209 protein-coding genes and 7 tRNA genes (2 of these 216 only partly in view) are annotated in these 230686 nt (G+C 34.3%); 83 read left to right on the plus strand and 133 right to left on the minus strand.

The genetic code is table 11. The features are described from left to right. From ACXX80_RS01565 to ACXX80_RS01590, 6 genes are all read left to right on the plus strand, one after another. Positions 1 to 747, plus strand: partial view of a TrmH family RNA methyltransferase gene (locus ACXX80_RS01565; RefSeq protein WP_458551723.1) — the 3' portion only. The gene continues 39 nt to the left of window position 1, outside the view; the window shows 747 of its 786 coding nt (coding positions 40–786); its start codon lies beyond the left edge, outside the window; it ends in the stop codon at positions 745 to 747. Positions 748 to 860: 113 nt separating this feature from the next. Then, positions 861 to 3083 (plus strand): RelA/SpoT family protein, encoded by a 2223-nt coding sequence (locus ACXX80_RS01570; protein ID WP_458551724.1) that lies wholly within the window; start codon positions 861 to 863, stop codon positions 3081 to 3083. A gap of 118 nt (positions 3084 to 3201) precedes the next feature. Continuing rightward, positions 3202 to 3684: a Fur family transcriptional regulator gene (locus ACXX80_RS01575; protein ID WP_458551725.1), complete on the plus strand. Its 483-nt coding sequence runs from the start codon at positions 3202 to 3204 to the stop codon at positions 3682 to 3684. A gap of 31 nt (positions 3685 to 3715) precedes the next feature. Beyond that, the gene (locus tag ACXX80_RS01580) at positions 3716 to 4987 is read left to right on the plus strand and encodes an adenylosuccinate synthase (RefSeq protein WP_417963129.1); all 1272 of its coding nucleotides are present in this window, start codon (positions 3716 to 3718) and stop codon (positions 4985 to 4987) included. Between the two features lie 139 nt (positions 4988 to 5126). Next, complete coding sequence (gene nudK, locus ACXX80_RS01585) at positions 5127 to 5708, plus strand: GDP-mannose pyrophosphatase NudK (RefSeq protein WP_315207175.1); 582 nt, start codon at positions 5127 to 5129, stop codon at positions 5706 to 5708. After that, the gene (locus ACXX80_RS01590; RefSeq protein WP_458551726.1) at positions 5708 to 6589 is read left to right on the plus strand and encodes a DMT family transporter; all 882 of its coding nucleotides are present in this window, start codon (positions 5708 to 5710) and stop codon (positions 6587 to 6589) included. The genes nudK and ACXX80_RS01590 overlap by 1 nt, the downstream gene beginning before the upstream one ends. Positions 6590 to 6671: 82 nt before the next feature. On the opposite strand, the gene ACXX80_RS01595 is transcribed toward ACXX80_RS01590, so the two are convergent. From ACXX80_RS01595 to ACXX80_RS01605, 3 genes are all read right to left on the minus strand, one after another. Then, the gene (locus ACXX80_RS01595; protein ID WP_458551727.1) at positions 6672 to 7310 is read right to left on the minus strand and encodes a peroxiredoxin; all 639 of its coding nucleotides are present in this window, start codon (positions 7308 to 7310) and stop codon (positions 6672 to 6674) included. Positions 7311 to 7548: 238 nt separating this feature from the next. Next, on the minus strand, positions 7549 to 8760 hold the full coding sequence (locus tag ACXX80_RS01600) for an MFS transporter (protein ID WP_458551728.1): 1212 nt from the start codon (positions 8758 to 8760) through the stop codon (positions 7549 to 7551). Between the two features lie 49 nt (positions 8761 to 8809). Further along, positions 8810 to 9721 (minus strand): AEC family transporter, encoded by a 912-nt coding sequence (locus tag ACXX80_RS01605; protein WP_417950351.1) that lies wholly within the window; start codon positions 9719 to 9721, stop codon positions 8810 to 8812. A 145-nt stretch (positions 9722 to 9866) separates the two neighbouring features. Between ACXX80_RS01605 and ACXX80_RS01610 the strand changes: the two genes are divergently transcribed. The 3 genes from ACXX80_RS01610 (at position 9867) to meaB (ending at position 12169) form a co-directional block, all read left to right on the plus strand. Further along, positions 9867 to 10274: an Rrf2 family transcriptional regulator gene (locus ACXX80_RS01610; protein ID WP_458551729.1), complete on the plus strand. Its 408-nt coding sequence runs from the start codon at positions 9867 to 9869 to the stop codon at positions 10272 to 10274. Between the two features lie 57 nt (positions 10275 to 10331). Beyond that, the gene (locus ACXX80_RS01615; protein ID WP_417979607.1) at positions 10332 to 10979 is read left to right on the plus strand and encodes an NAD(P)-dependent oxidoreductase; all 648 of its coding nucleotides are present in this window, start codon (positions 10332 to 10334) and stop codon (positions 10977 to 10979) included. Between the two features lie 98 nt (positions 10980 to 11077). Next, positions 11078 to 12169, plus strand: a complete 1092-nt coding sequence (meaB, locus tag ACXX80_RS01620; protein WP_458551730.1) for a methylmalonyl Co-A mutase-associated GTPase MeaB — start codon at positions 11078 to 11080, stop codon at positions 12167 to 12169. A 1-nt stretch (position 12170) separates the two neighbouring features. Here the strand turns inward: meaB and ACXX80_RS01625 are convergent, their stop codons facing one another. The 3 genes from ACXX80_RS01625 to ACXX80_RS01635 are packed head-to-tail and all read right to left on the minus strand — an operon-like array spanning position 12171 to position 14075. Then, a complete protein-coding gene (locus tag ACXX80_RS01625) occupies positions 12171 to 12404 on the minus strand; it encodes a hypothetical protein (protein WP_458551731.1) in 234 nt (77 codons plus the stop codon). Positions 12405 to 12436: 32 nt separating this feature from the next. Further along, positions 12437 to 12664 carry a DUF8828 family protein gene (locus tag ACXX80_RS01630; protein ID WP_091204000.1) on the minus strand — a complete coding sequence of 76 codons (228 nt, stop codon included), beginning with the start codon at positions 12662 to 12664 and terminating at the stop codon, positions 12437 to 12439. A gap of 28 nt (positions 12665 to 12692) precedes the next feature. Next, positions 12693 to 14075 (minus strand): MATE family efflux transporter, encoded by a 1383-nt coding sequence (locus tag ACXX80_RS01635; RefSeq protein ID WP_458551732.1) that lies wholly within the window; start codon positions 14073 to 14075, stop codon positions 12693 to 12695. A 234-nt stretch (positions 14076 to 14309) separates the two neighbouring features. Between ACXX80_RS01635 and ACXX80_RS01640 the strand changes: the two genes are divergently transcribed. Continuing rightward, positions 14310 to 14894: a hypothetical protein gene (locus tag ACXX80_RS01640; RefSeq protein WP_417950354.1), complete on the plus strand. Its 585-nt coding sequence runs from the start codon at positions 14310 to 14312 to the stop codon at positions 14892 to 14894. A 56-nt stretch (positions 14895 to 14950) separates the two neighbouring features. Here ACXX80_RS01640 and ACXX80_RS01645 read toward each other — a convergent pair whose 3' ends face one another. From ACXX80_RS01645 to ACXX80_RS01655, 3 genes are all read right to left on the minus strand, one after another. Continuing rightward, a complete protein-coding gene (locus ACXX80_RS01645) occupies positions 14951 to 16726 on the minus strand; it encodes a cytochrome c peroxidase (protein WP_458551733.1) in 1776 nt (591 codons plus the stop codon). Between the two features lie 94 nt (positions 16727 to 16820). Next, complete coding sequence (locus ACXX80_RS01650) at positions 16821 to 18269, minus strand: PhoX family protein (protein WP_458551734.1); 1449 nt, start codon at positions 18267 to 18269, stop codon at positions 16821 to 16823. A 195-nt stretch (positions 18270 to 18464) separates the two neighbouring features. After that, entirely contained in the window at positions 18465 to 19337 is an 873-nt protein-coding gene (locus ACXX80_RS01655) for a PPK2 family polyphosphate kinase (RefSeq protein ID WP_458551735.1), read from the minus strand. A 197-nt stretch (positions 19338 to 19534) separates the two neighbouring features. On the opposite strand from ACXX80_RS01655, the gene ACXX80_RS01660 reads away from it, so the two are divergent. Together ACXX80_RS01660 and ACXX80_RS01665 are read left to right on the plus strand one after the other, a co-directional pair. Continuing rightward, positions 19535 to 20371 carry a DUF6929 family protein gene (locus ACXX80_RS01660; protein WP_458551736.1) on the plus strand — a complete coding sequence of 279 codons (837 nt, stop codon included), beginning with the start codon at positions 19535 to 19537 and terminating at the stop codon, positions 20369 to 20371. A gap of 128 nt (positions 20372 to 20499) precedes the next feature. Continuing rightward, positions 20500 to 21216 carry a 3-ketoacyl-ACP reductase gene (locus tag ACXX80_RS01665; RefSeq protein ID WP_458551737.1) on the plus strand — a complete coding sequence of 239 codons (717 nt, stop codon included), beginning with the start codon at positions 20500 to 20502 and terminating at the stop codon, positions 21214 to 21216. Positions 21217 to 21362: 146 nt separating this feature from the next. Here ACXX80_RS01665 and mtaB read toward each other — a convergent pair whose 3' ends face one another. After that, positions 21363 to 22691 (minus strand): tRNA (N(6)-L-threonylcarbamoyladenosine(37)-C(2))-methylthiotransferase MtaB, encoded by a 1329-nt coding sequence (mtaB, locus tag ACXX80_RS01670; RefSeq protein ID WP_315207222.1) that lies wholly within the window; start codon positions 22689 to 22691, stop codon positions 21363 to 21365. 175 nt (positions 22692 to 22866) lie between these two features. Between mtaB and ACXX80_RS01675 the strand changes: the two genes are divergently transcribed. The 4 genes from ACXX80_RS01675 (at position 22867) to ACXX80_RS01690 (ending at position 26661) form a co-directional block, all read left to right on the plus strand. Then, entirely contained in the window at positions 22867 to 23766 is a 900-nt protein-coding gene (locus tag ACXX80_RS01675) for a helix-turn-helix transcriptional regulator (RefSeq protein ID WP_458551738.1), read from the plus strand. Continuing rightward, positions 23766 to 23954: a 3'-5' exonuclease family protein gene (locus ACXX80_RS01680; protein ID WP_458551739.1), complete on the plus strand. Its 189-nt coding sequence runs from the start codon at positions 23766 to 23768 to the stop codon at positions 23952 to 23954. Before ACXX80_RS01675 ends, ACXX80_RS01680 begins: the two co-directional genes overlap by 1 nt. Before the next feature lie 297 nt (positions 23955 to 24251). Then, positions 24252 to 25529 (plus strand): PDDEXK-like family protein, encoded by a 1278-nt coding sequence (locus ACXX80_RS01685; protein WP_458551740.1) that lies wholly within the window; start codon positions 24252 to 24254, stop codon positions 25527 to 25529. 160 nt (positions 25530 to 25689) lie between these two features. Beyond that, positions 25690 to 26661 carry a hypothetical protein gene (locus tag ACXX80_RS01690; RefSeq protein WP_458551741.1) on the plus strand — a complete coding sequence of 324 codons (972 nt, stop codon included), beginning with the start codon at positions 25690 to 25692 and terminating at the stop codon, positions 26659 to 26661. Between the two features lie 80 nt (positions 26662 to 26741). Here the strand turns inward: ACXX80_RS01690 and ACXX80_RS01695 are convergent, their stop codons facing one another. The 11 genes from ACXX80_RS01695 to hisS all read right to left on the minus strand — a co-directional run bounded on the left by ACXX80_RS01695 (position 26742) and on the right by hisS (position 36370). Beyond that, complete coding sequence (locus ACXX80_RS01695) at positions 26742 to 27539, minus strand: Cof-type HAD-IIB family hydrolase (protein WP_458551742.1); 798 nt, start codon at positions 27537 to 27539, stop codon at positions 26742 to 26744. Between the two features lie 46 nt (positions 27540 to 27585). After that, entirely contained in the window at positions 27586 to 27885 is a 300-nt protein-coding gene (locus tag ACXX80_RS01700; RefSeq protein ID WP_458551743.1) for a type II toxin-antitoxin system RelE/ParE family toxin, read from the minus strand. Position 27886: 1 nt separating this feature from the next. Beyond that, on the minus strand, positions 27887 to 28132 hold the full coding sequence (locus ACXX80_RS01705; protein WP_165151777.1) for a hypothetical protein: 246 nt from the start codon (positions 28130 to 28132) through the stop codon (positions 27887 to 27889). A 34-nt stretch (positions 28133 to 28166) separates the two neighbouring features. Continuing rightward, positions 28167 to 28385 (minus strand): DUF2007 domain-containing protein, encoded by a 219-nt coding sequence (locus tag ACXX80_RS01710; protein WP_113633582.1) that lies wholly within the window; start codon positions 28383 to 28385, stop codon positions 28167 to 28169. 16 nt (positions 28386 to 28401) lie between these two features. Beyond that, on the minus strand, positions 28402 to 29124 hold the full coding sequence (locus tag ACXX80_RS01715) for a DEAD/DEAH box helicase (RefSeq protein WP_458551744.1): 723 nt from the start codon (positions 29122 to 29124) through the stop codon (positions 28402 to 28404). Positions 29125 to 29212: 88 nt separating this feature from the next. Then, positions 29213 to 30376 (minus strand): sigma-54-dependent transcriptional regulator, encoded by a 1164-nt coding sequence (locus ACXX80_RS01720; RefSeq protein WP_458551745.1) that lies wholly within the window; start codon positions 30374 to 30376, stop codon positions 29213 to 29215. Between the two features lie 74 nt (positions 30377 to 30450). Next, on the minus strand, positions 30451 to 31767 hold the full coding sequence (locus tag ACXX80_RS01725; protein WP_458551746.1) for an ABC transporter permease: 1317 nt from the start codon (positions 31765 to 31767) through the stop codon (positions 30451 to 30453). A 93-nt stretch (positions 31768 to 31860) separates the two neighbouring features. Beyond that, positions 31861 to 32781 (minus strand): ABC transporter ATP-binding protein, encoded by a 921-nt coding sequence (locus ACXX80_RS01730; RefSeq protein WP_458551747.1) that lies wholly within the window; start codon positions 32779 to 32781, stop codon positions 31861 to 31863. Between the two features lie 143 nt (positions 32782 to 32924). Continuing rightward, positions 32925 to 34040: a molecular chaperone DnaJ gene (dnaJ, locus tag ACXX80_RS01735; RefSeq protein WP_091164593.1), complete on the minus strand. Its 1116-nt coding sequence runs from the start codon at positions 34038 to 34040 to the stop codon at positions 32925 to 32927. A gap of 77 nt (positions 34041 to 34117) precedes the next feature. Further along, positions 34118 to 34690 (minus strand): nucleotide exchange factor GrpE, encoded by a 573-nt coding sequence (locus ACXX80_RS01740; protein WP_458551748.1) that lies wholly within the window; start codon positions 34688 to 34690, stop codon positions 34118 to 34120. Positions 34691 to 34999: 309 nt separating this feature from the next. After that, entirely contained in the window at positions 35000 to 36370 is a 1371-nt protein-coding gene (hisS, locus tag ACXX80_RS01745; RefSeq protein ID WP_458554067.1) for a histidine--tRNA ligase, read from the minus strand. 415 nt (positions 36371 to 36785) lie between these two features. Here hisS and ACXX80_RS01750 point away from each other — a divergent pair, with 415 nt between their 5' ends. Further along, a complete protein-coding gene (locus tag ACXX80_RS01750) occupies positions 36786 to 38030 on the plus strand; it encodes an ABC transporter permease (RefSeq protein ID WP_458551749.1) in 1245 nt (414 codons plus the stop codon). 221 nt (positions 38031 to 38251) lie between these two features. On the opposite strand, the gene prmC is transcribed toward ACXX80_RS01750, so the two are convergent. Both prmC and ACXX80_RS01760 read right to left on the minus strand, forming a co-directional pair. Then, positions 38252 to 39157 carry a peptide chain release factor N(5)-glutamine methyltransferase gene (gene prmC / locus ACXX80_RS01755; RefSeq protein ID WP_458551750.1) on the minus strand — a complete coding sequence of 302 codons (906 nt, stop codon included), beginning with the start codon at positions 39155 to 39157 and terminating at the stop codon, positions 38252 to 38254. Between the two features lie 7 nt (positions 39158 to 39164). Next, the gene (locus tag ACXX80_RS01760; RefSeq protein ID WP_315207257.1) at positions 39165 to 39650 is read right to left on the minus strand and encodes a GNAT family N-acetyltransferase; all 486 of its coding nucleotides are present in this window, start codon (positions 39648 to 39650) and stop codon (positions 39165 to 39167) included. A gap of 139 nt (positions 39651 to 39789) precedes the next feature. Between ACXX80_RS01760 and ribD the strand changes: the two genes are divergently transcribed. Genes ribD through ACXX80_RS01775 form a run of 3 tightly spaced genes read left to right on the plus strand, consistent with a single transcriptional unit; the run spans position 39790 to position 42069 of the window. Continuing rightward, positions 39790 to 40833, plus strand: a complete 1044-nt coding sequence (gene ribD / locus ACXX80_RS01765) for a bifunctional diaminohydroxyphosphoribosylaminopyrimidine deaminase/5-amino-6-(5-phosphoribosylamino)uracil reductase RibD (protein ID WP_458551751.1) — start codon at positions 39790 to 39792, stop codon at positions 40831 to 40833. Continuing rightward, the gene (locus tag ACXX80_RS01770) at positions 40826 to 41428 is read left to right on the plus strand and encodes an HAD family hydrolase (RefSeq protein WP_458551752.1); all 603 of its coding nucleotides are present in this window, start codon (positions 40826 to 40828) and stop codon (positions 41426 to 41428) included. The genes ribD and ACXX80_RS01770 overlap by 8 nt, the downstream gene beginning before the upstream one ends. 11 nt (positions 41429 to 41439) lie before the next feature. Next, complete coding sequence (locus tag ACXX80_RS01775; protein ID WP_458551753.1) at positions 41440 to 42069, plus strand: IMPACT family protein; 630 nt, start codon at positions 41440 to 41442, stop codon at positions 42067 to 42069. Positions 42070 to 42098: 29 nt separating this feature from the next. On the opposite strand, the gene ACXX80_RS01780 is transcribed toward ACXX80_RS01775, so the two are convergent. Beyond that, positions 42099 to 42503 (minus strand): acyl-CoA thioesterase, encoded by a 405-nt coding sequence (locus tag ACXX80_RS01780; protein ID WP_282714892.1) that lies wholly within the window; start codon positions 42501 to 42503, stop codon positions 42099 to 42101. A gap of 182 nt (positions 42504 to 42685) precedes the next feature. On the opposite strand from ACXX80_RS01780, the gene dnaA reads away from it, so the two are divergent. The 6 genes from dnaA (at position 42686) to ACXX80_RS01810 (ending at position 48678) form a co-directional block, all read left to right on the plus strand. Then, positions 42686 to 44113, plus strand: a complete 1428-nt coding sequence (gene dnaA / locus ACXX80_RS01785) for a chromosomal replication initiator protein DnaA (RefSeq protein WP_035674283.1) — start codon at positions 42686 to 42688, stop codon at positions 44111 to 44113. A 7-nt stretch (positions 44114 to 44120) separates the two neighbouring features. Then, positions 44121 to 44588, plus strand: coding sequence for a low molecular weight protein-tyrosine-phosphatase (locus tag ACXX80_RS01790; protein WP_458551754.1), 468 nt, complete (start codon positions 44121 to 44123; stop codon positions 44586 to 44588). A gap of 67 nt (positions 44589 to 44655) precedes the next feature. Further along, positions 44656 to 45378 (plus strand): SAM-dependent methyltransferase, encoded by a 723-nt coding sequence (locus ACXX80_RS01795; protein ID WP_315207277.1) that lies wholly within the window; start codon positions 44656 to 44658, stop codon positions 45376 to 45378. A 504-nt stretch (positions 45379 to 45882) separates the two neighbouring features. Further along, complete coding sequence (locus tag ACXX80_RS01800; protein ID WP_458551755.1) at positions 45883 to 46416, plus strand: hypothetical protein; 534 nt, start codon at positions 45883 to 45885, stop codon at positions 46414 to 46416. Between the two features lie 172 nt (positions 46417 to 46588). Beyond that, entirely contained in the window at positions 46589 to 47716 is a 1128-nt protein-coding gene (locus tag ACXX80_RS01805) for a methionine aminotransferase (RefSeq protein WP_458551756.1), read from the plus strand. 80 nt (positions 47717 to 47796) lie between these two features. Next, entirely contained in the window at positions 47797 to 48678 is an 882-nt protein-coding gene (locus tag ACXX80_RS01810; protein WP_165151789.1) for an SDR family oxidoreductase, read from the plus strand. A gap of 54 nt (positions 48679 to 48732) precedes the next feature. Here the strand turns inward: ACXX80_RS01810 and ACXX80_RS01815 are convergent, their stop codons facing one another. The 4 genes from ACXX80_RS01815 to ACXX80_RS01830 all read right to left on the minus strand — a co-directional run bounded on the left by ACXX80_RS01815 (position 48733) and on the right by ACXX80_RS01830 (position 51119). Continuing rightward, the gene (locus tag ACXX80_RS01815; protein ID WP_458551757.1) at positions 48733 to 49047 is read right to left on the minus strand and encodes a hypothetical protein; all 315 of its coding nucleotides are present in this window, start codon (positions 49045 to 49047) and stop codon (positions 48733 to 48735) included. A 70-nt stretch (positions 49048 to 49117) separates the two neighbouring features. Next, the gene (locus ACXX80_RS01820; protein WP_458551758.1) at positions 49118 to 49648 is read right to left on the minus strand and encodes a YceI family protein; all 531 of its coding nucleotides are present in this window, start codon (positions 49646 to 49648) and stop codon (positions 49118 to 49120) included. A gap of 46 nt (positions 49649 to 49694) precedes the next feature. Next, positions 49695 to 50447, minus strand: coding sequence for a pirin family protein (locus ACXX80_RS01825; RefSeq protein WP_458551759.1), 753 nt, complete (start codon positions 50445 to 50447; stop codon positions 49695 to 49697). A 90-nt stretch (positions 50448 to 50537) separates the two neighbouring features. Next, complete coding sequence (locus ACXX80_RS01830; protein WP_417979652.1) at positions 50538 to 51119, minus strand: Crp/Fnr family transcriptional regulator; 582 nt, start codon at positions 51117 to 51119, stop codon at positions 50538 to 50540. Between the two features lie 151 nt (positions 51120 to 51270). Here ACXX80_RS01830 and udk point away from each other — a divergent pair, with 151 nt between their 5' ends. The 5 genes from udk to ACXX80_RS01855 all read left to right on the plus strand — a co-directional run bounded on the left by udk (position 51271) and on the right by ACXX80_RS01855 (position 56912). After that, entirely contained in the window at positions 51271 to 51879 is a 609-nt protein-coding gene (udk, locus tag ACXX80_RS01835; RefSeq protein ID WP_315207301.1) for a uridine kinase, read from the plus strand. Between the two features lie 152 nt (positions 51880 to 52031). After that, positions 52032 to 52355: an FtsB family cell division protein gene (locus tag ACXX80_RS01840; RefSeq protein ID WP_417979654.1), complete on the plus strand. Its 324-nt coding sequence runs from the start codon at positions 52032 to 52034 to the stop codon at positions 52353 to 52355. Between the two features lie 126 nt (positions 52356 to 52481). Next, entirely contained in the window at positions 52482 to 53846 is a 1365-nt protein-coding gene (locus ACXX80_RS01845; protein WP_458551760.1) for a methylmalonyl-CoA mutase subunit beta, read from the plus strand. A 67-nt stretch (positions 53847 to 53913) separates the two neighbouring features. Continuing rightward, complete coding sequence (gene scpA / locus ACXX80_RS01850) at positions 53914 to 56052, plus strand: methylmalonyl-CoA mutase (RefSeq protein ID WP_417992438.1); 2139 nt, start codon at positions 53914 to 53916, stop codon at positions 56050 to 56052. Positions 56053 to 56393: 341 nt separating this feature from the next. Then, the gene (locus tag ACXX80_RS01855) at positions 56394 to 56912 is read left to right on the plus strand and encodes a hypothetical protein (RefSeq protein ID WP_417950382.1); all 519 of its coding nucleotides are present in this window, start codon (positions 56394 to 56396) and stop codon (positions 56910 to 56912) included. A 71-nt stretch (positions 56913 to 56983) separates the two neighbouring features. On the opposite strand, the gene ACXX80_RS01860 is transcribed toward ACXX80_RS01855, so the two are convergent. The 5 genes from ACXX80_RS01860 to dapF all read right to left on the minus strand — a co-directional run bounded on the left by ACXX80_RS01860 (position 56984) and on the right by dapF (position 61138). Beyond that, positions 56984 to 57595 carry a peptidoglycan-binding protein LysM gene (locus ACXX80_RS01860; RefSeq protein ID WP_458551761.1) on the minus strand — a complete coding sequence of 204 codons (612 nt, stop codon included), beginning with the start codon at positions 57593 to 57595 and terminating at the stop codon, positions 56984 to 56986. A 133-nt stretch (positions 57596 to 57728) separates the two neighbouring features. Continuing rightward, positions 57729 to 58607 (minus strand): DUF2279 domain-containing protein, encoded by an 879-nt coding sequence (locus ACXX80_RS01865; RefSeq protein WP_458554068.1) that lies wholly within the window; start codon positions 58605 to 58607, stop codon positions 57729 to 57731. A 44-nt stretch (positions 58608 to 58651) separates the two neighbouring features. Beyond that, complete coding sequence (gene mltG, locus ACXX80_RS01870; protein WP_417953457.1) at positions 58652 to 59692, minus strand: endolytic transglycosylase MltG; 1041 nt, start codon at positions 59690 to 59692, stop codon at positions 58652 to 58654. Positions 59693 to 59782: 90 nt separating this feature from the next. Continuing rightward, on the minus strand, positions 59783 to 60316 hold the full coding sequence (locus tag ACXX80_RS01875; protein WP_458551762.1) for a GNAT family N-acetyltransferase: 534 nt from the start codon (positions 60314 to 60316) through the stop codon (positions 59783 to 59785). A gap of 18 nt (positions 60317 to 60334) precedes the next feature. After that, positions 60335 to 61138: a diaminopimelate epimerase gene (gene dapF, locus ACXX80_RS01880; RefSeq protein ID WP_458551763.1), complete on the minus strand. Its 804-nt coding sequence runs from the start codon at positions 61136 to 61138 to the stop codon at positions 60335 to 60337. Between the two features lie 138 nt (positions 61139 to 61276). Between dapF and ACXX80_RS01885 the strand changes: the two genes are divergently transcribed. Together ACXX80_RS01885 and ACXX80_RS01890 are read left to right on the plus strand one after the other, a co-directional pair. After that, positions 61277 to 62677: a S1C family serine protease gene (locus ACXX80_RS01885; protein WP_458551764.1), complete on the plus strand. Its 1401-nt coding sequence runs from the start codon at positions 61277 to 61279 to the stop codon at positions 62675 to 62677. 158 nt (positions 62678 to 62835) lie between these two features. Then, complete coding sequence (locus ACXX80_RS01890) at positions 62836 to 64284, plus strand: glyceraldehyde-3-phosphate dehydrogenase (protein ID WP_458551765.1); 1449 nt, start codon at positions 62836 to 62838, stop codon at positions 64282 to 64284. A 301-nt stretch (positions 64285 to 64585) separates the two neighbouring features. On the opposite strand, the gene ACXX80_RS01895 is transcribed toward ACXX80_RS01890, so the two are convergent. Next, positions 64586 to 65992: an APC family permease gene (locus ACXX80_RS01895; protein ID WP_417950389.1), complete on the minus strand. Its 1407-nt coding sequence runs from the start codon at positions 65990 to 65992 to the stop codon at positions 64586 to 64588. Between the two features lie 1012 nt (positions 65993 to 67004). On the opposite strand from ACXX80_RS01895, the gene ACXX80_RS01900 reads away from it, so the two are divergent. Further along, entirely contained in the window at positions 67005 to 67181 is a 177-nt protein-coding gene (locus tag ACXX80_RS01900; protein ID WP_315207341.1) for a hypothetical protein, read from the plus strand. Between the two features lie 120 nt (positions 67182 to 67301). Beyond that, the gene (locus ACXX80_RS01905) at positions 67302 to 68162 is read left to right on the plus strand and encodes an NAD(P)-dependent oxidoreductase (RefSeq protein WP_458551766.1); all 861 of its coding nucleotides are present in this window, start codon (positions 67302 to 67304) and stop codon (positions 68160 to 68162) included. A 120-nt stretch (positions 68163 to 68282) separates the two neighbouring features. On the opposite strand, the gene ACXX80_RS01910 is transcribed toward ACXX80_RS01905, so the two are convergent. Continuing rightward, on the minus strand, positions 68283 to 68510 hold the full coding sequence (locus ACXX80_RS01910; RefSeq protein ID WP_113665273.1) for a CDGSH iron-sulfur domain-containing protein: 228 nt from the start codon (positions 68508 to 68510) through the stop codon (positions 68283 to 68285). A 492-nt stretch (positions 68511 to 69002) separates the two neighbouring features. Here ACXX80_RS01910 and ACXX80_RS01915 point away from each other — a divergent pair, with 492 nt between their 5' ends. The 3 genes from ACXX80_RS01915 (at position 69003) to ACXX80_RS01925 (ending at position 71266) form a co-directional block, all read left to right on the plus strand. Next, on the plus strand, positions 69003 to 70055 hold the full coding sequence (locus ACXX80_RS01915) for a glycosyltransferase family 9 protein (RefSeq protein WP_458551767.1): 1053 nt from the start codon (positions 69003 to 69005) through the stop codon (positions 70053 to 70055). Positions 70056 to 70109: 54 nt separating this feature from the next. Beyond that, entirely contained in the window at positions 70110 to 70565 is a 456-nt protein-coding gene (locus tag ACXX80_RS01920) for a VOC family protein (RefSeq protein WP_458551768.1), read from the plus strand. A 191-nt stretch (positions 70566 to 70756) separates the two neighbouring features. Next, complete coding sequence (locus tag ACXX80_RS01925; protein WP_417979688.1) at positions 70757 to 71266, plus strand: pyridoxamine 5'-phosphate oxidase family protein; 510 nt, start codon at positions 70757 to 70759, stop codon at positions 71264 to 71266. A 67-nt stretch (positions 71267 to 71333) separates the two neighbouring features. On the opposite strand, the gene ACXX80_RS01930 is transcribed toward ACXX80_RS01925, so the two are convergent. Then, entirely contained in the window at positions 71334 to 72833 is a 1500-nt protein-coding gene (locus tag ACXX80_RS01930; RefSeq protein ID WP_458551769.1) for a LysM peptidoglycan-binding domain-containing protein, read from the minus strand. Between the two features lie 481 nt (positions 72834 to 73314). Between ACXX80_RS01930 and ACXX80_RS01935 the strand changes: the two genes are divergently transcribed. Beyond that, on the plus strand, positions 73315 to 73497 hold the full coding sequence (locus tag ACXX80_RS01935; RefSeq protein WP_417992454.1) for a hypothetical protein: 183 nt from the start codon (positions 73315 to 73317) through the stop codon (positions 73495 to 73497). Positions 73498 to 73556: 59 nt separating this feature from the next. Here the strand turns inward: ACXX80_RS01935 and ACXX80_RS01940 are convergent, their stop codons facing one another. The 4 genes from ACXX80_RS01940 to ACXX80_RS01955 all read right to left on the minus strand — a co-directional run bounded on the left by ACXX80_RS01940 (position 73557) and on the right by ACXX80_RS01955 (position 81595). After that, positions 73557 to 75824 carry an aconitate hydratase gene (locus ACXX80_RS01940; protein ID WP_458551770.1) on the minus strand — a complete coding sequence of 756 codons (2268 nt, stop codon included), beginning with the start codon at positions 75822 to 75824 and terminating at the stop codon, positions 73557 to 73559. Positions 75825 to 75947: 123 nt separating this feature from the next. After that, the gene (locus ACXX80_RS01945) at positions 75948 to 78719 is read right to left on the minus strand and encodes a bifunctional aconitate hydratase 2/2-methylisocitrate dehydratase (protein WP_458551771.1); all 2772 of its coding nucleotides are present in this window, start codon (positions 78717 to 78719) and stop codon (positions 75948 to 75950) included. Between the two features lie 397 nt (positions 78720 to 79116). Continuing rightward, a complete protein-coding gene (locus ACXX80_RS01950) occupies positions 79117 to 80070 on the minus strand; it encodes an AAA family ATPase (protein WP_315207361.1) in 954 nt (317 codons plus the stop codon). A gap of 115 nt (positions 80071 to 80185) precedes the next feature. Then, positions 80186 to 81595, minus strand: a complete 1410-nt coding sequence (locus ACXX80_RS01955) for a peptidylprolyl isomerase (protein ID WP_458551772.1) — start codon at positions 81593 to 81595, stop codon at positions 80186 to 80188. A gap of 418 nt (positions 81596 to 82013) precedes the next feature. On the opposite strand from ACXX80_RS01955, the gene ACXX80_RS01960 reads away from it, so the two are divergent. Further along, the gene (locus ACXX80_RS01960) at positions 82014 to 83603 is read left to right on the plus strand and encodes a peptide chain release factor 3 (RefSeq protein ID WP_417953468.1); all 1590 of its coding nucleotides are present in this window, start codon (positions 82014 to 82016) and stop codon (positions 83601 to 83603) included. Between the two features lie 86 nt (positions 83604 to 83689). Here ACXX80_RS01960 and ACXX80_RS01965 read toward each other — a convergent pair whose 3' ends face one another. From ACXX80_RS01965 to ACXX80_RS02060, 20 genes are all read right to left on the minus strand, one after another. Next, entirely contained in the window at positions 83690 to 84049 is a 360-nt protein-coding gene (locus ACXX80_RS01965; RefSeq protein ID WP_458551773.1) for a hypothetical protein, read from the minus strand. 356 nt (positions 84050 to 84405) lie between these two features. Beyond that, a complete protein-coding gene (locus tag ACXX80_RS01970) occupies positions 84406 to 84717 on the minus strand; it encodes a DUF3467 domain-containing protein (protein ID WP_458551774.1) in 312 nt (103 codons plus the stop codon). Positions 84718 to 84720: 3 nt separating this feature from the next. Then, complete coding sequence (rpoC, locus tag ACXX80_RS01975; RefSeq protein ID WP_417946876.1) at positions 84721 to 89034, minus strand: DNA-directed RNA polymerase subunit beta'; 4314 nt, start codon at positions 89032 to 89034, stop codon at positions 84721 to 84723. Positions 89035 to 89273: 239 nt separating this feature from the next. Continuing rightward, positions 89274 to 93086, minus strand: coding sequence for a DNA-directed RNA polymerase subunit beta (gene rpoB, locus ACXX80_RS01980; protein WP_458551775.1), 3813 nt, complete (start codon positions 93084 to 93086; stop codon positions 89274 to 89276). 274 nt (positions 93087 to 93360) lie between these two features. Continuing rightward, a complete protein-coding gene (gene rplL, locus ACXX80_RS01985; RefSeq protein WP_114754963.1) occupies positions 93361 to 93729 on the minus strand; it encodes a 50S ribosomal protein L7/L12 in 369 nt (122 codons plus the stop codon). 90 nt (positions 93730 to 93819) lie between these two features. Further along, on the minus strand, positions 93820 to 94332 hold the full coding sequence (gene rplJ / locus ACXX80_RS01990) for a 50S ribosomal protein L10 (protein ID WP_099714545.1): 513 nt from the start codon (positions 94330 to 94332) through the stop codon (positions 93820 to 93822). 22 nt (positions 94333 to 94354) lie between these two features. Continuing rightward, positions 94355 to 95044: a 50S ribosomal protein L1 gene (gene rplA, locus ACXX80_RS01995; protein ID WP_039111376.1), complete on the minus strand. Its 690-nt coding sequence runs from the start codon at positions 95042 to 95044 to the stop codon at positions 94355 to 94357. Between the two features lie 13 nt (positions 95045 to 95057). Then, the gene (gene rplK / locus ACXX80_RS02000) at positions 95058 to 95495 is read right to left on the minus strand and encodes a 50S ribosomal protein L11 (protein WP_035639405.1); all 438 of its coding nucleotides are present in this window, start codon (positions 95493 to 95495) and stop codon (positions 95058 to 95060) included. A gap of 68 nt (positions 95496 to 95563) precedes the next feature. Next, entirely contained in the window at positions 95564 to 96115 is a 552-nt protein-coding gene (gene nusG / locus ACXX80_RS02005; RefSeq protein ID WP_126455879.1) for a transcription termination/antitermination protein NusG, read from the minus strand. Between the two features lie 11 nt (positions 96116 to 96126). Next, positions 96127 to 96324, minus strand: coding sequence for a preprotein translocase subunit SecE (gene secE, locus ACXX80_RS02010; RefSeq protein WP_039109059.1), 198 nt, complete (start codon positions 96322 to 96324; stop codon positions 96127 to 96129). A 17-nt stretch (positions 96325 to 96341) separates the two neighbouring features. Next, a tRNA-Trp gene (locus tag ACXX80_RS02015) sits at positions 96342 to 96412 on the minus strand. A 58-nt stretch (positions 96413 to 96470) separates the two neighbouring features. Further along, entirely contained in the window at positions 96471 to 97658 is a 1188-nt protein-coding gene (tuf, locus tag ACXX80_RS02020) for an elongation factor Tu (RefSeq protein WP_458551776.1), read from the minus strand. A gap of 54 nt (positions 97659 to 97712) precedes the next feature. Continuing rightward, positions 97713 to 97784, minus strand: a tRNA-Thr gene (locus tag ACXX80_RS02025). 80 nt (positions 97785 to 97864) lie between these two features. Further along, positions 97865 to 97945: transfer RNA gene (locus ACXX80_RS02030), tRNA-Tyr, on the minus strand. A gap of 33 nt (positions 97946 to 97978) precedes the next feature. After that, positions 97979 to 98052: transfer RNA gene (locus tag ACXX80_RS02035), tRNA-Thr, on the minus strand. Positions 98053 to 98143: 91 nt separating this feature from the next. Then, positions 98144 to 98446, minus strand: a complete 303-nt coding sequence (hpf, locus tag ACXX80_RS02040) for a ribosome hibernation-promoting factor, HPF/YfiA family (RefSeq protein ID WP_099716279.1) — start codon at positions 98444 to 98446, stop codon at positions 98144 to 98146. A gap of 35 nt (positions 98447 to 98481) precedes the next feature. After that, positions 98482 to 99378, minus strand: coding sequence for a tyrosine-type recombinase/integrase (locus ACXX80_RS02045; RefSeq protein WP_458551777.1), 897 nt, complete (start codon positions 99376 to 99378; stop codon positions 98482 to 98484). A 70-nt stretch (positions 99379 to 99448) separates the two neighbouring features. Beyond that, entirely contained in the window at positions 99449 to 99643 is a 195-nt protein-coding gene (rpsU, locus tag ACXX80_RS02050) for a 30S ribosomal protein S21 (protein ID WP_035670421.1), read from the minus strand. A 273-nt stretch (positions 99644 to 99916) separates the two neighbouring features. Next, positions 99917 to 101086 (minus strand): acyl-CoA dehydrogenase family protein, encoded by a 1170-nt coding sequence (locus ACXX80_RS02055; RefSeq protein ID WP_458551778.1) that lies wholly within the window; start codon positions 101084 to 101086, stop codon positions 99917 to 99919. A gap of 164 nt (positions 101087 to 101250) precedes the next feature. Then, complete coding sequence (locus ACXX80_RS02060) at positions 101251 to 102138, minus strand: ComEA family DNA-binding protein (protein WP_458551779.1); 888 nt, start codon at positions 102136 to 102138, stop codon at positions 101251 to 101253. A 279-nt stretch (positions 102139 to 102417) separates the two neighbouring features. Here ACXX80_RS02060 and ACXX80_RS02065 point away from each other — a divergent pair, with 279 nt between their 5' ends. Beyond that, a complete protein-coding gene (locus ACXX80_RS02065) occupies positions 102418 to 103881 on the plus strand; it encodes an APC family permease (protein WP_458551780.1) in 1464 nt (487 codons plus the stop codon). A gap of 74 nt (positions 103882 to 103955) precedes the next feature. Here the strand turns inward: ACXX80_RS02065 and ACXX80_RS02070 are convergent, their stop codons facing one another. The 8 genes from ACXX80_RS02070 to ACXX80_RS02105 form a co-directional block, all read right to left on the minus strand. Beyond that, positions 103956 to 104183, minus strand: a complete 228-nt coding sequence (locus ACXX80_RS02070; protein ID WP_099714538.1) for a PspC family transcriptional regulator — start codon at positions 104181 to 104183, stop codon at positions 103956 to 103958. A 67-nt stretch (positions 104184 to 104250) separates the two neighbouring features. Then, on the minus strand, positions 104251 to 105522 hold the full coding sequence (locus tag ACXX80_RS02075; protein ID WP_458551781.1) for a DUF2851 family protein: 1272 nt from the start codon (positions 105520 to 105522) through the stop codon (positions 104251 to 104253). A 79-nt stretch (positions 105523 to 105601) separates the two neighbouring features. Continuing rightward, on the minus strand, positions 105602 to 106084 hold the full coding sequence (locus ACXX80_RS02080) for a 3'-5' exonuclease (RefSeq protein WP_458551782.1): 483 nt from the start codon (positions 106082 to 106084) through the stop codon (positions 105602 to 105604). Between the two features lie 100 nt (positions 106085 to 106184). Beyond that, on the minus strand, positions 106185 to 107546 hold the full coding sequence (locus ACXX80_RS02085; protein WP_458551783.1) for a pyridoxal-phosphate dependent enzyme: 1362 nt from the start codon (positions 107544 to 107546) through the stop codon (positions 106185 to 106187). 208 nt (positions 107547 to 107754) lie between these two features. Continuing rightward, positions 107755 to 109713: a putative porin gene (locus ACXX80_RS02090; protein WP_458551784.1), complete on the minus strand. Its 1959-nt coding sequence runs from the start codon at positions 109711 to 109713 to the stop codon at positions 107755 to 107757. Between the two features lie 127 nt (positions 109714 to 109840). Then, entirely contained in the window at positions 109841 to 111706 is a 1866-nt protein-coding gene (locus ACXX80_RS02095) for a S8 family serine peptidase (RefSeq protein WP_458551785.1), read from the minus strand. Between the two features lie 112 nt (positions 111707 to 111818). Further along, on the minus strand, positions 111819 to 113252 hold the full coding sequence (locus ACXX80_RS02100; protein ID WP_458551786.1) for a RagB/SusD family nutrient uptake outer membrane protein: 1434 nt from the start codon (positions 113250 to 113252) through the stop codon (positions 111819 to 111821). 10 nt (positions 113253 to 113262) lie between these two features. Continuing rightward, positions 113263 to 116310, minus strand: coding sequence for a SusC/RagA family TonB-linked outer membrane protein (locus tag ACXX80_RS02105; protein ID WP_458551787.1), 3048 nt, complete (start codon positions 116308 to 116310; stop codon positions 113263 to 113265). A gap of 195 nt (positions 116311 to 116505) precedes the next feature. Between ACXX80_RS02105 and rnhB the strand changes: the two genes are divergently transcribed. Then, positions 116506 to 117165, plus strand: a complete 660-nt coding sequence (gene rnhB, locus ACXX80_RS02110) for a ribonuclease HII (protein ID WP_458551788.1) — start codon at positions 116506 to 116508, stop codon at positions 117163 to 117165. A 59-nt stretch (positions 117166 to 117224) separates the two neighbouring features. On the opposite strand, the gene lipB is transcribed toward rnhB, so the two are convergent. From lipB to ACXX80_RS02125, 3 genes are all read right to left on the minus strand, one after another. After that, positions 117225 to 117929, minus strand: a complete 705-nt coding sequence (gene lipB, locus ACXX80_RS02115) for a lipoyl(octanoyl) transferase LipB (RefSeq protein ID WP_458551789.1) — start codon at positions 117927 to 117929, stop codon at positions 117225 to 117227. A 273-nt stretch (positions 117930 to 118202) separates the two neighbouring features. Further along, positions 118203 to 119303, minus strand: coding sequence for a glutathione-independent formaldehyde dehydrogenase (locus ACXX80_RS02120; RefSeq protein ID WP_458551790.1), 1101 nt, complete (start codon positions 119301 to 119303; stop codon positions 118203 to 118205). 251 nt (positions 119304 to 119554) lie between these two features. Continuing rightward, positions 119555 to 120295, minus strand: coding sequence for a hypothetical protein (locus tag ACXX80_RS02125; RefSeq protein ID WP_458551791.1), 741 nt, complete (start codon positions 120293 to 120295; stop codon positions 119555 to 119557). A gap of 290 nt (positions 120296 to 120585) precedes the next feature. Between ACXX80_RS02125 and lysS the strand changes: the two genes are divergently transcribed. Next, a complete protein-coding gene (gene lysS / locus ACXX80_RS02130; protein ID WP_458551792.1) occupies positions 120586 to 122295 on the plus strand; it encodes a lysine--tRNA ligase in 1710 nt (569 codons plus the stop codon). 146 nt (positions 122296 to 122441) lie between these two features. Here lysS and ACXX80_RS02135 read toward each other — a convergent pair whose 3' ends face one another. From ACXX80_RS02135 to ACXX80_RS02160, 6 genes are all read right to left on the minus strand, one after another. Then, positions 122442 to 123965: a DUF4394 domain-containing protein gene (locus ACXX80_RS02135; RefSeq protein WP_458551793.1), complete on the minus strand. Its 1524-nt coding sequence runs from the start codon at positions 123963 to 123965 to the stop codon at positions 122442 to 122444. A gap of 195 nt (positions 123966 to 124160) precedes the next feature. Then, positions 124161 to 125120, minus strand: coding sequence for a transporter family protein (locus ACXX80_RS02140; protein WP_458551794.1), 960 nt, complete (start codon positions 125118 to 125120; stop codon positions 124161 to 124163). A gap of 160 nt (positions 125121 to 125280) precedes the next feature. Then, positions 125281 to 126321, minus strand: coding sequence for a cytochrome-c peroxidase (locus ACXX80_RS02145; protein ID WP_458551795.1), 1041 nt, complete (start codon positions 126319 to 126321; stop codon positions 125281 to 125283). 62 nt (positions 126322 to 126383) lie between these two features. Continuing rightward, entirely contained in the window at positions 126384 to 127166 is a 783-nt protein-coding gene (locus tag ACXX80_RS02150; RefSeq protein WP_458551796.1) for an MbnP family protein, read from the minus strand. 135 nt (positions 127167 to 127301) lie between these two features. Further along, entirely contained in the window at positions 127302 to 127643 is a 342-nt protein-coding gene (locus tag ACXX80_RS02155; RefSeq protein WP_458551797.1) for a hypothetical protein, read from the minus strand. A gap of 129 nt (positions 127644 to 127772) precedes the next feature. Next, a complete protein-coding gene (locus ACXX80_RS02160; RefSeq protein ID WP_458551798.1) occupies positions 127773 to 129587 on the minus strand; it encodes a hypothetical protein in 1815 nt (604 codons plus the stop codon). A gap of 479 nt (positions 129588 to 130066) precedes the next feature. Between ACXX80_RS02160 and ACXX80_RS02165 the strand changes: the two genes are divergently transcribed. After that, a complete protein-coding gene (locus ACXX80_RS02165; RefSeq protein ID WP_458551799.1) occupies positions 130067 to 130531 on the plus strand; it encodes a DUF4890 domain-containing protein in 465 nt (154 codons plus the stop codon). 66 nt (positions 130532 to 130597) lie between these two features. Here the strand turns inward: ACXX80_RS02165 and hemL are convergent, their stop codons facing one another. The 8 genes from hemL to ACXX80_RS02205 all read right to left on the minus strand — a co-directional run bounded on the left by hemL (position 130598) and on the right by ACXX80_RS02205 (position 142376). Then, complete coding sequence (gene hemL / locus ACXX80_RS02170; RefSeq protein WP_458551800.1) at positions 130598 to 131884, minus strand: glutamate-1-semialdehyde 2,1-aminomutase; 1287 nt, start codon at positions 131882 to 131884, stop codon at positions 130598 to 130600. A gap of 32 nt (positions 131885 to 131916) precedes the next feature. Next, the gene (locus ACXX80_RS02175; protein ID WP_458551801.1) at positions 131917 to 132825 is read right to left on the minus strand and encodes a glucosaminidase domain-containing protein; all 909 of its coding nucleotides are present in this window, start codon (positions 132823 to 132825) and stop codon (positions 131917 to 131919) included. Next, a complete protein-coding gene (locus tag ACXX80_RS02180) occupies positions 132818 to 133714 on the minus strand; it encodes a 1-aminocyclopropane-1-carboxylate deaminase/D-cysteine desulfhydrase (RefSeq protein WP_458551802.1) in 897 nt (298 codons plus the stop codon). Before ACXX80_RS02180 ends, ACXX80_RS02175 begins: the two co-directional genes overlap by 8 nt. An 87-nt stretch (positions 133715 to 133801) precedes the next feature. Then, complete coding sequence (locus ACXX80_RS02185; RefSeq protein WP_458551803.1) at positions 133802 to 135637, minus strand: T9SS type A sorting domain-containing protein; 1836 nt, start codon at positions 135635 to 135637, stop codon at positions 133802 to 133804. Between the two features lie 146 nt (positions 135638 to 135783). Next, on the minus strand, positions 135784 to 137379 hold the full coding sequence (locus ACXX80_RS02190; protein WP_458551804.1) for an ice-binding family protein: 1596 nt from the start codon (positions 137377 to 137379) through the stop codon (positions 135784 to 135786). Between the two features lie 183 nt (positions 137380 to 137562). Next, the gene (locus ACXX80_RS02195) at positions 137563 to 139122 is read right to left on the minus strand and encodes an ice-binding family protein (protein ID WP_458551805.1); all 1560 of its coding nucleotides are present in this window, start codon (positions 139120 to 139122) and stop codon (positions 137563 to 137565) included. Positions 139123 to 139745: 623 nt separating this feature from the next. Continuing rightward, on the minus strand, positions 139746 to 141596 hold the full coding sequence (locus ACXX80_RS02200; protein WP_458551806.1) for a T9SS type A sorting domain-containing protein: 1851 nt from the start codon (positions 141594 to 141596) through the stop codon (positions 139746 to 139748). 441 nt (positions 141597 to 142037) lie between these two features. Continuing rightward, on the minus strand, positions 142038 to 142376 hold the full coding sequence (locus tag ACXX80_RS02205) for a hypothetical protein (RefSeq protein ID WP_458551807.1): 339 nt from the start codon (positions 142374 to 142376) through the stop codon (positions 142038 to 142040). A gap of 124 nt (positions 142377 to 142500) precedes the next feature. Here ACXX80_RS02205 and ACXX80_RS02210 point away from each other — a divergent pair, with 124 nt between their 5' ends. The 7 genes from ACXX80_RS02210 to ACXX80_RS02240 all read left to right on the plus strand — a co-directional run bounded on the left by ACXX80_RS02210 (position 142501) and on the right by ACXX80_RS02240 (position 149867). Next, positions 142501 to 142677, plus strand: coding sequence for a C1orf53 family protein (locus tag ACXX80_RS02210; RefSeq protein WP_158634650.1), 177 nt, complete (start codon positions 142501 to 142503; stop codon positions 142675 to 142677). A gap of 282 nt (positions 142678 to 142959) precedes the next feature. Then, positions 142960 to 144942 carry a urocanate hydratase gene (gene hutU, locus ACXX80_RS02215; RefSeq protein WP_458551808.1) on the plus strand — a complete coding sequence of 661 codons (1983 nt, stop codon included), beginning with the start codon at positions 142960 to 142962 and terminating at the stop codon, positions 144940 to 144942. A 49-nt stretch (positions 144943 to 144991) separates the two neighbouring features. Continuing rightward, positions 144992 to 145528 (plus strand): DUF4136 domain-containing protein, encoded by a 537-nt coding sequence (locus ACXX80_RS02220; RefSeq protein ID WP_458551809.1) that lies wholly within the window; start codon positions 144992 to 144994, stop codon positions 145526 to 145528. A gap of 60 nt (positions 145529 to 145588) precedes the next feature. Then, positions 145589 to 145990, plus strand: coding sequence for a group III truncated hemoglobin (locus ACXX80_RS02225; RefSeq protein ID WP_458551810.1), 402 nt, complete (start codon positions 145589 to 145591; stop codon positions 145988 to 145990). A 62-nt stretch (positions 145991 to 146052) separates the two neighbouring features. Then, positions 146053 to 147186 (plus strand): esterase-like activity of phytase family protein, encoded by a 1134-nt coding sequence (locus ACXX80_RS02230; protein ID WP_458551811.1) that lies wholly within the window; start codon positions 146053 to 146055, stop codon positions 147184 to 147186. A 102-nt stretch (positions 147187 to 147288) separates the two neighbouring features. Further along, on the plus strand, positions 147289 to 147786 hold the full coding sequence (locus tag ACXX80_RS02235; RefSeq protein ID WP_458551812.1) for a hypothetical protein: 498 nt from the start codon (positions 147289 to 147291) through the stop codon (positions 147784 to 147786). A 323-nt stretch (positions 147787 to 148109) separates the two neighbouring features. Next, positions 148110 to 149867: an aromatic amino acid hydroxylase gene (locus tag ACXX80_RS02240; RefSeq protein ID WP_458551813.1), complete on the plus strand. Its 1758-nt coding sequence runs from the start codon at positions 148110 to 148112 to the stop codon at positions 149865 to 149867. Positions 149868 to 149937: 70 nt separating this feature from the next. On the opposite strand, the gene ACXX80_RS02245 is transcribed toward ACXX80_RS02240, so the two are convergent. The 4 genes from ACXX80_RS02245 to alaS form a co-directional block, all read right to left on the minus strand. Further along, positions 149938 to 150558, minus strand: a complete 621-nt coding sequence (locus tag ACXX80_RS02245; RefSeq protein ID WP_458551814.1) for a DUF4230 domain-containing protein — start codon at positions 150556 to 150558, stop codon at positions 149938 to 149940. Positions 150559 to 150560: 2 nt separating this feature from the next. Next, the gene (locus ACXX80_RS02250) at positions 150561 to 151511 is read right to left on the minus strand and encodes a GSCFA domain-containing protein (protein ID WP_458551815.1); all 951 of its coding nucleotides are present in this window, start codon (positions 151509 to 151511) and stop codon (positions 150561 to 150563) included. A gap of 132 nt (positions 151512 to 151643) precedes the next feature. Further along, positions 151644 to 152423: a hypothetical protein gene (locus tag ACXX80_RS02255; protein ID WP_458551816.1), complete on the minus strand. Its 780-nt coding sequence runs from the start codon at positions 152421 to 152423 to the stop codon at positions 151644 to 151646. 243 nt (positions 152424 to 152666) lie between these two features. Then, positions 152667 to 155303: an alanine--tRNA ligase gene (gene alaS, locus ACXX80_RS02260; RefSeq protein ID WP_458551817.1), complete on the minus strand. Its 2637-nt coding sequence runs from the start codon at positions 155301 to 155303 to the stop codon at positions 152667 to 152669. A 352-nt stretch (positions 155304 to 155655) separates the two neighbouring features. Here alaS and ACXX80_RS02265 point away from each other — a divergent pair, with 352 nt between their 5' ends. From ACXX80_RS02265 to ACXX80_RS02310, 10 genes are all read left to right on the plus strand, one after another. Next, positions 155656 to 156633: a M23 family metallopeptidase gene (locus tag ACXX80_RS02265; protein WP_458551818.1), complete on the plus strand. Its 978-nt coding sequence runs from the start codon at positions 155656 to 155658 to the stop codon at positions 156631 to 156633. 100 nt (positions 156634 to 156733) lie between these two features. Further along, on the plus strand, positions 156734 to 157066 hold the full coding sequence (locus ACXX80_RS02270; protein ID WP_417950445.1) for a MerR family transcriptional regulator: 333 nt from the start codon (positions 156734 to 156736) through the stop codon (positions 157064 to 157066). A 64-nt stretch (positions 157067 to 157130) separates the two neighbouring features. Further along, positions 157131 to 157718 (plus strand): LemA family protein, encoded by a 588-nt coding sequence (locus tag ACXX80_RS02275; protein WP_395379537.1) that lies wholly within the window; start codon positions 157131 to 157133, stop codon positions 157716 to 157718. Positions 157719 to 157866: 148 nt separating this feature from the next. Continuing rightward, positions 157867 to 158304 carry a TPM domain-containing protein gene (locus ACXX80_RS02280; protein ID WP_417950446.1) on the plus strand — a complete coding sequence of 146 codons (438 nt, stop codon included), beginning with the start codon at positions 157867 to 157869 and terminating at the stop codon, positions 158302 to 158304. Next, entirely contained in the window at positions 158304 to 159116 is an 813-nt protein-coding gene (locus ACXX80_RS02285; RefSeq protein WP_458551819.1) for a TPM domain-containing protein, read from the plus strand. Before ACXX80_RS02280 ends, ACXX80_RS02285 begins: the two co-directional genes overlap by 1 nt. Positions 159117 to 159291: 175 nt before the next feature. Continuing rightward, positions 159292 to 160293 carry a hypothetical protein gene (locus ACXX80_RS02290; protein ID WP_458551820.1) on the plus strand — a complete coding sequence of 334 codons (1002 nt, stop codon included), beginning with the start codon at positions 159292 to 159294 and terminating at the stop codon, positions 160291 to 160293. 206 nt (positions 160294 to 160499) lie between these two features. Then, entirely contained in the window at positions 160500 to 160913 is a 414-nt protein-coding gene (locus ACXX80_RS02295) for an RrF2 family transcriptional regulator (protein ID WP_458551821.1), read from the plus strand. Between the two features lie 243 nt (positions 160914 to 161156). Further along, a complete protein-coding gene (locus ACXX80_RS02300; protein WP_458551822.1) occupies positions 161157 to 163751 on the plus strand; it encodes a TonB-dependent receptor in 2595 nt (864 codons plus the stop codon). Between the two features lie 181 nt (positions 163752 to 163932). Continuing rightward, on the plus strand, positions 163933 to 164676 hold the full coding sequence (locus ACXX80_RS02305; RefSeq protein ID WP_458551823.1) for a DUF2490 domain-containing protein: 744 nt from the start codon (positions 163933 to 163935) through the stop codon (positions 164674 to 164676). 114 nt (positions 164677 to 164790) lie between these two features. After that, positions 164791 to 165030 (plus strand): hypothetical protein, encoded by a 240-nt coding sequence (locus tag ACXX80_RS02310; protein ID WP_458551824.1) that lies wholly within the window; start codon positions 164791 to 164793, stop codon positions 165028 to 165030. Between the two features lie 98 nt (positions 165031 to 165128). Here ACXX80_RS02310 and ACXX80_RS02315 read toward each other — a convergent pair whose 3' ends face one another. The 5 genes from ACXX80_RS02315 to era all read right to left on the minus strand — a co-directional run bounded on the left by ACXX80_RS02315 (position 165129) and on the right by era (position 169466). Further along, on the minus strand, positions 165129 to 165920 hold the full coding sequence (locus tag ACXX80_RS02315) for an SDR family oxidoreductase (protein ID WP_458551825.1): 792 nt from the start codon (positions 165918 to 165920) through the stop codon (positions 165129 to 165131). A gap of 81 nt (positions 165921 to 166001) precedes the next feature. Beyond that, a complete protein-coding gene (gene der / locus ACXX80_RS02320; protein ID WP_417979760.1) occupies positions 166002 to 167312 on the minus strand; it encodes a ribosome biogenesis GTPase Der in 1311 nt (436 codons plus the stop codon). Between the two features lie 172 nt (positions 167313 to 167484). Next, a complete protein-coding gene (locus ACXX80_RS02325) occupies positions 167485 to 167694 on the minus strand; it encodes a helix-turn-helix domain-containing protein (protein WP_458551826.1) in 210 nt (69 codons plus the stop codon). Between the two features lie 3 nt (positions 167695 to 167697). After that, a complete protein-coding gene (locus ACXX80_RS02330; RefSeq protein ID WP_458551827.1) occupies positions 167698 to 168246 on the minus strand; it encodes a hypothetical protein in 549 nt (182 codons plus the stop codon). Between the two features lie 338 nt (positions 168247 to 168584). After that, the gene (era, locus tag ACXX80_RS02335; RefSeq protein WP_458551828.1) at positions 168585 to 169466 is read right to left on the minus strand and encodes a GTPase Era; all 882 of its coding nucleotides are present in this window, start codon (positions 169464 to 169466) and stop codon (positions 168585 to 168587) included. Between the two features lie 117 nt (positions 169467 to 169583). Here era and ACXX80_RS02340 point away from each other — a divergent pair. After that, a tRNA-Met gene (locus ACXX80_RS02340) sits at positions 169584 to 169656 on the plus strand. Positions 169657 to 169690: 34 nt separating this feature from the next. Beyond that, positions 169691 to 169763: transfer RNA gene (locus tag ACXX80_RS02345), tRNA-Met, on the plus strand. A gap of 305 nt (positions 169764 to 170068) precedes the next feature. Here ACXX80_RS02345 and ACXX80_RS02350 read toward each other — a convergent pair. Next, positions 170069 to 170923, minus strand: a complete 855-nt coding sequence (locus tag ACXX80_RS02350; protein WP_458551829.1) for a leucine-rich repeat domain-containing protein — start codon at positions 170921 to 170923, stop codon at positions 170069 to 170071. A 182-nt stretch (positions 170924 to 171105) separates the two neighbouring features. Between ACXX80_RS02350 and ACXX80_RS02355 the strand changes: the two genes are divergently transcribed. Next, entirely contained in the window at positions 171106 to 171588 is a 483-nt protein-coding gene (locus ACXX80_RS02355; protein ID WP_458551830.1) for a DUF1761 domain-containing protein, read from the plus strand. A gap of 59 nt (positions 171589 to 171647) precedes the next feature. Here ACXX80_RS02355 and ACXX80_RS02360 read toward each other — a convergent pair whose 3' ends face one another. Further along, positions 171648 to 171926: a 4a-hydroxytetrahydrobiopterin dehydratase gene (locus ACXX80_RS02360; protein WP_458551831.1), complete on the minus strand. Its 279-nt coding sequence runs from the start codon at positions 171924 to 171926 to the stop codon at positions 171648 to 171650. 98 nt (positions 171927 to 172024) lie between these two features. Between ACXX80_RS02360 and ACXX80_RS02365 the strand changes: the two genes are divergently transcribed. After that, the gene (locus tag ACXX80_RS02365) at positions 172025 to 173173 is read left to right on the plus strand and encodes a GNAT family protein (protein ID WP_458551832.1); all 1149 of its coding nucleotides are present in this window, start codon (positions 172025 to 172027) and stop codon (positions 173171 to 173173) included. On the opposite strand, the gene ACXX80_RS02370 is transcribed toward ACXX80_RS02365, so the two are convergent. Further along, positions 173166 to 174056 carry a diacylglycerol/lipid kinase family protein gene (locus tag ACXX80_RS02370; protein ID WP_458551833.1) on the minus strand — a complete coding sequence of 297 codons (891 nt, stop codon included), beginning with the start codon at positions 174054 to 174056 and terminating at the stop codon, positions 173166 to 173168. The genes ACXX80_RS02365 and ACXX80_RS02370 overlap by 8 nt on opposite strands. A gap of 64 nt (positions 174057 to 174120) precedes the next feature. Here ACXX80_RS02370 and ACXX80_RS02375 point away from each other — a divergent pair, with 64 nt between their 5' ends. Further along, positions 174121 to 175089, plus strand: a complete 969-nt coding sequence (locus tag ACXX80_RS02375) for an App1 family protein phosphatidate phosphatase (RefSeq protein WP_417991410.1) — start codon at positions 174121 to 174123, stop codon at positions 175087 to 175089. Between the two features lie 31 nt (positions 175090 to 175120). On the opposite strand, the gene ACXX80_RS02380 is transcribed toward ACXX80_RS02375, so the two are convergent. After that, positions 175121 to 177028: an ABC transporter ATP-binding protein gene (locus ACXX80_RS02380; protein WP_417950466.1), complete on the minus strand. Its 1908-nt coding sequence runs from the start codon at positions 177026 to 177028 to the stop codon at positions 175121 to 175123. Between the two features lie 73 nt (positions 177029 to 177101). Here ACXX80_RS02380 and ACXX80_RS02385 point away from each other — a divergent pair, with 73 nt between their 5' ends. Then, entirely contained in the window at positions 177102 to 177485 is a 384-nt protein-coding gene (locus ACXX80_RS02385; protein WP_458551834.1) for a DUF983 domain-containing protein, read from the plus strand. Positions 177486 to 177490: 5 nt separating this feature from the next. Here ACXX80_RS02385 and ACXX80_RS02390 read toward each other — a convergent pair whose 3' ends face one another. From ACXX80_RS02390 to topA, 7 genes are all read right to left on the minus strand, one after another. Further along, positions 177491 to 178540 (minus strand): NAD(P)/FAD-dependent oxidoreductase, encoded by a 1050-nt coding sequence (locus ACXX80_RS02390; RefSeq protein WP_458551835.1) that lies wholly within the window; start codon positions 178538 to 178540, stop codon positions 177491 to 177493. Positions 178541 to 178640: 100 nt separating this feature from the next. After that, positions 178641 to 179531, minus strand: coding sequence for a type IX secretion system ring subunit PorN/GldN (porN, locus tag ACXX80_RS02395; protein WP_417951281.1), 891 nt, complete (start codon positions 179529 to 179531; stop codon positions 178641 to 178643). Between the two features lie 52 nt (positions 179532 to 179583). Next, the gene (gene porM, locus ACXX80_RS02400; protein ID WP_458551836.1) at positions 179584 to 181125 is read right to left on the minus strand and encodes a type IX secretion system motor protein PorM/GldM; all 1542 of its coding nucleotides are present in this window, start codon (positions 181123 to 181125) and stop codon (positions 179584 to 179586) included. A gap of 45 nt (positions 181126 to 181170) precedes the next feature. Further along, positions 181171 to 181818: a type IX secretion system motor protein PorL/GldL gene (porL, locus tag ACXX80_RS02405; RefSeq protein WP_458551837.1), complete on the minus strand. Its 648-nt coding sequence runs from the start codon at positions 181816 to 181818 to the stop codon at positions 181171 to 181173. A gap of 51 nt (positions 181819 to 181869) precedes the next feature. After that, positions 181870 to 183279 carry a T9SS ring complex lipoprotein PorK/GldK gene (gene porK, locus ACXX80_RS02410; protein ID WP_458551838.1) on the minus strand — a complete coding sequence of 470 codons (1410 nt, stop codon included), beginning with the start codon at positions 183277 to 183279 and terminating at the stop codon, positions 181870 to 181872. A 269-nt stretch (positions 183280 to 183548) separates the two neighbouring features. Continuing rightward, positions 183549 to 184700, minus strand: coding sequence for a formimidoylglutamase (locus ACXX80_RS02415; protein WP_458551839.1), 1152 nt, complete (start codon positions 184698 to 184700; stop codon positions 183549 to 183551). A gap of 3 nt (positions 184701 to 184703) precedes the next feature. After that, complete coding sequence (topA, locus tag ACXX80_RS02420; protein ID WP_458551840.1) at positions 184704 to 187232, minus strand: type I DNA topoisomerase; 2529 nt, start codon at positions 187230 to 187232, stop codon at positions 184704 to 184706. A gap of 440 nt (positions 187233 to 187672) precedes the next feature. On the opposite strand from topA, the gene miaB reads away from it, so the two are divergent. The 7 genes from miaB (at position 187673) to groL (ending at position 194429) form a co-directional block, all read left to right on the plus strand. After that, entirely contained in the window at positions 187673 to 189118 is a 1446-nt protein-coding gene (gene miaB / locus ACXX80_RS02425; RefSeq protein WP_458551841.1) for a tRNA (N6-isopentenyl adenosine(37)-C2)-methylthiotransferase MiaB, read from the plus strand. Positions 189119 to 189200: 82 nt separating this feature from the next. Further along, a complete protein-coding gene (locus ACXX80_RS02430) occupies positions 189201 to 190457 on the plus strand; it encodes a sigma-54 interaction domain-containing protein (RefSeq protein WP_458551842.1) in 1257 nt (418 codons plus the stop codon). Between the two features lie 101 nt (positions 190458 to 190558). Further along, positions 190559 to 191062, plus strand: coding sequence for an LptE family protein (locus ACXX80_RS02435; protein WP_458551843.1), 504 nt, complete (start codon positions 190559 to 190561; stop codon positions 191060 to 191062). Positions 191063 to 191143: 81 nt separating this feature from the next. Beyond that, positions 191144 to 191998 carry a tetratricopeptide repeat protein gene (locus tag ACXX80_RS02440; RefSeq protein ID WP_458551844.1) on the plus strand — a complete coding sequence of 285 codons (855 nt, stop codon included), beginning with the start codon at positions 191144 to 191146 and terminating at the stop codon, positions 191996 to 191998. A gap of 3 nt (positions 191999 to 192001) precedes the next feature. After that, on the plus strand, positions 192002 to 192346 hold the full coding sequence (gene secG / locus ACXX80_RS02445) for a preprotein translocase subunit SecG (protein ID WP_282727367.1): 345 nt from the start codon (positions 192002 to 192004) through the stop codon (positions 192344 to 192346). Between the two features lie 139 nt (positions 192347 to 192485). Further along, positions 192486 to 192761 carry a co-chaperone GroES gene (locus tag ACXX80_RS02450; RefSeq protein ID WP_007137725.1) on the plus strand — a complete coding sequence of 92 codons (276 nt, stop codon included), beginning with the start codon at positions 192486 to 192488 and terminating at the stop codon, positions 192759 to 192761. 39 nt (positions 192762 to 192800) lie between these two features. Continuing rightward, positions 192801 to 194429, plus strand: a complete 1629-nt coding sequence (groL, locus tag ACXX80_RS02455) for a chaperonin GroEL (protein WP_039108955.1) — start codon at positions 192801 to 192803, stop codon at positions 194427 to 194429. A 72-nt stretch (positions 194430 to 194501) separates the two neighbouring features. On the opposite strand, the gene ACXX80_RS02460 is transcribed toward groL, so the two are convergent. The 8 genes from ACXX80_RS02460 to xrtF form a co-directional block, all read right to left on the minus strand. Then, positions 194502 to 195182 (minus strand): DedA family protein, encoded by a 681-nt coding sequence (locus ACXX80_RS02460; protein WP_458551845.1) that lies wholly within the window; start codon positions 195180 to 195182, stop codon positions 194502 to 194504. A 264-nt stretch (positions 195183 to 195446) separates the two neighbouring features. Continuing rightward, positions 195447 to 195788: a heavy-metal-associated domain-containing protein gene (locus tag ACXX80_RS02465; RefSeq protein WP_458551846.1), complete on the minus strand. Its 342-nt coding sequence runs from the start codon at positions 195786 to 195788 to the stop codon at positions 195447 to 195449. An 18-nt stretch (positions 195789 to 195806) separates the two neighbouring features. Further along, positions 195807 to 197819: a TonB-dependent receptor plug domain-containing protein gene (locus ACXX80_RS02470; RefSeq protein ID WP_458551847.1), complete on the minus strand. Its 2013-nt coding sequence runs from the start codon at positions 197817 to 197819 to the stop codon at positions 195807 to 195809. Between the two features lie 73 nt (positions 197820 to 197892). Continuing rightward, positions 197893 to 198294 (minus strand): HYC_CC_PP family protein, encoded by a 402-nt coding sequence (locus tag ACXX80_RS02475; protein WP_458551848.1) that lies wholly within the window; start codon positions 198292 to 198294, stop codon positions 197893 to 197895. Between the two features lie 51 nt (positions 198295 to 198345). Further along, a complete protein-coding gene (locus ACXX80_RS02480; protein WP_458551849.1) occupies positions 198346 to 199701 on the minus strand; it encodes an MBL fold metallo-hydrolase in 1356 nt (451 codons plus the stop codon). 37 nt (positions 199702 to 199738) lie between these two features. Continuing rightward, entirely contained in the window at positions 199739 to 200569 is an 831-nt protein-coding gene (locus tag ACXX80_RS02485) for an ATP cone domain-containing protein (protein WP_458551850.1), read from the minus strand. Between the two features lie 57 nt (positions 200570 to 200626). Then, positions 200627 to 201070: an exosortase F system-associated membrane protein gene (locus ACXX80_RS02490; protein WP_458551851.1), complete on the minus strand. Its 444-nt coding sequence runs from the start codon at positions 201068 to 201070 to the stop codon at positions 200627 to 200629. Beyond that, the gene (xrtF, locus tag ACXX80_RS02495; RefSeq protein ID WP_458551852.1) at positions 201048 to 201596 is read right to left on the minus strand and encodes an exosortase family protein XrtF; all 549 of its coding nucleotides are present in this window, start codon (positions 201594 to 201596) and stop codon (positions 201048 to 201050) included. Before xrtF ends, ACXX80_RS02490 begins: the two co-directional genes overlap by 23 nt. 75 nt (positions 201597 to 201671) lie before the next feature. Here xrtF and ACXX80_RS02500 point away from each other — a divergent pair, with 75 nt between their 5' ends. The 5 genes from ACXX80_RS02500 (at position 201672) to rpe (ending at position 206969) form a co-directional block, all read left to right on the plus strand. Then, entirely contained in the window at positions 201672 to 202139 is a 468-nt protein-coding gene (locus ACXX80_RS02500; protein WP_417950487.1) for an XrtF-associated fRMsr-like GAF protein, read from the plus strand. A gap of 100 nt (positions 202140 to 202239) precedes the next feature. Beyond that, a complete protein-coding gene (gene rpsO / locus ACXX80_RS02505; protein WP_113634840.1) occupies positions 202240 to 202506 on the plus strand; it encodes a 30S ribosomal protein S15 in 267 nt (88 codons plus the stop codon). A 150-nt stretch (positions 202507 to 202656) separates the two neighbouring features. Then, positions 202657 to 204792, plus strand: coding sequence for a polyribonucleotide nucleotidyltransferase (locus tag ACXX80_RS02510; RefSeq protein WP_417950488.1), 2136 nt, complete (start codon positions 202657 to 202659; stop codon positions 204790 to 204792). Positions 204793 to 204957: 165 nt separating this feature from the next. Beyond that, positions 204958 to 205821, plus strand: a complete 864-nt coding sequence (locus ACXX80_RS02515; protein WP_007137700.1) for a sigma-70 family RNA polymerase sigma factor — start codon at positions 204958 to 204960, stop codon at positions 205819 to 205821. 485 nt (positions 205822 to 206306) lie between these two features. After that, on the plus strand, positions 206307 to 206969 hold the full coding sequence (rpe, locus tag ACXX80_RS02520; RefSeq protein ID WP_458551853.1) for a ribulose-phosphate 3-epimerase: 663 nt from the start codon (positions 206307 to 206309) through the stop codon (positions 206967 to 206969). A gap of 25 nt (positions 206970 to 206994) precedes the next feature. Here rpe and ACXX80_RS02525 read toward each other — a convergent pair whose 3' ends face one another. From ACXX80_RS02525 to mraZ, 17 genes are all read right to left on the minus strand, one after another. After that, positions 206995 to 207258: a zinc-dependent peptidase gene (locus tag ACXX80_RS02525; protein ID WP_458551854.1), complete on the minus strand. Its 264-nt coding sequence runs from the start codon at positions 207256 to 207258 to the stop codon at positions 206995 to 206997. Then, positions 207198 to 207797: a zinc-dependent peptidase gene (locus ACXX80_RS02530; protein ID WP_458551855.1), complete on the minus strand. Its 600-nt coding sequence runs from the start codon at positions 207795 to 207797 to the stop codon at positions 207198 to 207200. The genes ACXX80_RS02525 and ACXX80_RS02530 overlap by 61 nt, the downstream gene beginning before the upstream one ends. 83 nt (positions 207798 to 207880) lie before the next feature. Further along, positions 207881 to 207954 (minus strand) — tRNA-Arg (locus ACXX80_RS02535). Positions 207955 to 208025: 71 nt separating this feature from the next. Beyond that, the gene (locus tag ACXX80_RS02540) at positions 208026 to 208475 is read right to left on the minus strand and encodes a GatB/YqeY domain-containing protein (protein WP_458551856.1); all 450 of its coding nucleotides are present in this window, start codon (positions 208473 to 208475) and stop codon (positions 208026 to 208028) included. A gap of 273 nt (positions 208476 to 208748) precedes the next feature. Continuing rightward, the gene (ftsZ, locus tag ACXX80_RS02545) at positions 208749 to 210683 is read right to left on the minus strand and encodes a cell division protein FtsZ (RefSeq protein WP_458551857.1); all 1935 of its coding nucleotides are present in this window, start codon (positions 210681 to 210683) and stop codon (positions 208749 to 208751) included. Between the two features lie 54 nt (positions 210684 to 210737). After that, positions 210738 to 212123 carry a cell division protein FtsA gene (gene ftsA, locus ACXX80_RS02550; RefSeq protein ID WP_458551858.1) on the minus strand — a complete coding sequence of 462 codons (1386 nt, stop codon included), beginning with the start codon at positions 212121 to 212123 and terminating at the stop codon, positions 210738 to 210740. Between the two features lie 6 nt (positions 212124 to 212129). Continuing rightward, positions 212130 to 212852, minus strand: a complete 723-nt coding sequence (locus ACXX80_RS02555) for a cell division protein FtsQ/DivIB (RefSeq protein WP_458551859.1) — start codon at positions 212850 to 212852, stop codon at positions 212130 to 212132. Further along, positions 212839 to 214188 carry a UDP-N-acetylmuramate--L-alanine ligase gene (gene murC / locus ACXX80_RS02560; RefSeq protein ID WP_458551860.1) on the minus strand — a complete coding sequence of 450 codons (1350 nt, stop codon included), beginning with the start codon at positions 214186 to 214188 and terminating at the stop codon, positions 212839 to 212841. The genes ACXX80_RS02555 and murC overlap by 14 nt, the downstream gene beginning before the upstream one ends. A 37-nt stretch (positions 214189 to 214225) precedes the next feature. Next, complete coding sequence (gene murG / locus ACXX80_RS02565) at positions 214226 to 215314, minus strand: undecaprenyldiphospho-muramoylpentapeptide beta-N-acetylglucosaminyltransferase (protein ID WP_458551861.1); 1089 nt, start codon at positions 215312 to 215314, stop codon at positions 214226 to 214228. A 30-nt stretch (positions 215315 to 215344) separates the two neighbouring features. Continuing rightward, positions 215345 to 216631: an FtsW/RodA/SpoVE family cell cycle protein gene (locus tag ACXX80_RS02570; protein WP_458551862.1), complete on the minus strand. Its 1287-nt coding sequence runs from the start codon at positions 216629 to 216631 to the stop codon at positions 215345 to 215347. 75 nt (positions 216632 to 216706) lie between these two features. Further along, complete coding sequence (gene murD / locus ACXX80_RS02575) at positions 216707 to 218038, minus strand: UDP-N-acetylmuramoyl-L-alanine--D-glutamate ligase (RefSeq protein WP_417950504.1); 1332 nt, start codon at positions 218036 to 218038, stop codon at positions 216707 to 216709. Between the two features lies 1 nt (position 218039). Continuing rightward, complete coding sequence (mraY, locus tag ACXX80_RS02580; protein WP_417950505.1) at positions 218040 to 219269, minus strand: phospho-N-acetylmuramoyl-pentapeptide-transferase; 1230 nt, start codon at positions 219267 to 219269, stop codon at positions 218040 to 218042. Between the two features lie 6 nt (positions 219270 to 219275). Beyond that, positions 219276 to 220739 (minus strand): UDP-N-acetylmuramoyl-L-alanyl-D-glutamate--2,6-diaminopimelate ligase, encoded by a 1464-nt coding sequence (locus tag ACXX80_RS02585; RefSeq protein WP_458551863.1) that lies wholly within the window; start codon positions 220737 to 220739, stop codon positions 219276 to 219278. Continuing rightward, entirely contained in the window at positions 220736 to 222742 is a 2007-nt protein-coding gene (locus tag ACXX80_RS02590; protein ID WP_458551864.1) for a PASTA domain-containing penicillin-binding protein, read from the minus strand. The genes ACXX80_RS02585 and ACXX80_RS02590 overlap by 4 nt, the downstream gene beginning before the upstream one ends. Then, positions 222733 to 223080, minus strand: a complete 348-nt coding sequence (locus tag ACXX80_RS02595; RefSeq protein WP_315206747.1) for an FtsL-like putative cell division protein — start codon at positions 223078 to 223080, stop codon at positions 222733 to 222735. The genes ACXX80_RS02590 and ACXX80_RS02595 overlap by 10 nt, the downstream gene beginning before the upstream one ends. Positions 223081 to 223092: 12 nt before the next feature. Continuing rightward, positions 223093 to 224001, minus strand: a complete 909-nt coding sequence (gene rsmH, locus ACXX80_RS02600) for a 16S rRNA (cytosine(1402)-N(4))-methyltransferase RsmH (protein WP_458551865.1) — start codon at positions 223999 to 224001, stop codon at positions 223093 to 223095. Further along, on the minus strand, positions 223976 to 224449 hold the full coding sequence (gene mraZ / locus ACXX80_RS02605; RefSeq protein ID WP_417950509.1) for a division/cell wall cluster transcriptional repressor MraZ: 474 nt from the start codon (positions 224447 to 224449) through the stop codon (positions 223976 to 223978). Before mraZ ends, rsmH begins: the two co-directional genes overlap by 26 nt. Before the next feature lie 381 nt (positions 224450 to 224830). Between mraZ and ACXX80_RS02610 the strand changes: the two genes are divergently transcribed. Both ACXX80_RS02610 and yihA read left to right on the plus strand, forming a co-directional pair. Beyond that, the gene (locus tag ACXX80_RS02610; protein ID WP_315206740.1) at positions 224831 to 225604 is read left to right on the plus strand and encodes an alpha/beta fold hydrolase; all 774 of its coding nucleotides are present in this window, start codon (positions 224831 to 224833) and stop codon (positions 225602 to 225604) included. A 31-nt stretch (positions 225605 to 225635) separates the two neighbouring features. Beyond that, a complete protein-coding gene (gene yihA, locus ACXX80_RS02615; RefSeq protein ID WP_315206738.1) occupies positions 225636 to 226256 on the plus strand; it encodes a ribosome biogenesis GTP-binding protein YihA/YsxC in 621 nt (206 codons plus the stop codon). Between the two features lie 78 nt (positions 226257 to 226334). Here the strand turns inward: yihA and gldC are convergent, their stop codons facing one another. Further along, the gene (gene gldC / locus ACXX80_RS02620; RefSeq protein ID WP_091165314.1) at positions 226335 to 226670 is read right to left on the minus strand and encodes a gliding motility protein GldC; all 336 of its coding nucleotides are present in this window, start codon (positions 226668 to 226670) and stop codon (positions 226335 to 226337) included. Then, complete coding sequence (gldB, locus tag ACXX80_RS02625) at positions 226670 to 227626, minus strand: gliding motility lipoprotein GldB (protein WP_458551866.1); 957 nt, start codon at positions 227624 to 227626, stop codon at positions 226670 to 226672. Before gldB ends, gldC begins: the two co-directional genes overlap by 1 nt. A 100-nt stretch (positions 227627 to 227726) precedes the next feature. Here gldB and nadE point away from each other — a divergent pair, with 100 nt between their 5' ends. Further along, positions 227727 to 228527: an NAD(+) synthase gene (nadE, locus tag ACXX80_RS02630; RefSeq protein ID WP_458551867.1), complete on the plus strand. Its 801-nt coding sequence runs from the start codon at positions 227727 to 227729 to the stop codon at positions 228525 to 228527. Between the two features lie 94 nt (positions 228528 to 228621). Further along, entirely contained in the window at positions 228622 to 229251 is a 630-nt protein-coding gene (locus ACXX80_RS02635) for a LuxR C-terminal-related transcriptional regulator (RefSeq protein WP_458551868.1), read from the plus strand. Here ACXX80_RS02635 and dnaG read toward each other — a convergent pair. Beyond that, positions 229248 to 230686 carry the 3' portion of a DNA primase gene (gene dnaG, locus ACXX80_RS02640; RefSeq protein ID WP_458551869.1) on the minus strand. 535 nt of this gene lie beyond the right edge of the window, so 1439 of the gene's 1974 nt are visible here — the last part of the coding sequence; the start codon falls outside the window, past its right edge; it ends in the stop codon at positions 229248 to 229250. The two genes, ACXX80_RS02635 and dnaG, sit on opposite strands and share 4 nt — an antisense overlap.

Consider the following 230686-nt stretch of genomic DNA (forward strand, 5'->3'; position numbering starts at 1 on the left):
TCTTTAGTGCAATTGCAGGAAAAAGCAAAAGCACGTAAACAATCCGGAACCTTTTTAATTGAGGGAAAACGTGAAATTTCTATAGCCATCAAAGGCGGTTACCAAATAGAAACGCTCTTGTTTTTACCTGAAATTTGTTCGGAAAACGAAGCGCGTCAATTATATAAAAATGCCGAGCTGATAGAAATCAATAAAGAAGTCTATCAAAAACTGGCCTATCGGGATACCACTGAAGGCATTTTGGCTGTAGCCAAAACCAAATCAATGAAATTATCTGATTTGAAATTATCTGAAAACCCATTGATTCTTATTGCCGAAGCACCAGAAAAACCCGGAAATATAGGAGCTTTACTTCGTACTGCCGATGCTGCTAATCTTGATGCGGTAATTATTGCCAATCCAAAAAGCGATTTATACAATCCAAATATTGTGCGTTCCAGCGTGGGCTGTTTATTCACCAACCAAATTGCAACCGGAACCACATCAGAGATTATTGCGTTTTTGAAAGAAAGAAAAATCAATTTTTATTGTGCGACTTTACAAAACTCCACTTCCTATCACACGCAGGATTACACGACGCCAACCGCTTTAGTTGTAGGAACGGAAGCCACTGGATTAACAGAAGAATGGCGAAAAGAAGCAACCCAAAATATTATTATTCCAATGCAGGGCGAGATCGATTCAATGAATGTTTCGGTTGCAGCCGCCATCTTGATTTTTGAAGCCAAAAGACAGAGAGGATTTTAGATTTTTGATTAACAATTTTAAAAACAAACTCTAGTTTCTTTAGTTTAAAATTCAAATATACATTTGCATATCTCCTAACTAATTTCTATTTTTAGGAATTGAACCATGCCGTTATGACAGAAATTGATATAGAAAAAGAGAATAAAGCAATTGCTCAAGAATACAAAGAATTACTTCGTATTAGCTACCAAACGTTAAGTGAAGAAGATAAAAAACTCATCCGAAAAGCATTTGACGTTTCCGTAGAAGCACATAAAGAACAACGACGAAAATCGGGCGAAGCCTATATTTTTCATCCTATTGCTGTGGCAAAAATTGTTGCTTCCGAAATAGGTTTGGGAGCTACATCCATCGCTGCTGCATTATTGCATGATGTTGTAGAAGACACGCCAACTACCATACAAGATATAGAACGTTTGTTTAATCCTAAAGTGGCTCAAATCGTTGAGGGATTAACAAAAATATCATTGGTACAAAAAGATCTTAATGTTTCCATGCAAGCAGAGAATTTCCGTAAAATGATATTGACGTTGAACGATGATGTACGCGTAATTCTGATTAAACTAGCCGATCGTTTGCATAATATGCAGACTATGGAATCGATGCAGGAGGACAAACAAACCAAAATTGCATCAGAAACCCTTTATATTTATGCACCTTTGGCACATAGACTCGGCTTGTACAACATAAAGACCAAACTGGAAGACTTAGGACTAAAATACACGGAACCTGCTATTTATAAAGAAATTGTAAGTAAAATAAAAGAAACCAAAGAAGAGCAAGATGCTTATATTGAAGATATTTCTAATGTCCTGAAAGCCTCTTTAGATACCGAAGGAGTTGAATACATTATAAAAGGACGTCCAAAATCTATCTATTCTATTCGCAGAAAAATGCAGGCGCAAAACGTGAGTTTTGATGAAGTGTATGATAAGTTTGCGTTGCGTATTGTATACAAAGCGACTCCACATGAAGAAAAATTCGTTGCTTGGAAAATATATTCTATTGTTACGGATCATTACAGACCTAGTCCAAGCCGTTTACGCGATTGGATTTCATCACCAAAATCTACCGGTTACGAAGCCTTGCACATTACAGTAATGGGACCAAAAGGGCGATGGGTTGAAGTACAAGTTCGAAGCGAACGTATGGATGAAATTGCCGAAAAAGGATATGCCGCACATTATAAATATAAGAACGGTGCTACTGAAGAAAGTGGTTTGGATGTATGGTTAAATTTACTAAAAGAAGCCTTAGAAAATTCCGAAACAAATGCAGTAGATTTTGTGGAAGATTTCAAAATGAATTTATATTCCAAAGAAATCTTTGTTTTTACTCCAAAAGGAGAAATAAAATCATTGCCTAAAGGAGCCACTTCACTGGATTTTGCGTTCAGTATTCACTCAGAAATAGGAATTCGAACCAGAGGAACGCGTGTTAATGGAAAATTAGTCCCTTTGAATTTCGAATTGAAAAGTGGGGATCAAATAGAAGTTATTACTTCACAACATCAAAAACCAACCATTAACTGGCTGGATTATGTGACTACTTCGAGAGCGAAAACAAAAATTAAAAACGTTTTAAACGAGAATACCAAGAAAATTGGCGAAGAAGGAAAAGAACTGTTGACCCGAAAATTAAAGCATTTAAAAATCACGTTAAGCGAGCAAGTGATTAATGAATTAGTCAACTTTTTCAAACTAAAAACAAGCCTGGACTTATTCTACAGAGTTGGAATTGGCGCTATTGAAAACCAACAGCTCAAGGATTACGCTGCGCAAAAGAGCAATACTTTCATTAATTTTTTCAAAAATAAAATGAAACGTTCTCCTAGCACTACTTCAGATGAGGATATTCATAAACCAATAATAAGCAGTAACTATGACATGCTCGTTTTTGGGAAAGAACACGACAAGCTGGATTACAAATTATCGCCTTGTTGTAATCCAATTCCTGGCGATGACGTTTTTGGATTTGTAACAATCAATGAAGGTATAAAAGTGCATAAAAAAGATTGTCCAAACGCCATTGGCATGCAATCAAACTATGCATACAGAATCATGTCAGCCAAATGGATTGACTCTTCACAAGAAGAATTCAAAGCCATTATTAACGTTACAGGAATGGATGTTTTAGGACTTACAAATCAATTAACAAAGGTGATTTCAAACAATATGCATGTTAATATACAGAGTATTTCTTTGAGTACTGATGCAGGAATTTTTCATGGTCAAGTTGCAGTAATTGTTCAAAACAATACCATTTTGAAAAAAATGATCAACAACATCAAAAAAATTGACGGAATCGATAAAGTAACAAGGGTTTATAAAACATAGAATAAAATCCAGTTTTTAGTTTCAAATCTCAATTTGCTCCACTTGAAATTAAAAAACTTGAAACTAAACAAACCTTAAACTTTATACTTTAAACTAAAAAAATTATCTTTGCCCGCATATGACACTCATTTCCACAGATAACACCAAAAACCAAGAAATTGTAAAAAATGTTTTTACAATGTATCTTGAAAAAAAAGGACATCGCAAGACTCCTGAACGTTATGCTATCCTTCAGGAAATTTACGATAGCGAAGAACATTTTGATGTAGAGAACCTTTATATCAAAATGAAAAACAAAAACTATCGTGTGAGTAGAGCAACTCTTTACAATACGATCGAATTGCTATTAGATTGTGCTTTAGTGCGTAAACACCAATTTGGACAAAATCAGGCACATTATGAAAAATCATATTTTGACAAACAGCACGATCATATCATAATGACTGATACTGGCGAAGTAATTGAGTTTTGTGACCCAAGAATTCAAAGTATCAAAAAAACAATCGAAGAAATATTCGACATAGAGATCACCAACCACTCGTTGTATCTCTATGGAACTAAAAGGCAAAAGAACAACTTGGACGAAAAAAATCGTTCATAAACATAAAAACTAACTACAAATAACAGATAGAATGACCGTAGATTTATTACTAGGATTACAATGGGGAGATGAAGGAAAAGGAAAAATTGTTGATGTTCTAACTTCAAATTACGATATTATCGCTCGTTTTCAAGGAGGTCCAAATGCAGGACATACTTTGGAATTTGACGGAATAAAACATGTTCTTAGAACTATCCCTTCTGGTATTTTTCATAAAACTGCTGTAAACATCATTGGAAATGGAGTAGTAATTGATCCTGTTGTTTTTCAAAAAGAAATTGAAGGTCTTGAAAAATTTAATTTAGATATCAAAAGCAAATTAATCATTTCAAGAAAAGCTCATTTAATTTTGCCTACTCACCGTTTATTAGATGCAGCTTCTGAAGCTTCTAAAGGTAAAGCAAAAATTGGTTCTACATTAAAAGGAATTGGTCCAACATATATGGACAAAACCGGTAGAAACGGAATTCGTGTAGGTGATATTGAACTTGAAGATTTTGCAGATCGTTACAGAGCTTTGGCTGATAAGCATGAAGAAATGATCAAATTTTACGATGTATCAATTCAATACAATTTAGCTGAAATGGAAACTGAATTCTTTGAAGCAATCGAAGAATTAAAAAAATTAGATTTCATAGATAGCGAAGAATATTTACACCAAGCCCAAAAAGCAGGTAAATCAATATTATGTGAAGGTGCTCAAGGTTCATTATTAGATGTTGATTTTGGAACATATCCATTTGTAACTTCATCTAACACTACTGCTGCTGGTGCTTGTACCGGTTTAGGGATTGCTCCAAATAAAATCAAGGAAGTATACGGAATTTTCAAAGCTTACGTAACACGCGTAGGAAGTGGTCCGTTCCCTACTGAACTTTTTGACGAAGATGGTGCAACTATGGCACGTGTAGGAAATGAATTTGGATCTGTAACCGGAAGACAAAGACGTTGTGGATGGTTAGACTTAGTAGCGCTTAAATATGCTGTTCAGGTTAATGGTGTAACACAATTGATGATGATGAAAGGTGATGTACTTTCAGGTTTTGAAACCTTAAAAGTATGTACGGAATACAATTATAAAGGAGAGAAAATTTCTCATTTCCCTTATAACATCGAACCAGAAAATGTAACTCCAGTATATCAGGATTTCAAAGGATGGAAACAAGATTTGACTGGTATGACAACTTATGATGAATTACCTACAGAGTTGAAAGAATACATTGCATTCATTGAAAAAGAAGTGGAAGTTCCTATCAAAATAGTTTCTGTAGGTCCAGACAGAAAGCAAACTATTCTAAAATAAGATCACCAAACGTCCCGATAAATCGGGACGTTTTTTTTTCCTCTCCCCAACCCTCTCCAAAGGAAAGGGAGTCGAGACTGGATTATTTTTTACTAATAATTTTCTACTTAAACAGAAAAAAAATACTTTCAATACATCCATGAAAAATCCAACTATCAAAATACAAAAAACCGAATTATTATCTGACAATTGGTACATCTTAAACAAAGTAACTTTTGATTATCAAAAAAAAGACGACTCTTGGATTACACAAAAAAGAGAAGTCTACGATAGAGGAAACGGCGCCGCTATTTTACTTTATAACAAACAACAAAAAACAGTTATTCTAACACGTCAGTTTCGTTTGCCAACGTATCTTAATGGAAATGAAACCGGAATGATGATAGAGGTTTGTGCAGGACTTTTGGACGCTGACAATCCGGAGCAATGTATCATTCGAGAAACTGAAGAAGAAACAGGATATCGTATTTCTAAAGTCAAAAAGGTAATGGAAACGTATATGTCGCCAGGTGCTGTAACTGAAATTTTATATTTATTTGTTGGTGAATACGATGAATCTATGAAAGTAAGCGATGGTGGCGGAGTAGCACACGAAGAAGAAAATATAGATGTAATGGAAATGCCTTTCGACGAAGCGTATGCTATGATCGAAAGCGGTCAAATGCAAGACGCTAAGACGATTATGTTGTTACAATATGCAAAAATTCATAATTTGATTTAATGAGCAATACGACTAAAGGAGTTTTATTTGCTTTATTTGCTACCTTGCTATGGTCTGTAAATATGGTAATTGCAAGTGGGATCAAAGGTCACATTCCTCCTGTTGGATTGGCTTTTTGGCGCTGGACAGTTGCGTGTATTGTTTTGGCTCCATTTGCAATAAAAAGTACGATTAAAAGTTTCAAAATCGTAAAGAAACACATTCGGTATCTTACGCTTACGGCTGTCTTAGGCATCACTATTTTTAATACGCTGATTTACTTTGCAGGAAAAACAACGAGTGCAGTCAACTTATCGTTAATCGCCATTTCAATTCCGTTGTTTATTGTTGTACTCTCCAGAATTATTTTTAAAGAGAAAGTGTCTAATATAAAAATAGTGGGAATTGTAACCATAATCACAGGAGTTTTAGTGCTTATTTCCAAAGGTTCCATACAAGCATTATTGCATATCAACTTTACCATTGGGGATTTATTAATGCTTGTAGCTTGCTTCTTTTTTGCTTATTACACGATATTAGTTCGACAAAAACCAGATGAATTAACTCCAAAAGTATTTTTGTTCAGTGTTTTTGTAATTGGTACTATTTTACTGTTCCCTTTTTATATGTTTGAACATGTCTATTACAAAAAAGTAATTTTTGACACTAAAACAGTTCTAGTTACCACATATGTTGGCGTTTGCGCTTCCTTAATTTCATTTTATTTATGGAACGAAGCCATTCGACTAATTGGAACATCAAAAACTGCGTTAATTTATTATTTGATTCCTGTATTCAGTGGGATTTTGGCATATTTTTTTCTTAACCAAGCCATTCTACTAACCCAAATCATAAGTATGGGAATCATTATTACGGGGTTATTGATTACCAATAAGAAGTAAAAAATTAAACTTTTGACAAAACAAAAAAGCAGAATGAAACAAATTCATTCTGCTTTTTGTTTAAAAGATATACTGAAAATTACTATTTATTAGGCTGTGGAGTCATTCTTAAATACGGCTTTACTCTTTCATAGCCTTTTGGAAATTTAGCAGCAATATCTTCGTCCTTAACAGCTGGCGAAATTACTACTCTATCGCCATCTTTCCAGTTTGCCGGTGTTGCTACGCTATATTTTGCTGTCAATTGCAAACTATCAATTACACGCAATAATTCATCAAAATTTCTACCGGTTGACGCAGGATAGGTTAACGTTAATTTTATTTTCTTGTCTGGTCCGATTATAAAAACCGAACGAACCGTGAAGCTCTCACTTGCATTGGGATGAATCATATCATACAATTCAGCGATATGCTTGTCTTCATCGGCAATTATGGGAAAGTTTACAGTTGTATTTTGAGTTTCATTGATGTCTTTGATCCATTTCATGTGCGAATCTACTCCATCAACACTCAATGCGATTACTTTTACATTTCGTTTTTCAAATTCAGGATAATAATTCGCAACTGTTCCTAACTCAGTGGTGCAAACAGGTGTAAAATCAGCTGGATGGGAGAATAGAATTCCCCAAGAATCTCCTAACCATTCATGAAATTTTATTTTTCCTTGTGACGTTTCTGCTTCAAAATCAGGAGCAATATCGCCTAATCGTACTGTTGCCATAGTAATTTAATTTATTGATTAGTAACACTGTAAGGTATTGAAATAAAAGCAATAAAGGCGAAAACTAATCTTAAAGTTGTACTAATTTTCATGAAAAAAAGAAAGCAATCAGGAAACGAAATGCCCTAGCCCTGATCGAAACGGCATCTCCCGATTTAGAAAAACAAGGCTTTTTCAGCCCTAGTTTTCTAAATCAGGAATACAGAGCAGAGCAGGAAAAAGCTCCTGTAGAGAAGTGTTATTTTTTCTTTAAATTGGGTAAAAAGAGCGCTATAATCCCTATCAAAGGTAAATAAGCGCAAAGATAATACACGTACGTTATGCTGGTGTGATCTGCAAGATTTCCCAATAAAGCGGAACCTAAACCACCCATTCCAAAGGCAAAACCATAGAAAAGACCTGAAACCATCCCGAGTTTTTTAGGCAATAATTCTTGCGCATAAACCAAGATAGCCGGAAATGCAGAGGAGATTATGATTCCAATTACGACCGACAAAACGCCTGTCCAAAATAAATCAACATACGGCAACAATAAAGTAAAAGGTGCTGCTCCCAAAACCGAAAACCAAATCACGTATTTCCTTCCGAATTTATCACCTAACGGTCCGCCAATTAAAGTTCCTATGGCGCAAGAGGCCAAAAATAAAACCAAATGAAATTGTGCTTCCTGAACCGATAATCCAAATTTTTCGATTAAATAAAACGTAAAATAACTGGACATACTGGCCATGTAAAAGAATTTTGAAAATATCAAAACCAACAAAATCCCTACTGAGATGACAATCTTTCTTTGGGACAAATTAGGCAAATCGATTACCGCTTTCTTTGCACTTCTTAAACTTAAATGGTTTTGATACCACAGGGCAATTCTACTCAAAACAATTAATCCGATGATGGCAACTACCACAAACCAAATGATGTAATATTGTGAATTAGGAACCACAATTAAGGCGACCAACAAAGGCCCGATGGCAGTTCCGGCATTCCCTCCCAACTGAAAAATGGATTGTGCCAAACCACGCTTTCCACCAGATGCTAAAAAGGAGATTCGGGAAGCTTCAGGATGAAAAATAGAAGAACCAATTCCGACCAAAACAACTGAAATTATAATCATTTCAAAACTGGAAGCATACGATAAACATACAATTCCGGATAAAGTAAACAGCATTCCGAAAATTTGAGAAAAAGGTTTTGGTCTTTTATCGGTATACAAACCAACCAAGGGCTGTAATATAGAGGCCGCCAGTTGATACGCCAAAGTGATTAATCCGATTTGCGTGAAGGTTAAATTGAAATTTTCTTTTAAAATAGGATACGTTGCAGGAATTACGGCTTGTAATAAATCATTCAATAAATGGGCGAATGCGATAGAAAATAATATAGAATAAACGGTTTGCTGCGCAATGGGAGTTGTATCTATTTTTGATGTAGTATCAAGAGATGAATTCATATTTTTTAAACTAAATTACTAATTATTGGTTCTGATGAGTTTCAGAAAATTAAACATACTGAACCACAAAATACCAAAATAACAAGGTGATAAACGATAATGGAATTCCGAAACCTATCATCATGCTGCTTAAACGGGGTTTTAAACCGTGGGTAGAGGCTAAAATACAAGCCGTTATCATAGGCGCCATAGCTGACTCCATTATAGCAACTTGAATAATTTTAGAATGCTGTTGCAAAATTACGACATACAATACGTAAATGAGAGCAGGAGTCAATATTAATTTATACAAAAGTCCCAGTCCTAAAAACCTCCAATGCTGGCTTTTTCGGTCAAAGCGCAGTTGTAAACCAACAGAAAGCAAAGCCAAAGGTGTTACTCCACTTCCCAATTTTTGAAATACAAGCTGTACATATTCATGGAAATCGACATTAAAAACATTCATCAAACAGGCAATCAAAAAAGTTATAAATGGCGGAAAAAGAAGAATTTTTTTAGCGATTTGAAAACCATTCGGGTTACCACTGGAATATAAAGTTGCCACTAAGATTCCTAAGGTAGAAAGCACCACAAAAGAACCAGGTTGATCGACTAAAATAGCCGTTTTCAAACCTTCTTCCCCATATAATGCTTCAATTATTGGAAAACCTAAAAAGGAAGTATTCCCCAAACCGGCCGTTAAAATTAAACAACCAATAAGTTTTTTAGACCAACCGAATTTGGCACCTAAAAAACTAAAAAGCAAATAGGACACAACAAAACCAATCCAAGCAACTCCAATTGGGAACAGTAATTCATTGCTCCATTTTATTTTTGGGATATAATATAATGCTAAAGCTGGAAGACAGATGTAAATAACAATCTTGTTTAAGAGCTTATAAATAGTTACAGGAAACCCTTTTATATTTTGGAATACAATCCCAAGGAATAGGAAAACAAAGATTAGGATGAAATTAGTCATAGTTTAATTTGATTACAAAAATACCACTTAAATTTATTTTGAGAAGTAAAAAAATCTTGCTTTAAATACTACACTATGTTAAAAAAGAAACAATAATTGGAAATTACAATTTTAGACGTATATTTGTAATATATTTTATTACAGTATGATTTCAGGTAAATTTGCAATAACACTACATATCCTAACCTTACTCACTAAATTCCCAGACGAATATTTATCCTCTGAATTTATTGCGGGTAGCGTGAACTTACATCCCGTTTTGGTACGGAAAGAAATTGCAAACCTGAAAAAAAATAATATTGTAGAAAGTAAAGAAGGCAAAAACGGAGGGACAAAATTATTAAAATCGGCATCAGATATTTCATTAGATACCATATTCAAAATGACTTTTGATTCTGTTAGCTTAGGTTTTTCAAAGAATGAGCCTAATCCAAAATGCCCTGTCGGAAAAAAAATCAATGAAAATTTAGAAGATTTATATGAAAACATCAATGAAAAAATCAGCTTACAATTAAGCGGCATTACATTGGAAAATTTTTCTAATCAATTTTAAAACTATTTTTTTATACTAAACTGTAACATTTTTTATTACTTTTAAATACATATAATTATGAAAATCGCAATTATCGGAGCCACAGGATTTGTAGGTTCAGCAATTTTAAATGAATTGGCAAGTCGCAATCATGAAATAACGGCTATAGCCAGAAATACTAAAAATGATGGAAACACAGCTATAAAATGGGAAAAAGCAGACATCAACAACGTTGAAGAACTGTCTAAAATTATTGCTGGAAATGATGTGATTGTAAACGCTTTCAGCGCAGGTTGGACCAATCCAAATTTATATACCGATTTTCTTGAAGGATCAAAAGCGATTCAAGAAGCCGTTAAAAAATCTGGTGTAAAACGTTTTATAACCATTGGCGGTGGCGGAAGTTTGTTTGTTGCTCCTAATTTACAAGCAGTAGACACACCGGATTTTCCAAAAGAATATTATACAGGAGCTACTGCCGCAAGAGATTATTTGAATATTATTAAAGATGAAAAAGAGTTGGATTGGGCATTTTTCAGTCCGGCTTTTGAAATGCACCAAGGCATAACTACAGGAAGAACGGGTAAATACCGTCTGGGATTAGAAAATCCTGTTTTTGATGAAAATCAGAGAAGTATTTTATCCGTTGAAGATTTAGCAGTAGTTATCGCAGATGAAGTTGAAACCCCAAAACACCATCAGGTTCGTTTTACAGCAGCGTATTAATTCTATATGTTTTTTTCTAAAATAAAACAGTTTCATAAGGCAGTTGCTTTTTGAAACTGTTTTTGTTTTCACTACTTTTACTATTCTAAAAAATAGTTTTGCCAAATAAAAAACACCATCCAAGCGCCTTAAACGAAAAACCCGGAATTTCTGCTCCTGAAATTATCAGCGCTGTTGCTGTCGAGCATATTCAGCAATTTAGAAAAATACAACCTTCTGCAAAAGAACTCGTTAAAGGAATTTTAGACGAAAATATTACTGCGCTAAGTCGTGCCATTACTTTAGTCGAAAGCACGAACGTAAATCATTTGGCTAAAGCCAACGAAGTGATAAATGCCAGCTTACCTTATGCCAATAAATCCGTCAGAATAGGAATTACAGGCGTTCCAGGAGTTGGGAAAAGCACCTTTATTGAAGCTTTTGGGAAATACTTGACTGGTTTAGGAAAAAAAGTAGCAGTGCTTGCAGTTGATCCGAGCAGCACGATTTCGCATGGAAGTATTTTGGGTGACAAAACCCGAATGGAAGAATTGGTGAAAGATAAAAATGCTTTTATACGACCTTCAGCTTCCGGGGAAACACTAGGCGGTGTAGCTCGTAAAACCCGAGAAACCATAACGCTTTGTGAGGCTGCCGGCTTTGATACCATCATCATAGAAACCGTTGGAGTTGGTCAAAGTGAAACTGCCGTTCACAGCATGGTTGATTTTTTTCTTTTATTGAAAATTTCTGGTGCGGGCGATGAATTACAAGGTATCAAACGCGGAATCATGGAAATGGCGGATGCTATTGTCATTAACAAAGCCGATGGCGATAATGTAAAAAGAGCGCATCTTGCTAAACTGGAATTTAATAGGGCGTTGCATCTTTTCCCTGCTAAAAAATCAGGTTGGACTCCTACAACTGCTGCCTGTAGCGCCATAACCCATGAAGGAATATCCAATGTTTGGGAAACCATTCAGAAATTTCTGGAACTTACAAAAGGCAATAATTACTTCTTTGAAAAACGGAAAGAACAAAACCAATATTGGATGTTAGAAACGATCAACGAGCAGTTGAAAACGAATTTTTACAACAATCCAGAAATTCAAAAATCACTGGAATCAACTAAAAAAGCGGTGCAAAATGATGAAATTTCACCCTTTGCAGCCGCTCAAAAATTATTGGAAAAATATTTTAAAAAAGACTAATCTATTCTGTTCTTCTTTTTCCTTGTAAATAAGATTGGTATCCATACTTTAACATTAAAACACCAAGAGCAATCTTACCAAATTTACCAATAATATATCCTACAATATGTCCAGAATTATAGGCTTCACTAGCGTTTACATTTGATTTAATTTCAAACGGAAAAAAGTTAAAAACCCCTTTAATTATAAGTATTGTGCCAAAAATAAACATAGAATACATAAATACATTTTTCATTTGAATATAAATTTGGTAAGACAAAAATTTAACTACTCCTCGTAAAGTTTTATTTCTCGATCATAAAACTCATTGGCAAGAACGATTAATCCTTCCATTTCAGCATTTAATTCTGCCTCGTCAAGGTCTTCAGCTTCTTCCATAAACTCTACTTCATCATCTTTAAGATTGATGATAAATCTTGGGTAATCAAGGTGTATGATGAAAATATCTTCGGGAAAATCAGTATTGTCTCCTAGTAAAAATTTTGGTAATTCCATGAATTTAATATTTAAGTAATTTATTATTTTATTTATTCTCGTTTTGCATCACCAACTTTCTTGTCAATCTCGCAAAGCGAATATACAAAAATAAAGCGGCAGCAGTTAATCCCGCTAAAAGTCCGATCCAGATTCCAACAGCTTTCAGTTCCGTGTATTTTCCTAAATAATAGGAAATAGGAAAACCAATAACCCAATAGGCCACAAAGGTAATGTACATAGGTATTTTTACATCTTGCAAACCACGTAACGCTCCTAAAACAACCACTTGAATACCATCTGAGATTTGGAAAATAGCAGCAATCAATAATAATTTTGAAGTGATTAGAATGATTTCTTCATTATCAAGCATTTGAGCTGAATCTGTCATATTCAAGAATAGATGTGGTAAAAAATTATGAAACACGACAAAGATAATTGCGAAGAAAGTTTCTAGAATAATCGCCAAAAGAAAAATTGATCTTGCCACAACAATCAAGTTTTTATAATCGTTCATTCCTTTGGTATGGCTCACTCGGATCATTGCTGTAACACTTAATCCCATAGCAACCATAAAAGTGGAGGATGCCAGAATAAGTGCAATCTGATTGGCAGCCTGACTATTTTTTCCCAAAGAACCGGAAAGCCAAATCGCCGCGGTAAACAAAGTTACTTCAAATAACATTTGCATTGCTGAAGGTAAACCAAGGTTGATGATTTTTTTCAGAATTGATTTTCGAATTTCTTTGAAACTGAAATTCTTAAAATATTTTTTCAAAGCCGAGTTTCTTTTCATCAGATAATGCATAAAAACTACCATCATTATTCTGGACAATACCGTTCCCAATGCAGCACCCAGAATTCCTAATTTTGGAAAAATCCAAATTCCGTAAATTAGCACATAATTAAAAAAGACGTGCACTACGTTAGCCATAAATATAGCGTACATAGAATATTTTGTTTTAGACAATCCATCGGCAAATTGTTTGTAGCCCTGATACATAATCACCGGAATTAAAGAAAACGCAACCCAATCAATATAAGGAGCAGCCATTTCAGCCACTTCCTTGGGTTGGTGCATAAAATACATAATTTGTTTAGATAGCACCGTCAGAATAAATAATACAACTCCTAAAATCGTACATAAAAGCAATCCATGATGAAAAGTAGTGCGGATTTTTTGATCATTTTTTTCGGCATCAGCCTCAGCCACTAATGGGGTAATTGCAGTAGAAAAACCTATTCCTAAGGACAAAGCAATAAATATAAAACTATTACCCAGCGAAACCGCTGCTAACTCAGTAGAACCTAACTTGCCTACCATGAAATTATCAACTATACCTATTAATGTATGTCCTAGCATTCCCAGAACTACTGGATAAGCTAATTTAATATTATAAGAAAACTCTTTGAAGTATTGAGATAAATTCACTTTTGCTTTTTTTTGATGGCAAAGATAATTAGAAGCTTTCAATTGCATCAATACTATTACATATATAACACTTCTTTTTTAGTACATAATTTCACCCAACAAGGAATTCTATAACAAAACCAAGTAATTCTATAACAAAACAGGCTTATGAGGGCTATACATTTGTAACGTTGTTTTGAATTAAATAAAATCAAGATAACACCAAAAAAATTATTAATAAAAAATATTACAATTATGAAAACGACAGGAAAAATCAAAATGTTATTTGTATTCGCAATAGCAATGATGTTTGCTAACAATGTACAAGCACAAGAAACAACAACTACAGCTACAAATTACGATCAAGGATTCCGTTTAGGATTTGGTGCAAATGCAGGATATTCAACTAACGACCCTTACAAATTATCACTTGGTGCGGATGTAAGAGGACAATATGATTTATCAAAAAGATATTCTTTGACGTTGACTACAGGTTACACTAATTTATTTGTAAGCAAAGCTGATGGGTTTGCTGGTCAAACAGAAGGAAAAGATTTAGGTATTATCCCAGCTAAAGCAGGTTTTAAAGCTTTCGTATGGAATGACCAATTTTACCTAATGGGAGAAGCTGGTGCAGCATTTGCAACAAGTAACGTAGAAAACACAAGAGATAAAACTTCTTTATTGTTATCTCCAAGTATAGGTTATGCTACTAAGTACATAGATATTTCTTTGAACTATACACACTACAATCATTTTGATCGTTTAAACAGTAATGGTTCTCTTGGTAGAGGAGTAGGACAAGTTGGTGTACGTTTAGCTTATGGTTTCAAACTATAAAAAAATATTGAGTTAGTTATAAAAAATGCGCTAAATTTCAGCGCATTTTTTGTTTACTATCGGGAGTACTTTTTATCTGTCAAAGTTTTCATAAAGGCTATAAGCTGTTTTTTTTCTAAGTCAGTAAGATTCAGTTTATCTTCTGGTAACGTTTGGTTTTGCAAATTAAATCCCAATCCGTTTCCACCGCCTTCATTGTAAAAATCAATTACTTCTTCCAGTGTTTTAAAAACGCCATTGTGCATGTATGGAGCTGTCAATTCAACATTTCTTATAGTAGGTGTTTTGAAAGAATTACGATGAATTTCAGCTTTCGTTAATTCAAATTTACCCAAATCAGCATCTAATTTTTTATGTTTATTAGGAACGCCCAGCACTTCACTTTCTGATTTCATAAAACTTGGTGGTACCGTTCCGTTTGTTAATGGAATAAAATGACAAGTAGCACATTTTGCCTTTCCAGTGAATAAATTAAAACCTGCAATTTCATCCAAATCAAATTTTTCCTCTCCTCTCATAAACCCATCAAACTTTGAATCATAATTACTCAATGATCTTATATAGGATGCCAATGCGTTCTTTATCCCAAATTCATCTATTGCTGCTTTAGGAAATGCTTTTTGGAACTTGGCAACATAACTCGCTTCTTTTTTTAAAGCCTCCACTGATTTTGCTAAAGAACCATGCATTTCATTTTCATTTATAATTACCGCGACAGCCTGATCTTCTAAATAATTGACTCTGGAATCTGAGAAAAAAGCACGCTGAAATGCAATGTTAGTAAGTGTAGGCGTATTTCTTTTTACCAACGATTTACCGTCTAATGAAACTGATTTCTCCAAACCATCCGTAAATGCTTTATCAGAATGATGACAGGAAGCACAAGAACGAGAATTATCTCCTGATAAAACAGGATCATTAAACAATAACTTTCCTAATTCTATTTTTTCAGGTGTAGTTTCATAATCTGGAAATGCGGAGAAAGCTTCGGCATCAAAAGCGTTTTCATCAAATAGCGTCTGTGCCGTTGTTTTCAGTCCTCTTGTTTCTTTTATAAAAGGAATTTTTAAGCTGACTTGCGTTTTATACAAACCGACACTTAACGGATTAGCGATTTCTCGAATAAAAAAAGCGCGGTCGAAGGCATTAAAGTTGGTATTCTTTTTTAAATATTCCTTGCCTTTTTTAATCGTTTTTAAAACCTTCTGAAATGATTCATCGGGTGAATTATCAGCATAGATTTTATAATATTTCTCGATACTTTCTAATGCTGATACTGCTTCTGGAATAGATTTTTGAGCAATCGGGGAATCAAATCCGGTTATTCCCAGGGTTATGATTCTAAAAACTTCCAAACGCATCGCATCAAAAACGTGGGAATCTGTGAATTCATTTGTCTGTGATACTTTGTCCAAACGCTTTAAATTAGCCGATAGAATTCCCATTTCTTTCAGCAACTCCGCTTTTGATTTTGGATTATATGCCGGAAAAATAAATTCTTCAATCACTTGAAATCCTTCGGGAGGCAAAGTCTTTCCATCATTTTCTTCAAATTCAGCCAAAGCTGGACCATTTATAGCTTTAGAGACAGCAGGAAAATAATACTCACTTATCGTTTCCACTTGCTTGTAACTGCTGTGCGCATTTAGAAATTGTTTCTGAAGCTGAACTGTTGAGGAATTTAACTTTATTAAATGTTCCAATTTAGAAACCTCATCTATGACTTTTAGAATATCTGATTTGAATACATTATTTACCGTTTCATGCTTAGGAATAGCATTTTGGCAAGAAACTAATACAATTAAAACCAATAAAACGAAACTATTTTTCATGATAAATGCGAGTAACTTTAAAAAATTGTAAAAAACAAAAACCACGGTTCCTACTCAGAAACCGTGGAGATTTGTAACTATGTGATAGGGTTTATTATCGTGCTAATCCTTTGATTAAAACAATTTGGCTTGCCTGATCTTCATTTGGACGATTCGTTCCTCCATCAACACCTTTATATTTTGTCCCTCTCCAAGTATGAGGCTGAACACTCAATAAGAAAGTATCATCAATCCCTAATTGTTCAGAAACATCAATCATGGCTCCGTATTCCCAATCCCCAAATTTACTTGTTCCTCCTACATTATATTTAGTAGCATCTGAAGCCGTACGACGGTGGTCTAACTCAACAACCACTTTCAATTGTTTTGTCGCCATGTTGTATTGATAGATGTAAGCGTCATGTGTTTCATCACCATATCCATTGGCATCTTCCTGAACATAAACGTAGTTTTTTGTCACACAGATATTATCTGGATTTTGGAATTTCCCTGCAATTCCGGTACGGTCATCTCCATCAAGAATTACTTCAAGAGTACCAGCCAAAGGATTGCTTGCATCCAAGTTCAATTTGTAAACTCTACCATATTTTGTTCTTGAAGCATCTGCATTGGTTCCGGTTGTATTTTGTCCTGTAACATTAAAATAGATTTCTCTTGCTCCAGCATCTGAACCTTTTTTATAATCCAAATCCTCTACTCTTCCAAATTTGATTCCTTTCAATGTATTTACAGAAGCATTTATAGCCGCTCCTGTCATTGTAGTATGGTTCTCAATTTTCACAAAAGAAACACCGTACGATTGATTGACAACCATATCTTTCTCTCTCTGATTGTTATCCGTTCTTTTCATCATGTATAAAGAACCATTCGTTAAATCACCAACAGTGTTTGAAACATACATAAATACTTGACCGCCATACGTTCCTGAATCATCATCTCCAATTACAACTACCGTTTTTCCTGCAAATGCAGACGCTTTTAATGGCAAAGCATTTTCAGCACTTATTCTTCCTAAAGCAGGTAATTCTTTAGAAACCGAAGCAGAAGCAACATCTCCAAAAGGATTTATGGCATGAGTGCGCGATTCTTCACCAGATTCTCCACAAGTTAAATACAATGGACCAAAACCATTTTCAGCAACTGTTGCCATTGTAGCACCACATAACCTCCAAGTTCCACCATTAGAGTTCAATAAATATTCTCCTTTTGTAGGTTTGAATGTTTTGTCAAAAGTTACTCTTGATACCGCAAAATTGTCTTCGTGATTCACCAAAAAAGTAAAAGTACCATCAGCATTTTTCAATAATCCTGATCCATCTGCAGAACCTCCAAAAACAAAATTTGGGCTTCCTGCCAAAACATCGTCAGAACCAATCAATGAAAAAAGCTCTAAGCTTTCAAAACCAGCTTGCTTTTTCAATAAGACAGGAGTCGCTGATTGATTCGCTAAAACAACACTCGTTGGTTCATTAGAAGATTTAGCATCATTCTCACATGAGATTAAGGATACTAAAAATAACATTGGTAAAATAATTCTTTTCATCTTGGTTGATTGTTTAAATTTCAAGCAAAGTAATGCCGTCAATTTAAACTCTGAATGAATTGAATATTAACAAAAAGCCAAGAGTTGACTTTTTGTTAAACACGAGAAAAACAATAATTTTACATACTAACAATACCGTAATGCAATAATAAACTTCAAGTAACTTTAGTAAGAAAATCTATTAAATTAATTCTCTTACTTCAGCATTTCTTTATACATTTCAAAATTAGCTTTCACTTTTTCGTCTAACTGTGGTTCCTTAATGTCAGTATATTTTTGCATTTCTTCCCAAATAATTTTGGCAACAACATAACGTGCCATTTCCTTATCATCAGCCGGAATAATATACCACGGCGCATTTTCAGTAGCCGTTTTATTAATTGCCTCTTCATAATACTGCATGTATTCATCCCAATGCTCGCGCTCTTTCAAATCTCCAGGCGAAAATTTCCAATGGTGCTCTACTTCTTCTAATCTTCGCAGCAAGCGCTTGCGTTGCTCTTCCTTACTCATATGAAAGTAAAACTTCAAAACAATAGTTCCGTTTTGTGTAATGTGCTTTTCAAAATTATTAATTTGCTCCAATCGATCTTCCCAAAACTGTGGCGTCACATCTTCTACTTTTTCAATTCCAGGCAAATTTTCATTCAAAATATATTCTGGGTGAACGCGTGTCACCAAAACATTCTCATAATGTGTTCTGTTAAAAACAGCGAATTTCCCTTTTTCTGGCAAAGCCAAATAATGTCGCCACAGGTAATCGTGTTCCAGCTCCGTTGAATTGGGTGTTTTAAAACTATGCACCTCAACACCACGCGGATTAAATTCCTTGAAAACTTCCCGAATCAGACTATCCTTCCCAGAAGTATCCATGCCTTGCAAGCAAATCAAAACGCCATATCGATTGTGCGCGTACATCACATCCTGCAACTCGCTCAATTTCTCCTGAACTTTGTCCAGTTTTTCCTCTTTATCATCCTCACTGGCTCCATTAAACAAGTTTGTAGGGATTTTAGACAAATCAATTTTGCCAATCACTTTAAAATCATCGGGGTTTATAGACTTCATAAGAAATATTTTATCTTTGTAAACTCAAATATAACAAATTATAAGGAGCATTTTCCAGCTATTCGTTGCAATCTTTTATTATTTTAAAGAAAAATAATAAAAGGATTTCCTCTTCAAACAAAGTTCACTGAACTCCTATGAAGATAGAAATTAGGTGAAGTAATCTGGGCTAGGCACTCCTATTCAAATCAAATACAATGGAAAAATTCACACTCGAATTATTATTTCAAATCATAGGTATTGGTTCCGCATCAGGACTTATTTACAAAGACAATTCCCTACTGATTATTGGTGACAACAGTGGTTTTCTTTATGAATACCACATGGATTCCCATGATTTAAAACGCCATCCGTTACTGGAAAACCCAACAGAGAACACGCTAAAAAAAGATAAAGCAGATTTCGAAGCCATAACCCATTTTGGTGATAGTTTGTATGTTTTTGGCTCCGGTTCCACCGAAAAAAGAAACAAAATGATACAAGTCAATGCTACTGATAAAAAGATAATCGCCACAAATGACCTCACCGATTTGTATGCCGTAATGCAAAATTTTGGAGAAATAAAACCCGAAGATTTCAACCTCGAAGGCGCCATCTATAATGGCGAAAGTTGGTTTTTATTAAATCGTGGGAACGGAAGCTCCAATAAAAATGTCCTTTTCACCATCGAAGGAAAAAATCTGACTAACGATTTTGCTATTCTTTCAAACGACTACAAACTCCCAAAAATAAAAGGAGTGCGCAGTAGTTTTACCGATGCTATTTTAGTTGACAATAGCATTTATTTTTTGGCCACAGCCGAAGATACCGAATCTACATATGATGATGGCGAAGTTTTAGGAAGCCTTATTGGGAGTATCAACCTGAAAACCATGAAAATCGATTTTACACAAAAAATTAGTAGCACCCATAAATTCGAAGGATTGACTTTGTACGCAAATTCAAAAGAAAAAATAGAATTCCTGCTTTGTGAAGATAAAGACACCGAAGTTTTAGAAACAGATATTTATAAATTAACTTTAGACAAAAAATAATATTCATTTCAGTCAAAATCACAGAACGTTAAATTTAGATTAAATAGAAAATCAAAATAGATTTCAACTATAAAACCTACTACTTTTACAGTAAACTAAGACTTTTTTGGCCTAAAATAATATACAAAATGACAGACTTAAAAAATAAAAATGCCCTAATCACCGGCGCAGGAAAAGGAATTGGTAAAGCAATCGCTTTGGCCTTAGCCAAAGAAGGCGTAAATATAATTTTAGTAGCACGTACGCAAGAAGAGATAGACAGTGTAGCTGCAAAAGTGCGTTCTTTACGAGTAAAAGCAGTGGCAATAACTGCTGATGTTGCTGATATCAATTCGGTAAATAGTGCAGTAGAAAAAGCATTAGCCGAATTTGGAACCATTGATATTTTAATCAATAATGCCGGAATAGCCGCTTTTGGAAAATTCCTGGAATTAGAACCAACTGATTGGGAACGCATTATTCAGGTAAACTTAATGGGAACATACTACGTAACTCGTGCCGTTTTGCCAAATATGATTGAAAGACAAACGGGCGATATCATCAATATTTCTTCAACAGCAGGATTAAGCGGAAATGCATTAACGAGCGCTTATAGTGCTTCTAAATTTGCTGTTTTAGGATTAACAGAATCGCTGATGCAGGAAGTTCGCAAGCATAATATTCGTGTAACCGCATTAACGCCAAGTACCGTTGCCACAGATATGGCCAAAGAATTAAACCTGACCGATGGAAATCCTGATAAAGTAATGCAAGCTGAAGATATGGCTGAATTAATCATCGCGCAACTGAAACTAAACCGACGCGTTTTCATCAAAAACAGCAGTATTTGGTCTACGAATCCTTAAAATTAGTCGAAAGTCAAAAGTCTTAAAGTCGAATGACCAATATTTAATAAAAAAACCATTAAGAGATTAAGAAAATTAAGCGGAAGACTTAATGAAACTTAATCTCTTAATGGTTTAAAAACTTAAATGACTTACATGTTTAATAATTAAACCAAAGCCGAAACAAAATCCATTCGTACACTTCCATCTTCATCAATTTTCGTCAAATTAATATCGTGTAAGGTATTGACTAATTCAGGATTCCAAGGCGTTTTTACTTTTACGTAATTTTCAGTAAAACCGTGAATGTATCCTTCTTTATTTTCACTTTCGAACAAAACAGTTCTATTACTTCCCAATTGACTTTCGTAAAAAGCACGGCGTTTTTTTACGGACAAACCGCGCAACATTTTGCTGCGTTTAGCACGAACATTAGCAGGAACAACTCCTTCCATTGCAGCAGCTTCAGTATTATCTCGTTCCGAATACGTGAATACGTGTAAATACGAAATATTCATTTCATTCAAGAAATGGTAGGTCTCTAGGAAATGCTCGTCTGTTTCACCCGGAAAACCTACAATTACATCTACGCCAATACAAGCATGCGGCATCACTTCGCGAATTTTATTTACGCGTTCCGTATATACTTCGCGTTGGTAACGACGTTTCATCAATTTCAAAATGTCATTGCTTCCAGATTGCAACGGAATATGAAAATGCGGAACAAAAGTTCTACTTTTCGATACAAATTCAATGGTTTCATTTTTCAATAAATTGGGTTCAATAGATGAAATTCGCAATCTTTCGATTCCTTCTACTTTGTCTAATTCCTGAACTAATTCTAAGAAGGTATGTTCGTGTTTTTTATTTCCAAATTCACCTTTTCCGTAATCCCCAATATTTACTCCGGTAAGAACAATTTCTTTTATGTTTTGCTTCGAAATTTCTGAAGCATTTTTCAATACATTTTCCAGTTCATCACTTCTAGAAATTCCTCTTGCTAACGGAATCGTGCAATACGTACATTTGTAATCACAACCATCCTGAACTTTTAAGAAAGCACGGGTTCTGTCTCCTATCGAATAACTCCCAACATAAAAATCAGCTTCGGCAATTTCACAGGAATGCACTTCGCCAAAATCATTTTTCGACAAATCATTGATATAATCTGCCAATTTAAATTTTTCAGTTGCACCAAGAACTAAATCCACTCCATCTACGCTTGCTAATTCTTCCGGCTTCAATTGCGCATAACAACCCACAGCCGCAACAAATGCTTTATCATTCAATTTCATTGCTTTTCGCACGACTTGTTTGAATTGTTTATCAGCATTTTCAGTAACTGAACAGGTATTAATCACGTACATATCAGCCACTTCTTCAAAATCAACACGGTCAAATCCTTCGTCTTGTAAGTTACGGGCAATTGTAGAAGTCTCTGAGAAGTTTAGTTTACAGCCTAAGGTATAAAAGGCTACTTTTTTTCTGTTTTCCATAAGATAACTCAATTAATGAAATCGTTGTCAAAAAATTGAGTGCGCAAATTTACAAACAAATCCATTAAAACATTAGATTATCTCCATTTTTAAGAAACACTTTAATTAAGATTTATTCACTCCGTCACATAACGGCAGACAAACTACTTATCTTTGAAAAACAAATCAAATCATTATGTCAAAATTAATCTATTTTAAAAGGTATTTGTACGTTATCGACCGCTTGAGAAGCAGACCTTGTAGTTTTAGTGAACTGCAAGATCATGTGATACATAAACTACAACAAGACGATATTGATATGACTTTTGAGTATGCCATACGAACTTTTGAACGCGATAAAAAAGATATTACAACTCTTTTTGGAATCGTTATTCAATACAACCGAAAAGACAAAAGCTATACTATTGATGAAGAAGAAATAGAAGACCAATCCGTGACACGAATGATCGATGCCTTTTCGATACATCATGCACTTCAAGAAGGAGATAAACTCTCGCCTAGTGTGTTTCTTGAAAAACGAAAATCATTGGGAACCCGAAACATCTACGGGATTATTCATGCGATACAAAACCGCGCTATTTTAAAATTTACTCATCAAAAACATTGGGAAGATTTTAGTACGCTACGGGAAGTAAAACCAATTGCCATAAAAGAATCGCAACAAAGATGGTATTTGGTTGCTTTGGATAAAAAAGATGAAACTGTAAAAACCTTTGGACTAGACCGAATCTCAAGTCTAAAAATCACAGATACCAAGTTCAAACCTTTTCCTTATCATGTAGAAAAAGAATTTCAACACGCCTTTGGAGTCGAGACTTATGCTCGTGCCGAAAAAGTAGTTTTGGAATTTTCCAAGCAACAAGGCAACTACATCAAAACATTTCCGTTGCACGAATCCCAAAGCATTGTGGAAGAAACCGAGGATACAGTCCTGCTAGAAATATGCATTCATACGACCAATGATATTATAATGGAACTCTTGAAATACGGTAGTAACGTAAAGGTTATATCTCCTATTTCGCTTCAAAATGAAATCAAAAATAGCATTTCGAAAATGTCAAATTTGTATCAATAATGAAAAATTTTACAGCCATAGATTTTGAAACGACACAAGGCTACCGTTGGAGTATTTGCCAAGTTGGATTGGTTAGAGTTGAAAACGGAATCATTACCAAAGAAATTAATCTATTAGTACAACCTCCCAATAATTGTTACTGGAGTCGCTTTACGGACATACACGGAATTACCGCAAAGACACTGTGAATGCAACCACTTTCGACCAAGTTTGCATCAAATTATTCCCTTTATAGAAGGCCATAATGTAATTGCTCATAATGGTTTTGGCTTTGACTTTCCAGTTTTGAACAAAACACTCAACTACTATAATTTACCAATTCCTGACTATAATAAATTCTGTACTTATAAGATTTATAGGTCAAATTTAGCTAACTTGTGCCAAGAACACAATATTCCACTTAATCATTACAATGCGCTGAGCGATGCTAGAGCTTGTGCGGAGTTGTATTTGAAAAGTTTGAATGAAAATAGAAAATAAAATTTATGGATAAAATAAAAACCCTTTTACAACAAGTTTCAAGTATTCGAAGAGAATATGAAAAAGCAAAAATTACTGAAGAGAATTTTAATGTTTTTTCTGTTATGAATATGGAGCATAGTGAAGTTAATACTCATTCCTCAATTATAGGTGAACTATTGAATCCTAACGGTTCTCATGGGCAAGGAGATGTTTTTTTAAAATTTTTTATTAGTGAAGTGCAAAATTCCTTTGGGTCAGATATTGAATTAAATAATTTTGACACTTTGATTAATGATAAAATTTGTGAAAAGACTGTTAGTTTAGATATAGATTGGGAGAATATTACTGGAGGCAGAATTGATTTAATTCTAGAAGATAAAAATCAAATTCTAATTATTGAAAATAAATTATATGCTATTGATCAACCTCTTCAGTTAATTCGATATGACAATTATGCCAAAACAAAGAAAAAAGAGTACAAGATTCTCTATTTAACATTGTTCGGAAAAAAAATAGAAAAAGAAGAAAAGTTAAATGGAATAATAAGAGGCTATAATTTTATACATACAGAAATAAGTGAATACAAACTTTTCTCTGAAAACAATAAAAACAATAATTGCTTGTATTATCCAATTTCATTTGAATTTCACATAAGAAATTGGATAAAAAAGTGCCTTGAAAATCGAGAATTAAAACCCTTATTAAAATCAACTTTACAACAATATTTAGCATTAATTGAAAAAATAACATTCCAAACAATGAGCGAAAAAATGAAAAAGAAAATTGTATCAACAATACTAGAAAATCCTGAAGAGAATATTAAAAGTGCTTTTGAAATACATACAACTATATATAATTTAAAACGGGAATTATACAATACATTTATTGATAATTTAAAAAACAAGATAGGATTCAAAGAAATTGAAGGAGCTAATAATATAGATATTGTTGATATAAATAATGATGCAGAATATTGCGGTGTATATTTGAATTTTACAGTTATAAAAAAGAATACAATTGGAGTGTTTTTTGGAAGGAAAAATGATAATTCACCATTTTCAGAAAATGTTTTTTTTGGCTTTAGAAAGAAAGAAGGTCTAGAAGATTTAATTGAAAAAATCGAAAATAAATATAATTTCCTTTCTACTCCCTTTTGGATTTATAAAAATTCGGAATTTAATAATTGGGGGGATTCTCCTGAAATTTGGGAAGATGTAGCAAAAGGCAAAGAAGGAAAAGTTTACCAAGAAATAATATCAGTAATAAAGGAAATCATTGAAATTGAAAAAATCTCTAATTAAATATTAAAAACTATCCTCAAAAAACGACACACCCACCCGAGTGTCGTTTTTTTATGCAATAAATTTCACTCTGCCGTCTTTTGTCCTACTTGCCTCCTAATTTCGTCTTCTGGGAAAGCCGAAAACCAACTAGAGTAGGCAAAATTTAAAATTAACTAAAATGAAATTTGCATACGATAGATTAGAACATTGTATTTTACTTGACAATTTAAAAAATGAAGTAATAAGTAAAACATTAGCCTATATGGTTGATTTTAAGGAACACGAAAATCTTGTTGTAATCCAAAAAACGCATTCAATTGAAATCTCTAATGCTGACATTTGTATTGCTGTTATCGTTTTTTCTGGTTTTGAAAAGGAATACGAAATTTTAAAAACCAAAAAAAATCACCACGTGATTTCTTTTGACACGACACTGCAATTATTTTTTGAATTTGATTATATGCCCATAAAATACCTCGATTATATGGCTTTGTTTTTCATGTCTTTGGCAAGAACAGAAGATGCAAACATAAAAGAATTTTTACACCTTAGAAATCCAAGCGCAAATGAAACAATATGTCGTTTAAAAAAAGAATATTTTCTCAAAGGTGTAGTATGGAATTATGACTTATTTTCCTTACTATATAAAAAAAACACGGTGAATTCAAGTTGTCAAAAAACAAAAAATCAGTTTACAACTTCAATGATTCTTGATAGTTATCCAGCAGCTTTTTATGAGTATAATCTAAAAAATATTAATTCTTCTTTTGTAAAAGAATTTGTTAAAAACCGAAACCTTTTAGCCATGAAAGAAATACAATCGGAATTAGGTAATAGCGAACAATTACTCGTTGGTTTTGCAGTTGTTTCTGGTAGAAACAGAGCTAAAAAAGCAATTAGGTTGGCACTTTCAACTCCTTTATTAAATAATACAATAATTGAGAAAACTAAAACTATTTTACTTCATATCTCATCAGATGTCATCGAAATGAATTTAGATGAGACCGGTGTAATCAACGATATTATTCAAGAAAGAGTGGGAAATAAAGCTGACATTATTATGACAGTCAGCGAAGATAAAAACCTAGGAAAATCTTTATCTATTACAATCATAATGTCTGAATTTGATTCTTCGGAAAATAAATCTTAAAAATAATTTTCTACACCGATACTCAGCTCTTTTAAGAGACTAAGTATCGGATGATAAATTATTATTTTTTGATTAAAAATTTATTTCAAGATAAATCGTCTCACCACTTCAGCCACACCATGATTATTATTTGACGCCACGATAACATCTCCTTTATCTCTCAATTCAGGATCTACATTATCGACCCAAACGCCCAATCCAGCATATTCAATCATGGTTAAATCATTTCCTGCGTTTCCAACAGCAATAATTTCACTTTGAAGTATACCCAGTTTTTTGGCTAAAAATTTAATACTGGCTCCTTTATCAATTCCGTTTTGAGCTACTTCAAGAAAGAAAGGTTTTGACATGCTGACACTAAGATGTGGCATCGCGGCTTTCAAATCTTTCTCTACTTCTTTTAAGTAACCAGGCTCTTCTAACAAAATACATTTTACAGCTGAAGATTGAACTTCCTCTTTAAAACTTACCACTTTGTTGTGGGCTAAACCAGTAATGTTTTTTTCGATTTCAATATATTCAGAATCCGTTTCACTCACAATTTTCCCATCAACATAAGTAATAATGTGTGTCTTACTTTTCAAACTGTAATCATACAATTCATGGATTTGTTCTTGGGTTAACGTTTGCTCAAAAATTATTTTATCTTCTTTTAAATCTGTAATGACAGCGCCATTATACGATATCATGTAGGAATTATCTAATTGTAATTCTTTAGCGTAAGCAATCATCGCTGGGGTTGGTCTTCCGGATGCCAAAACAATATGCACCCCCAATTCTCTTGCCTTAGCCAACATTACTTTATTCTCGTTTGAAATGGTATGATCGTCGTTCAACAAAGTATCATCCATGTCCAAAACCAACATTTTATATTTCATTTTTATTTTTTAAACGTAGTAATCTCAATTACTGCTGATTCATGAATTACTTTTTCAATTTGATTGAATTCTGACGAGTGTCAAAAATTTGAAGAATACGAATTTCAGTTTCAGAATGAATTTTATAAATAATTTTATAATCTCGAACAATCATTCTTCTGTATGGTTCCCCTAAGAATTCATCTACTTGATATTGTTCTACAAAATGAATGTTTTTACTTTGAAGGACAATATCTCTGATAACGTTCCTCGCTCCTTGGGGTGATTTTAACTTGATAAATTCAAATATTAATTTCAAATCTGCTTTCGCTTCATTATCCCAAAGTATGGTAATTAGCTTTTGCATATTACCATTTCTCGATTTCCTTCTCTAGATCTTCAATAGTTGTGTATTTTCCCGATGAAATTCGTTCATCAGCCTCTTTTACCATAGTAATGTACTCTTCCTTATCAACTGGATAACCACTTATGGTATGCGCAACAACTTCCTGGTCTAAAACAGATTTAAGCGCTATTATTTTTTTCAGTTTACTTTCATCATCAATATGAAGTAACCAATCCATCAATTCTATCTTTTTTGCAGCTATATCCATCTTATAGAGGTATTTGAATAGCAAATATACTAATTTAAATACTCATTCTGAATTCTTCAATAACAGGGTTTACTTTTGCAAATTCCGTTTCTTGAACGAACAATTCAACCGCTAAATCTGAATTTCCAAATCCTCCCAATCGAGCCGATTGTATATTATTTTTCACTACTACATTTACACCAATCGCTTCAATTTTTTCTTGTAACGCCATTGCTAAAATTTCACTTCCCGAAAACACTTTCATTAATCCCATTTCACTCTTTATTTAATTATTTTGTAACGTTTTCTTCATCTCCTTCTAATTCCTCAAAATCCTCTTCTGCATCTGAATCCAAGTTTTCTTCATCTTCTTCATCCTCATCTTCTTCATCCTCATCTTCTCCATCAAAATCGAATTCATAAGGTTCCTCTAACATTTTTTCAGCAAGAACTTCTATTCGTTCCGTAAATTGTTCCGAGAAAATAATACGTTGGGTTCTAACAATGCTATTCGAAATACGCATGATTTTTGTCTCATGACGTAATTTCAAGATTGGATCAGCATCATCAAGGATAAACATTTTCAATCGGTTTACGTTAAATCCAGCCGTAGTAAACATTTCACTTAACTTATTTGGAGTCCCAATCAACACGTCAATTCCGCTGGAGATATAATTTTTATCGTATTCCATATCACCTTTGTCATGGACACCATAAACTTCTAAATTAGAATTCTTTCCGTATTTTTCGAAAAGCGATTCCATTTCCAATACTTTCGCTTTGTCTTCGACAATAACCAAAGCCCTTGGCGATTCTTCGGTTGCACCTGCCAATCTCTGAATTACATTTAGCACAATTGTTGTTGATTTCCCGCTTCCTTTTGGTGCAATAATAATACAATCCGAACCACTTTTTAGTGTCGAAAATGTTTCTTTTTGCATCGCATTGGCTTCAGTCAAACCGTTTTCAATTAAAGCTTGTTGTAACTCTTCGTTTATTTTTTTTAGTTTCATTTATTTTATATTGAAAGATTAAAAATTAAAAGATTAAAACTATTATCAAATCTTTAAATCATTGAATTTTTAAATCATTAAATTAATTTTATTTCGACGCAAATAACTTCACATCATTCTCAGAAATATCGCTTCCGCCAAGGATGATCAGGCGTTCTACTACATTTCGCAATTCACGTATATTTCCTGTCCAATCGTATTCTTTTAACAAATTAATCGCTGCTGAAGAGAATTTTTTGACTGCATTCCCTTGCTCCGAAGCAATCTTATCCGCAAAATGCGAAATCAACATCGGGATATCATCTCGTCTTTCATTCAAAGCCGGAACTTTTATCAAAATCACGGCTAAACGATGGTATAAATCTTCACGGAAACGCCCTTCGGCAATTTCGACTTTCAAATCTTTATTAGTTGCCGCTACGACACGAACATCCACTTTGATATCTTTGTCCGCTCCTACTCTGGTAATCATACTTTCCTGTAAAGCACGTAATACTTTGGCTTGTGCCGAAAGACTCATATCACCAATTTCATCTAAGAAAATAGTCCCTTTATCCGCCGCTTCAAATTTTCCTGCGCGATCTTTGACAGCCGAAGTAAACGCTCCTTTTACGTGACCGAATAATTCACTTTCAATCAACTCAGATGGAATCGCAGCACAGTTTACTTCAATTAAAGGGAAATTAGCGCGCTCGCTTTTTTCGTGTAATTGATGGGCAACCAATTCTTTTCCGGTTCCGTTGGGTCCCGTGATTAAAACTCTGGCTTCGGTTTGAGCAACCTTCTCAATCATCACTTTGATGTGATTGATAGCTTCACTTTCGCCAATCATTTCGTAGTTTTTACTGACTTTTTTCTTTAGGATTTTATTCTCAACTACGAGCTGTTTTTTGTCTAAAGCATTGCGAACCGTATTCAATAATCGGTTTAAATCGGGTGGTTTTGAAATGTAATCAAACGCTCCCAAACGCATTGTATTAATTGCCGTTTCCATATCGCCATGACCGGAAATCATCACCATAGGAATTTCGGGTTTGATTTTTTTGACTGCTTCTAATACCTCAACACCATCCATTTTCGGCATTTTGATGTCGCACAAAACCAAATCGTAATCGTTGTTCTTTATTTTTTCGAGACCTGCAACACCATCTTCAGCTTCTTCAACCTGATAAGTATCATTTTCTTCAGAGAGTATTTTTGTGAGTACTCTTCGAATTGCGGCTTCGTCTTCTATGATTAGTATTTTACTCATTTTTGATAATTTGTTTAATCGTTAATTCGGCTATTTGTTTAATCGATTAACCGAATAACCGAATTAATCTAAATTTAATATTTCAACCAGCGGTACATTTCACTCCACGTTGGTTTTTTGCCATACATAAGTATTCCTATTCGGTATATTTTTGCGGCAAACCAAACGACACAAAAGAAACTTCCGAACAACAATGTTACAGATATGGCGATTTGCCACAAAGGTACGCCAAACGGAATTCGCATCAACATTACTATTGGTGAGGTAAGCGGAATCATTGAAAAAACAACTGCAACTGTGCCATGTGGATCATTGATAACTGTAAAAAAACCAACGTAAACGCTCAACATTAACGGCATAATGATTGGCAACAAAAATTGCTGTGAATCCGTTTGATTATCTACTGCGGCACCAATTGCCGCGTAAAAGGAACTGTACAGAAAATAACCGCCAATGAAGTAAATCACAAATCCAATCAAAATACTTGCAATGGGTAAATTCCATAATTCCTTAATATACATTTGGGCAGTTCCGGTCATTTCTTGCTGTGCAGTTTGCATCATTTCTGGTGAAACTCTGGCTGTAGGACCCACATTTACTCCAAAAAATACAGAGGCTGCAAACATTAATGACATTCCGATTATTGCCCAAATAAGGAATTGCAACAATCCTGCTAATGAAGTTCCTATGATTTTTCCCATCATCAATTGAAATGGTTTGACTGAGGAAATTATAATTTCTACTATTCGGCTGGTTTTTTCTTCGATGACACTTCGCATCACCATGTTTCCATATATGATTATGAACATCATAATAAGATATCCAAATGCGCCACCAATCCCGATTTTGATTTCGTTAAGTCCTTTGACACTTTCTTCACCGGATGCTTTTGTCAGGCTAATATTCACTTTTGACTGGGCATTTTTAATTGCCAGCGTATCTAAATGTGCTTTTTCTAAATTATTTTTAGTTAATTTATTTGCAATTACATCCTGAACATTTTCAATGAATGAAATACTGGGACTACTGTTTGAAATAAACTGGATTTTACTTTCGAAATCCTTAGTATTACTCGCCTTTGGGATATACAATAATCCTTCATAGCTTTCATTTGTGATACTGTCTTTCAGGAATTTTAAATCTATCAAAGATAAATCAAGGTATTTGTACGCTTTGTTTTTATTGTTCTGGGATGTAAATTCCTTTACAAACATACCTGATTCGTCATGAATAGCGATTCGTTTGGTATCTGCTTTCATGGAACTTAAATACGCCACAAAAACGGCAATTCCCACAAATAGTAACGGACTTAAAAAAGTCATAACAATAAAGGATTTATTCCGCACCTTGGCAATAAACTCTCTTTTTATAATTAATGATACTATAGACATTTTAGATTGTTAGATTGTTAGATTGTTAGACATTTTGCACTCTTAGAATTATAAACCTTTAGATTTTCTAAAAATCTAAGAAGTCTGAAAAGTCTATTGTGTTACTGTTTGAATAAAAATATCATTTACACTTGGAATTTTTTCTACAAAATGAGTTACTTGTCCGCGTTGTGTGAGGATATTCAATAACTCATTTGGCGTGGCATTCCCTAGTTGAATTTCCAGTTTTAATTCGTTGTTCAATGATTTAAAATTAGCCGGACCAACAGTGAATTTCTGTGTAATAGCATACATCAATCCTTCTACATTCTCCGACAAAATGCCCACTTCAAAACTATTGGTTTTAAATTGTCTTTTTACATCATCTAGTTTTCCTTCAATGAGTTTATTGGATTTATGAATCAGCGCAATATGGTCACATAATTCTTCAACGCTTTCCATACGGTGAGTCGAGAAAATTATGGTAGCTCCTTGATCTCGCAAAGCCAGAATTTCATCTTTGATAATATTAGCATTTACAGGATCAAAACCAGAAAAAGGTTCATCAAAAATCAACAGTTTAGGCTTGTGCAAAACGCAAACCACAAACTGAATTTTCTGCGCCATTCCTTTAGAAAGTTCTTGGATTTTCTTATTCCACCAACCTTGAATTTCTAATCTTTCGAACCAATACTCCAATTGTTTTTTGGCTTCAGCCTTAGAAAGTCCTTTCATTTGGGCCAAATACAAGCATTGTTCTCCCACTTTCATCGTGTTGTACAATCCTCTTTCTTCGGGTAAATAGCCTATATATTGAACATGTTTGGGTTGCAGTTTTTCACCATCCAAAATAATTTCACCGCTATCAGGCAATGTAATTTGGTTTATAATTCGGATCAGTGATGTTTTTCCGGCTCCATTTGGACCTAAAAGTCCGTAGATACTTCCTTTTGGGACAGTTAATGAAACCTCGTTAAGCGCCACATAATCACCGTATTGCTTGACAACTTTATTCACTTCAAGAATGTTATTCATGCTTATTTTTTAGTTGGTGTAAAAGTAAATAATTAGTACCAAAATACTTAGAATAGTTACATAAAAAACCCATCCTTATTTTAACAAGGATGGGGAAATGTATTTTTAAAATTAGACGTGTTAAACCAAGTCTGATTTTTTTATTATGAAAACATGTCTTTCACTTTCTCAAAAAATGACTTGTCTGATTTCTCCGGATTTGGAATAAAATTCTCATCCGTAAGATTTTTTTCAAAAAACTGTTTTTGTTCTTTGTTCAATGTTTTTGGAGTCCAAACATTTACATGAACCAATAAATCTCCGTTTCCGTAGCCATTGATACTTGGAATTCCTTTTCCTTTTAATCTTAGAATTTTACCGGATTGAATTCCTTCTTCCAGTTTTATTCTTACTTTTCCGTTTATAGCTTCAATATCTTTAGAAATCCCAAGAACCGCTTCAGCAAAACTGATGTATAAATCGTAATGTAAATTCTCTCCTTCACGTTTCAAGAACTCATGCTCCAATTCTTCAATTGCAACAATCAAATCTCCTGGAATACTGTTTCCCGGAGCATCGTTTCCTTTATTAGAAACTTTCAATTGCATTCCGTCTACAACACCCGCAGGTATTTTTATTGAAACCGTTTCATCCTCAAGAATCATTCCTTGTGAATCTGCTTCTGATGGTTTTTTGTCTAAAATTTGACCAGAACCACTACAGGTTGGACACGTAGAAGCTGATTGCATTCTGCCCAAAATGGTATTCGTAACGCGCATCACTTGCCCTTGACCATTACAGGTAGAACATGTTTTGTAGGTTACTCCAGGTGCTTGAACTTTACGTTTTACTTTTACTTTTTTCTCAACGCCATTGGCAATTTCTTCCAATGTCAATTTTACTTTGATACGAAGGTTGCTTCCTTTAGCACGACGAACGCCTCCGCCTCCACCTCCTCCGAAACCACCAAAACCGCCTCCGAAAATATCCCCAAACTGACTGAATATGTCATCCATATTCATTCCGCCATGACCTCCTCCGCCAAAACCGCCAGAACCATCAAAAGCTTGATGCCCATATTGATCGTATTTGGCTTTTTTCTGAGGATCACTTAATACTTCGTAAGCTTCAGCAGCTAATTTAAACTTATCTTCTGCCGATTTGTCTCCAGGATTTTTGTCAGGATGGTACTGTAAAGCGTTTTTTCGGTATGCTTTTTTAATTTCAGCAGCATCAGCATTTTTTGAAATGCCTAATATTTCGTAAAAATCTTTTTTCATTTTTATTTTTATTTTGTTGAGTCGCACTGTAGCGCGCCTCTATGCGTGATGTAAAGACCTAATAAACTGAGTCTCTACTACTGCCCTATTACAACTTTTGGAAAACGAATGATCTTGTCTCCTAATTTGTATCCTTTTTCAAGAACATCAACAATTTTTCCCTTCATCTTTGGCGCTGGAATCTGAGTAATTGCTTCAGCAAAATCAGCATCAAAAGCGTCTCCAGCCTTAACCTCAACTTGCTCTAATCCTTTAGAAACTAAAGTGCTTTTTAGTTTTTCATGAATAAGCTCCACACCTTTTGTTAACAATTCGTCTTCCGATTTGTTTATTTCAACCAAAGCTCTGTCAAAATCATCTAATACAGGAAGCATTGCAAGCAAAACTTCTTGATTAGCCGTTTTAAACAACTCTATACGCTCTTTAGTAGTTCTACGTTTGTAATTTTCAAATTCTGCAAATAATCGTAAATACTTGTCTTTCTCTTTGGCTAAGTCTTGAGTCAATTGCTCTTCCAGACTTAATTCCTCAATAATGATTTGCTCTCCATTTGCATTATTTTCTAATGTCACATCATCTATTTCTTGATCAATTTCTGTATTTTCAGTAGTCATATTACTTGTATTTTTAAAAATATTCTTAAACTTCATTTTTATTCTTTTCTTTGGATTGCAAAAGTACTGCCAATTCTTTTAAAATGTCAAATTGTCATCTTTTTGTCGAATTTATAATTCTTTTTAAATTTTATACTAATCAAAACAATTTTACACACTCAAAATTTTAATATAATTTTAAGACTATCTCGATATAGTTTATATAAATTTGTTTCAATTATTTACAGTTATTTTTCTGTAAATGAAAAACTAAAGAATCCCTACAAATTATTAATTCACCATTATTTTATATTAAAAAAAGCTTCGTATAGTAGACGAAGCTTTTTTTATGCTTTTAAAATAAAACTACAATAATGCGTTTTTCAAACCTTCAAAATCCACTGAAGTCTGCTCTCCACTCACTAAATTTTTAAGAGAAAAAGAATTGGCAGCCATTTCTTGTTCTCCTGCGATTACTGCAAAAGGAATCCCTCTTTTATCTGCATGCTGAAACTGCTTTGCTAGTTTCGCATTATCCGGATACAATTCTACCTTTATGCCTGAATTCCTTAATTCTTTTATCGCTTTCATTGCATAAAAAGCTTCTGTATCGCCATAATTAATAAACAACGCTTTAGAAGTTGCCGTTACGGTTTCAGGAAATAAATTCAATTCTTCGACAACCAAATAGATTCGATCCAATCCAAAAGAAATTCCCACGCCACTCATATTTTTCAATCCAAAAATTCCAGTCAAATCATCGTACCTTCCACCGCCGCCAATGGATCCCATTGCTACGGATTTTGGCGGAGCCACTTCAAAAATAGCACCTGTGTAATAATTCAATCCTCGGGCCAAGGTTACATCCAAGTCTAAAATTGCTGTTGACAATCCAAGTTTCGAAACGTTTTCACAAATAAAACGCAGCTCTTCAACTCCTTTCATTCCTTCATTGGACTCCGCAAGCAAAACAGAAAGTTGGTTTATTTTCTCTGAAATAGTTCCAGTAAAATTAAATAACGGCTGTACTTTCAGAATCGCTTCTTCTGAAATCCCTTTCTCCATCATTTCTTTTTTCACGCCGTCCTCGCCTATTTTATCGAGTTTGTCTAACGCAACCGTAAAATCAATCAATTTGTCCGAAGCACCGATTACTTCCGCAATCCCGGATAATATTTTTCTGTTGTTGATTTTGATAGTTACACCTTCTAAACCTAAAGCAGAAAAAACAGTATCATACAATTGAACCAGTTCTACTTCTTGCCACAACGATTTAGAACCTACCACATCCGCATCACATTGAAAAAATTCTCTGAAACGGCCTTTTTGTGGGCGATCTGCTCTCCAAACAGGTTGGATCTGGTATCTTTTAAATGGAAATTCTATATCGTTTTGATGTTGTACAACGTAACGCGCAAACGGAACGGTTAAGTCATAACGCAAGGCTTTCTCAGAAATACTTGACGTTAATTTAGTACTGTCTTTATTTTCTAAATGTGTCGCATTGGCTTTGGCCAAATAGTCTCCTGAATTCAATATTTTAAAAATCAATCGATCCCCTTCTTCTCCGTATTTACCCATTAAGGTTTCGGAATTTTCGAACGAAGGAGTTTCTATCGGTTGAAAACCAAATTTCTCGAAATTACTTTTTATAATCTGAATGATATAGTTTCGTTTTGCCACCTCTGTTGGTGAAAAATCTCTGGTTCCTTTTGGAATGCTCGGTTTTGATGCCATTTTTTGATTATTGGATTTTAGATTTTCAGATTTGGGAATTCTTGAAAAACTCCAAATTCTAATTCTTTGCAAATATCTTATTTTTAAAATAAATCTGTTTACAAATTTCATCATTTTATTGTCAGATGCCTAGCCCAGATTACTTCACTTAATTTCTAGTTTTCACAGTAGTTCAGTGAACTTCGTTTGCAGCGAAAATAAGGAAGTGAAAAATAATATTGTTTTCTTGCCTGAAAGAGCGACCAAAGGAAGCTCCTTTTAGGCAATTAAAAACAAATTATTTTCACTGACAGGTTGTAGCGAAAAGCTAGACACGAGCGAAGCGAACTGACGAAGTAAATAGCTCCTAAAAAATAAATTAGGGTTTTTGAAAAGGAAATTTGTAACAAAAATTGTATTTTCGTGTCAAACTGCTATGATGTTAAAATTATTCAAAGAAAATATTCGAATTGCATTCGGTTCCATCAGAACACAATTGTTGAGAACCGTTCTAACTGTGTTGATTATCGCTATTGGAATCACAGCTTTAGTTAGTATCCTTACTGTTGTTTCTGCTTTAGAAAATACTATTTCCTCTGATTTTGCATCAATGGGAGCCAATACCTTCAACCTAAAACAGTATGAAAACACTGTGAGAAGACAGGGAAGAGACGAACGTGAAATAATTAATCCTATTATTTCGTATCCTGAAGCGGTGGCTTTTAAAAATAAATACAACTATCCTTTTACTGAAACTTCGCTTTCGTTTACAGCTACTTCTGGCGCTGAAGTAAAATTTGAATCTTCAAAAACGGATCCTGAAAATTCAATTGTAGGAGTCGATGAATTTTTCATGAGTAATTCCGGACTGGAAACCAGTGCTGGACGAAATTTTACAGGATTTGATATTGACAACAATGCGTATGTGTGTGTAGTAGGTTCTGATTTTGAAAAAGGATTACTAAAAGACGTGAATCCCATTGATAAAATAATTTCAATCAGAGGCGCTAAGTTTAGGGTTATTGGAGTATTAAAAGAGAAAGGATCAACTTTTGGTAACAGTCAGGATTTGAGAGTTTTAATCCCAATACAATTAGCGCGTTCCTTATTTACGGCGCCTAACATCAATTATACGGTAAGTGTTATGGTTAGTAAAAAAGAATTACTAGACCAAGCAATTGACAATGCTAACAGCATCATGCGCAGGGTTCGTAAATTAAGTCCCGTTGAAGATAATAATTTTGGACTCGTTCGCAGTGATGACTTAATCAACAGAATCCTTGGAATCACACAATATCTTGGGCTTGCTTCTTGGCTTATTGGTATTATTACCGTTCTTGGATCTTCGATTGCTTTGATGAATATTATGATTGTTTCAGTAACCGAACGCACGCGGGAAATAGGCGTTCGAAAAGCCTTAGGAGCCAAAAAAACAACAATTGCCTTTCAGTTTTTTATAGAAACTTTACTTATAGGTCAATTAGGCGGATTGGTAGGGATAATTTTCGGAATCTTAATTGGTTTTATTATTGCAACTGCTATGAGTTTTGCGTTTGTAATTCCGTGGAGCGCAATCATGGCGGCATTTATAACCAGTTTTATGGTTGCAATCGCTTCTGGTTTATATCCTGCAATAAAAGCGGCTATGTTAGACCCAATTGAAGCATTGCGATACGAATAATTTGCAGTAATAAACTTCATTGCGAGGAACAAAGCAATCACATTTAATATTTTTCAAAACAATTTGGGCGTGACCACATTAAAAAAAGGGGCTAACTAATCATACGTGCTAGTTGCCCCTTTTTTTAATGCCGTCGGGTCATCCGCGTTACAAGGTAACTAGCTCCTACCCCTCACGCAAACCCCGTAAAACGAGAACTTTTGCATAAACAACAACCAAAGTTAGATGCGATTGCTTCGTTCCTCGCAATGACAACTAAGCATCCTGTCATTGCCGTAAATATCTTTTCGTAATTCGATGTTTTTGAAATTCATTTTTTCGAGTAAATCAACCATTTCTTTGCCTAGATATTGATTGATTTCAAAATACAATTGCCCATTTTCAGAGAGGTTTTTCTGAGCCAATTCGGCTATTTTTTTATAAAAAATCAACGCATCATCATCTTCTACAAAAAGTGCCAAATGCGGTTCATTGTCCAATACATTTTTCTTAATTTCTTCCTTTTCTAAATTTCGAACATAAGGCGGATTAGAAACAATAATATCAAATTGTTGCTCTAAATCTTGCGTTTCAAGAATATTTTGATTGATAAAAGTAACGTTGACGGAATTATTTTCTGCATTTGTTTTGGCTGTAGCCAAAGCCTTTTCAGAAACATCTATTGCAAAAACTGTGGCATTTGGAAGATTTTTTGCCAATGAAACGGCGATACAACCACTTCCAGTTCCAATATCTAAAATTTTCAAATCTTTTAAGCTTTCTCCTGAAGTTTCGGGATTCGACTTTTGACTTTCTAAAATCCATTCAACTAATTCTTCGGTTTCTGGTCTTGGAATTAAAACGTTCTCATTGACTTCAAAATCCAATCCATAAAAACTCGTTTTTCCTAAAAGATATTGTACTGGAATTTCCAGTTTCAATTGTTCTAAAATCGAGTTCCAAACTACGATTTCTTCCTCCGAAAAAACTAAATCAGGATGCAACGCCAAGTCTATTCTTTTCAATTGATTTTTTTCTTCTAATATTAAATAGAAAAAACTCTCTGCTTCTCCAGCATCATAAATTGGAGTCAGTTCTTGAATAAATTGGGTTCTGTATTCTTTAATTTTAAAAGAGCTCTTTTTCATTTAAAATTTATAATGTTTTAAGCATCCAAATAGGACAACTGGTATGACCTGTACTTCCCATAGGAGAACAAATGTATTCAAAACCTACTTTCTTATAGAGTTTTTGAGCATCAAGCATAAAAGGCATCGTTTCCAAATAGCATTTTTCAAAACCAAAATCTTTGGCACTTTGTAAACATTGAGCCATCATTTGGCTTCCAATTCCAAGTCCTCGGGTTTCTGGGAGAAAATACATTTTTTGAAGTTCACAGATAGTTTCCGCTTCATTTTCAAGTGGTGCAACACCGGCAGAACCTATGATTTTTCCATCCTTTTCTACAACATAATAAACCGATTTTGGCTTATTATATTCCTCAAACATTAAATCCAAATACGGATCTTCATAAGCCGTTCCTACTTTTGGAATGTTTAATTCGTCAAAAACTGCTCTTATCAACGCTGCAACTGCTTGATTGTCCTCTTTTTTTATTTTTCTAATGCTGTAATTTTCCATTTTCTTCAAAAACTAATTTTACCTGCAAAAATAGAAATTGTTTAGTGTTATTTTAGAAAGTTTCAAAACTAATTGTGTCCCGATCCCGAAGTTTCGGGACGGGATTGGGACTAAACTCAAAAACAACTACTTTTGTGTTGTGAAAATACATGAAAAATACATCCGACGTTGCATTGAATTAGCCAAAAATGGCTTGGGAACAACCTACCCAAATCCTTTGGTAGGCAGTGTTATTGTTTATGACAACAAAATCATTGGCGAAGGCTGGCATAAAAAAGCTGGAGAACCGCATGCTGAAGTAAACGCTGTGAATTCTGTAAAAGACAAATCGTTGTTGAAAAAAGCGACTATTTATGTGAGTTTAGAGCCGTGTAGTCATTTTGGCAAAACGCCACCTTGTTGTGATTTGATTATCAAAAATAAAATTCCAAATGTAGTTATTGGAACTGTTGACCCCAATGTAAAAGTGGCAGGAAACGGAATCAAAAAACTAATGGAAGCCGGAATACATGTTACTGTTGGAATTCTTGAAAAAGAATGCAATGAACTTAATAAAAGGTTTTTTACATTTCACGAAAAGAAAAGACCTTATATTATTTTGAAATGGGCCGAGAGTCAAGATGGTTATATCGCACCAAAAGAAAAATCAGAAAAAAAACCAGTCTGGATTACAAATCAATTTTCGAGACAATTAGTACATAAATGGAGAACGGAGGAACAAGCCATTCTGGTGGGAACTCAAACTGCCATTGATGACAATCCAAAATTAAATGCACGGGATTGGTCTGGAAACAACCCGATTAGAGTAGTTTTAGACCAAAACAATCGCATTCCAAAAGACAATTACATATTTGATAATCAAGTTAAAACTATCCTATTTTCTAAATCGAAACGACCAATTGAGAAAGAAAACTGTATCTTTGAGTATATTGATTTTGAACAAAATATAGCAAACCAAATAATACAATCGCTATATCAGCATCAAATTCAATCCATTATTATTGAAGGTGGACGACAAACTTTACAAACATTTATTGATGCCAATCTTTGGGACGAAGCTAGAATATTTATTGGAAGTATCGAATTTAAGAACGGAACCAAAGCTCCAAATCTTGCTAAAAACCAGTTCAAAAAACAATCTATTGGTAATGATCGATTAATACTATCTAGAAACTATGATTAATACTATAATTTTTGATTTTGGAGATATTTTTATCAACTTAGACAAAGAAGCCCCTATTGTCGAGTTTACTAAATTAGGTTTAAAAGAATGGACTGAGGATTTAAATGAACTCAATATATTATTTGAAAAAGGAAAAATTTCTGAAATTCAATTTATTGAAGGATTCCAGAAACACATGCCTAATGCTTCGATAGACGAGATTAGAAGCGCTTGGAATACCATTTTATTGGATTTCCCATTGTACAGACTTGAGTTTTTACAAATGCTTTCGCAAAAATACCGCTTATTCCTACTAAGTAATACAGATGCAATTCACATCGATAAATTTCAGCACACAGCCGGAATGACTTTTTACAGAGAATTTTATGAATGTTTTGAAAGGGTTTATTTTTCTTTTGAATTAGGCATGCGAAAACCCGACGCAGAAATTTTCAATTACTTGGTAAAAAAACATGAATTAACACCAAAACGCACCTTGTTTATTGATGACAAAAAAGAAAATACTGATGCAGCACTTGCATTAGGATTCCAAGTTTGGAATTTACAAGTAGGAAAAGAAGATGTTGTCCATTTATTTGACAAAAAAATAATTTAGAAAAGTAGCTTTTGGAATTTAAAGACACCTACAATACCATTGAATTTCCCTCTGAAGAAGTATTATTCAAAGAAAAAAACAGTAAATTTTTTGGTTACGCCTTTCCACTTCAATCAGAAGAAGCAGTAAAACCACTAATCGAAGCCTTACGAAAACTCCACCCTAATGCAGGACATTTTTGTTATGCGTATCAAATAGGTGCAGATACTGTAATGTATAGAGCGAATGATGATGGCGAACCAAGTAATAGTGCTGGAATGCCTATTTATGGACAAATTCAGTCTTTTTCAGTAACCAATGTGCTTATTGTTGTCGTCCGAATATTTGGCGGCGTGAAATTAGGTGTTGGAGGATTAATTTCTTCTTATAAAACGACCGCACAAATGGTTCTGGAAACCTGTGAAATTGTCGAAAAAACGATAGATATTCATTTTTCAATCACATTTGATTATCAAAACATGAATAAAGTGATGCGGGTAATCAAGGAAAAAAAACTTGAAATTGTAAGTCAAGAAATGGAAATAAATGAAGATTCAGGACTTCCGATAGGCAAAATTGAAATAAAAACCCGAAAAAAAAATGCCGAATTAGTATTCGACATTTTTAATTCAATGTTTGAAATCGATATAAAACGAATCTAATTTCTACTCAAAATTGCTTATTTTATAATTTATTCTATTGTTTTTAAGAGTTCTAAAATATAATCTGGCGGAGCGGTAGGACGACCTGTTTTTAAGGACACAAAAACAAGGATAAATTGGGCAGTTGTTAATAACTCATCAGACTCATTATAAATAGCGCAATCAAATTCTATCTTCACAGAACTCTGACTTTTGAAAACAGTGTGAACGGTAAGCAACTCATCATAGCGAGCTGATTTTTTATAATTTATATTCATGGAAACTATAGGAAGCGCAATTCCACTTTCTTCCATACTTTTATACGAAACCCCCTTGTTTCTTAGCCATTCCACTCTTCCTATCTCAAAATAAGGGATATAATTTCCGTGATAAACAACGCCCATTTGATCCGTTTCAGAATAACGTACCCTAACTTGTATTTGATGATCTTTCATTAATTATGTATTAAAAATTTTAAATTCAAGACGTTCCTTACGACAATAATTCGGAAAATTATTGTCCAATATATTTTTTTTTACAGAAATTTGTTCACATATTTGTTACCCCGAAAAACAATAAGAAAACATCTTTTTTTTGTAAGATAAAAATTACCAATTAGAATAATTTAACAGAATATATGAACAAAACTGCTCAATCAGTATGGGAAAACTGTTTGTCTTTTATAAAAGACAACATTCAGGATCAAGCTTACAAAACTTGGTTCGAACCAATCAAATCAGTTGAACTTACCGATAACGCATTATATATTCAAGTTCCAAGTAAATTTTTCTACGAATGGCTGGAAGAACACTATGTGAAATTGTTAAAAGTTGCACTTACCAAAGAACTTGGAAAAAACGCAAAGTTACTCTATAAAATCAGAATGGAAAACACTTATGGCAATAAACAACCGTTTACGGAGCAATTGCCTAGTGCCAACAGAGTTCCTATGAAGCCGCAAGAAGTTGATGCTCCATTCAAAAACTTAAACCCTGAATTAAAAAATCCATTTGTAATCCCAGGAATCCGAAATTTAAAAATTGAATCTCAACTGAATGCTAATTACAGTTTTGATAATTTTCTAGAAGGAGATTCTAATAGACTAGCGCGTTCTGCAGGTATGGCTGTTGCCAATAAACCTGGAGGAACTTCATTTAATCCGTTGTTGATTTTTGGAGGAGTTGGACTAGGAAAAACCCACTTAGCTCACGCTATTGGTGTAGAAATAAAAGACAAGTACCCCGAAAAAACAGTTTTATACATTTCAGCTGAGATTTTCACACAACAATATATTGACTCGGTTAAGAAAAACAACCGAAATGATTTCATACACTTTTATCAATTAATTGATGTTTTAATTATTGATGACGTTCAGTTCCTTTCTGGAAAGTCTGGAACGCAGGATGTATTTTTCCATATCTTCAATTATTTACACCAAAATGGTAAACAGGTAATCTTGACATCAGACAAGGCGCCAGTTGACATGCAAGATATTGAACAACGATTGCTATCTCGTTTCAAATGGGGATTGTCTGCTGAATTGCACCAACCGGATTATGAAACTAGAATTTCTATCCTAAAAAATATATTGTACAGAGATGGTGTAGAAATCCCTGAAGAAATAATAGAATATGTTGCCCGTAATATCAAATCGAATGTAAGAGAACTGGAAGGAGCTATCATTTCCTTGATTGCACAATCTTCATTTAATAAAAAAGAAGTTACGCTGGAGCTTGCTAAAAGTGTTGTTGAAAAATTTGTTAAAAATGTAAAACGAGAAATTTCTATCGATTACATTCAAAAAATTGTTTCGGATTATTTCCAATTGGATTTAGAAACATTACAATCAAAAACGAGAAAAAGGCACGTTGTTCAAGCCAGACAATTGGCAATGTTTTTTGCAAAAAAATTTACAAAAGCATCTTTAGCAAATATTGGTTCTCAAATTGGGGACAGGGATCATGCTACCGTATTACACGCCTGTAAAACCGTTGATAATTTAGTTGCTACCGACAAACAATTCAAGAAATTTGTTGAAGATATCAATAAAAAATTAACGCTGTAAACGCATCATGTCCGTGAAAATTTTAATGGTCTGTTTAGGCAATATTTGTCGATCACCCTTAGCCGAAGGCATATTAGCCTCCAAGCTCCCAAAAAATAAATTCAAAGTTGACTCAGCAGGAACTGGTTCTTGGCACGTTGGCAATAAACCGGACGATCGTTCCGTTGCCGTAGCAAAAAAAAATAAAATAAATATTTCAGATCAAAAAGGAAGACAATTCAGCAAATCTGATTTCGATTCATTTGATTATATTTATGTAATGGATAATTCTAATTACAACGACGTCATTGAGCTTGCCGAAAATCAAGAACAAAAACTAAAAGTACAACTCATTTTAGATGAATTATTTCCAAACGAAAAAGTAGATGTTCCGGATCCTTATTTTGGTTTACCCAATGGATTTGACATAGTTTATAATATGCTTGATGAAGTTTGCGATATAATTGCAAAAAAATTAATAGACAAGCATCAATAAATTTTAGATTTAAAAAATTTTCAAAAAATCAACAAGAAATTTACTTTAGAAACGTAAAACTACAGCAATGCAAACAACTACTTTATTAGGAAAACTGTACTTAATCCCTACTACAATGGGCGATTGCGATCCAATGGATGTGTTGCCTCAAACCGTAAAAAGAAGTATTGATTTCATTGATTATTATATTGTTGAAAATGAAAAAACCGCCCGAAAATCAATTAAAGGCGTAAATCCTGAAAAGAAACAATCCGAGCTAAAACTTTTTGTATTAAACAAACATACCGAAACCAAAGAACATTTAGATTTCATAAAACCTTTATTAGAAGGAAAAAATATGGGATTAATGAGCGAAGCTGGTTGTCCTGGTGTAGCTGATCCCGGTGCAGTTATTGTAAAATTGGCACATGAAAAAGGAATCCAAGTTATACCCTTAGTTGGACCTTCTTCTATTCTTTTGGCGATGATGGCTTCCGGAATGAATGGCCAAAGTTTTACGTTTAATGGCTACTTGCCTATTGAAAAAGGAGAAAAAAAGACAGCTCTTAAGAATTTAGAAAAATTATCCCAGGATAAAAACCAATCTCAAATTTTCATAGAAACTCCGTATCGAAATAATAAAATGCTGGAGGATATCTTACAGGCTATAAATCCCGCCACTCATCTTTGTATTGCAACAGATATTACTTTACCAACAGAATATATCAAAACCATGCGAGCTTCTGATTGGAAAAAGGCAAAAGTGGATTTACACAACCGCCCAACTATTTTCATCATTCATAAAATGTAATGTTTCTTTTTTGGAACTTATAAGTCGATTCTTAAATCTCATTTAGAGGTCAATCACTTTCCAAACAATACCAAAATACTTCTTTTATAGTATTGCAATTTCATTTCAAAATTAAACTTTTTGAAACACTTCCCTATTCCTATTAAATAACCTAAAAAAAATACTTACTAAAAGGATTTTTTTTATTTAGATACAGCAAATATGTCTTTGTTTCTTCGTTATTGCAAATGGATTTTCCTGCTAAAAAAACCCATAAAATCCTTATTTATATTAACATTATTTACAAAAAAATTAACCTGTCTACCTGTAAAAAAAAAGTAATTTTACTAATGCCCAAAGTACTTATTTATTCAAATTTCAAAAAACAAAACTACTAATGTTGTGAATTACAATGATTTAAATAAATAACAAATAACAAAAGGGGAAGAAATCAATTAAGCCTTATTAATTATTTTTATCATTAATGTATTATTTATTAGACTATTAATTCAAAAACAAAGTATCATGAAATCATATATAATTGTTTTATTTTTTTTAGGTATAAGCACACTATCTTATTCCCAAGATAAAGAAGTTAATTCAGGGCAAGGAAATATTAAAATGGAAAATTTACCAGGAGTTGTAATTAAAAGTGCCGGTAAAGATTTCTCCATATACCTACCTGATAGAAACCTAGATAAAAGTATAAGAGCACTTGAAGACAAATTCATAGCCTATGATTTAGGGAGAGATTATGAAGGATTTGAAAATTATTTAGTGATCATGGAAACCAATAAAGGTATATTGACTGCAACATATAATGAAAATGGTAAATTGACTAGCGTTATTGAGAATTATAAAAATATAAAACTTCCCAATAGTGTAATTTACTCCATTTACAAAACATATCCAGGTTGGCAGATTATAAATGACAAGTATTTATATTCTCAAAAAGAAGGGGATATTATTAAAAAAGAGTACAATCTTAAAATAAAAAAAGGCAATGAAGTTCGTAAATTAATTGTCAAACCAGATGGCGAGATTGTTAATGCAAATTAAATCACTAATAACCATAAAGAAAAAGCTACCAATTGGTAGTTTTTTTTTAGAATACGATTTAGTAAATAAATAAGAAAAGTTATAACTTAAATTTTCGATAATTATCAGCTCGTAAAAAATTAAAATTAGGATTAAACTACTACTTTTATAAAGTAATCAATGTTATTTTTTTATGAGTAAACTACCAAATATCAGCACGAGTATTTTTACGGTTATGTCAAAAATGGCAGCTGAATATAATGCCTTCAATCTTTCTCAAGGTTTTCCAAACTTTCCTGTTGACGAACGATTAACTGATATTGTCGCTAAACTAGCGAAAGAAAATGTGCATCAATACACGCCTATGTCTGGCTATGTACCCTTATTATCAAAAATAGCGACACTAGTCAAAAACTCCTACTTAAGAACTATTCAACCTGAAACGGAATTGCTAGTTACCGCCGGAGCTACTCAAGCCATTTTTACCACCATAACAGCTTTAGTCAAAAATAATGATGATGTAATTATCTTAGATCCAAGTTATGATTGCTATGAAGCGCCCGTATTATTGTGCAACGCAAATCCAGTTCGGGTAGCACTTAATGATGATTATACTCCAAATTGGGAAATTATCGAAAAGGCGTGTACTTCAAAAACCAAAATGATAATCATCAATAATCCGCATAATCCAACGGGAAAAATTTTATCGAAATCTGATTTTGAAGCTTTGGAAATTCTGCTCGAAAAATATCCTGATATTATACTTCTTTCTGATGAAGTTTATGAATACATTACTTTTCAGGAGAAACATATTTCAGCTCATACACGGGAGAAACTATTAAATCGTGCTGTAATGGTTTCCTCTTTCGGAAAATCATTCCATGTTACGGGATGGAAAGTGGGCTATTTAGTAGCTCCTGAATACCTGATGAAAGAAATCAAAAAAGTGCATCAATTTTTAGTTTTTAGTGTAAATAGTATTTGTCAGATTGCCATTAGTGAGTATTTAGACATCGTTTCTATAGCCGAAATCGGTAAATTATATCAGGAAAAACGGGATTATTTCAGACAATTATTAAAAGACAGCCGATTCAAACTCATGCCGTGCGAAGGAACTTATTTTCAAGTGGCTTCGTATGAAGCTATATCAAATGAAAGTGATGTTGATTTTTGCAAACGACTTATCATGGAACATGGAGTGGCTGCAATTCCTATTTCAACTTTTTATGCCGATGGAAAAGACCTGAAATTAATTCGGTTTTGCTTTGCCAAAGACAATGCTACGCTGGAAGAAGCCGCTAAAAGATTGTGCGCCATCTAAAATCAGTATTGAAATTTATTTTTTATTATGCATGCATACTATTTAATTTATTATATTTACAATAAAAAAATATCAAAAATATGAGTTATACAGATAAAATGTTACGCGACGACGCCCTAAAAGGCAAAGTGATTGTCGTAACCGGAGGCGGAAGCGGTTTAGGAAAAGCAATGACTAAATATTTCTTGGAATTGGGAGCGCAAGTTGCTATTACTTCCAGAGATTTAGAAAAACTAAAAAATACTGCTGCAGAACTGGAGACGGAAACGGGTGGAACATGCCTACCTATTCAATGTGATGTGCGTCATTATGAAGAAGTGGAAAATATGCTACAAGAAGTTTTGAAAGCTTTTGGTAAAGTAGATGTTTTACTGAATAATGCTGCTGGAAATTTCATTTCTCCTACTGAAAGATTATCTGCCAATGCCTTTGATACTGTAATTGATATCGTTTTAAAAGGATCAAAAAACTGTACACTTGCTTTTGGGAAACATTGGATTGACACCAAACAAAAATCATCTACCATTTTGAATATTGTTACGACTTACGCTTGGACAGGTTCTGCTTACGTGGTGCCTAGTGCTACTGCAAAAGCTGGAGTTTTGGCCATGACACGAAGTCTTGCGGTAGAATGGGCAAAATATGGAATTCGTTCTAATGCAATTGCCCCGGGACCATTCCCAACTAAGGGCGCTTGGGACCGATTATTACCAGGAGATCTAGCCGAAAAATTTGATATGGCTAAAAAAGTGCCGTTAAAACGTGTGGGAGATCATCAGGAATTAGCCAATCTAGCGGCTTATTTAGTTTCTGATTTTTCTGCATACATCAACGGAGATGTTATAACAATTGATGGCGGTGAATGGTTGAAAGGTGCCGGACAGTTCAATTTACTTGAAGCAATTCCAGAAGAACTTTGGGATCAATTGGAAATGATGATTAAAGCAAAGAAAAACAAATAATAGTTTTTTATAAAATAAAAAAAGAGAGTCACATGGCTCTCTTTTTTGTTTCTGCTAATTTTCATTATTCTTTAGGGCAAGTAAAATTTCACTTTTCAGCAAACCACTTCCGCCTCCATAATGCTGAACAATAACTATATTTGGATTCTGTATGTTAAAAAAAGTGCACAATTCAGTTTCGCTTTCTTCCTGAATTCCGGAACCAAACAATACAAGTGAAAAATCTTTTCTTAGAAAAATTTCCTTCGCTTCCTCATCATTCATAACGCCTACTCCATTCCAATTCTCGTTTGCATTTATCAATCGGACTACAGTTGCCAAAATTTCCAGATGTCTTCCTATGTATAAAATATTTATGGTTTCCATCATTCTATTTTATTAAAAAATACAAACTTCAAAGAAAATAATTCTTTGCGATTTGTGTTTATTTACTATGCAATTATTGTTGCAAAAATTGCAATTCGATATTCAAACGAACTTCTTCGCTTACTAAAACACCGCCAGTTTCAAGCGCCGAATTCCAGTTTAATCCCCAATCTTTTCTGTTGATTTTCCCTTCTAATGCAAGAGCCATTTTAGTATTTCCCCATGGATCTTTCATTAATCCTCCATATTCTGCAGCTAATTTTACTGATTTTGTAACACCGTGTAATGTTAAATCACCAACCAATTCATATTCACCTTCATTAATTTTGGTGAAAGAAGTTGCGCTAAATTTAATTTCTGGAAACTGAGCAGCATCAAAAAAATCTGGACTCAATAAATGAGTATCTCTATCTGCATTTCCTGTTGTTACAGAATCAATTGCTCCAATGAATTCAATTTTTGCGTTTTCAAAATCGTTGTCTTCTGCTTCAATCGTTGCATCAAATTTTGAAAATTTACCTGAAACATTAGTGAACATCATGTGTTTTACTTTAAAACCAATTTCTGAGTGTGTTGGGTCAATTACCCATTTTGTTGTTGACATAGTATTTTTATTTATTATTAGTTGTTTCTTTTATTCGTTTATGTAATTACAATTTCATTGGTACTTCCATCAATAAGATTTCGGCATTGGATGAATTAGCGGTGATTTTAATTGCATTGGTATCCCAAATTCCTAATCCGTCACGTTCATTTAAATCGATGTTTCCTATCGTGAAATCCCCTTTTAAAACAAAAGCATAAATTCCATTTCCAGGTTTTTTCAATTCATACGAAGTAGAAAAATTGTTGTCAAACTTCCCAATATGAAACCAAGCATCTTGATGAATCCAAACACCTTCATCTTCTGGATTTGGTGATAAAATTTGCTGCAATTTATTGTGACGATCATTTAAATCTAAAGTAATTTGATCATAACGAGGCGTTACATTTTTTTGATTCGGATAAATCCAAATTTGTAAAAATTTAACCAACTGGTCTTTGTTTTTATTGTACTCGCTATGAAAAATTCCGGTACCGGCACTCATCGCTTGAATATCACCTTCCTTGATTACGGTAGTATTTCCCATACTGTCTTGGTGCTCTAAATCACCTTCAAGCGGAATAGAAATAATTTCCATATTATCATGCGGATGTTTCCCAAAACCCATTCCTTGATTGACTCTGTCATCATTCAGAACGCGCAACACACCAAAACTCATACGTTCTGGATTGTGGTAATTTGCAAAACTGAAAGTGTGATAGGATTCTAACCAACCATGATTAGCATGACCGCGGGTATCAGCTTTATGTAAAACTGAATTCGTAATTACATCGTCCATTATTTTATCTGTGTTTTCCATTGTCTTGTTCTTTAATATTGTGGTACAAAGTTGCGTCAAAAAAAAAGCGCATACATTGAACTAGGACAAGAAATGAAAAATAACGAGAATTTAGTGTTTGGCGATTTTAGTTCTTATCTTACTCAGAAACTCGGCAGAAATACCCAAATAAGAAGCAATATAATGCTGTGCTACGCGCTGAGAAAGTGTGGGATAATGGTCGAGAAACTCTAAATATTTCTCGGTGGCAGTTTTAGAAATAGTATTAAATAAACGCTCTTGAGTAACCGCAAGACTCCTTTGCATTAGGATACGGAAAGCGCGTTCAAATTTTGGTGCTCTAACGAATAATTCTTCTTTAGTTTCTGGGCTAAACATAAAAAACTCACAATCTTCCAATGTTTCAATGTATACCCTACTTGGTTTTTCTTCATAAATACTAAAAGAAATATCACTTACCCAGGCATTTTCGATGGCAAATTGCAAAATAACTTCAAAACCATTGGCATCAATATAATATTTCCGAACACAACCTTTGATTACAAAAGCTTCAAAATTGCACATTTCGCCTTCATGAAGTAAAATCGTTTTCTTGGGAACCGTTTTATATTCCAATAAAGAATTAAAAATTTCTAATTCTTTTGGTTCGAAAGTAACATAGCGACTTATGTTTTTATTGATTTGTGAATACAAAATAGTCTGATTTAGAAACTAAAGATAGAAAAAAATGTCAATTAATAACGACCAATAAATATATTAAATTAGCAAGATTTCCTCAAAAAATAAAATTCACTCCCAATTAAATTCCTATTTTTGTCCCGATAAAATACATAACAAAAAAATTATGCTCATTATAGGAATTGCAGGTGGTACAGGTAGCGGAAAAACAACCGTTGTACATCAAATCATGAATGAATTACCAGAAACCGAAGTAGGGATTATTTCGCAAGACTCGTATTACAAAGAAAATCACGGACTGTCATTTGATGAAAGAGCATTAATTAATTTTGATCATCCGCGTGCCATTGATTTCGAATTATTGGTAACTCACCTTAAAGAATTAAAAGAAGGAAACAATATTAATCAACCCGTTTATTCGTTTGTAACGCACAATAGAACGGACGATACCGTTTTCACACATCCCCGAAAAGTGATGATTGTGGAAGGGATTTTAATCCTTGCAAACCCAGAATTAAGAGAATTATTTGATGTAAAAATATATGTTCATGCGGATTCTGACGAACGATTAATCCGTCGTATGAGACGTGATATTGCTGAACGTGGCCGAGATATGCATGAAGTAATCAACAGATATCAAACAACATTGAAACCAATGCACGAACAGTTTATAGAACCAACCAAAGCATTTGCAGACATTATTATACCAAACGACAAATACAATACGGTAGCCATTGATGTCGTTCGTGCGGTAATAAATCAAAAAATTCTATAATTTAGTTGTAATTTTAGAGTAATAATTATTAGGAGCTATTTCCCGTCTCGTCCTGAAGACGAGATTGCAATCTTTTAGTAGGTGAATCTTCCTTCGTCATCATCACCTACTAAAAGGATTTTCACTTTAATCGGGGCTAAAAAAAATAAAAAATGACAAATCCGTATAAAGACAAACCTTGGTTTAAATTTTTAAGTAACAAATATGTCTGGGTCTTGTTGTTTTTTGTTACTTGGATGATTTTCTTGGATAACTATTCCTATTTCGGGCATCGTGTTTTAGACAAACAAATCAACGAATTGGAAGACAATGCCAATTATTACAAGGAAGAAATAAAAAAAGACCAAGAGAATATCAAGCAATTAAAAAATTCAGAACAGATAGAAAAATACGCCCGAGAGAAATACTATATGAAAAAAGATAGTGAAGATATTTATATCATTGAATTCGAAGGCGACACGATTGAAAAAAAATAAAATCCCATCCCAACCGTTCCCAAAGGGAAGGGAGTGTAAAATTTATAGTAATTATTAAAAACATAACACCAAGTTTCGGCTCCCTCTCCTTTGTAGAGGGCTGGGGTGAGGAAAATAACAAACAAAATGGCTACAAACCTTTTCGATGATTTCAATCCCATTTCCTCCAAACAATGGAAACAAAAAATCCAATTTGAACTCAAAGGAGCGGATTATAATGAAACCTTAGTTTGGAATTCTCCGGAAGATATTCAGGTAAAACCTTTTTATCACAAAGATGAATTTACTAAAGCTTTTCCTGTTTCTACAAAAGCAACTAATTTTAGAATTTGCCAAAATATATTTGTTTACGATATTGAAAAATCAATCGAAAGAGCATTAGATTCCTTGAGTCGTGGTGCCGATAGCCTTCGGTTTACAATAGAAAACGAATCTATTGATATTACTAATCTATTGGAGCAATTACCATTAGAAAAAGTTACCGTTTATTTTAATCTAGGATTTATTTCAATCGATTTCGTTAAAAAAATAGATGCTTTTGCAAAGAAAAATAATACTATTATTTTTTGCAATTTGGATCCAATTGGGCAATTAGCCAAAGACGGGAACTGGTTTACAACCAAAGAAAAAAGCAACTTTGACACCCTAAATTTACTTTCGGCAGCAGCGACATCAGTATCGTTAATTAGTATCAATAGCGCTTTGTATCAGAATGCCGGCGCCAACATGGTTCAGCAAATTGCCTATAGTTTAGGACAGGCAAATGAATATTTTAATAGAATTGAAGTTATAAACCAACCAATAGTTTTTGAAGTAGCCGTTGGGACAAATTACTTTTTTGAAATTGCAAAACTGCGTGCGTTGCGATTAGTTTTTAATCTGATTGCCAAGGAATACAACCACAATTTAGATTGCAACATTATCGTTTCTCCTACAAAACGAAACAAAACATTATACGATTATAATGTAAACATGTTGCGTACCACAACTGAATGTATGAGCGCAATTATTGGCGGAGCAGATGCTATTGCTAATTTACCTTATGATGCCTTGTACCACAAAGACAATGAATTTGGTGACCGAATTGCGCGAAATCAATTGTTGATTCTCAAAAATGAAAGTTATTTTGACAAAGTTAATAATCCGGCTGATGGCAGTTATTATATAGAAAATCTTACCAATCAATTAGCTGAAAAAGCATTGGCTTTATTCAAAGATATTGAGGCAAATGGTGGTTTCTTGAAACAACTTAACGATGGAATCATCAAAAGGAAAATTCAGGAAAGTGCTGATACAGCTCAGGAACTATTTGATTCTGGGAAAGAAATTCTATTAGGCACAAACAAACATCCTAATAAACAGGATAAAATGAAACATGATTTAGAATTATTTCCTTTTGTAAAAGTCAAACCAAGAAAAACCTTGATTACACCAATAATCGAAAAACGTCTGGCAGAAAAAATAGAACAAGAGCGATTGAATCTTGAATAACATTCAGAAATTTCGGCTAATCAAAATTAAAAATTCATCAGCATTCGTGTAATTTGGTACTAAACAAATGAAAAGAAAAGATTTACAACATATAAAATTAGAAAGCACACCGTTGAAAGTGGAGAATGAAAATTCTTTGTCTGATGCATTTCTAACCGCAGAAGGAATCGAACTAAAACCAACCTATTCGGAACAGGATATTGAGAACATCAAACACCTTGATTTTGGGGCTGGTTTTGCACCAAATTTACGCGGACCTTACGCTACGATGTACGTCCGCCGTCCATGGACTGTGCGCCAATATGCAGGATTTTCGACTGCCGAAGAAAGCAATGCCTTTTATAGACGAAACTTGGCTGCTGGTCAAAAAGGACTTTCAATCGCTTTTGATTTACCTACGCATCGCGGCTACGATTCGGATCATGAACGAGTGGTAGGCGATGTCGGAAAAGCAGGAGTCGCGATTGATTCCGTGGAAGATATGAAAGTATTATTCGACCAAATTCCACTAGATGAAATGTCAGTTTCTATGACGATGAATGGCGCCGTTTTACCTATTATGGCTTTTTATATTGTTGCCGCCGAAGAACAAGGCGTAAAACCCGAGTTACTTTCAGGAACGATCCAAAATGACATTCTAAAAGAGTTCATGGTGCGTAATACGTATATTTATCCGCCAACACCTTCGATGAAAATCATTGCTGATATTTTTGAATTTACCAGCAAAAAAATGCCAAAATTCAACTCGATTTCAATTTCTGGATATCACATGCAGGAAGCGGGAGCGACAGCTGATATTGAATTAGCTTACACTTTGGCCGATGGACTGGAATACATCAGAACAGGATTAGCTACCGGAATGAAAATTGATGAGTTTGCTCCAAGATTATCCTTTTTCTGGGCGATTGGAATGAACCATTTTATGGAAATTGCCAAAATGCGTGCAGGAAGAATGATATGGGCAAAATTGGTCAAACAATTCGAACCAAAAGACGATAAATCATTAGCCTTGAGAACCCATTGCCAAACTTCGGGTTGGAGTTTAACGGAGCAAGATCCTTTTAATAATGTGGCACGAACCTGTATTGAAGCAGCGGCAGCCGCTTTTGGAGGAACACAATCTTTACATACCAATGCTTTAGATGAAGCTATCGCTTTACCAACGGATTTCTCTGCAAGAATAGCCCGAAACACACAACTCTATTTACAAGAAGAAACTAAAATTACCAAAACCGTCGATCCTTGGGCCGGCAGTTATTATGTAGAAAGCTTAACAAATGAAATTGCCGAAAATGCTTGGAAACTTATTGAAGAAGTGGAAGAACTAGGCGGAATGACTAAAGCCATTGAGTCTGGTATTCCAAAACTTAGAATCGAGGAAGCGGCAGCCAGAAAACAAGCCAGGATAGACAGCGGTCAGGATATTATTGTGGGCGTGAATCAATATCGATTAGAAAAAGAAGACCCTTTACAGATTCTGGATGTGGATAATCAAATGGTTCGCAAGCAACAATTGGAACAATTAGACCGAATTAAAGCGACCAGAGATACAGAAAAAGTACAAAATTCACTAAAAAAACTAACCCTTTGTGCGCAAACAGGAGAAGGTAATTTACTGGAAATTGCCGTTGAAGCAGCTCGAAACCGAACTACATTAGGAGAAATCAGTGATGCATTGGAAGCGGTTTTTGGTAGATACAAAGCACAAATTAAATCTTTTAGCGGCGTGTATAGTAAAGAAATAAAAGACGATAAAAGTTTTGAAAAAGCAAAACAACTAGCAGATGAATTTGCCAAACAAGAGGGACGTCGCCCACGAATCATGATTGCCAAAATGGGACAAGACGGACACGATAGAGGTGCCAAAGTGGTCGCTACCGGTTATGCTGATGTAGGTTTTGATGTAGACATTGGTCCACTTTTTCAAACACCGGCTGAAGCTGCGAAACAAGCAGTAGAAAACGACGTACATATTTTAGGAGTTTCCTCTCTTGCCGCAGGGCACAAAACTCTTGTACCGCAAGTAATCGAAGAACTTAAAAAGTACGGTCGAGAAGATATCATGGTGGTAGTTGGCGGAGTAATTCCTGCTCAAGATTACCAGTTTTTATTTGATGCCGGTGCGGTTGCCGTATTTGGCCCCGGAACAAAAATCAGTGAAGCCGCCATTAAAATATTAGAAATTTTAATGAACAGTTTCGAATAAAAAAGAACACTATAATTTTCAATTCTATCTAAAGTACCAATCAAAAAATTGGTACTTTTTTTGTTTTTTATTAAAAAGGATGAACATACTATTCCTATTAAAAAAAGAATGATTTCACTGATTTTATTAACATAAGTTATAGTATAAATTAACGTAAGAAACTAAATTAAAAAGCTAAATTTACATAAGCATATTCATTTTTGTTAAAATTTTAAAATTGTAAATTACTGATATATAGATAATTAAATAACTAAAGAAGGGGAAGTAAAACAGTAAGCCTTAGAATATATTAGTTTATTACAATTACGAAAAATCATTAATTAATTTAAAACTTAAATATCATGAAAGCACTAATTATTATACTTTTTTTAAGCGTTACTATAGCATCATATTCACAAGAAACTACTAAAGGTAAAATTAAAATCGAAGAATTACCAGGCGTAGTTATCAAAAGAGTGGGGTCAGATTTTTCTGTTTATATACCTGACAACAATCCAGACCAAAGAGTACGAACTGTAGAAGAAAAATTCATTGCCTTTGATTTAGGTAAAGATGCTGAAGGATTTGAGGAATACCTTGTAGTAATGGAAGTAAAAAATGGCTCATTGACCGCTACTTATAATGAAAACGGTAAATTAATACGCGTTGTGGAAGAATTCAAAAATGTAAAACTTCCCGGTGAGGTTATCTATTCTATTTACCGAGCATATCCCGGTTGGTCCATTGTAAATGATAGTTTCCTTTATTCACAGTCAGAAGGAGATGTCATAAAAAAACAATATAACATTAAAATCAAAAAAGATAAGGAAACCGTGAAATTAGTGGTCCGTCCGAATGGAGAAATTATTAAAGCGAAATAATTGATTTAGAATCAAAAAAAAGGCTGTCACTAAAATTTTGACAGCCTTTTATATTTTTTTAAACTATTATTTTAGATCTGTATATTTTTTACGTTTGCATTGCTATCAGCAACTATAAACGAAGTATCATAACCACCAAATAGTTTCATATACGTCCTTATGGAAGTTCCGTAAGCATCTCTAAAATAACGTTTACCCTTATTTTTAAAATATTTTTTTACTGATCCGGCACCGCCAAGATGAGCCGCAGCTAAAATTCCAGATTCAGTAACATGTATTCCGTTGAGTATTGTTCCTTCGTATTTATCAATCTCTTTTTTCAGTTCCCATTTATTTTTGGCTAAGAGTGCTATAAATGCTTTTTCCTGTAATTCAGGACTGTTCAAAAAAGCAGAACTGTTCCGAACTCCAACGGACTTTAAAGTTTCAATACCAAATTGGTATTTACCTAAATATCCTAAAGAATTGATTTTTTTATATTTACTTTCAGATTCTCTGTATCCGATTGCTTCTTTAAAGCCAACGAAAAAATTTCCAGTAAAAGGGATGTTCGAATTGATGTAATCTTCTTGCTTTTCAGAAGGAAATAAGTAGTGTGTTCCTTCTTCTTCATTGATAAGAAACCAAGGGCTGGTTTCTAAGTTAAACGGTTTAAAACCTGAGCTTAAAAAAACTGTAATCACAGTCAGACTAGTGTAAAAATACCACTTCTTTATCATAAATTGTTTTTCTTCAAAACGCTGTCCCGTTAAGAAATTTCTATGCGCAAAGATACAACAAAAATAATTATACTGATAATCAAGCAGTTAAACTTTTCTAAAAATAGATGAAGTGGTATTTTATATCGTTAAAGTGCACAAATTCGATTGTCGGTGCAGGAATTTTAACCGTATTAAAAACGGAGAAAACGGTCTTCAAAAAGTGGGATTTTGTCTTAATTTTTGTAAAATCTACATCCAAACTCAGATAAAATTGTCTGAATCTTTGTGGATTTGAAGTTAAAATAGGGGTATTATCTTCTTTATTTCCGGTTATCATACCATCAGCCCCATAACCCAAGGCCAAGTTGAGCCATTTGGGTATTTTTGAGCCTTTAGCAAAAGAATGTAAATTGACCGAAAGCCAATAGGTTTGTCCATTGTAATCTTTTAGAATGTTCTCTGTAAATGAACTTCCTAAAACCTCAGGTCTGTAATTGGCATATTTTGTAGTATGATAAGAGAATTTAGGCGTAATACGTTGTTCCTTCCAGATTAATTCTTGTGAAACATATAAAGCTGTTCCAGAAGCATTTGCCACAACATCACCCAGCGAAGCACCCCATTCAGAGGAATAGCCATCTAAAACCTCAACTGCAGTTAAAAACGCAAAGCCTAAGCCAGCTCCGTACAGCAATTGATTTTTTTTATTGGCTCCGCTCCATTGTAGCATTTCGGCACCAAATCGTCCCAAATGATACGACGAAAACACATGCCCTGCTTTATCCATTTGGAGCCACTCTGAATTGTCATTTATAAAATGAAAATCAGATTTGGGATACTCAGCATACCAAGCTTGATTCAAAGCAATTAAAGTTCCCGTAGCCAAAACTGCTTCGGAAATAACAACTGCATTTTGCCTTTTAATGTCTAGAGAATCGGACGGTTTAAAGAAACTATCCGATGTGTTTTGTGAAAAACCACTTTGGAAAATCATCCAAAACAGCAGTAAAAAAATAGCTTTTTTATTCCGCCCCAAAACTATCTTTTTACGCCTTGGCTGTTGATCCAATCGGAATATTTTTTGGCGTTTTTATTGTGTTCTTCTAATGTAGCGGCAAACTCATGGTATCCAAAACGCTCCACACTGGCACAGAAATAAATGAAATTATTTTTCTCAGGATCTAAAACAGCCTCTAATGCAGTAATATCAGGCATCGCGATAGGCCCGGGAGGAAGACCTACATTCATATACGTATTGTAGGGATGACTCATCGTCAAATCATTGTAAAAAACTCTTTTGATGACTTGGTCAAAATCATTTGATTTCTTTTTTATCGCAAAAATAACGGTTGGATCTGCTTGCAAAGGCATTGCAGCTCTTAAACGATTCAAGTACACACCGGCAATTCTTGGTCTTTCGTCTTTTTTAACGGATTCTTTGTGTACGATTGAAGCCAGAATAGTAGCTTCTATTGGAGTTAATCCTTGTTTTTGCGCTTTGGCAACTCTTTCTTTATTCCAAAAATTACGGTATTCTTTGATCATTTTATCGCGGAACTTTTCAGCCGTAGTATTCCAATAAATCTCATAGGTATTAGGAATAAATAGTACCAAAACATTCTCTTCATTGAACCCGTTTTCTTTCAAGAAAATAGAATCTTTGAAGGAATTCAACAAAGACAAACTGTCGGCTTCTATTTGAGAACCTACACGTCCGGCTAAATTCTCCACTCGTTCCTGATTATTGAATGCCAATTTCACAGGCGAATTAAGTCTCAAGGTTTTTACTAATTCATAACTGTTCATCCCTTTTGTGAAAAGAAAACGACCCGGAATTACATTTTCAGAATAGCCTCTCTTATTAGCCACCATTTCAAAACGCTCCATATCCTCAACATACGGTGCAATTATTTTCTTTACATCTTCGTATTTAGAATCCGTTGGAACATATACATAGACTTCTTTATCGGTAAATTTTGTGTTGGCAGAAAAAATCTGTTTTAATAATATTAATCCATAAATCATTAATATTGATATTAAAACAACAGAAGCAATGGTGATAATTTTTTTAATATTCATATGTGGTATTATTTTTTTTATGGAATCACAACAGTGTCATTCTTCCTATTCATTTGATTTTGAAACGGTACTGATTCAAAACTAAAAAATTTAAAATTTAGTATTGATTAATTGAAAAATAGCTTCGTCTTTATAGACGCCGTTCACAAAGGTCCAATCTTTTTTCACGCCTATAATTTCGAATCCAAATTTAGTAAAAAGTGCTTTACTAGCTTCATTTTCGGTTCCTATATTTGCATATAATTGGTGTAAATTAAGATTACAAAAAGCATATTCGATTAATAACTCCAAAGCTTCCGAACCAATATTCTGTTTTCGGTTTTTATTGTCCTGGATAACAATACCTACTCCTGCCCTGTTATTCTTTGGATCAAAATCAAATAAATCGATTAAACCCAAAGCGGGGAAATCCTGATCCTGACAAATAGCCAATCGCAATTGCTTGGCCTCATAAATATCCTGATGGGCATTTTCTAAATATTGCTTGACTAAAAATCGGCTGTAAGGCGTATGTGTATTACTGACTTCCCAAATACTCTGGTCATTTTCTATCGCATACACAAACTCCAAATCATTGGGTTCTAATGCACGAATATAGATATTGTCGCCTTTTAATGTTTTCATCTTTGAATTAGAATTTGTTTAAATCTCAATCGTTCCTTTAAATACAAATTCCGCTGGTCCTTTCAGAAAAACATGGGTAAACTGCCCATCTTTTTTGTCAAAAGAAACGACTAATTTTCCGCCTTCTACATTCAAATCAATAGAAGAAGCATCCGTTTTTCCTAAAACATTCATTGCAATTGCAACTGCTGTAGCGCCTGTTCCGCAAGAAAGCGTTTCATCTTCAACTCCTCTTTCGTAAGTTCGTAGCGAAAAAGTGGTGTCATCAATTTGTTTGACAAAATTGATGTTGCTTCCTGCTTTGCCGTATAAATCTCCATATCGAATGGCCGCTCCGTTTTCTTTTATATTGTAATTCTCTAAATCGTCTACCAATTGCACATGATGTGGCGAACCCGTATTTAGAAACACATGATCCGAACTCACTTTTACCTCTTCAACATCAATCATTTGAAGTGAAACCAATCCGTCATCGCCAATTGTCGCGTGGTGCAAACCATCTGTTGCTATGAAAGTAGTTTCGTTCTCGATTACGTTCAGCTTTTTGGCGAAAGCCACTAAACATCTTCCTCCGTTACCACACATGGAACTTTGGTTTCCATCTGAGTTGTAATAGACCATTTTGAAATCGGTGGCCGTTGCGAGATTCGAAGCAATCGTGTCATTTTCCAATAAAATCAGCCCATCGCCACCTATTCCAAAACGTCTGTCGCATAAACGCTCAATAAGTTGTGTATTCTCCTTTGGAAAAAATTCCGAACGATTATCAATCATCACAAAATCATTTCCTGTTCCTTGGTATTTATAAAATTCTAGTTGCATTTTAATTTGTATTGAGTACAACAAAAGTACGAACTATTAATGAAATGTTAATCATTGTTAAAGAGCGTTAAACTACATTTTCCGAATCAATTTTAGTTTTATTTTTACGGGTAAATATCTTAATAAACGAATTTAATTATGAAAAAATTTTCAACACTATTTATGGTTTCCCTGTTGAGCGGAGTAGTAACACTAGGTTCATACAAATTATTATTTGACACCAATGGATATTTTTCTAATGATAAAAATTCAGGAGTCACAACGGCATCCGATTCTTACGGTAAGAAAGTGGGTTTATCATCGGAAGTACTTGATTTTACTGAGGCTGCAGAAAAAACTATTCATACGGTTGTACACGTAAAAAACGTCTCCCGCAGAACGATTACGAATCCCATTTTAGAATATTTTTATGGGTATAAAGGCGGGCAATCCCAGGAACAAGTCGGAACAGGTTCTGGAGTTATCATTTCTGAAGACGGTTATATCGTAACCAATAATCACGTAATTAAAGGTGCATCAGAGATTGAAATTACCTTAAATAACAAAAAATCATATGTGGCAAAACTCATTGGAACCGATTCTAAAATGGACATTGCTTTATTGAAAATTGACGCAAACGAGAAATTACCGTATACTGTTTTCGCTAATTCTGATTCGGTTAAAATTGGTGAATGGGTTTTGGCTGTCGGTAATCCGTATAATTTAACGTCCACGGTAACAGCCGGAATTGTTTCGGCAAAAGCCAGAGATTTAGACACCAGCGGAATCCAATCTTTCATACAAACAGATGCTGCGGTGAATCCAGGAAACAGTGGTGGAGCGTTAGTCAACACGCGTGGTGAGCTGATAGGAATCAACACAATGATTTCCTCCATGACTGGTTCTTATGTAGGTTATTCGTTTGCAGTTCCTTCGAATATTGCCCGAAAAATAATTGAAGATTTAATGGAATTTGGAAATGTGCAACGTGGAATTCTTGGTGTTGAAGGAGGCGAATTGAACAGCATTAGTTCAAAAGAATTAGGTATAACACAAACGCAAGGATTTTACATTAATAAAGTAACTAAAAATTCCGGTGCCGAAAAATCAGGACTTGAAAAAGGCGATGTCATCATCAAATTAGACGAACAAAATGTGGCAACTTTTGCGGATCTTTCTGGGTACATCAATACGAAAAGACCGAATGATAAAGTTCAGGTTACCTATATCAGAGATGGAAAAACAAGAGTGGTTCCAGTAGTTTTAAGCAAAAATGAATTTTTCAATGCGGAATTCAAAGGCATCGAATTAGAGAACATTGAAGCTGCTGACAAAAAGAAGTTTAAAATTGATTACGGTGTACGAATCAAATCCATAAGCAGCCAAAACTTGAAACAATACGAAGACGAGTTAATAGGAAATATTATCTTGAGTATTGATAATGTAAAAGCTACTGATGTGGAAACCGTTTCTAAACTTTTAAGTAAAAAAGAGGAAAGCCAAACGGTACGTATCGAAATGATTAATAAAAACGGAGAAATTATGCGTGTGATTCTCTAACGCATCCCCGCTTTAAAAAACCAAAGCCATCTTGAAAAAACAAGATGGCTTTTTTATTTTATAAATAATTCATAAAATACGTTACGAAATCGATTGAAATGGGTACTTTTGCGCAAATTTTAAAAAATACAATTACTTATTTTCATTAAATTTTCAACATGGCAACCACAACTTTATACGAAAAAGAAGTTACTTTTCAAGCCGACAGGCGACGTGCAGGAGTAAAACTGATTAAAATTATCAGCGATTTATGGTATGATAAATCCATAGAAATGGTTTTATTTCGAAATCAATTAATTGATAGAAATGTCAGCGACATTATCAACCTGCATGAATATGCTGCTGAATTTGTAGGCAAACCCATTTCAGTTTTTGATTCGGTTAAAATTGCAAAGGCTATTTTAGAATTGAATTTACCACCTGCTAAATTGGATATTGGTAAACTAACGTATGAATATGGTTTAGAAGAAGATAAATATCCAGACGCCAAATATTTCGTAATTGATAAATTGAAAAACGCAAAAGACTCTGAGGACATTCAACCGAAAGATGTTGTGCTATATGGTTTTGGGCGCATTGGTCGATTATTAGCCAGAGAATTAATGTCTAAAACCGGAAAAGGAAGTCAAATGCGATTGCGCGCTATCGTGACACGCGATAAAAATGATGCTACTTCTCTAGAAAAAAGAGCTTCTTTATTGCGATACGATTCTATTCACGGTGATTTTCAAGGTTCAGTAACTGCTGATCCTGAAAACAATGCTTTGATTATCAACGGGACAACCGTTCACATTATTACAGCAAACGGACCGGAAGAAATTGATTATACGCTTTTTGGAATCGATAATGCATTGGTTATTGACAACACTGGCGCTTTTACCACGCACGAAGCATTAAGTAGACATTTGGTTTCCAAAGGTGTGGATAAAGTATTGCTTACCGCTCCAGGAAAAGGAGTTCCTAATATTGTTCATGGTGTAAACCATAACGAATACAATCCGGATGAAATCAATATTTTTTCAGCGGCATCTTGTACTACCAATGCAATTACACCAATATTGAAAGCTGTTGAAGATACTTTAGGAGTTGTCAAAGGACATCTGGAGACCATCCATGCGTATACAAACGACCAGAATCTTGTGGATAATATGCACAAAAAATACCGTCGTGGTAGAGCTGCAGCCTTAAATATGGTGATTACCGAAACGGGTGCTGGAAGTGCTGTTGCAAAAGCATTGCCGTCATTGGAAGGAAAATTAACCTCAAATGCGATTCGGGTGCCAGTTCCTAACGGTTCATTGGTAGTCTTGAATTTGGAAGTATCTAAAAAAACATCCGTTAAAGATATCAATGCCATCATGAAAAAATACGCTTTGGAAGGCGAATTGGTAGAGCAAATCAAATATTCTTTGAACAACGAATTGGTTTCTTCGGATATCGTGGGAACATCAGCTCCTGCTATTTATGACAGTAATGCCACAATCGTCTCTGCCGATGGAAAAAACATAGTGTTATACATTTGGTACGATAACGAATACGGATACAGCCACCAAGTAATCCGATTAGCAAAATACATTGCTAAAGTAAGACGTTTTACGTATTACTAGCCTATAGATTACAGGTTGATGGTTGCAGATTGTAATTTTTAGTTTTTTAGTTTTTAGATTGAGATTGAAGAAAACAGCAACCCAGCCTGAATTAAATAGAAAATCCGTCGCGTTATCAAAACGAGACGGATTTTTTTATGTGTTAATTTGTCAGTGTTGTACTGAATTGGAACGCTGATGACACGGATTGAACAGATTTTCATTGATTTTAAAAAAATCAAATTTAAAAATTCGATTTAATATCCGAAAATTTTCAACTCACCATTCACTACTCACTATTCACTACTCACAACTAAAAAAACTACTCCTTAGCTTTTGTCAAATAATACACTGGAATACCTATTAGCATAATCAAAACGCCCCATCCACATGTAGTTGGTTTTGTATACAATAACGCCATGCAAATTGCCACCGTAATTAAAATGTACAGCGCTGGCAGTACCGGATAACCAAAGGCCTTATACGGACGCTCTGCATTTGGCATTTTTCTACGTAAAATAAAAATCCCATAAATGGTTAAGATGTAAAATATCAAAACAATAATTACCACAAAATCAAGTAAATCACCGTATTTACCCGTCAAACACAAAGCAGAAGCCCAAAGACATTGTGCCCAAATAGACCATGCAGGAACACTTGCTTTATTCAGTTGCGCCGCTTTCTTAAAAAACAAACCATCCTGAGCCATCGTATAATAAACCCTAGCACCAGCCATAATCAAACCATTGTTACACGCAAAAGTCGAAATCATAATCATCACGGCAATAATTAAAGTTCCCACCGATCCAAAAATAGTTTGCGAAGCCACCACCGCCACACGATCAGATTCGGCAGTAGCAATATTAAACAAAGGCACTACTGCCAAGTACATCACATTGGCTAAAATATAAATTACACTTACAATCAAAGTTCCTAAAAACAAACTCAAACCCACATTGCGTTTTGGGTTTTTAATTTCACCCGCAATAAAGGTCACCCCTTCCCAAGCCACGCTCGAAAATTGCGAACCCACAAAGGCCGCCGAAATACCACTAATTAATGCCAAACCACCTATAGGCAACCACTCGCCAGTATCTACATTCAGGCTTTGAGCTGACCAAGCGTTGGCCCAATTCGCATCCCACACTGCTCCATCCGCAGCAATAAAACCAAAAACAATCAAACCCGCTAGCGAGAGCACTTTGACTACCGTAAGCACCGTTTGTAAAATCTTCGAGTTTTTCACCCCGCGACTGTTCACATAACTCAGTAAAATAATCGTAAAAATAGAAACAATCTGTGCCGCATTGAGTTTGAAATCCCCAATCTCATATAAAATATTCTTATCACTTAAAGGCGCATACAAATAGGCGGCAAATTTGGCAAAAGCCACACCCACAGCAGCAATAGTACCCGTTTGAATCACGGCAAAAAAGCTCCAACCGTACAAGAAACCCACTAGTTTCCCATACGCTTCCTTAATGTACACATATTGACCACCCGCTTTAGGAAACATCGCGCTCAACTCGCCATAACTCACGGCGGCAATCACCGTAATAGCGCCCGTAAGCACCCACATAGCAATCAACCAACCGGCAGATCCCAACTGGCGAACCATATCCGAGCTCACAATAAATATCCCGGAACCTATCATAGAACCCACCACAAGCATGGTTCCGTCAAGTAATCCTAATTCTCTTTTAAAATCGTCTGGTTTTTGGTCTTCCATATTTTTTGGTTTTGGGGTTTTGGTTTTAGTTGGCTAAAGATATACTTTTTTTGGAAATTTCATGAAAAGGACGTGAAAAGTGAATGGTGAGCTGTGAAGAGTGTGATCGTTCCTTTGGGCGTGCCCCTGCAGCAGCTTTGTCGTTCCTCCTCGCCACTTTGGGTCGGGCGGTCCGCTGTATCTTTATTTTCTTAAAGAAAGAAAATAAAGGATGCCGCTTCCCTCCCTCACGCAAACCACAATATCTATAACGTTTATTCTTTTCGAGAAAATTTGTAAGAAAAATTTAATATATTTGAGAAAATAAAGAATGAAATAAAGTTTCGCCAAGCCACCCATATTTGGGTGTATATACGAAGGTTTGTTTCGCCTATATATTAAGTTACAGGGCATAGCTGAGGAAAATCGAGGATAAACCCAAAAAAACAAATTTATGAATAAGAAAAACTTTTTTTTAATTGGCGGAATAATATCATTAATAATATTTATTGATTCACTTTTTTACTACGATCCTAAAACGTTTTTTGGAATTTTAATTAACGTGTGGGTTTTCAGAACATTTTGGTTTTTAAATACTTTTATCGTTTTCAATGCTTACAGAAAAAACTATACTGATTAATAAAAGTAAAACTTAGCTGAACTTAATCTGAAAAATACTTTGCGAAAATTAGAAACGTTTAGCTGAACTAATCGCAAAAATAATTTTGTTGAAAAGAGAAATTTAACTCTCGAAAAAGTTAAAAAAAACTGCTTTCAAAGTAGAAAATACTCAAATCAATCTTTGTACAAATGAAAATACTTTGCGGAAAAATTATAGAAATTGAAAAGTTTAACACATATTGCTACGCCCTGCAACACACGTCTCGCACAATTTGCAAATTCAGTGGAATTATCGTTTTTAATTCATATTTCGTATAGCCGAAAGCACTCATTTTCGTAAGTTGCAAACTGCTTGATGCGCAGGGACGTTAGCGGATAGAGAAAAAAAAAGAAACCTTAAAAAATTTAATTTTTGAAAAAATATACCTTAACAATATTTGGACTTGTTTTACAATGCTTTGGGATTGCAATTATGTTATATAAACTTTATAATAATCGTTTTTTATCATGGACTGGATTATCGTTAGTCTTTATTGGATTTGCATTAATAATTGCTGGAGTAATTTCAAACATAAATAAAACTAAATAAATTACATTCATTAACTACTAAATAAGTCAAAACCCGACCGCGCTGATATGCCACAATCGTTAGCGTCGTTTTGCAAACTGTGCCCTACAATGAGCTAACAAAATAAATAACACAAAAGCTATGAATACATTAAAATTAGGATGGACGGGACTTGGCAACATGGGAAATCCAATGGTGATGAACCTACTCAAAGAAGGTTTTGAAGTAACTGTCTTCAATCGTACCAAAGATAAAGAAACGCCATTACTGGCTGCAGGAGCAAAATCAGCAAACAGTTTGCAAGAACTAATGGAAACTTGTGACGTAGTTTTGACGATGTTATCCAATGACGCAGCCGTAAAAGAAGTTTTTGAGGGACCAACAGGTTTATTGTCTAAAACCAATTCTGGCAAAACCATCATCAATATGAGTACAGTTGCTCCGGAAACCTCGCGTTATTTAAACACCATTTGCAACCAACATAACGTACATTTTATAGATGCTCCTGTTTCTGGAAGTGTAAAACCGGCACAAGACGGAACTTTGGTCATTCTTGTAGGCGCATCAACTGAAGATTACGAATTAGCCAAACCCATATTTGACGTTTTGGGTAAAATTGCCATTCAAGTAGGCGAACCTGGCGTGGCCAGTTCGGCTAAGTTAGCCATCAATTACTTGTTAGGATTGAATCTTCAAGGCATAGCCGAAACGGTTTTATTTGCGGAGAAAAACGGCGTGAGTAAAGAAGACATGCTCAACATCATCAATCAAGGCGCTTGCGGCAACGGCATTACGAATATCAAAACACCTTCCATTCTGAATGATTCCTATCCAGCAGCATTTGCTTTGAAACATTTAGTCAAAGATTTAAGGCTGGCCAAAGAAGCCGGACTCGATTCTCCGTTGATTCATCCATTGTACGATAGTTATGCTGCAGCAGAAAAAGAAGGATTAGGCGATCAAGATGTGATGGCGATTATCAGCAGTTTGAAAAATAAGTGATAATTGAATAGTAGTACATCCAGCGAATAAACCATTGATTTTAATTGGTTCAAATAATAAACAAAAAAGCTACATCTTTAGGAATGTAGCTTTTTTGTTTAATGGAATTAGAGAACGAGATTACTTCGTTTTCACTGGTGGCAAGTCAAATGCAGCTGATTCATGCTCAAAACCGTTGCGGTGGGAACCATCACAAAAAGGTTTGTTTGCTGACAATCCGCAACGGCAAAGACCTAAAGCCGTTCTTCCTTCTAATCCGTATGTTTTACCTTCACAGTCTGTTATTTCGAAATCGCCTTCTATTTTTATAGAACCATTGCGATTGATTGTTAGTTTTGTCTTGCTCATAATGCTTTAATTTTTTTAGAGCTCAAAGATTGCAAAATATTTCAGGACCTCTTTGCTTTGATGCTCTTTTTTACGATTCCAAAACGTAATTTACATTAATTCTATTTTATGCTACCTTAAATTAGAAGCAATCGGAGGCCACTAAAAGAAATTATAAATTGGAAATTTTTGAATATCTCACAATTTGGCACAATCAAAAAAGAGGAAATTCTGCATAAAATTATCCAACTATTGAAGAACATCACAATCAAATTAATTGCAAAAATACAGCTTCACTTTATGTGCCGTTTTTATTTACATATCCAATGCTTAAGAATAAAGTATATTATAAGAAGCTACAAATATTATTAGCTTCTATATTGTATATTTGCCCGTTAGGTAATCCGTTTTGGATGGTGTTATTTATTTTATGTTCTGTAAAAAAGAATAAAAACAGACCTTTTCAATTTTATATTTAAAAATGATTTCAATACTATATAATATTTTAAAAGCATGAGTATCTTAAAAAAAGTAAATGTATTCCGAAGGATTTTAACACGAAGCCTTACTAAAAATATCGGCAGTTCCCAGAAGAATCAAGATATAGATTTGACTCAAAAAATTGAAATCAAAAGAGTTTTAATTTCCAGACCCAATCATAGATTAGGCAACCTATTGCTAATCACGCCACTGGTTCAGGAAGTAATAGCAACTTTTCCTGAATGTAAAATTGATTTGTTTGTAAAAGGAGGTTTGGCACCAATTGTATTTGAAAATTATACCAACATCAATTACATCATTGAACTTCCAAAAAAGCCTTTCAAAAATTTCATCGACTATTTCAAGGTTTGGGTGAAAATCAAAAAGCAAAAATATGACATTGTCATCAACGTGGACAAAGGTTCTTCATCAGGAAGATTGTCTGCACAGTTTGCTGATGCAAAATATAAGTTTTTTGGTGAAGCCGACGAAACAATTCAATTGAAACACACCGATTATGAGCATATTGCAAAATATCCCGTGTACGAATTTAGAAGTTTTTTGACCAAATTAGGGTTCCCAAAAAATGAAAATCCTGTTCCACCATTAGATCTTAAATTAAGCGTTGCTGAACTAGCTGAAGGCAAAAAAATAGTAGACAAAATAGTTCCTAATGACAAAAAAACTATTGCTATTTTCACTTATGCAACGGACGACAAATGCTACTCAGAAACATGGTGGGAAGAATTTTATGAGCAATTAAAAACAAAATATGAAGATTATAATATTTTAGAGGTTTTACCGGTAGAAAATATTTCACAAATAGGATTTAAAGCACCTACATTTTATAGTAAAGACATTAGAGAAATTGGTTCTGTAATTGCCAATACTGAAATTTTCATTGGTGCCGACAGTGGGATTATGCATTTGGCCAGTGCTTCACTAACACCTACAGTGGGCTTATTTTCTCGTCCAAATATAAATATTTACAGGCCATACAACAATAATAGTCTAGCCATAAACACCAATACCAGTACAACAGCGGAATCAATCAAAGTGATAAATGATATTCTTGGTAAAAATTAATTTTAACGACAAAACAACAAATACTATTTTAGTAAAACACGAATCAAATTAACCATGAAAAAAATAACCGCATTCCTGATTGTTTTTGTTTTCGCTGGAACACTTTATGCCCAGAATGCGAACTCTTTTGCTTTGAAATTGGATCACATGGCACTTTCTGTAAAAGACTTAGATCGTTCCGTTGATTTCTATACTAACGTTTTGAAACTTTCTGAAATCACAAATCTTACAAGAAAGGAAGGCATTCGTTGGGTTTCATTAGGTGATGGCAAAGAACTACATTTAGTTTCCACTATTAAAGGGCCTGTTACGATAAACAAAGCAGTACATCTTGCGTTTAAAGTCACTAATTTTGATGCTTTAATCACTAAGCTGCAAAACCTCAGCATTACCTATTCTGACTGGCCGGGGAAACTTGATACGATAACCGTTAGAGCTGACGGAATCAAACAAGTATACATCCAGGATCCAGATGGCTATTGGATTGAAATTAACAGTGTTGAAAAATAACCTAATTCAGCTAATTCCCTTTTAATTTATATCCTACGGAAGTTGTATTTATTGAATTAACAGCTACTTATGCCATCAATATGTGAAAGTTGAAACTTTTACTCTGAATTGTGTAATCCTTTTTACTGTTTTGTTTGCCAACTTTGTAAAAGAATTTACAGAGTCTAACAATCGAAATAAAACTTAGGATTATGAGTGATCAAGCAAATGAACATACAGTTGAAGGAATAGATAAACTTAAAAGCCTAGTTGAAGAAATCAACACTTGTCTTTTTTGTACCAATCTCAAAACGAATGATGGAGCAACCACCAGACCTATGGGAGCGGTAAAAGTATGCGAGAAAGGAAATATTTGGTTCTTTAGCGAAAAAGACAGTGAAAAAAACAAAGAAATTGAGCAAGATTCCAGTGTTCAATTATTTTTTGCACACCCCGGAAAAGGAAGCTATATGGTTGTAAATGGTGAAGCATCAATAGTTACTGATCAAGAAAAAATAGAAGAACTATGGTCTCCCGTTGTAAATATATGGTTTAAAGAAGGTAAAAATGACCCTAACATTTCGCTTATTAAAGTAAAACCAAGCAGTGCATACTTCTGGGACACTAAAGGAAATCAAATGGTTAATTTTCTGAAAATGGCGGCATCAGTTGTTACAGGAACTAATTATGTAAGTGGTAATGAAGGAGAAATAAAAATCTAAAAGACATAAAAAAACGTTCCAATCCTGGAACGTTTTATATATAAATATTTTTATTTTTTCGAAGAAATTATTGTAGCACTCTATTTATTTGGGAGAAATTTTTCTCATAGTATTTTTCTTTGGTTGAAGAAATAATAACTCCATTACTCACTGAAGAGTGAATGAATTTTATTTCTCCCTCACAAACTTCTACCACCATACCTACATGATTAATTTGGCTTCTACCGTTTGTTTTAAAGAAAATCAAGTCCCCTTTTTGAGCTTCTTCGGTGTTAATTTTAGTTCCAATGTTGGATTGCTCATGTGATGTCCTTGGTAACTTAATATCGAATGCTCCAAAAGTTGTACACATTAAACCAGAACAGTCAAATCCTGATTTTGAAGTTCCTCCAGTACGATATCTGGTTCCTATATTTTCTGAAGCACGTTCTATCAATTGATCTAAAAAATCATGATTAAAAGTAGGTTTTAATGTGTTGTTAAAATCAATTTTAGAGCTTTGAATCGTAGTCGTCATGTCGCTATCGGCACTAACAATAACATTATTTTCTAGTGGTGCGTTATTAGCGCTGATGTTCAATTTATCACCTACTCGAAGTCCGTTTTTAACTGATGGATTTTGTTTTTCTAATTCCTGAACCGTAATTCCGTATTGTTTAGCAATACCATATTTGGTTTCTTTTGGCAACACCTCACGAACAATATTATCTAAAGTTGCGCTTACTTTTTCACTTGATTGAGAAACAACTGTTACTTCTGATTTAGGCAAATCTATTTTCGGCTGAGAAACAACAGCTTCTTCTATTTTAGGTACAACTTTAACTGATTCAGTACTAACTATAACTTCCGGAGTTGGCAATTCTTTGTTTTGTTGTGGTACAACTGCAACATCTGTTACAGGTATTCCATTTCCTGGAATTGTTATTTTTTGACCTACTCTAAGCGCTTTGGCACCTATAGTTGGATTGGCTTTATCTAATTCTTTAACTGTAATTCCGTATTTTCTTGCGATAGAATATTTTGATTCTTTTGGAAGTACTTCTATCGTGGTTTGTTCCGTAGTGGATTTTTTAGTTTCGATTACTTGAGGAGTAACTACTAATTCCGGTTTTTGAGAAACCTTTTTGACTTGAGGCGCAACAGCTACTTCCGTTGAAGATGTGTTTGCTGGAATTATAATTTTTTGACCTATTTTCAATCCTGTAGATTCTAATGTTGGATTGAGTTCATTTAATTCTTTAACAGTGATTCCGTATTCTTTTGCAATTCCGTAAAGCGTTTCTTTGGCAAGAACTTCATGTTCTTTTGCGGAGTAGTTTGTCGCAACCTTGGATTTAGTATTTGTCTTTTTTGTGGGAGCTACAGGAATTAATAAAATGGAATTGAGTTTTAAGAGTTTTTTTGCGTTTGGATTTAATTTAAAAATAGCGCTTTGTTTAACATCATATTTCTCCGCAATACTAGAAATTGTTTCTCCTTTTACGATGGTGTGCTTCGTGGTATTTTCCTGAGAAAAAAGAACGATACTATTCAATAAAAACAATGTTACAATTAATCTTAAACTCATATTCATTTATTTCAAATTACTTACCCCATTTTTATTCTACACAGCGATTTCGGGATATAATTATTAAATCTCGCTATGGTTTGCTTTTTTACTTTTTTTATTTAAAAAATTGTAAAAATAATCCTTATCTCTTTTATAAAAAGAGGGTCAGAATGTGTTCGTTTTAAATTCTAGTTGATTTTTATTTCAATTGCAAAAGCAGCTGAAATAGTAACGCCGTACAATCCTAATGTATTGTTGCGCTGAAAATAAAAATTCTAAAGAAGGTTGATTTAAAAAACAATCAAAAAAGCTTCTTTGAAAATCTATTTTTTTAAAAAAGCTAATATAAGAGATTTAATCAAAAAACACGACCTTTTTTTTAATTTTAACGTTCAAAAAATAAAATTTAACCTTGTTTTTTGAATTTTGTCCCTATTTTCGACTTAAGTTTCTTTTCTTTTTTCGAAAAAAAATTTTGTTCCAAATCAATAAACAGGAATTGAAATCCTGGTTTTTGATTTGTAGCCCTGATGGGAGTGGAAAGCCTTTTGAAGCGGAATTGCAAATTTTTCCTGAGAAAAAAGAGCGACTAAAAGAAGCTCCTTTTTTATCTTGGAAAAAAGCAATTGTGCGAAAAAGCTTGAAGCGGTCAGCAGGAAACAGCTCCAGAAATAAATTGTAATTGAAACAAAAAAACTCCCAAGTTTCCTTGAGAGTTTTAGAAATATACTATTTAAATACTTATGCTTTTCCAGCGGCAGCAATCAAATTTAATGCTGAACCAGCAACGAACCAGCCAATTTGTCCTTCATTATAGGTGTGATTTGCCAAGATAATATCTTTGGTTCCATCAGCATGAACGAATTCTAATGTTAATGGTTTTCCTGGAGCAAAATCAACTAAATCTATGAAGTTGATGGTATCATCTTCTTGGATTTTGTCGTAATCTGCCTCAGTAGCAAAAGTCAATCCTAAAAGACCTTGTTTTTTAAGGTTTGTTTCGTGGATACGCGCAAATGATTTTACCAACACTGCTTTCACACCTAAGAAACGAGGTTCCATAGCGGCATGTTCACGAGAAGATCCTTCACCATAATTGTGATCTCCAACGACAATTGAAGGAACTCCAGCTGCTTTGTAAGCACGCGCTACAGCAGGAACTGCATCGTAAGTACCAGTCAACTGATTTTTCACTGTATTTGGTTTTTGGTTGAATGCATTGATAGCACCAATCAACATATTATTAGAAATATTATCTAAATGTCCACGGAAACGCAACCATGGTCCAGCCATAGAAATGTGATCTGTTGTACATTTTCCGAAAGCTTTGATCAATAATTTAGCTCCTGTGATGTTTTTACCATCCCAAGGTAAGAACGGAGCCAATAATTGCAGTCTTTCTGAAGTTTCGCTTACAGAAACCTGAACACCTGAACCGTCTTCGGCTGGTGCTTGAAAACCTGGATCTTCTGCATCAAAACCTTTTGGAGGCAATTCATTTCCTGTTGGAGCGTCTAATTTTACTTCTTCACCATTTTCATTGATTAAAGTATCAGTCAATGGATTGAAACCTAAATCTCCAGCAATAGCTAGAGCCGTTACTAATTCTGGTGAACCTACGAATGCTAAAGTGTTTGGATTTCCATCGGCACGTTTAGAGAAGTTACGGTTGAAAGAGTGAACGATTGTGTTGCGTTCTTCTTTTTCTGCACCTTCTCTGTCCCACATTCCGATACATGGTCCGCAAGCATTTGCAAAAACAGTTGCTCCCATTTTATCGAAAATATCGATAAATCCGTCACGTTCTATGGTATAACGCACTACTTCAGAACCTGGAGTAATGGTAAATTGAGATTTTATTTTTAAATTTTTATCGGTAACTTGTTTCGCCAAAGAAGCTGCACGAGCGATGTCTTCGTAAGAAGAGTTCGTACAAGAACCTATCAAACCAACTTCAATTTTTAAAGGCCAGTTATTTTTGATTGCTTCCTCTTTCATTTTAGAAATTGGAGTTGCTAAATCCGGAGTATAAGGTCCATTTAAATGTGGTTCTAATTCGTCTAAGTTGATTTCGATTACTTGGTCAAAATACAATTCTGGATTAGCATATACTTCAGCATCACCTGTTAAGTAAGGAGCAATTTTATCCGCTGCATCAGCAACATCAGCTCTATTTGTAGAACGTAAATAACGGCTCATTGAAGCATCATAACCAAATGTAGAAGTAGTAGCACCAATTTCAGCACCCATATTACAGATAGTTCCTTTTCCAGTACAAGACATAGAAGTCGCACCTTCACCAAAATATTCAACAATAGCACCTGTTCCACCTTTTACAGTAAGAATTCCAGCTACTTTAAGTATAACATCTTTTGGAGCTGTCCAACCTGAAAGTTTTCCAGTTAATTTTACTCCAATTAATTTAGGAAATTTTAATTCCCAAGCCATTCCTGACATAACATCGACCGCATCAGCACCACCAACACCAATGGCTACCATTCCTAAACCACCTGCATTTACAGTGTGAGAATCAGTACCAATCATCATTCCTCCTGGGAATGCATAGTTCTCAAGAACTACTTGGTGAATAATCCCAGCTCCTGGTTTCCAGAAGCCAATTCCGTATTTATTAGATACTGAAGAAAGAAATTCAAACACTTCATTACTTTGTGTTTTTGCTCTGGCCAAATCAGTTACAGCATCAACTTTAGCTTGAATCAAGTGATCACAATGTACGGTTGTAGGAACTGCAACTTTCTTTTTACCGGCGTGCATGAATTGCAATAATGCCATTTGAGCCGTTGCATCTTGACAAGCAACTCTGTCTGGAGCAAAATCTACATAATCAACACCTCTTCCAAAAGCAGTTGATGGCATTCCATCCCAAAGGTGATTGTACAAAATTTTCTCTGTTAAAGTAAGTGGACGACCAACTATCTCACGTGCTTTGTCCACACGGGATGTCATGTTTGCGTACACTTTTTGAATCATTTCAATATCAAAAGCCATAAGATTTATATATAATTGTTATTATTCTATTTTAAACATACAAGATACAAAAAAATAGAGTACAAAAAAAAGCCTAAGTCATTAGACTCAGGCTTTTAAACTATAATTAACTAATTATGTGAATTATTTAACTAATAACTTATGAGAAGGCGCAAACTTAGTTAGATTGATACCATCTACCGCTGCAATATATTCTTCTATTGTTGGAGTTCTACCAAGAATTGTAGATAAAACCACAACTGGTGTAGAGGAAAGTAATGACTCTCCCTTTTTACCTTCAGTATCTTCTACGACTCTTCCTTGGAAAAGACGAGTAGATGTTGCCATAACAGTATCTCCTTTGGCCGCTTTTTCTTGGTTACCCATACAAAGATTACAACCTGGACGCTCTAGATATAACATATTTTCGTATGAAGTACGTGCTGCAGCTTTAGGGACATTATCGTCAAATTCGAAACCAGAATATTTTTGTAAAATTTCCCAGTCCCCTTCTGCTTTTAATTCATCAACAATATTATAAGTAGGAGGAGCTACAACTAGTGGCGCTTTGAACTCTACTTTACCTTCTTGTTCATCAATGTTCTTAAGCATATGAGCAAGGATTTTCATATCTCCCTTATGAACCATACAAGAACCAATAAATCCAAGATCTACTTTTTTAACTCCTCCATAGAAAGAAAGAGGTCTAATGGTATCGTGCGTATATCGTTTAGAAACATCAGCATTATTTACATCTGGATCAGCAATCATTGGTTCAGCAATTACATCTAAATCCACAACAACTTCAGCGTAATATTTAGCGTTTGCATCTGGTCTTAGAGCAGGTTTCTCACCTGATATAATCTCAGCAATTCTCTTATCAGCAATAGCAATCAATCCTTTAAGAACTTGATTTTTATTATCCATTCCCTTATCAATCATGATCTGAATTCTACCTTTTGCCATCTCTAGAGATTCAATCAAGGTATAATCTTCAGAAATACAGATAGAAGCTTTTGCTTTCATTTCTGCAGTCCAGTCTGTAAACGTAAAGGCTTGATCCGCATTAAGAGTTCCTAAGTGAACCTCAATAATTCTTCCTTGGAATACATTCTCTCCACCAAATGTTTTAAGCATCTGAGATTGCGTATCATGCACCACATCACGGAAATCCATATACCCTTTCATTTCTCCTTTGAAAGTTACTTTCACAGATTCAGGAATTGGCATTGAAGCTTCACCAGTAGCAAGTGCAAGAGCAACTGTTCCTGAGTCAGCACCAAAAGCAACTCCTTTAGACATTCTTGTATGAGAGTCACCACCAATGATGATAGCCCACTCGTTTACAGTAATATCGTTAAGTACTTTGTGAATTACATCTGTCATTGAATGATAAACGCCTTTCGGGTCACGAGCAGTGATCAAACCGAAATCGTTCATGAATTTCATCAATCTAGGAATATTTGCCTTAGATTTATTATCCCAAACTGAAGCAGTGTGACAACCTGATTGGTAAGCACCGTCAACAATTGGAGAAATCACAGTAGCAGCCATAGACTCTAATTCCTGAGAAGTCATCAAACCAGTTGTATCTTGCGAACCAACAATATTTACGGTAACACGAACATCTGAACCAGCGTGTAAAACTTTACCCGGAGTTGAACCAACTGCGTTTTTATTAAATATTTTTTCTACAGCCGTAAGACCTTGTCCTTCAACAGAAACCTCTTTTGACGGAGCGTATACAGGTACAATATCAATACCTAGAGTCTTTGATGCAAATGTTTGCAATTTTTTTCCAAATACAATGGCATAAGACCCACCAGCTTTTATAAATTCAATTTTCTGAGGTGTGAATGCTTTAGAAATATCTATCAATTCTTTATCACCACTATAAAGTTTCTTTGTTTTTGTGTTGATGGTAAGAACAGTACCTGTAGCTACAGAATATACTTCCTCAAGAATAGGATCACCGCTTTCATTACGAAGAACGTTTCCATTTTCATCTAGTTTTTTTACCCAGTTTTTAAGATCAAGACCAATACCACCAGTAACATCAACAGTTGTTAGGAAAATTGGAGAAATTCCGTTTGTCCCTGCAACGATTGGAGCAATATTAATAAATGGAACATAAGGACTTGCTTGTTTTCCACTCCAAAGCGCCACGTTGTTTACACCTGACATTCTTGAAGATCCCACACCCATAGTACCTTTTTCAGCGATTAACATTACGCTTTTATCAGGATTCGCTGTTGCCAATGCTTTGATTTCAGCTTGTGCCTCAGGAGAAATTAAACATTTACCATGAAGTTCACGATCTGATCTTGAGTGCGCTTGATTTCCTGGAGAAAGTAAATCAGTTGAAATATCTCCTTCACCAGCTATAAAAGTAACTACCTTAATTTCTTCTGCTATTTCAGGTAATTTAGTAAAGAACTCTGCCTTAGCATAGCTCTCCAATATAGCTGCAGCAATTTCATTACCGTTTTTGAAAGCCTCAGCTAAACGATCTGTATCTGCTTCATAAAGATAAACTTGTGTTTTCAATACTTCAGCAGCTTGTTTAGCAATAGCAACATCATTTCCTAAAGCTAAATCAAGTAAAACCTTAATAGAAGTCCCACCTTTCATGTGTGATAATAACTCTAAAGCAAAAGCAGGCGTGATTTCAGCAACCACTGATTGACCTAGAACGATTTCTTTTAAAAAATTAGCTTTTACATTAGCCGCAGGAGTAGTTCCAGGCACAACATTATAAATAAAGAAGTTAAGAGAATCTGCTCTGTATTCGTTATTTAAATCTTTAATTTGCGCAATGATTTCGCTTAATAATTCAGCACCATCAATCGGTTTAGGGTTAAGCCCTTGGCCTTTTCGCTCTTCAATCTCTTGAATATAATCGTTATAAGTGTTCATAATAGAAGTCTTTTCTTGGTATTTTTATTTTTTGTACGCAAATTTAGGAATTAAAGCCGAGAATTAAAAAAAATATAATAGATGTAGCTTTTTCAAAAATTATTATTATAAAATAAAGAGTTTTACTAGTCTTTATTGTCAAAAATTCAATTTTAAATTAAAATAATGAATTATTAATAATTTAAAATCTTTTCTTTGAGAAAGTTGAAATCTAATGATGCTTAGAGAGTGAGATTTTACACTACTTTCAGCTAAGAACCTTTCTAAATTACCATTTACAACGTTGTAGTTGTGTTTTTAAAGGCTCTTTTGGTCAAATTAACATATTAAGTAAAAACAAAAAAAGCCAAACAGATTTTAGAAATGTGTTTGGCTTTTTTCTCAATATTAAAAATTATTACATCAACTTCTGAATAATAGCCTCTTCTGTAATTCCTTCGGCATCAGCTTTATAATTTTTGATAATTCGATGACGTAAAATTCCAGTAGCAACCGCTTTTACATCTTCGATATCCGGAGAAAATTTCCCATTAAAAGCAGCATTCGCTTTGGCCGCCAAAATCAAATTTTGAGAAGCTCTCGGTCCAGCACCCCAATCTAAATAATTTTTCACAAACTCATTAGACATCGGATTATCGGGCCTAGTTTTACTAACTAACGTCACTGCATACTCAATTACATTATCCGCGACCGGTATTCTGCGTATTAACTGCTGAAAATCAATTATTTCCTGAGCAGTAAACAATGGATTTATAGTGTTTTTTATATCAGAAGTAGTTTGCTTCACCACTTGAACTTCTTCTAAAAAAGAAGGATACTCTAGTTTTATAGCAAACATGAAACGATCCAACTGCGCTTCCGGCAAAGGATAAGTCCCTTCCTGCTCAATAGGGTTTTGAGTAGCCAAAACAAAATAAGGCAAGTCTAGCTTATAGTTTTCACCAGCGATAGTAACGGAACGTTCCTGCATGGCTTCCAGCAAAGCAGCCTGTGTTTTTGGAGGCGTTCTGTTGATTTCGTCAGCCAGAATAATATTCGAAAAAATAGGCCCTTTTATAAATTTGAAATGACGGTTTTCATCTAGTATTTCACTTCCAAGTATATCTGACGGCATCAAATCCGGAGTAAACTGAATTCTTTTGAAATCAAGTCCCAATGCTTGCGCAAGGGTATTTACCATCAATGTTTTGGCTAATCCTGGAACTCCAACTAATAATGCATGACCCCCAGAAAATATACAAAGCAAAATTTGATCTACTACATCATTTTGACCTACAATGATTTTTGCTATCTCCGCTTTTAGCTCATTCCTTTTTTGAACCAAGTTATGTATTGCTGCTACGTCTGACATGTATTAAGTATTTAAAATTAAAAAGAGTTAGCGTTATGAAATCATAAAACTAACTCTTTTTATTTATTTATCGAAAAATTTTTATTCTTAATTCTAATCAAATGAATGAAGGAGACTATTTCTTAAGCCAATTGTTTGTAAAATCACAATCTCTATATTCTCCAATGATTTTGATGTATGTTTCTTTAATCTTTTCATCAAACCATTTTCCAATAGTAGTAATTTGTTTGCTTTTTAAAGCCAACTCTTTTATCTTGATGTAATCTTTAGCATAATCTGCTGCATGCTCATCTATTCTATTTGTAACAGTGATTAACTTGAATGTTTTCTTTCCTTCCTCACCTTGTTCTAATAATGGAGCAGAAACTTCACCCTCTTTTAAATTAGAAACTTGACTGTAAAAAGTAGGATCCATTTTTGTCAACTCAAAACGAGTATCTTGAGTTTTTGGATTTATTAAAGCACCACCGTTGGCTCTAGTTTCTTTCTCATCAGATAATGTTCTGGCTGCATCTGCAAAAGTGATTTCTTTATCTTCGATTCTTTTTTTAATCAAAGTAATTTTTTCTTTCGCTTCATTCAAAGCCTCTTCTGTTACTGTTGGAGTCAATAATATATGGCGCAATTCTATTTCTTGCCCTTTGATTTTTTCTACATAAATAATATGATACCCAAAATCTGTTTGAAATGGAGCAGAAATCTCTCCTTCAGCAAGACTAAAAGCAACATCTTTAAACTCTTTTACAAATGGAGTTCTACGATTCATTTTATAATAACCTCCGTTAGATCTTGAACCTGGATCTTGAGAATACAAAACCGCTTTAGTAGAAAAACTGGAACCTTCTTCTATTTCCTTTTTAAAACCATTCAATTTATCAATTACTTTTTGTTTATCAGCATCTGAAACTTTAGGAGCAATCACAATTTGTGCTACTTCTAATTCTACACCAAAAAACGGAAGATCTGTAGTAGGTATTGTTTTGAAATAATTACGAACTTCTTCAGGAGTAATTTCTACAGCATCAACAATTTTCTTTTGCATTTCAGAACTTAACTTACCTTCTTTCAAAATATCAGAAAAATAAGTTCTAAATTCTTCCTCAGAATCTTTTTTATAGTACTTCACCACTTTCTCCAAAGATCCAATTTGTTCTACCATATAGTTCAAACGGTCTTCCATCATACCTTTAACTTCGGCATCTGTAACTACAATACTATCTTGAATAGCTTGATGAGCATATAATTTATCTTCTAATAATTTTCCAAGCATTTGACATCTTGTAATGTCTTTTACCGATCCACCTTGAGTCGAAATCTCAAGATATGACTTGTCTATATCTGAATCAAGTATAATATAATCTCCTACTGTGGCAATTACACCGTCAATCTTTTGTTTCCCGGTAGATTGGATTTTTTTAACCGGTGTAATGACACTATCCTTAATAATTTCTTGAGCACTTGCTACAACACTGGAAAAAAGCAAAACAAAAAAAGTAAGTGCAATTCTATTATTGATGGATCTCATTTGTATTTTATTTATTGGCATTATTATAATTTGTATTTATTGTAAAACATCCTTTATTCTACTGTCTTTAAACCTATTTTATAAAGGCCAGAATAATTTTGGCAAATATACACTTTAAGAATCAAGAAGCGAATTGAATTGAATTTATAATACAATTTCTTACCATTCTTTAAATTTAAAACGAACAAAAATAACAATTCAATTACATAATACAAGTTTCCTACCTACTATTAACAAAAAATTATAAACGCATATAATTACTAGTTTAAATCCGTTCTAAAAATTATCATAACTCGCTTACTATTTACTTTAAAAAGATAAAAAACAGTACTTTTAGTATTAACAAAAACAATTAAGAGAATACAATTTTTTCAAATGGCATTTATAAATAGTACTTTTGCAAACTATTTATACAAATATGGGCTTTTTAGAAGAAATACAACGCAGAAGAACTTTCGGGATTATCTCACATCCTGATGCCGGAAAAACAACACTTACTGAGAAACTCCTCCTTTTTGGTGGTGCGATTCAAGAAGCTGGTGCCGTAAAGAATAATAAGATTAAAAAAGGTGCTACCAGTGACTTTATGGAAATTGAACGCCAGAGAGGAATTTCGGTTTCTACTTCGGTTTTAGCATTCAATTATAAAGACAAAAAAATAAACATACTCGATACTCCAGGACACAAGGATTTTGCCGAAGATACTTTTAGAACCTTAACTGCTGTTGACAGTGTTATTGTTGTAATTGATGTTGCCAAAGGTGTTGAGGAACAAACGGAGAAATTAGTAGCTGTTTGTAGAATGCGAAAAATTCCAATTATTGTATTCATCAACAAATTAGACCGAGAAGGAAAAGACGCTTTTGACTTGATGGACGAAGTGGAACAAAAACTGGGATTAACAGTTACTCCATTAAGTTTTCCAATAGGAATGGGTTATGATTTTCAGGGAATTTACAATCTATGGGAACAAAACATCAACTTATTTAGTGGTGATAGTCGTAAAAACATTGAAGAAACTATCGCTTTCTCCGATGTTCAAAATCCAGAATTAGAGAAAATTATCGGTCAAAAACCCGCTGACAAATTACGAGAAGAGTTAGAGTTAATAGATGAAGTATATCCTAAATTTGATCGTCAGGATTATTTAGACGGAAAATTACAACCCGTATTTTTTGGTTCGGCATTGAATAATTTTGGAGTAAGAGAATTATTGGACTGTTTTGTTCAAATTGCTCCATCACCAAGAGCAAAAGATTCTGAAACACGATTAGTAGATCCTAAAGAAGAAAAAATGACTGGATTTGTTTTTAAAATCCACGCCAATATGGATCCAAAACACAGAGACCGTCTGGCCTTTATAAAAATTGTTTCTGGAACTTTCGAAAGAAACAAACCATATTATCATGTTCGTCAAAAAAAGAACTTAAAATTTTCTAGTCCAAATGCCTTTTTTGCTGAAAAGAAAGAAATTGTAGACATATCGTATCCTGGTGATATTGTTGGATTACATGATACCGGAAATTTCAAAATTGGTGATACGTTGACCGAAGGCGAAATCATGAGTTTCAAAGGAATTCCAAGTTTTTCTCCGGAACATTTCCGATACATCAACAATGCTGACCCAATGAAGGCCAAACAATTGGACAAAGGAATTGATCAGTTAATGGATGAAGGTGTTGCGCAGTTATTTACTTTGGAAATGAACAACAGAAAAATCATTGGAACGGTTGGTGCACTTCAATACGAGGTAATTCAGTACCGTTTAGAGCATGAATACGGTGCAAAATGTACCTATGAAAACTTTCCGGTACACAAAGCTTGTTGGGTAAAACCTAACGACCCAAAAAGTGATGAGTTTAAAGAATTTAGAAGAATAAAACAAAAATTCTTAGCTCATGATAAATACGGACAATTAGTATTTTTAGCTGATTCTGACTTTACAATCCAGATGACACAGAATAAGTATCCAAATGTGAAATTATACTTTACTTCAGAATTTGAATAAAAAAATATCTTTCAATATAATTACAAAAAAAACGCTAATTAAAAAATTAGCGTTTTTTTTATATACCTTTTAAAATAAACCTCCACTTAAGAAACCATACTGTCAGTATCAACCGCTTTCTTTAAAAAAGCTTTTATTAACAAACGGTTTGGAGCAGAACCAGATGTTATAACCTGTATTTTTGTACTTGAACTTTCTTTAGATATTGTACCGTTTGGACCTTGTTTAGTACCCATAAACCATAATACGAAATTCATACTATTTGAAGAAGAAGCTTCTGAAACATTTTCTTTTTTTGCATTACTATTAACTTCAATAGTACTAACATCAACTAGCTTTTGAGCAGATTGACCAAATACAGATACGTTTGACATTAATATAAAAACAAACATTATCAAGAGATTTGAAATCCCTTTAGTGTCAGTTTTTAAAGAAAAATATTTCATAACAATTCGTTTTTTTTTATGATGGATAGGACTTAATTCCCCATCTCGAGAACGAAAGTATATCATTTATACACGAGCAAAAAATATTTTCGATGAAGCACCTTAATAATCGTTTAAAACACAAACTTGTTATTAAGTCCCTGAATTTAAAGGTTTCTTAATGTCAATTTATCAAATAAAAAGTATTGTTATTCTTTTTTAGAAATTCAAAATTTCAGGAACGAATAATAGAGAAATATTGAAGTAGTACTATTATGCATCTTAAATCAAAAAATACAAAGCTAATAGTTACACTATAAAAGATAGAATTAATCTATAAACAAAAAAAAGGCTCCATTTCTGGAGCCTTTAAAATATTATGCTTGTCCTGCTGGACCAAAACTAAGCGGTATTGGTGCTTGTTCAGTGTCTTTTATTTCGCCATGAGCGACTTCAAAACGATGAATATTTTCCCCAATTGCTTTTAGTAATCTTTTAGCATGTTGCGGTGTCAAGACAATTCTTGATTTCACCTTAGCTTTAGGAATACCAGGCATGATGCTTACAAAATCCAAAACAAACTCTGATGAAGAGTGATTTATTATTGCCAAGTTGGAATAAATTCCTTCAGCAATTTTTTCATCTAGCTCAATATTAATTTGCTCTTGTTGTTGATTAGAATTACTCATATTTTAGTAAATATATTCTTCTTTGTTAGCCATCATATCGTTATAATCTTCTTTTGAACCTACAATTGTATTGTCATATTCTCTCATACCTGTTCCGGCAGGGATTCTATGTCCTACAATTACATTCTCTTTCAATCCTTCTAAGTAATCGATTTTACCTGCAACAGCAGCTTCGTTCAATACTTTAGTAGTTTCTTGGAAAGATGCAGCAGAAATAAACGATTTAGTTTGAAGCGATGCTCTTGTAATACCTTGTAAAACTGGTGTTGCTGTTGCAGTAACAACATCACGAGCTACAACAAGATTTTTATCTGTACGTTTCAATAAAGAGTTTTCATCACGCAACTCACGAGGCGTAATAATTTGTCCTTCTTTTAATGCACTAGAATCTCCAGCATCCTCAACTACTTTCATACCATACAATTTATCGTTTTGAACGATGAAATCTTTAGTGTGAATTAATTGATCTTCTAAGAATAAAGTATCACCTGGATCTTGTACTCTTACTTTACGCATCATTTGACGTATTACTACCTCAAAGTGTTTGTCGTTAATTTTTACCCCTTGCAAACGGTATACTTCTTGAATTTCATTTACCAAATACTGTTGAACAGCTGCTGGTCCTTGGATTCTTAAAATATCGTCTGGAGTAATTGCACCATCAGATAAAGGTACTCCCGCTCTTACGAAGTCATTTTCTTGAACTAGAATTTGGCTTGATAATTTAACCAAGTATTTTCTAACGTCACCAAATTTAGATTCGATAACGATCTCACGGTTACCTCTTTTGATTTTTCCAAAAGAAACAACACCATCGATTTCAGATACAACAGCTGGGTTTGAAGGATTACGAGCTTCTAACAACTCTGTAATTCTAGGTAAACCTCCAGTAATATCTCCTGATTTAGAAGAACGACGTGGAATTTTTACCAAAACTTTACCTGCTTTAATTTTCTCACCGTTTTCAACCATCAAGTGGGCTCCAACTGGTAAGTTATAAGAACGAATTAGTTCCCCTTCTTTACCGTAAACCAATAAAGTAGGAATTAATTTTTTAGCTCTAGATTCAGAAATTACTTTTTCTTGGAAACCAGTTTGCTCATCAATTTCAACCATGAATGATTGACCTTGCTCTAAATCTTCGTAAGCAATTTTACCGGTAAACTCAGAAACGATAACTCCATTATATGGATCCCATTTACAGATTACATCTCCTTTAGCAACAGATTGACCGTCTTTAACGAAAATACTTGAACCGTAAGGAATATTATTTGTACTTAATAAGATACCTGTTCTTTCATCAATTAATTTCAATTCAGTAGAACGCGATACAACAATATCAACAGAATTGCCTTCACTATCCTCACCTTTAACAGTTTTCAAATCTTCGATTTCAAGCTTACCAGCAAATTTGGTAATGATACTTGATTCCTCAGAAATACCACCCGCAACCCCACCAACGTGGAAAGTACGTAATGTTAACTGTGTACCTGGTTCTCCAATAGATTGTGCAGCAATAACACCAACTGCTTCTCCTCTTTGTGTCATTTTACCAGTAGCTAAATTTCTACCGTAACATTTTGCACAAATACCTTTCAACGCTTCACAAGTCAATGGTGAACGCACTTCCACTTTCTCTATTGGAGAAGCGTCAATTGCTTTCATTATAACTTCAGTAATTTGTTGTCCAGATTGAATTAAAACTTCATTATTCAAAGGATTAATTACGTCTTGTAAAACAACACGTCCTAAAATTCTTTCTCCTAATGATTCAACAATTTCCTCATTTTTCTTCAATGCTGAAACTTCAACACCTCTTAATGTACCACAATCTTCGATGTTAACAATAACATCTTGAGATACATCATGCAATCTTCTTGTTAAATATCCTGCATCGGCAGTTTTCAATGCCGTATCCGCAAGACCTTTACGCGCACCGTGAGTAGAAATAAAGTACTCAAGGATAGAAAGACCTTCTTTAAAGTTAGAAAGAATCGGGTTTTCAATAATTTCACCACCACCAGCAGTTGATTTTTTTGGCTTAGCCATCAAACCACGCATACCAGTTAACTGACGAATTTGTTCTTTGGAACCCCTTGCTCCAGAATCAAGCATCATATACACTGAGTTGAAACCTTGTTGGTCTTCTCTAATGTTTTTCATTGCTAACTCTGTCAATTGAGCATTTGCTGAAGTCCATACATCAATAACTTGGTTGTAACGCTCATTATTGGTAATAAGACCCATGTTATAATTTGCAGAAATACCTCCTACTTGCTCTCTTGCGTCAGCAATTAATTTAGGTTTCTGATCTGGAATTCTAATATCCCCAAGAGAGAATGACAATCCCCCTTTGAAGGCAAATTTGTACCCCATATCTTTCATGTTATCCAAGAAAGCCGCTGTTGTAGGTACATCAGTTGAACTTAAAACGTGTCCGATAATATCTCTAAGGTTTTTCTTAGTTAATACATCATTGATATATCCAGCTGCTTCTGGTACTACTTCATTAAATAATACACGACCAGCAGTAGTTTTGATGATTTGGTAAACTAACTCACCTGCTTCATTAAAATCTTTTGCTCTAATTTTTACAGAAGCATTCAATTCTAATCTACCTTCATTCAAAGCAATATTAACTTCTTCAGCAGAATAAAAAGTGATTCCTTCTCCTAAAATTTTAAGCTCTGGAGTTGATAAACGTTCTTTGGTCATATAGTATAGACCCAAAACCATATCCTGAGAAGGTACCGTGATAGGAGCTCCATTTGCAGGATTCAGAATATTGTGAGAACCCAACATTAATAGTTGTGCTTCCAAAATAGCTTCTGGTCCTAATGGTAAGTGAACTGCCATTTGATCCCCATCAAAATCCGCATTAAATGCAGTACAAACTAAAGGGTGCAATTGGATTGCTTTTCCTTCAATTAATTTTGGTTGGAATGCTTGAATACCTAATCTGTGCAAAGTAGGAGCACGATTCAGTAATATTGGGTGACCTTTAATTACATTTTCAAGGATATCCCAAACTACAGGCTCTTTCTTATCTATTATTTTCTTAGCTGATTTTACAGTTTTTACAATTCCTCTTTCTATCAATTTACGGATAACGAAAGGTTTGTATAACTCTGCTGCCATATCTTTTGGGATACCACATTCAGATAATTTTAATTCAGGTCCAACAACAATTACCGAACGAGCAGAATAATCTACACGTTTTCCAAGTAAGTTTTGACGGAAACGTCCTTGCTTACCTTTCAATGAATCAGATAATGATTTTAATGGTCTGTTTGATTCTGTTTTTACTGCAGATGCTTTACGCGTATTATCGAAAAGTGAATCTACAGATTCCTGCAACATACGTTTTTCGTTTCTTAAGATAACTTCTGGAGCTTTAATCTCCATTAATCTCTTCAAACGGTTGTTACGTATAATTACACGACGGTATAAATCATTTAAATCTGAAGTTGCAAAACGACCTCCATCAAGTGGCACAAGCGGACGTAATTCTGGTGGAATAACTGGTACCACTTTCATAATCATCCATTCTGGACGATTCTCACGGTTCAAGTTAGACTCACGGAAAGATTCAACAACTTGTAATCTTTTTAAAGCTTCAGTTTTACGTTGTTTAGACGTTTCATTGTTAGCGTTATGTCTTAATTGGTAAGACAATGCGTCAAGATCAATTCTTGCTAATAAATCCATAATACACTCTGCTCCCATTTTGGCAACAAATTTATTTGGATCAAAATCATCAAGATACTGGTTGTCAGCAGGAAGAGTGTCTAAAATATTTAAATATTCTTCTTCTGTCAAAAAGTCTAGTCTTTGCAAAGATTCACCTTCTGCATTTTTAGCAATACCAGCTTGGATTACTACGTATCTTTCGTAGTAGATAATCATATCTAATTTCTTAGATGGAAGACCAAGGATATAACCAATTTTGTTTGGAAGAGAACGGAAATACCAGATATGAGCAATTGGCACAACAAGATTGATGTGGCCTACTCTGTCTCTACGTACTTTTTTCTCTGTAACTTCAACACCACAACGGTCACAGATGATTCCTTTGTAACGTATTCTTTTATATTTTCCACAAGCACATTCAAAATCTTTTACTGGTCCGAAAATACGTTCACAGAAAAGACCATCACGCTCTGGTTTGTGCGTTCTGTAGTTGATTGTTTCAGGTTTCAACACTTCACCTCTTGATTCTTTCAAGATAGATTCAGGAGAAGCAAGTCCGATTGAGATTTTATTAAACCTTTTTACAGGGTTTTTATCTTTATTGTTATTATTTCTATTATTCATCATAGTTTTTACTATTGATTTATTTGCAATTAAAAAATTGATTTTATGGAGACGTAGCCTTACTACTTCTCGACATATTACCTCGGATTACTTCTCTAAACTTCAACAAATTTTTGAAGTGCTAGTTATAAAATCTTCTGAGATTTTATAAAAAATCGGAACGGTTTACGGGTCTAAATCCTAAAAACTTATATAAATGAGTAATCAGCCCCGAAAAATCGGGGCTGATTACTAAATTTTATTTATTCTTCTAAACGAATGTCTAGTCCAAGACCTTTCAATTCATGCATCAATACATTGAATGATTCTGGTAATCCTGGTTCTGGCATAGATTCACCTTTTACGATTGCTTCGTAAGTTTTTGCTCTACCAATAACATCATCAGACTTCACAGTCAAGATTTCTCTAAGAGTACTTGATGCTCCATAAGCTTCAAGTGCCCAAACCTCCATCTCTCCAAAACGTTGACCTCCAAATTGAGCTTTACCTCCAAGTGGTTGTTGTGTAATCAACGAGTATGGACCAATAGAACGTGCGTGCATTTTATCGTCAACCATGTGTCCAAGTTTCAACATATAGATAACTCCTACTGTTGCCGCTTGATGGAAACGTTCTCCTGTACCACCATCATATAAATGTGTATGTCCAAAACGTGGTATTCCAGCTTCGTCAGTCAATTCATTGATTTGATCTAAAGTTGCTCCGTCAAAAATTGGTGTAGCAAATTTTCTACCCAAGTTCATTCCAGCCCAACCAAGTACCGTTTCATAAATTTGACCAATGTTCATACGTGAAGGTACACCTAATGGGTTCAACACGATATCAACTGGTGTTCCGTCTTCAAGGAAAGGCATATCTTCATGACGAACAATACGAGCAACAATACCTTTGTTACCGTGACGTCCTGCCATTTTATCCCCAACTTTCAGTTTACGTTTTTTGGCAATATATACTTTAGCTAGTTTCAAGATTCCTGCTGGCAATTCATCTCCAACAGTAATAGTGAATTTCTCTCTACGTAATGCACCTTGTAAATCGTTCAATTTAATTTTATAGTTATGAATTAAATCATTCACCATTTTATTTGTTGCATCATCAGCAACCCATTGACCTTTACTTAAGTGAGCAAAATCTTCAACAGCATAAAGCATTTTTTGCGTGTATTTTTTACCTTTTGGTAAAACTTCTTCACCCAAATCATTCATTACACCTTGAGATGTTTTTCCGTTTACAATCAAGAAAAGTTTTTCAACTAATTTGTCTTTTAATTCAACAAATTTAACTTCAAACTCCATTTCAAGTGCTCCTAAAGCATCTTTATCTTGCGTACGTTTACGTTTATCTTTTACTGCTCTTGCAAACAATTTTTTGTCTAAAACAACACCATGTAAAGAAGGAGATGCTTTTAATGAAGCATCTTTTACATCACCTGCTTTATCCCCGAAGATTGCGCGAAGCAATTTCTCTTCCGGAGTAGGATCTGATTCTCCTTTTGGAGTAATTTTTCCGATAAGAATGTCGCCAGGTTTAACCTCGGCTCCAATTCTGATCATACCATTTTCATCTAAATCTTTAGTAGCTTCTTCAGAAACGTTCGGTATATCGTTCGTTAATTCTTCGTTACCTAATTTAGTATCTCTAACTTCTAATGAATAATCATCCACGTGAATAGAGGTAAAAATATCGTCACGAACCACTTTTTCAGAAATTACAATCGCATCCTCGAAGTTGTATCCTTTCCATGGCATAAATGCAACTTTTAGGTTACGACCTAAAGCTAATTCACCATTTTGAGTCGCATATCCTTCAGATAATACTTGTCCAGGAACCACTCTATCCCCTTTTCTTACGATAGGTTTAAGGTTGATACTTGTACCTTGATTGGTTTTTCTAAATTTAATTAGATTGTATGTTTTTTCATCTGGCTCAAAACTCACCATTCTTTCTTCTTCAGAACGATCATATTTGATAGTGATGATATTTGCATCTACATATTCTATAACTCCGTCTCCTTCAGCATTAATCAATACTCTAGAATCAGAAGCTACTTGACGTTCTAAACCAGTTCCAACAATAGGAGCTTCAGGACGAATTAATGGTACGGCCTGACGCATCATGTTAGATCCCATCAAGGCTCTATTCGCATCATCATGTTCCAAGAAAGGAATCAAAGAAGCCGAGATAGAAGCAATTTGATTTGGAGCAACATCAGTATAATCAACTTTTGTTGGTTCGATTACCGGGAAATCACCTTCTTGACGTGCAATTACGTCTTCGGCAGTAATTTTTCCAGTAGCATCCATTTGAATGTTTGCTTGAGCAATTAACATTCCCTCTTCTTCTTCAGCACTTAAGTAAACTGGAGTAGACTCTAAATCTACAACTCCGTTAGTTACTTTACGGTAAGGTGTTTCGATGAAACCCATTCCGTTTACTTTAGCATACACACCAAGAGATGAAATCAAACCAATGTTTGGTCCCTCAGGAGTTTCAATTGGACATAAACGTCCGTAATGCGTATAGTGAACGTCACGTACCTCAAAACCTGCTCTCTCTCTCGAAAGTCCACCTGGTCCAAGTGCAGATAATCTTCTCTTGTGCGTAATCTCGGCAAGTGGATTCGTTTGATCCATAAACTGAGACAACTGATTTGTACCAAAGAAAGAGTTAATTACAGACGATAATGTTTTAGCATTAATCAAATCTATTGGTGTAAACACCTCGTTATCTCTAACGTTCATTCTCTCACGAATAGTCCTAGCCATACGCGCTAAACCTACACCGAATTGTTGAGACAATTGTTCTCCAACTGTTCTAACACGACGGTTTGATAAGTGATCAATATCATCAATCTCTGCTTTAGAGTTGATCAATTCAATCAAATATTTAACGATAGTAATGATATCTTCTTTGGTCAAGACTTGCTTTTCCATTGGAGTATCTAAACCTAATTTTTTATTAATTCTATAACGACCTACTTCACCTAAGTTATAACGTTGGTCAGAGAAGAATAATTTATCAATAATACCACGAGCCGTTTCTTCATCAGGCGGTTCAGCGTTACGTAATTGTCTGTAGATATGCTCAACAGCCTCTTTTTCAGAGTTTGTTGGATCTTTTTGCAACGTATTATGGATGATAGCATAATCACCTTGATTAGCATCTTCTTTATGTAACAATATAGATTTAACGTTAGAATCAATGATTTCTTCCACATTATCTTTATCGATAATAGTATCTCTATCAAGGATTATTTCGTTACGTTCGATAGAAACTACTTCACCAGTATCTTCATCTACGAAATCTTCATGCCATGTATTCAATACACGTGCAGCTAATTTTCTACCGATATATTTTTTAAGTCCTGTTTTAGAAACTTTAATTTCCTCTGCAAGATCAAAAATCTCAAGGATATCCTTGTCTCTTTCAAATCCAATAGCACGGAATAAAGTTGTTACAGGTAATTTTTTCTTTCTGTCGATATAAGCGTACATTACACTATTAATATCTGTAGAAAATTCTATCCAAGAACCTTTAAAAGGAATTACTCTGGCAGAATACAATTTTGTTCCATTTGCATGGAATGATTGACCAAAGAAAACACCTGGAGATCTGTGTAATTGAGAAACAACTACACGCTCAGCACCATTAATAACAAAGGTACCACTCGGTGTCATGTAAGGAATTGTACCAAGATAAACATCTTGAACAATAGTTTCAAAATCTTCATGTTCTGGATCTGTACAATATAGTTTTAACCTTGCTTTTAAAGGCACACTATAAGTAAGACCTCTTTCTATACATTCTTGAATAGTATAACGTGGTGGGTCTACAAAATAATCAAGGAATTCTAATACAAAGTTATTTCTTGTATCAGTAATTGGGAAATTTTCCATGAAGGTGTTGTAAAGCCCTTCGTCACCTCTTTCGTCAGATTTAGTTTCTAATTGAAAAAAATCTTTAAACGATTTAACCTGAACATCTAGAAAATCTGGATAGTCAGGAATATTTTTTGTGGAGGCAAAATTCAATCTTTCAGTCTGATTTGTTAGCATCAATGGACAAAATTTTGATTAAAAAAGTAATTTTTGGTGTAAATAAAAATTCATTTACATTTAAATTTTACAACCATTACATCTTTAAAAAATCAATTTAAGATAACTACTTTCTTATTATCTATTGATTTATTTTCTCGTAATGGGTAAAATAATTGTATTTAAAAGTATAAATTGTAAGAATACAAGCTAGACTTTTGTTATACGAAAAATGGTTTAGGTCATTGGGTGACTAAACCCAAGACCTAAACCTTATTCTTTAAACTGAGTTTAACTATTTAAGCTCAACAACAGCTCCAGCTTCTTCTAAAGATTTTTTAAGCCCTTCAGCTTCTTCTTTAGTTACACCTTCTTTAACATTACTTGGAGCGCTATCTACTACGTCTTTAGCTTCTTTCAAACCTAAACCTGTAAGTTCTTTAACTAATTTTACAACTGCTAATTTAGAAGCACCAGCTTCTTTCAACACAACTGTAAATTCAGTTTGAACTTCTTCAGCAGCAGCTTCTCCACCACCTGAAACTACTACAGCTGCAGCAGCTGGTTCGATTCCGTACTCATCTTTTAATATTGTTGCTAATTCGTTAACTTCTTTTACCGTTAGGTTAACTAATTGTTCTGCGAATTGTTTCAAATCTGCCATTTTTTCTATCGTTTTAAAATGATTTGTAAAAATATAATTTATTTATTGTGCGCTTTTTAAAATAAAACTTAGACTATAAAGTCTGTTTTACTATGCTTCTACTTCTTCTGTAGCCTCTTCGCTTTTTGCGAATTGGTTTTGAAGAGCAGAAATAACTCTTTGAGCTGGTGATTGAAGCAATCCAATGATTTCGCCGATAAGCTCTTCTTTAGATTTAATAGTTGCTAATGCATCTAATTGATCGTCTCCAATATAAATTTCAGAGTTAATATAAGCTCCTTTTAATACAGGTTTAGCTGATTTTTTTCTGAAATCCTTAATTATTTTTCCAGGTGCATTTGCAACATCTGAAATAAATATAGCGCTGTTACCTGTCAATACAGATGGTAAATCACCATAATCATTATCAGAAGCTTCCATTGCTTTTGCAAGCAAAGTGTTTTTTACAACCTCTAATTTTATACCTGCTTTAAAACAAGCTCTTCTCAAGCTTGAAGTAGTCTCTGCATTAAGTCCTGAAATATCAGATATATAAATGATATTTGTACCAGCTAACTGTGCAGTTAAATCTTCAATCGCGATTGATTTTTCTTCTCTAGTCATACTAAAAATTATTAACTACCAATTATACTGCTTTTGGATCCAATGCAATTGCAGGACTCATAGTGCTTGTAAGGTGAATACCTTTAATGTAGGTACCTTTAGCAGCAGTTGGCTTAAGTTTGATTAATGTTTGAATAATTTCGTGTGCATTGTCATAAATTTGCTCAGCTCCAAAAGAAACTTTACCAATTCCTGCATGTACGATACCAGTTTTATCAACTTTGAAATCGATTTTACCAGCTTTAACTTCTTGAACAGCTTTTGCAACATCCATAGTTACAGTACCTGTCTTAGGGTTTGGCATTAAACCTCTAGGTCCTAAAATACGACCTAATGGACCTAATTTACCCATAACAGCAGGCATAGTGATGATAACATCAACATCCGTCCAACCGTCTTTAATTTTTTGAAGGTAATCGTCAAGACCTACATAGTCTGCACCAGCTGCTAAAGCTTCCGCTTCTTTATCTGGAGTAACTAATGCTAATACTTTAACATCCTTACCAGTTCCATGAGGTAATGTTACCACACCTCTAACCATTTGATTCGCTTTTCTTGGATCTACACCCAATCGAACTGCGATATCAACAGACTCATCAAATTTTGCAGAAGCAATTACTTTTATCAATGCAGCTGCATCTTTTAAAGAGTATAATTTGTTCTTTTCAATTTTTGAAGCAGCCTCTTTTTGCTTTTTTGTCAATTTTGCCATGTCTTTCTCTTAATTAAAAAGGAGAATCTCCTGATACAGTTATACCCATAGATCTAGCTGTTCCAGCAATCATGCTCATAGCAGATTCGATTGTGAATGCATTTAAATCTACCATTTTATCTTCAGCAATTGCTTTGATAACATCCCAAGTAACGCTAGCTACTTTTTTACGATTTGGTTCACCAGATCCTGACTTTAGCTTTGCAGCTTCCAATAACTGGACTGCCGCTGGAGGAGTTTTTACAACAAAATCAAATGATTTGTCTTTATACACAGTAATTTGTACTGGGCATATTTTGCCGGGTTTATCTTGAGTTCTAGCATTAAATTGCTTGCAGAATTCCATGATGTTTACCCCAGCAGCTCCTAAAGCAGGTCCAACCGGTGGCGACGGGTTCGCAGCACCTCCCTTAACTTGTAGTTTAACTACCTTACTAATTTCTTTAGCCATTTTTTAAAAAATTTAACACTACAATCATTGGAAGCGACTGCAATGGATATTATAGATGTAACAAAAAATTATACTTTTTCAACTTGCATAAAACTCAATTCTAATGGTGTTTTTCTTCCGAAAATTTTAACCATTACTTCAAGTTTACGCTTTTCTTCATTAATTTTTTCAACAGTACCGTTAAAACCATTAAAAGGTCCATCAACAACCTTAATAGTCTCACCAATGTTAAACGGAATAGAACGTGTGTCTGTATTCACAGCTAACTCATCCACTTTACCTAACATTCTGTTTACTTCAGAAATTCTCAATGGCACAGGCTCTCCTCCTTTGATTTCACCTAGAAAACCAATAACACTTGTTATAGACTTAATAATATGAGGTATCTCTCCAATAAGATTTGCTTCAATCATAACATAACCAGGAAAATAAACTTTGTCTTTGATTATTTTTTTTCCCTCTTTTACAGTCACTACTTTTTCAGTAGGCACTAAAACTTGCGAAACATAATCTCCCATTCCTAGTCGCGCAATTTCGGTTTCAATATAAGCTTTCACTTTATTTTCTTGCCCGCTTACTGCTCTAACAACATACCACTTCTTAATATTATTATCTGCCATAACAAAAAAAATTATGCTTTTATCCAGTTAAAAAATCCAGCCAAAGCTTTTGCGAAAATTTCATCTACTCCCCAAGTTGCCAAAGCGAATAATACTGAAAAAACAGCAACAACAATCGTTAGACGTTGCACCTCAGCCCAAGCTGGCCAAGTAACATTTGACTTTAATTCCTCAAATGCTTCTGATATGTAATTAACAACTTTTGTCATTATGATTTATTTTTTTGCACGGGCGGAGGGATTCGAACCCCCATCAACGGTTTTGGAGACCGCTATTCTACCCTTGAACTACGCCCGTAGAATAAAAGTAGTGTCATCGTTAAACGACACTACTTTTTGAATTTATTTTTAGTAGATTACCCTACTATTTCAGTTACTTGACCAGCACCTACTGTTCTACCACCTTCACGGATAGCAAAACGTAAACCAACGCTCATTGCGATTGGGCTTAACAAAGCAACATTAATAGTTAAGTTGTCTCCTGGCATTACCATCTCTACACCTTCTGGCAAAGTAATAACTCCTGTTACATCAGTTGTACGTACGTAGAACTGTGGACGGTAGTTATTATGAAATGGAGTATGACGACCACCTTCTTCTTTTTTCAAGATATAAACCTCTGCTTTGAAAGTAGCGTGTGGTTTAACTGATCCTGGCTTAATGATAACCATTCCTCTTTTGATAGATTCTTTATCAACACCACGCAACAATAAACCTACGTTATCTCCTGCTTCTCCTCTATCAAGGATTTTACGGAACATCTCAACTCCTGTAATAGTAGAAGTCAATTTTTCAGCTCCCATACCAATGATTTCAACAGCATCTCCTGTATTAGCAATACCAGTTTCGATACGACCTGTAGCAACAGTTCCACGACCAGTAATTGTAAATACATCCTCAACTGGCATCAAGAATGGTTTTTCTGTATCACGAACTGGCTCTTCAATCCAGTTATCAACAGCTTCCATCAATTCAATAATTTTTGGTACCCAAGCTGGATCATTATTCAATCCTCCAAGAGCAGACCCTTGAACAACTGGACAATTATCTCCATCATATTCGTAGAAAGACAATAAGTCTCTAATTTCCATTTCAACAAGTTCCAACAACTCAGCATCATCAACCATATCCACTTTGTTCATGAATACTACCATTCTAGGAATACCAACTTGGCGACCTAAAAGGATGTGCTCACGTGTTTGTGGCATTGGTCCATCAGTTGCAGCTACAACAAGGATAGCACCGTCCATTTGAGCAGCACCAGTAACCATGTTTTTTACGTAATCCGCGTGACCAGGACAGTCAACGTGAGCGTAGTGACGGTTAGCAGTTTCATACTCAACGTGTGATGTATTAATTGTAATACCTCTTTCTTTTTCTTCAGGAGCATTATCAATTTGATCAAATGATTTTGCTTGACAGTAACCAGCATCAGATAACACTTTTGTGATTGCTGCTGTTAAAGTAGTTTTACCGTGATCTACGTGTCCGATCGTACCAATATTTAAGTGTGGTTTCGAACGGTTAAAGGTTTCTTTTGCCATTTTACTTAATTTTTAATCTAGTTTATATATTTATTTCAATTTCCTTCTTACTTGAGCCAACTACGGGAATTGAACCCGTGACCTCTTCCTTACCAAGGAAGCACTCTACCTCTGAGCTAAGTCGGCAGAACCCTTGATTAAAGAGCTTAGACTCCTAACTTTAGACTTTTCAATCTAAAAATTTGCAATCCAACAATTAATTCTTGTGGGGAGAGCAGGATTCGAACCTGCGAAGTTCACACAGCAGATTTACAGTCTGCCCTCGTTGGCCGCTTGAGTATCTCCCCTACTTTTTTTATCGTCAAACCTTTACAGTCTTGAGCCGGCGGAGGGACTCGAACCCACGACCTGCTGATTACAAATCAGCTGCTCTAGCCAACTGAGCTACGCTGGCGAATCAATAAAAAAAGTCCGCTATTTCTAACGGACTGCAAATGTATAGATTTTATCTCTCAATCAAAACATTTTTTAAAAAAAAATTCATATTAAATGTGTGAACTTATTTTTTCTTTCCTTTTAACCAACATTCTCTCTAAGGATTCCGCCGAAAGCTCAACTGCCTCTTCAAAAGTTTTACATTGCTTTTTTACCAAAAAATCATCTCCAGGAACATTGATTTTTACCTCGGCAATTTTATTTTCTTTATCACTTGTTTTTTCAACCTTCAAAAAAACATCTGCTGACACTACTTTGTCATAATACTTTTCCAACTTGTCCATTCTTTCTTGAACAAAATCTACTAGCTTTTTGTCAACAGTAAAGTTAACTGCATGAACACTTACCTTCATAATCATTTTTTTTAATAGTTAAACATTTCTCAAAATTACTTACGTCCCCGTGGATGCGCTTCTTTATATACACTTTTCAGTTCTGATAAACTACTATGTGTATATATCTGCGTCGATGCCAGACTAGAATGACCTAATAATTCCTTGACTGAATTTAAATCCGCTCCATTATTTAACAAATGCGTTGCAAAAGTATGTCTCAATATATGGGGGCTCTTTTTTACTTTTTCAGAGACAGTACTAAAGTAAGAATTTATTAATCGATACACAAAGGAATCATTTAATTTTAACCCTTTTTTTGTGAGAAATAAATAATCACAATCCACAATAGATAACAAGCCTCCCCGCTCCTCCAAGTACAAAGCAAACTGATCTTTTATTATTGGCAAAACAGGAAGAATTCGCTCCTTATTTCGCTTACCCAACACTTTTATTGTACTTCCAGACAAATCAATGTTTGAAATTTTCAAACCTATCAGCTCGGCTCTACGCATTCCTGTTGTGTAAAACAAATCAACAATAAGTTTATTTCTAATCCCTTCAAAACCAAAAGTGTTTTGCATCACACCCAAAGCATCAACAACCTCCTTTTCAGAAAAAGGAACCTGCAACAACTTCGTAGCCTTTAATGCCTTGTGTTTCAACAACGGACTCACTTCTATCTGCTTAGTTTTTAATAGAAATTTATAAAATGCTTTTAAGGATGCAATTTTTCTATTAACTGAAGTATTTGATATATCATTATCAACAAGAGACACAATCCAACTTCTAATTTGACTATAATTAACTTGCTCTACGTTCTCTTGGTCAAAATGTATCGTATTGAATGATTCGAAAGAAGTAATGTCATTACAATACGCTGTAACGGTATGTGAAGAATATTTTTTCTCCAACTGTAGATAATCCCGAAATGCGCCTTTATTAGTAATCATAAAAAAACCGTTAGCATCAAAGTTATAAAACTTTTAATGACTAACGGTATTTTATTTTAATAGATATTGACTAACTCTCTAAGTTATCTCTCATATTTTGGATATAAGCCGCTTTTTGAATTTTGATTCTATTTGTAACTGAAGGCTTAATAAAAGCAGTACGTGCTCTTAGTTGACGAACAGTTCCTGTTTTATCAAATTTTCTTTTGTAACGTTTTAACGCTCTATCGATATTTTCTCCGTCTTTAATTGGTATAATTAACATAATATAGACACCCCCTTTCTTTAAGTGTGCAAAAGTAAACATTATTTTTACTTTATCGCTATTTATTGTTATTTATTTTGGGTGTGCCGGCTATGACGTGTTTTAGTTCCTTGAACGTAACTGCTTGCCGTCAGGCTATGCGCTACAATCTTTATTTGCTGCTACGCATCTATAAAGGATTTCCACTTCTATCCTTCACACAAAAAAAAGAGCCTTGAAAAACAAGACTCTTAGTATTATTTACAACTCGTGACTTAACACAAGAAAACCAAACTATTTTACAGCAGGCTCATAATTTTGATTGTCAATAATCATTTTTCCTAAAATTTCTTTTAAGATTTCTGATGTTCCTCCACCGATAGGCCCTAAACGACTATCTCTAAACAAGCGTGCTAACGGATACTCTTCCATGTAACCATAACCTCCTAGCATTTGTAAACAACTGTAAATGGTCTCATCGGCCACTTTTGTAGATTTCAATTTTGCCATTGTTGCTTCTTTAACTACATATTCCCCTTTATCAAGACGGGCTACTGCAGCATAATTGAAAATTTTACAATGCTCAACCTCCGTTGCATGTTCCACAAGCGTATGTCTTAATGCTTGAAACTTACTTATTTTTTTACCAAAAGCCTCACGTTGTGACATATAATCAATAGTGTAATCAATAGCATATTCAGCTCTAGCATGAGCATTAATAGCCATAATTAAACGCTCTAAAGCAAAATGCTGCATGATATAAGGAAATCCTTTTCCTTCTTCACCCATTAAATTTTCAGCAGGGATTTCTACATTGTCAAAGGCAATCTCTGCTGTATCCGATGCTCTCCAACCTAGTTTATCAAGTTTTGAAGCTGATATCCCTTTCAAACCCGTATCCATCAAAAAAATACTAATTCCCTTGTTACCCAGTTCTGGGTTTGTTTTTGCAGCTACAATGTAATAATCAGCATAAACACCATTAGTTATAAACGTTTTAGAACCATTTATAATATACTTGTCTCCTTTTTTTACGGCATTTGTGCGCATTCCTGCTACATCACTTCCGCCAAAAGGTTCAGAGATACATAAAGCGCCTATTTTTTTTCCAGCAATACTTGGCACTAAGTAGTCTTGTTTTATTCTTTCGTCACCTTCGGCATTTAAGTGTGTCATAGCCAAATACCCATGAGCCCACATGGCTGCGGCAAAACCAGATGATTTTATTTTTTGTAATTCCTCAAGAAAAATAACAGTGTAAAACAAATCTAAATCAAGTCCACCATAAGCTTCTGGATAGGCAATACCAAAATATCCCATTTCTCCGAATTTTTCCCAAATAAAACGTTCTATTGTACCTGTTTTTTCCCATTTCTCAATATGAGGAACAACTTCTTTTTGCAAAAAATCTTTTAAACTTTCTCTAAACGCTTGGTGTTCTTCAGTGAAATAAATTGAATTCATATATTATATATTTTTTTTAACAAATAGTATTAATTGAAACATAATGATGCAGTAATGTCTCAGATTTCTTTTTTTAACGGTTAAAATAATTAGTGAACAAAAATGCTACATCAATTTTAAAATGTCTTAAAACACAATTATCAAGAGCTTAAAATTTGATTCTTCTAATTAAAGTCCAAATATAAGCCAATTATTTTTGCTTTATCAACAGGAAATCCCTTAATTTTTGTTAAATCCTCAATATTATTAATATTCCCTCTCATACTTCTATAAGTAACAATTTCTTTTGCTAAAGCGTATCTGAAATAATAAAACTGGGAAAGCTCTTTTAAAGAAGCATTATTAATATCTATTTTCTTAAAATTTGGAAGTACTGAAACTTTAAAATGAGTGTTTAGATTCTCAATCACTTCAGGCGATAATCCCCAAACATCTTTCATTTGTTCCATGGAAACAAATCCTCCTAAACTTTCTTTTTGTTTTAAAATTCGTAAAGAAATCGCCTCACCTATTCCGTAAATTTTTATCAAATCATCCTTGGATGCCTGATTAATATCGATTAAAAAGATTTTTTCTTTTTTGGCGAAAGCCTGATTTGGATATTTTTTAAATTCTTTATATTCTTTCTTATTATTTACCCAATCAGGAAATTTAAAATAAGGAGCCATCACATTTAACAATGAGTCCGAAATTTTAGTTACGTTTTGAAATTCCTTAGGCGAATTAACATATTTATTTTGTTTTCTAAAAGCCAACAAGCGGTCAATTTCTTTCACTGACATTCCTAACTTGTATCCTCTATAATCAGTTATGAAATTAGGATTAAAAAGATACATCTTAGTCAACTTCCTGTTGTTATCTACTTTCATAGAATCCACTTTAGACTGAAGAGAAAGCCATTTTTGCTTATCAGGATATTCTTTTGTTTCAAAACTAACGTCTGCAAAAAAATAAATCATTTGCAAAAGAATTATGATTACGAACAATGCGAAAACACCCGTGCGTTGCTCTCGAGTAAAATTGAAGAAAGTTCGCACAGTTTTAAAATCCATTTATAATATGAGGATTAATAGCGTTAATTAAGATTTCTAAATTTATAAATTAAATCAAGATCTATCACTTTCTAAGAAAAAATATTTAAAAGAAGCAAAACTTATTTCAAAAACAGTGTGACAATCAGTACAGCAACATTCAAAAAAAGTTTTTTCTCATACTAAATCCCAAATAAAGACAATTAAATTACTTTTTTATAACTTAAAATTAAATTATTGTTTTTATTTTTTATAAAAAACTATACATTTGGAGCTTAATAACTAGAAACCCATAAAATTATGTCAATTTGGAGAGTAAAACCTGTATCTGCTTTTGAGGCAGATATGAAAAAAAGTCAGTTAAAGAAGGTTCTGGGAAAATGGAGCCTAACAGCAATAGGTGTTGGTGCCATAATTGGTGGAGGTATCTTCGTTCTTACTGGAACTGGTGCATATTACCACGCTGGTCCAGCATTAGCAATATCATTCATTATTGCAGGGATAGCATGTGTTTTCGCAGCACTTTGTTATTCTGAATTCGCATCAATTTTACCTGTCGAGGGTTCAGCTTATGCTTACGCTTACGGGACTATTGGTGAGATTTTCGCTTGGATTATTGGTTGGGGTTTAATATTAGAGTATGCCATGGGGTCAATGACAGTAGCAGTATCATGGTCTGGATACTTTAATAAATTACTCAAAATGTTTCATATTCAGCTACCTGAATGGCTAACAACAGATCCAGCAAGTTACACAGGCGAGGGTTTTTCTATGAATCTTCCTGCATTCTTAATAGTTTTATTTGTAATTTCTATTTTAATGAAAGGAACTCAAAGTGCTGCTAAAGCGAATAATATGATCGTTATACTTAAAGTATCCGCTATTATATTTGTCATCATTGCAGGAGCTTTTTTCATTAACGTTGAAAACTGGACACCATTCATTCCAGAGGCCACTCAAATTATAGAAAAAGAAGCTACGCACAATGCGTATGGTTTTTCAGGAATTGTTTCTGGAGCAGCTGCAATATTTTTTGCATATGTTGGTTTTGATGCGGTTTCTACTCAGGCCGGGGAAGCAATTAATCCTAAAAAAGATGTTCCTTTCGCAATAATTGGTTCATTGTTAATATGTACAACTCTTTATATTTTAGTATCATTAGTACTAACAGGAATGATGAGTTATCAAGATTTTAATCCTCTAGGAAAATACCCGGATGCTATCAAAGCACCTGTAGCTTATGCATTTGATATTGCTGGACAAGCTTGGGCAGGATATATTATAACCATTGCTGCAACTATAGGATTAATATCTGTACTAATGGTGATGATTATGGGTCAATCCAGAATTTTCTTAGGAATGTCTAAAGACGGTTTAATTCCTCAAGTATTCTCTAAAGTCAATCCTATTTCAGGCACACCTAAAACGAATCTTATGATCTTAGGAATTGTAATTGCTGTCGTAGCAGCCTTTACACCAATTAATAAATTAGCTGACATGACTAGTTTTGGTACCTTATTTGCATTCACAATGGTTTGTATTGCCGTTTGGATACTGAGAGTTAAGCAACCTAATTTAGAAAGAACTTTCAAAGTTCCTGCACTTCCCGTAATTGCAGTTTCTGGTATACTAATCAACACATACCTAATGTTTAATTTAAGTAGAGATGCACAAATGCTCTCATTAGGATGGCTAGCACTTGGAATTGTAATTTACTTTCTTTACGGGAAACGTAATGCTAAATTAGGAAAGACAGACAAATAAAAATTTGTCATAAATAAAAAAAGGGATTATAAAGTATTTAAACACTTTATAATCCCTTTTTCATTTATAGCTATTTACAAATCAAAAACCGAGGTTCGTTTGGCACGAATTAAATCCTTCAATCGAATCCAAAAAGCCAAAGTGAGATAAACCGCAAACCATAAACCTACAGTGACAAAAGACAAATAGATAAAAAACAATCGCACACTACTAGCACGCATTCCTAAAGTATCAGCTAAACGAGAAGAAACATGAAAACCATGTTTTTCAAAAAAGAACTTTAGTTTTATTACTACTGACATTTTATGAGTTATGAATTATTAGCAAAATTACGAATTTTTCGTGTAAACGAATAAACGAATCAATAAATCAACATTTTTTCATTAATTCCATACCTATAGCACATTCTAAACACTTACTTTTATTACAATATTCATTCTTGAGTTGCAACAAAGATTGTGTTTCAAAAGCAGTTTTTGATAGTATTCCAAAAGAAGTAAATTTTTCTATAATGGCATTTTTCTCTGCCGCAACTTCATTTAAAAAGCTAATTAAGTCCTCCGAAATTTCTTTTCCTTGACTTTTTGCAAAAGCAAATTGAATCGGAATTATAGTATTTATCACAATTAAATCAATAAAAGATTTAGACAGTGTTTTCTTTTTTATCGGGCTTTCTTTATCAAACTGATAATGGCTTTGCCAATATTCCGAAGCAGTAATTTGAAACAATTCGTAAGTACTTTTCAATGAATTTAGGCTACTTATTTTAGAAAACAAATTCTGCTTACTATGGTATAAATTAGCTAATTGAGAGAGTCGTATCGTTGGGAAATTATCCGGTCGATGCTTAAAAAACTGTACTGGTTCCAAACAAACCTTTTCCATTTGATACTTATGCAACAAGTAGAAATATCTGAATTTTAAGTCCTTGAAATAGTTATCTTCTTTTTCAGAATCCAATAATCCAGCAGCACCAAAAATCAAAGCTTCTAAGTTTTCGACTTCAAAACTTTCCTTTCTAATTATTGAAAAAGAAAGAGACTGCGCCATTTTATAGAAAATTTCGCCGTTTGTGTTTAATCCAAAATTCTTAGCTAATAAACAGAATAAAACTCCTTCCCAATCATGATTGGTTTGCTCCAATAAATCAAATATAGGTTGAGATTTTCTTTCCAAACGTTCAAAAAACAAACGCTCTTGCCAGTTTTGCAATGCAAACACATCAACATCTTTTAGTTGTTTTTCACAAAAAATCCATGATTTTGGAGTCATTAAAGACTGATAGTTTTCAACAGTCGCTTTTTCTACGTAATTTTTTAGTTCTAAAACTGAAATTTCAGAATTATCACTTCTAAAAACGGCCACATCATGTTCCCAAACCACATGCAAAATTACATTTTCATAACCCACATCTTTTTCGTGATGATGCACATACCAATCCGAAGATTTAAGATGAATTTCAACGTTACCCGCCCATTTTTGAGTACCAATAACTATCTGAGCATTAAAAAAGTCTGGCCCTGCTAATTCAAGATACTGACCTACATTAACAATTGTGATTTCCTCGTTGTTGACTGTTTTTAAATTCAGGACATCAAACTTCTTAAACTTCCAGAGGTAATGGAGAAAATCTTCTTTCATTTTTTTTTAGATAATAGAGTATATACTTGGGGATAAGAGACTTCTAAAATAAGGAAAAAAAAACTAAAATGAAAGAATTTTATTTCAACATATATAATTTGGCACAAGCCCGAGCATCAGATAATGCTTCATGATGATTTAATGCGATATTCATTTCTCGGCAACAATCACTTAATTTAGTTGGCTTTAACCCTTTGGCTTTGTAAATTTTCACGGTACATTCCCAACGGGATGCTATATTCAAATCAGCATAATCCAAACCATAAAGCGCCATTGATTTCGCAAGAACATTTCTGTCGAAACTCTCATTATGGGCTACAACTACTCTATTTTTAAGGCGTTTTTGTATTTCAGGATATACCTGTGCAAATGATTTTGCATTCACCGTATCTCGCGGATATATCCCATGAACTTGAATTGTAAAAGGCGAATATAGATTGTTTGGCGGCTTAATTAAACTAACAAACTCATCAACAATTATCCCGTTTTCTACGGTAACAATACCTACGGAACACGGATGGAATGCGGTTGCAGTTTCAAAATCTATGGCAGTGAAGATCATATTATATGTTTCTTATAAATCTAAAAAACCACAAATTTAACGAAATAAACTCGTCAAATTCATGGCTTTAAAAACTTTAATATTTTTGAATTATAAAATTTTATTTTATCGATCCAATAATATCATATTTGGTAATAATATGGTGATTTCCATTCTCTAATTCGATCAAAACGGCTTCATTCTCTTTTGTAAATAATCGAGAAACTTCTTCTATTGGAGTACCAAATTTTACTATCGGAAATGGTTTTCCCATAACTTCTTTTATAGGTTTGTCAGCAACATTTTTATCGGCAACATAGCTTTGGAACAAATCACTTTCATCAACAGAACCTACAAATCCTGTAACGTCAATAACCGGAATTTGAGATATCTTGTATTTACGCATTCTTTCTATAGCATGCGAAACTAATTCTTCCGTGCGAACTACAATTAATGGTTTATCGATATGATCTTTAATAACATCCTCAGCCTTTGTAATTTCTTCGTCTAGAAAACCACGTTCACGCATCCAGTCATCATTGAACATTTTACCTACGTAACGGCTTCCTGAATCATGAAATAAAACAACAACGACATCTTCAGGTTTGAAATGTTCTTTGAGTTGTAATAATCCTTTTATCGCAGCTCCAGCTGAATTTCCTACAAATATCCCTTCTTCAAGTGCAATTTTACGGGTATAAACCGCTGCATCTTTATCCGTTACTTTTGTAAATCCGTCAATCAAAGAAAAATCAACATTTTTTGGAAGAATATCTTCTCCGATCCCTTCTGTGATATACGAATAGATTTCATTTTCATCAAAAATTCCGGTTTCATGATATTTTTTAAATACAGAACCATAGGTATCTATTCCCCAAATTTTAATGTTTGGATTTTTCTCTTTTAAATATTTAGCTACACCAGAAATTGTTCCTCCAGTCCCTACTCCAACAACAAAATGAGTGATTTTACCTCCTGTTTGCTCCCAAATTTCCGGTCCCGTTTGCTCGTAATGCGCAATAGCATTTGAAGGGTTATCGTATTGATTCACATACCAAGAATTAGGCGTTTCTTCTGCCAATCGTTTGGAAACCGAATAGTAGGAACGCGGATCAGTTGGCTCAACATCAGTAGGACAAACCACAACTTTGGCTCCAACGGCACGAAGAATATCCATCTTTTCCTTCGACTGTTTATCTGAAATCACACAAATCAGTTTGTATCCTTTTATGATGGCTACTAATGCCAATCCCATTCCTGTATTCCCGGAAGTTCCTTCAATAATAGTTCCGCCTGGTTTTAATCTTCCGTCAGCTTCGGCATCTTCAATCATTTTTACTGCCATTCTATCCTTTACGGAATTTCCTGGGTTGAACGTTTCCACCTTAGCAAGTACCAAAGCATCTACTTCTGCAGTCACTTTATTCAGTTTTACTAATGGTGTATTGCCTATTGTGCCTAATATATTTTCTGCGTAGCGCATTTTATTGTGGATTTAAGATTGTCATTTGTTGTAAATACTAGCACAAAGATAGTATTTTGTTATAAAAATATCCTGGTTTACGGAATTTTGCGTTAGTGATCTTAGCGACATCCTTTACTTGCTTCCATTAAACAAGTGAGGATACATAGCGAAAAGCACGGGAAACGCCCAAAAAAAGAGCTCTTAAAGGCTATACAACCGTCTGAAATTAATTAAAGAAGTTCCAAATTAATCCGAATCGAATCGTGAAATCACGCGATGGATTATTTGGTGAAGAATAAAAATTATTACCTGTAAGCGAGGAATTAAAATGCTCTGCTTTGAAATAAATACGCGTTCTTTGAATTTTTGCGTTTATAAAAAAATCAAAGTTTGGATGATTTCCAATTTGTTTATCATTTTGGACAAAAAACTCTCCTATCACAGGATTATAATCATTGGCATAATAGCTCGAAAAGTAATTGAGCGAGATGCCTGTTTGCAAAAATAAGGCTTTTTTAAACAAATAATTAGAATAATAAAATGTGTTTCTTGTTACGATTTCTGGAACATTTAAAATCGCATCTTGTTGATCTACTTTTTGATATAAAATGGTATTATCTAGAGCAAAATTTCCAAATGTCAATTCTCTACTTACTTTTACAGACAAATAATTTATAGTACCGTCATATTGAGATGGGGCCACTATTTGTGTTTTTGCTAATGCTTGTTCAGAACTTGACACATCATTAAAATACAAATGATCTTTTAAAACTGAAAACTGTACTTCTGCATCTACCCATGGAGTAATTGCATTTGCGCTAATTGAATTTATTTTTTCATTCTTAAAATCATTTGACCAATTGTATTGAACATAACTACTTTGATATAGATTGTAATTACTATTTGGTAATTTATTTATATTCTGATACTGAAATGAGAATTGTGTTTCATCATTAAAATCATATTCTAATTTAGCATCAAGATTTGATAAAGACTGCGTCGTTACAGATCTTGAGTATAAAAACTTACCATTCCATTTGTTTTTTTGGTACTCATATTGACCACCAACACTATTAATTTCTTGACTAAATGAACTTGGTATCACATTTTGATTATCAAAAATCAAAATCTGATCGTAATAATAATTCGATCTAAAATCATCCGCAAAAAACTGGAATTTCCCTAAAGTGGTGTTCTCATAAACTAGCCCTACTCTATTGTACATTTTATTGTAACGGGTTTGATCGTTTATCTCGCTGGTTTTAAAAGACTCCCCAAATCTATATACAATTTCCCCTCCTACTGTTGATGGAACAGTGGCCTGATTGTATTCGAAAAATTTATTTTCATAATTGAACTGATGGGTTAAATACAAGTTATTATTCCCTTTTTCTGAATTTATCCTGAAATTATGATCTAGAAATATTCTTTTTCCTTTAAGAAATGATTTAGCATCTGAAAAGTAAACTTCAAATCGTTGGCGATTATTATAGTTTGGATCTTCACTTTCGAAATCATCTATTGTTGTTATTCCCCCATTTTCCTCATTCAGAATATCTTGAAAAGTATAATGTGCTTTAGCAAAATAGCGCTTATTTTTGGTATTATAACTTGTGGTAAACCTAAAATTACCTGTACTGGACAACTGATTAATATATTCCCCTTCTGAACGCAAACCTTTGTATGCAATAGAAAAATTAAGATTTTCAGAAGTATTCAACGTAATAAATGCATCTACAGACTGCCCTTTCCTGACAGTAGTTTTAAAATATAATTCGGTAACGGGAGTCGCAACGGAATAATAGCGTATTTGATTTGCTTCTAAAAAATTAAAATGTTTTGCTTTAAAACCAAATTCCGGATACGGTGAAAAATCTGTTAAACTATACTGCAGTGTATTGTACGTTTGTCCATCATTTGCAAAAGGCAAAAGTCCAAAAATGTCTTTTCGCAAATAGTTGTGGCTGTATTCTTTTTGAATGGTAAGAGAAGTATCAATATAAGTTGTATCATTTTCTATGGTGATTACCTTATAGAGATCGATGGTTGCTGTTTTTTGAATCTGCTTTTTAACAGAATCTGAGCTATTGTATTTACTATCATAAATCATAGTCTGTTCTCTTTTTTCTTGAGAAAAGAGGACAGCTGGAAACACCAAAAAACACAGATAAAATATTATTCTCATTTGAAAGGAATATAATTAGGCAATGATATCATTTTAGATTGGCAAAGGTATATTATAAATAGCTATAAATAAAAAAACATCCAGCGTACGTGGATGTTTTTTAAAGTCTGAAATTAATCCAGAATTTCTATTTCTTAATAAACTTGAAGTTAAGGCTTTTATCTTGGCTAACAAACTTGACGATGTAGACTCCAGATTTTAGTTCTCCCACCTTTACATTATTCTTTCCTTCGTATCTAAAGCTTCTAATTAATTTTCCTGAAATATCGTAAATTATAACTTCAGATGGAGAAAAAGACTCTGGTAAATCGAAAAATAAATTTTCTTGCACTGGATTAGGATAAACTCTAACCAAATTATTTTTGTCATAATCTACAGTAGCTAAGGTCAAATCATCTAAACCACTTGCGATTAATGTAAAATCCTGAACACCTGCCAATAAACTTCCTTTATTTGTGACCTGAATAGTATACTTACCAGCAGCAGCATTTGCAATTGATACTTTTTCAATATTATCAACATTATTATCAGAATTTTGAGTCGCCGGGCTATTTAACGCAGTAGGATCTAATTTCCAAGGATAATAAACAGTACCTGCTTCATCAATAATCTTAAGATCTAGATTGTTTACCAGATTAGTGTTCCTATTATCTTCAACAATAGGAGTAACAACGGCGCCTATCTTAACTGGATCAGTCCAAGCAATTGAAACATTTAATGCTCTTGGTGAAGAAACAGAAACCTGCTTCTTAAAAACCACTTGATCTGTTAAAGTAGTTTCTAAAACCAACGAGGTCTTTCCGTTTGAACTAATGACTTTAGCGGCTTCTTCCCCATTTGCTAAACCCCAACCGTACTCATAATCAGGACCTATTGAAAAACCCGCTTCATCTGCAGTATGGCAAAGTAAACCACGGGCTGTTGCAGCTTTCATAAATGCAGTATTTAAATTATTATAATGCTGTTGAAGTAAAACAATTAATCCTGTGATTGCTGGAGCTGCCATTGACGTGCCACTTAGCGTCTCATACGTATTGTCATTTGGTCCATTACATGAGTATACAGCAACGCCTTTAGCGCTTATGTCTGGCTTAATTCTTCCATCGTCAGTGGGACCATAATTACTAAACGAACTCATTGTAACACTCGCAGGACCAGTATAATTTGGAACAGAATTAACAGCCGCAACGACAATCGTATTTTTAGATACAGTACTACCAGTAAGCATATCAAAACCACCTTTAGCATTTATTTGTGAATGGGTACTGTTTCTTGAATTACCTGCAGCAACAACTATTTGATAATAAGGAAATACCTCTGAAATTTTATCAAAATCAGCAGAAGTCTGGTCATAGTAACCAAATCGGGCATTAGCAAAAGAATTTGAAATCCCATACCCGTAGGAATGGTTTGACACTAAATAACCTTCACTGGCAAAATTCGTCATTTCCTCAACATCACTATCCCAAAAATAAGTTCTTGCTTTCGCTTGATAAGCGAACCCTCTAGCTCTTGGTACAATACCTGATCCAACTATCGTACCAGTTACATGTGTCGAATGAGCACTAGGAGATATTGCTCCATCACCAAACGTAACCTTTGACCCAGACAATTCCTGATGTGTTTCCCGGACTTTACCTCCATCCCAAACCCCAGCAGTTATTCCATTACCAGTCAAACTAAGGCCTAGAATACCATTAGGCTGCAACGAATTTGCACGAATTGTAGCCACGGACTCATCGTTTTCAATAGTATAAAAAAAAGGCAATCCATCATATATACGCTGGAGTGAATTTTTTTCCGAATCTAACAACCTGTATTGAAGCTTATAATTTTTAACTTTCAATTTTTGCTCCTTTTGCGCTTCTACTAATTTATCAACAAAACTATTGATTTTTTCATTGTCATAGGACCGTATAATCTTCTTTCGTTGTTCCAAGTTCTGTGCAGTAGAAAATTGAAAAATCAGTATAAAAAATAAAATTTTTTTCATTTACAAAAAATAAGAATTAAATTTAGTAATCTACCAAATATACAAACATTTTAAAAACAAAAACCTCCCAAATGGTTAAAAAGGGAGGTTTTTAAAATATTAAAGCTATTAATTAATAACCTGGATTTTGCTTTAAATTACTATTCAAATCTATTTGAGATTGTGGAACAGGAAGTTGCCATTTAAAATCACCAGCAGGAATTGTCAAAGCTGTAGCTTCAACTTTGGTACCAGCACCACTAGCGTAGTCACCTTCAACAGCATTTCTTACCATAGACAAACCTAATCTTTTTAATGTAAAGAAACGATCCATTTCAAAAGCAAGTTCTAATCTTCGTTCAAGTAAAATAGCATTTAGTAACGCAACCCCAGTTTCACTACCTGAAACAAAAGGAGAATATCTTTGAGATCTTACCGCATCAAGAAACGCTAAACCTCCACCGTTGATTCTATACTGAGCCTCAGCCATGTTCAAATATACTTCTTCAATACGCAATACTTTAATATCAACAATAGCTGGGTTACCAGTTAAACGACTTAGATATTTGATAACGTGATTGTAAGGTATGGTATTATATGCGCTAGTCTGAATGTAAGCAGCCTTTCTAATATCTGTGGTTTGAAACAAATCTGAAAAACTTTTAGGCACAACATACTCTGAACGAACACCACTTGCTACTGTCTGATTGTAAACAACTCCTGGAGTAACACCATCAACTTGGTCTATTCTTAGTTTAAATAAAACACCTGAAGCATTTGCATCTTTCCAAAGATTAACGAAACTTGCTCTAGGGCAAACAGTATTACCTGCAATAGCAAGATTTCCATATTGAATAACTTTTGGAAAATCTCCTAAATAAAGATACACACGAGACAACAAAGCATAAACTGCCGCCTTCGAAGCCTTTCCTGAGGCAATCGTATTAGTTGTACCAATTTTATTAGCAGCAATCAATAAATCATCAACTACTTTTTTATAGGTATCTTCAACAGTTGGTCTTGATGGTTTAGAAAAAGGAGCAACAGCATCTAAATAATACATACCTAAAGAAGCATTTGCATCAGCAGCCTGAGTAGGAATTTTAGAATAAATTCTAACTAAGTCAAAGTTGTTTAACGCTCTAATGAAACGAGCCTGCCCTTCGATATTATCTCTAACCGCATCCTGAGGTATAACATTAATATTGTCGATAACTCTAGTAGCTGTTTCTGCAGCTCTATAAGCACTAATATAATAATTAAAATGAGAGCTATTAGGCACTGATTGCAATCTAAATCCATTGGCATTAGTCTGACGACCTTCTACCTTAAGAATAAGATTATCAGTCAATACTTCAGAGTCAATGATAAATTCAGAACCGTAACCACCGTCACCACCATTTTTGATCATATAAGAGTATGCTCCAGTTAGCATATTCTCAAAGTCAGCCGCATTACGCAAAACAATTGACTCACTAACTGCGTTATATGGTGCAAATGTGATGTCTTCATCGTCGCAAGAATTTAATGCGAAAGATAAAGCAACAAGATATATTATTTTTTTCATAATTTTATAATTATAAATTAATTGATACTCCAAAAAGGAATGTTTGAACATTAGGATAAGAATACAATGCAAATTGACCAGGAATAAGAGGATTCGCTTGTGTTCCCGTTTGATTCTCAGCACTACCAATTCCTACCTCTGGATCTCCATTAAACTTACTCCATGTAAATAAGTTTTGCATTTGAGTGTAAATTCTAATATCATCTACAGGTAAATTAGTGAATGCTTTCTTAGTAAACTTATATCCAATATTAAGATTTCTAAATCTAATATAACTTGCATCCTCTAAGAAACGATCTGATTCTAGATTAGAGTTAATCCCTGACAACTGTTGTGGCGCAGGTAAAGACGCAGTTGTGTTAGTTGCAGTCCAAAAATCAAAAGCTGCTACAGCTTGATTTCTATTTGGCGCAGCACCATCAGCAACCATATTCTGCCACATGTAATTGTATGTATAGTTACCTTCTTTGAATACAAAATCAGTAGAGATATCAAATCCTTTATAAGCAAATTGCATACCAAAACCACCTTCATATTTAGCATAAGGAGTTTTACCAGTAAAAACTCTGTCTCCAGCACTGTAAACATCCGTAACTGTACCATCTAATTTAGTATACATAGCACGACCGTTAGTAGGATTAACTCCTGCGTAAGGCACAAGGAAGAAATCATCAGGAGAACGACCCACTTTATTCCATGTTAAACCTCTTGAAAGCTGATTGTTTGGATCCCCAGGACGGTTTAACTCGTTAATTTCTCTGTCAAAAGTGGCAGCATTAACATAAAAAGACAAGGTTGTATTTGCATTTTTAATTGCAAATGCTTTTAACTCAATTTCAGCTCCTTTTGAAGTCCAGTCACCTGCGTTGATCAGTGTAGAAAAACCTGTTCCAACAGTAGTATTGTCGCTGTAGATAAAGTCATTTCTTTTATCTTTAAATACCGAACCTGAGAAGGTCAACCTATTATTTAATAATGCAGATTCAATACCAATTTCGTATTTCTCCGCTTTTTCAAACTTTAAGTTATTGTTTCCAACTGTGCTTGCTGTCAAAACAGTTCCGATATTTCCACCATATTGCGAAGTACTAAAAAGATTTTGAGCAGTATAATTATCAATACCGTTAGTTGAATTTAACTCTCCATAAGATGCTCTTAACTTCAAATTATTCAACCATTTTACATCGCTCATAAAAGCTTCGCTAGTAACATTCCATCCAAGAGATGCTCCTTTTGCAAACTCATATTTATTGTTACTTCCTAAAACTGATGAACCATCGCGACGTCCATATAACGATACTAAATATTTTCCATCAAAATCGTAATCGATATTACCAAAAACGGAAACAGTTGCATTTTCATTTCTTGCAGTAAAAGGAACTCCAACAACTGCTGTACCAGCAGTAGGCAAATCACCATTTACATATCCTTTTCTAGTTAAAGAATGTGATCTAAAGTTATATTTGAAATATTCGTACAATACAGTAGATTCAAAGTTATGCTTCCCATTGATGCTATATTTATAATTCAAACTGTTAGTTAACTGATATTCTAACGAATCCCACCCGTTGTCAGTCTTTTGACCTCTAGCAGTAGGATCTCCAACAATTAAATCCAAAAACGAAAATGGTTTTGTGAAAGTCTCTCTCTGATATCTTTCGTAGTTCATATTCATTTGAGTTTTGAATGTCAAATCTTTAACTATTCCTAACTCTACATAAGGACGTCCATATAATCTGAAGAAACGACGTTGTTCTGTGTTATTAATAATCGCCTCTTGAATAGGGAATCCTGCCAATAAGTTTGTATTAAAAACTGGGTTTCCTAAAACATCATTAATCACATTTCCGCTAGCATCTCTAGCATAAAATGGCTCGTAAGGATTATAGTCATACATTGCTCTAATTGGGCTTTGTGCATTGTTACGATCTCTTGAGTCATTAAATTTCTCATATGATCCACCAATATTAAAACCAAATTTCACTCTGTCATTAGCCTTATACTCACTATTATATCTAGCCGTAATTCTATTGAATCCTTTAAGCTTGTCTATAATTCCACTGTCCTCAGTGTAACCTACAGACATAAAATTAGTAAATTGATCATTACCACCTGAATAAGAAAAATTATTATTTTGCACAAATCCTTTTCTTAGCAAGTCATCTTGCCAGTTGTGATCATAAGAACGCAACAATGCTAACCTCGCAGGAGTCACCGTGGATGCCGTCGTCGAACCCGCGCCAATTAAGCCTTCATATCGAATTTTCTGATCAGCGTTCATCATGTCAAACGGGTCAGCAATTTTTTGTGTAAATCCAATTGAATTATTAAACTGAAATTTACCTTTCGCATTTTTACCTTTTTTTGTTGTAATAACTACAACTCCGTTTCCACCACGTACCCCATAAATTGCAGCAGATGCTCCATCTTTAAGTACTGAAACAGATTCGATATCATTTGAACTCAAAGCAGAAGCTTCTGTTCCGTTCACAAATGCACCATCAACCACATAAATAGCCTGAGCCGAACCTCCTGTGATACTAACAGCTCCACGAACAGTAACAAAAGCAGCAGCACCTGGCTTTCCATTCGCCGATGTAACTTGTACACCCGCAGCTTGCCCTTGTAACGCATTTTGAATAGTTAGCGCTGGAGACTGCTTAGCTATTTCATCTGCAGAAACCGTAGAAACAGACGAAGATAACTTTCTTGAATCTTTTGAATAATACCCTAGATTAGTCTGAACAATAACTTCATTCAAACTTACTCCATCTTGCAGTGATACATTTACTGTATTTGATGCACCAACCGTTTTGGTAGCATCGGTCATTCCCACAAAAGAAAATACTAATACATCTCCTGTTTTTGCTTTGATAGAATACTTCCCATCAAAATCAGTCTGAACACCTGTTTTGGAACCTCTCACCAAAACATTTACGCCAGGCAAAGGGCCTGATGAATCAGATACTACACCAGATACCGTTTTCTCTTGAGCAAACGATAACTGCATTGATAACGCTAAGAATAGCGTGATAATCCATTTGTACTTTGATCTCATATTAATTTATTGAATTAGTTATTTTACAAAAATCATAATAATTTCTTAAAGAAACAAATTTATTTTAACACTAAAGAAGTTAACATCTGTTAAAGTTTATACTTAAATCAATAGATAAACTCATTAAATTTTGTATATTCCTACATAATATTTCATAATGTTTCATAATGTTATATTTTTGTCAAAATTAATTTAATGTTAAGCCCATTCTTTTTAACACAATTTTTAGAAACAGGAACGGATGAAGCTGGTCGTGGTTGCCTGGCCGGACCTGTTACTGCCGCTGCTGTACTATTACCAGAAAATTTTCAAAACGAGTTACTGAATGATAGTAAGCAACTATCTGAAAAAACTCGGGAAAAATTAAGACCTATTATAGAAAAAGAATGCATTTCATTTGCAGTAACGCATCTGGAACCTTTCATAATTGACGAAATAAATATTTTGAATGCCTCTATAAAAGCAATGCAGGAAAGTATTTTAAAACTAGATCCAAGACCTAAATCAATTATTGTAGACGGAAATAGTCCTTTAATTCCTAAAGGCGGCATTAAAAACCGTGGAGGAAAGATTTTTACCGATGCTGAAATTGAAATACTAAATTCAATTCCGAATGCCAGTATTGTAAAGGGGGATTCAAAATATATGAGCATTGCAGCCGCTTCCATACTAGCAAAAACCTATCGGGATGAATATATGAACCGGATTCATGAGGAATTCCCAATGTACAATTGGAAACAAAACAAAGGTTATCCTACCAAAGAACACCGAGAAGCAATCCGAATTTACGGAGTTACAAAATACCACCGAATGAGTTTTCGGTTATTGCCGGAACAGTATTCTTTTGATTTTTGATTGCAGATTACTTCACCAGTTCGCCTTACAAGCTCGTGTAAAGTTTTTTTATTTAAGAATTAAGATTTCTCAAAAGTTGAGTCAAAAAGAATAACGAAATGTTTCAGGATTTTTTCTTTGACTTCTTCTTCATTAACTTTTGCTACGCCAAGTTCCACGTTTAAAGAAGTTACGGCTTTACCGCGAATTCCACACGGAATGATATTGTCAAAATAACCCAAATCAGCATTTACGTTTAAAGCAAATCCATGCATGGTTACCCAACGGGAAGCACGAACGCCCATAGCACAAATTTTCCTAGCAAATGGTGTTCCTGCACCTAACCAAACTCCAGTTTCACCTTCACTTCTGCCGCAAACGATTCCATATTCTTGTAGAGTAAGAATAATTGCTTCTTCCAGAAAGCGCAAATATTTATGAATATCAGTAAAAAAATTTTCTAAATCTATAATTGGATACCCTACAATTTGCCCTGGTCCGTGATACGTAATATCACCACCACGATTGATTTTATAAAAAGTCGCTCCTTTGGCTTCCAATTGTTTTTCAGATAAAAGTAAATTACTTAAATCACCACTTTTACCTAATGTATAAACATGTGGATGCTCTACAAAAAGAAAATAATTAGGAGTTTCTAATTCTAGTTCTTCTCTGCGATTTCTAATTTTTAAATCGACGATTCCTTTAAACAATTCTTCTTGGTATTCCCAAGTTTCCTTGTAATCTTTAGTTCCTAAATCTTGAAGCTGGATGGTTTTGTTCATTTTTTAATAAGGCGCAAAGGTTTTGAGGTACAAAGGTACAAAGGTTTGAAATACGAATGTTGAATATTGAATTAGGAATTTTGAAATTGTGAAAATTACACCCAAAATCAGATTTAGCGAGAAGAAAAAAATGGATAATAATAATTCAAAAAAAGTGAATTATTATTATCCAATTAATTGCTGACCAAGGAGGCACGAAACAAACACTTAAATCTTTATTTGTTAGGCGCAAAATCCTCAAATCATCTAAATTTATTACTTAGCTTTTATCATCTATGGTTTCAGTAGCACTTTTGTCCATCCTTTATCGCGGGCATCAAAATGCTTGTAGGCGTTCGGAGCCTCTTCTAATGAAAGTTCATGCGAGACAATTAATGATGGCCTTGCTTTACCAGCAGAAATCAAGGTAGAAAGCTGACGGTTATACGCTTTAACATTTGCCTGACCTGTTGCTATTCGCTGTCCCTTCATCCAGAATTGACCAAAATCAAAATCCATGTGGCCTATTTTTTGCAACTCCTCTTTTGATTTTGGATCTTTAGGAACAAAAACCCCTACAACCCCAATAGAACCAGTTGCTTTTACGGCCTGTACTAGTTCGTTCATGGTTGCATTGGAATGTTCCGTACCATGTTTATCACAACACTGGTACCCTACACATTCGCAACCTCTGTCGGCACCCACACCGTTGGTGAGTTCCAGTACTTGCTCCACTGCTGACCCTTTTGAAAAATCAATTGCAATAGCACCCAATTCTTCTGCAAGTTTCAACCGGTCAGGATGATTGTCAACCACCATAATCTTACTGGCGCCTTTAATACTTGCCGAATGTGCTGCCATTAGTCCAACGGGACCTGCACCATAAATCACGACGGAGTCACCAGGTTTTACACCTGCCAATTCCGTTGCATGATATCCTGTTGGGAAAATATCCGATAACATCACATAATCATTTTCCTTCTCTATCGCATCCTCTGGTAATTTAAGGCAGTTAAAATCCCCATGAGGCACCCGAAGGAATTCAGCCTGGCCGCCGCTGTAAGGACCCATTCCCGCAAAACCATATGCAGCACCTGCAGCACCCGGATTCATCGTAAGACAAAAACCAGTCAAGCCGCTTTCGCAATTTTGACAGTGACCACAACCAATGTTAAAAGGAAGACAAACCATATCTCCCACTTTAATCTGAGTTACGGCTTTGCCTACTTCAACTACCCTGCCCATATTTTCATGTCCTAAAATCTTTCCGGCTTCCATATCGGTTCTTCCTTCATACATGTGAAGGTCGGATCCGCAAATATTTGTAGTCGTTATTTTTACCAGTACATCCGTCGGCTGCTCAATTTTGGCATCCGGCATTTCTACGACCCTCACATCGCGCGGACCGAAATAAACAAGTGCTTTCATAATATCATTATTTAAATTATTTTCTATTAATCGGATTTTGAAGCATAACGGTTTGAAAATATGCTTTTTATCAAATATAGATTATATATTCGCCATCGTTTTTATAGAATTAATAATGATACTTACATAATTATTACTATTATATTTTACTACATCTTCGTGCCTCACTATGATTGGATTTAATTGAGAGATATATCCCATAGCTGCGTAATGTAGTTTTAATTGACATCATCTGTTTCCAAAACCACCTCCAGATTAGTACTTTCAGGATTTACCAAACAATCCGCTATCAGAAATTGTAATTCCAATGATTTTTTATCTTCACTAATTTTCGCATTCGGATTTGAAACGGACTTTATTTTCTTTGGGAAATGATATTTTAGAACATAAGGCTGTGTGATTTTGAATTTAGAAACTTGCGTTTTATATCCTTCAATCTTATCCTGCTGCTTTTTTAGCTCAATTGCATCTGTAATTTTTACTATTCTCTTGAAAACACTTCCGTCAAAAGCATAGTTGACACTGTAATAATGTTCTTCGGCAACCAATGCATAATTATTTTCTATATCATCTGCATATTCTTCGGTTTTGTATAAATCCGCAACTTCGGTTATTTTAGTAAAATTTTGACTGATTGTTGTGCGAAATTCTTTCTCGAAGGAACTTTTCTTTATATGTACTTTTACTGTAGCAAATTTTTGAAAAATGACTTTTTCGGATGCTGGCAATCTGGAAAACGTCTCAGAATGTTTCGTTATCAAATCCTGAAAAACATATGTTGTATCTCTAAAAACTTCTTCTTTGGAGTAGTTTTCACCCATCAATTGCATAAAACTATGCTCGTCTCGCAACTCATTGATTTCAATTTTTCCAGTTCCATCTTGGTTTAAATGAATGGTTTCAGTGACTTGACAACTTGTTAAAAATAGTACTATAAGTAGAAGTGCGCATTTTTTCATTTGGTAATTTAGAGTATTTATTGGTTTTCAAATATACATGATTTGTACTATTTTTCACGCTATTTTAAAATAAAAAGTAGTTGAATAGCCCCGATAGTCCCGAAGCTTCGGGAGACATCCTTTTTTTCTTATTTTTCTTAAACAAGAAAAAAAGATAGAACGAATAGCCGGACAAATTGTCTTGAGAAAACAAAATTATCTGCTCCAAAAAACTAAATTCCTTTATGTATTACTGTCTTTGCAACTTTAGAACTTATATAGTATCTTTGCGCTCTTAAAATCAGAATATAATGGCATTATCCGAACAAGAAACTCTACGTAGAGAAGCACTTACAGAATTACGCAATTTAGGTATCGAACCTTATCCTGCAGCCGAATTTACCACAACCGCATATTCTAGCGAAATCTTAGCTGATTTCGAGAAGTACGAAGGAAAAGAGGTTGTTTTAGCAGGTCGTTTGATGGGTAAGCGTATCATGGGAAAGGCGTCATTTGCGGAATTGAAAGATGCTGAAGGACGTATTCAAGTGTATGTTTCGAGAGATGATATTTCGACTGATGAAGAAAAAACAATGTACAATGTAGTTTTCAAAAAACTATTGGACATTGGTGATTTTATTGGGGTTCGTGGAACGGTTTTCAAAACGCAAGTGGGAGAAATCTCGGTTCATGTTTATGGATTGACGGTTTTGGCAAAAGCCTTAAAACCACTTCCTGTAGTAAAAACGGATGCTGATGGGAAAATGCACGATGCATTCGCTGATCCGGAACAAAGATACCGTCGTCGTTACGTAGATTTGACCGTGAACGACCATGTGAAAGAAACGTTTATCAAAAGAACAAAATTGTTCAATGCGATGCGTTCATTCTTTAATGACAAAGGATATCTTGAAGTTGAAACTCCAGTTTTACAACCGATTCCTGGTGGCGCTGCTGCGCGTCCTTTTATCACGCACCACAACTCGCTTGACATGCCATTGTATATGCGTATAGCAAATGAGTTGTACTTAAAAAGATTAATAGTTGGTGGTTTTGAAGGAGTGTATGAGTTTTCGAAAAACTTTCGTAATGAAGGAATGGACCGTACACACAACCCAGAATTTACTGCTATGGAAATATATGTAGCCTACAAAGACTACAACTGGATGATGAAATTTGCCGAAGACCTTTTGGAGCATTGTGCAATTGCCGTAAATGGAACTTCAGAAGTGACTTTTGGAGAACACACCATCAATTTCAAAGCGCCTTATGCTAGAGTTACGATGACTGATTCTATCAAACATTTTACTGGATTTGATATTTCAGGAAAAAGTGAAACAGAGCTTTTTGACGCCGCTAGAGGAATGGGGATTGATGTGGATAAAACCATGGGTAAAGGAAAACTGATTGACGAAATCTTTGGCGCTAAATGTGAAGGGAATTACATTCAGCCTACTTACATCACGGATTATCCAAAGGAAATGTCTCCGCTTTGTAAACAACACCGCGACAATCCAGAATTGACAGAACGTTTTGAACTAATGGTTTGCGGTAAAGAAGTAGCGAATGCCTATTCTGAATTGAATGACCCAATTGACCAAAGAGAACGTTTTGAAGACCAAATGAGGTTATCTGAAAAAGGAGATGATGAAGCGACTGGAATTATCGATGAAGATTTCTTGAGAGCTTTAGAATACGGAATGCCTCCAACATCTGGAATGGGAATTGGAATGGATCGATTGATTATGTATTTGACTAATAATGCTTCTATTCAAGAAGTATTATTGTTCCCTCAAATGCGTCCTGAGAAAAAACAGGTTAAAGTTGAATTGGAAGAAGATGAGAAATTGATTGTTGTTTTATTGCAAACTAACAATAACCAAATGGAATTTGGCCTACTAAAAATTAATTCTGGATTGAGCGGTAAAAAATGGGATAAAGCCATGAAAAACTTATCTTCTTTGGGATTGACTGAAGTAGTAGTTGATGGAGATGTTAAAGCGTGTAGATTGAAAGAGTAATTTATTCGGGAAATATATTTATAAAAAAGGAGCTTCAATTGAAGCTCCTTTTTTTTATCTCTTAATAATGTTGATGTTGTTTCGGTTCAATAAAAAAAGTCGGCTCTAATCAAAGAGCCGACTTTCTATTTCAATTATATTCTATTTTAAAATCCTAAACCAACAGCCATTGCTGTAGCTTGAATACTTATATCGGAAACTTTAGTAGCTGCGCCAGTTGTCAAGTTAATACTGTACACTGATGTAATATTATTTACTTTCAATAAAGCAAATGCAGCAGCACTGTTCCCACCAATATCAAATCCGCTATCAGCATCAACATTTACCCCTAAACCTCCAATGGCAACTAATGTCCCGTTATTTGGTGGATCTTGACGATATATCATATCCGTTTGTGAGTCAATTACAAATAAAGTTGTTGTTGTAGCTCCAGCAATATTATTGGTGTAAGCAGCTCCTGTTACAAATGGTGTTCCAGGATTTAGATTACCATCAACTGACACTACCGTTCCTAGATCTGGGTGTAAACGTAAGTTTTGACCTGTATTACTCACCAACCTGATTCTATCTACTGTTGGATTAAAATCAAAACCAAAAGAAGTACCTGACAATGCCGTTAAAAAGGGAGACCCAATTGCTGTTAATGCTCCGCTAGCGGTATTCACAGAAAACAATCTGCTTTGATTTGAAACAGCATATAAACCTCCGTTTGCAGGTCTAAAATCTAAACCGACAATACTTTCGTTTGAAGCTAAACCAGTTAATGCAACAGAATTATTACTCCCGCTTGTAGGATTAAAACGAACCAACATATTTCCTGCAGTTGTAGCATATGCAATTGGATTAGTCTTAAGTGCAATACTTATTACTGGAGCGGTAAATTTACCAACATCAACTGCTTTTCCTGTAGTTAAATCGATTGTATATAATGTGGATACATTTGCATTGTTTGTTACAGCAAGAGCAGTTGAATTATCTGCTAAAATATCCATGTCTCCTACACCTTGAAAGTTAACGCCTAAGTCACCAACAAGTTGAAGCGCTCCATCGTTAGGCGGCGTTTGCATATATAGTTTATCTTGTTCAAAATCAATATCATACAACATCGTTATTGTAGCTCCAGCCATACTATTGGTATACGCTACAGCACCAATTTTAGCATTTGTCCCACCATTAATAACACCATCAGTTGCTACAACAGTTCCTAATTCTGGGTGCAATCTTAAATTTTGACCAGAATTAGTTACCAAACGAATTCTATCAACTGTAGGATTAAAATCTATCGAGGCATCACCTCCCGTAACTACAGGCGAGAAAGAACCTACGCCTAGTGCCGTTGCTACTCCACTTTTCTCATTTATAAAGTAAAGACGACTAGACGATCCTACTGCATACAATTGTCCCGTTGCAGGTCTGTAATCTATACTTACAATACTCTCTGATGCAGGTAAACCAACAATAGGAGTGCTTGTAGTTGGAGTTCCTAAATTTCGTGCGTTGAATGTAAGAATGGTATTATTACTGGCTAATGCAGTAAAATTAACGTCAGGTGCCACTACAGGCATCATCATTTCATTGTTCTCATCATCATTGCATGAAATTGCAGTAAAAGATAAAAGTGCTAGCCCAATAATGGAAGCAAAACCTAATTTTTTTTGTTTATTTTTCATCGTTTGTTTATTTAGTTATCCTATCATATACGACAAGTAGTTCGTTATGGTTTTAAAATTTTAAAAAAAATTAAACAACAACTAAATTGAAACGTATAACAATAGTAAAAACCTCCTTCGACTTGAACGGTACAAGCAGACTCAGGTCATCTTGAGAACATAAAAGGTTAACTAAAAAATTTCAACAAACTTTTTTTACAAACTGTAATTGAAGTTTACACTCCAGCGATAATTCGCTTCAACATTGCCGCCGGTAAGATTTTGATTGATGGGTAACATGGCATTAGCTCCAAAAGAAAGTCTATCCTTTCCTACCTCAAAACCAACTTTCCCAAAAAGAATATCACCGTTTGTATTTCTTAATTTTTGATTGTATTGATAATTACTTTCATAGACTTCACCGGCAAAACCAAGTTGTGGAACAATAGAAAAACTATTTTTCTCGTACAAATAGAAAAAAGTTCCAGCGTAATTCAATTGATTTCCAAAACGGTAACTCTTTTGATTTTCTGTTTTAATCACATAATTAAGCATCGAGTTTAAACCAAATTGTTTTCTTTTAATCACATATTCAGTTGCAAAAAGATAATCCCAACTTCCTGTTCCTACTTGAAAACTTGGATTTATACTACCGGAATTTGCTTCATTAAATTTTCCGGTTGGCGCTTTGATTCCGCCTCCCAATTGTAATGTATGTACCAAAAACGTACTGTCTTTATGGGTTTGATACAAACGATACATTGCCAAAACAGTAATATCGCCAATCCCATTGATGCTTTTGTTGCCAGTTGCGGTTTCTCTTTCATGAAAATGATACGGCAATAATGCTGAAACCTGAACCGTTTCGCTAACCGGGATTCGGCCCCAAACCTGAACGGTGTTGAAATTTTCTTTGTACCAAGGCGAATTGCTGTACAAGCCATCCATGGATTTGTATTGTTGATTGAAATACCGAATTCCAACGAAATTAGAGTTTAACATCGAGGCGAATCCCATGCTTCCCCCACTGGCTGAGCAACCGCAGGCATCGCAGAAATCCTCTTCTTCAAGGAAGGAATGGTATTTTGTAAATGGATTTACGGTATTTAAACTGTCTTTTTCGGTGGCGTTTGCCAATTGAAAAAGAAGTACTAAAAGCAATGTGTATTTTTTCATGTTTGTTGTTTTTAGCCCTGATGGAAACGGAAAGCCCACAGCGGAAAAAGCTTGTTTTTCTTGTCCTGAAAAAGCGACCGGAGGAAGCTCTTTTCAGGACATAGAAAAACGGCTTTTGTAGCGAGGACTTGCAGTGTACAGCAGGAAATAGCTTCTAAAATTAATATTCAGAAAAGCGTTTGTCCATTAGGTATTGCGTGTCTGTCAATGTTTTTAGAAAAGCAATAATCTTTGATTTTTCTGTCGCTGTCAAAGGAATTCCGAGTGACCCGTTTTTATTCAAAATTGGGTCTAAAGTAGCTGAATTGACTACACCGGAATTGTAATGATCCATGACGGCTTCTAATGTGAATAAGCGTCCATCGTGCATGTAAGGCGCTGTTTTTTCTATGTTTCTTAGACTTGGCACTTTGAATTTGTACTTATCCTGAGACAACTCCGTCACGCGAAAACGACCGATATCATTGTACGCTGGATCAATTGACAAACCGTTGTTTCTAAAAGAATTGTCCGTAAACAAATCTGTAGCGTGACAACTGGAACATTTTTGGTTAAAAATGGCATATCCGTCCTTCTCGTCTTGCGTTAGCGTTCCGCCAGATTCGTTGCGGCGGTACTTGTCAAAACGGGAATTCGAGGACGTAACCATAACCATAAATTGCCCCAAGGCCTTGAGCATGTTTTCGGAATTGATTTGTCCATCCGTAAAAGCAACTTTGAATAGCTTTTGGTACTCGGAATCACCTTTCATCATAGCAATCGCTTTTGCAAAATCGCCATTCATTTCTATAGGACTTGTGAACGGAATGATAGGCTGTAAATCCAAATGTGATGTTGCTCCATCATACATAAAAGTGGTTTGATAGGCTAAATTCTGGATTGGCGGCGTGTTTCGGGTTCCAATAGCGTCATCTACTCCGTGACTCAAAGTATGTCCGTGATGCGTAAATGCATCTTCCTGAATGTGACAAAATCCGCAGGAAACGATCCCATCAGAAGCTAATCGGCCGTCGTAGAAAAGCTTTTTCCCAAGTTCAAATCCTTTTTCGGTGGGTGGATTATTCGCCAGATCGTATGCCAAAGGCGGGAAATTTGCCGGAACTTGAAAGTTCAGAGGAACGTCCTGATAGTCTTCGCTTTCATCAGCAGAACAAGACCACAGCAAAGGAAAAATGAGCAATATGATATATTTTGCTTTCATTTTATATTTTTTTTTAAAAAAGCGGTCGGAGATTTAATTTCCAACCGCTTCCAGATTAAAAATTAATCGTTGTGAACGTGATCTATTTTGAACATTGAAGAAACGTTAGTAGTAACCAAAGCCAGTTTAGCGCCACCCATAACGGTTGCCGCTTCCGTAAGACTGATTTTATTAGTTCCATCTATAACTTGAGACAAGTCCGTCATGATGTGTACCTGAGGTGTAATTGTAGTTCGTACCAAAGCTTTTTCAGGGAAACTCAAAGTGACTTCCACATAATTATAATCGGTTCCGGTTTGTCCGGTATGCACTTTAAATTCTTTTGCAGTTGTAACCGTAGGAGCTGTAAAAGTACCTTCGAAAGCAACAAACTTATAACCTGCACTCCAAGACCACATCATTCCGGCAGTTTGGGCTGTTGCCAAGAAATCTCCTTGACCCGTTGCTCCTGCTTCCCACTGCGTTTTATCGACTCCAATTCCGTATTTTATTTTAGTGTAATTTCCGGCAGGAATGTTTGAAAGATTCAATACTAATGTTGCAGTCGTAGCTTCGTCTACAATAAAATAGCTTTGACTTTTGGGGTAAGTAAATGTAGTCCCATCCTCTTTTGTCAAGACAATATTACTCACAATGTACTTCACTTTTGAAACCGCTACAACCTCAGCATTCGAATTGGCGTAGTTCGTATTGAAAGCAAAATTAGCCGATTTGTATACATTGTCAAATTCTAATTTTAAATTTCCGTTCCCGGTAATCACTTCATTATCATCGGCATTAGAACAAGAAAACAAGGTAACTGAGATAGCCATTACAGCTAGTATATTTTTTAATTGAAATTTCATTTCTTCAGATTTTTATTTTGAATATAAGTACAGTTTCGCATGCCATTTTTGGAGTATTATTTCCAAAAAAAGCAAACAAATTTTCATCTGTTGTATAGAACAGATGAAATAAAGCATACTACATGCTTAAAAAATTTATGAAATGAAAGTGGGTGGGTGAAAAACAGAAGCACTATTCAAATGAAAGTATAAATTAGAATAGTATGGGTTTATTTTTTCTTTGGTATCAAAAAAAACTGTTGCCATTTCGAAAGATTTGATTTCCTCAAAAATGATCACATCCAGTATAGGAGCATTTCCTTTTTTATCGGAAGAAAGTGGCTTTTCAGCCTCAGAAGCTTTGGCCAATTCTTTCATCAAATGACATTTTCCGTTACATTGCATTTTAGGTTTGTCCTTATTTATACAAAGTACTTTTGAAATGTATTCATAATTCACGACATACTCTAAAACCGGAAGAACGGGCTTTATAAGCATGATCAATACAATTATAAATATGATTTTTTTCACGGTGCAAATTTACAACATCAAACAGTAAAAAAAAATGTTTTTAAATAGAATAATCCTGTAAAAATCATTCTATTTAAAAACAAATATTTGGAGGCTTTACGCCAATTTTAATTCAGGAATTTGAATCTCATATAATTCTAATTTATAGGAATTAAATTGACTGAAAATCTCATTTTTAGTGCTTTCGAAAAAAGGAGTTTTTGCGAATAAATCTTCATAATATCCAATCCCTACTAATAAATTATTTTTAAACGAATTCCATTTTTTAATTTGTCCCAAAGTTATTTCTTCAGTAACCGCTGTGATTTCATTTTTCAGATAATCCAAATACATTTTTAATTCTTTGACAAACAGATTTGGTCGATCAATAACCGTCAATACAGATGCGTTTCCATAAATGTGCTGCATCATTTTAGAAAGTGAAACTTCTTTATCAAAATAAGCCATATTAGGTCCTGGACAAATGATTACGCCTTGCGCCTGCCCTTTTATCTTAATGTTATTTTCAAGATACGAAGCATTGGCTAAACCCACACAAAGACAGGCTTTCTCCGTAATACTGTTTTTCTTTTTTTCGAAAATTTCAGCAGTTAAAATATCTTTTTCGAGAAGTAATTCTTCCAGTTTTAAATCTTGGTATTTTTTGGAAGATGTACAAATTCCTTGCGCATCATATTCTTTGCTTAGCGCCAAAAATCGTTTTGGACATGAACTTCCCGCTTTGCTTTCCTCAATTCGTTTCAATTTCAATTTTTCATTCGTCGTTCCTCGCAGTGTATTGAAAGGAATTCCTAACGGCGAAATATGACTTAAATATAAATCATCTTCTTTGGCTCCAGCCAATAAATCTCTGGTGTGTTTATCTACCGATGTGGCTTCAGGAACCAATAAAAAAGGCGAACCCCAACCCACAGAATCCACTTCATAATGGTCCAATAGAAAATCGTGTTCTTCAGCAGTTCCTACGCCGCCTTGAACCGTGATTTTTAAATCCAAAGGTTGTTCCGGAACATGCATTTCTTTTTGTCCCAATGCTTTCACCATCAACTCATGTGCGGATTGAATTAATTGCTCTTTTTTCTGTTTAAATTCTTCTAGAATCGGTCCTAATAAATACCCTTCAGTTGCAAAAGCATGTCCGCCACAATTGAGTCCGGATTCGATTCGATATTCAGAAACCCAAAGTCCTTTTTTAGCTAAAAAATTCCCTTGGATCATCGCAGAACGAAAGTCGCTTACTTTGAGCGTAATTTTCTTTTTCAGTGCATTATTCGCATCTGGAAAGAAAGCCGAAAAACTTTCAAAATAGCTGTATAATCTTGGATTCATCCCAGCAGATAAAACAACCGAAGATTCTAATGTACTATTCACAAACCCGCGCAGCGCGGCATGTGCATCATTAAAAATAATTGGTAATTGTTCCTCTTTGATAAAATTATCCTTATCCAATTTGGTCATAATATTGACATCAATATCGCCAGGATAAAGATTTTTCTCCAGATAATTTTTGATGTTTTCTTTGAAAGCAAAACCATCTTCCAAAAAGTTTTGCAAGCCTGCTTTAATTTCTGATTTGTTGGGCAGCATTCCGATGTAGTTTTCCAAAGCTGATTTGCTTTCGGATAATTCCGTCTTAAAGTTTTCAAATTTTTCCTTCACGATTTTGTCTACCAAATTCAAATAAGAAGTAATGCGTTCTGCGCGGTAATCATGTATTTTTTGGGTAATTTCCTGATACGGCAAATCGAATTTCTTGCTGTAAAAAGCATTCATTTTTTCGATAAGTTCATCATCCATAATTGAAATCACGGACGAAATTCCATACTTTGCCACTCGTATCGGACTATCAATCGTATAAGCAAGTCCCATAACCGGGATATGAAAAGTATGTAGTGGTTTACGTGTTGTCATGTTAAAATGATTTAAATAAATAAACCACAAAAATCGAGAAACAAAACCGTATAAAAACTGATAAATATCATGCTTTCAAAGCTATAAACAGTATTTATTTTGTGCCTTTTTATAGAAAAAAAATAACTTCAAACCCGTTGGGTGTAATTAATAAAAATTTCAATTAGTCTTAAATAAAAAAAATGAACCACATAGAAACATAGAAAAAAGAGTCGGATAGCCCAATTGCTTCGCCTGTTCGCTATCGCTCGGGTCTTGGGTTCACATAGCTATGGGTTTCTCTAAAAAAGTGAAACACCCTCCAAAATTTAAATATCTATGTTTCTATGTGGTTAAAAAATTAAACAAATTGAATTACACCCAACGGGTTAACTTCAACTTTACATTTAATCCTAAAACCAAAACGATAAACTTTTGTTAACGATTAAACTTTTTAGTTCTATTCCTATCTTATACTTATAAAACTTAAAACAATACAAATGAAAAAACTATTTATCGTTGCATTATTAGTTGTCGGAATGACAAGCTTTGCACAAGAAAGAAAAGCAAGACCAGAGAGAGCTCAAATGGAGCAAATGACTCCGGAGCAAAGAAACCAATTGCACTTGAAAAAGATGACTCTAGAATTAGATTTGAATGCTTCACAGCAAAAAGAAATGAGTAAAATCATCGCTGAACAAAGTACCAAAAGAGAATCTAGAAGGGCAGAGAGAAAAGCAAACAAAGATTCGGCTAAAAAACAACTTACCGCTGACGAACGTTTTGCTAAAAAAAGCCAAATGTTAGACGAGCAAATTGTGATGAAAGAGAAAATGAAAAAAATTCTTTCAGCAGACCAATATAAAAAATGGGATGAGATGAAAGGGAAAAGACACAACGGAATGAAAAAAAGAATGGCATACCATCAGAATAGAAAACCAGCAAAAATGGGTGAAAAAAAATAATCCATTTACTTAAACTATTTCATCTTATTTCATAAAAAAAAGCCCCAAATTTGGGGCTTCTTTAATTTAAAAGGTTTTCGATACTTTGTCTATCGCTCGAATGGTAAAATCCAAATCCTCATACGTTAAAGCATCGGTAATAAACCATGTTTCATAAGCGGATGGCGCAATATATATTCCTTCCTGCAACAATCCGTGGAAGAATTTCTTGAACGTTTCGTTATCGCCATTTGCTGCTGTTTGAAAGTCTACAACCGGAGCAGCATCAAAATGAACCGAAATCATTGATCCAATAGTATTGATTGTAAATGTAACATTATTTGCTTTCAATACTTTATCAATTCCTGCTGCCAAATATGCTGTTTTCTCTGCTAATCTTTTAAAAATAGTACGATCACTATCTAAAGCCTGCAACATCGCTAATCCTGCTGCCATTGCCAATGGATTTCCTGACAATGTTCCTGCCTGATAAACGGGGCCTAACGGAGCCAGATAATTCATGATTTCTTCGCGAGCGGCAAAAGCACCAACAGGTAATCCTCCACCAATTACTTTTCCAAAACAAACGATATCAGCCGTTATGTTAAGCAATTCCTGAACACCGCCTGCAGCAAGCCTGAAACCGGTCATAACCTCATCAAAAATCAATAGAATTCCGTTATCGGTACACAATTGGCGCAAGCCTTCTAAAAAGCCTTTATTGGGCGGAATACAACCCATATTCCCCGCAACAGGTTCTACGATTATGGCAGCAATTTCATTTTTATTTGCATCAATTAAAGTGGCTACATTTTCTAAATCATTATATTTTGCAAGTAAAGTATCCTTAGCCGTTCCTGCAGTAACTCCTGGGCTGTTTGGTGAACCAAAAGTAATGGCTCCACTTCCCGCTTGGATTAAAAACGAATCCGAATGACCGTGGTAACAACCTGCAAATTTTATTATTTTATCTCTTTTGGTAAATCCGCGAGCCAGTCTTACAGCGCTCATACAGGCTTCGGTACCGGAATTTACAAATCTAATTTTATCGATATTTGGAACCATCGCAACGGCTAAAGCTGCAATTTGCGTTTCTAATTCTGTTGGCATTCCAAACGAGGTTCCTAACTTCGCTTTCTCAATCACGGCGTGTACGACCGGTTCGTAGGCGTGTCCTAAAATCATTGGCCCCCAAGAATTGATATAGTCAATCAAACGGTTTCCATCTTCATCATACAAATAAGCACCTTTGGCACTTTTGACAAAAATTGGAGTTCCACCCACTGCTTTAAAAGCTCTTACTGGCGAATTTACACCTCCTGGAATTACTTTTTCTGCTTCAGCAAAAAGCTGACTGCTTCTTTTATACAACATTTATAAATTATGAATTATAGTTATTTTTTCAATTATTTCACCACCAATCTCTGTCCAATAGAAAGTGTATTGTCAGAAAGATTATTTTTTTGTTTTAAATCATCAACCTTTAAATCGAATTTTTTTGAAATGGAATACAGTGTATCTCCTTTTTGAACAACATAGGAAGCCAGGCCATTACTGGCTATAGTTCTGGATTCCAGTGTTAATTCCTCCACTAGCTGTTTTTCATTCGAAACATAATTGACATCTAAAACCTGATTGTCATATTGATGCAATTTATAGCGCTCAATATAAGAAATCAACTTATCTGGATATTTAGGATCTGTGGCATAACCCGCAGCTCTTAGTCCTTTTGCCCAAGCTTTATAATCGCCTTTTGAGAATTCAAATAGCTTAGCATACCTACTTCTTCCAGTCAAAAATAACGCGTGATCTTTGAATGATTCCGAAGGGTTATCATATTTTCTAAAGCATTCCTGATCAGAATCATCGTCATGCTTAACGCTTTCTCCTGTCCATCCTACATGACATTTTATTCCAAAATGATTATTGGCACTTATTGCTAAATCGCCTCTTCCAGCACCCGATTCTAAAATCCCCTGAGCTAAAATAATACTTGCGGGAATCCCATAATTTTTCATGTTTCCCATCGCAATTTCTTTAAATTTAGAAATATAAGATACGATTACATCATTAGTAACCACAGTTTTTGAAGTTGAAACAATCACTTCTGTTTCTCGATTACTTTGTTCTTTTTTTACCGGTTTTGCAACAGTTGGTCTTGGAGTATTAGTGTTTGATGCAGCTGGTTTTTTAATCGTGCGTACTACCTCTGATTTTGGTTTCAAAGGAACTTTCTTAGTTACAATAACAGGTTTTGCGGCATTACAACCTATCAAAGTAATTATGGTAAGAAGCAGTAGGATTTTTTTAAACATTGATATCTATTGTTGGTAATTGTTTGTTTCTTAATTTCATATTCATTCCCTGAATTCCCTGAATTCCACCGGTATGAATCAGTAAAATTTTTGATCCGATGGGAAAATAGTTTTTTTGAATTAAATCTATAACGCCAAAAACCATCTTTCCCGTATAAATGGGATCTAAGGGAATCTGATTTTCGATGTAAAACTGGTTGATGAATCCAATTAAGGCTTCATTTACTTTCCCGTACCCACCAAAATGGTAGTCCGTTATTAGTTCCCAATTTTCATTTTGGACAAAATTACAAATTTCCTCTTTCAAAAAATCACCTTTTAAAGCGGGAAATCCTAAAACTTTTTGGTGCGGTAAAACACTGTTAATGATTCCCGAAATCGTTCCGCCAGTTCCTATTGAACAACAAATATAATCAAATTCAGCATCTTCTGGAGTTAGAATTTCCTGACAGCCCTTGATGGCTAAAGCATTTGTTCCGCCTTCAGGTATTAGATAAAAATCCCCAAATTGCTGTTTTAAGTTTTCTAAAAACGAATCCTCACTTTTTAATCGATATTCCTCCCTTGATATAAATTCCAATTGCATTCCGCAATTTTGAGCGAATGACAACGTGGGATTCTCCGAGATTTTACTCCCTAATTCATCTCCACGAATAATTCCGATAGTTTTAAATCCTTTCTCTTTTCCTGCAAAAGCCACTGCTGCGATATGATTTGAAAAAGCGCCTCCAAAAGTAAGCAGTGTTTCGAAATGCTCCGTTTTAGCTTGCAGTAAATTGTATTTCAACTTTCTGAATTTATTTCCGGAAACAAAAGGATGTATCAAATCTTCCCGTTTGATGGCTACTGAAATAGAATTTAGAAACGAAGTTGATAGGTGTTGATTCAAGCTAAATGATTTTGGCACAAAGGTAAAATTATATATAACAAAAATGCAACCTCTAGAGATTGCATTTCGTTTCAATAATATTGACTCTTATTTTCTGATGATTATTTTCTGGCCAACTTCTATTTTATCTTTAGTTGCTATTTTAACAATATAAATTCCATCACTAAGTCCCGAAGTAGAAAAGGTATAAGACGAATTCGCTCCCAAATCTTTTTTATTAAAAATTAATTTTCCTGCCACATCATACAATCCAAAAGTGGTAAGATCCAGTAGTAAAGGATTACTAATTGTTAGGTTTTTAGTGGTATTGTTTTGATAAACCACAAAGCTTTGACGTGCTGCATCGTCAACTCCTAAAGTAGCATTATTTTTAAAAGTAATTTCAAATTGTGTGTTGTTCACTCCTTCCGGCAATGTCAAATCATAGAAATCGTTTTTGATATCATGATATAAATCAGTTGTTTTATCGTGCAAATAAACGGAATTAGCAGCTGTAATGTTCAATATTTCTTTCACTGTAATCTTAAAATTGGCTTGATTAGTATTTTTAAAACCAATTGGAATTTTTTTATCCATATCAAAACTTACTGTGTTTATAAGATACTCTTCGTCATCTATTACAAAGTAAACATCTGCCGGTAAATCATCACTGGAAGAAACTGCATCCATAGCGCGATCAACACCGTCAGTAGCCTCCGGAGCAAATGCCAAAACAATTTGACGAATTCCTTGATTGTTCAATAGGGTATTTAATCGTATTTGCGGTGTTGGTGCGAGGCTAACTTTTGTATAATCGAAACCTGAAACAGATGGAATTCTCGACAAATACTCAGTTGTAGTTTTTGGTTTAGTTGCAACAGCTGTTTTCTCAAATTGTGAATAATTTAATGCGCCTTCTTTAACAAAAACCCTGTGGCTATTTTTCATCTCCACAGTTCCATTAAATAATCCATCAATCATAAAACCTTGTCCAATAGGAGAAAAACGTCTCTCATATTCTCCTCCCGTTCCGGTCTCCCCTCCTTCATTACCTGATCCGTCATAAGAATAAAACGTTGCAGGAACATAAATTCCAGACCCCAGTCTGCTTATAGGTGAAAAAGCGCCATATCCGCCTTTGTAATTGGCAATGTAATGCGTGTCAACTGTTTTATCCTGTTCCCAGAAATAAGCAATTCCGGTACAATTAGTCGCATCTGTTAAAAAAGCAGACAAATCTATTGCTGATGGATAAGGATTTCCTGTTAATGTAAATTGTTCGACAGCAACTGGAATAGAAATGGTTCCATCATTTGGCTTTCCTCTGAAATCGTACCTTTGTTTACTTCCTGGGTTGTTCTCAATTCCATTTACTGTTGTTAGATTGGTCCCTGAAGTTCCCTTCATCGTAAATCCTTCTCCTGCATTTATTGCAGAAGTTGCCCCAACCGAAACCCAATCTGAATAGCCCGATGAAGCGGTTAACTTAAAAATCCAATAAGGTGCAATTGCAAATGGGCTGGCCGTACCATTATAATTGTTCATTGCCAAAGGTGTTGAATTAACACTATTAGTTACATCTACAATATCTTTAAGTTGTATAATCCCAAATGGCGAATTTCCTTCAATTGCATTACTGCCCCCGACTGGAGAACACCAATAATTAAATTGATAATTATTAGTAGTTCCTTCTTGAAATATAGACAAACTACCTAACCCTTTATTTGTACCCGTCGATGTTGAGCCTTGTAACAACTGTCCGTTTTCCCTTAAATAGAAATTACTGCTGGCAGCATTTAACTCTAATTCTTGTTTTATATAAACAACTTCATTATTTGCAAAAACATAACTATTGGGACCTACATACATTTGAGCATTGACTGTACTCTGAAATAAAATTCCAGAAAAAATCAACAGTGCTATTTTAAGTAATTTTGAATACATAAGCTTCTTAAACTAAATTAATTTGTATGTTTTTTATTAAGTAATCTATTGCAACTAAAACATTTTTATTGTTAGAAAACGAAGCTATAAGATTGATAAAAATTTCAAGGTAAAAACTAGACATTTATGATCGTTTTCTAACGATATTATCTCACACTCATTAAGGTTAAGATTCTATTTTTCAGAATCAATGTATCTGAATCAATTTTCCACTTGATCTCAATATTTTGACCAGCAGAAACTAACGCTATTGCCTGTAGAGAAATTGAAGCTGTATTTAGATTCCCCGCACATGTTCTGCTAGAGTTGGGAATTAAAACTCCATTTTGATAAATACTAAAAGTTGCTAATGCATTGTTATTAGTTGCTACAGTAGTAATACCTGGTTTAAATATTGAACCGTTCACAGTAGAATTCTCTAAACCTGAAATATCCCCTAAATTGGTGCCTATATCTCCCGTAAAATAAGATACTCCGGTGTTGCTTACTGCACCACTACTGGTGAATATAACAAAAGTAGATAATATCCCTAAGTCAAGATAAGAACAGTTTGTGGGAATCTGAGCAATTCCAGGTCCAAAACTAATAGCCCCAGTTGTTGAAAATAATCTCCCTTCAAGAGCTCCATTAGCACCCATGAAAACAGCTCCGTTATTAGCGATAATAGTTCCTTTCATTGTAGTTGAAGCAGCCATAGAAACAGCTCCTTCTACAACCCAAAATACGTTACAAGCAGAGGCCCCGTTAACCAATACAATACTAGTCCCCGCTCCTGTAGTGAAAGCTCCTCCTATTTTAAAAATAAAAACTGTATTTGGATTTCCTTGTGCATCTAGAGTTAAAGTTCCTGCAACGGATGCTGCAGCTCCTGCTGCATACACCCCGCCAATTAAAATTTCGCCACTACCAAAAGCAGGCGCATGAATGGCATTAGTAGTAGGAACAACTACCAAATTGTCGTATGCCGTTTTTAAATCTAATTTACCTTGTGCCGTATTTACTGTTCTAGAAGAATGGCTAGAAGTAATACTATATTGACCATTAAACATAACTAGATAAGTACCTGCTGCCGGAGTTACTGACATTCCTGGTATTAAAACATCAATACTTGAATTAGTAATTATATCCTCCGTTGCATTAACCGAAATAAAATTATCTGAATTTGCCATTACAAAAGCTGTAGTTGCTAATTGTGTCGTATTTGTCCCAACTGCTGCAGTTGGAGCCAATGGTATGCTTGTAAAGGTTGGCGAATCTGAAAATACGACCTTTTGGGTTCCTGTTCCATCAGTCAATGAGTTCAATAATTGTGCGGATGAAATACTTCCACTTTGCGTTCCATAAACTGTTCCTGTATTAGGTAATGTTACATTTGTTACTCCTGTGGTTGTAATTGTAGTTGCAAACTCTCCTGATAAAGCAAGTGTTGATGAATTATTGTTAGCTATTCCTGTCCCTCCATTTATTGGCAAAACTAAACCTGTAATAAAATCTTTCCAACCCAAATTATAAAAATTAAAAATTGATGTTGTAGTGTTGTAAATAAGAAGTCCTGTTGTAGGCGAACTAATCGCATCTCGCTGTATCGTAGTCAGACGCGGCATCAAAAATCCTTTATTGGTAGAATAAACATCCAATACTGATGAAACTTCTGGATTAGTAGTACCTATTCCTACTTGTGCACTGCTAATTTCTGAAATAAACAGGAATAAAACATATAAAAACAGGGTATTATTCCTCATTTATCTAAAATATTAACACTTTGAAAATAATATATTTTGTAATTTGACAGCTCTATTTTAAATTACATAGCATTAAAACAATACATCTTTAAACCATTTAAATACAACATCTTAGACCCATTAAAAAACAATTCTTCCAAACAAGATTTAAAAAAATGTTTACACACACCAATACCGTAACAATCACCTAACACTGATTAGTGTTAATATTCTGTTACCTAGCTTTACTGTTCCTGAATCGATATTCCATCTTATGTCAACATTTTGTCCTAACGAAATATCTGCAATGGCTTGCAATGACACATCTACAGTATTCACAGAACTTAATCGCGTTCTGCTTGAGTTTGCAATTAAAACTCCATTTTGATAAATACTAAAAGTAGCCAAAGCACTAACAACCCCAGGAGTAATGAAAGTACCATCCACTGTAGCCGTTTCAAAACCTGAAATAACACCTCCAGCTGTACCTATATCTCCATTAATGGTTGAAATTCCAGAATTCACTACATCTCCAGTTAAGGTAAAAATGGCAAAGGAAGATAAAACACCCAAGTTGGCATAAGAACTATTTGCGGTTTTAGTTATGGATGAAGTATCAATACCCATTGCTCCGGCAGTAGAGAGCATTCTTCCGTCTAATGTGCATCTGGCTCCTAAAGAAACTGCTCCATTATTAGCAAGAAGTGTTCCTTTCATAATCGTGGAAGCCCCTAATCCTATGGCTCCTTGCGCCAACCAAAAAACATTAGATGCAGACGCTCCATTGATCAAGACGACCGTCGTACTTGCTCCAACACTAAAGGCTGCACCAAATTTAAAGATAAAAAGCGCATTTGAATTTCCCTGTGCATCTAAAATGATAGTACCTGATGCGGAACCTGCGGCCGGCACACTATAAACTCCTGCATATAAAGTCTCCGTTCCAAATGTAGCTGCATGTGTAGTATTTGTAACAGCAATATTATTTAACTGATTATAGACCGCATGTAAATCGGTTGCGGCTTGAGTGGCTTTATTACCCGGCAAAATAGTATATTGTCCATTGAAAGTAACCGCATAAGTCCCTGTCAAGGGACTTATTGACATTCCTGGTATTAAAATATCGGTTGTTGAACTAGTTGTTATGTCTCCAGTACCATTAACGGACTTATAATTATTTGTATTAGCTAAAACAAAAGCTGTAGTTGCTAATTGTGTCGTATTTGTCCCAATTGCTGCAGTTGGAGCAAGTGTTACTCCTGTAAAAGTTGGAGCTTCAGAAAACACTAACTTTTCAGTCCCTGTTTCATCTCGCAAAGAATTCTGTATTTGCGCTGACATTATACTTCCTATTTCCGTTCCAAATAAAGTTCCTGTTCTTGGTAATGTTATATCTGTTATTCCTGTAGTTGTAATTGTAGTTGCAAATGCTCCAGGTAATGCAAGAGTTGACAAGTTACTATTAGCTATGCCAGTTCCTCCATTTACTGGTAAAACTAAACCTGATATAAAATCTTTCCAACCCGAATTATAAAAATTAAAAACAGAGGTTGTAGTATTATAAATAAGTAGACCTGTTGCGGGTAAACTTATCGCATCTCTTTGGGCTGTTGTCAATCGAGGCAAAAGAAATCCTTTATTGGTGGATTGAATATCGAGTATTGATGAAACTTCAGGATTTGTAGTTCCTATGCCAACTTGTGCATTCATAATTCCCGATATCTGGAAGAATAAAATCAGTAAGAACGAGATATTGTTTTTCATATTTTTATTAACATTTTACTTAAATATTGAAAAACAAGATGTTTTACAATTAAAAATCGCGGTCAGATGCAAATGTGATGTTATTTAATCACTAAACAAGACTTTAAAAAAACAACTGTGTCAAGTTGACACTTATTTAGGGTCGTTTGCAATATAAAATTAAAACTTCAACACGTTTTTTTGAAGTAAATAAACACATTTATGACCAAAATTTTATTCGATTATAAATAACATTAAAAAATAAAATAATATTGTTAATGTAAGAAATTTAATTATAAGAGAGTCAATTTAAGAAAGTAATAAATGTTATATTTTTGAAGTTAATTTTAATAATGTTCAATATACAATGGAATATATGGGAAGTACATCACACAATAAAAATCAAAAAATTAGACAAATGTAAATAGATTTTTTAATCTAAATTATTTATTAAAAAAAATATATAATGATGAATAAATTTACTCAATCTTTTATAATTAGAATCGAATGATAACCATTGATAGTTGCTAAAACGAAGATGTTACCTATAATTTCAAGCTAAATGATTTTGGCACAAAGGTAAAATTATATATAACAAAAATGCAACCTCTAGAGATTGCATTTCGTTTCAATAATATTGACTCTTATTTTCTGATGATTATTTTCTGACCAACTTCTATTTTATCTTTAGTTGCTATTTTAACAATATAAATTCCATCACTAAGTCCCGAAGTGGAAAAGGTATAAGACGAATTCGCTCCCAAATCTTTTTTGTTAAAAATTAATTTTCCGGCTACATCATACAAATTGCAAGTTGAAAGATCTAATAATAATGGATTACTAATTGTTAGGTTTTTAGTGGTATTGTTTTGATAAACCACAAAGCTTTGACGTGCTGCATCGTCAACTCCTAAAGTAGCATTATTTTTAAAAGTAATTTCAAATTGTGTGTTGTTCACTCCTCCGGGTAATGTCAAATCATAGAAATCGTTTTTAATATCATGATATAAATCAGTTGTTTTATCGTGCAAATAAACGGAATTAGCAGCTGTAATGTTCAACATTTCTTTCACTGTAATCTTAAAATTGGCTTGATTAGTATTTTTAAAACCAATTGGAATTTTTTTATCCATATCAAAACTTACTGTGTTTATAACATACTCTTTGTTATCTATTACAAAGTAAACATCTGCCGGTGAATCATCTTTGGAAGAAACTGCATCCATAGCGTGATCAACACCGTCAGTAGCCTCCGGAGCAAATGCCAAAACAATTTGACGAATTCCTTGATTGTTCAATAAGGTATTTAATCGTATTTGCGGTGTTGGTGCGAGGCTAACTTTTGTATAATCGAAACCTGAAACAGATGGAATTCTCGACAAATACTCAGTTGTAGTTTTTGGTTTAGTTGCAACAGCTGTTTTCTCAAATTGTGAATAATTTAATGCGCCTTCTTTAACAAAAACCCTGTAACTGTTCTTCATCTCCACAGTTCCGTTAAATAATCCATCAATCATAAAACCTTGTCCAATAGGAGAAAAACGTCTCTCATAATCTCCTCCTGCACCAGAAGCCGACCCTTCATTTCCAGCACCATCATAGGAATAAAAAGTAGCTGGCACGTATACCCCAAATCCTCCTCTAGAAATAGGTGAAAAAGCGCCATATCCGCCTTTGTAATCGGCAATGTAATGCGTGTCAACTGTTTTATCCTGTTCCCAGAAATAAGCAATTCCGGTACAATTAGTCGCATCTGTTAAAAAAGCAGACAAATCTATTGCTGATGGATAAGGATTTCCTGTTAATGTAAATTGTTCGACAGCAACTGGAATAGAAATGGTTCCATCATTTGGCTTCCCTCTGAAATCGTACCTTTGTTTACTCCCTGGGTTGTTCTCAATTCCATTTACTGTTGTTAGATTGGTCCCTGAAGTTCCCTTCATTGTAAATCCTTCTCCTGCATTTATTGCAGAAGATGTTCCTACCTGAATCCAATCTGAATAATTGGATGAAGCAGTTAACTTAAAAATCCAGTAAGGTGCAATTGCAAATGGGCTGGCCGTACCATTATAATTATTCATTGCCAAAGGTGTTGAATTAACACTATTAGTTACATCTACAATATTTTTTAGCTGCGTGATTCCAAAAGCAGAATTTCCTGCAGTTGCATTACTGCCCCCGACTGGAGAACACCAATAATTAAATTGATAATTGTTTGTTGTTCCTTCCTGAAAAACGGACAAGCTTCCAAGACCTGTATTTTTGCTTTGTGAATCCGTTCGCTGTAACTCTGAGCCTTGAACCAACTGAGCATCTGACCTTAAATAAAAATTACTGCTGGCAGCATTTAACTCCAGTTGTTGTTTCACAAAAACCACTTGGTTATTTGCAAAAACATAACTATTAGGACTTACATACATCTGGGCATTTACATTGTTCTGCAAAAATAATCCAGTAACAATCAACAGTGTTCGTTTAAGTAATTTTGAGTCCATAAGCCAGCATTTTAAATTAATTTTTATGAAATAAATTATATTTTTTATAAAGACATTATACCTGAAATAATGCCACTTTAATTTTAAAAAAAGAAATCTTCATTAGCCTTAAAAAGGTCTAAAAACACATTCCTAAACCAAGTATTTCAGCTAATAAAACCTGTTTTGAGTTATTTTTATCTAAAGTTACAAAAAAAACAGAATAGGAATCAACATAAATGCCGATAAAAAGTACAATTAATCGATTAAATACATCTTTTTTAATTTTAAATATATAATTTCTTACAATTAAAAATCAAACAAAGGCAATTAACCATTTAAGAATTTCAAATTGAAAAATATTTAAAACACTGTAAGTTAATACTGTAGAATTGTTTTAGCTCCACAAACAGATGGTAATAAAATACAATCAAATTTAACAAATTGAAGCTCTAAATACTATTACTTTTTTAAGTCTAAATATCTTAAGAATTGAAAAAAGACTCTATTTTTTAAGTACACTAAATTTGATTCATTTTCATAAGCTTCTCTTTCGAAACTTATGTTTCTATAAGCCAAATTTGCATTTTTATACTGAACCAATCGAACACAATACTCTAAGAGATACCAAATAAAAAAAGGAAGTATTAATAATTCAAGCTGTTGTCGAAGATGGATTTTCTCGTGATTGACAAAAACTCTATTTCCTTTATCCATTTCATATTTTACAAATACAAAAGGAAAAAATGTCAATCCACGGAATCCTTTTGGAATTAAATATTTAACAACAATCAGAAACATTCGCTATAAAATTTATAAATTTGTAATAATAAAATCGTTCTATTTAATGAAAATCTCACTCGTTTGAGTTGATTTTAATGAATTAGTAATCCAAATGACTTATACAATAGAATAATCCCAAAATATGATTGACCAAAGTAATGAAAATAAATTAATAGAAGGGGAAGATTTCTATTACACACCCGAAGGCTATAAATGTTTTACTGAAAAACACCATTTAAAACGTGGCTATTGCTGTAAAAGTGGCTGTCGCCATTGTCCATATGGTTTTGATAAAAAAACAGGAACCAATAAAAAGTAAACAGTTTTCAAATAGCAGTGATCAATTACAAAATCAACTAACCTAAAATATGGATAATCAATCATTAAAGTATAGGATTAAAATATACAAATCCTACCATAGATCGGATATCCGTTATCCATAATCGTTTTTTTTATTGGCTGCATTCTTCTACTAAAATGCGGAACAAAATGCAAATCGAGTATAAATTCAATTAGAAAATGAATTATTTTAAAAACATAAAATGTAGAAAACATTGCTATTTTTTAAATTTTTCAATTTTAAAATTTTCAATAAAAAAAAATGACTTTTCAAGAACAAATACAACAAGGAATTCCTTCGGTTTTACCAAAACAAAAACCCTACGAAACAGATATCAATCACGCACCAAAACGCAAAGAAATCCTTTCGTCAGAAGAAAAAAAACTGGCATTACGCAATGCCTTACGTTATTTTGAACCGCACCATCACGCTGAATTAATCAAAGAATTCTCGGAAGAACTGGAAACCTACGGACGTATTTACATGTACCGTTTGCGTCCGGATTATAAAATGTATGCGCGACCAATTGCTGAATACCCGGGAAAAAGTGAACAGGCAAAAGCAATTATGCTGATGATTCAAAATAACTTGGATTATGCCGTTGCACAACATCCCCATGAGTTAATTACCTATGGTGGGAATGGAGCCGTTTTCCAAAACTGGGCACAGTATTTATTGACCATGCAATACTTATCGGAAATGACGGATGAGCAAACCTTAACTATGTATTCCGGTCACCCGATGGGATTATTCCCTTCTCATAAAGAAGCACCACGAGTTGTAGTCACTAACGGAATGGTCATCCCTAATTATTCTAAACCGGACGATTGGGAAAAAATGAATGCACTTGGCGTTTCTCAATACGGACAAATGACCGCAGGAAGCTACATGTACATAGGACCACAAGGAATTGTACACGGAACAACTATTACCGTTTTGAATGGTTTTCGTAAAATAAAACGCAGTCCAAAAGGTGGATTATTTGTCACCTCTGGATTAGGCGGAATGTCTGGCGCACAACCAAAAGCCGGAAATATTGCCGGTTGTATCACTGTCTGTGCCGAAGTAAACCCAAAAATAACGCACATTCGCCATAGTCAAGGATGGATAAATGAAGTCATTGATGATGTGGATGAATTAGTAAAAAGAGTCACTTTAGCACAAGCTAATAATGAAATTGTTTCTATTGGATACCTTGGAAATGTGGTTGATATTTGGGAAAAATTTCACGAAGAAAATATTCATATCGATTTAGGTTCTGATCAGACTTCGTTACACAATCCTTGGGCTGGCGGTTATTATCCTGCCAATATTTCCTTTGAAGAAGCGAATGAAATGATGGCTAATAATCCTGATTTGTTTAAAATAAAAGTTCAAGAAACATTACGACGTCATACGACTGCTATCAATAAACATACCGCCAAAGGAACGTATTTCTTTGATTATGGAAATGCTTTTTTATTGGAAGCTTCCCGTGCCGGTGCTGATGTAATGGCTGAAAATCATATCGATTTCAGGTATCCGAGTTATGTACAGGATATTATGGGACCCATGTGTTTTGATTATGGGTTTGGCCCTTTCCGTTGGGTTTGTGCTTCGGGAAAACCGGAAGATTTAGCCAAAACAGATGTAATTGCTTGCCAAGTTCTTGAAGAAATGGCAAAAACTGCTCCCGAGGAAATTCAGCAACAAATGCAGGATAATATCCATTGGATAAAAGGTGCTCAGGAAAACAAACTGGTTGTAGGTTCCCAAGCCCGAATCCTTTATGCTGATGCTGAAGGAAGAGTAAAAATTGCCGAAGCATTTAATCAGGCTATTGCCAAAGGAGAAATAGAAACTGTAGTTTTAGGTCGCGATCACCATGATGTTTCCGGTACCGATTCTCCGTACAGAGAAACTTCTAATATTTATGACGGCTCCCGTTTTACAGCTGATATGGCGATTCAAAACGTCATTGGAGACAGTTTTCGCGGTGCAACTTGGGTTTCTATTCACAATGGCGGAGGCGTAGGCTGGGGCGAGGTAATTAACGGTGGTTTTGGTATGGTTCTTGATGGTTCAAAAGAAGCTTCAAGACGTTTAGAATCAATGCTTTTCTGGGATGTCAATAACGGAATTTCCAGAAGAAGCTGGGCACGAAACGACGGAGCACTATTTGCAATAAAAAGAGCGATGGAGACGCAACCTTTGTTAAAAGTGACCATCCCTAATATAGTAGCCGACAATTTGTTGGATTTTTAAAAAGTTGAACGTTTCTTTAATATCATTCAGTAATCTAAATAATCAAGCCATGAAAGCAATTAAACTCCTCCCAGTACTTTTACTTTTCTTAGCTGCCTCTTGCAGTTCCGTAAAAGTATATTCCGATTATGATAATAATGTGGATTTTAGTCAATACAAAACGTACGCTTTCCATAAAAAAGGCATAGATAAAGTTGAGATTTCAGAATTGGACAAAAAAAGAATACTCAATTCGATAGACCGAGAATTGAGCTTAAAAGGAATGACCAAAAGTGAAAATCCAGATTTGCTGATTAATATACTTACCAAAGAAAGAGAACGAATTAATGTAAACCAGTATAACGCTGGTTGGGGTTACGGTTGGGGATGGGGATGGAATCCTTATTTATGGGGTGGCCGCAGCACTTATGTTTCCTCTTCGACTGAAGGAACATTGTATATTGATTTAATTGATGCCAAGAAAAAAGAATTAGTATGGCAAGGAGAAGGCATTGGATATTTGACGGAAAACCGAAGTGAAAAAGAAAAACGAATCAATGAATTTGTTGCTAAAATTTTAGAGCAATTCCCACCTAAAGTAAAATAGTTTCCGATAAGATTCAAACATAAAAGTCTACCTTTGCGTAGGCTTTTTTTATACCCAATCATGACACCACAAACCGACATTACTACATTCGACGATATCAAATTACTGGTTGATACTTTTTATTCTAAAGTTCAACAAGACGAATTTATTGGACCCATTTTCAATGAGAAAATAGGAAATCGTTGGCCGGAACATTTGGAAAAAATGTACCGCTTTTGGCAAACTATTTTACTCGAAGTGCATTCCTATTCCGGAAGTCCATTTCCGCCACACAAACAATTACCAGTTGCCAAAGAACATTTTGACCGCTGGATGGAAATTTTCACTGAAACTACTGATAGTTTATTTGCAGGTCCATTGGCCGAAGAAGCTAAACTACGTGCTAAAAATATGGCTGAAATGTTTAATTACAAAATTGACTATTTCCGTAATCTTGAAAAAAACCAAACGAATAATTCGTAGTTTTTTAAATGGTTTTTTAATCCAAAATCCGTTCCTTTTTGCAAACAGCAACACATTCCTTTATGCGTAAATTAATATTTCTTGCCGTTTTTCCAGCTTTTCTATTTTCTTGTTCTAATTTAAAACAAAGCGTTGATAGCAAAACAACTCCCAGTTTAAAACTAGTCAGCTCGATTGAAATTCCTTTTGAGGAAATGTTTCAGAATACAAAAGTGGGCGGATTATCCGGAATCGATTATGATGCAAAAAGTGATTTGTATTACCTGATATGTGATGACAGATCGATGTTTAACGATTCGAGATTTTATACTGCAAAAATTCGTTTGTTCGAAAATAAAAGAGAATGTTTCGATTTCCAAAGTGTCACTACCTTAAAAAATGAAATTGGAGAAGCATATGGAAATTGGACCACAACTCCAACTACTTCATCAGATCCAGAAGATATGCGTTATAATCCAAAGACGAATTCTTTAATTTGGAGCAGTGAAGGCGCGCGAGTAATTACTGCAGATAAGGAAGTTTTACAAAATCCTTCCCTGAACTTCATGGATTTAAAAGGTGATTTTCTGGGTAATGTTACCTTACCGGAAAATTTAAAAATGCGGCATCAAGAAAAAGGCCCGAGAAACAATGGCACATTAGAAGGGGTAACTTTTGACACAAAATACAAAACCATCTATACCAATATTGAAGAACCGCTTTTTGAAGATGGCGACCAAGCCAATACTAGCAAAGGAGGTTTGATCAGATTGTATCTATTTGATGCAAAAACAAAAAAGAACACCGCTCAGTACGGTTATCAACTAGAACCTATTGCGCTTGAGCCCAATCCGAAAGGTGCTTTTGCAGTAAATGGCGTTTCGGCAATTCAGTATTATGGTAAAAATCAGTTGTTGGTAGTGGAACGCTCCTATTCTACTGGGACACAAGCCTGCACCGTAAAAGTGTTTTTGTGTGATTTGAAAAAGGCAACTAATGTGAAAAATTACCCTTCCTTACAAAACCAAAAATTAGAATTGGCTTCTAAAAAACTGGTCCTTAACATGGATGATTTGGGGATTTTTATAGATAATATTGAAGGACTTACTTTTGGACCAAAATTAGCAAATGGCAATCCATCCATCATTTTTGTTTCGGATAATAATTTTTCAGATAAACAGAAAACACAGGTTTTGGTATTTGAGTTGATGAAGTAATAAATCCAAAAAATAGCTATCAATCCTCTATACAGTTTGCCAAAGAACATATTCAGTACCAACAAAAATGAGAATGCACAATTTTTAATTTAGCGGAAACCAATGAAACATAATTGGAGAATGTTTGAAATTATTCTATCTGGAATTCAGATTTGCCTCGGTATTTTAATATTGTTTTTTGTCTATTTAACTTGCAATCAATATTATACTTTTTTGTGGAAAAATCCATTAATGGACCATCAGAGCATTGTTCAAATGGCTGTCAGAAAAAATACAACTTTAGTAATTCTATCACTTATTGCTATTTCATCAGCAATACTTTTAATCAAAAACCTATCGAAAGGCTGGGTGATGAGTGTTATAACTTGGATTATGCTTACAATAACATTGATAATTAACTCCTATCGATTAAACCAAAGCAATCCTAATGAGTTAGATTTAATTTCTATATTTATTATAGGAATAATTACAGTTGTTTTTATAGCTATTGTATTCGCATTAAATAATATAGAATTCAAACGGAAATACAGCCCAACCATAAAAAACTGGATTTTCATAGCAATTTCTATTGTTGTAATGACAGCTTTAAAATTTTTATAAGCTTAAACGAGAGTGTGACGAACTGAGCAGACTTTGTACTTGGAATGTATTGATGAGATTGCTTCGTTCCACGCAATGACTGAACGCAACTGAATTATGATGAATTATCTAATCTCAAATTAAACCCCAACTCCCCTAGCCCCGAGTGAAATGAAAAGCTTTTTGCGAAAGCCGTTTTGGTTTTTCTTGTTTATAAAAAGCGACCGGAGGAAGCTCTTTTATGAACTTTAGAAAAACTTACGGGTTTGCAAAAACTTGCAATGAAAAGCGGGAAATAGCTCCTGAAATTCGTACTTTTGCAGTAGAACTACAACGTTTTCGATATGAACTCAACTATAGAAAGCAATCCGTTATTAGACCGATTGCCAAAGCACTTAAAACAATTCATTAAGCCTCAGGATTATAGCGATTACACGCCCATAAATCAAGCGGTTTGGCGTTATGTGATGCGCAAAAATGTAGATTATTTATCAAAAGTAGCACATAGTTCCTACCTTCAAGGGTTGAAAAAAACAGGAATCGAGATTGACAATATCCCGAGTATGTATGGCATGAACCGCATTTTGACCGAAATAGGTTGGGCTGCCGTTGCCGTGGACGGATTTATTCCGCCCAATGCTTTTATGGAATTTCAGGCCTATAATGTGCTTGTAATTGCTTCTGACATTCGACAACTTGAACATATTGAATATACGCCTGCACCAGACATTATTCATGAAGGTGCCGGTCACGCTCCCATTATTGCCAATCCAGAATACGCAGAATATTTGCGTCGTTTTGGCGAAATAGGCTGTAAAGCGATTTCTTCGGATAAGGATTACCAAATGTACGAAGCCATCCGATTGCTTTCGATAGTGAAAGAAGCCGAGGATACTCCCCAAGCCACTATTGATGCTGCTGAAAAAGCGGTCGAGGATTTGCAAAATAACATGGGTGAACTATCCGAAATGGCGCAAATCAGAAACCTGCATTGGTGGACTGTCGAGTACGGATTGATTGGCACGGTAGAAAATCCAAAAATATACGGCGCCGGTTTGTTGTCATCAATTGGCGAAAGTGCACATTGTATGACTAATGAGGTAAAAAAAATCCCGTATGATATATCGGCTGCCAACCAAAGTTTTGATATTACAAAACTGCAACCACAGCTTTACGTAACTCCAGATTTTGCTTACTTAAGCTTGGTTTTAGAAGAGTTTGCGAATAAAATGGCGCTTAGAACAGGTGGTTTATCCGGAATAGAAAAATTAATTGATTCGAATGCTCTGGGAACAATCGAATTGAGTACTGGTTTACAAATTTCGGGTGTTTTCAGTTCCGTAATAGAACATGAAGGCAAGCCAATTTACATACAAACTACCGGAAAAACGGCTTTGGCTTACAGAGAAAAAGAATTAGTAGGCCATGGAACTTTGACACATCCTGAGGGTTTTGGAAGTCCAATAGGAAAACTGGAAGGTATCAATCTGGCAATCGAGGACATGAGCCCAAAAGACTTGAATGCCTATGATATTCTGGAATCTAAAACGGTCAAACTAGAATTTGAAGGCGACATTACTGTGGAAGGTGAAATCATAACAGGTTCCAGAAACTTACAGGGAGAAATTATTCTGATTCGCTTTAAAAATTGTACTGTAACACACGGAGAAACTATTTTGTTTCAACCAGAATGGGGAATTTATGATATGGCTGTTGGTAAAAAAGTAATTTCTGCTTTTTCTGGTCCTGCTGATGTGAATAGTTTTAACTTGATTTCGCATCTTCCTTCAAGCACTACCATAAAAGCAAAACATACCGCAGAGCGTGATGATTTAGAGGTTTTATACCAAACGATTCGGAACATAAGAGAAACTAAGGATATGCAAACTTCTCTGGCTCCAATTTATGAAAAATTAGTTACCGAACATCCAAACGATTGGTTGTTATCAATTGAGATTACTGAGCTTTTGAAAAACCGAAACGAACCTCAATTACTACAGGAAATAATGGTTTATCTGGATCAATTAAAACAAAAAAGACCCGAAGTAGCGCATTTGATTGCAGGTGGTTTGGACTTGATTTTTGATAAAGAGAAAGCTTAAAAAAAGCAACCGCAAATTCACAAATTTTAGACAACTCTAATAATTTGTGAATTTGCGGTTCCTTTTTTAATTATAATTTTATTTTTTGCCCAAAATCTTTTTCGCTTTCGATAACTTTTCCTTCGTATTTTAAAGTCCAACCCAACTGACTCGTCGTGATTAATAGTTTAGACAACTCGCTGATCAATCGATTTTGTGCATTCGTTTTTAAGGAAGATTTTTCTATTTTCTTAGCCAGATTTGCTTTTACCGATTTGTTGATTTTATTGTAATCATCTCCCGTAAACGGATTCAATTTGCTTTGCTCGACATCATAAAATTGAATGTCAGGACTGATTTTTATTTCTTCTTTTGGAATACTTACAATCGTTATGGTCTTGTTTTTTTCATCGATATCGTATTTCATTTTGTGCAAATCATACGCAACAGTCACATCGGCATTGACAACAACCAAAGCTTTTTTCTCGAAAGAAAGCATATCCAACAAGTATTTTTGTTGGTTTTTATAGGTTATCACTTCAGAAAAATGACCTTCTGTAACTACCAATTTCCCTACGTTCAGAATTTGTTGCTGAATGAGATTTGTGTTGTACGTGATATCTTCATCCTCTTTTTTCTTAAAATCGCAATATTTAAACAACAAAAATATTCCACCGATAACTGCTATTCCAATAAGTATTCTTCTAAGCATAATTAAAATTTCATAAATGAATATTGATTTTCCAATTTAGTGATTTTTTCTCTGACTTTGGACTGAAACTTTAAATGACTTTCAGAATTTGGGTTAAAAGGTTTGTGTGAAAGACTTTTTTGAATTCCCTCCACTTCTTCCATCACCGCAAAAGCAGTTTCAGAAATTGTAGTTTCCTTGAAACGTTTCCAGATATAATCGATTGCCACTTGGTTGGGATGCAACATATCTTCGGAATAAAAACGGTAATCCCGAAGTTCATCCATCATGATTTCGTAAGAAGGAAAGTAATTTATAGTCGAAAGTTGAAAGTCAATAGCCCCATGAAGCGCACTAATTATAGTGGCTTTGCTCCATTGGTTTTCGACAAAACCATCTTTGATGTGTCGTACCGGTGAAACCGTAAAAATTATAGTGCAATCAGGGTTTACAGAATGAATTAATTTTACTGTATTTGTAATACTTTTTTTTATTTCTTCAACAGAAAGTAATTCTTTCTTAAACTGCTTTTGTGGCACTTTATGGCAATTTGCCACAATGGAATCACTTTCTATATTTCGATATACCCACGAGGTTCCATAAGTGATGATAAAATGAGTTGATTCAGTTATTTGTTGATTTATTGATTTGATTATGGTGTTTAATGTTGCTACTAATTCCTCTTTATTTGAATTACTCAAATCAGAATGTACATCAAAACAATGCCAGCGTTCATTGTGAAAAAAAATGTCGTTTTCTATAAATTGCTTTTCGGAAACAGCAAAATCTATTAGTTTTTCAATCGCCAACGGATGGAATAAAATCCCAAATGGATTACAGCTATTTTGAAATTTAAAATAGTCCAATTTCTCAGCCATATTAACCGCAAAACAAGAACCTAAAGACATAATTTTTGAATTATAATCTATTTGATAATTACTTTTAGAAATGGGGATTTGGGTTCTGAATTGCATTGCTATTTTATTTACTACAAATTTGAATAATTTTAGCGAATTAAATAAGGTTTAGTTCTTTTTTCATTGGTATAAAAAAACCCTTTCAGAGTTTTATACGCTGAAAGGGTTACTTTAAAATAAATATTTTTATTAATAGAAGTATTCTCTTTTCAGATACCCTCTATTTCCATTAGCCAAAAGTGCCGTTTCCGAAACCTGTTCCGTTGGATAATTATCCGAATCATATTTAAAAGAGCTTTTATAAAAATTAGCAGACGATAATACTTGATTCCCATTAGTAGTAGTTGTAATTACTGTATTTATCAAACTGTTATTTGATGAAATGGTCTCCATATGGTTTAATAATTTTTTATATCCTAATACATTATACAAAGGATTATTATTCGAATCATAGTCAAAACTTATACTGTAATTTGAAGCAACTCCTGCAACCGTATTGTCTAATATCCTTTCCTCTTTAATCAAATTTTCATTTTCAAAATACAATGTCCCGTGAAATTCTTTTACCTCTTGATTTCCTGAACCAATCGTGAATTTTTGATAAGAAACGGTTTTATCTGAATTATGAATATAACTTATTCTGTAATTCCCTAAAGATTCAACTTCAACTAATTTACCCAGAAGGTAACTGTATTCAATGGTCTCACTTTGTTGATTTGTTTTATTTAACGTTACAACTTTTGTAATCAAACCATCCGTATAGGTAAAAACGGTACGTTTCTGAGCTCCTTCAACACGAACTATTTCAGTTCCATTATAAGTAAATAACGTTGTTGCTTCAGTACCTTGCGCTGACGTCTCAACAACTTTCTTTAGCAATTTTATACTATCATCAGTATCATTTGAACACGAATAAAGTGTTAAAATAAAAATTGATAATACGAAAAATATTTTTTTTGTCTGTTTCATTATAATAAATAAATCTATTCGCCTTCCTCAACCCTTGGAGTACTACATCGGTCAAACCTAGAAAAACAAAACAAAAGCCACAATATTCATCGTTACAATCCCTATATTTCGGTTGAACTACTTTTTTAAACCTCCCGATAACACTATGTGCAGCCGCTAAAAATACTGTGTTTGACAAAAAAAACAAACCCTTTTAGAACGTAAGTCCTAAAAGGGTTTCTATTATAAAAAAATAAATTTGTTCTACTTTACAAACTCAACTGCTTTCTCCAAAGCTTGTTGAATTCCTGCGACATTCTTCCCTCCTGCTGTAGCAAAAAATGGTTGCCCGCCGCCGCCGCCTTGGATAAATTTACCCAATTCACGAACTACTTGTCCAGCATTTAGGTTTTTCTCTGCGACTAATTCTTTAGAAACATAACACGTTAGCATTGGTTTTTCTTCGTCAGCTGTTGCCAAAACTAAAAATAAATTATTCCCTAAGTTCCCTAATTCATACGCTAAATCTTTTGCTCCTTCCGGATTCAAATCCACTTGTTTTGCCAAAAATTGAACACCGTTTATTTCCTGTATTTCAGCAATTAAACTCGTTTTCATGTTTTTTACCTTATCTTTTACCAAAGCCTCAATTTGTTTCGCTAATTTGGCATTTTCTTCTTGCATCGAATGAACGGCTTTCAGAATATCCTGAGGATTTTTCAACGCTGTTTTTACTTCATTTAATGTGTTTTCATACGAAGCAAAGTGTGCTTTAACCGCATCACTTGTAATGGCTTCAATACGACGAATCCCCGCAGCAACCGCTCCTTCTGAAACGATTTTGAAATGCCAGATTTCAGCTGTGTTTTTCACGTGGATTCCACCGCATAATTCCATGCTTTCGCCAAATTTAATCGCACGAACCTCATCTCCATATTTCTCTCCAAAAAGTGCCATCGCTCCTTCTTGAACTGCTTGCTCAAAAGGAATATTTCGTCTTTCTATAAGTGGTAATTGTTCCTGGATTCTTGCATTTACAAAATCTTCTACTTGTTGCAATTCGGTTTCCGTCATTTTAGCAAAATGCGAAAAGTCAAAACGCAAATAGTTTGGATTTACTAAAGAACCTTTTTGTTCTACGTGAGTTCCTAAAATACTTCTCAACGCTTGATGCATCAAGTGCGTAGCAGAGTGATTTCTGGAAGATAAGCTTCTCAAATCCTGATTTACTTTAGCAACAAAACCAGCGTTTACATTTTCTGGTAATTGTTTTGTAAAATGTAAAATCAGGTTGTTTTCTTTTTTAGTGTCGATTATTTCGATAGTTTCATTTGCAGAAACCAACATTCCTTTATCGCCTACTTGTCCACCACCTTCTGGATAAAATGGTGTATTATCTAAAACAATTTGGTATAAAATCCCATCTTTTTTACTGTCCACTTTACGGATACGAGTGATTTTTACGTCACTTTCTGATAGATCGTAGCCTACAAATGTTTCTACATTTCCGGGAATCAAAACTGACCAGTCTTCGGTAGAAACTTCTGATGCAGCACGGGAACGATTTTTTTGTTCTTGCATCGCAGCGTTAAAACCAGCTTCGTCAAGTTCGAAACCTTTTTCTCTAAGAATCAATGCGGTTAAGTCAATTGGAAACCCAAAAGTATCGTATAATTCAAATGCTTTTGTTCCAGAAACGGTTGATCCTTTAGTTTCGGCAACTACATTTTCTAATAATTGTAATCCTTGGTCTAAAGTTCTCAAGAAAGAAGCTTCTTCTTCACGAATTACATTCGTAACCAATTGTTGTTGCGATTTGATTTCCGGGAAAAACTCCCCCATTTGATTTGCTAAAACACCAACCAATTGATTGATGAAAGGTTCTTTAGTATTCAGAAACGTAAATCCGTAACGAATTGCACGACGTAAAATTCTACGAATTACATAACCAGCACCTGTGTTTGATGGCAATTGCCCGTCAGCAATAGCAAAAGCTACGGCACGAACGTGATCGACCACTACACGAATAGCGATATTAGTTTTATTCTGTTCTTCGGTAATATTTAAAACTTCGTTTGAAGTGTATTTTAATCCTGTAATTTGTTCAACTTTTTCAATAAGCGGTGTAAAAACATCGGTGTCATAATTGGAAGTTTTTCCTTGTAATGCCATACACAAACGCTCAAATCCCATTCCGGTATCAACGTGTTTTGCAGGCAATTTTTCCAGAGAACCATCTGCTTTACGGTTGAATTCCATAAATACATTGTTCCAAATTTCCACAACTTGCGGATGGTCATTGTTTACCAAACTTTTTCCTGAAACTAAAGCTTTTTCTTCTGCAGAACGAATGTCAACGTGAATTTCTGAGCACGGTCCACATGGTCCTTGGTCACCCATTTCCCAGAAGTTGTCTTTCTTGTTTCCAAGAATGATTCGGTCTTCGTCAATCAATTCTTTCCAAATATCCCAAGCTTCTTGGTCGAATGGTACGTTTTCATCCGGATTTCCTTCGAAAACGGAAACGTATAAGTTTTCTTTTGGAATTTTATAAACTTCTGTCAAAAGTTGCCAAGCCCAGTTGATGGCTTCTTTTTTGAAATAATCTCCAAATGACCAGTTTCCCAGCATTTCAAACATGGTGTGATGATAGGTATCAAAACCTACATCTTCCAAGTCATTATGTTTTCCTGAAACACGAAGACATTTTTGCGTATCGGCAATTCTGGTGCTTTTTGGAGTTCCATTACCCAGAAAATATTCTTTGAACTGCGCCATTCCTGAGTTGTTGAACATCAGTGTTGGATCATCCTTAAGAACTATGGGTGCCGATGGAACGATTAAGTGTCCATTTGATGCAAAAAAATCCAGAAATTGTTTACGTACGTCTTGTGATTTCATTTTTTTAATTTAAATATTTAAAGATTCAAAAATTTAAAGATTATTTAGAATTGAATTTTTCAATCTTTTAATCATTAAATCTTTTAATTTCTTTTGCCTCAGTTAGCAGTGAAAAGCTTCAAGATTTATACATCTATTTTTTCTTGAGGTGGCAGAGCGACTCCCGAAGTCTCGGGATAAGCTCCTGCTAGCTCATTAGAAAAAAAGATTTATAAACGAGAACTTGTAACGAATAGCTGGAACAGGCACATTATTTTATTTATTCCTGAAAAAAGAGTGTAACAAATGAAACATTTCTTAAATTTGTTCGTCTAACCTTTTTACAGTGTGCAAAAATAGGGTATTTTAAAATATGTCGAAAGTAAAATATTATTACGATTCCGAAAATCTAGCCTATAGAAAAATAAAAACACGAAAAAGAAGAAAACTTGGTGTTATTATTCTGTTTTTATTGGCATCGGCATTGTTTGGTTTTTTAAGTTTTATTCTTTTATTGAACACTCCTTATTTTGAAACACCAAAAGACCGTTTGCAAGCGCGTGAAATTGAAAATTTGAAATTGAATTATGCGCTGCTGAACAAAAAAATGGATCAGGTAAATGGCGTTATTGAAGCTATTGAAGATCGAGATAATAATTTGTATCGCGTGTATTTTAACAAATCGGCTATTCCTGATTCCATACGGAAAACAGGATTACCGGGAATCAATAGGTATAAAACATTAGAAGGTTATAACAATTCCCAGTTGGTAATCAATACCACAAAAAGGATTGATGTCCTTAGCAAGGAATTAGCGGTTCAGTCCAAATCATTGGATGTGATTTTGAAATTGGCAGAAGCCAAAAGTGATTTTTTGTCAGCCATTCCTGCCATTCAGCCAGTACAAAATGAAAATTTAAAACAAATGGCGTCTGGTTTTGGATATCGTACGGATCCTTTTACAAAAGCAAGGAAAATGCATGAAGGCATGGATTTTACAGCAAAAACAGGAACGCCCATTTATGCTACGGGTGACGGAGTGGTAGCAAAAGCAGACAACACTGCTTCCGGATATGGAAATCATATTGTTATTCGGCATGGATTTGGATACGAAACTTTATACGCACATTTGAGCAAATATAAAGCCCGAGCTGGACAACGCGTAAAACGAGGTGACGTTATAGGTTATGTGGGAAGCACAGGAAGATCCGAAGCACCACATTTGCATTATGAAGTGCTAAAAGATAAAAAAGTGGTGAATCCGCTTAATTTTTATTACGGAAATATTTCGGCAGTGGAATATGTTGTAATCGCGCAACTGGCAAACCAGGAGAATCAATCTTTAGACTAATACAAAATGTAGTGTGCAGTGTTCGATTCACAGTGTTCAGATAGAAGATAAAAAATAGTATTCAGTGACAATTCAACTGGACAAAAAATAAAAAACAGATATGCATATTGAATTATCTAAAGACAAAAGATATTACAGCATTGGCGAAGTAGCCAAGGCATTTGACGTGAATGCATCGCTGATTCGTTTTTGGGATAGTGAGTTTGATATTTTAAAACCTAAGAAAAATGCAAAGGGTAACCGAATGTTTACGCCTGAAGATATCACAAATTTACAATTGATCTATCACTTGGTAAAAGAGAGAGGATTTACGCTGGAAGGTGCCAAAACGCATTTAAAAGAAGGACAAAAGAAAACCTTGGATAAGTTTGAAATTATTCGAAAATTAGAAACAATACGCACACAATTAACAAATATTAAAAACGAATTGTAGCCGTCACGACTACAACCAAATTAAACTTTAAACAATTAAATAATAAACATTAAATTAAGTAAACATGAGAAGATTTTTGCCTTGGATTATCGGAGCGGTTGTAATTTTTGTAATTTACAGCTGGGTTAAAGGAATTAATAATACTGCAGTAACGTTAAACCAAAATGTAGAACAATCTTGGGGTGATGTTCAAACAGCGTATCAAAGAAGAAATGACCTTATTGGGAATTTAGTAAATACGGTAAAAGGTGCCGCTGATTTTGAAAAAAGCACGTTGACAGCAGTTATCGAAGCGCGTTCTAAAGCTACTTCTGTAAAAATTGATCCAGCAAATATTACTCCGGAACAATTAGCTGAATTCAACAAAGCACAAAGTGGTGTGAGCAGTTCATTGTCTCGTTTATTGGTATCGGTTGAAGCGTATCCAGAATTGAAAGCAAACCAGAACTTCTTGAAATTACAGGACGAATTGGCAAGCACAGAAAATCAAATTCTAACGGCGAGAACGCGTTTCAACGAAGCAGTAAAACCATATAACTCTCACATCAAGACGTTTCCAAACAGCTTATTTGCTGGATTATTCGGATTCAAAGAGAAAGCATATTTTAATGCAGTTGAAGGTGCAGATAAACCAGTTGAAGTAAAATTCTAAAGTTAGATTATTAGACTTCTTAGATTTTTAGAAGTCCAAATAAGTCAAATTTAAATTGAAGAAACAACCCATAAAAATTAACGGTTTTTATTGCAGATTTAATAATTCTGTAATCAAAAATCGTTAATCTTAAATCAAAAATATTTCAATGTCAAAAGTAGAAGATTTTTTAACCAAAGAAGAAGAACAAGAAATTGTTGAAGCTATTCGTATGGCTGAAAAAAATACTTCTGGCGAGATTAGAGTTCATATAGAAAAAACAACTTCCATGGATGCGTATGATCGCGCCATGGAAGTTTTTCATGAACTAAAAATGGATGAAACTGAACTTCAAAATGGCGTTTTGATTTACTTAGCGGTAGAAGACAGAAATTTTGTAATTTGTGGTGACAAAGGCATTAATGATGTCGTACAAGATGATTTTTGGAATTGTACCCGAGACGTTATGGTAGCAGAATTCAAAAAAGGAGATTTTAAGCAAGGTCTTATCGATGGAATTACCAGAGCTGGAGAGCAATTGCAGAAATATTTCCCTTGGCTGGAAGGCGACACAAATGAATTATCAAACGAAATATCTAGAGGATAATGCTATTACAAAAAAAGAATACTACAATTTTCCTAAAGCTGTTTGTTTATTTGTTATTCACACAAATTGGCTTTGCACAATTTACCATTCCTGAAAAGCCAACTTTACAGACTTCTGTTTATGATTATGCGAATGTTTTAAGCGCAACAGAAAAAGCACAATTAGAAGAAAAACTGATTAAATATTCTGATTCTACCACTACTCAAATTGTGATTATTACCATAGAAACCCTTAAAGGTGAAGACATTGGGATCCTTACTCCAAAATGGGGACATGCATGGGGAATCGGAGGAACAGCAAAAAATGATAATGGAGTACTTATTTTATTGGCAAAAGCTGAAAGAAAAATATGGATTTCACCAGGATATGGTCTTGAAGATCGATTGACTGCAGGTATAGGTGGAGAAATTACACGAAACATCATTATTCCTGAATTTAAAGCAGGAAGTTATTACAAAGGACTTGATAAAGGAACGGATGCTTTATTTGATGTTTTTAAAGGAAAATATAAAGGTGAACGAGTTAAAACAACAAAATATAAAGGATTCCCTATTTTACCCTTAATAGTTATTGTCATCATAATATTAGTACTTATATCTCGAAACAAAGGCGGCGGTGGAAATTCCGGTAACAGAGGCGGTGGCATAGGCCCAAGTCTATTGGATGTCATTATTCTAAGCAGCCTTGGAAGAAACAGTGGCGGAGGTGGTTTCGGCGGAGGTTCATCTGGTGGTGGATTTGGCGGTGGAGGTTTCGGTGGTGGATTTGGTGGCGGAGGTTTCTCTGGCGGTGGATCTGGTGGAGATTGGTAAACATATAAAATAATTAAAAGCTGCAATCGCAGCTTTTTTTTGTCTATAAATAGCACTTCATAGTAGTTTTTGCTGCTTAAAAAAGTAACTTCACTAGACAAAAAATTAAATGTCTTTTTAATTAAATTAGTAGTAACAATTTTATCTTTGAGTAAAAAAACTAAATTTTTAAATAATGAAAAAATTAAAGTTATCGCATAGTATCGTGATTCTAATTTTATGCACTGGATTGCAAGGTTACGCACAATTTAGTGGTTGGAAAGAAAAAGCATTACAAGCAGGCGCTGCTTTGGGCGCAAAAAAAATGGGACTTGATCAAGTGCTGAAAAAACCAGAATCGATTACCACTTCATTTGAAGATGTGGACCAAACAGGATCAAAATTACCTGATTTACTAGTAGTAAAAAACGCGCAACCATTGTATTTGTTACCAAAAGCTACTGAAGGTGGTTATGTATTGTGCGATGGTTTTTATGAAATGAGTGCGAAAAGTTATTGTTTAAAAGCAGGTACCTTTGCACCATCTCAAGGCGATGGATACATGTACGCACCTACTCTAGGTCCTAAGCAAGAAATTGTAACTACTATTTTAAAAAATGCCGAAAAACATCCTGAAATAAAGCAGCACAACATACAAGAATTATTATGGGCTATTATAGCTAGAGCCCGTTTTGCCGATTTCAGTGGGCAATTGAAACTTACTGCTGTCGCACTATTGAGTACAGCCGAATTAACACACCTTGAAGGTGGCATGCTAGGTGTATTGCCTGCGAGCATTATGAATCAAGCAAAATCAAAACTTCCTGAAGCGGTACAAAATGTTTTTGAAGCCGAAAATAACATTCGACAAATGGTAGCTAATGGAAATTATACCTACGCCGAAATGGAAAAATATGCCATCATTGCCGGCATGGCACCTGTACGCACGGATATTCCAAGTGGGATTTGGACTTTACACCCAGATGGATACTACATTCGGTATTTTCCCTCTGGTTATGCAATAACCAAAGTACAACTTTATGTTCCCAAAACACTATTGGTTACTGGAAAACGAATTGTTTATAATGCAACTAATGATATTGCATGTCCAGCAAATGTAGGTTCGCAACGACTAGCACAAACAAATGAACCATTAAATCCAGATTACACTATTAAATTAAAAAGCACTTGTAAATAAACTTGTGATTTAAGCCAATACAGTAAAAGGATGAAGACTGCTTTACGCCTCTTTATCCTTTTTCAAATTAGCGGTAAGCAATCACAATAATGAAACACACATCCTGAAGATCTAAAAACTTCATAAATTAGAGTTGTTTCGTTTAAAAAAACAAGTACCTTTAGCCTAGTTTTTAATAGACTTAAAAAGCGTAATACGAATATCAAATGCTTTCACAAAAAACCAAATATGCACTTAAAGCACTGCTCTATTTAGCAGAACAAGATGTAGACCATATCTCTAAAACAGTAGAAATTGCTGAGGCAGCCTCTATTCCAAAAAAATTTTTGGAACAGATTCTATTGGATTTAAAACGTGGCCATTTCGTAGGAAGTAAACAAGGTAAATTTGGCGGTTATTATCTTTTGAAATCTAAAAACGAAATTACTTTAGCCGATATTCACCGACTTTTTGATGGTGCAATTGCATTACTTCCTTGTGCATCATTGAATTTTTACGAACGCTGTTCTGATTGCATCGATGAATCGGAATGCCTACTACGACACGGATTGATTACTATTCGAGAGGAAACTTTAAAGGCTATGCAAGGCATTACTATTGCTTCATTGGTAAAAAAATAAAAAAATATATTTTAAACTCTACTAATTTTATAGAATTAATTATATATTTGCATCGAATTTAATATATCATTAACAATCCAAATTTAAACGTATGAAAACGTACCGAAGTAAGCTTGCTTTTCTGAATAGGCAAACCCGAAAAAATCCACTAATTATAATTGAAAAAAAGAGTTCTCAAATAATGTGTATGTGCTAGTAAAAAAATTTAATTAAAATTCTACTAATTACATATACTTAATATAAATGAAAAATTCTATAAAAAATATAATTACAATAGTATTCGTTTTAACATTCTCAACATCTTTTGCTCAAGTTGTTCTTGAGGGAAAAGTAAAAGACGAACAAGATACCTCAATTGCAGGTGTCAATATCGTACTAAAAGGCACCACAAACACTACTACAACGCTAACTGATGGATCCTTTAGTATCGAAGCAAAGTCACTTCCCTTCACGCTTATTGTGCAATATGCTGGCTACAATACCAAAGAAATTAAAATTACCGAATTACCTACCAACATAAAACCACTGGAAATTATCATCTCATACGGAGAAGAAAAAGTACTCTCTGAAGTGGTCGTTACCTCTCGCAGAAGAATAGAAAAAGCGCAGGACATCCCAATTGCCGTATCTGTAGTAACTGGAAAACAAGCGGAACAAGCAGGGGCTTTCAACGTGAATCGAGTGAAAGAATTGATCCCTTCTGTACAATTGTATTCCTCAAACCCTAGAAATACAGGTATCAACATTAGAGGACTTGGTTCGCCTTACGGACTAACTAATGATGGTATTGATCCCGGAGTTGGTTTTTATGTTGATGGTGTGTATTATTCGCGTCCAGCAGCCACCACTTTAGACTTTGTAGATATTGATAGAATCGAAGTATTGCGTGGACCACAAGGATCTCTTTTTGGTAAAAATACAACCTCAGGCGCTTTTAACATTACCACCAGAAAACCTAGTTTTACCTCTGGTGCTGATTTTGAAGTAAGCTACGGAAATTACGGTTTCCTTCAAGCTAAAACATCCATTACAGGTGGATTGAGCAAAAAACTGGCTGGTCGAATCTCTTTCTCAGGAACACAAAGAGACGGATTAATTGATAATGTAGTGACTGGAAGAGCCACAAATACCTTAAACAATCAAGGAATTAGAGGACAATTATTGTACAATGCTACTGAAAATACGAACATTTTATTCGCAGCTGATATTACCACACAGCGTCCTGATGGATATGCACAAGTTATTGCTGGTGTAGCACCAACAAAAAGGGCTGCTTACCGCCAATTTGACGCCATCATTGCCGATTTAAATTATCAACTCCCTAGCAGAAATGCTTTTGACCGTAAAATTGATCACGATACACCATGGCGCTCGGGACAAGATTTAGGCGGTGCCTCACTTAACATAGATACGAAAATTGGTAAAGGTACCTTGACTTCAACTACGGCATGGCGTTTTTGGAACTGGGATCCTTCAAATGATAGAGATTTCACAGGACTTCAAGTTTTGGCTAAATCACAAAATCCAGCCAGACACACGCAGTTGACACAAGAAATTCGTTATGCAGGACAAGTGACATCCAAATTAAGCGGTGTAGTTGGTGCCTTTTTTATCGATCAAACGGTTAAGATTAGAGGAACAGAAGAATCTGGAAATGCACAATGGCGTTTTTCTCAATCGCCAGTAAACTACAACAATAATGGGGTTTCAACTCCTGTACCGCTTGCAAGATGGGCTGAACCAGGATTGCTTGAAGGCTACGGAATACGCACTATTGCTGATATTCATGCTGTAAGTGCGGCTTTATTTGGTCAACTAGATTGGCAAGTTACCGATAGATTGCACATTCTTCCAGGCTTGCGCTACAATTATGACAAAAAAGAATCGAATTACGACCGTCAAACGTATGGTGGTTTACAAACCAACGATCCACAATTATTGGCAATAAAAAGAGCGGTGTACACCAACCAAACGTTCTCTGCAAACAAAGACAAGTTTGACTTTTCAGGAAATATAACGGTGAATTACAAAGCGACTGATAAAATTAATGGCTACGCTACTTATGCTAAGAGTTACAAACCAGTGGGTGTAAATGTAGCCGGATTGCCTACTCCTGCTGCAGGACAAACATTAGCTGATCTTGCCGTAATCAGACCCGAAGACGTAAATCATTATGAAATTGGAATAAAAACCTCTCCGTTCAAAAGATCTATTTTAAACCTGACTTTGTACAATACGGATATCAAAGATTTCCAAACCAATGTACAAGCAGCTGAATTAGGGGTGAATCGTGGTTACCTAGCCAATGCGGACAAAGTACGTGTACGAGGTGCCGAAGTTGATGCTAGTTTTGTAATCAATGAACATTTTGCCTTCAACGGTGCATTGAGTTATACGGATGGAAAATATGTTAAATTCACCAATGCTCCATTACCTCTTGAAGAAACGGGAGCGCCTGTATCTTTCAAGGATGTGTCAGGAAGTACTTTACCAGGTGTATCAAAATGGGCTGGAAGTTTAGGCGGAGAATATACCAAATCAGCTAAGTTTTTTAGCAACCTAGGTAAATTCTTTGTAGCAATTGACTCTTATGCTCGTTCTGAATTTTCATCTAGCCCATCAGCTTCAAAATACTTGGTGGTACAAGGTTACGCTATCTTTAACGGTCGTTTTGGATTTAGAGCAACCGAAGGATTATCTGTAAACTTTTGGGGTCGTAACCTATTGAACAAAGATTACTTCGAGCAATTGCTACCAGCTGGAGGAAATGCAGGACATTATGCAGGCGTATTAGGCGACCAAAGAACATATGGAGTTACATTGAAATATTCACTTTAATAAACTTTCAAAAAATTAAAATTTGAAACAGCACTCTTAAAAATCAGGTTTTAAGAGTGCTGTTTTCTTTTTTATAAAACACTATTAAGTTGATAAATTAAAATATTTTTTAAAAACATAAAACAATACCTATAGGATTTATAGACTTTATGTAAATTTGCCAAAAATGAAATAAAGCTCCGTGAAAAAATTTAGAGTCATTTTATTCTTACTCCTGTCTATTCTTTGCCAAGCGCAAACGAAGGGAAAAAATATTGATCATCAAAGTATTCTTTGGACTCGTTATTACAATCAATTACTGCTAAACGAAAAATGGTCTTTGCATTCTGAATTTGACAACCGACTTTTTCTAAAACCAATGCAAGAAAACTTATATGTCATCCGAATTCAAGGTCGCTATAAAATCAATGATCATTTAGAGACAGGTGCTGGCTTTGCTTATTTTTCTGTTGATACACAAGTCCCTGAAATTAATCCTGATTACAATACCCCTGAATACAGAGGACAGCAGGATCTTACATGGAAATCAAATGCTAATAAAGTAACGCTGACACAACGTTTTCAAGTAGAAGAGCGCTTTATTCACAATGCTAATAAAGATGAGTTGCTCCCTGGCACTACTTTTTTTTGGAGATTCAGATACAGACTTCAAGCTGATTACATTTTTTGGAAAAAAGAAAAACAGTTATTAAAAGCCGTACTGTCTGATGAGATAATGTTCAATTTTGGAAAAAAAATAATTAAAAATACGTTTGATCAAAATAGAATTTATGCTGCCATACATTATGGACTCAATAGCAATTTAGCATTTGAACTCGGGTACCTAAACAGTTTTCAAAGAAGAAGTAATGGAATCGATTTTTTCAACAGAGACATCATCCGCTTCAGCATTTTTCATAAAATTAAAATCACAAAAAAATTATAAACAGCATTTATAATTTGCTACCGATAAATATTTATAAATATTTTAAATTTTGATTATCAATACATTAACTAATTTTTAAAATTTGTGCCGTAACTTTATTTAAAAGATATAGCCATGAAAAATTTTGCAATTAAACTCGTTTGGTTCACTACCATTTATGTTTTTGTTTTTGCCGGTTTATGTCAAACTAATGTTGCTTTGCCGGTAATAATGACCCTATATTGCGTTGGTATACCGTTAATCCTTTTTATGGTATACACCGTGATAACTGATGATTATCAAACTACAAAAACATTTAAAGATTGGTACGGTGACCATCCAATGGAAACTTTGGAAAAAGAAGAAGAAAGCTAATCGCACAAATCAGCTTTTAGCAAAGAAATCCCGACTGCTCGGGATTTCTTCCTATTTTACAATACTATAATCATCAATTTGAACTATTGAAATTCAGATTATCTAACTTTACTTTGCAGAACAAAACGATGCAACAGTTTAGGAAAAAAACGTTTCAAATAAACGCCTAAAACTTCTTTTCCGCCAATGTAAGCTTCAAAGGTATTTGATTCAACAGCTTTGATTAATTTTTTTACAAAAATAGCCACTGGCATACCATTTAAAGTGGCTTCATCGTCCGTATTTTGTTTTGATCCATCAGCAGTAAGTGCATTTTTTGCCACATTTGTTTGGATAAAACCGGGACAAATTAAGGTGACATTAATATTATCTTTTTGATGTTCCATTCTTAGTACGTCAAAAAAACCATGTAAAGCATGCTTCGCTCCACAATAGCCGGAACGATATGGCGACCCAAACTTCCCCATTAGACTGGTTACAGTAACAAAATGTCCTTTCTTATTTTTGATAAAATGAGGCAATAAAGCTTTTGTCAGCGCAACTGTACCTAGATAATCTACTTCAATTAGTTTTTTATCTACTTCAAAATCGGTGTCAGCAATCAGTGAGCGTTGGCTGACACCTCCGTTATTCACTAGAACATCAATTTTTCCAAAGGCAGCAATAGCATTTTCTACCTGATTTTTAGCATTGTCAAAATCCGACAGATCAAAAGGCAAAATTACAACTTCCGCTGTTGAACATTTAGATTTCACATCTTCTAAAGCTTTTATGTTCCGTGCCGAAAGAATCAGTTTACAATTCCTCCTAGCCAATTCATAAGCCAAAGCTTCTCCTATCCCACTTGAAGCGCCTGTAATCCAAACTACTTTGCCATTTATTGCGTTCATATTTTTTTCCTAAAAATAAAAAAAGTTTATCGAGCTTTTACAAACTCAATAAACTTACTAGTATAATTATCGAAATAAAGATTATTTCTCCCTGATATAGATATCGATTGGTACTCCTGAAAAGTCCCATTTTTCTCTAATTTTATTTTCCAGATAACGTTTGTACGGTTCTTTTACATATTGTGGCATATTGGCAAAAAACACAAATTGTGGTGTCTGTGTTGGCAATTGCATGCAATATTTAATTTTCACGTACTTCCCTTTTGTTGCTGGTGGCGGATATGCTTCAATCACTTTCAACATAAATTCGTTGAATTTTGAAGTCGCAATACGTTGTTGTCTATTCTCATACACTTTTACAGTTGCTTCCAATGCTTTCAACAAACGTTGTTTTGTTAATGCTGAAACAAAAAGAATAGGCACATCCGTAAACGGCATTAATTCTTTTTTAATTTTCTCCTCATAATCTCTGGTAGACATAGTTTCCTTTTCAACCAAATCCCATTTATTAACAAGAATTACAACTCCTTTTCTATTTTTTTCCGCTAACCAAAATATACTTTGATCCTGTCCTTCAAAACCACGAGTGGCATCAATAATCAAGATACAAATATCAGCATGTTCAATCGCACGCACGGAACGCATTACAGAATAAAATTCTAAATCCTCTTTTACCTTAGCTTTACGACGGATTCCCGCAGTATCAACTAAATTAAATTCAAAACCAAAACGGTCAAACTTCGTATCAATTGCATCACGGGTTGTACCAGCGATATCCGTTACCATAAAACGTTCTTTACCAATTAATGCATTGATAAAACTTGATTTACCTGCATTAGGACGTCCTACCACTGCAAAACGAGGTAAAACTACTTCTTCTTGAACCGGTTCTGGTTTCACAGGAAAAGCATCAATTACTGCATCCAATAAATCTCCGGTTCCACTCCCTGAAATACTTGCAAATGTATAATATTCTCCTAAACCCAAGTTATAAAACTCAAGAGCATCTTTCTCACGCATAGCATTATCTACCTTGTTTACCGCTAAAAGAACTGGCTTTGTCACTTTACGCAATAAACGCGCAACAACATCATCCATGGGAGTAATCCCTTCTTCTACATCAACCACAAAAATGATAACATCAGCCTCATCAATAGCCAGTTCGACTTGTTTACGGATTTCTCCTTCAAAAACATCATCAGAACCACGCACATATCCACCGGTATCAATTACAGAAAATTCTTTTCCGTTCCACTCGCTTTTACCATAGTTTCTATCTCGGGTCACCCCAGATACTGAATCTACAATAGCTTCTCTTCTTTGTATCAGCCTATTAAAAAGGGTTGATTTCCCTACATTAGGTCTTCCTACTATCGCAACAATGTTATTCATAATATAAATTCAAATATTTATTTTCCTCGAATACTGTTTTTCCAGTTTCGGGTGGCAAAGGTAGTGTTTAAAACCGTGATTATCAATTTTTTTCGAATATTAGCCAGATTAGCAAAACCTAACAACCTCATTTTCAAAACAAAACTCACAACCTCACCACTACCCTTTGTACTTATTCGTTGTTAGAATATTCTAAAATATCTCCTGGCTGACAATCCAATGCTTTACAAATAGCCTCCAAAGTACTAAACCGTATAGCTTTAGCCTTACCCGTTTTTAAAATTGATAAATTAGACAACGTCAAATCAACCTTTTCGGAAAGTTCATTCAGCGATATTTTACGCTTGGCCATCATTACATCCAGATTTACAATTATTGCCATACTTTATATAGTTAACTCATTTTCCGTTTGAATTTCTATTCCCTTTTTAAAAATCTGTGCAATGACCAAAAGAATTACACTCATAAACAACCACACATCAGCACCACCTATACTTACATCTTGCACACTCGGCATTTGTATCCCTTGCTTCACTAAATTCTCATTAAAACGTGTTCCCCAAATAGAAAACAAACCAATCCCAAAAGCCAAATAGGCCATGTTCAGAATAAAGCGTCGGACAACTTCATTAAATGGATGCACCAAATCAAACTTCTTGTCATAAAAAACCTGTACTATACAATAAAACAATAAAGCCTTCATGACAGCAACTATAATCATAAGAGTAATCATAATAACAAAAAAAGTCTCATTAAAATCATACAGCACAGACAAATCGACTTCTAACCAAAATTTTCGAGCGCCTATAGGATTCCAGAATAACGTAAAAAAAGCATTAAATATAAATCCTCCCGCTTGCACACAAAGCCCAAAGAATAACACCCATGAAACTACTTGCAAAACCTTAAAAATAATATCCGTTTTTATATACATAGCACTATCAATTTAAAATTACCCTACAAATTTAATAACTTATTTATTGAAAAACAATAAATATTCATTGCTTTAGGCAAATTATTTATTGTTAAAAAAAATACTTTTGAAGCTAATCCAGCACTACATTACAACTCCTCACTCATCTAGGAGCTGTTGCCATGCGCTTGCAGGAGCTTCCTTAGGTCGCTCAGCTAGCACAGCAACAACAACCTTGATTCACTGCGGGGTTTTCATTTCGGTCTGGGCTAAAAAAAAATCAGTATCAGAAAAAATTTCCAATACTGATTATTCTTATATTCTACAATACCCTTTAAAACTAACTAATAATGAACACCTTACTGATTATAACCAAAACGCTTCAACATATTCACGTTGCTTCTCCAGTTTTTATTCACTTTTACATACAACTCAATATGTATTTGCTTGCCAAAGAATTTCTCTAAATCAGCACGAGCATCCATTCCTACTTTTTTCAAAGCAGCGCCTTTATGCCCGATGATGATTCCTTTTTGGGTATCGCGTTCCACCATAATCAAAGAACGGATTCTAATGATGTTTTCATCTTCAAAAAACTCTTCCGTTACAATTTCTACTGCGTATGGAATTTCTTTGCTGTAATTCAACAATATTTTCTCGCGGATGGTTTCATTTACAAAGAAACGCTCCGGTTTATCTGTCAATTGATCTTTTGGGTAATACGCAGGAGATTCCGGTAGCAATTCTATTATTCGTCCAAAAACTTCTGGAACATTAAAATTTTGCAAAGCTGATATTGGAAAAATTTCGGCATTAGGAACTTTCGCAGTCCAGAAAGCTACCTGCTCTTCAAGTTGTTCTTGGTTAGAATTATCTATTTTGTTCAATAATAACAGAACAGGGATTGTAGCGTGAATGATTTTATTAAAAAAAGCTTCGTCTTTCAACTCTTGTTCTCCAATTTCCACCATATAAATCAAGATATCAGCATCTTCAAAAGCGGACTTAACGAAGTTCATCATGGACGCCTGCATTTCATAAGCTGGCTTAATGATTCCCGGCGTATCCGATAAGATTAATTGAAAATCTTCCCCGTTTACAATTCCTAGAATTCTATGACGTGTTGTTTGTGCTTTTGAAGTAATAATTGATAATCTTTCTCCAACAAAGGCGTTCATTAGTGTTGATTTCCCAACATTTGGATTTCCTATGATGTTTACAAAACCTGCTTTATGTGACATTTCTATTATAATTTATTATGCAAAGGTAGACATATCAAGTCAATAGACGAAATAAAACATTTTTTAAAATTTTTATTGGAAATACGGAAATTCGTTGTACATTTGCACCCGAAACAACGCGGGATAGAGCAGTAGGCAGCTCGTCGGGCTCATAACCCGAAGGTCACAGGTTCGAGTCCTGTTCCCGCTACTAAGTAGCCTTATTGAGAGTACAGAACGCACATCGCGGGATAGAGCAGTAGGCAGCTCGTCGGGCTCATAACCCGAAGGTCACAGGTTCGAGTCCTGTTCCCGCTACTAGAAAAGCTTCAGAGAAATCTGGAGCTTTTTTGTTTTAAAAATCTTAAGCAATTATAAATTTGTTTTCAGTATTTTATATTCTTAAAAAGAATTCAAACTTAAGTCATAAAAAACACACTTCCGTTATACTTGCAAGAGCATTAAATCACTTTTAAACGATATTTTTTTTTAATTCTAAACTCTAAAGTAATTTAAACAAAAAACCTGCGAAGAAAGCTTCGCAGGTTTTGACTAACTAAATTTATTAAAACAACTAAATATGTAATATCGATGAGTAGTGCAAACTCTTTTCTATTTCTAAATTAATCCTCAGAAGCAATCGCTGTATTTTTACCAGTATTCACTTCTAACAAAACCGCTACTCCTTTATCATTTATCATTGTCATGTTCAATGTATCTAAAACTGCTAAATTTCTAGATATTAAGCCATTAAACAAATTGTAAGAAATATTCATTTCTTTCAATTTATCTAATTTTTCAAGTTCTAAAGGTACTTGACCATTCATTTTATTATCAAATAAACTAAGATTTTCAAGTGATGTCATGTTTACCACTTCATTACTTAATGTTCCCGAAAGTTTATTACTGTTTAAAAGCAATGTTTTTAACGTTTTTATGTCATATAATGAATTAGGAATTTGCCCTACTATTTCATTATTGAATAAAGAAAGTGTTTCTAATTGTTTTAAAGCTCCAATTTGCGTTGGTAATTCTCCTGAAATTGCGTTCATATACAATTCTAAATCTTTCAAATTACTCATTTCACAAATAGAAGAAGGAATTGTTCCTGATATTCTATTGAAAGAAAGATTCAATACTTTCATTTCTTTAAATTTCCCTATTGAAGAAGGAATCGTACCTGATATTTGATTTTTATGCAAATCCAATTCTTGTAAACTTACTAAATTCAAAATTTCTTCAGGAATTTCACCAACCAAATTATTATTGTCTAAATTAATAGAAATTACTTTATCGTCTTGTAACTTAACACCATGCCAAGTAGAAATTGGTGATACTAAATCCCATTTTACTTTCCACTGATTTCCATTTGTAGATTGATACAGTTTTACCAACGCATCTTTCTCTGATTGAGACACATCTGCAAACATTGGAAATGAAAACAAAAGGGTTAAAAATAGAGTAGTTATATTTCTCATAACGTTAGCTTTAGTTCTTTAATACACATAAAACTACATACTATGGAGCTAATCAGCAAATAAAATCGACGAAAGACACTGTTTTGTAATTTTTATAGAGTTATATCTTACAAAAATGTTCGACTTTCTTAATTAAATATTAATTTATTAAATTTGATTCACTAACCTTTAAAACCAATTTTATGGAAATTAATTTTCTAGCACTTTTTGTTGCTGCATTGTCTACACTTGTAGTAGGATTTGTTTGGTACAATCCAAAAGTTTTTGGAACCATTTGGATGAAAGAATCCGGCATAACGGAAGAAAAAATAAAAGGAGGAAATATGCTCTTGACATTTGGAGTTTCATTATTATACGCTTTTTTTATAAGCCTTATACTCCAGATGTTAACAATCCATCAATTTGGCGCTTTAGGAATGGTTGGCGGAGATCCTAGTATCGCAAAACCTTCTTATGGAGCTTTCATGGCAGATTATGGATTAGCATTTAGATCATTCAAACACGGAGCATTACACGGCTTTATGACTGGCCTGTTTTTAGCATTACCACTTATAGGAACTAATGCGCTATACGAAAGAAGAAGTTTCAAATACACTCTTGTCACTGGCGGTTTTTGGATTGTATGCTTTATGATAATGGGAGGAATTATTTGTGCTTGGAAATAATTTTCAAAAGAAATAAAATAAATTTCGTCTTGCTACAATACAAGACGAAATTTATTTTTTCATTGGATTCCGTCAATAGCTTTGGCTAAATCTAAATCCTTATCCGTAACACCATTTGCGTCATGTGTGGACAGCCTAATTGTCACTTTATTATACACATTGAACAATTCCGGATGATGATTTCTTTTCTCGGCCATCACTCCTACTTGTACTATAAAACCTAATGCTTGAGTAAAACCTGAAAAAACAAACTTTTTCTCAATTCCATTAGTAGCAAATTGCCAGTCTTTGAGCGCTTTTAACTCTGATTGAATTGTCTCTGATGAATAGGTTTTCATAATCTACTTTTTTAATTTATATAAAGTTAGTTAATTTCGAGACATTGAGAAATACTTTAACTTTATTAACTAATTTTGAAAAAAAATTTCTCTTCAATTTGAGCACACCTTATTCTTTTAAAATTTATAGTACTACAGCGCAACTTCCTTCAAACTGGAATGACTTAGCTGTTTCAACCATTTTTTTATCCAAAAAATACCTAGAGATTTTAGAAAAATCATCTCCAGAAAATATGGTGTGTCATTATATTGGATTATTCGAAAATAAAACTTTAGTTGGCATTGCTCTATCTCAATTTTTAGATTTAAACCAACTGGAATCTTTTGGAGATCGGGATAAATGTATTAAAACTACTGTTCGAAATTTAGTTTTCAGAAATTTCGGTTCTCATGTTCTAGTGATTGGAAACAATATGCTGACTGGGCAAAATTCTTTTGCATTATCTGAATCTATTGATAAAAAAAAAGCACTGCAAACCTTAAGATCAGCAACAACAGCATTAAAAGAAATATTCCAATCTAAAGGAAAAAAGATTCATATTACCACCTATAAAGATTTCCACAAAGAAGACATTACGAACTTTGGCATTCCGGAATTCAAAAATGATTATCAGTTTTCGACACAACCTAATATGGTTTTTCACATTAATGAAAACTGGAAATCAGAGCAAGATTACATTGACTCGCTTTCAAAAAAATACAGAGATCAATATAAAAGAGCCAGAAAAAAAGCAACCGTTATTGAGAAAAGAAAATTACATCTGGAAGAGATCATAGCTCTGGAAGACACTATTTATGACTTGTATCTTCATGTGGCCAAAAATGCTCCTTTCAATACTTTTTTTCTTCCTAAAAATCATTTTAGAGTTTTTAAAGAAATCTTTAAAGACAAATTCCTTTTTTATGGCTATTTTATTGATGGGAAATTAATTGGGTTTAATACTTTAATAAAAAACGGTCCTGTAATGGACACGTATTTCTTAGGGTATGACGAAAGCATTCAACGCGAAAAAATGCTGTATTTAAACATGCTATATGACATGATAGCATATTCCATCAATAAAGGTTTTAAGGAAATTGTGTTTGCAAGAACGGCGTTGGAAATTAAAAGTTCTGTTGGTGCAAAACCAATAAAAATGTATGGATTTATTGCGCATAGCAATCAAATAGTCAATTCGTATATGCCAAAAATATTTAGATATCTGGAACCAGAAACTAATTGGCAGGAACGAAACCCATTTAAATAACTCCACTATTTAAATTAGGAACAGCCACTTTCATTTGTTTGGGTAAAATTTCAATATCAAGTTTTGTTTCAGTACCGCAATATTCTCCATCAATTTGAAAACTAACCGGAACATTTGTCCTAACCACTGCTTTATCAGTAGAAATTATCTCAACATCGTCTGAATCTATAGGCATATTCCCTGAAATGATTTTTCCAAGTACTACCAAATCTAAATTTTTCAAAATAACTAATTCAAACTTTCCATCATCCATAACACCATTGGGATTAATAGAAACTCCTGTGCCGTATTTTTGAGAATTCGCAATTACAATCATTCTTGCTGTACATTCAATTGTTTCAAAATCGCCTGTTATTGTTGCTGTAAAAGGATCATCTAAATCAATCAAAGTTGTGACCGTTTGTATTGCGTATCCCCATTTTCCTCGAATACTACTATTTTCATAGTTCTTGATCATTTCTGCATTTACACCCAAATCACTTAAATGGATACTTTTTTTTCCATTGATAGAAATCATGTCTATTTCCATGTAGTCATTATGAAATGCAATTTCTAGGTTTTCTTCAATTGAGGATGGTAAATTTAAATCGACAGCCAAACCATTGGCAGAACCAGCGGGTAAAATTCCAATAATAACGTCATGGTTTTCCATAGCCTCAGCAACCATTTTTATTGTTCCATCTCCACCTGCTACAATAATTCGTTCCGGATTATAGGTTTCATAGAGCACTTTTATATTCTCAATATCAGAGACGCCCGAGGTATTATAAATCACAAGATTTAAATTCTCGTTACCGGCAAAAATTGTTGTCGCATCAATCAACTCTGATTTATCAACATCTCCAGAAATTGGATTTACAACCAGCATAATGTTATTTTTCAAACTTTTTCTTCTTTTATTGATTAAAAATAATTAATTTCAACAACACTCAAAAGTACTACAATAAATGAAACCAATTTTAAAATTATATCGCGGCTATGCTAATGAACAGGAATTGATTGTGATGGGGCATGTTTTTAAACCAACAACAGTACAAGAATATAATTTTCAAAAAAAGAATCTAAAAAATGCAACTTCGGTAATTAAAATGTTTCAAATAAAAACACAGGCAAACGCCGATGTATACTTGAAACACAACAATGCCAAAATTCATACCAAAACATTAATCGACGGTTATTTTAAATTCTGTGTTCCATTAGACCAAAACACTAATTATGGATGGATTGATTATGAAGTAAGTATTGTTTACAAAAATGAATCTATAACAACCAGAGACAGTTACATTCGACCTCACAAAGGAAATTTAGGAATCATATCTGATATTGACGACACTTTTTTAGTTTCACACACGTTGAATCCTTTGAAAAAACTATATGTTTTATTATTTAAAAACGTAAATAAGAGAAAAATATACGAAGACGTTGTGACACATTACCAAGCTTTAAGCACAGCAGGAAGGGAAAATAAAGAAGAATTCAATGCTTTTTTCTATGTTTCCAGCAGCGAATGGAATTTGTATCGTTTTATCACAAAATTCACTGAAATTCATCAGCTCCCAAAAGCTGTTTTATTATTGAAAGATATTAAAACAAGTCTCACTGATTTTTTCTTGACCGGAAGAGGCAATCACAACCATAAGTTTGACAAAATAAAACACATTCTAGAATTTTACCCAAACTTAGAATATGTACTTCTTGGAGATGATTCACAACATGATGCATTTTTATATGAAGCCATTTGTAAAATTTTCCCAGTAACTGTAAAAGCAGTTTACATTAGGCAAACCGGTGACTCTAAAAAAGAAAAAGTAACAGCTATTTTGAAAAATTTAGAAACCCTGAAAGTTTCTGTTTGCTATTTTCAAAACAGCAGCGAAGCCATTGCACATTCAAAAATGATTGGAATTATTGTATAAAAAAAGAGTTCCAAAAATGGAACTCTCGTTTTTATAAATTATCTATTTCTTCCTGAACAACTTCCCAATCTAACAACAGTTTGTCCAATTCAGATTTTTTCTTGTTGTATGCTGTAAAAAACTTAGCATCTTCAATGTGTTTGTCATAATTAGAGGCCAGCATTTTATCATCTTGCTGAATGTCTTTTTCCAATTGCTTGATTTGACTCTCCACTTTGCTTAATTTATTCTGCAACGCTTTTCCTTTTTTCTGATCTTCGTAAGAAGCTTTATTACTTTCTTTAGGCGCAGCTGCTTTCTGCGCATCTTTTTTCTCAACTTCACGCATATTTTCCATATTGCGCTGTTCCAAGAAATAGTTGATGTCACCTAAATATTCTTTTATTTTTTGGTCTTTGAATTCATACACTAAATTTGACATTCCCTGCAAGAAATCCCTATCGTGAGAAACAAGCAATAAAGTACCGCCAAATTTTTGAAGGGCAGCTTTCAAAACATTCTTAGATTTGATATCCAAGTGATTCGTAGGCTCATCCATCAACAAAACATTGATCGGTTGCAATAACAATTTACACAACGCCAGACGGTTTCTTTCGCCTCCAGAAAGGACTTTTACCTTTTTTTCCACATCATCACCACGAAACAAGAAAGAACCCAACATATCGCGTACTTTCATTCGGTTTGTATCAGCGGCGGCATCTTCCATGGTTTGTAACAAGGTGATTTCACCATCTAAATATTCCGCTTGATTTTGCGCAAAATACCCCAATTGTACATTATGCCCTAATTTGATATTTCCTTTATATTCAAATTCGTCAACAATAGCTTTAATGAAAGTCGATTTTCCTTGTCCGTTTTGTCCAACGAATGCTATTTTGCTTCCACGCTCCACTAACAAATTGATGTCTTTCAAAATCGTTTTGTCCCCGTAGCTTTTGGTAACATTTTCGGCTTCTATAACTACTCTTCCTGGCTCTTTTGAAACTGGAAAAGTAATATTCATCACTGAATTGTCATCTTCATCAACTTCGATACGTTCTACTTTATCTAATTTTTTTATTAATGATTGTGCCATTGATGCTTTAGAAGCTTTGGCACGGAATTTTTCGATTAATTTTTCTGTTTCTTCAATCTTTTTGGCTTGGTTTTTCTGAGTAGCCAATTGCTTTTCACGAATTTCATGACGCAATTCTAAATATTGAGAATATGGTTTGTTGAAATCGTATGCTTTACCAAGGGAAATTTCGATAGTTCTATTGGTCACATTATCTAAAAACATTTTATCGTGCGAAACAATCACCACAACGCCAGGATAATTACGCAGGAAACTTTCTAACCAAATGATACTTTCTATATCCAAGTGATTCGTAGGCTCATCCAGTAACAAAACATCATTTGCTTGTAATAATAATTTAGCTAATTCGATACGCATTCTCCATCCACCAGAAAAAGTTTCTGTTTGATTATCGAAAACATCTCTTTTAAAACCTAAACCAAGTAAAATTTTCTCTGTATCACCCACATAATTATATCCGCCCAATAATTCAAAACGGTGTGTATAATCAGATAAGTCTTCAATGATTTGACTGTATTCATCACTTTCATAATCCGTTCTTGTAACTAACAAATGATTGATTTCTTCAAGCTTTTTCTCAACAATTTTTATCTCAGTAAAAGCTTCATAGGCTTCTTCCAGAACTGTTCTTCCTTGTTCAAAATCGATATCTTGACGCAAGAATCCCATACGAAGATCTTTCTCCTGAGAAATAACACCTGAATCAGGAGCAAAATCTTTTGCTAACATTTTAAGCATGGTAGATTTCCCCGCTCCGTTTTTCCCAACAAGACCCACACGGTCTCCGGCACCCAATCGAAAGGTAACTTCTTCAAATAAATAAGTACCACCAAACGAAACGGATAAATTGTGTATATTAAGCATGTATTGTGATTTTATTCCTTTTCGAATGCGTAAATTTGTAACTCTAAGAAAGGAAATATTAAATTTTTTGCAAATGTTAAAAAAAGGATCCAAATTATATAGCATTTTAACAGGAACTTGTCCTAAATGTCAGAATGAGAGCATGTATTTGGATAAAAATCCGTTACATTTCAACAAAATCTTGAAAATGCATGAAAATTGCAGCCATTGTGATTTAAGATATCAAATTGAACCTTCCTTTTTTTATGGCGCAATGTATGTCAGTTACGGATTGAATGTTGCATTTGGAATTGCAGCCTTTATTATCTCATTTGTAATCTTTGGCTCCAGCCTAAAAGTGGCTTTTATTGCTATAATTGCGTCACTTATTGTCTTATTTCCATTTGTCTTGCGCTGGTCCAGAAACATATACATAAATATGTTTGTCTCCTATGATCCAAAAACCAAACTAAAATAATAGCATTACCGCCCTTTACGCAGAAATCTGTTAATATCAATCTCCTTATTTAAAGGCACCTGATTTTCTATATTTTCAAATAATGCTTTTGCCATTGCTGGTCCTAGCATAACTCCTCTAGTTCCCAAACCATTTAGAATATGTATTAATTCATAATTTTGATGTGTTCCCACTAATGGTCTTCTGTCTTTTACTGTAGGTCGAACACCAGCAAAATGCTCTATAATTTCAAAATCACAGCTTATAATTTCTTTTATCCTAGTTACTAATTCCGTTTTTCCTTCCTCAGTAGGCAAATCCGTTTTATCTTTCCAATTATATGTTGCTCCAACTTTGAATAAATCATTCCCTAAAGGCAAAATAAACACACTCGTATTGACAATCACATCTAAATCCAACTTAGGTGCTTTAATAATAAAAAGCTCTCCTTTAGTACCGTCTAAAGGCAACTGATTAAAATAAGGATTGGCATGCATACCAAAACCTTCTGCAAAAATGATATGCTTGGCGTGAATATCTTTATAACGAACACCATCACTTTCAATTTGTAAATCATCATAATCAAATGCTTCTTCTTGAAATAAATTGTTTTCTTTCAGATATTCTCTGTATTTATTTAATAACAAAGCGGTGTCTACATAGCCCGTTTGTAAAACTTCACCATATCCATAAGGGGAATCAATCCCAACATATTTTTTAGAAATCAATTGTGTAGATAAAAAAGGAGCTAGCGCTACCTTATCTGAAGCTGTAAACCAATTATTCTGTTCTTCGACAGAAAAAAATTTCCTCAAAATTGGACTTTTAAAATCAATTTTACAATTTAGTTTTTCTTCTAAAAAAGTATAAAATTCATTCATAATCGCTAATTGCTCTTGGGCTTGCCAAACCTCACTAAAACGCTTTAAAATAACCGGATTATACAAACCTCCAGCAATTTTGGATGAATTTTGAGAATTGTTATCCAATACCAAAATAGATTTGTCATTACGCAAAGCAACCTCTGCAAATGAAATACCCGCTAAACCAGAACCTACAATTAAATAATCAATCATTTGAAATAATACCTTAAAAATAAGTGCAAAGTAAACACATTAAAACAAAAAAACTCTTACTATTACAGTAAGAGTTTTTTATTATATTTTAAAATCAGCATTAGTAATTCCACATATCTTGTTCGAAATTGCGAATTTTTTCTTTTACTCTTTCTGATTCTAATAATTGATTTTGAGCGTTATCCTTCATGTATTCTTCGATAGTTCTATCGCCGTATACATTTTCTTCTTTGTAAATAACACTATTAAAACGCCTAGAGTTTAATATTTGATCAAATGAAACTGGCATCGCTGAATTTTTATCATTGAACGCTTTTGCTTCATGCAAAACATCCCTTGCTGCTGGGAAAAACACCCAGAACAATTCGATATAATCTTTTTCATCACTGTTCATCGTATAAACATCCGGAGTTACAGGACAAATTCCCAACAAACGATACTTCAACTCACTCTGACGTTTGTCAAAATACCAGTATCCTTTAATTTTGTATTGGGTTACATCTTGTGCTGCTAAGTCTTGTTTTAAAATATACTCATCCGATATTTGATTTCCTGCATTTATTTGCTCTCTACCTGCATCAGTTGTGTCAATACGAGTCAATGAAGTTTGAATATCTTGCATCGATTTTTTAGTATTGAAATAACTGTCAGTGTACACCTCAGTAATTTTACCGTTTTTCAAAGCTTTAGTAAGCACATCATACAGTGATCTTCTATCAGATCCAATATTTGCAGTATCAATAGGAAAGTACAAAGCAAAATTAATTTTTTCGCTTAAGTCAATAATTTCCCATGTAGTCTTACCCATTAAAACATCTCTATCATGTACATAACCATAGACTAATGGCTTATCATTATCTGAAATGAGCTGTGCCGCAGTTTTAAGTCCAATTTGGTCAGGAGTTTTTGCATTAAGCAAATTAGACTGCCCAAAAGAAGCAAAACTTCCCGTAATAGAGACTATAGCGATTAAAAAATTTCTTACATTCATCATATTATCATAATAAGAATTGAAGTAGGTCAAATATAAACTTACTTATTATTTATTGTATTTCAAAAATTACTGGAGCAGTTCTCGGTAATAAATAACTACCAGCACCTACCAATTTTGTTTTTATTTCAGAAATGGTAACTTGATCACCTCTTCCAGCTTTAGATAATGAGGCCTTACATTGTGCATTTAATCTGTTTCCTTGAACTACTACTGTACCTTGTCCAGTAACTTTAAGATTAAATCCGATAACATTTAAGCCAACTTCAAAATCAAAATCCTCTAGTTTGGCACCAATAGTTGCTATTTCAAGATTTGATTTAGGACCTTTAACAACTCCTGTTTCACCTCTAATAGTTCCTGTAGGACCTGGAATACCCTTAATTCTAAACACCTTTTTATCGGAAGCAACTTTTCCATCAGCCATTTTACCTGAAACATTAATTACTACCTCGTTTCCACTTTGAGGACTCATACTAAATTTTCCATTTCCAACTTTAGTCAAACCTGGAGCGGACGCATTAACATCTTTATCAGCAATACCTGCAAACGAGATAGAGATTGGATTTACAACTCCTCTATATACCACATTCATTTTATCAGCAGAAATAGTAGCCGAATTTGGTCTTGGAACTACAACATATTTCCCAGAAAACTTTAACGGAATTGTTTTTCCATCTTCAACAAAAGTAAATTGACCTCCAATCGTTTGTTCCCCTACTCCTCCAGCAGTTAAAGCAATTTTCGCCTGTCCTGTTGCAGGATCCAATCTTGCTCCTGTCACACTTTTTGGTTTCGTATTTTCGTCATAACGTCCTAAAACAACTTTTCCTGTAACTTGTTCTCCTTGGAAATAAGCATTTTTATCTAAAACTACAATTGCTTGGTAATTACTATAAGAAGCAGTTTCAACTGCTGCTTTTCCTAAAGCAATACTATATACATCTGATTCTGCTTTATTGATATCATTTTGCCAAGTAGAAAGTTTAGCAACTGAAGCAATAGCAGGAAACCCCTTAAAATGATAAGACAAAAATTTATCTTTTAAACCTTCTTTATTTTTAACATCCGAAACGTCAAATTTACTTTCAATTTCACTGATAATTGAACTATATTTTTTATCAGTTCCTAAAGCAACTTTCATGTCTGCTTTGTACTTAGTGATGGTTGCAATAATTTCATTCCCTTTTTTACCATACCCTTCTCCAGTGAACCAATCGTCTATATTATCCCCTTTATCCATTTCTTCATAAGGTAGTTTTCCTGTTTCTGGATCAACTTCATACCCTTTTGTCGCTTGCTCTTTCAAAGAAGCAATATAATTATAGAAATTATCAGTTATAACTTTAACATTGTGAGCCGTTTGTGCTGCTATTGCGAATTCACCTTTAGCTTCAGCTGCTTTTGTATCTAAAGCAACTAACATTTGCTCATTAGTTTGTTTTGAATTTACATTTGTGCTTTCAAATTTTTCATTCATTAATCCGAAACCTGATATCACTTCTTTTGAAACATTCATTGCCAACATAGCGATAAAAACCAAGTACATTAGGTTAATCATCTTCTGCCTTGGGGTTAGTTTTCCTCCTGCCATATTTTCTACTAATTAGTTTGTTGTTTTTATATCGTTTGAAACTAATTATCCTTTATTACCCATTGCAGAGAGCATACCGCCATAAACATTGTTCAATGAAGCAATATTTGCAGTCATAGATTGCATCTGTTCTTTCAATTTTCCTGCATTTTCAGCTATTTCTTTATTTGCTTCAGCATTTCTTGAAGCACTTTCTAATTGTACTTTGTATAAGCTGTTTAAAGATTCCATCTGAGCCGCAGCCATAGATAATTCCTCACTGTATTTTTTTGATGCAGAAATAGAATCTACTGTAGGAGCAATACCTTTAGCAGCTGATTCAAAATTTTTGATACTATTACCTAAACTCGCCATTAATTCTCCATCAATCTTAGCGTCTTTCAACATCGCATCCAATTTTTGAGACAACAATCCTTGAGCATCGTGTTCAGCTACTACTGGTTTAGCAATAGGAATAGCATTTTTATCTTTAAGTTGTGGGTATACCATTTCCCATTTATATTCGTCCTCAACTGGTTCAAAAGCAGAAAGTGCAAAAATAAAAGCCTCTGTTAATAAACCTATTGAAAGCATCAAAGTACCTGTTAATGGACCTAATTCAAAATGAGTAATTTTAAAAAGAGCGCCAATAATAACAACTGCTGCTCCCATACCGTATGCAAAATTCATTGCTTTTTTACCTAATAATGCCATAATAGTTTTTTTTTAATTTAATAGATATAGATTTGGTTTCTTTTAGTTTATTTATTTCTTTTTCCCGTTCCCAGTGGTTTGAAGTCCCATATAATCCTGAACAGTTCTAAAACCTATATAACTTCTTGCAGAATCTGCATACTCATGATCACGAGTACTTACTTGTAGGAAATAAGCAACGTCTTTCCATGATCCACCTCTAACTACTTTTCTTTGATTTTTATAATCCTGAACATTAGGGTTCATTGAAGAAACATATTCGTAAGCATTTGGATCATAAGATGAATTCGTCCATTCAGAAACGTTTCCGGCCATGTTATAAAGATTATAACCATTTGGCTCATACGATTTTGCTTCTACAGTATATAAAGCCTCATCTGCTGCATAATCCCCTCTATTAGGTTTAAAATTAGCAAGAAAACAACCTCTGTCATTTTTAGTATAAGGCCCCCCCCAAGGATAAGTAGCTGATTCTAAACCACCTCTTGCTGAATATTCCCATTCTGCTTCTGTTGGCAATCTGAATGAGTTTATTAAATCGTGACCTTTCTTTTTAGATTTTATGTAAGTGTTTTTATTTAAAGTTCTCCAAGCACAAAAAGCTTTTGCCTGAGTCCATTTAACTCCTACTACTGGATAATCTCCATAAGCTTTATGCCAGAAATAATCATTATGCATAGGCTCATTATAAGAATAAGCGTAATCTTTAATCCAAACGGTTGTATCAGGATATACTTTTACTTCTTCTGTTCTGATGAAATTTTTTCTATTTCCTACTTTGGCCTTTGCAGCAGCCTGGATATCCATCCAAGAGTAACGAAATTTCAATTTATTTACATCAATAGTTCTCAATCCATTGTATGAAGCCTCTATTGGCAAATACATTGAGTCCATTACTTCCGCGTAATACGCATCAGGATACAACTTAGTATCTTTGATTAGTTTCACTTTTTTGTTCAATTTTCTTCCTGCATACGGATCATCAGCAGTACCTACACTATAATAATTATCATACATGTATTTATCATAAGCCGTCATTTTTTCAGGATCTGAATCATTAAAAGCAAAATCACCAATACTCCCGGCATTTTTACCTTTACCTTTAGGATCTCCAGCTCCAGCGGCCTGACCACTTTCATCAGCAAGAATAGCTAATCTAACTCTCATAGTAGAATCCTTTACCCATTCTACAAATTGACGGTATTCACTATTTGTAATTTCCGTTTCATCCATATAAAACGAACGCACAGTAACTGTTTTAGTAGGAGCATCTTCCACATTAGCTAAATCACCATCTGATTTACCCATAATAAAAGCACCACCAGGAATCAAAGCCATTCCATAAGGCTTTTCAGGATGCCATTTTCCTCCATTAATACCGACTAATTCTCCTTTATCGCTTGATTTACCACAGCCAATTAAAAGGGCCAAAATTGACGTATATGCAATGAACTTCTTCATATAAAATTGGTTATCTATTCATTATTTTTTAAGTGTGTAAACCTATTTATTATTTATTAATAAAACAATATTTTTACTGTGAAATTAATTCGAGCTCAAAAATAATGTTAAATAAAATACAAAAAAAATATTTTATCGACAAAATGCAAAAATAATCGACAAAATGCATTAAAATTATTTTTTTATGTTTTTTCTACAGTTAAGCTTATAAAAATATATTAATTTTTAATCAGTCTTCAAGGATTGAATTGTAAATCTCGAATATTTAATTATAAAACATTCTTACGTTGAGCTTTCCACCATCTTTCAGGCAATTCTTGGTTACATGCTAATAAATATTCTTCATAGGAACATGGTAATAACGTATTTCTTTTTAGTTTATTATTACCATTTGAAATAAATGGAATTTCTATCCACCATCTATCCGTTTTATCACTTTTATAAAAAACAAGTTCCTCTTCTTCTAATGGAACAATGTATTTTAAATAATTTTCTTTACTCCCAAAAGGATATTCATTAGAACGATAATGAAACCCCTCTATGAAATACCAAATTATCTGTGCTATGATGACAGATTCTTGAGCCGAATTATTATGGTTGAATATTCCAAATGACGAAACTTTATCACTTATCCCTGCATATCGTGACAAAGAACAAATCTCTTTTCCATTAAAACCATTTGGTGCAAACGAAATAAAATTTCCAGAATCAGATGATTTAACCGAATTCAAATCAATACTTACTAAATCGGCATCTCTAAAAACAGGCTCCGAAATAGAGATATTATTCGAAACTTCTCCTAATCTATAGGCGTCGAAAAAAAGTTTTTCTATCAAATCTATTTCTTCCTGCGAATTAAAATACGTTTGATACCCAATATTACAATAATTGAAAAGATTATTTGGTTCGTCTACAATTATTTTTGTTAAGTAAGAAGAAGCCGAAACTTCCTCTTCGTCCTTACCAAAATCAAATTTATTATCAATGGAAACTAAATTGACCATTTGTTCCAAATCATCGTAAGCTCTGTAGAGCGCATACGTCAAATCTTGGGAACCGCCAATAACGATAGGTGTGATTTTTTTCTTGATTAGACTTGCAACTACTTTTTTTAATGCAAAATAAGTATCTTCAGTAGAGTTTCCTGCTAAAATATCCCCTAAATCAGCAATAGAAGCATCCCAATTTCCTGGGAACAACCCATAAAGCTCTTTTCTAAGTGGTACTAAATCAACATCAGAAACCGCTTTTTTATCTCCTTGGTTTTCTAAAACACCTATTACAGCAATTTTAATCTTATTTAAATCAGGAAATTGTTCATTAGTGTGCAAAACTATTTTACTTCCAAGTTGCTGAGAAGTCAATCCATTTATAAAGTCTAGAATTTCATCATCTAGGGGTTTAAGAAAATCAAATTCCATTTTTTACTTTTTTGCTACGGGTTTCTTAACTACTGCTTTCTTAGCAGGTGCTTTCTTCGCAGGTGCTTTTTTAGCAGCTGCTTTTTTAGCCGGCGTTTTCTTGGCAATCATTTCCTGAACTTCTTCTAATGTCAATTTTGTAGCATCAACATCTTTGCTTAATTCAATTTTGATTTTACCTTTTGTAATAACTGAACGACCCCAGCGGGCTTTTTCAACTAAAATTCCTTCTTCTTCCCAATTATGCAAAACCTTATCAATATTCTTTTGCAATTTATCTTCTATCAACGCTTCAATGTCTGCTTGAGACAAATTATCAAAATTATATTTCTTACTCACATTTATAAACAAGCCGTCCCATTTGATAAAAGGACCAAAACGACCCACACCTTTTTGAACACCTTCACCTTTATAAACTGCAATCGGTGCATCGGCTAGTGCTTTTTCATCGATTAATTCCTGAGCTCTTTCAAAATCTACATCTAATGGATTTTCACCTTTTGGCAAAGAAACAAAAGCAGCACCGTGACGAATATAAGGACCATAACGGCCATTACTCACTTCAACTTCTTCTCCTTTATATTCACCTAAATTTTTTGGTAATAAAAATAAATTCAATGTTTCTTCGAGAGTGATGTTTCCAATGTTTTGATCGTTCATCAAACTCGCAAACTTTTTCTCTTCATCATCAGCAGCACCTATTTGAGCCATGGGTCCAAATTTCCCTAAACGAACTGAAACCGGTTTCCCTGTTTTTGGATCTATTCCTAAAATTCTCTCCCCACTTTCTCTATCCGCATTCGCTTCTACATCTTTCACGATTGGGTGAAATTGATCATAGAATTCTTGCATCATTTTCGTCCAAACGATATTTCCTTCGGCAATTTCATCAAAATCCTGTTCCACTTTTGCAGTGAAATTATAATCTAAAATATTGCCGAAATTCTTAACTAAGAAATCTGTAACAATTGTTCCAATATCGGTAGGAACTAATTTCCCTTTATCAGAACCGGTATTTTCTTTCAATAGCTTCTCTCCTACTTTTCCGGATTGTAACGTCAATTGCGTATAATTACGTTCTTGTCCGTCAAGATTTCCTTTCTCTACATAATTTCTATTGATAATCGTAGAAATCGTTGGTGCATAAGTAGAAGGACGACCAATACCCAATTCTTCTAATTTTTTCACCAAGGAAGCTTCAGTATATCTTGCAGCTGCACGAGAATATCTCTCTGTCGCAGTAATGTAATTATTTTGTAATTTTTCGTTGACTTTCATTGCAGGCAACATTCCTTCTTGTTCTTCTTCATCGTCATCATGACCTTCCAAGTACACTTTCAAGAAACCTTCAAAAAGCAACACTTCTCCAGATGCCGTGAAAATTTCACTGTGATTGTTTGCTTCAATTTTCACGTTGGTACGTTCTAATTGTGCATCACTCATTTGAGAAGCCAACGTCCTTTTCCAAATCAAATCATACAAACGCGCTTGGTCTCTGTCAATATCTACCGTATGACGAGACATATCCGTAGGACGAATCGCCTCGTGTGCTTCTTGTGCGCCTTTACTTTTATTGACAAATGTTCGCGGTTTAGAAAACTCTTTTCCATAGGACTTGATAATTTCAGCCTGAGCAGCTTCCATCGCATCTTTGGATAAGTTCACACTATCCGTTCTCATATACGTGATAAGTCCCGCTTCGTACAAACGTTGTGCGAGTTGCATGGTAATTCCAACAGGCAAATACAATTTTCTCGCTGCTTCTTGTTGCAAAGTAGAAGTTGTAAATGGACCAGTTGGTGATTTTTTGGTAGGCTTCGTTTCTAAATCAGCTACCTTATATGTAGAACCTATATTTTTATTTAAAAAATCTTCAGCTTCTTTTTTAGTATTGAAATTTTTAGGAAGTTTAGCTTTAAATGACTTTCCAGCTTCGTTAGTGAATTCCGCCACAACAGAATATGTTGCAACAGCATTAAAGTTGTGAATTTCTCTTTCACGTTCCACAATCAAACGAACCGAAACCGATTGAACACGTCCGGCAGAAAGTCCTCCTTTTATTTTTCTCCAAAGTACCGGAGATAATTCATACCCAACCAATCGATCTAATACACGTCGCGCTTGTTGCGCATTGACTAAATTATAATCAATTTCACGTGGATTATCAATCGCTTTTAGAATCGCAGTTTTAGTAATTTCGTGAAATACAATACGTTTTGTTTTACTTTTGTCTAATTTTAATTCTTCGGCTAAATGCCAAGAAATAGCCTCACCCTCGCGATCCTCATCACTTGCTAACCAGACCATTTCAGCTTTTTTAGCTAGTCCTTTTAATTTAGTTACCAACGCTTTTTTATCGGCAGAAACTTCGTATTTGGGTTTAAAACCATTTTCTACATCTACACCAATTTCTTTAGAAGGTAAGTCAGCAATATGTCCATAACTGGACTCTACTTGAAAATCACTTCCTAGAAATTTTTCGATTGTTTTTGCCTTTGCAGGGGACTCAACTATAACTAAATTCTTTGCCATTGCTCTATTTTTCTGGGACAAAAGTATCTAATTTTTTTAAATATTGGGCTGTTGATTTTATTTTTGAATTATTTCACAATGATTAATAGGTAAGTTATTGTCATATTCGACTGTTTTTAGCCCCGATTAATTCACAATAGATTTATTTTAAATGGAGTTCAGTCCAGTCCCGAATGCATTGAAAAGCCAGGAGCAAAAAAGCAAAAGTTTCCTGTTCTAAAAAACGACCAACGGAAGGTTTTTTTTAGGACTTTGGAAACTTTACTTTTTTTGTGAATCCTGAAAGGTCGGGATTCTAACGGAAAGCGGAACACGAGCGAAGCCAACTCACGAAGTAAATAGCTATCCAGAAAAAATGCCTTAAAATAGTGTTAATTCTTAATCTGACATCTTGTCATATTTATTTGAATTGCGTTATCTTTGTCCTTTGAAAATACATGATGGAAAAGATTATTGAAGAAAGTAAGCAGGGCGAGAGTCTTGTTCTAGAGAATAAACCTGAGAATACAAAAAAACTATTTATTGAAAGTTATGGTTGTGCGATGAATTTTTCGGACAGCGAAATTGTAGCTTCCATATTATCTGGAAACGGATACAACACAACTCAAGTGCTGGAAGAAGCCGATTTGGTTTTGGTGAACACCTGTTCTATTCGGGACAAGGCAGAGCAAACCATTCGCAAACGTTTAGAGAAATACAATGCGGTGAAACGCATTAATCCAAAAATGAAAGTCGGCGTTTTAGGCTGTATGGCCGAGCGTTTGAAAAGTCAATTCCTCGAAGAAGAAAAAATTGTAGACCTTGTTGTGGGGCCTGATGCTTATAAAGATTTACCAAACCTTTTGCAAGAAGTTGAAGAAGGCCGTGATGCGATTAACGTGATTTTGTCGAAAGACGAAACCTATGGTGATATTTCACCGGTTCGATTGATGAGCAACGGAATTACAGCTTTGGTTTCTATCACGCGTGGTTGTGATAATATGTGTACGTTTTGCGTGGTACCTTTTACCCGCGGACGCGAACGCAGCCGTGAACCACAAAGTATCATGAAAGAAATCCAAGATTTATGGGACAAAGGATTTAAAGAAATTACGCTTTTGGGACAAAACGTGGATAGTTTCCTTTGGTACGGCGGCGGATTGAAAAAAGATTTTGAGAATGCTACCGAAATGCAAAAAGCTACTGCAGTTGACTTTGATCAATTACTGGAAATGGTAGCGGTTGGTTTTCCAAAAATGCGCATTAGATTTTCGACGTCAAATCCGCAAGATATGCACGAAAGTGTTTTGCATGTGATTGCGAAGCATCCTAATATTTGCAAGCATATTCACTTGCCAGTTCAATCTGGAAGCAATAGAATTCTAAAAGAAATGAACCGTTTGCACACGCGTGAAGAATACATGACTTTGATTGACAAAATCAGAACTATTATTCCAAATAGCTCTATTTCACAGGATATGATTGCTGGTTTCCCAACAGAAACTGAACAAGATCATCAAGACACCTTAAGTTTGATGGAATATGTAAAATATAATTTTGGTTATATGTACTCATATTCAGAACGTCCGGGAACATTGGCAGGAAGAAAAATGGAAGATGACGTTACCGAAGAAACGAAAGCCAGAAGATTACAGGAAATTGTTGATTTACAGCAAAAACACGCTTGGTTCCGCAGTGAAGAATTCATTGGACAAACCGTAGAAGTTTTAGTAGAAAAAGTTTCCAAAAAATCAACAGAAGAATTTTCTGGAAGAAATTCACAAAGTATTACCGTTGTTTTTCCAAAAGAGAATTACAAGATTGGTGATTTTGTTTTGGTTAAAATTGAAAGCTGTACCAGCGGAACCTTAAAAGGAAAAGCAGTTGGGTTGAGTGAGATGAATTAAAAAAGTTTGTTTCAGGTTTCAGGTTTAAAGTTCTCTCGATAACTTGAAACCTGAAACAAAGAAAACTTTAAACAAAAATAAAATGGAATCAGTTCAAGCTATAAAACAACGATTTGAGATTATCGGGAATGACCCGAAGCTTAATCGTGCGATAGAAAAAGCCATACAGGTTGCTCCTACTGATATTACTGTATTAGTAGCGGGAGAAAGTGGCGTTGGAAAAGAGAATATTCCTAGAATTATTCATTCGCTTTCGCACAGAAAACACGGAAAATACATTGCTGTAAACTGTGGAGCCATTCCAGAAGGAACGATTGATAGTGAGCTTTTCGGACATGAAAAAGGGGCGTTTACCGGAGCCACAGGAACTCGCGAGGGTTATTTTGAAGTCGCTGACGGCGGAACTATTTTCTTGGATGAAGTAGGTGAATTACCACTTACCACTCAAGTGCGTTTGTTGCGTGTTCTTGAAAATGGGGAATTTATAAAAGTAGGTTCTTCACAGGTTCAAAAAACTGACGTGAGAATTGTAGCCGCTACGAATGTCAATTTATTTGATGCTATCGAAAAAGGAAAATTTCGTGAGGATTTATATTATCGTTTGAGTACGGTGGATATTACTTTACCTCCTTTGCGCGATCGAAAAGATGACATTCATTTATTATTCCGGAAATTCGTTGCTGATTTTGCCCATAAATACAAAATGCCACCTTTGAAACTGGATGAGAATGCAGTTCAGTTACTACAGAAATTTCGCTGGAGCGGAAACATTAGACAATTGCGAAATGTAGCCGAACAAATCTCCGTTTTAGAAACGAATCGAGATATATCAGCAGTAACTTTGCAATCGTATCTTCCGGTTTTGGGAAACAATTTACCATCTGTTATAAAGGACAAGAAAAGTGAAAGTGATTTTAGTACCGAAAGAGAAATTTTGTACAAAGTCCTTTTTGATATGAAAAATGATTTGAATGATTTGAAAAAACTAACATTAGAATTGATTCAAAACGGAAGTTCAAAAGTGCAGGAGACAAATCAAAATTTGATAAAAAAAATATACGGTTCAAAAGAAAATGACAGTGAAATCGATTTTGAAGAAGAACCTAGAGCATCATTAATAGCGTCTCAAAACAATGATGATTTATATCAGGAACATGATGACAATTATCTTTTTGCAGAAACAATCGAAGAAGAAGAAACTTTGCGTTTAGAACAAAAAGAAATCGAAATGATTAAAAAATCATTAGAAAAAAACAAAGGAAAACGAAAAGCTGCCGCAGACGAATTAGGCATTTCTGAACGGACTTTATATAGAAAAATTAAGCAATTTGACTTGTAGTTTTTACCACAAAAACACTAAGAGACAAAATGATTTAATTCAAAATGAATATCTTTGGCCTAAGCCTTAGCGAACCTGCGAAGTAATTTTTAAAATAAAAAATGAAACATATCAAATTTATTCTTCTTTCAATATTTGCACTGAGCATCAATAGTTGCTCGGTTTATAACTTTACCGGAACTGGCAAAATTGACGCTAAAACATTTCAGGTTGGTTTTTTTCAGAATAACGCTGAATTGATTGAACCTGGTATTGACAGAACATTTACATTAGAACTTCAAGATTTAATTCAGAACCAAACCAATTTGAACTTGGTCAAAAATGGCGCTGATTTGACCTATGAAGGAGAAATTGTAGATTACAGAATAAGTCCAATGACCGCAACAGCGGATCAGCGAGCTGCTCAAAACCGTTTAACGATTCGGGTTAATGTTCGGTTTACAAATAAAAATAAAGAGTCCGATGATTTTGAAAAACCATTCACATTTTTCTACGATTATCCTGCGGAACAGCAATTAACAGGTGCAACTTTAAACAGCGCTTTAAAGGAAATTTTTGAAAGAATTACACAGGATATATTTAATGAGTCTCTTGCAAAATGGTAAATGAAGTATTGATTCGGTTATTTGTTGATTCGGTTAATCGGAGAACAAATAAACGAATGACCAAATAAACGAATACCCTATATGAACGTAACCGATTATACTTATTTGATTAATAAACCTGATTCTATCCATGAAAAGCAAACGGAAGCTTTGGAAAAAGTACTCGTCGAGTTTCCTTATTTTCAAAGTGCCAGAGCAATTCAATTAAAAGGGCTTTACAATCAAAACAGTTTTAAATACAATACTGCTCTAAAAATTACTGCAGCACATTCAACAGACCGATCTATTTTATTTGATTTCATCACTTCGGATACGTTTACTTCGATTCAAAAAGGACTTTACGATAAAAAAGCATTAGAAATTCTTGATATAAAAGTAGTCGACAGTGAAATTATTGTTACTGAAGAAAAAACGGAGTCTAAAATAAATTCTTTAGAAAGATCCATACTAACTTCAATAAAAGAGGCTTCAGCAGTTGATGTTGATGATAATTCTTCAAAAACCCCAGAAGAGAAACTGGCAATTGGAAAGCCTTTAGATTTCTCTAAAAGTGAACAACATTCCTTTCAAGAATGGCTTCAACTTTCCCGTACTGAGCCTATCGAAAGAGAAAAAGAAAGCCCTATTAATTTGCCACTTCCTATAATAGATGAAGACAAAAGAAAAAAATTAGAATTAATAGATAAGTTTATTGAAGCGAGTCCAAAGATTTCTCCGGTAAAACACGGAGTTGCTTCCACCGTTACTTTTGACTTAAATGCAGCCGATAATTCCTTCTTGATGACGGAAACTTTGGCTAGAGTCTATTTGGAACAAAAAAAATATCAAAAAGCGATTCAAGCTTATGAAATATTAATTTTGAAATATCCAGAAAAAAGTAGTTTCTTTGCAGACCGCATATCGGATATTAAGATTTTACAACATAATAATAATTAAACAATGAGCACATTTTCAATTTTTTTAGTTTTAATAACTATAGTTTGTTTTCTATTAATCGTAGTTATAATGGTTCAAAACCCTAAAGGTGGAGGATTATCATCTACAATAGGTGGTTCTCAAATGTTAGGTGGAGTACAAAAAACAACTGATTTTTTAGACAAAAGCACTTGGACATTAGCAACTATATTAATTGCACTTATATTACTTTCTAGCTTAAGCTTTACAGGAACATTGAGTGATACCGATTCTAAAATCATTGAAAACACAGGAAGTGCAGCGCCAGCTACAAACACGCCTGTTGCTCCTGCTCAAAACACACCTGCTGCAACAAATCCAGCAAAATAAATTATTACAACATATTCTAAATGCCAGCCTGTCAAAGCTGGCATTTTTTATAAGAAATTATGTCAGTTTCATTAGGATGGCACAATTTCTGAAATCTCTATAACCGTAATAAAAATAAATACTAAAAAAATATAAAATCATGGCTTTAAACATTAAACCACTTTCAGACAGAGTTCTTATCGAACCCGTTGCAGCTGAAACAAAAACTGCTTCAGGGATTTTTATTCCAGATACAGCTAAAGAAAAACCCCAAAAAGGAACTGTTGTTGCTGTTGGAAACGGAACAAAAGAACACACAATGACTGTAAAAATTGGAGATTCTGTTCTTTACGGTAAATACGCTGGAACTGAATTAAAACTGGAAGGAAAAGATTATTTGATCATGCGTGAAGACGATATTTTAGCAATAATATAATCGAATTAACAAATAAACGAATTAACAAATAAAATTAAAATGGCAAAAGATATAAAATTTGATATTGAAGCACGTGACGGATTAAAACGTGGTGTTGATGCATTGGCAAATGCAGTAAAAGTAACGCTAGGACCAAAAGGTCGTAATGTAATTATTGGAAAAGCTTTTGGTGGACCAAACGTTACTAAAGATGGTGTTACCGTTGCAAAAGAAATTGAATTAAAAGATCCATTGGAAAACATGGGTGCTCAAATGGTAAAAGAAGTAGCGTCTAAAACTAATGATTTAGCTGGAGACGGAACTACAACTGCAACTGTATTGGCTCAAGCTATAGTAAAAGAAGGCTTGAAAAACGTTGCTGCGGGTGCAAATCCAATGGATTTGAAACGTGGTATTGACAAAGCAGTTGAAGCTATTGTGGCTGACTTAGCAAAACAAGCAAAAGTAGTAGGAAGTGATTCTGAGAAAATTAAACAAATTGCTTCGATTTCTGCTAACAATGACGAAGTAATTGGTGAGTTAATCGCTACTGCTTTCGCAAAAGTTGGAAAAGAAGGTGTTATTACTGTTGAAGAAGCCAAAGGAACTGATACGTATGTTGATGTTGTAGAAGGAATGCAATTTGACAGAGGATATCTTTCTCCGTATTTTGTGACTAATTCAGAAAAAATGGAAGTAGAATTGGAAAATCCTTATATCCTTTTGTACGATAAAAAAGTTTCTTCATTAAAAGAATTATTACCAGTTCTTGAGCCAGTTGCTCAATCTGGAAAACCATTATTGATTATTGCTGAAGATGTTGATGGTGAAGCATTATCTACATTAGTTGTAAATAAATTACGTGGAGCTTTGAAAATTGCTGCTGTAAAAGCACCTGGTTTTGGTGACAGAAGAAAAGCAATGTTAGAAGATATCGCTATCTTAACTGGTGGAACTGTAATTTCTGAAGAAAGAGGATACACTTTAGAAAACACAACTATCGAAATGTTAGGAACTGCTAAGAAAGTGACTATCGATAAAGATAATACTACAATTGTAAGTGGTGCTGGCGAAGCTGATATCATCAAAAATCGCGTAAACCAAATCAAAGGTCAAATGGAAGCTACCACTTCTGATTATGACAAAGAAAAGTTGCAGGAACGTTTGGCTAAATTAGCTGGTGGAGTTGCTGTACTTTATGTTGGTGCTGCTTCTGAAGTAGAAATGAAAGAGAAAAAAGACAGAGTTGACGATGCTCTTCACGCAACTCGTGCTGCTGTTGAAGAAGGAATTGTTGCTGGTGGTGGTGTAGCTTTATTGAGAGCTAAAAATGCACTTAGCACAATTAAAGCTGATAATGCAGATGAAGCAACAGGAATTCAAATTGTATCTCGTGCTGTAGAGTCTCCATTGAGAACTATTGTTGAAAATGCAGGACTTGAAGGTTCAGTTGTTGTTGCAAAAGTAGCCGAAGGTTCAGGCGATTTTGGTTACAACGCAAAAACAGACGAGTATGTTGATATGCTTAAAGCAGGAATTATTGATCCTAAAAAAGTAACACGTGTAGCATTAGAAAACGCAGCTTCGGTTGCTGGAATGATATTGACTACTGAATGTGCTTTGATTGATATTAAAGAAGATAATGGCGGTGGAAACCCAATGGGTGGAGGTATGCCAGGAATGATGTAATATCAATCCTTAATAAATAAAAAACCGTCCCGATGTAAATCAGGACGGTTTTTTTATGCTACAAAATATTTATTATTCTTGAGTTTTTGATTTTCTGCTGAACTTATAAATTACAGGTAAAACAGTAATTCCGACTAAAATCAAAACAATTAACTCGATATGTTCCTTTAAATCAATTTGATAATTATCAAGCAAGAATCCATATAAATAGTGTCCTGCAAAAATTAATGTAAACGACCAGATAAATGAACTTAAGATATTATAAAACATGAATTTTTGTTTATCCATGGACACAATTCCTGCTACTATAGGCGCAAAGGTTCTAAATATTGGAAGAAAACGAGCAAAAATAATTGCTTTACCTCCGTATTTTTCAAAAAAGTCTTTTGATTGAACCAAGTATTTTTTCTTAAACCAAAAACTATCTTCCTTGTTGTACAAATAGTAACCACTTTTTGAACCAAACCAATATCCTACAACATTTCCCAATATTCCTGATAATGCCACAAGGGTTGATAAAAGAACAACATTTATAAAATCGTTATTAATAAATACAATATTCTCTATTAAATCACGGCTGTAAATCCCTGCCAAAAACAACAAACTGTCACCCGGTAAAAAGAAACCCGCAAAAAGACCTGTTTCTGCAAAAACAATAAATAAAACTATATAAATACCCAATTTAATTCCATTAACATCAAAATGAATATAAAAAAGCGGGTCAATCAAATTCTTCCAATCAAAATCGTTCATTCTACGGTGTTTTATGCTAAAATTATTCGTGCGTGAAAGTACGGATAATATATCTTAACCACAATTTATGATACTATTTTAAAGTTTTATTAACTATTTAAATTAGCCGAATTAACTTTACCTAGTTTACAATCAAATGTTGTTTGTAACAATCGTTATTCTAGTTATATACAAAACAGTTATTTTTTAGTTTACAACCTTAACTTAAAAAAAATTAAAATCGGGCATTAAAAAAACCAAAGCTTCCACTTTGGTTTTTTAAAATTATTTTCGCTCATATTGACAACAAGTGTGAAGTTTTTCATAATCTTCCTTTAAAGCCTTTACTTCATCAGTATCGTGACCTGCTTTTGCAATCGCTTTTTGAATTGTAGTCACATCAGTTTTCTGCTCGTTTACTATCAAATATAAAGTACCACAATCCATATGCCAATCGGCAGATTTCACTCCTGAAACACTCAATGCCGCTTTCTCGATTCTCTTTTTACACATTTCACAATTCCCGTTCACCTGAAATTCAACTTTAGCGTTTTTATTTTTCACCTCTTGAGCCTGAACTGTAAATCCAACAAATGTCAGTAACAATATTACTATGATATTTTTCATCATTTAAATTTTTTAAGATTATTTAATTTTAAACCGTAAACCCGCATAATACATTTGTCCAAAAACTGGACCATAAACTATTGATGCGTCAAAAGTAGGTCCAAATGGGTTTTCATTACCTAATATAACATTGTCCTGTTTGTAATTCCCAATATTTTCTCCACCAATGTATATTTCAAAAGTAGAAGAAAAAGTTCTGGTAACCTGGACATTCATTACAGAAAATGACGGCGAAAATTCAGGCAATCTGTCTCCTTCAGGATTAGTTGAAGTATTGGGTAATTGTTGTTTGCCGAGCCAATTGAAAGTATAATCAAACTTCCATTGTTTTCCCTTATCTAAAATATGTGTTTCATATCCTAAATTCCCAAAGAAACGATGTTTTGCCTGTAAAGGTCTTTGATAAGCTCCTGATAAATAATCTGTTTGAATATCATAGAATTTGTAAGCTGTTCTCAAATTAAAATGCTTTTTCAGTTCATAATTAAACTCTACTTGCAAACTATTCGCATACGACTTCCCTTTTAAGTTATAAAACAAAACCTGTTGTGGACTTTGTAATACATCAACAACAGCTTGATTTTGAAAATCGGTTCTGTAGAAATCAAAACCAACATCAGCACTTTTACCAAAAAATAAAAAACCCTGCATAAAACTAACTCCGTAATTCCATGCAATTTCAGGATTCAAACCGTATATTTTCCCATTGGTATCTAAAAAATCAAAGGTTCTTGAACTTGCCAAAAGCTGTTGATTTTCGGCAAAAACATTTGCGCTTCGCTTCCCTCTTCCTGCCGAAAATCGCAAAACTCCTTTCTCCCAAGGATTGTAACGCACATGTAATCTTGGCGTAGCAAAAGTCCCCAAACGATTATGATTGTCTATTCTACCACCAAGAACTACGCTAAAATTATCCGTATTATCATACGTATATTCGAAAAAAGCACCCACCGAATTATCAATTCTGCTGAAATCATTCACATTGACAAACTCACCGTATTTATCATACGTGAAGTTCAAACCCGTTGAAAATTTATGCTTCGTATTATTGATAATTGAATTAAAAATCAGGTTCGAATAATAACTTTTTTGTTTAATATTATATTGGTTTAATCCAAAATAAGAATTTTGTTCATGGCTATTGAAAGCATTTTGAAAACCAATACTCTGATAGGGCATATCCGGAAAAACATATCCTAATTTAGTGGAAACATCAAAACGTTCTGTATTAATTTCGGAACCCCAATAATTAGTTGTTCCCTTATCCCTATCCGGATCAAAATTTAATTCTCCTGTTTGTTTTTGATCATTCATATACCGGAAGTTGATGAAACTCACCCACCCTTTTGCAGCGTTGGTATATTGCCAACGATTTAAAACATTGATTTGTTTTGCTAATGGATTGTCTAGAAAACCATCGTCATTCATATCGTTTTTTGAAACTCTGGTATTTCCGTGAACAAAAAGACTACTGCTCCATTTATCAGAAATCTTCTTGTTAAAATGGGTATTTAATTCAAATCGGGAATCTGTTGAACCATAGAAATTCAGAAAAAATGGAATATCGCTGATTGGCTTTATTAATTCGGTATTAATTTGTCCTGAAATACTTTCGAAGCCATTGACTACACTTCCGGCACCTTTGGTAATTTGGATACTTTCTACCCAAGTTCCCGGCGTAAATGACAATCCGTAGGCTTGAGAAGCCCCACGAACCGAAGGAATATTCTCCTCCGTAATCATTAAATAAGGACTTGTCAATCCTAGCATTTTTATTTGTTTCGTTCCCGTCAATGCATCCGAAAAATTGACATCAATTGAAGGATTTGTTTCGAAACTTTCTGCCAGATTACAACAAGCAGCTTTGAGTAATTCTTTGCTTGTAAGTGTAGTAGTATTAGCCGTCAGGCTATATGATTTTTTTAAACTTTTACGGTCATTCTGCACTTTAATCTCCTGCAAAGTATCTTGCGAAAACGAATTAAAACTACAAAACAAGAACAATAAAAGTATTGAAATTTGTTTTTTCATGATAGATTTTTAATGTTTAAAAAAAATATAAAACCACAAAAAATGTGATTTAACTTTTATAGAAACATCGAAACTACGCGTAGAAAATATATTGGTGGTATAATTTAAAAAAAGGAGGGGCATTTGCATCGCAGTAATACGAAGTAATTGAGTCTTTTTTAAAATTTGAAACAAATAAAAACACCGAAGGATTCCATTCATTCGTTAGAAATATAAAATGCGAATGAAAAGAAACTGATTTTTGAATTAAATCATCTGTTTTCTTTTGAAATTTAACCTCTTTATCTTTGCAACAATGAGATTTTTTTTCAACTACTCCACAACAATCTTTTTCAAAATTCTGATCCTGAGCAGGCGTTTTAAGAGTAACCGAAGTAATATCATTACCGCAATAACGAACATTAAAAGCTAATCCCATATTGGAAACCAATACGAAAAAAGCAAGAAGTAAACTTATATGTCTGTTAAATTTCACCTTGCAAAATTAGTGATTTTATCACCTCAAAAAATCAAATTCCTGAAAAATTTACAACTCAAACTCCTGTCCCATTAAAGGAACTTTACAATCAAAACCATACTTTTCCTGAATTTTTATCCGAAGTTCATCCATCGGCTGATTTTCTCCATGCACGAGAAAAACTCTTGTAGGTTTATTTTCCAATTCGGACAACCAATTCAGCAAATCCTTTTGATCTCCATGCGCTGACAAACCTTGTATTTCAAGAATATTTGCTTTTACAGAATAATAGCGACCATGAATTTTAATTTCTTTCGCACCTTCTAATAATTTTCGTCCACGCGTTCCTTCGGCCTGATAACCTACAATAATTACGGTAGTTTCCGGAAGACTAATATAATGTTCGAGATAACCCAACACTCTTCCTCCAGTTACCATTCCGCTTGCTGCAATCACCACTTTAGGATGCTGATCAAAAATTACTTCAATTGTTTCCTGATAATCAGAAACTAATGAAAACATTTTACTCATTTCGGCACATTCTTCAAGCGATAACTTGTGCCATTTCTTATTATTGGAAAAAATATTCAGTGCATTAATTCCCATTGGAGTATCAATAATATAAGGAATATTAGGAATTCTATCTTCTTTCCTTAGCTGCCACAGCAAATACATTATGGTTTGGGCACGCTCTACTGCAAAACTCGGAATAATAATCGTTCCGCCTTTCTCAACCGTATTGTTGATATAAGTTTCAAGTTCTAATTTAGTATCTGTATGAGGATGCAGTCGATCACCATAGGTACTTTCGAGAAAAACATAATCGGCTTTTTTGGGTTTGGTTGGCGGATACATCAACACATCGTCATCCCGACCAATATCGCCCGAAAAAACTAAGGTCTTATTCTCAAGTGTTAAAGCAATGCTGCAAGCGCCTAAAATATGTCCCGCATTAGTGTAAACAGCTTCAATTTGGGCATCTAAAGGAAAAGGCTCATTGGCATTAATTACTCTAAAAAATGGAAATACTTTTTCAGCTTGCTCTACCTTATAAAGTGGTTCCGCAATTTCATGTTTCGAATATTTTCCTTCATTCGCTTTTTTAGCCTCTTCTTCTTGAATTTTAGCACTATCCAGAAGAATGAGTTTAGTAATATCTTTTGTGGGACTTGTGCAATAAATTTTACCTTCAAAACCCTGATTTACCAACCTTGGCAACCAACCACAATGATCTAAATGAGCATGAGTAAGCAAAACAAAGTCTATCGTGGATGGCAAAATGGGCAAAGGTTCCCAATTGAGTTCCCGCAAAGGTTTAATTCCCTGGAACAGCCCACAATCTATCAAAATCCGAATCCCATTACTTTCAATTAATGTTTTAGAGCCAGTCACTGTGCCTGCCCCACCAATAAATTTAACTTTCATTTGATTTGAATTTAAAATTAAACGATTTAACATTATTTTAAATATAACGGCATAATTCCGTTGCCTCTTTCAATACGTTTTTTATACGGTTGGGGCTTAATCCTATTTTTTCCAAACTATCCGCATGGTTTATTATTTCTTTTACCAAGATCACATCTAATATCAATAACTTATCTTTTTCTGCTATTGACAATGTAGTTAAACAAGTTACCGGATAAAGATAATGCGTGTCATTTTTAGTTTTTAAATTATTGTCTACCGGGTAATTCCAACTTAACAAACTCAATCCTGAACATTTTGCAAAATCGACAGCATCAGTTGTAAACCTATTGTTTGTGACGATCCAACAATTTGAAATAACATCTTTTTTTTCAAAAATAACATGTTGCCTTTCCTTCAAATCATTAAAACGAGACAAAATATACATAGGAACTTTCACATCAGAAGCGGCATCTCTACCCACATGGTATTTACATTCAATCATGGAAATATTCTCATTTTTCTTTACTAAAACATCAATTTCATGCATCACACATTTGCCCTGCAAAGTCATATTTGTTATCGTTTGATATTCTTCCGTAGCAAAAAGACGGGCTATGTATTTTTCAAAAAAGAAACCTGCAGGACCTAACAATCGTATCCCTTCTCTTAAATTGTAACGCGCTGCATGTGAATTAGCCGTTTTTTTTAATAATGAAAAAGCCATTTTATAAATTTGCTTGGTAGAAATCCCCTCATACATTTGTTTTTTTATAGCATGAAGTATGTTGTCGACCGCAATAGTGCTTGCTCCGGATTTTAAAAGTGATTTTTTAAGTTTATCAGAATTAAATTCGACAATATCTCCAGAATGCTTGATAATTTTCATAGCCTTATCGATTTAATAAACAGACACTTAAACCTACATAAAGATAAAGAAAAAAGACTACTTATATTGTTTTTGATAATAAAATCCCGGAACAAATAATAAGACAAAAATAGGCTGAATCAAAAACCTGCGAACATAAAATAAAACCCAATTACTATGTTCATTCGCAAAGTAGACTATGTAGAAAAAAGCAATAATTAAAATCATGAAGAAAAAATAATACAGGACGAATGCAAATTTAACCATCGCTAGATCTTTGAAAAGGATATAAATAATCCCCAGTGAAACAGTTGTATTCAATGTATAACGAAACAATAGTCCTAAAAATAATTGGGCTGAATTGAAACTTGGCAATCTTAACTTGGTAAAATCTTTTTTAAAAAAATCAAGAAAGGGATCATAGAACAACTGATTTTCGAAAGCGCGAACAAGCACTAATAATACAACCAAAAAAAGAAATTGTACGAACCTCAGTTTGTTATTTAATATCTTTTGAAGCATATCTTGAAAATTTACGAACCCAAATTAACCACAACATAAAAACTACACCATAAATGTATAAAGGAAAAAGGACTCCGTGTAAAAACGGTTCTTGTTTTGGGAAATAAAAAATCAGCGCACTTAAAGCCGCTATTCTCAAAACATTCAACACATAAATAAGCAGGCTTCCGCCAAAGATAAAAAACAGTGTTGTTTTTAGCTTTCCTGAAAAAGCAACCACAAATGAAATGAACAAGACAATTACACTAATCGCATTACAGCCTTCAACAATTCGGGCAACGTATTTCTGATTGTAAAACAACTTCATATAAGGATGCCCATCACTTTCCTCAATTGAAGATCCGTTATTGAAAACTTGCAACACTTGCTCCGTATTTTTACTCACCATTCGTGTAATAACATCTATTTTATTTTCGTCAAAACCATTAAGATAGCGCTGGTACAAAAAAGTCAACACAATGTAAGTCAAAAAAAAGGTTGCCAGAAAAAGCAAAAAAGGTTTGTAGAGAATAAAATATTTTTTCAAAATCTATTTTTTAACAAATTTATGTAATTTTTGAAACTGGCTTTAAATACTTTTGTATAAATAAAAATTAAAAATATGACATTTCAAGAATTACAACCAAAAGTAACCGAAATCACATTAAATACAACTTTGTCAAGAGACGAAAAACTATTAGCTGTTTGTCAATTGCTTAGCGACTCCATTTCCTATTACAATTGGGTTGGATTTTATTTTGCAAATCATGAATCTAAAACATTGCACTTAGGACCTTATGTAGGAGCAGAAACAGATCATACTGTAATCCCTTTTGGAAAAGGAATTTGTGGACAAGTGGCAGTTTCTAACGAAAACTTTGTAGTTCCTGACGTAGCGGCACAAGACAATTATATCGCTTGTAGTTTTACTGTAAAATCAGAAATAGTAGTACCACTTTTTGTAAATGGAGAAAATATAGGACAAATTGATATTGACAGCCATGTCTTAGATCCTTTTACTGAAGATGATGAAAAATTCTTGGAATTTGTTAATCAGGAAATTGCGAAGTTATATATTGATTTAAAATAATTCACAATTCATAATTCATAATTCATAATTATTTTTTACTTTTGCACCCGTTATATAATAGATATATGACATACATAAAAATCATTAAACAAATATTGGAATGTATTTAACTAAAGAGATTAAAGAAGAAATCTTCGCTCAACACGGAGAAAAAACAAACACAGGAAAAGCTGAAGCGCAGATTGCTTTATTCACTTTCAGAATTAGCCACTTAACTGAGCACTTGAAAAAAAATCGTCACGATTATAACACAGAGCGTTCATTAGTATTGCTTGTAGGTAAAAGAAGATCTTTGTTGGATTACTTGAAGAAAACAGAAATCAACAGATACCGTGAAATTATCAAAGTATTGAATATCAGAAAATAATCAATATAAAAGAGGTGCGAAAGTGCCTCTTTTTGTTTTTATACACAATAATAAAAAAAGTTTGGTTTTTCATTGGGTTTTAGGCATTAACTACGCAAAACAACAACTACAACACAACTAGAACCCATGTTTAACTAATAAATTAAATTTATGATTCCACAATTATTTGTAGAAAGTATCGATTTAGGTGATGGCAGAAACATCACAATCGAGACAGGTCGTTTAGCCAAACAAGCGGATGGATCTGTAGTAGTAAGAATAGGTAAAACTGTTATTTTAGGAACAGTTGTATCTTCAAGAAAAGCAAGTCCAGGTATCGACTTTTTACCACTTACGGTAGATTATCGTGAAAAATTTGCTGCAGCAGGACGTTTTCCTGGTGGTTTCTTCAAAAGAGAAGCGCGTCCAAGCGATAACGAAGTACTAACAATGCGTTTAGTAGACCGTGTATTGCGTCCACTTTTCCCAGATGATTATCACGCAGAAGTTCAAGTGATGATTCAATTAATGTCTTATGATGAAGATGTGATGCCAGATGCATTAGCAGGTTTAGCCGCTTCAGCAGCATTAGCTTTATCTGACATCCCTTTCGAAACTTTAATTTCTGAAGCTAGAGTTGGAAGAATTGATGGTAAATTCATCATCAATCCAAGTCGCGCACAATTAGCATTATCTGATATTGATATGATGATTGGAGCTTCTATGGATTCTATCGCGATGGTAGAAGGTGAAATGAAAGAAATTTCAGAAGCAGAAATGTTAGAAGCAATTAAATTTGCACACGAACACATTAAAAATCAAATTGCTGCTCAACTACGTTTGCAAGCTGCTTTTGGAAAAAAAGAAGTTCGTACTTACGAAGGAGAAAAAGAAGATGAGGCTATTTATGCTAAAGTAAAAGCAGCATCTTACGATAAAATTTATGCTATTGCAAGTAAAGGTTCTTCAAAACAAGAACGTACTGCTTCATTTGCAGAAGTAAAAGAAGAAGTAAAAGCATTATTTACAGAAGAAGAATTGGCAGAAAATGGCGATTTAGTTTCTAAATATTTTTACAAAACAAACAAAGAAGCGGTTCGTAACGTAACCCTAGATTTAGGAACACGTTTAGACGGAAGAAAAACTACAGAAATCAGACCAATCTGGTGTGAAGTAGATTATTTACCATCTGTACACGGATCAGCATTGTTTACACGTGGAGAAACTCAAGCTTTGGCAACGGCAACTTTAGGAACATCCAGAGAAGCAAACCAAATTGACTCTCCATCAGAACAAGGTGAAGAGAAATTCTACTTACATTATAACTTCCCTCCTTTCTCAACTGGTGAAGCTCGTCCATTAAGAGGAACTTCAAGAAGAGAAGTAGGTCACGGAAACTTAGCACAAAGAGCATTAAAGAACATGATTCCTGCTGATTGTCCTTATACAATTCGTGTCGTTTCTGAAGTATTAGAATCTAACGGTTCGTCTTCTATGGCTACAGTTTGTGCTGGAACATTATCATTAATGGATGCTGGTATTCAAATGATTCGTCCAGTATCTGGGATTGCAATGGGATTAATTACTGATGGAGAACGTTTTGCTGTATTGTCTGATATTCTTGGTGATGAAGATCACTTAGGAGATATGGACTTTAAAGTAACTGGAACTTCAGTAGGAATTACAGCTTGCCAAATGGACATCAAAATAGACGGTTTGAAATATGAGATTATGGAAGCAGCATTGGCACAAGCTCGTGACGGTCGTTTACATATTCTTGGAAAATTAATCGAAACTTTAGCTGAGCCAAAAGCGGATGTTAAAGCATATGCTCCAAAAATCATTACAAGAACAATTCCTGGTAACTTTATTGGTGCTTTGATTGGACCTGGTGGAAAAGTAATTCAAGAATTACAAAAAGCTACTGGAACAACTATCGTAATCAACGAAGTAGATGAGCAAGGAGTTATCGAAATCTTAGGAACGGATCCTGCTGGAATTGAGGCAGTATTGGCTAAAATTAAGTCAATCACTTTCAAACCACAAATGGGAGAAGCTTACGAAGTAAAAGTAATCAAAATGCTAGATTTTGGTGCAGTTGTGGAGTACCTTGACGCTCCAGGAAATGAAGTATTACTTCACGTTTCTGAATTGGCTTGGGAAAGAACAGAAAATGTTGCCGATGTAGTAAATATGGGTGATGTATTCATGATTAAATATTTAGGTTTAGATCCTAAAACTCGTAAAGAGAAAGTATCTAGAAAAGCCTTAATGCCAAGACCTCCACGCGAGGAGAAAAAAGAGTAATCAATTCTTAGTTTACTAAAGGTTTATTTATAAAAAATTCCGTTTCATGTATTTGAAACGGAATTTTTGCTTTAAATTAAATTATTTTAGAAACTATTGTAACTTTTTAGTAACTCCATACGTATAATCATTTGTACACTTAAAAATTGAGGAGACAAAAAAAACATGAGACAACTAAAAATCACCAAGCAGGTAACCAATCGTGAAACTGCTTCATTAGACAAGTATTTACAAGAAATTGGAAAAGTTGACCTTATTACCGCTGACGAAGAGGTAGAATTAGCACAAAAGATTAAAGCCGGTGACCAGAAAGCATTAGAGAAATTGACAAAAGCCAATTTACGTTTCGTGGTTTCGGTAGCAAAACAATATCAAAATCAAGGGTTAACACTTCCCGATTTGATTAACGAAGGAAATTTAGGATTGATAAAAGCAGCACAACGTTTTGATGAAACACGTGGTTTCAAATTCATCTCGTATGCAGTTTGGTGGATTCGTCAATCTATCTTACAAGCATTGGCGGAACAGTCTCGTATCGTTCGTTTGCCTTTGAACAAAATTGGTTCTATCAACAAAATCAACAAAATGTACGCTTTATTAGAGCAATCTAACGAGCGACCACCATCTGCTGAGGAAATTGCAAAAGAACTTGACATGACCGTAAATGACGTAAAAGAGTCTATGAAAAACTCTGGTCGTCACCTATCAATGGATGCGCCACTTGTAGAAGGAGAAGACTCCAACCTTTACGATGTATTACGTTCAGGTGAATCACCAAATCCAGACAGAGAATTAATCCACGAATCATTACGTACTGAAATCGAGCGTTCATTAGAAACGTTGACTCCAAGAGAGGCTGATGTTGTACGTTTGTACTTTGGTCTTGGCGATCAACACCCAATGACATTAGAGGAAATTGGAGAAACTTTCGACTTAACTCGTGAGCGTGTGCGTCAAATCAAGGAAAAAGCAATCCGTAGATTAAAACACACTTCAAGAAGTAAAATACTAAAAACGTATTTAGGATAATACAGTCAAATGCTACAAAGTCAAAAATCATATCGTCCAACAACAGTATGATTTTTGACTTTCAGCTTTCGACTAATAAGTAACGACGGTCTGATTAACTGTTCGTTTTTTGATTGATGATTGAAACTCCGGCTGATTACCGGAGTTTTGCTTTTTTCAGCAAAACTCCAGTCTGTTCGCATAAATGCTCGAGTTTTCCGGAGTTTTATTTTTTAATCTAAATTCATTTCAGATTCCCTTGAAGCTATTCCCTTTTTATAATGATTTGGGCGTAACCCTCCGTAAAAACTTCGGGTCGGGCTTTCGGCTTTATCTCTCCGCTACGCTACGAGGATACCGCCTCTATCCCTTACGCGATGTAAGGACAATTCGCTAGTCGTATCTACAAAAAAACTTTCGCCAATTGCTGCAAAAAAACTACTTTTGCACAAACAACACAAACTGTAAAGATGTACTGCAGTTCATCTCTACATAACAACTACACAATGAAGAATACACTTATTGCACCATCAGTGCTTGCTGCCGATTTTGGAAACCTACAACGCGACATCGAAATGATTAACAACAGTGAAGCCGATTGGTTTCATATTGACATCATGGATGGTGTTTTTGTACCAAACATTTCTTATGGAATGCCAGTTCTGGAAGCCATCAACCGCCATGCAAAAAAAACAATTGACGTTCACTTGATGATTGTGGATCCAGACCGTTACATTAAAACTTTCGCTGAATTAGGTGCTAATATTCTAAGTGTACACTATGAAGCTTGCACGCACCTTCACAGAACGCTACAAGCCATCAAAGCGGAAGGAATGAAAGCTGGAGTTGCTATCAATCCACACACTAATATTGACTTACTGGAAGATGTAATCAATGACATTGATTTAGTTTGTATTATGAGTGTGAATCCAGGTTTTGGAGGACAATCTTTTATCGAAAACACGTATGCTAAAATTGAAAAACTAAAAGCTTTAATCACTAAAAAAGGCGCAACTACTCTCATTGAAGTTGATGGTGGTGTTACCAATAAAAACGCCAAACAATTAGTAGAAGCTGGAGCAGATGTTCTTGTAGCTGGAAGCTATGTTTTTAAAGCGGAGAATCCAACGCAAACGATACAAGATTTAAAGAAGCTAACAAACTTCTAAAAAAATGGCGCTTTAAGCGCCATTTTTATTTTAAATATTCTTCTTTAAAATTAATCATTCTTGAAATATGTGCATATAGTTCTGGATGCTCCTTTATGAAAACATGGGGAGTTTCAAAAAAATGCTCCAAGATAACCGATAAAAATTCGAATTGATTTTCATAAGCATACAATCTAAAATAATCTGTTCGAGTTAACTCGTTATTCAAAACCGGATCGCTGTAATATTTTATAACTTCATTGAATTCATCAAAAAAGATAATCGCACTTGGATCATATTTCTTAAGCAATGGAAATGCATCACATGAGAGAACTCATGTAGACCCAGATTAATATTATCATTTGAGGTTAAATGCCCTAATAAAAAATCTTCCCACGAAAAAACTATTGCTTTCATTCTAGGATTAAATTCTCCTTTATGATACGCTTGATTCACGGTAGAAAAATAACTGGAAGGATAAATTATTATTTTATTGAATATCGTAACAAGATAATTTCTCATCCCAAAAGTTAACATCACATACGTTCCCGCACTCAGCATTCTCATTTGTTCTGTAATAACAGTTTCCTTTCCTATAAACTCATATCTAGCGATAAACTCATTTATCCGATGTTCAAAATACACTTTCCTCTTTGAAGAAAGCCTATTATAAAACGGAAAATCATTTACTAAAATCTCGCGTTGACTTGGTTTCAATTTATTAGAAAAAGGATGAATATATAGTGGCTTATTAAAAAATAAAATATAAGCTGGTTCCACTACTCTAAAAATTAAAAGCAGAAGAAATAATATTCCAAAAAGCATCGAAATGAAAATTTGTAATGACATATGTTACAACTGCTATAAAATAAAAATGCTTCAAAATAATTTCAAGGAAACTTGATTTTTTTGAAGCATTTCAATTTGTGTTGTGGCCGCGACAGGGTTCGAACCTGCAACCCTCAGAGTCGAAATCTGATATTCTATCCAGTTGAACTACGCAGCCATTTGATTTTAGATTACTGATTAACGATTTTAGATTTATGAACTAAAATCGTTAACCTTGAATCCAAAGATTTATGTCAATAATTTTTTAACTATTGTAGAAATAGTTTTTCCTTCGGCTGTTCCTCCTAATTGAGCTGCTGTTAATCCCATCACTTTTCCCATTGAAGCAATTCCTGCTGCACCAGTTTCTGCAATAATTTTTGCAATCACTGCTTCTACTTCAGCTTCACTTAATTGTGCCGGTAAGAATTTTTCTATTACTGCAATTTGAGCCAATTCTGGTTCAGCTAAATCCAAACGGTTTTGCTCTGTAAAAATTCTAGCACTTTCCTTACGGGTTTTTACCAATCGCTGAAGTAATTTAACCTCGTCATCTTCCGTTATTTCTTCTTTTGATCCTGATGCAGTTTGGGCTAATAGGATTTCAGATTTAATAGCTCTTAAAGCTTCTAATGCAACTGTATCTTTGGCTCTCATGGCGGTTTTCATTTCGTCCATGATTTGTACTGATAAACTCATATTCTTTGTTGTTAATTTGGTTAATCGATTGCTTGTTGAATCGATTGTCTAAATACTATTTTGAAAACGATTCTGTTCTGCTCCAGTCCCGACACTTCGGGAGTAGAAAAAACATTTTTGATAAAAAGCTTGAAACGACAGCTAGATTAAGGCCCGACAAAATTAAAAAAATTTACTGTAATTAACAATAGATTGCTTTGTTGCCCAAAACGACAAAAAAATAACCCGAAAATTAAATGAATTTTCGGGCTACCTCATTTTGGTTTGAGTTAGTTAGTCTACATTGTCATGTAAATACGAGTTGTTAGAACGCAACTGCAAATCGTTGTTGCTGTCTGTTCCCACAGATATTCTCGAATTTGTATTATTGGCTTGATTGTTTGAGATGTCTATTCCCAATCTTTTGTAAGCCGGTTCTTTTTCATATTCATCAATTTTAGAAACATTATTATGAAACTTATAATTGAATTCTTTTAATTTTTTTCTTCTTTCATCAGCTCTCATTCTCAATGATTCCTCAATTGTCATTTCCATAGGAGAAACAGCATCAAAGTCAACAGGTGTATTTACTGACGTATCTACTTGTTTCATTGTGATGTTTAATTCCGCCGGAACAACAACTTCTGGAGTTTTAGCAACTGGCTTAGCCATAAAATCATGTTCTGGCTCCATATACTCTTCAAGAGAATATTTGATAATTCCATTATCACTCAATTCTGTTACTGGAACAAATTGAACCGCTTCGTTTACTTTGATATCACGAGTTTCACTTGTCAATTCAAACATTACTTTGTTTTCCTCAACTTGTGCTACCGGTTCTGCTTTGAAAAGTGGTAAATCAAAAGAGAAAGTCGTTTGCTCTTGTCTTTCGATAACTTTTGGCTGAACTGCTTTTACTTCCGCTACTGGAGATGAAATTGTAAAATCAATATCAGTAATAGGAGAAACAATTTCAAAAGTCACGTCCAAATTTTTAATAAACTCAGACATTACCATCAATTCTTCTTTATTAATAGTTGGTGACGTTACCACTGGTTCAGGAGCAACAACCGTATCTTCTAATAAATCAAAAACTATTCTTTCGTTTGAATTTGAAGCTGGTGATTCTGTATTTAAATCAAAAGCTGCAACCGTTTTATTACTTAGATTATGAACACTTCTTTGTTCATCTTCTAATGTGTGTATAATTTTTTTTGGCTCAGTATTTACGATCTCGTTTTGTTGTTCAATATCAAAACCTGTAGCAATAATGGTAACTGCAATAGCATCTCCAAGTGATTCGTCTTCACCAACCCCCATGATAATATTTGCATTATGCCCTGCTTCAGCTTGAATATGATCATTGATTTCTCCAATTTCGTCAATTGTAATTTCATTAGTTCCAGAAACGATAAGCAACAATACGTTTTTGGCACCAGTAATTTTATTATCATTTAACAATGGAGAATCTAAAGCAGCAACAATTGCTTCCTTAGCTCTATTTTCACCAGAAGAAACAGATGATCCCATAATAGCCGTTCCACTGTTATACAACACTGTTTTAGCATCTCTTAAATCGATATTTTGAGTATAGTGATGCGTAATTACTTCGGCGATACCTCTTGAGGCTGTTGCCAAAACTTCATCCGCCTTTGAAAATCCAGCTTTGAAACCAAGATTCCCGTATACTTCTCTTAATTTATTATTATTGATAACAATTAACGAGTCGACTTGTTTGCGTAATTTTTCAATACCAATTAACGCTTGTTCCTGACGTACTTTCCCTTCAAATAAGAAAGGTAATGTCACAATCCCTACAGTAAGAATGTCTCTTTCTTTAGCCAATTGTGCAATTACAGGTGCAGCTCCAGTTCCTGTTCCACCACCCATTCCAGCAGTGATGAATACCATTTTAGTATTTCTATCCAACATTTTTTCAATCTCGGAAATACTTTCAATAGCGGATTGCTGTCCTACATCTGGGTTAGCTCCAGCACCTAGTCCTTCAGTCAAATGCACTCCTAACTGAATTTTATTAGGCACAGAACTGCTCTGTAAGGCTTGAGAATCCGTATTACATACGATAAAATCTACGCCTTTAATTCCTTGTTTAAACATGTGATTTATAGCGTTACTTCCGCCTCCACCTACACCAATAACTTTTATTACATTTGATTGGTTCTTTGGTAAATCAAATGAAATACTTCCAAATTCTGAGTTGCTCATCATTTTATTTGGTTTTTGATATTTATTATTAATTATTGTGTTTTTCTGGGCACTGCCCTATTCTGCATTATCTAAGAAATCCTTAATCTTATCTACATAACGGTCAAAGAAATTTCTTTGTATCCTGTTTACAGTAGAATTATGCTTCTCATTTAAGTTTTGCTCCTCTTCTTCTTCCTCTTTCTCTGCTATTTCATTCACTACCGGATTTTGAACTACTGGCTGCCTGTATACCGGAACTTTCGGTTGTTCTATAGCATCCATTCTTACCGCACTTTGTGTTTTATTCTCAATGCTTTTCATTACTAATCCTACTGCAGTTGCATACAAAGGACTTGAAATTTCCTCATCTGAATTCCCAGCTAAATGTTCGTTTGGATATCCAATTCTAGTATCCATCCCGGTAATATATTCCACTAACTGTTTGATGTGTTTCAATTGAGCACCACCACCAGTAAGTACTATTCCTGCAATTAATTTTTTACGAGGATCTTCGTGTCCGTAAGCTTTCACTTCCGTGAATACTTGATCCACAATTTCCACAACACGAGCATGAATTATTTTAGACAGATTTTTCAAAGAAATCTCTTTTGGCTCTCTACCTCTTAATCCTGGAATAGAAACAATCTCGTTGTCTTTATTTTCTCCTGGCCAAGCTGATCCAAATTTCACTTTCAATAATTCAGCCTGCTTTTCAATGATCGAGCATCCTTCTTTGATATCATCAGTAATTACATTTCCTCCAAAAGGAATTACCGCTGTGTGGCGAATAATACCATCTTTGAAAATAGCCAAATCTGTTGTTCCACCACCGATATCGATAAGCGCAACTCCAGCTTCTTTTTCTTCCTGACTCAAAACGGCATCAGCCGAAGCCAATGGTTCTAATGTCAAGCCTGACAATTCTATTCCTGAACTTTGAATACATCTACCTACATTACGAATCGATGAAGCTTGCCCTACTACAACATGAAAACTAGACTCTAATCTTCCACCATACATTCCTATAGGTTCTTTGATTTCTGATTGTCCGTCAATTTTAAATTCTTGTGGCAAAACATGTATAATTTCTTCGCCAGGTAACATTGCCAATTTATTCACTTGGTCAATCAAAAGCTGAATATCGTTCCCTCCAATTACTTCTTCGGGATTGCTTCTGCTGATGTAATCTGTATGTTGAATACTACGGATGTGTTGTCCCGCAATTCCTACTACTACGTCTTTTATTTTATAACCTGAATTATTTTCGGCTTCTTGAATCGCTTGCTGTATTGATTGTATGGTTTGAGTGATGTTATTTACAACGCCTCTAGCCACACCTAAACTTTTAGATTTACCTACACCTAAAATTTCTAGTTTCCCATACTCATTCTTCTTGCCTATCATGGCAACTATTTTAGTTGTCCCAATATCTAGACCTACTGCAATATTCTCTTTTTCCATTATCTATTATTTAGTGCAAACTACTTGTTCCGTAAATCGGAGGTCAATTTTTTTATATTTATACAACGAACTATCTAAAACCGCTTTTTGAAAAAAAGCTTTATAATTCCTGAATTTAAGCTCCACATTTATTATTCTACCAAAATCAATTTGATAATCAAAATTTCTATTGAGCATTTTTAAGCTTCCATTAGGCATAATTTGAATTCCGATGATGTTTTTTTTCAAAAACGCATCGTCATAGATTAAGCGAAATAAATCGGATAAATCTTCGTTATTTTTTTTATTTATTCCCCCTGAAACAAGTGGAACTCTCGCTGTAAAATTAGTTGACAATGGCATTCTATTTCCTTCGTAATCAATATAAAAAGAACCATTATTGTCAAAAACTCTAGCAATAGGAGTTTTTTGTTTCACCACTGCTTTTAACACCCCATCAATACTCACAAATACATCTGATTTTTCAATCATTTCTTGTGTATCGAGAGTTGTTTCCAGTTTATTCAAATCTAAATTAACTTTTTGAATGCTTGATGCATCTTTTTTATTTTCTATTAACAATTTATTAACCGTTTCTTGCTTTACAAAAGGAGCGTTATCTCCTACAAAAATAACAACAGATTTAGTCAATTTTCTATTTTCATTACGATTTGACGTAAACGAAAACAGAAAAATTACCAACCCAAACATCAGTATTAATCGAATATTTGTCCAATTAAAGAGTTTCATTTATCGCTTTTTTAATTGATGGTACTAATTCTCCAATATCTCCTGCTCCAATTGTTACAATAATAGCTGCATCACTAGCTAAAATTGTGGCAATCAAATCGTCTTTAGCTACTATTTTTTTATGACTATTGGTCATTTTATCCATCAGCCATTGTGAGTTTATTCCTTCCATAGGCAATTCACGGGCCGGATAAATATCCAGTAAAATTATATCATCAAAAGCTGATAAACTTTTGGCAAAATCATCCGCAAAATCTCTCGTTCTACTAAACAAATGGGGTTGAAAAATCGCCAGAACTTTTTGGTTTGGATACAATTCTCGAACCGCCTGATGTACAGCATTTATCTCCGTTGGATGATGTGCATAATCATCAATATAAACCTTGGCTTCTGTTTTAATCTGATAAGAAAATCTTCTTTTTATTCCCTTAAATGAAGTAATGGCTCTTGCAATGGCATCGGTTGGGGTGCCGAATAATTTTGCCATTGCGACAGCCATTAATGCATTCATTAAATTGTGTCTTCCTGGCAAGCCAAAATGCAAATCTTTGATTACTTCCGTAGGCGTTTGCACATCAAAAACATAGCTGCCATTTCCTATTCTAACGTTAAAAGCTTTGAAAACCGCATCTTCGTTTACAGCACAGGTTACACCTTCTAGTGGCAATTCTTTAGTTATAAAAAGATTGCTCTTATCTTCTATTTTTGAAGCAAATTCAAGAAAAGATTCTTCAATCGCTTCACTGGTTCCGTAAATATCCAAATGATCCGCATCCATAGAAGTTATGCAGGCAATATTAGGGTGCAAATGCAGGAACGAACGATCAAATTCATCTGCTTCAACAACAGTTATTGTTTTTCCGCTTCCTATTAAATTAGAATTATAATTCTCCACAATTCCACCAATAAAAGCAGTAACATCAGCTCCACTTTCGTTCAAAATATGTCCTAAAATTCCTGATGTAGTTGTTTTTCCATGTGTTCCGGCAACGGCAAAACAAAAAGTATCTTTTGTAATTATCCCTAGAACCTCAGCTCTTTTTTTAACTTGAAAATCTCTCTCCAAGAAATAATTCCACTCTAAATGCGTCTTTGGAACAGCCGGTGTAATAATCACCAACGTGTTTTCTATGTAAAAATCTTTAGGAATTGCATCAATGTTGTCTTCAAAATGAATTGAAATTCCACTTGCTATTAATTCATTGGTAAGAGCCGATGGTGTTTTATCATAACCTGAGACGTTTTTGCCCAGGTTCTTGAAATAACGAGCCAAATTACTCATCCCAATGCCTCCGATTCCGATAAAATAGACGTTATGTATTTGATTTAAGTTCATTTTATTTTGAGTCTTTGGTATATTATCTTTTTTATTTCTATCTAATTAGCTTTACAATTTCATCAACAATTTGTTTTGTTGCTTCTGGCATAGCCAATAATTTTATGTTATCACTCAGCTGATTTTGCTTTCCTTGATCTTTCAGTAAGACTTCAAAAACAAGGCCGAATTGTGAATCAAGTTCGGATTCTTTCAACATTAAAGCTCCTTTTTTATCGACTATGGCTTGCGCATTTTTAGTTTGATGATCTTCGGCAACATTTGGGGACGGAATAAAAATTACCGGTTTGCCCACAATGCACAACTCCGAAACAGATGAGGCACCAGCGCGAGAAATAACAACATCTGCCGCAGCATACACTAAATCCATTCTTTCAATAAAAGCAACTACCTGAACATTTGTGGAATTATATTTTTTGTAATCTTCTAAATACAACTTTCCGCATTGCCAAATCACCTGAACATTTTGAGCAAGTATATTGGCTAACTCTTTTTCGATTAATTGGTTTACTCTTCTCGCTCCAAGGCTTCCTCCAAGAACCAATAATGTTTTTTTATTTGGATCTAATTTAAAATATTCAATCGCTTCTTCTCTTTTGCTTTCGATGTCAATTAAATCCTGACGGACTGGGTTTCCAGTCAAAATCATTTTCTCTTTTGGGAAAAAGCGTTCCAGATTTTCATAAGCAACACAAATTTTATTCGCCTTTTTACTCAACAGTTTATTGGTAATTCCCGGAAAGGAATTTTGTTCCTGAATCACTGTTGGAATTCCTGCAATTGCGGCTACTTGTAATAACGGGCCACTTGCAAAACCTCCTGTTCCAATAACCACATCTGGCTTGAACTGTTTAATTATTGTTCTGGATTTTAATAAGCTTGAAAGCAACTTAACTGGAAAAAGAGCATTGTCAAATGTCAGTCTACGCTGTAATCCTGAAATCCAAAGTCCTTTAATATTATACCCTGCCTGAGGTACTTTTTGCATTTCCATTTTGTCTTTGGCACCTACAAAAAGAAATTCCGCATCAGGAAAACGAGATTTTAATTCATTTGCAATAGCAATTGCAGGATAGATATGTCCTCCCGTTCCGCCACCACTTAATATGAATTTATACTGTTTCATTGTTATTAATTTCTAATTTTCAAAAACGACTTATTTATTTAAAACCGCATCCATTGGATTCTTAGCTTTATCTTCAATCGAATAATTCTCAGCCACAACCTGTTCCTCTTCTAATTCCCTGTCAATTAATTTTTGAAGTGCTTCTTCTCTTTTGGCAGTATCTTTCATTTCTTGGGCAATTTCTTCTTCTTTTTTCGTAACGCTAATGATAATCCCAAGTGCAAAACAAGTCATCCAGATGGAACTTCCTCCACTACTGATTAAAGGCAATGTTTGCCCAGTAACAGGTAATAATTCAACTGCAACTGCCATATTAACCATTGCCTGAAATATCATGGGGAAACCCAATCCCACAACTACTAATTTACCAAACAGTGAATTGGCTTTATGCGATGCTATTACAAATCGAAACAATAACAATAAATACAACGTCAACACTCCTAAACCACCTATAAGTCCATATTCTTCAACGATTATGGCAAAAATAAAATCGGAGGAAGATTGAGGTAAAAAGTTCTTTTGAACACTTTTTCCAGGACCTAATCCATATATCTTACCCGAGGCTATCGCAATTTTAGCCTTCTCTATTTGATAATCATCTTCATCGGGTTTATCACTTGTAAAATTATCAATACGACTGATCCAAGTATCGACACGGTTAGGAAAAGCATCCGGAAAAGCTTTAGCAACAAGGATAAAAAATGCAAGAAAAACTATTCCTGAACCTACTATAATTCCAATATAACGCAAAGGATATTTCCCAATGAAAACCAACATCAGCACCATAGAGAATATTAATGCCGTAGTAGAAAAATTGGCTGGAAGAATGAATACCAAAGTAATGAATACCGGCAACCAAAGCTCCCAAATAGAAGATTTAAAAGAAATAGGAACTTCTCTGGTTTTAGACAAATAACGCGCTACAAAAATAAACAACACCATTGCTGCCAATGTTGAAGTTTGAAACGTAACCCCTATAAATGGCACCTGAATCCATCGACTGGCATTGGCACCAGCAATAACGGTTCCCTTTATTAATGTGTAGGCTAATAATACCCAAACAATATACAACGCTCCTTTAGAAACAGCTTTGAAATAGTGATAAGGCACTTTATGGACCATAAAAATAATGGTAAAACCAATACAAATATGCACGATATGCTTAACCAAATAGCCTAATGTATTTCCGTTTCCTTGACCGATGTAAGCCAAATTACTACTAGCACTAAAAACAGGCATAAATGAAAACAAGGCCAATAAGGCCACGAATGACCAAATCCCTTTATCTCCTTTTAAATTGTTGACTAGTTGTTTCATTTTTTATTTGTTTAAAGTTTCATTTTGTTTAAAGTTTAAAGTTGCTCAACCTTAAACTTTAAACATTAAACTTTTCTATAAATTCTTAACTGCTTGTTTGAATTGTTTTCCTCTATCTTCGTAGCTTTCGAATAAATCAAAACTGGCGCAAGCAGGTGACAATAAAACTGTATCCCCTTTTTCTGATAATCGTTGTGCCATTTTCACAGCATCATTCATGTTATCCACTTCAATCATAATGTCTACAACATTACCAAAAACATCAATTATTTTTTTATTATCCACGCCAAGGCAAATAATAGCTTTTACTTTCTCACGAACTAATGACATCAATTCGTTGTAATCATTTCCTTTATCAACACCTCCTACTATCCAAACCGTAGGTGTATTCATGCTATCTAAAGCAAAAAAAGTAGCATTTACATTAGTTGCTTTTGAATCATTAATGTATTGTACATTTTGAATTTTCAAAACTTTTTCAAGACGGTGTTCTACTCCCTGAAAATTAGATAAACTTTCACGTATTGTAGATTTTCTAATCTGCATCAATTTTGCCACAGAGGTTGCTGCCATTGCGTTTTTCATGTTATGTTTTCCTTCTAAGGCAATATGTTCCGTGTCCATTGTAAACTCTTCTTGATTGATTGAAATTTCCATTTTGTTGTTTTTTATATAAGCTCCTTCGCTGAAAGTTTTTGTCAATGAAAAAGGAATTAATTTGGCTTTTGTTGTATGTGTTTTAAACCATTCTGCAATGGCCTCGTCATCGGCATCATAAATGAGGTAATCTTCCTCAGTTTGATTCATCGTAATTCTAAACTTTGCATCAATGTAATTTTCATATTTGTAATCGTATCGATCTAAATGATCTGGACTAATATTTGTAATAATGGCAATATGTGGCTTAAAATTTAAGATTCCGTCTAATTGAAAACTACTCAACTCCAGCACATAAGAATCGTATTTATTATCTGCTATTTGCCAGGCAAAACTCTTTCCAATATTCCCTCCCAGTCCTATATTTAATCCTGCTGATTTTAGCAAATGATGCGTAAGCATTGTTGTAGTTGTCTTTCCATTACTACCGGTTATCCCTATTATGGTTGCATCTGTAAAAGGTGCCGCAAACTCAATTTCTGACAATACTGAAATTCCTTTTTCTATAAGCTTCTTCACTATTGGAGATTTATCTGGAATTCCGGGACTTTTCATAACTACATCAGCATTCAAAATCAAATCTTCGGTATGCTTTTCCTCTTCCCAAGCTATTCCATTAATGATAAGAACCTCCTTGTAATTCCCTTTTATCTTTCCAAAATCAGATACAAAAACTTCATATCCTTTTTTCTTACCCAGAATAGCGGTTCCAACACCACTTTCTCCTCCACCTAAGATCACTAGCCTCATACTATCTCAATTTTAAAGTAACAATTGATAATATGGCCAGCATTATGGCAACAATCCAGAATCGCGTTACTATTTTACTTTCATGATAGCCTTTCTTCTGATAATGATGATGTAAAGGCGACATTAGAAAAATTCTTCGGCCTTCGCCAAAGCGTTTCTTGGTATACTTAAAATAACTTACTTGTAAAACCACCGATAAATTTTCGACAAGGAAAATTCCGCACAATAAAGGAATCAACATTTCTTTTCGAACGGCAATTGCCAAAACAGCTATAATTCCACCAATAGTCAAACTTCCTGTATCACCCATAAAAACCGATGCCGGATACGAGTTATACCAAAGAAATCCGATCAATGATCCCACAAATGCGGCAATAAAAACCGTCATTTCCCCCGAATTAGGGATGTACATAATATTCAAATAATTGGAAAAAATTATATTCCCAGAAACGAATGTAAATATTCCTAATGCCAGAACTGAAACAGCAGAAGTCCCAGCGGCAAGTCCATCAATACCATCCGTTAAATTAGCACCGTTAGAAACTGCCGTTATAATAAAAATTACAACCGGAATAAAAATCAACCAAGCCCATTTTTCATATCCCTCACCTGTCCAAGCCAATAATTCAGCATAGTCAAATTCATTATTTTTAAAGAACGGAATTGTCGTAGCAGTAGATTTTTCTTCAACGGGCGCAGGCAAAATCACGGTTTCTGTTGGCACTCTAAAAATATCTGATGTAGAAGTATCCGTACGAACCGTTACACTAGGACTAAAATAAAGAACAGTTCCTACTATTAAACCAAGACCTACTTGTCCTACAACTTTGAATATTCCTTTTAAACCTTCTTTATCTTTCTTAAAAATTTTAATATAATCATCTATAAAACCAATTGTCCCCATCCAAAGTGTGGTTACAATCAATAAAACAATGTAAATATTATGCAGTTTTGCAAAAAGTACAACTGGAACCAGAGTGGCAAATATGATAATTAAGCCTCCCATTGTTGGCGTACCCGCTTTTTCGTTCTGACCTGCTAAACCAAGTTCACGAACGGTTTCCCCCACTTGTTGTCTTTGCAAAAAGCGTATGATTCTTTTTCCATAAATTGTAGACAATAACAAAGAAAGCATCAATGCTAACGCAGATCTAAAAGTGATATATTGAAAAACACCTGTTCCTGGAACATCTAATATTTTGTCTAAATATTCAAATAAGTAATACAGCATATTTTTCTATTTATGGAGTTGGTCTAATATTTCTTTAACTATTTTCATATCGTCAAAATCATGACGGATACCATTTATTTCCTGATACGTCTCATGCCCTTTTCCGGCAATTAAAATAATATCATTGGGCTGAGCCAATTGGCATGCGGTTTTTATGGCTTGCTTCCTATCGGTTATAGTCAACATTTTTTTATAATTCTGAGGAGCAACACCTTGTTCCATTTCAGCAATAATAATTTCTGGGTCTTCATTTCTTGGATTATCCGAGGTGAAAATTGCTTTATCACTCAAATCAGATGCAATGCCAGCCATAATTGGTCGCTTGGTTTTATCTCTATTACCACCACAACCTACAACCGTGATTAATTGTTCGTTTTTTGTACGAATGTCATTAATGGTTTTCAGTACATTTTCTAAGGCATCAGGTGTATGCGCATAATCCACAATCGCTGTAATATTTGAAGCAGAAACAATAAATTGAAAACGCCCTGAAACACTTTCTAAATCGGATAACAATCGAAGTACTTCCAGACTATCCATTCCAAGTTCAACCGCAGTACCATAAATTGCCAATAAATTATAAGCATTAAATGTTCCTATCAGTTTTACCCAAACTTCATTTCCGTTTATTTTTAACAACAAACCTGACAGTTGATTTTCCAGGATTTGGGCTTTATAATCAGCATATGATTTTAAGGCATAAGTCAATTTTTTTGCCACAGTATTCTGTAACATCACTTGCCCATTTTTATCATCAATATTGGACAGTGCAAATGCTGTTTTAGGCAAATTATCAAAAAACGATTTTTTCACATCTCTATATTCTGCAAACGTCGGATGGTAATCCAAATGATCGTGAGACAAATTGGTAAAAATACCGCCAACAAAATGCAATGCTTCGGTTCTTTTTTGATGAATTCCATGAGAACTCACTTCCATAAAACAGTATTCAATCCTGTTTTCCACCATTTCTTTCAGATAATGATTTATCGTAATTGAATCTGGAGTCGTGTGTGTCGCTTTATATTCAACATCATCAACTAAAATTTTTACTGTAGAAAGTAAACCAACTTTATAACCCGCTTTTTTGAATAATTGGTACAATAAAGAAGCAATTGTTGTTTTACCGTTTGTCCCCGTAATTCCTACCAATTTCAAGTTTTGAGACGGATCTCCAAAATAATTTGCAGCCATAAATGCCAAGGCAGAATTAGTGTCTTTTACCTGAACATAGGTAATTCCTTTAGCAATATTCTCTGGAAATGTATCGCATATAACCGCTACAGCTCCTAGCTCAATTGCTTTTTCTATAAAATCGTGTCCATCAGAAATGGAACCACGAATTGCTACGAAAATATCATTAGTCTCGATTTTTCTAGAATCGAAATCCATTTTATTAATAGCAATATCCGTCGAGCCTTTTACGGCTTCGATAGCTACTTTATATAATATATCTTTTAATATACTCATGATAATTCCAATAGTATAGTTGTATTTTTTACAATATTCTGACCCGCAGCAAGTGATTGTTTTTTCACTTTACCAACTCCCGTAACCTTAACTTTTATGCCCAAATTACCTAATAAAGCGACAGCATCCATCCCTGACATACCTTTCACATTAGGAATTAATTGCATCTTCTTTTCTGATTTTACAAAGTAAGAATCATAATTATTTTCTTGTTTTTGTATTTTTCTATTTAGGTTTTTAATCTCATTCGTTGATGGCGCATCAGTAAAAATCTTTTGAGCAATCCTCTTGAAAACTGGTCCGGCAACGTCAGCTCCATAATAATTATTCATCGATGTATTTGGTGCATGTACTACAACAATGCAAGAATATTTAGGATGTTCAGCAGGAAAAAACCCTACGAAAGATGAAATATAATGTTTATCATTTCCTCCATTTTTTCCATAATTTGCTTGTGCTGTTCCTGTTTTTCCTGCCATAGAAAAATCTTTAGAATATAGCTTTGCGCCTGTTCCTCTTTTTACCACATTTGACAACAACACTTTTAATTTTTTGATAGTTCCATCAGAACAAATCTTCGGATTGATAATTTGTTTATCATACTTCTTGATGGTTTTATTCCATTCTTTAATTTCTGAAACGAATTGTGGTTTTACCATTTCTCCGTTATTTGCTACAGCATTATACAAAGTCAAAGTTTGCAAAGGTGTCATTGCAACACTATATCCAAAAGCCATCCATGGTAAAATATTAGGATTCCAATTTTTATCTGATGTTTGATGAACAATAGGTTTTCCTTCGCCTTGAAATGGCAATCCAAGAGGTTTGTTCAAACCCATTTTATTTATTCTATCGATAAATTGTTGTGGATTATTTTTATAATTTTCTACAACAGCTTGAACTAAAATAGTATTGGAAGAAACTTCAAAGCCTTTTCCAAGGGAAATTTTCCCATATCCGCCTTCATGTGAATCACGAACTTTGTCACCTCTGTAAGTTATAACGCCACCATGACTATCGTAAACCTTAGATGTATCGACTTTGTTATCATCTAAAAGCGCAATCATATCTACCAATTTGAATGTAGAACCTGGTTCGTGAGATTCTGCAACAGCATAATTTATAGTTTCGTAGTAGTTACCAGATTTTTCGTCTCTTCCCAAATTAGAAATTGCTTTAACCTGACCTGTTTTGGTTTCCATAACTACCACACAACCATGTTCAGCGCCATACTCTTCCAATTGTTTCAACAAGGCATGATGCGCAATATCTTGTATGTAAACATCAATAGTTGAAATTACATCATATCCATCTCGCGGATCAACTTCATTTACATCACGAATGGGTTTCCATTGTCCTTTTGCAATTTTTTGTTTTAAAATTTTACCGTCTTTTCCGTTTAGATATTTTCCAAAAGCACCTTCTATTCCTACTCGTTTTAATTGACCACTTTCGTCAATTCTATCGTAACCAATGGTTCTTTCAGCAATTTTACCAATAGGGTGTTCTCTTACCGTTTCTTGTTCAATTATAATTCCGCCCTTGTAAGCTCCCAAATTAAACAACGGAAACCCTTTGATTTTAGAATACTGGGTATAACTTAATTTACGGGCAACTAAATAATATCTGTTCTTATTTGCCCTGGCTTTTCTTAATTCGTTTTCAAAAAAATTAGATGGTTTTCCTAAAACTGAAGCCAACGAATCTGACAATGATTTAACATTTTTTTCAAATGCTTCAGCTTTTGGAGCAACAGCATCAAAACGTATTTCATAATTAGGAATAGAAGTAGCTAAAAGACTTCCGTCGGCAGAATAAATATTTCCTTTATTCGCTGGAATCACAAAATTCTTAACGGTTCTTTCCTTGGCTAATTTTCTATAATAATCACCTTCGACCCATTGAATATTTGTCAACTTTACAGCAATAGCAATTGCCATCAAAAAGATAGCGAATGCAACCAGATAAATTCTGTACGATATGTATTTATCTTCTACTGCCATATTTTTTTGAAAAAGCTTTTTTCTTCTTCTTTTTTAACTTTTATTTTTATTGGAGGAACTGTTGACGGAAAAATTTCTTTCTCTATCATTTTTTCAGACACAGTCGATTCCATTTTTAATTTCATTAATTCTGAGCGTCTGTCCACAAATTCTGAACGCAACTCTTTAACCTGATTTGTCAACTCTGCAATCCGAAAAACTTTCTGCTCAAATCGCTGTGTATTAGCAATCATTACAATCGCCAATAGGATTACAAAAACAATAAACCGCCAGTTTTTTACCGCATCATCATTTATAAGAAACCGCGCTTTCAATAGGCTATAAACTCCGTTTTTCATTTTTATGACTAATTATATCTTTTCGGCAATTCTCAATTTGGCACTCCTTGCTCTGTTGTTCTCTTTTATCTCAGCATTATCCGGAACGATTAATTTACCAACTGTTTTAAATGGCACAGAAAAATTACCAAAAAAATCACGCTCAGGCTCCCCTTCAAACATTCCGTTTTTCATAAATCTTTTCACCAAACGGTCTTCTAATGAATGATATGATATCACACTTAATCTTCCGCCAGGATTTAATACTTCTAAGGATTGTTCCAAAAATTCTTTCAAAACATCCATTTCCTGATTCACTTCAATTCGGATAGCCTGATAGATTTGAGCTAATATTTTATTTCGAACTCTTTCTGGTAAATATCTCGCCAAAACCTCTTTCAATTCATCAGTGGTTTTGATTGACTGTTCCTCTCTCGCCTCTATAATTGTTCTTGCCAAAGCAGGTGCGTTTTTTAATTCGCCATAATCCAAGAACACTCTTTTTAAATTCACATCATCATATTCATTGACAACCCGATAGGCATTCAAATCATTTTTCTGACTCATTCTCATATCCAACTCCGCATCAAAGCGAGTAGAAAAACCTCTTTCAGGAACATCAAACTGATGAGATGAAACTCCTAAATCTGCCAAGATTCCATCAACACTTTTCACACCATAAAAACGCAAAAACCGTTTTATAAAACGGAAATTCTCATTAATAAGCGTAAATCTTTCATCAGGCAAGGCATTCGCCAAAGCGTCTTCATCCTGATCGAAAGCAAACAGCTTTCCGTTTGGCCCGAGTCTTTTCAAAATTTCTTTCGAATGTCCTCCACCGCCAAAAGTCACATCTACATAAATGCCGTCTGGCTTAATATTTAAACCATCTACTGATGCCTGAAGCAAAACCGGATTATGATATTCCATTGTCGTCGTCATTTATATTTCCCATTACTTCTTCTGCTAAATCTGCAAAATCAACATCCTCACCATTTATTGATTTTTCGTATAAATCTTTATCCCAAATCTCAACAATATTTACTGCCGATGAAAAGACAACTTCCTTAGCAATACTTGCAAATACCACCAAATCCTTTGGCACTAATAACCTACCTAAAGCATCAATTTCAACCACTTTAACCCCAGCAGTAAACCTGCGGATAAAGTCATTGTTTTTCTTTACAAATCGATTTAGTTTATTGATTTTTTGCATCATCAAATCCCATTCATTCATAGGATACAACTCTAGACATGGTTGAAAGACGGAACGCTTCAAAACAAAACCGTTTTGAAGTGAAGCAGCCAATTGCTTTTTTAAAGGCGCTGGCAACAGCAACCTTCCTTTAGCATCGACTTTACATTCATATGTTCCAATAATTGTATCCAATCAAAAAGTTTTAAATGATGTAGAGCAAAAATATAAAAAATATTACCACAATTTACCACTATATCCCACTTTGTTAATAAGTTTAACCACTTCCAGTCAAAAACCCTTAATTTTTAGACAGTCAGAACGTTAGCTCACTTTTGTTTTATTTGTAAGAAAGGTAATGTTATTGAAAAAAGGAGGTGAAATACAATGATATTTCAATTTAAAATGGTAAGAACAAGCTCGAAATAAATGAAATTTGAAGCTCGAATAAGCAAACAAAGAGACCTCTATTTTTACCACGACACACATAATTTTACAATTAAAATTGTTGTAAAAATTCTTTTTTATTTATTAAATCCTATATTTGTCAAAATTGAAAATCCGCATTCAAAAAAAATGGAAAAACACTATAAAAAAGAAGGTAGATATAGCTATTATGAAGCTGGCGAAGGAACTCCAATCGTCATCTTGCACGGGCTAATGGGTGGACTTAGCAACTTTGATGCTGTTGCAAGTTACTTTTCTACAAAGGGATATAAAATAATCATTCCAGATTTACCTATATACACTCAAAACATTTTAAAAACGAATGTAAAAAGTTTTGCAAAATATGTTAAAGATTTCATCACATTCAAAGGACTAGACAGAGTAATTCTTTTAGGAAATTCATTAGGCGGCCATATTGCTTTATACCACACTAAAATGTATCCTGAAAAAGTAGCCGGCCTTGTAATAACCGGAAGTTCTGGTCTTTATGAAAGCGCAATGGGCGACAGCTATCCTAAAAGAGGTGATTATGAATACATCAAGAAAAAAGCTGAGGATGTGTTTTATGATCCAAAAGTAGCTACCAAAGAACTTATTGATGAAGTTTACGAATCTGTAAATGACAGAATAAAATTGATAAAAACACTGACAATTGCAAAAAGTGCGATTCGTCATAATATGGCAAAAGATTTGCCAAAAATGCATGTTCAAACCTGTATAATTTGGGGAAAAAACGATAAAGTTACGCCTCCTGATGTTGCAGAAGAATTCAATAAATTATTACCTAATTCTACCTTATATTGGATAGATAAATGTGGTCATGCCGCTATGATGGAGCATCCTGATGAATTTAATCGTTTATTAGAAGACTGGCTAACAAACACGCATTTATCAGTACACTAATCCCAAAAGGAGAATTTTACACCTAGAAAAAATGAAAATTAATACTGCCGAATTTGTTATCAGCAACTCCGATGTAGCCAAATGTCCGAAAGACTTTTTGCCGGAATATGCTTTTATTGGCCGATCAAATGTTGGAAAATCCTCTTTGATAAACATGCTAACGAATCATAAAAAGTTAGCTAAAACTTCAGGAAGACCAGGAAAAACACAGTTAATTAATCATTTTTTGATTAACAGCAATTGGTTTCTTGTAGATTTACCAGGTTATGGTTATGCTAAAGTTTCTAAAAAAACGAAATCAATTTTTCAGGAATTTATTACTGACTACTTCGAAACAAGAGAGCAATTAGTTTGTGCATTTGTTCTGATTGATATTCGTCATGAAGCGCAAACCATAGATATTGAATTCATGTCCTATATGGGCGAAAGTGAAATTCCTTTTTGTATTGTTTTTACCAAAGCAGACAAAATCAGTAAAGTAAAAATCGATTCTCATATTGCGGCTTACAAAAAGAAAATGTTCGCTAACAATTGGGCCGAAATGCCTCATTATTTTGTTACTTCCGCAACAGAATCGACCGGAAAAGAAGAGTTATTAACCTATATTGACGAAGTAAACCAAGAGGTTTTTAAAAATAATAATCAATTTTAGAAACTACATTTTATTATATAAAAAATCCCAAAACTTATAATTTAGTTTTGGGATTTTTTGTTTTTATTTAGAATCTATCTATTTTGTTAACTCCAATTTTTCCGCAAAATAATCACAGAAATCTTTCATGGTATCAGCCATTTTTTCGTCATCAGTAGCACGTTTAAATGTTTCAGACATCGCCACTAAAGTCTGGTGAAAGAAAATTTTCATTTCATCAACTGGCATATCTTTAGTCCATAAATCAATTCGCATACTTTCTTTTGCCTTGCTGTCCCAGATAGACAACATAATTGCTTTTGCTTCTTCTTGTTCTACTCCACCGTCTTTTGCAGACCACATTAATTTTTCCGGAACACGATTTTCATCTAACTCAATTAGAAACTTAATTTCTGATGTATTTTTATTCGACATTACTTTTTGGGTTTGTATTTTGATTTAACAAATATTTCTTTTGCATTGGTTTTTAATAAATCTACCAAAGGCACATCATTATTTTTCATATAAGAGCGTACCATTTGCCATCCTATCCAGGCACCAACCTGCCCTGGGGAATCATTATCAATTTCTAAATAAAATTTAGAAAATGGAGCCGGATTTATAAACCGGGAAATTAATTTTTGATCATTACTATAAAGCATTTCTTTTTCAATAAAATAACGCCACATATAACTTTCATTTTCTTGGCACCATATAATTTGCGCAGGAGAATATCCCATTTTTTCAGCATCTGTATAATCCGGCAAAAGTAAGTCTTTTAAATACAATTGCTTTCCCGAGTAAATCATTTGACTTAGCAAATCTTTGTCTAAAACAGGTGGAATATTACGTGCTGAAAAACTCGATACTACATCAGGTGCGATTTGTCTTTCCTCAAAATTTTGTTTTAAATAATTTGGAAACTGATAAAACTTATGATTCTTTCCTAAATACAATTCGAGCGAAATTACAACTAAACTATCTGCATAAATAGCCTTGTTTTTATAATCCATTTCAGAGATTACGGTGATTACTTTAGGTGTTTTTGTCTTAGGAAAATAATATTTGATGTGCTTGAAAAGTGTTTCTAACTCTAATTTTACCGGCTCAAAATCACCATATTTTTTTTGTACTTCTGTGTACAATTCTCTCCATAACGGATCTTGCATTTTTTCTAACCAAACACTATCGTCATTTCCTGGAGGAAAAAAAAACGGAAATTGTTTTTTTACTTTTTCTAAATCTTGCGGAGGAGTTTCAAAAAATATTTTATCAAAGCGTTCCACTTTTACTTCCAAAGGAATTGCAGTAACAGTACTTTCTACTTTGTTTTTCTTATCACAAGATAAAATAAAGAGACAAAAGACTACAAGAAACAGATATTTTTTCATATATATTAATTAAGTTTGTTTCCAAAGAATCTAAGGAAACGAATGCGCAACAAATTGATTTTGCAAATATACATTCCTGATTTTTAAAACGTAAACTATTATGACTAAAAAAAGCACATTACAAGTTGAAAAAGTGAATGCCCACATCGTAAATTGGTTAAAAACATATGCAGAAAATGCAAAAGTAAATGGTTTTGTAATTGGGATTTCCGGAGGAGTAGATTCGGCAGTCACCTCAACATTATGTGCACAAACAGGATTAAAAGTTTTATGTGTTGAAATGCCCATCCATCAGGCACAAAGTCATGTAACTCGAGGACGGGAGCATATTGAACAATTAAAAAAAAGGTTTCCAAATGTATCCAGCATTGAAGCAGATTTGACCTCTGTTTTTGAAACATTCAAGACAGTTGTGCCAGATGTTACAGATTCCGCTAAACTTCATTTATCACTTGCCAATACTCGAGCACGATTAAGAATGACAACACTGTATTACTTTGCTGGGATTCATTCTTTATTGGTCGCCGGAACTGGAAATAAAGTAGAAGATTTTGGAGTGGGTTTCTATACAAAATATGGCGATGGCGGAGTTGATTTAAGTCCTATCGCTGATTTAATGAAGTCTGAAGTGTTTCTTTTAGGCAGTTACTTAAAAGTACCAGCTTCTATTTTAAATGCATCCCCTACTGATGGATTATTTGGTGATGAAAGAACCGATGAAGATCAATTAGGTGCCAGTTATGACGAACTAGAATGGGCAATGACCCAAGATGAAGCTGGACAATCTTCGGATGCTTTTTCAGGAAGAGAAAAGGCTGTTTTCGAGATTTATAAGCGATTAAATACTATCAATCAACATAAAATGACAGCAATTCCTGTTTGTTTTATCCCAAAAGAATAAAGAAGTCACATTTTATATTGATTTACAATTAATTACAGAATTTATTTATTAATTTTACATTTCCAATAACAAATAATTCTAAAAATTTAAAATTATGATTAAAGTATGTATAGCCGACAATTATCCTGTTGTGCATTTTGGAGTAAAATCTTACTTTAAAGATAATGCAGACATATCAATAGTTGCCAATGTTGGTAATTTTTTGATGGTACGGGATATACTTTTAACTAAAGAGATTGATGTCTTAATTTTAGATTTGGAGCTGGAAGGTCTTTCCAGTATTTTTGAGGTCAAAGCGATCTTGAAAAATTTTCCAAAAACTAAAATTATCATTTTCAGTAGTCTTTCAGAACAAATTTATGCCCCTAATGCTATTAAAGCGGGAGTTTCAGGATTCATCCACAAAAAAGAAAAACTAGAAACTTTAGGAATTTCGATTATCAAAGTCCACCAAGGAAAGATAATTATAAATGAAACCGTAAAGAAAAATCTAGCACTAATTGCAAAACAAAGTAAGAGTGAACGCTTATATCGTAAGCTTTCTAATCGTGAAGTAGAAGTTTTACGCTATCTAAGTGACGGAAAGAAAAATCATGAAATAGCTGATATTCTAAAACTAAACGAAAAAACAATTAGTACGTACAAATTACGATTACTTACAAAACTAAATGTTACTAATTTAGTAGACTTGGTAAACAAAGCAAAAACTTTAGAGATCGTTTAGTACCGCGACATAACTCTCCCTAATTTTTTTGAAAACGAATGGACTAATATATTATAATCCATAACCATAGACAAAGGCTCTGTGTTATCTGAACCAGCTTCAGATGATAGAGAGCTTTTTAATTCTTCGATTATTTTACCTACCAAATACCACCTTAAGGTTAAAATAGTTTCAGATACATCTTGGCTTATCGTATCGTTTTTTGATTTTGGAAAAATATTTTGACCTTCCCAATTGTGTAGAACAACTCGTTCATCTTCCATCAAAATATCTGTAACTTCTTGTGCAAATTCAACTTGCAAATGCATGAGATATTGCTCTAAACTGAAAGTTTCATTCTGATGGTAATAGTTAATCAAATCATTGAATATATCTCTAAATAATGGATTTGCTAATTCAACTTCGTCTTCTTGCAAACTCAAATAAATTCTTTGATATACTTTATATTCTCTTTTTTCAACGACAGTTTCTATTTCGCCTTCAGCATTTGTTTTCAAAAATGTATCTTCAAATTCTTCATTCTTGTTTCCATACAACAACAGAATCTCAATAATTTTTCTTTCCAAACGATACAGAATATCTACTTTTTCAGCATCAACAGGATTTTCATTTTTTACAACTTCGAAAGCTTTTTGCTCTTGTTTTTGTTTTTTTCCAACTTCAACAACATCTTTTTGCACCAATTGCGCTAAGGTACTCACAAGCACTTGCTCCGAAATATCCATAATACGAGAACATTCCTGAATATAAATTTCGCGTTGAATTCTATCCGGAATTTTCGAAATACTGACTACCATATCCCGAATCAAATCCGCTTTTTTTATGGGATCATTCTTGGCTTCATTCATCAAAAGCGATGCTTTGAACTGAATGAAATCTTTAGCATTATTTTCGAGGTATAAAACTAAATCATCATAAGAAGTTTTTTTGGCAAAACTATCCGGATCTTCTCCGTCAGGAAAAGTACATACTTTTACATTCATTCCTTCTTCAAGAATCAAATCGATTCCTCGAATGGAAGCGCGCAGTCCTGCCGCATCACCATCAAAAAGAACGGTAATATTCTTTGTTAATCTATTGACTAATCGGATTTGATCGGGCGTCAAAGCTGTTCCTGAGGAAGAAACAACATTTTCAATACCGGATTGGCTGAACTGAATTACATCCGTATACCCTTCAACTAAATAGCAATTATTTAATTTTGCTATCGATTGTTTAGCCTGAAAAATACCATAAAGCACTTTGCTTTTATGATAAATTTCACTTTCGGGTGAATTCAGGTATTTGGCTGCTTTTTTATCATTGGTAAGAATCCGACCTCCAAAACCCAATACTCGTCCAGACATACTTTCTATAGGAAACATAACACGGCCTTTGAACCTGTCGAATGGTCTGTCATCACGGGGGATTGTGAGTCCTGTACTTTCTAGAAACT

Source organism: Flavobacterium sp. GNP002, from assembly GCF_054343795.1.

Bases quoted from the DNA above. Each gene is read 5' to 3' on its own strand.
- hemL (WP_458551800.1), bottom strand. From the start codon at position 131,884: ATGTTGTATAAAAGAAGCAGTCAGCTTTTTGCTGAAGCAGAAAAAGTA.
- secG (WP_282727367.1), top strand. From the start codon at position 192,002: ATGAGCACATTTTCAATTTTTTTAGTTTTAATAACTATAGTTTGTTTT.
- ACXX80_RS01930 (WP_458551769.1), bottom strand. From the start codon at position 72,833: ATGAGTTTAAGATTAATTGTAACATTGTTTTTATTGAATAGTATCGTT.
- ACXX80_RS01715 (WP_458551744.1), bottom strand. From the start codon at position 29,124: ATGAAACTAAAAAAAATAAACGAAGAGTTACAACAAGCTTTAATTGAA.
- ACXX80_RS01780 (WP_282714892.1), bottom strand. From the start codon at position 42,503: ATGAAAGATCATCAAATACAAGTTAGGGTACGTTATTCTGAAACGGAT.
- ACXX80_RS02070 (WP_099714538.1), bottom strand. From the start codon at position 104,183: ATGTCAGTAGTAATAAAACTAAAGTTCTTTTTTGAAAAACATGGTTTT.
- ACXX80_RS01640 (WP_417950354.1), top strand. From the start codon at position 14,310: ATGAAAACGACAGGAAAAATCAAAATGTTATTTGTATTCGCAATAGCA.
- ACXX80_RS01920 (WP_458551768.1), top strand. From the start codon at position 70,110: ATGAAAAAAATAACCGCATTCCTGATTGTTTTTGTTTTCGCTGGAACA.
- ACXX80_RS02295 (WP_458551821.1), top strand. From the start codon at position 160,500: ATGCTTTCACAAAAAACCAAATATGCACTTAAAGCACTGCTCTATTTA.
- ACXX80_RS02285 (WP_458551819.1), top strand. From the start codon at position 158,304: ATGCTATTACAAAAAAAGAATACTACAATTTTCCTAAAGCTGTTTGTT.
- ACXX80_RS01730 (WP_458551747.1), bottom strand. From the start codon at position 32,781: ATGAATAACATTCTTGAAGTGAATAAAGTTGTCAAGCAATACGGTGAT.
- ACXX80_RS02360 (WP_458551831.1), bottom strand. From the start codon at position 171,926: ATGAAAACCTATTCATCAGAGACAATTCAATCAGAGTTAAAAGCGCTC.
- ftsA (WP_458551858.1), bottom strand. From the start codon at position 212,123: ATGGAAAAAGAGAATATTGCAGTAGGTCTAGATATTGGGACAACTAAA.
- porK (WP_458551838.1), bottom strand. From the start codon at position 183,279: ATGAAGAAGTTCATTGCATATACGTCAATTTTGGCCCTTTTAATTGGC.
- secE (WP_039109059.1), bottom strand. From the start codon at position 96,324: ATGACAAAAGTTGTTAATTACATATCAGAAGCATTTGAGGAATTAAAG.
- ACXX80_RS01575 (WP_458551725.1), top strand. From the start codon at position 3,202: ATGACACTCATTTCCACAGATAACACCAAAAACCAAGAAATTGTAAAA.
- ACXX80_RS02540 (WP_458551856.1), bottom strand. From the start codon at position 208,475: ATGAGTTTATCAGTACAAATCATGGACGAAATGAAAACCGCCATGAGA.
- ACXX80_RS02245 (WP_458551814.1), bottom strand. From the start codon at position 150,558: ATGCTTAGAAGAATACTTATTGGAATAGCAGTTATCGGTGGAATATTT.
- ACXX80_RS01660 (WP_458551736.1), top strand. From the start codon at position 19,535: ATGGAAAAATTCACACTCGAATTATTATTTCAAATCATAGGTATTGGT.
- ACXX80_RS01890 (WP_458551765.1), top strand. From the start codon at position 62,836: ATGGCAACCACAACTTTATACGAAAAAGAAGTTACTTTTCAAGCCGAC.
- ACXX80_RS01820 (WP_458551758.1), bottom strand. From the start codon at position 49,648: ATGTCAACAACAAAATGGGTAATTGACCCAACACACTCAGAAATTGGT.
- ACXX80_RS02235 (WP_458551812.1), top strand. From the start codon at position 147,289: ATGAAACATAATTGGAGAATGTTTGAAATTATTCTATCTGGAATTCAG.
- ACXX80_RS02585 (WP_458551863.1), bottom strand. From the start codon at position 220,739: ATGAGTATATTAAAAGATATATTATATAAAGTAGCTATCGAAGCCGTA.
- ACXX80_RS01945 (WP_458551771.1), bottom strand. From the start codon at position 78,719: ATGAACACTTATAACGATTATATTCAAGAGATTGAAGAGCGAAAAGGC.
- ACXX80_RS02555 (WP_458551859.1), bottom strand. From the start codon at position 212,852: ATGAAACTCTTTAATTGGACAAATATTCGATTAATACTGATGTTTGGG.
- murC (WP_458551860.1), bottom strand. From the start codon at position 214,188: ATGAACTTAAATCAAATACATAACGTCTATTTTATCGGAATCGGAGGC.
- lipB (WP_458551789.1), bottom strand. From the start codon at position 117,929: ATGAACAAAACCATCCAGCTTCAAGATTTAGGAACTAAAGATTACAAG.
- ACXX80_RS02485 (WP_458551850.1), bottom strand. From the start codon at position 200,569: ATGAAAATTATCAAGCATTCTGGAGATATTGTCGAATTTAATTCTGAT.
- ACXX80_RS02225 (WP_458551810.1), top strand. From the start codon at position 145,589: ATGACACCACAAACCGACATTACTACATTCGACGATATCAAATTACTG.
- ACXX80_RS01600 (WP_458551728.1), bottom strand. From the start codon at position 8,760: ATGAATTCATCTCTTGATACTACATCAAAAATAGATACAACTCCCATT.
- der (WP_417979760.1), bottom strand. From the start codon at position 167,312: ATGAATAACATTGTTGCGATAGTAGGAAGACCTAATGTAGGGAAATCA.
- mtaB (WP_315207222.1), bottom strand. From the start codon at position 22,691: ATGGAAAACAGAAAAAAAGTAGCCTTTTATACCTTAGGCTGTAAACTA.
- groL (WP_039108955.1), top strand. From the start codon at position 192,801: ATGGCAAAAGATATAAAATTTGATATTGAAGCACGTGACGGATTAAAA.
- ACXX80_RS02515 (WP_007137700.1), top strand. From the start codon at position 204,958: ATGAGACAACTAAAAATCACCAAGCAGGTAACCAATCGTGAAACTGCT.
- ACXX80_RS02300 (WP_458551822.1), top strand. From the start codon at position 161,157: ATGAAAAATTCTATAAAAAATATAATTACAATAGTATTCGTTTTAACA.
- ACXX80_RS01645 (WP_458551733.1), bottom strand. From the start codon at position 16,726: ATGAAAAATAGTTTCGTTTTATTGGTTTTAATTGTATTAGTTTCTTGC.
- miaB (WP_458551841.1), top strand. From the start codon at position 187,673: ATGGAAAAGATTATTGAAGAAAGTAAGCAGGGCGAGAGTCTTGTTCTA.
- ACXX80_RS01750 (WP_458551749.1), top strand. From the start codon at position 36,786: ATGATGTTAAAATTATTCAAAGAAAATATTCGAATTGCATTCGGTTCC.
- ACXX80_RS02570 (WP_458551862.1), bottom strand. From the start codon at position 216,631: ATGAAACAACTAGTCAACAATTTAAAAGGAGATAAAGGGATTTGGTCA.
- ACXX80_RS01905 (WP_458551766.1), top strand. From the start codon at position 67,302: ATGAATACATTAAAATTAGGATGGACGGGACTTGGCAACATGGGAAAT.
- ACXX80_RS02390 (WP_458551835.1), bottom strand. From the start codon at position 178,540: ATGATTGATTATTTAATTGTAGGTTCTGGTTTAGCGGGTATTTCATTT.
- nusG (WP_126455879.1), bottom strand. From the start codon at position 96,115: ATGGCAGATAATAATATTAAGAAGTGGTATGTTGTTAGAGCAGTAAGC.
- ACXX80_RS01740 (WP_458551748.1), bottom strand. From the start codon at position 34,690: ATGAAGTTTAAGAATATTTTTAAAAATACAAGTAATATGACTACTGAA.
- ACXX80_RS01650 (WP_458551734.1), bottom strand. From the start codon at position 18,269: ATGAAAAGAATTATTTTACCAATGTTATTTTTAGTATCCTTAATCTCA.
- ACXX80_RS01675 (WP_458551738.1), top strand. From the start codon at position 22,867: ATGTCAAAATTAATCTATTTTAAAAGGTATTTGTACGTTATCGACCGC.
- ACXX80_RS02125 (WP_458551791.1), bottom strand. From the start codon at position 120,295: ATGAAAAAATGCGCACTTCTACTTATAGTACTATTTTTAACAAGTTGT.
- nadE (WP_458551867.1), top strand. From the start codon at position 227,727: ATGACTAAAAAAAGCACATTACAAGTTGAAAAAGTGAATGCCCACATC.
- ACXX80_RS02195 (WP_458551805.1), bottom strand. From the start codon at position 139,122: ATGAAAAACAATATCTCGTTCTTACTGATTTTATTCTTCCAGATATCG.
- ACXX80_RS02530 (WP_458551855.1), bottom strand. From the start codon at position 207,797: ATGTCATTACAAATTTTCATTTCGATGCTTTTTGGAATATTATTTCTT.
- ACXX80_RS02290 (WP_458551820.1), top strand. From the start codon at position 159,292: ATGAAAAAATTAAAGTTATCGCATAGTATCGTGATTCTAATTTTATGC.
- ACXX80_RS01940 (WP_458551770.1), bottom strand. From the start codon at position 75,824: ATGGCTTTTGATATTGAAATGATTCAAAAAGTGTACGCAAACATGACA.
- ACXX80_RS01695 (WP_458551742.1), bottom strand. From the start codon at position 27,539: ATGAAATATAAAATGTTGGTTTTGGACATGGATGATACTTTGTTGAAC.
- mltG (WP_417953457.1), bottom strand. From the start codon at position 59,692: ATGAATATTAAAAAAATTATCACCATTGCTTCTGTTGTTTTAATATCA.
- ACXX80_RS01630 (WP_091204000.1), bottom strand. From the start codon at position 12,664: ATGGAATTACCAAAATTTTTACTAGGAGACAATACTGATTTTCCCGAA.
- ACXX80_RS01950 (WP_315207361.1), bottom strand. From the start codon at position 80,070: ATGTCAGACGTAGCAGCAATACATAACTTGGTTCAAAAAAGGAATGAG.
- ACXX80_RS02165 (WP_458551799.1), top strand. From the start codon at position 130,067: ATGAAAAAACTATTTATCGTTGCATTATTAGTTGTCGGAATGACAAGC.
- rplK (WP_035639405.1), bottom strand. From the start codon at position 95,495: ATGGCTAAAGAAATTAGTAAGGTAGTTAAACTACAAGTTAAGGGAGGT.
- ACXX80_RS01590 (WP_458551726.1), top strand. From the start codon at position 5,708: ATGAGCAATACGACTAAAGGAGTTTTATTTGCTTTATTTGCTACCTTG.
- ACXX80_RS02595 (WP_315206747.1), bottom strand. From the start codon at position 223,080: ATGAAAAACGGAGTTTATAGCCTATTGAAAGCGCGGTTTCTTATAAAT.
- ACXX80_RS01800 (WP_458551755.1), top strand. From the start codon at position 45,883: ATGAAATCATATATAATTGTTTTATTTTTTTTAGGTATAAGCACACTA.
- ACXX80_RS02100 (WP_458551786.1), bottom strand. From the start codon at position 113,252: ATGAAAAAAATAATATATCTTGTTGCTTTATCTTTCGCATTAAATTCT.
- ACXX80_RS01665 (WP_458551737.1), top strand. From the start codon at position 20,500: ATGACAGACTTAAAAAATAAAAATGCCCTAATCACCGGCGCAGGAAAA.
- rpsO (WP_113634840.1), top strand. From the start codon at position 202,240: ATGTATTTAACTAAAGAGATTAAAGAAGAAATCTTCGCTCAACACGGA.
- ACXX80_RS02315 (WP_458551825.1), bottom strand. From the start codon at position 165,920: ATGAACGCAATAAATGGCAAAGTAGTTTGGATTACAGGCGCTTCAAGT.
- ACXX80_RS02150 (WP_458551796.1), bottom strand. From the start codon at position 127,166: ATGAAATTTCAATTAAAAAATATACTAGCTGTAATGGCTATCTCAGTT.
- ACXX80_RS01825 (WP_458551759.1), bottom strand. From the start codon at position 50,447: ATGGAAAACACAGATAAAATAATGGACGATGTAATTACGAATTCAGTT.
- ACXX80_RS01625 (WP_458551731.1), bottom strand. From the start codon at position 12,404: ATGAAAAATGTATTTATGTATTCTATGTTTATTTTTGGCACAATACTT.
- ACXX80_RS02385 (WP_458551834.1), top strand. From the start codon at position 177,102: ATGTTAAAAAAAGGATCCAAATTATATAGCATTTTAACAGGAACTTGT.
- ACXX80_RS02210 (WP_158634650.1), top strand. From the start codon at position 142,501: ATGATTGACCAAAGTAATGAAAATAAATTAATAGAAGGGGAAGATTTC.
- ACXX80_RS02190 (WP_458551804.1), bottom strand. From the start codon at position 137,379: ATGAGGAATAATACCCTGTTTTTATATGTTTTATTCCTGTTTATTTCA.
- ACXX80_RS01960 (WP_417953468.1), top strand. From the start codon at position 82,014: ATGGGCTTTTTAGAAGAAATACAACGCAGAAGAACTTTCGGGATTATC.
- ACXX80_RS02080 (WP_458551782.1), bottom strand. From the start codon at position 106,084: ATGATCTTCACTGCCATAGATTTTGAAACTGCAACCGCATTCCATCCG.
- ACXX80_RS01885 (WP_458551764.1), top strand. From the start codon at position 61,277: ATGAAAAAATTTTCAACACTATTTATGGTTTCCCTGTTGAGCGGAGTA.
- dapF (WP_458551763.1), bottom strand. From the start codon at position 61,138: ATGCAACTAGAATTTTATAAATACCAAGGAACAGGAAATGATTTTGTG.
- ACXX80_RS02250 (WP_458551815.1), bottom strand. From the start codon at position 151,511: ATGCAATTCAGAACCCAAATCCCCATTTCTAAAAGTAATTATCAAATA.
- ftsZ (WP_458551857.1), bottom strand. From the start codon at position 210,683: ATGATGAGCAACTCAGAATTTGGAAGTATTTCATTTGATTTACCAAAG.
- ACXX80_RS01580 (WP_417963129.1), top strand. From the start codon at position 3,716: ATGACCGTAGATTTATTACTAGGATTACAATGGGGAGATGAAGGAAAA.
- ACXX80_RS01595 (WP_458551727.1), bottom strand. From the start codon at position 7,310: ATGGCAACAGTACGATTAGGCGATATTGCTCCTGATTTTGAAGCAGAA.
- ACXX80_RS01840 (WP_417979654.1), top strand. From the start codon at position 52,032: ATGACAAATCCGTATAAAGACAAACCTTGGTTTAAATTTTTAAGTAAC.
- ACXX80_RS01910 (WP_113665273.1), bottom strand. From the start codon at position 68,510: ATGAGCAAGACAAAACTAACAATCAATCGCAATGGTTCTATAAAAATA.
- hpf (WP_099716279.1), bottom strand. From the start codon at position 98,446: ATGAAGGTAAGTGTTCATGCAGTTAACTTTACTGTTGACAAAAAGCTA.
- ACXX80_RS01705 (WP_165151777.1), bottom strand. From the start codon at position 28,132: ATGGATATAGCTGCAAAAAAGATAGAATTGATGGATTGGTTACTTCAT.
- ACXX80_RS01655 (WP_458551735.1), bottom strand. From the start codon at position 19,337: ATGAAGTCTATAAACCCCGATGATTTTAAAGTGATTGGCAAAATTGAT.
- ACXX80_RS02355 (WP_458551830.1), top strand. From the start codon at position 171,106: ATGGAAATTAATTTTCTAGCACTTTTTGTTGCTGCATTGTCTACACTT.
- ACXX80_RS01610 (WP_458551729.1), top strand. From the start codon at position 9,867: ATGATTTCAGGTAAATTTGCAATAACACTACATATCCTAACCTTACTC.
- tuf (WP_458551776.1), bottom strand. From the start codon at position 97,658: ATGGCAAAAGAAACCTTTAACCGTTCGAAACCACACTTAAATATTGGT.
- rplJ (WP_099714545.1), bottom strand. From the start codon at position 94,332: ATGACTAGAGAAGAAAAATCAATCGCGATTGAAGATTTAACTGCACAG.
- hutU (WP_458551808.1), top strand. From the start codon at position 142,960: ATGACTTTTCAAGAACAAATACAACAAGGAATTCCTTCGGTTTTACCA.
- ACXX80_RS02135 (WP_458551793.1), bottom strand. From the start codon at position 123,965: ATGAAAAATAAACAAAAAAAATTAGGTTTTGCTTCCATTATTGGGCTA.
- porM (WP_458551836.1), bottom strand. From the start codon at position 181,125: ATGGCAGGAGGAAAACTAACCCCAAGGCAGAAGATGATTAACCTAATG.
- rnhB (WP_458551788.1), top strand. From the start codon at position 116,506: ATGTTAAGCCCATTCTTTTTAACACAATTTTTAGAAACAGGAACGGAT.
- ACXX80_RS02270 (WP_417950445.1), top strand. From the start codon at position 156,734: ATGCATATTGAATTATCTAAAGACAAAAGATATTACAGCATTGGCGAA.
- ACXX80_RS02265 (WP_458551818.1), top strand. From the start codon at position 155,656: ATGTCGAAAGTAAAATATTATTACGATTCCGAAAATCTAGCCTATAGA.
- ACXX80_RS02435 (WP_458551843.1), top strand. From the start codon at position 190,559: ATGAAACATATCAAATTTATTCTTCTTTCAATATTTGCACTGAGCATC.
- ACXX80_RS02590 (WP_458551864.1), bottom strand. From the start codon at position 222,742: ATGGCAGTAGAAGATAAATACATATCGTACAGAATTTATCTGGTTGCA.
- rpoB (WP_458551775.1), bottom strand. From the start codon at position 93,086: ATGCTAACAAATCAGACTGAAAGATTGAATTTTGCCTCCACAAAAAAT.
- ACXX80_RS02350 (WP_458551829.1), bottom strand. From the start codon at position 170,923: ATGAGAAATATAACTACTCTATTTTTAACCCTTTTGTTTTCATTTCCA.
- dnaA (WP_035674283.1), top strand. From the start codon at position 42,686: ATGAACAAAACTGCTCAATCAGTATGGGAAAACTGTTTGTCTTTTATA.
- ACXX80_RS01815 (WP_458551757.1), bottom strand. From the start codon at position 49,047: ATGATGGAAACCATAAATATTTTATACATAGGAAGACATCTGGAAATT.
- murG (WP_458551861.1), bottom strand. From the start codon at position 215,314: ATGAAACAGTATAAATTCATATTAAGTGGTGGCGGAACGGGAGGACAT.
- ACXX80_RS01690 (WP_458551741.1), top strand. From the start codon at position 25,690: ATGAAATTTGCATACGATAGATTAGAACATTGTATTTTACTTGACAAT.
- ACXX80_RS02415 (WP_458551839.1), bottom strand. From the start codon at position 184,700: ATGGAATTTGATTTTCTTAAACCCCTAGATGATGAAATTCTAGACTTT.
- gldC (WP_091165314.1), bottom strand. From the start codon at position 226,670: ATGTCGAATAAAAATACATCAGAAATTAAGTTTCTAATTGAGTTAGAT.
- ACXX80_RS01855 (WP_417950382.1), top strand. From the start codon at position 56,394: ATGAAAGCACTAATTATTATACTTTTTTTAAGCGTTACTATAGCATCA.
- udk (WP_315207301.1), top strand. From the start codon at position 51,271: ATGCTCATTATAGGAATTGCAGGTGGTACAGGTAGCGGAAAAACAACC.
- ACXX80_RS02280 (WP_417950446.1), top strand. From the start codon at position 157,867: ATGTCAAAAGTAGAAGATTTTTTAACCAAAGAAGAAGAACAAGAAATT.
- gldB (WP_458551866.1), bottom strand. From the start codon at position 227,626: ATGAAAAAATATCTGTTTCTTGTAGTCTTTTGTCTCTTTATTTTATCT.
- nudK (WP_315207175.1), top strand. From the start codon at position 5,127: ATGAAAAATCCAACTATCAAAATACAAAAAACCGAATTATTATCTGAC.
- ACXX80_RS02275 (WP_395379537.1), top strand. From the start codon at position 157,131: ATGAGAAGATTTTTGCCTTGGATTATCGGAGCGGTTGTAATTTTTGTA.
- hisS (WP_458554067.1), bottom strand. From the start codon at position 36,370: ATGGCATCAAAACCGAGCATTCCAAAAGGAACCAGAGATTTTTCACCA.
- ACXX80_RS01615 (WP_417979607.1), top strand. From the start codon at position 10,332: ATGAAAATCGCAATTATCGGAGCCACAGGATTTGTAGGTTCAGCAATT.
- ACXX80_RS02470 (WP_458551847.1), bottom strand. From the start codon at position 197,819: ATGAAAAAACAAATTTCAATACTTTTATTGTTCTTGTTTTGTAGTTTT.
- ACXX80_RS01570 (WP_458551724.1), top strand. From the start codon at position 861: ATGACAGAAATTGATATAGAAAAAGAGAATAAAGCAATTGCTCAAGAA.
- rplL (WP_114754963.1), bottom strand. From the start codon at position 93,729: ATGGCAGATTTGAAACAATTCGCAGAACAATTAGTTAACCTAACGGTA.
- ACXX80_RS01760 (WP_315207257.1), bottom strand. From the start codon at position 39,650: ATGGAAAATTACAGCATTAGAAAAATAAAAAAAGAGGACAATCAAGCA.
- ACXX80_RS02160 (WP_458551798.1), bottom strand. From the start codon at position 129,587: ATGACAACACGTAAACCACTACATACTTTTCATATCCCGGTTATGGGA.
- ACXX80_RS01680 (WP_458551739.1), top strand. From the start codon at position 23,766: ATGAAAAATTTTACAGCCATAGATTTTGAAACGACACAAGGCTACCGT.
- ACXX80_RS02200 (WP_458551806.1), bottom strand. From the start codon at position 141,596: ATGGACTCAAAATTACTTAAACGAACACTGTTGATTGTTACTGGATTA.
- ACXX80_RS01955 (WP_458551772.1), bottom strand. From the start codon at position 81,595: ATGAGATCCATCAATAATAGAATTGCACTTACTTTTTTTGTTTTGCTT.
- ACXX80_RS02060 (WP_458551779.1), bottom strand. From the start codon at position 102,138: ATGGATTTTAAAACTGTGCGAACTTTCTTCAATTTTACTCGAGAGCAA.
- ACXX80_RS01895 (WP_417950389.1), bottom strand. From the start codon at position 65,992: ATGGAAGACCAAAAACCAGACGATTTTAAAAGAGAATTAGGATTACTT.
- ACXX80_RS02480 (WP_458551849.1), bottom strand. From the start codon at position 199,701: ATGAAAGTTAAATTTATTGGTGGGGCAGGCACAGTGACTGGCTCTAAA.
- ACXX80_RS02095 (WP_458551785.1), bottom strand. From the start codon at position 111,706: ATGAAAAAAATTTTATTTTTTATACTGATTTTTCAATTTTCTACTGCA.
- rplA (WP_039111376.1), bottom strand. From the start codon at position 95,044: ATGGCAAAATTGACAAAAAAGCAAAAAGAGGCTGCTTCAAAAATTGAA.
- alaS (WP_458551817.1), bottom strand. From the start codon at position 155,303: ATGAAATCACAAGACGTACGTAAACAATTTCTGGATTTTTTTGCATCA.
- ACXX80_RS01720 (WP_458551745.1), bottom strand. From the start codon at position 30,376: ATGAGTAAAATACTAATCATAGAAGACGAAGCCGCAATTCGAAGAGTA.
- ACXX80_RS01970 (WP_458551774.1), bottom strand. From the start codon at position 84,717: ATGAGTAATTCTAATCAACAACAAGAGCAAATTAATATTGAGCTAGAT.
- topA (WP_458551840.1), bottom strand. From the start codon at position 187,232: ATGGCAAAGAATTTAGTTATAGTTGAGTCCCCTGCAAAGGCAAAAACA.
- rsmH (WP_458551865.1), bottom strand. From the start codon at position 224,001: ATGACGACGACAATGGAATATCATAATCCGGTTTTGCTTCAGGCATCA.
- ACXX80_RS02325 (WP_458551826.1), bottom strand. From the start codon at position 167,694: ATGGCAATAATTGTAAATCTGGATGTAATGATGGCCAAGCGTAAAATA.
- ACXX80_RS02450 (WP_007137725.1), top strand. From the start codon at position 192,486: ATGGCTTTAAACATTAAACCACTTTCAGACAGAGTTCTTATCGAACCC.
- ACXX80_RS02205 (WP_458551807.1), bottom strand. From the start codon at position 142,376: ATGTTTCTGATTGTTGTTAAATATTTAATTCCAAAAGGATTCCGTGGA.
- lysS (WP_458551792.1), top strand. From the start codon at position 120,586: ATGGCATTATCCGAACAAGAAACTCTACGTAGAGAAGCACTTACAGAA.
- ACXX80_RS02375 (WP_417991410.1), top strand. From the start codon at position 174,121: ATGAAACCAATTTTAAAATTATATCGCGGCTATGCTAATGAACAGGAA.
- ACXX80_RS01810 (WP_165151789.1), top strand. From the start codon at position 47,797: ATGAGTTATACAGATAAAATGTTACGCGACGACGCCCTAAAAGGCAAA.
- ACXX80_RS02090 (WP_458551784.1), bottom strand. From the start codon at position 109,713: ATGAGAATAATATTTTATCTGTGTTTTTTGGTGTTTCCAGCTGTCCTC.
- ACXX80_RS02105 (WP_458551787.1), bottom strand. From the start codon at position 116,310: ATGAGATCAAAGTACAAATGGATTATCACGCTATTCTTAGCGTTATCA.
- ACXX80_RS02175 (WP_458551801.1), bottom strand. From the start codon at position 132,825: ATGTTTAAAAAAATCCTACTGCTTCTTACCATAATTACTTTGATAGGT.
- ACXX80_RS02065 (WP_458551780.1), top strand. From the start codon at position 102,418: ATGTCAATTTGGAGAGTAAAACCTGTATCTGCTTTTGAGGCAGATATG.
- ACXX80_RS02430 (WP_458551842.1), top strand. From the start codon at position 189,201: ATGGAATCAGTTCAAGCTATAAAACAACGATTTGAGATTATCGGGAAT.
- mraY (WP_417950505.1), bottom strand. From the start codon at position 219,269: ATGCTGTATTACTTATTTGAATATTTAGACAAAATATTAGATGTTCCA.
- scpA (WP_417992438.1), top strand. From the start codon at position 53,914: ATGAAAAGAAAAGATTTACAACATATAAAATTAGAAAGCACACCGTTG.
- ACXX80_RS02185 (WP_458551803.1), bottom strand. From the start codon at position 135,637: ATGTATTCAAAATTACTTAAAATAGCACTGTTGATTTTTTCTGGAATT.
- ACXX80_RS02610 (WP_315206740.1), top strand. From the start codon at position 224,831: ATGGAAAAACACTATAAAAAAGAAGGTAGATATAGCTATTATGAAGCT.
- rpoC (WP_417946876.1), bottom strand. From the start codon at position 89,034: ATGATGAATAATAGAAATAATAACAATAAAGATAAAAACCCTGTAAAA.
- ACXX80_RS02085 (WP_458551783.1), bottom strand. From the start codon at position 107,546: ATGCGCTACGCAGAAAATATATTAGGCACAATAGGCAATACACCATTA.
- ACXX80_RS02490 (WP_458551851.1), bottom strand. From the start codon at position 201,070: ATGCTTCAAAAGATATTAAATAACAAACTGAGGTTCGTACAATTTCTT.
- ACXX80_RS02310 (WP_458551824.1), top strand. From the start codon at position 164,791: ATGAAAAATTTTGCAATTAAACTCGTTTGGTTCACTACCATTTATGTT.
- ACXX80_RS02140 (WP_458551794.1), bottom strand. From the start codon at position 125,120: ATGAAAAAATACACATTGCTTTTAGTACTTCTTTTTCAATTGGCAAAC.
- ACXX80_RS02145 (WP_458551795.1), bottom strand. From the start codon at position 126,321: ATGAAAGCAAAATATATCATATTGCTCATTTTTCCTTTGCTGTGGTCT.
- ACXX80_RS02230 (WP_458551811.1), top strand. From the start codon at position 146,053: ATGCGTAAATTAATATTTCTTGCCGTTTTTCCAGCTTTTCTATTTTCT.
- ACXX80_RS02220 (WP_458551809.1), top strand. From the start codon at position 144,992: ATGAAAGCAATTAAACTCCTCCCAGTACTTTTACTTTTCTTAGCTGCC.
- yihA (WP_315206738.1), top strand. From the start codon at position 225,636: ATGAAAATTAATACTGCCGAATTTGTTATCAGCAACTCCGATGTAGCC.
- murD (WP_417950504.1), bottom strand. From the start codon at position 218,038: ATGAGGCTAGTGATCTTAGGTGGAGGAGAAAGTGGTGTTGGAACCGCT.
- porN (WP_417951281.1), bottom strand. From the start codon at position 179,531: ATGAATGTAAGAAATTTTTTAATCGCTATAGTCTCTATTACGGGAAGT.
- ACXX80_RS02045 (WP_458551777.1), bottom strand. From the start codon at position 99,378: ATGATTACTAATAAAGGCGCATTTCGGGATTATCTACAGTTGGAGAAA.
- ACXX80_RS02255 (WP_458551816.1), bottom strand. From the start codon at position 152,423: ATGAAACAGACAAAAAAAATATTTTTCGTATTATCAATTTTTATTTTA.
- ACXX80_RS01710 (WP_113633582.1), bottom strand. From the start codon at position 28,385: ATGGGATTAATGAAAGTGTTTTCGGGAAGTGAAATTTTAGCAATGGCG.
- ACXX80_RS01965 (WP_458551773.1), bottom strand. From the start codon at position 84,049: ATGAAATATTTTTCTTTAAAAACTGACACTAAAGGGATTTCAAATCTC.
- dnaJ (WP_091164593.1), bottom strand. From the start codon at position 34,040: ATGAAAAAAGATTTTTACGAAATATTAGGCATTTCAAAAAATGCTGAT.
- ACXX80_RS01925 (WP_417979688.1), top strand. From the start codon at position 70,757: ATGAGTGATCAAGCAAATGAACATACAGTTGAAGGAATAGATAAACTT.
- ACXX80_RS01770 (WP_458551752.1), top strand. From the start codon at position 40,826: ATGATTAATACTATAATTTTTGATTTTGGAGATATTTTTATCAACTTA.
- ACXX80_RS02075 (WP_458551781.1), bottom strand. From the start codon at position 105,522: ATGAAAGAAGATTTTCTCCATTACCTCTGGAAGTTTAAGAAGTTTGAT.
- ACXX80_RS02240 (WP_458551813.1), top strand. From the start codon at position 148,110: ATGAACTCAACTATAGAAAGCAATCCGTTATTAGACCGATTGCCAAAG.
- ACXX80_RS01875 (WP_458551762.1), bottom strand. From the start codon at position 60,316: ATGAAAACATTAAAAGGCGACAATATCTATATTCGTGCATTAGAACCC.
- ACXX80_RS01685 (WP_458551740.1), top strand. From the start codon at position 24,252: ATGGATAAAATAAAAACCCTTTTACAACAAGTTTCAAGTATTCGAAGA.
- ACXX80_RS02635 (WP_458551868.1), top strand. From the start codon at position 228,622: ATGATTAAAGTATGTATAGCCGACAATTATCCTGTTGTGCATTTTGGA.
- ACXX80_RS02380 (WP_417950466.1), bottom strand. From the start codon at position 177,028: ATGCTTAATATACACAATTTATCCGTTTCGTTTGGTGGTACTTATTTA.
- ACXX80_RS01725 (WP_458551746.1), bottom strand. From the start codon at position 31,767: ATGTCTATAGTATCATTAATTATAAAAAGAGAGTTTATTGCCAAGGTG.
- ACXX80_RS01865 (WP_458554068.1), bottom strand. From the start codon at position 58,607: ATGATTTTCCAAAGTGGTTTTTCACAAAACACATCGGATAGTTTCTTT.
- rpe (WP_458551853.1), top strand. From the start codon at position 206,307: ATGAAGAATACACTTATTGCACCATCAGTGCTTGCTGCCGATTTTGGA.
- ACXX80_RS01805 (WP_458551756.1), top strand. From the start codon at position 46,589: ATGAGTAAACTACCAAATATCAGCACGAGTATTTTTACGGTTATGTCA.
- ACXX80_RS02465 (WP_458551846.1), bottom strand. From the start codon at position 195,788: ATGAAAAATATCATAGTAATATTGTTACTGACATTTGTTGGATTTACA.
- ACXX80_RS02155 (WP_458551797.1), bottom strand. From the start codon at position 127,643: ATGCTTATAAAGCCCGTTCTTCCGGTTTTAGAGTATGTCGTGAATTAT.
- ACXX80_RS02330 (WP_458551827.1), bottom strand. From the start codon at position 168,246: ATGTATATAAAAACGGATATTATTTTTAAGGTTTTGCAAGTAGTTTCA.
- ACXX80_RS01795 (WP_315207277.1), top strand. From the start codon at position 44,656: ATGCAAACAACTACTTTATTAGGAAAACTGTACTTAATCCCTACTACA.
- ACXX80_RS01845 (WP_458551760.1), top strand. From the start codon at position 52,482: ATGGCTACAAACCTTTTCGATGATTTCAATCCCATTTCCTCCAAACAA.
- ACXX80_RS01605 (WP_417950351.1), bottom strand. From the start codon at position 9,721: ATGACTAATTTCATCCTAATCTTTGTTTTCCTATTCCTTGGGATTGTA.
- era (WP_458551828.1), bottom strand. From the start codon at position 169,466: ATGTCACATAAAGCAGGTTTTGTAAACATCATAGGAAATCCAAATGTT.
- porL (WP_458551837.1), bottom strand. From the start codon at position 181,818: ATGGCATTATTAGGTAAAAAAGCAATGAATTTTGCATACGGTATGGGA.
- rpsU (WP_035670421.1), bottom strand. From the start codon at position 99,643: ATGTTAATTATACCAATTAAAGACGGAGAAAATATCGATAGAGCGTTA.
- ACXX80_RS02500 (WP_417950487.1), top strand. From the start codon at position 201,672: ATGACATTTCAAGAATTACAACCAAAAGTAACCGAAATCACATTAAAT.
- ACXX80_RS01790 (WP_458551754.1), top strand. From the start codon at position 44,121: ATGTCCGTGAAAATTTTAATGGTCTGTTTAGGCAATATTTGTCGATCA.
- prmC (WP_458551750.1), bottom strand. From the start codon at position 39,157: ATGAAAAAGAGCTCTTTTAAAATTAAAGAATACAGAACCCAATTTATT.
- ACXX80_RS02460 (WP_458551845.1), bottom strand. From the start codon at position 195,182: ATGAACGATTTTGATTGGAAGAATTTGATTGACCCGCTTTTTTATATT.
- ACXX80_RS02510 (WP_417950488.1), top strand. From the start codon at position 202,657: ATGATTCCACAATTATTTGTAGAAAGTATCGATTTAGGTGATGGCAGA.
- ACXX80_RS01915 (WP_458551767.1), top strand. From the start codon at position 69,003: ATGAGTATCTTAAAAAAAGTAAATGTATTCCGAAGGATTTTAACACGA.
- ACXX80_RS02440 (WP_458551844.1), top strand. From the start codon at position 191,144: ATGAACGTAACCGATTATACTTATTTGATTAATAAACCTGATTCTATC.
- ACXX80_RS01700 (WP_458551743.1), bottom strand. From the start codon at position 27,885: ATGCAAAAGCTAATTACCATACTTTGGGATAATGAAGCGAAAGCAGAT.
- ACXX80_RS02055 (WP_458551778.1), bottom strand. From the start codon at position 101,086: ATGAATTCAATTTATTTCACTGAAGAACACCAAGCGTTTAGAGAAAGT.